Source organism: Mesorhizobium sp. M1217, from assembly GCF_040318275.1.
Classification (GTDB): Bacteria; Pseudomonadota; Alphaproteobacteria; order Rhizobiales; family Rhizobiaceae; genus Mesorhizobium.
In genome coordinates this window covers 1-226,669 of record NZ_JAMYMA010000006.1, presented here as the reverse complement: position 1 = coordinate 226,669, position 226,669 = coordinate 1, and the positions used below count along the sequence as shown (strand labels likewise).

211 protein-coding genes and 1 other RNA gene are annotated in these 226,669 nt (G+C 63.2%); 142 read left to right on the top strand and 70 right to left on the bottom strand.

Features of this window, described 5'->3' with window-relative positions; all coding sequences use genetic code 11:
- The first annotated feature begins 10 nt into the window (after positions 1–10).
- The 6 genes from NKH37_RS12685 to NKH37_RS12660 all read left to right on the top strand — a co-directional run bounded on the left by NKH37_RS12685 (position 11) and on the right by NKH37_RS12660 (position 2,276).
- Entirely contained in the window at positions 11–808 is a 798-nt protein-coding gene (locus NKH37_RS12685) for an N-acetylmuramidase family protein (RefSeq protein WP_352964453.1), read from the top strand.
- 1 nt (position 809) lies between these two features.
- Positions 810–1,022, top strand: a complete 213-nt coding sequence (locus NKH37_RS12680) for a hypothetical protein (RefSeq protein WP_352788666.1) — start codon at positions 810–812, stop codon at positions 1,020–1,022.
- Complete coding sequence (locus tag NKH37_RS12675; protein ID WP_353003494.1) at positions 1,022–1,291, top strand: hypothetical protein; 270 nt, start codon at positions 1,022–1,024, stop codon at positions 1,289–1,291. Before NKH37_RS12680 ends, NKH37_RS12675 begins: the two co-directional genes overlap by 1 nt.
- Positions 1,276–1,479, top strand: a complete 204-nt coding sequence (locus NKH37_RS12670) for a hypothetical protein (RefSeq protein ID WP_023723036.1) — start codon at positions 1,276–1,278, stop codon at positions 1,477–1,479. The genes NKH37_RS12675 and NKH37_RS12670 overlap by 16 nt, the downstream gene beginning before the upstream one ends.
- Positions 1,479–1,802: a hypothetical protein gene (locus NKH37_RS12665; protein WP_353003735.1), complete on the top strand. Its 324-nt coding sequence runs from the start codon at positions 1,479–1,481 to the stop codon at positions 1,800–1,802. Before NKH37_RS12670 ends, NKH37_RS12665 begins: the two co-directional genes overlap by 1 nt.
- A 174-nt stretch (positions 1,803–1,976) precedes the next feature.
- The gene (locus NKH37_RS12660) at positions 1,977–2,276 is read left to right on the top strand and encodes a hypothetical protein (protein WP_353003492.1); all 300 of its coding nucleotides are present in this window, start codon (positions 1,977–1,979) and stop codon (positions 2,274–2,276) included.
- 63 nt (positions 2,277–2,339) lie between these two features.
- Here the strand turns inward: NKH37_RS12660 and NKH37_RS12655 are convergent, their stop codons facing one another.
- Positions 2,340–2,615, bottom strand: coding sequence for a hypothetical protein (locus NKH37_RS12655; protein ID WP_023723033.1), 276 nt, complete (start codon positions 2,613–2,615; stop codon positions 2,340–2,342).
- A gap of 170 nt (positions 2,616–2,785) precedes the next feature.
- On the opposite strand from NKH37_RS12655, the gene NKH37_RS12650 reads away from it, so the two are divergent.
- The 4 genes from NKH37_RS12650 to NKH37_RS12635 all read left to right on the top strand — a co-directional run bounded on the left by NKH37_RS12650 (position 2,786) and on the right by NKH37_RS12635 (position 4,415).
- A complete protein-coding gene (locus NKH37_RS12650) occupies positions 2,786–3,082 on the top strand; it encodes a hypothetical protein (protein WP_352481617.1) in 297 nt (98 codons plus the stop codon).
- A gap of 377 nt (positions 3,083–3,459) precedes the next feature.
- Positions 3,460–3,765: a DUF1236 domain-containing protein gene (locus tag NKH37_RS12645; protein ID WP_031195423.1), complete on the top strand. Its 306-nt coding sequence runs from the start codon at positions 3,460–3,462 to the stop codon at positions 3,763–3,765.
- Between the two features lie 123 nt (positions 3,766–3,888).
- Positions 3,889–4,101, top strand: a complete 213-nt coding sequence (locus tag NKH37_RS12640; RefSeq protein WP_352524156.1) for a hypothetical protein — start codon at positions 3,889–3,891, stop codon at positions 4,099–4,101.
- 83 nt (positions 4,102–4,184) lie between these two features.
- Positions 4,185–4,415, top strand: a complete 231-nt coding sequence (locus tag NKH37_RS12635) for a DUF2934 domain-containing protein (protein WP_352589766.1) — start codon at positions 4,185–4,187, stop codon at positions 4,413–4,415.
- 124 nt (positions 4,416–4,539) lie between these two features.
- Here NKH37_RS12635 and NKH37_RS12630 read toward each other — a convergent pair whose 3' ends face one another.
- On the bottom strand, positions 4,540–4,950 hold the full coding sequence (locus NKH37_RS12630) for a hypothetical protein (protein WP_353003490.1): 411 nt from the start codon (positions 4,948–4,950) through the stop codon (positions 4,540–4,542).
- Between the two features lie 272 nt (positions 4,951–5,222).
- Here NKH37_RS12630 and NKH37_RS12625 point away from each other — a divergent pair, with 272 nt between their 5' ends.
- Positions 5,223–5,873: a hypothetical protein gene (locus tag NKH37_RS12625; protein WP_353003489.1), complete on the top strand. Its 651-nt coding sequence runs from the start codon at positions 5,223–5,225 to the stop codon at positions 5,871–5,873.
- 143 nt (positions 5,874–6,016) lie between these two features.
- Here NKH37_RS12625 and NKH37_RS12620 read toward each other — a convergent pair whose 3' ends face one another.
- The gene (locus tag NKH37_RS12620; RefSeq protein ID WP_023721299.1) at positions 6,017–6,349 is read right to left on the bottom strand and encodes a hypothetical protein; all 333 of its coding nucleotides are present in this window, start codon (positions 6,347–6,349) and stop codon (positions 6,017–6,019) included.
- A gap of 274 nt (positions 6,350–6,623) precedes the next feature.
- On the opposite strand from NKH37_RS12620, the gene NKH37_RS12615 reads away from it, so the two are divergent.
- The 10 genes from NKH37_RS12615 to NKH37_RS12570 all read left to right on the top strand — a co-directional run bounded on the left by NKH37_RS12615 (position 6,624) and on the right by NKH37_RS12570 (position 15,438).
- Complete coding sequence (locus NKH37_RS12615) at positions 6,624–6,878, top strand: hypothetical protein (protein WP_023721298.1); 255 nt, start codon at positions 6,624–6,626, stop codon at positions 6,876–6,878.
- A 166-nt stretch (positions 6,879–7,044) separates the two neighbouring features.
- Positions 7,045–7,770, top strand: coding sequence for a GntR family transcriptional regulator (locus NKH37_RS12610; protein ID WP_023721297.1), 726 nt, complete (start codon positions 7,045–7,047; stop codon positions 7,768–7,770).
- Between the two features lie 3 nt (positions 7,771–7,773).
- Positions 7,774–8,814, top strand: a complete 1,041-nt coding sequence (locus NKH37_RS12605) for an ADP-ribosylglycohydrolase family protein (protein ID WP_023721296.1) — start codon at positions 7,774–7,776, stop codon at positions 8,812–8,814.
- Positions 8,811–9,785: a PfkB family carbohydrate kinase gene (locus NKH37_RS12600; protein WP_353003487.1), complete on the top strand. Its 975-nt coding sequence runs from the start codon at positions 8,811–8,813 to the stop codon at positions 9,783–9,785. The genes NKH37_RS12605 and NKH37_RS12600 overlap by 4 nt, the downstream gene beginning before the upstream one ends.
- Before the next feature lie 53 nt (positions 9,786–9,838).
- Positions 9,839–10,900: an ABC transporter substrate-binding protein gene (locus NKH37_RS12595; RefSeq protein WP_352481612.1), complete on the top strand. Its 1,062-nt coding sequence runs from the start codon at positions 9,839–9,841 to the stop codon at positions 10,898–10,900.
- A 66-nt stretch (positions 10,901–10,966) separates the two neighbouring features.
- Positions 10,967–11,836 carry an ABC transporter permease gene (locus NKH37_RS12590; protein ID WP_352481611.1) on the top strand — a complete coding sequence of 290 codons (870 nt, stop codon included), beginning with the start codon at positions 10,967–10,969 and terminating at the stop codon, positions 11,834–11,836.
- Positions 11,836–12,624, top strand: coding sequence for an ABC transporter permease (locus NKH37_RS12585; protein WP_031194613.1), 789 nt, complete (start codon positions 11,836–11,838; stop codon positions 12,622–12,624). The genes NKH37_RS12590 and NKH37_RS12585 overlap by 1 nt, the downstream gene beginning before the upstream one ends.
- A complete protein-coding gene (locus tag NKH37_RS12580) occupies positions 12,624–13,691 on the top strand; it encodes an ABC transporter ATP-binding protein (protein ID WP_352481610.1) in 1,068 nt (355 codons plus the stop codon). The genes NKH37_RS12585 and NKH37_RS12580 overlap by 1 nt, the downstream gene beginning before the upstream one ends.
- An 80-nt stretch (positions 13,692–13,771) precedes the next feature.
- Entirely contained in the window at positions 13,772–15,019 is a 1,248-nt protein-coding gene (locus NKH37_RS12575) for an aconitase X (protein ID WP_353041060.1), read from the top strand.
- A complete protein-coding gene (locus NKH37_RS12570) occupies positions 15,016–15,438 on the top strand; it encodes an aconitase X swivel domain-containing protein (RefSeq protein WP_352641248.1) in 423 nt (140 codons plus the stop codon). The genes NKH37_RS12575 and NKH37_RS12570 overlap by 4 nt, the downstream gene beginning before the upstream one ends.
- On the opposite strand, the gene NKH37_RS12565 is transcribed toward NKH37_RS12570, so the two are convergent.
- Together NKH37_RS12565 and NKH37_RS12560 are read right to left on the bottom strand one after the other, a co-directional pair.
- A complete protein-coding gene (locus NKH37_RS12565; protein WP_353003485.1) occupies positions 15,435–16,517 on the bottom strand; it encodes an SIP domain-containing protein in 1,083 nt (360 codons plus the stop codon). The genes NKH37_RS12570 and NKH37_RS12565 overlap by 4 nt on opposite strands.
- 2 nt (positions 16,518–16,519) lie before the next feature.
- Complete coding sequence (locus NKH37_RS12560; RefSeq protein ID WP_353003482.1) at positions 16,520–18,655, bottom strand: TonB-dependent hemoglobin/transferrin/lactoferrin family receptor; 2,136 nt, start codon at positions 18,653–18,655, stop codon at positions 16,520–16,522.
- Positions 18,656–18,906: 251 nt separating this feature from the next.
- Between NKH37_RS12560 and NKH37_RS12555 the strand changes: the two genes are divergently transcribed.
- The gene (locus NKH37_RS12555) at positions 18,907–19,530 is read left to right on the top strand and encodes a heme/hemin ABC transporter substrate-binding protein (protein WP_353003480.1); all 624 of its coding nucleotides are present in this window, start codon (positions 18,907–18,909) and stop codon (positions 19,528–19,530) included.
- On the top strand, positions 19,502–19,789 hold the full coding sequence (locus NKH37_RS12550; protein WP_353003478.1) for a hypothetical protein: 288 nt from the start codon (positions 19,502–19,504) through the stop codon (positions 19,787–19,789). The genes NKH37_RS12555 and NKH37_RS12550 overlap by 29 nt, the downstream gene beginning before the upstream one ends.
- A gap of 63 nt (positions 19,790–19,852) precedes the next feature.
- Here NKH37_RS12550 and NKH37_RS12545 read toward each other — a convergent pair whose 3' ends face one another.
- Positions 19,853–20,884: a LacI family DNA-binding transcriptional regulator gene (locus NKH37_RS12545; protein WP_023721287.1), complete on the bottom strand. Its 1,032-nt coding sequence runs from the start codon at positions 20,882–20,884 to the stop codon at positions 19,853–19,855.
- Between the two features lie 373 nt (positions 20,885–21,257).
- Between NKH37_RS12545 and NKH37_RS12540 the strand changes: the two genes are divergently transcribed.
- From NKH37_RS12540 to NKH37_RS12445, 20 genes are all read left to right on the top strand, one after another.
- A complete protein-coding gene (locus tag NKH37_RS12540) occupies positions 21,258–22,871 on the top strand; it encodes an extracellular solute-binding protein (RefSeq protein WP_352481602.1) in 1,614 nt (537 codons plus the stop codon).
- Positions 22,872–22,947: 76 nt separating this feature from the next.
- Positions 22,948–23,808: a carbohydrate ABC transporter permease gene (locus NKH37_RS12535; RefSeq protein ID WP_023721285.1), complete on the top strand. Its 861-nt coding sequence runs from the start codon at positions 22,948–22,950 to the stop codon at positions 23,806–23,808.
- Positions 23,805–24,764: a carbohydrate ABC transporter permease gene (locus NKH37_RS12530; protein WP_352481600.1), complete on the top strand. Its 960-nt coding sequence runs from the start codon at positions 23,805–23,807 to the stop codon at positions 24,762–24,764. The genes NKH37_RS12535 and NKH37_RS12530 overlap by 4 nt, the downstream gene beginning before the upstream one ends.
- Complete coding sequence (locus tag NKH37_RS12525; RefSeq protein WP_352788637.1) at positions 24,761–25,852, top strand: ABC transporter ATP-binding protein; 1,092 nt, start codon at positions 24,761–24,763, stop codon at positions 25,850–25,852. The genes NKH37_RS12530 and NKH37_RS12525 overlap by 4 nt, the downstream gene beginning before the upstream one ends.
- A gap of 1 nt (position 25,853) precedes the next feature.
- Positions 25,854–26,927, top strand: coding sequence for an ABC transporter ATP-binding protein (locus NKH37_RS12520; protein ID WP_353000047.1), 1,074 nt, complete (start codon positions 25,854–25,856; stop codon positions 26,925–26,927).
- Between the two features lie 35 nt (positions 26,928–26,962).
- Complete coding sequence (locus NKH37_RS12515) at positions 26,963–28,051, top strand: Gfo/Idh/MocA family protein (protein ID WP_353003476.1); 1,089 nt, start codon at positions 26,963–26,965, stop codon at positions 28,049–28,051.
- 26 nt (positions 28,052–28,077) lie between these two features.
- Positions 28,078–28,992 carry a sugar phosphate isomerase/epimerase family protein gene (locus tag NKH37_RS12510; protein WP_023721280.1) on the top strand — a complete coding sequence of 305 codons (915 nt, stop codon included), beginning with the start codon at positions 28,078–28,080 and terminating at the stop codon, positions 28,990–28,992.
- Positions 28,993–29,029: 37 nt separating this feature from the next.
- Positions 29,030–29,971 carry a sugar ABC transporter substrate-binding protein gene (locus NKH37_RS12505; protein WP_353003474.1) on the top strand — a complete coding sequence of 314 codons (942 nt, stop codon included), beginning with the start codon at positions 29,030–29,032 and terminating at the stop codon, positions 29,969–29,971.
- Between the two features lie 61 nt (positions 29,972–30,032).
- Positions 30,033–31,037 carry an ABC transporter permease gene (locus NKH37_RS12500; RefSeq protein ID WP_352908821.1) on the top strand — a complete coding sequence of 335 codons (1,005 nt, stop codon included), beginning with the start codon at positions 30,033–30,035 and terminating at the stop codon, positions 31,035–31,037.
- Positions 31,034–31,816 carry an ATP-binding cassette domain-containing protein gene (locus NKH37_RS12495; RefSeq protein ID WP_353003733.1) on the top strand — a complete coding sequence of 261 codons (783 nt, stop codon included), beginning with the start codon at positions 31,034–31,036 and terminating at the stop codon, positions 31,814–31,816. Before NKH37_RS12500 ends, NKH37_RS12495 begins: the two co-directional genes overlap by 4 nt.
- A gap of 34 nt (positions 31,817–31,850) precedes the next feature.
- Complete coding sequence (locus NKH37_RS12490; protein ID WP_023721276.1) at positions 31,851–33,032, top strand: aldose 1-epimerase family protein; 1,182 nt, start codon at positions 31,851–31,853, stop codon at positions 33,030–33,032.
- Positions 33,033–33,123: 91 nt separating this feature from the next.
- Complete coding sequence (locus NKH37_RS12485; RefSeq protein ID WP_023721275.1) at positions 33,124–34,212, top strand: fatty acid desaturase family protein; 1,089 nt, start codon at positions 33,124–33,126, stop codon at positions 34,210–34,212.
- A gap of 43 nt (positions 34,213–34,255) precedes the next feature.
- Positions 34,256–34,570 carry a MocE family 2Fe-2S type ferredoxin gene (locus NKH37_RS12480; protein ID WP_352481591.1) on the top strand — a complete coding sequence of 105 codons (315 nt, stop codon included), beginning with the start codon at positions 34,256–34,258 and terminating at the stop codon, positions 34,568–34,570.
- A 37-nt stretch (positions 34,571–34,607) separates the two neighbouring features.
- Complete coding sequence (locus tag NKH37_RS12475) at positions 34,608–35,408, top strand: 3-methyl-2-oxobutanoate hydroxymethyltransferase (RefSeq protein WP_023675787.1); 801 nt, start codon at positions 34,608–34,610, stop codon at positions 35,406–35,408.
- 227 nt (positions 35,409–35,635) lie between these two features.
- Entirely contained in the window at positions 35,636–37,078 is a 1,443-nt protein-coding gene (locus NKH37_RS12470) for a DHA2 family efflux MFS transporter permease subunit (protein ID WP_352788625.1), read from the top strand.
- A 279-nt stretch (positions 37,079–37,357) separates the two neighbouring features.
- On the top strand, positions 37,358–38,344 hold the full coding sequence (locus NKH37_RS12465; RefSeq protein ID WP_353003472.1) for an ABC transporter permease: 987 nt from the start codon (positions 37,358–37,360) through the stop codon (positions 38,342–38,344).
- Positions 38,345–38,403: 59 nt separating this feature from the next.
- The gene (locus NKH37_RS12460) at positions 38,404–39,429 is read left to right on the top strand and encodes a sugar ABC transporter substrate-binding protein (RefSeq protein WP_352709821.1); all 1,026 of its coding nucleotides are present in this window, start codon (positions 38,404–38,406) and stop codon (positions 39,427–39,429) included.
- 83 nt (positions 39,430–39,512) lie between these two features.
- Complete coding sequence (locus NKH37_RS12455) at positions 39,513–41,636, top strand: ABC transporter permease (RefSeq protein ID WP_353003470.1); 2,124 nt, start codon at positions 39,513–39,515, stop codon at positions 41,634–41,636.
- Positions 41,633–42,691 carry an SMP-30/gluconolactonase/LRE family protein gene (locus NKH37_RS12450; protein WP_353003468.1) on the top strand — a complete coding sequence of 353 codons (1,059 nt, stop codon included), beginning with the start codon at positions 41,633–41,635 and terminating at the stop codon, positions 42,689–42,691. Before NKH37_RS12455 ends, NKH37_RS12450 begins: the two co-directional genes overlap by 4 nt.
- Positions 42,691–44,187 carry a sugar ABC transporter ATP-binding protein gene (locus tag NKH37_RS12445; protein WP_353041058.1) on the top strand — a complete coding sequence of 499 codons (1,497 nt, stop codon included), beginning with the start codon at positions 42,691–42,693 and terminating at the stop codon, positions 44,185–44,187. The genes NKH37_RS12450 and NKH37_RS12445 overlap by 1 nt, the downstream gene beginning before the upstream one ends.
- 30 nt (positions 44,188–44,217) lie before the next feature.
- On the opposite strand, the gene NKH37_RS12440 is transcribed toward NKH37_RS12445, so the two are convergent.
- Positions 44,218–44,415, bottom strand: coding sequence for a hypothetical protein (locus tag NKH37_RS12440; RefSeq protein ID WP_353003466.1), 198 nt, complete (start codon positions 44,413–44,415; stop codon positions 44,218–44,220).
- Between the two features lie 492 nt (positions 44,416–44,907).
- On the opposite strand from NKH37_RS12440, the gene NKH37_RS12435 reads away from it, so the two are divergent.
- Complete coding sequence (locus tag NKH37_RS12435) at positions 44,908–45,315, top strand: carboxymuconolactone decarboxylase family protein (RefSeq protein WP_352547006.1); 408 nt, start codon at positions 44,908–44,910, stop codon at positions 45,313–45,315.
- A gap of 212 nt (positions 45,316–45,527) precedes the next feature.
- Here the strand turns inward: NKH37_RS12435 and NKH37_RS12430 are convergent, their stop codons facing one another.
- The 11 genes from NKH37_RS12430 to NKH37_RS12380 form a co-directional block, all read right to left on the bottom strand.
- Positions 45,528–46,415, bottom strand: a complete 888-nt coding sequence (locus NKH37_RS12430) for an amidohydrolase family protein (protein ID WP_353003731.1) — start codon at positions 46,413–46,415, stop codon at positions 45,528–45,530.
- Complete coding sequence (locus tag NKH37_RS12425; protein WP_352788615.1) at positions 46,415–47,548, bottom strand: vWA domain-containing protein; 1,134 nt, start codon at positions 47,546–47,548, stop codon at positions 46,415–46,417. The genes NKH37_RS12430 and NKH37_RS12425 overlap by 1 nt, the downstream gene beginning before the upstream one ends.
- Positions 47,545–48,426, bottom strand: coding sequence for an AAA family ATPase (locus NKH37_RS12420; protein ID WP_352811846.1), 882 nt, complete (start codon positions 48,424–48,426; stop codon positions 47,545–47,547). The genes NKH37_RS12425 and NKH37_RS12420 overlap by 4 nt, the downstream gene beginning before the upstream one ends.
- A 9-nt stretch (positions 48,427–48,435) precedes the next feature.
- Positions 48,436–49,440, bottom strand: a complete 1,005-nt coding sequence (locus NKH37_RS12415; RefSeq protein WP_023721264.1) for a xanthine dehydrogenase family protein molybdopterin-binding subunit — start codon at positions 49,438–49,440, stop codon at positions 48,436–48,438.
- A 1-nt stretch (position 49,441) separates the two neighbouring features.
- Positions 49,442–50,809, bottom strand: a complete 1,368-nt coding sequence (locus NKH37_RS12410) for a xanthine dehydrogenase family protein molybdopterin-binding subunit (protein WP_352788610.1) — start codon at positions 50,807–50,809, stop codon at positions 49,442–49,444.
- Between the two features lie 13 nt (positions 50,810–50,822).
- On the bottom strand, positions 50,823–51,305 hold the full coding sequence (locus NKH37_RS12405; RefSeq protein ID WP_352481581.1) for a (2Fe-2S)-binding protein: 483 nt from the start codon (positions 51,303–51,305) through the stop codon (positions 50,823–50,825).
- 32 nt (positions 51,306–51,337) lie between these two features.
- Positions 51,338–52,132 carry an FAD binding domain-containing protein gene (locus NKH37_RS12400; RefSeq protein ID WP_353003464.1) on the bottom strand — a complete coding sequence of 265 codons (795 nt, stop codon included), beginning with the start codon at positions 52,130–52,132 and terminating at the stop codon, positions 51,338–51,340.
- Positions 52,133–52,153: 21 nt separating this feature from the next.
- Positions 52,154–52,606, bottom strand: coding sequence for an SRPBCC family protein (locus NKH37_RS12395; protein WP_023721260.1), 453 nt, complete (start codon positions 52,604–52,606; stop codon positions 52,154–52,156).
- Positions 52,607–52,713: 107 nt separating this feature from the next.
- Positions 52,714–53,541 (bottom strand): AraC family transcriptional regulator, encoded by an 828-nt coding sequence (locus tag NKH37_RS12390; protein WP_023721259.1) that lies wholly within the window; start codon positions 53,539–53,541, stop codon positions 52,714–52,716.
- Between the two features lie 269 nt (positions 53,542–53,810).
- A complete protein-coding gene (locus NKH37_RS12385; RefSeq protein WP_023721258.1) occupies positions 53,811–54,809 on the bottom strand; it encodes an ABC transporter permease in 999 nt (332 codons plus the stop codon).
- Between the two features lie 34 nt (positions 54,810–54,843).
- On the bottom strand, positions 54,844–55,584 hold the full coding sequence (locus tag NKH37_RS12380) for an ATP-binding cassette domain-containing protein (protein WP_023675804.1): 741 nt from the start codon (positions 55,582–55,584) through the stop codon (positions 54,844–54,846).
- A 427-nt stretch (positions 55,585–56,011) separates the two neighbouring features.
- On the opposite strand from NKH37_RS12380, the gene NKH37_RS12375 reads away from it, so the two are divergent.
- Positions 56,012–57,001, top strand: a complete 990-nt coding sequence (locus NKH37_RS12375; RefSeq protein ID WP_352863592.1) for a sugar-binding protein — start codon at positions 56,012–56,014, stop codon at positions 56,999–57,001.
- A 147-nt stretch (positions 57,002–57,148) separates the two neighbouring features.
- Positions 57,149–57,928, top strand: a complete 780-nt coding sequence (locus NKH37_RS12370; RefSeq protein WP_023721256.1) for a FadR/GntR family transcriptional regulator — start codon at positions 57,149–57,151, stop codon at positions 57,926–57,928.
- Positions 57,929–58,595: 667 nt separating this feature from the next.
- Here NKH37_RS12370 and NKH37_RS12365 read toward each other — a convergent pair.
- Positions 58,596–59,534, bottom strand: a complete 939-nt coding sequence (locus NKH37_RS12365; RefSeq protein WP_352815680.1) for an NAD(P)-dependent oxidoreductase — start codon at positions 59,532–59,534, stop codon at positions 58,596–58,598.
- Positions 59,535–59,680: 146 nt separating this feature from the next.
- On the opposite strand from NKH37_RS12365, the gene NKH37_RS12360 reads away from it, so the two are divergent.
- Entirely contained in the window at positions 59,681–60,577 is an 897-nt protein-coding gene (locus NKH37_RS12360) for an NAD-dependent epimerase/dehydratase family protein (protein WP_353003462.1), read from the top strand.
- 231 nt (positions 60,578–60,808) lie between these two features.
- On the opposite strand, the gene NKH37_RS12355 is transcribed toward NKH37_RS12360, so the two are convergent.
- The 3 genes from NKH37_RS12355 to NKH37_RS12345 all read right to left on the bottom strand — a co-directional run bounded on the left by NKH37_RS12355 (position 60,809) and on the right by NKH37_RS12345 (position 62,935).
- A complete protein-coding gene (locus NKH37_RS12355) occupies positions 60,809–61,297 on the bottom strand; it encodes a nucleoside deaminase (RefSeq protein ID WP_023721251.1) in 489 nt (162 codons plus the stop codon).
- 169 nt (positions 61,298–61,466) lie between these two features.
- Entirely contained in the window at positions 61,467–62,324 is an 858-nt protein-coding gene (locus tag NKH37_RS12350) for an EamA family transporter (RefSeq protein ID WP_353003461.1), read from the bottom strand.
- Positions 62,321–62,935, bottom strand: a complete 615-nt coding sequence (locus NKH37_RS12345) for a nitroreductase family protein (RefSeq protein ID WP_353003459.1) — start codon at positions 62,933–62,935, stop codon at positions 62,321–62,323. The genes NKH37_RS12350 and NKH37_RS12345 overlap by 4 nt, the downstream gene beginning before the upstream one ends.
- Positions 62,936–63,045: 110 nt before the next feature.
- Between NKH37_RS12345 and NKH37_RS12340 the strand changes: the two genes are divergently transcribed.
- Positions 63,046–64,047: a LysR family transcriptional regulator gene (locus NKH37_RS12340; protein ID WP_352481571.1), complete on the top strand. Its 1,002-nt coding sequence runs from the start codon at positions 63,046–63,048 to the stop codon at positions 64,045–64,047.
- A 30-nt stretch (positions 64,048–64,077) separates the two neighbouring features.
- A complete protein-coding gene (locus NKH37_RS12335; RefSeq protein ID WP_023721247.1) occupies positions 64,078–64,851 on the top strand; it encodes a FadR/GntR family transcriptional regulator in 774 nt (257 codons plus the stop codon).
- A gap of 27 nt (positions 64,852–64,878) precedes the next feature.
- Here the strand turns inward: NKH37_RS12335 and NKH37_RS12330 are convergent, their stop codons facing one another.
- The 5 genes from NKH37_RS12330 to NKH37_RS12310 all read right to left on the bottom strand — a co-directional run bounded on the left by NKH37_RS12330 (position 64,879) and on the right by NKH37_RS12310 (position 70,136).
- Positions 64,879–65,985, bottom strand: a complete 1,107-nt coding sequence (locus tag NKH37_RS12330) for a Gfo/Idh/MocA family protein (protein WP_352641203.1) — start codon at positions 65,983–65,985, stop codon at positions 64,879–64,881.
- 32 nt (positions 65,986–66,017) lie between these two features.
- Positions 66,018–66,830, bottom strand: coding sequence for an ATP-binding cassette domain-containing protein (locus tag NKH37_RS12325; protein ID WP_352481568.1), 813 nt, complete (start codon positions 66,828–66,830; stop codon positions 66,018–66,020).
- A gap of 31 nt (positions 66,831–66,861) precedes the next feature.
- A complete protein-coding gene (locus tag NKH37_RS12320; protein ID WP_353003730.1) occupies positions 66,862–67,977 on the bottom strand; it encodes an ABC transporter permease in 1,116 nt (371 codons plus the stop codon).
- Between the two features lie 148 nt (positions 67,978–68,125).
- Positions 68,126–69,094: a rhizopine catabolism ABC transporter substrate-binding protein gene (locus NKH37_RS12315; RefSeq protein WP_023721243.1), complete on the bottom strand. Its 969-nt coding sequence runs from the start codon at positions 69,092–69,094 to the stop codon at positions 68,126–68,128.
- 67 nt (positions 69,095–69,161) lie between these two features.
- A complete protein-coding gene (locus NKH37_RS12310; protein ID WP_245278677.1) occupies positions 69,162–70,136 on the bottom strand; it encodes a polysaccharide deacetylase family protein in 975 nt (324 codons plus the stop codon).
- 364 nt (positions 70,137–70,500) lie between these two features.
- Here NKH37_RS12310 and NKH37_RS12305 point away from each other — a divergent pair, with 364 nt between their 5' ends.
- On the top strand, positions 70,501–71,745 hold the full coding sequence (locus tag NKH37_RS12305) for a DegT/DnrJ/EryC1/StrS family aminotransferase (RefSeq protein ID WP_023721241.1): 1,245 nt from the start codon (positions 70,501–70,503) through the stop codon (positions 71,743–71,745).
- 169 nt (positions 71,746–71,914) lie between these two features.
- A complete protein-coding gene (locus tag NKH37_RS12300) occupies positions 71,915–72,358 on the top strand; it encodes an SRPBCC family protein (RefSeq protein WP_023721240.1) in 444 nt (147 codons plus the stop codon).
- Between the two features lie 166 nt (positions 72,359–72,524).
- Here the strand turns inward: NKH37_RS12300 and mocR are convergent, their stop codons facing one another.
- From mocR to NKH37_RS12280, 4 genes are all read right to left on the bottom strand, one after another.
- A complete protein-coding gene (mocR, locus tag NKH37_RS12295; RefSeq protein WP_245274662.1) occupies positions 72,525–73,991 on the bottom strand; it encodes a rhizopine catabolism transcriptional regulator MocR in 1,467 nt (488 codons plus the stop codon).
- 4 nt (positions 73,992–73,995) lie between these two features.
- Positions 73,996–74,202, bottom strand: coding sequence for a LacI family DNA-binding transcriptional regulator (locus NKH37_RS12290; RefSeq protein ID WP_023721239.1), 207 nt, complete (start codon positions 74,200–74,202; stop codon positions 73,996–73,998).
- Between the two features lie 201 nt (positions 74,203–74,403).
- The gene (iolE, locus tag NKH37_RS12285) at positions 74,404–75,315 is read right to left on the bottom strand and encodes a myo-inosose-2 dehydratase (RefSeq protein ID WP_353003458.1); all 912 of its coding nucleotides are present in this window, start codon (positions 75,313–75,315) and stop codon (positions 74,404–74,406) included.
- 118 nt (positions 75,316–75,433) lie between these two features.
- The gene (locus tag NKH37_RS12280) at positions 75,434–75,721 is read right to left on the bottom strand and encodes a DUF3175 domain-containing protein (RefSeq protein WP_023721237.1); all 288 of its coding nucleotides are present in this window, start codon (positions 75,719–75,721) and stop codon (positions 75,434–75,436) included.
- A gap of 175 nt (positions 75,722–75,896) precedes the next feature.
- On the opposite strand from NKH37_RS12280, the gene NKH37_RS12275 reads away from it, so the two are divergent.
- The 7 genes from NKH37_RS12275 to NKH37_RS12245 all read left to right on the top strand — a co-directional run bounded on the left by NKH37_RS12275 (position 75,897) and on the right by NKH37_RS12245 (position 83,885).
- Entirely contained in the window at positions 75,897–77,129 is a 1,233-nt protein-coding gene (locus NKH37_RS12275; RefSeq protein WP_023721236.1) for an MFS transporter, read from the top strand.
- A 168-nt stretch (positions 77,130–77,297) separates the two neighbouring features.
- Positions 77,298–78,326: an HTH-type transcriptional regulator GntR gene (gene gntR / locus NKH37_RS12270; RefSeq protein ID WP_353003456.1), complete on the top strand. Its 1,029-nt coding sequence runs from the start codon at positions 77,298–77,300 to the stop codon at positions 78,324–78,326.
- Between the two features lie 301 nt (positions 78,327–78,627).
- Entirely contained in the window at positions 78,628–79,752 is a 1,125-nt protein-coding gene (locus NKH37_RS12265) for a sugar ABC transporter substrate-binding protein (protein WP_023721234.1), read from the top strand.
- Positions 79,753–79,832: 80 nt separating this feature from the next.
- Positions 79,833–81,374, top strand: a complete 1,542-nt coding sequence (locus NKH37_RS12260; RefSeq protein WP_023721233.1) for a sugar ABC transporter ATP-binding protein — start codon at positions 79,833–79,835, stop codon at positions 81,372–81,374.
- Entirely contained in the window at positions 81,371–82,351 is a 981-nt protein-coding gene (locus NKH37_RS12255; RefSeq protein ID WP_023721232.1) for an ABC transporter permease, read from the top strand. The genes NKH37_RS12260 and NKH37_RS12255 overlap by 4 nt, the downstream gene beginning before the upstream one ends.
- The gene (locus tag NKH37_RS12250) at positions 82,348–83,334 is read left to right on the top strand and encodes an ABC transporter permease (protein ID WP_023721231.1); all 987 of its coding nucleotides are present in this window, start codon (positions 82,348–82,350) and stop codon (positions 83,332–83,334) included. Before NKH37_RS12255 ends, NKH37_RS12250 begins: the two co-directional genes overlap by 4 nt.
- Positions 83,335–83,339: 5 nt before the next feature.
- On the top strand, positions 83,340–83,885 hold the full coding sequence (locus NKH37_RS12245) for a gluconokinase (protein ID WP_352495780.1): 546 nt from the start codon (positions 83,340–83,342) through the stop codon (positions 83,883–83,885).
- 108 nt (positions 83,886–83,993) lie between these two features.
- On the opposite strand, the gene NKH37_RS12240 is transcribed toward NKH37_RS12245, so the two are convergent.
- Entirely contained in the window at positions 83,994–84,305 is a 312-nt protein-coding gene (locus NKH37_RS12240; protein WP_352481556.1) for a DUF2293 domain-containing protein, read from the bottom strand.
- The gene (gene tsaA / locus NKH37_RS12235) at positions 84,302–84,826 is read right to left on the bottom strand and encodes a tRNA (N6-threonylcarbamoyladenosine(37)-N6)-methyltransferase TrmO (RefSeq protein WP_353003454.1); all 525 of its coding nucleotides are present in this window, start codon (positions 84,824–84,826) and stop codon (positions 84,302–84,304) included. Before tsaA ends, NKH37_RS12240 begins: the two co-directional genes overlap by 4 nt.
- A gap of 139 nt (positions 84,827–84,965) precedes the next feature.
- On the opposite strand from tsaA, the gene NKH37_RS12230 reads away from it, so the two are divergent.
- The 4 genes from NKH37_RS12230 (at position 84,966) to NKH37_RS12215 (ending at position 88,622) form a co-directional block, all read left to right on the top strand.
- A complete protein-coding gene (locus NKH37_RS12230) occupies positions 84,966–85,988 on the top strand; it encodes an ArsR/SmtB family transcription factor (protein WP_352481554.1) in 1,023 nt (340 codons plus the stop codon).
- On the top strand, positions 85,988–86,905 hold the full coding sequence (gene metF / locus NKH37_RS12225; protein ID WP_023676795.1) for a methylenetetrahydrofolate reductase [NAD(P)H]: 918 nt from the start codon (positions 85,988–85,990) through the stop codon (positions 86,903–86,905). The genes NKH37_RS12230 and metF overlap by 1 nt, the downstream gene beginning before the upstream one ends.
- Before the next feature lie 589 nt (positions 86,906–87,494).
- The gene (locus tag NKH37_RS12220; RefSeq protein WP_023676794.1) at positions 87,495–87,932 is read left to right on the top strand and encodes an MbcA/ParS/Xre antitoxin family protein; all 438 of its coding nucleotides are present in this window, start codon (positions 87,495–87,497) and stop codon (positions 87,930–87,932) included.
- Positions 87,933–88,622 (top strand): RES family NAD+ phosphorylase, encoded by a 690-nt coding sequence (locus tag NKH37_RS12215; protein ID WP_352481553.1) that lies wholly within the window; start codon positions 87,933–87,935, stop codon positions 88,620–88,622. It begins immediately after the preceding gene.
- Between the two features lie 8 nt (positions 88,623–88,630).
- On the opposite strand, the gene NKH37_RS12210 is transcribed toward NKH37_RS12215, so the two are convergent.
- The gene (locus NKH37_RS12210; protein ID WP_352589850.1) at positions 88,631–89,548 is read right to left on the bottom strand and encodes a DMT family transporter; all 918 of its coding nucleotides are present in this window, start codon (positions 89,546–89,548) and stop codon (positions 88,631–88,633) included.
- Positions 89,549–89,772: 224 nt separating this feature from the next.
- Here NKH37_RS12210 and NKH37_RS12205 point away from each other — a divergent pair, with 224 nt between their 5' ends.
- Positions 89,773–90,993, top strand: coding sequence for an alanine racemase (locus NKH37_RS12205; RefSeq protein ID WP_023721223.1), 1,221 nt, complete (start codon positions 89,773–89,775; stop codon positions 90,991–90,993).
- A gap of 94 nt (positions 90,994–91,087) precedes the next feature.
- Here the strand turns inward: NKH37_RS12205 and NKH37_RS12200 are convergent, their stop codons facing one another.
- Complete coding sequence (locus NKH37_RS12200; RefSeq protein ID WP_352589852.1) at positions 91,088–91,819, bottom strand: SDR family oxidoreductase; 732 nt, start codon at positions 91,817–91,819, stop codon at positions 91,088–91,090.
- 123 nt (positions 91,820–91,942) lie between these two features.
- Here NKH37_RS12200 and NKH37_RS12195 point away from each other — a divergent pair, with 123 nt between their 5' ends.
- Positions 91,943–92,836, top strand: a complete 894-nt coding sequence (locus NKH37_RS12195; protein ID WP_353003453.1) for a LysR family transcriptional regulator — start codon at positions 91,943–91,945, stop codon at positions 92,834–92,836.
- A 94-nt stretch (positions 92,837–92,930) separates the two neighbouring features.
- Here NKH37_RS12195 and NKH37_RS12190 read toward each other — a convergent pair whose 3' ends face one another.
- Positions 92,931–94,103 carry a lytic murein transglycosylase gene (locus NKH37_RS12190; protein ID WP_352481551.1) on the bottom strand — a complete coding sequence of 391 codons (1,173 nt, stop codon included), beginning with the start codon at positions 94,101–94,103 and terminating at the stop codon, positions 92,931–92,933.
- An 80-nt stretch (positions 94,104–94,183) separates the two neighbouring features.
- Positions 94,184–94,981, bottom strand: a complete 798-nt coding sequence (locus NKH37_RS12185; protein ID WP_352481550.1) for a glycoside hydrolase family 25 protein — start codon at positions 94,979–94,981, stop codon at positions 94,184–94,186.
- A 318-nt stretch (positions 94,982–95,299) separates the two neighbouring features.
- Here NKH37_RS12185 and NKH37_RS12180 point away from each other — a divergent pair, with 318 nt between their 5' ends.
- Positions 95,300–96,679: a serine hydrolase domain-containing protein gene (locus NKH37_RS12180; protein ID WP_353003452.1), complete on the top strand. Its 1,380-nt coding sequence runs from the start codon at positions 95,300–95,302 to the stop codon at positions 96,677–96,679.
- A gap of 209 nt (positions 96,680–96,888) precedes the next feature.
- Here NKH37_RS12180 and NKH37_RS12175 read toward each other — a convergent pair whose 3' ends face one another.
- The 3 genes from NKH37_RS12175 to NKH37_RS12165 are packed head-to-tail and all read right to left on the bottom strand — an operon-like array spanning position 96,889 to position 102,762.
- Complete coding sequence (locus NKH37_RS12175) at positions 96,889–97,554, bottom strand: class I SAM-dependent methyltransferase (protein WP_023721217.1); 666 nt, start codon at positions 97,552–97,554, stop codon at positions 96,889–96,891.
- On the bottom strand, positions 97,551–98,849 hold the full coding sequence (locus tag NKH37_RS12170; protein WP_031194591.1) for a BtaA family protein: 1,299 nt from the start codon (positions 98,847–98,849) through the stop codon (positions 97,551–97,553). Before NKH37_RS12170 ends, NKH37_RS12175 begins: the two co-directional genes overlap by 4 nt.
- 31 nt (positions 98,850–98,880) lie before the next feature.
- The gene (locus NKH37_RS12165) at positions 98,881–102,762 is read right to left on the bottom strand and encodes a hydantoinase B/oxoprolinase family protein (protein ID WP_353003451.1); all 3,882 of its coding nucleotides are present in this window, start codon (positions 102,760–102,762) and stop codon (positions 98,881–98,883) included.
- 172 nt (positions 102,763–102,934) lie between these two features.
- On the opposite strand from NKH37_RS12165, the gene NKH37_RS12160 reads away from it, so the two are divergent.
- The 7 genes from NKH37_RS12160 to NKH37_RS12130 all read left to right on the top strand — a co-directional run bounded on the left by NKH37_RS12160 (position 102,935) and on the right by NKH37_RS12130 (position 107,056).
- Positions 102,935–103,141 (top strand): hypothetical protein, encoded by a 207-nt coding sequence (locus tag NKH37_RS12160; protein WP_353003450.1) that lies wholly within the window; start codon positions 102,935–102,937, stop codon positions 103,139–103,141.
- Positions 103,142–103,460: 319 nt separating this feature from the next.
- Entirely contained in the window at positions 103,461–104,180 is a 720-nt protein-coding gene (locus tag NKH37_RS12155) for a J domain-containing protein (protein WP_023721214.1), read from the top strand.
- Positions 104,177–104,944: an N-acetylmuramoyl-L-alanine amidase gene (locus tag NKH37_RS12150; protein WP_353041056.1), complete on the top strand. Its 768-nt coding sequence runs from the start codon at positions 104,177–104,179 to the stop codon at positions 104,942–104,944. The genes NKH37_RS12155 and NKH37_RS12150 overlap by 4 nt, the downstream gene beginning before the upstream one ends.
- 185 nt (positions 104,945–105,129) lie before the next feature.
- The gene (locus NKH37_RS12145) at positions 105,130–105,873 is read left to right on the top strand and encodes a lytic transglycosylase domain-containing protein (protein WP_352857900.1); all 744 of its coding nucleotides are present in this window, start codon (positions 105,130–105,132) and stop codon (positions 105,871–105,873) included.
- A gap of 59 nt (positions 105,874–105,932) precedes the next feature.
- An RNA gene (gene rnpB, locus NKH37_RS12140) (RNase P RNA component class A) lies at positions 105,933–106,331 on the top strand.
- 151 nt (positions 106,332–106,482) lie between these two features.
- Positions 106,483–106,767: a type II toxin-antitoxin system ParD family antitoxin gene (locus NKH37_RS12135; protein WP_352481543.1), complete on the top strand. Its 285-nt coding sequence runs from the start codon at positions 106,483–106,485 to the stop codon at positions 106,765–106,767.
- A gap of 109 nt (positions 106,768–106,876) precedes the next feature.
- Positions 106,877–107,056 carry a type II toxin-antitoxin system RelE/ParE family toxin gene (locus tag NKH37_RS12130; RefSeq protein ID WP_245278673.1) on the top strand — a complete coding sequence of 60 codons (180 nt, stop codon included), beginning with the start codon at positions 106,877–106,879 and terminating at the stop codon, positions 107,054–107,056.
- A gap of 9 nt (positions 107,057–107,065) precedes the next feature.
- Here the strand turns inward: NKH37_RS12130 and NKH37_RS12125 are convergent, their stop codons facing one another.
- Positions 107,066–108,181, bottom strand: a complete 1,116-nt coding sequence (locus tag NKH37_RS12125) for a cystathionine gamma-lyase (RefSeq protein WP_353041054.1) — start codon at positions 108,179–108,181, stop codon at positions 107,066–107,068.
- A 406-nt stretch (positions 108,182–108,587) separates the two neighbouring features.
- On the opposite strand from NKH37_RS12125, the gene mraZ reads away from it, so the two are divergent.
- From mraZ to NKH37_RS12020, 21 genes are all read left to right on the top strand, one after another.
- Complete coding sequence (gene mraZ, locus NKH37_RS12120; RefSeq protein ID WP_352481541.1) at positions 108,588–109,046, top strand: division/cell wall cluster transcriptional repressor MraZ; 459 nt, start codon at positions 108,588–108,590, stop codon at positions 109,044–109,046.
- A complete protein-coding gene (gene rsmH, locus NKH37_RS12115) occupies positions 109,043–110,074 on the top strand; it encodes a 16S rRNA (cytosine(1402)-N(4))-methyltransferase RsmH (protein WP_023721208.1) in 1,032 nt (343 codons plus the stop codon). Before mraZ ends, rsmH begins: the two co-directional genes overlap by 4 nt.
- Before the next feature lie 4 nt (positions 110,075–110,078).
- Positions 110,079–110,456 carry a cell division protein FtsL gene (ftsL, locus tag NKH37_RS12110; RefSeq protein WP_023676771.1) on the top strand — a complete coding sequence of 126 codons (378 nt, stop codon included), beginning with the start codon at positions 110,079–110,081 and terminating at the stop codon, positions 110,454–110,456.
- Between the two features lie 14 nt (positions 110,457–110,470).
- A complete protein-coding gene (locus NKH37_RS12105; RefSeq protein ID WP_352481539.1) occupies positions 110,471–112,198 on the top strand; it encodes a peptidoglycan D,D-transpeptidase FtsI family protein in 1,728 nt (575 codons plus the stop codon).
- 54 nt (positions 112,199–112,252) lie between these two features.
- Positions 112,253–113,707 carry a UDP-N-acetylmuramoyl-L-alanyl-D-glutamate--2,6-diaminopimelate ligase gene (locus NKH37_RS12100; RefSeq protein ID WP_353003442.1) on the top strand — a complete coding sequence of 485 codons (1,455 nt, stop codon included), beginning with the start codon at positions 112,253–112,255 and terminating at the stop codon, positions 113,705–113,707.
- Positions 113,704–115,137, top strand: coding sequence for a UDP-N-acetylmuramoylalanyl-D-glutamyl-2,6-diaminopimelate--D-alanyl-D-alanine ligase (locus NKH37_RS12095; protein ID WP_353003439.1), 1,434 nt, complete (start codon positions 113,704–113,706; stop codon positions 115,135–115,137). The genes NKH37_RS12100 and NKH37_RS12095 overlap by 4 nt, the downstream gene beginning before the upstream one ends.
- Positions 115,138–115,161: 24 nt before the next feature.
- Positions 115,162–116,244 carry a phospho-N-acetylmuramoyl-pentapeptide-transferase gene (gene mraY, locus NKH37_RS12090; protein ID WP_023676767.1) on the top strand — a complete coding sequence of 361 codons (1,083 nt, stop codon included), beginning with the start codon at positions 115,162–115,164 and terminating at the stop codon, positions 116,242–116,244.
- Between the two features lie 8 nt (positions 116,245–116,252).
- Positions 116,253–117,653, top strand: coding sequence for a UDP-N-acetylmuramoyl-L-alanine--D-glutamate ligase (gene murD, locus NKH37_RS12085; protein WP_352647391.1), 1,401 nt, complete (start codon positions 116,253–116,255; stop codon positions 117,651–117,653).
- The gene (gene ftsW, locus NKH37_RS12080; protein WP_352456168.1) at positions 117,653–118,804 is read left to right on the top strand and encodes a putative lipid II flippase FtsW; all 1,152 of its coding nucleotides are present in this window, start codon (positions 117,653–117,655) and stop codon (positions 118,802–118,804) included. The genes murD and ftsW overlap by 1 nt, the downstream gene beginning before the upstream one ends.
- Before the next feature lies 1 nt (position 118,805).
- On the top strand, positions 118,806–119,930 hold the full coding sequence (gene murG, locus NKH37_RS12075) for an undecaprenyldiphospho-muramoylpentapeptide beta-N-acetylglucosaminyltransferase (protein WP_353003437.1): 1,125 nt from the start codon (positions 118,806–118,808) through the stop codon (positions 119,928–119,930).
- Positions 119,930–121,336, top strand: a complete 1,407-nt coding sequence (gene murC, locus NKH37_RS12070; RefSeq protein ID WP_023721200.1) for a UDP-N-acetylmuramate--L-alanine ligase — start codon at positions 119,930–119,932, stop codon at positions 121,334–121,336. The genes murG and murC overlap by 1 nt, the downstream gene beginning before the upstream one ends.
- Positions 121,333–122,298 carry a UDP-N-acetylmuramate dehydrogenase gene (gene murB, locus NKH37_RS12065; protein ID WP_031194586.1) on the top strand — a complete coding sequence of 322 codons (966 nt, stop codon included), beginning with the start codon at positions 121,333–121,335 and terminating at the stop codon, positions 122,296–122,298. The genes murC and murB overlap by 4 nt, the downstream gene beginning before the upstream one ends.
- A gap of 314 nt (positions 122,299–122,612) precedes the next feature.
- The gene (locus NKH37_RS12060; RefSeq protein WP_023721198.1) at positions 122,613–123,539 is read left to right on the top strand and encodes a D-alanine--D-alanine ligase; all 927 of its coding nucleotides are present in this window, start codon (positions 122,613–122,615) and stop codon (positions 123,537–123,539) included.
- Positions 123,527–124,468: a cell division protein FtsQ/DivIB gene (locus tag NKH37_RS12055; protein WP_353003432.1), complete on the top strand. Its 942-nt coding sequence runs from the start codon at positions 123,527–123,529 to the stop codon at positions 124,466–124,468. Before NKH37_RS12060 ends, NKH37_RS12055 begins: the two co-directional genes overlap by 13 nt.
- Entirely contained in the window at positions 124,465–125,772 is a 1,308-nt protein-coding gene (gene ftsA, locus NKH37_RS12050) for a cell division protein FtsA (RefSeq protein ID WP_023721196.1), read from the top strand. The genes NKH37_RS12055 and ftsA overlap by 4 nt, the downstream gene beginning before the upstream one ends.
- A gap of 67 nt (positions 125,773–125,839) precedes the next feature.
- The gene (gene ftsZ / locus NKH37_RS12045; RefSeq protein ID WP_023721195.1) at positions 125,840–127,510 is read left to right on the top strand and encodes a cell division protein FtsZ; all 1,671 of its coding nucleotides are present in this window, start codon (positions 125,840–125,842) and stop codon (positions 127,508–127,510) included.
- A gap of 279 nt (positions 127,511–127,789) precedes the next feature.
- Positions 127,790–128,737, top strand: coding sequence for a UDP-3-O-acyl-N-acetylglucosamine deacetylase (gene lpxC / locus NKH37_RS12040; RefSeq protein WP_353003430.1), 948 nt, complete (start codon positions 127,790–127,792; stop codon positions 128,735–128,737).
- A gap of 204 nt (positions 128,738–128,941) precedes the next feature.
- On the top strand, positions 128,942–129,811 hold the full coding sequence (locus NKH37_RS12035; RefSeq protein WP_023721193.1) for an outer membrane protein assembly factor BamD: 870 nt from the start codon (positions 128,942–128,944) through the stop codon (positions 129,809–129,811).
- A 13-nt stretch (positions 129,812–129,824) separates the two neighbouring features.
- Positions 129,825–131,498 (top strand): DNA repair protein RecN, encoded by a 1,674-nt coding sequence (recN, locus tag NKH37_RS12030; RefSeq protein WP_353003429.1) that lies wholly within the window; start codon positions 129,825–129,827, stop codon positions 131,496–131,498.
- Between the two features lie 229 nt (positions 131,499–131,727).
- The gene (gene ligA / locus NKH37_RS12025; protein WP_352639778.1) at positions 131,728–133,935 is read left to right on the top strand and encodes an NAD-dependent DNA ligase LigA; all 2,208 of its coding nucleotides are present in this window, start codon (positions 131,728–131,730) and stop codon (positions 133,933–133,935) included.
- Complete coding sequence (locus NKH37_RS12020; RefSeq protein ID WP_023721190.1) at positions 133,935–134,627, top strand: DUF2461 domain-containing protein; 693 nt, start codon at positions 133,935–133,937, stop codon at positions 134,625–134,627. The genes ligA and NKH37_RS12020 overlap by 1 nt, the downstream gene beginning before the upstream one ends.
- Positions 134,628–134,643: 16 nt before the next feature.
- Here the strand turns inward: NKH37_RS12020 and NKH37_RS12015 are convergent, their stop codons facing one another.
- Complete coding sequence (locus NKH37_RS12015; RefSeq protein ID WP_352481533.1) at positions 134,644–135,441, bottom strand: class I SAM-dependent methyltransferase; 798 nt, start codon at positions 135,439–135,441, stop codon at positions 134,644–134,646.
- A 242-nt stretch (positions 135,442–135,683) separates the two neighbouring features.
- On the opposite strand from NKH37_RS12015, the gene NKH37_RS12010 reads away from it, so the two are divergent.
- Positions 135,684–136,412: an AzlC family ABC transporter permease gene (locus NKH37_RS12010; protein WP_023721188.1), complete on the top strand. Its 729-nt coding sequence runs from the start codon at positions 135,684–135,686 to the stop codon at positions 136,410–136,412.
- A complete protein-coding gene (locus NKH37_RS12005) occupies positions 136,409–136,705 on the top strand; it encodes an AzlD family protein (protein ID WP_023721187.1) in 297 nt (98 codons plus the stop codon). The genes NKH37_RS12010 and NKH37_RS12005 overlap by 4 nt, the downstream gene beginning before the upstream one ends.
- Positions 136,706–136,747: 42 nt before the next feature.
- Here NKH37_RS12005 and NKH37_RS12000 read toward each other — a convergent pair whose 3' ends face one another.
- Positions 136,748–137,194, bottom strand: a complete 447-nt coding sequence (locus tag NKH37_RS12000) for a cupin domain-containing protein (RefSeq protein WP_502895805.1) — start codon at positions 137,192–137,194, stop codon at positions 136,748–136,750.
- 154 nt (positions 137,195–137,348) lie between these two features.
- Here NKH37_RS12000 and NKH37_RS11995 point away from each other — a divergent pair, with 154 nt between their 5' ends.
- Positions 137,349–138,866, top strand: a complete 1,518-nt coding sequence (locus NKH37_RS11995) for a winged helix-turn-helix domain-containing tetratricopeptide repeat protein (RefSeq protein WP_023721185.1) — start codon at positions 137,349–137,351, stop codon at positions 138,864–138,866.
- 141 nt (positions 138,867–139,007) lie between these two features.
- Here the strand turns inward: NKH37_RS11995 and NKH37_RS11990 are convergent, their stop codons facing one another.
- A complete protein-coding gene (locus NKH37_RS11990; RefSeq protein WP_352481531.1) occupies positions 139,008–139,247 on the bottom strand; it encodes a hypothetical protein in 240 nt (79 codons plus the stop codon).
- Positions 139,248–139,361: 114 nt separating this feature from the next.
- Between NKH37_RS11990 and NKH37_RS11985 the strand changes: the two genes are divergently transcribed.
- Positions 139,362–140,252 carry a LysR family transcriptional regulator gene (locus NKH37_RS11985; RefSeq protein WP_352589890.1) on the top strand — a complete coding sequence of 297 codons (891 nt, stop codon included), beginning with the start codon at positions 139,362–139,364 and terminating at the stop codon, positions 140,250–140,252.
- On the opposite strand, the gene NKH37_RS11980 is transcribed toward NKH37_RS11985, so the two are convergent.
- Entirely contained in the window at positions 140,242–142,086 is a 1,845-nt protein-coding gene (locus NKH37_RS11980; protein WP_353003424.1) for an aminopeptidase P family protein, read from the bottom strand. The genes NKH37_RS11985 and NKH37_RS11980 overlap by 11 nt on opposite strands.
- Positions 142,087–142,122: 36 nt before the next feature.
- Between NKH37_RS11980 and NKH37_RS11975 the strand changes: the two genes are divergently transcribed.
- Complete coding sequence (locus tag NKH37_RS11975; RefSeq protein WP_353003423.1) at positions 142,123–142,413, top strand: hypothetical protein; 291 nt, start codon at positions 142,123–142,125, stop codon at positions 142,411–142,413.
- Between the two features lie 84 nt (positions 142,414–142,497).
- Here NKH37_RS11975 and NKH37_RS11970 read toward each other — a convergent pair whose 3' ends face one another.
- Together NKH37_RS11970 and NKH37_RS11965 are read right to left on the bottom strand one after the other, a co-directional pair.
- A complete protein-coding gene (locus tag NKH37_RS11970; protein ID WP_023721180.1) occupies positions 142,498–143,370 on the bottom strand; it encodes a 50S ribosomal protein L11 methyltransferase in 873 nt (290 codons plus the stop codon).
- 11 nt (positions 143,371–143,381) lie between these two features.
- Positions 143,382–143,960: an SCO family protein gene (locus NKH37_RS11965; protein WP_353003421.1), complete on the bottom strand. Its 579-nt coding sequence runs from the start codon at positions 143,958–143,960 to the stop codon at positions 143,382–143,384.
- Positions 143,961–144,213: 253 nt separating this feature from the next.
- On the opposite strand from NKH37_RS11965, the gene NKH37_RS11960 reads away from it, so the two are divergent.
- From NKH37_RS11960 to NKH37_RS11950, 3 genes are all read left to right on the top strand, one after another.
- A complete protein-coding gene (locus tag NKH37_RS11960; RefSeq protein WP_353003419.1) occupies positions 144,214–144,702 on the top strand; it encodes a CreA family protein in 489 nt (162 codons plus the stop codon).
- 97 nt (positions 144,703–144,799) lie between these two features.
- Positions 144,800–145,441, top strand: a complete 642-nt coding sequence (locus NKH37_RS11955) for a DapH/DapD/GlmU-related protein (RefSeq protein WP_352481528.1) — start codon at positions 144,800–144,802, stop codon at positions 145,439–145,441.
- Between the two features lie 87 nt (positions 145,442–145,528).
- Positions 145,529–145,960, top strand: a complete 432-nt coding sequence (locus NKH37_RS11950; protein WP_031194582.1) for a low affinity iron permease family protein — start codon at positions 145,529–145,531, stop codon at positions 145,958–145,960.
- A 41-nt stretch (positions 145,961–146,001) separates the two neighbouring features.
- Here NKH37_RS11950 and NKH37_RS11945 read toward each other — a convergent pair whose 3' ends face one another.
- The gene (locus NKH37_RS11945) at positions 146,002–146,865 is read right to left on the bottom strand and encodes an SDR family NAD(P)-dependent oxidoreductase (protein ID WP_023721175.1); all 864 of its coding nucleotides are present in this window, start codon (positions 146,863–146,865) and stop codon (positions 146,002–146,004) included.
- Positions 146,866–146,994: 129 nt separating this feature from the next.
- Here NKH37_RS11945 and NKH37_RS11940 point away from each other — a divergent pair, with 129 nt between their 5' ends.
- Complete coding sequence (locus NKH37_RS11940; RefSeq protein ID WP_023721174.1) at positions 146,995–147,276, top strand: hypothetical protein; 282 nt, start codon at positions 146,995–146,997, stop codon at positions 147,274–147,276.
- Between the two features lie 122 nt (positions 147,277–147,398).
- Here NKH37_RS11940 and NKH37_RS11935 read toward each other — a convergent pair whose 3' ends face one another.
- Positions 147,399–147,974, bottom strand: coding sequence for a TMEM175 family protein (locus NKH37_RS11935; RefSeq protein WP_023721173.1), 576 nt, complete (start codon positions 147,972–147,974; stop codon positions 147,399–147,401).
- A 154-nt stretch (positions 147,975–148,128) separates the two neighbouring features.
- Between NKH37_RS11935 and NKH37_RS11930 the strand changes: the two genes are divergently transcribed.
- Positions 148,129–149,337, top strand: a complete 1,209-nt coding sequence (locus NKH37_RS11930; RefSeq protein ID WP_352815732.1) for an MFS transporter — start codon at positions 148,129–148,131, stop codon at positions 149,335–149,337.
- A gap of 9 nt (positions 149,338–149,346) precedes the next feature.
- Here NKH37_RS11930 and NKH37_RS11925 read toward each other — a convergent pair whose 3' ends face one another.
- Entirely contained in the window at positions 149,347–150,819 is a 1,473-nt protein-coding gene (locus NKH37_RS11925) for an MATE family efflux transporter (protein WP_353003417.1), read from the bottom strand.
- Between the two features lie 199 nt (positions 150,820–151,018).
- Here NKH37_RS11925 and NKH37_RS11920 point away from each other — a divergent pair, with 199 nt between their 5' ends.
- Complete coding sequence (locus tag NKH37_RS11920) at positions 151,019–151,807, top strand: L,D-transpeptidase (protein WP_352481524.1); 789 nt, start codon at positions 151,019–151,021, stop codon at positions 151,805–151,807.
- A gap of 147 nt (positions 151,808–151,954) precedes the next feature.
- On the opposite strand, the gene NKH37_RS11915 is transcribed toward NKH37_RS11920, so the two are convergent.
- Positions 151,955–153,433, bottom strand: coding sequence for an esterase-like activity of phytase family protein (locus NKH37_RS11915; RefSeq protein WP_353003415.1), 1,479 nt, complete (start codon positions 153,431–153,433; stop codon positions 151,955–151,957).
- 246 nt (positions 153,434–153,679) lie between these two features.
- On the opposite strand from NKH37_RS11915, the gene NKH37_RS11910 reads away from it, so the two are divergent.
- The 6 genes from NKH37_RS11910 to NKH37_RS11885 are packed head-to-tail and all read left to right on the top strand — an operon-like array spanning position 153,680 to position 160,167.
- Positions 153,680–154,669, top strand: coding sequence for a TIM barrel protein (locus NKH37_RS11910; protein ID WP_352482898.1), 990 nt, complete (start codon positions 153,680–153,682; stop codon positions 154,667–154,669).
- Between the two features lie 41 nt (positions 154,670–154,710).
- Positions 154,711–155,769 carry a sugar ABC transporter substrate-binding protein gene (locus NKH37_RS11905; RefSeq protein WP_353003413.1) on the top strand — a complete coding sequence of 353 codons (1,059 nt, stop codon included), beginning with the start codon at positions 154,711–154,713 and terminating at the stop codon, positions 155,767–155,769.
- A gap of 56 nt (positions 155,770–155,825) precedes the next feature.
- A complete protein-coding gene (locus tag NKH37_RS11900) occupies positions 155,826–157,352 on the top strand; it encodes a sugar ABC transporter ATP-binding protein (protein WP_352589909.1) in 1,527 nt (508 codons plus the stop codon).
- A 16-nt stretch (positions 157,353–157,368) separates the two neighbouring features.
- Positions 157,369–158,346: an ABC transporter permease gene (locus NKH37_RS11895; protein ID WP_352855203.1), complete on the top strand. Its 978-nt coding sequence runs from the start codon at positions 157,369–157,371 to the stop codon at positions 158,344–158,346.
- A complete protein-coding gene (locus NKH37_RS11890; RefSeq protein ID WP_023721163.1) occupies positions 158,343–159,218 on the top strand; it encodes a MurR/RpiR family transcriptional regulator in 876 nt (291 codons plus the stop codon). Before NKH37_RS11895 ends, NKH37_RS11890 begins: the two co-directional genes overlap by 4 nt.
- Before the next feature lie 31 nt (positions 159,219–159,249).
- A complete protein-coding gene (locus NKH37_RS11885; protein WP_353003412.1) occupies positions 159,250–160,167 on the top strand; it encodes a ribokinase in 918 nt (305 codons plus the stop codon).
- A 9-nt stretch (positions 160,168–160,176) separates the two neighbouring features.
- Here NKH37_RS11885 and NKH37_RS11880 read toward each other — a convergent pair whose 3' ends face one another.
- Positions 160,177–161,202 (bottom strand): LacI family DNA-binding transcriptional regulator, encoded by a 1,026-nt coding sequence (locus tag NKH37_RS11880; RefSeq protein WP_352589918.1) that lies wholly within the window; start codon positions 161,200–161,202, stop codon positions 160,177–160,179.
- A 195-nt stretch (positions 161,203–161,397) separates the two neighbouring features.
- Here NKH37_RS11880 and NKH37_RS11875 point away from each other — a divergent pair, with 195 nt between their 5' ends.
- The 5 genes from NKH37_RS11875 (at position 161,398) to NKH37_RS11855 (ending at position 166,346) form a co-directional block, all read left to right on the top strand.
- Positions 161,398–162,432 carry a Gfo/Idh/MocA family protein gene (locus NKH37_RS11875; RefSeq protein WP_353003410.1) on the top strand — a complete coding sequence of 345 codons (1,035 nt, stop codon included), beginning with the start codon at positions 161,398–161,400 and terminating at the stop codon, positions 162,430–162,432.
- The gene (locus tag NKH37_RS11870; RefSeq protein ID WP_353003728.1) at positions 162,432–163,337 is read left to right on the top strand and encodes a sugar phosphate isomerase/epimerase family protein; all 906 of its coding nucleotides are present in this window, start codon (positions 162,432–162,434) and stop codon (positions 163,335–163,337) included. Before NKH37_RS11875 ends, NKH37_RS11870 begins: the two co-directional genes overlap by 1 nt.
- Before the next feature lie 104 nt (positions 163,338–163,441).
- On the top strand, positions 163,442–164,449 hold the full coding sequence (locus NKH37_RS11865; RefSeq protein WP_353003408.1) for a substrate-binding domain-containing protein: 1,008 nt from the start codon (positions 163,442–163,444) through the stop codon (positions 164,447–164,449).
- A gap of 65 nt (positions 164,450–164,514) precedes the next feature.
- On the top strand, positions 164,515–165,306 hold the full coding sequence (locus NKH37_RS11860; protein ID WP_352482911.1) for an ATP-binding cassette domain-containing protein: 792 nt from the start codon (positions 164,515–164,517) through the stop codon (positions 165,304–165,306).
- Entirely contained in the window at positions 165,303–166,346 is a 1,044-nt protein-coding gene (locus NKH37_RS11855) for an ABC transporter permease (RefSeq protein WP_352482912.1), read from the top strand. Before NKH37_RS11860 ends, NKH37_RS11855 begins: the two co-directional genes overlap by 4 nt.
- Positions 166,347–166,355: 9 nt before the next feature.
- Here the strand turns inward: NKH37_RS11855 and NKH37_RS11850 are convergent, their stop codons facing one another.
- Positions 166,356–169,163 carry an ATP-dependent helicase gene (locus NKH37_RS11850; RefSeq protein WP_352482914.1) on the bottom strand — a complete coding sequence of 936 codons (2,808 nt, stop codon included), beginning with the start codon at positions 169,161–169,163 and terminating at the stop codon, positions 166,356–166,358.
- Positions 169,164–169,415: 252 nt separating this feature from the next.
- On the opposite strand from NKH37_RS11850, the gene NKH37_RS11845 reads away from it, so the two are divergent.
- Together NKH37_RS11845 and NKH37_RS11840 are read left to right on the top strand one after the other, a co-directional pair.
- Complete coding sequence (locus NKH37_RS11845) at positions 169,416–171,728, top strand: glucose/quinate/shikimate family membrane-bound PQQ-dependent dehydrogenase (protein ID WP_352495137.1); 2,313 nt, start codon at positions 169,416–169,418, stop codon at positions 171,726–171,728.
- Positions 171,729–171,945: 217 nt separating this feature from the next.
- Entirely contained in the window at positions 171,946–172,839 is an 894-nt protein-coding gene (locus NKH37_RS11840) for a dienelactone hydrolase family protein (protein ID WP_352482916.1), read from the top strand.
- Here the strand turns inward: NKH37_RS11840 and NKH37_RS11835 are convergent, their stop codons facing one another.
- The gene (locus NKH37_RS11835; RefSeq protein ID WP_352482917.1) at positions 172,840–173,748 is read right to left on the bottom strand and encodes an EamA family transporter; all 909 of its coding nucleotides are present in this window, start codon (positions 173,746–173,748) and stop codon (positions 172,840–172,842) included.
- Between the two features lie 90 nt (positions 173,749–173,838).
- On the opposite strand from NKH37_RS11835, the gene NKH37_RS11830 reads away from it, so the two are divergent.
- On the top strand, positions 173,839–174,318 hold the full coding sequence (locus NKH37_RS11830) for an Lrp/AsnC family transcriptional regulator (protein ID WP_352483074.1): 480 nt from the start codon (positions 173,839–173,841) through the stop codon (positions 174,316–174,318).
- Between the two features lie 8 nt (positions 174,319–174,326).
- On the opposite strand, the gene NKH37_RS11825 is transcribed toward NKH37_RS11830, so the two are convergent.
- Together NKH37_RS11825 and NKH37_RS11820 are read right to left on the bottom strand one after the other, a co-directional pair.
- On the bottom strand, positions 174,327–174,776 hold the full coding sequence (locus tag NKH37_RS11825; protein ID WP_006202816.1) for an RrF2 family transcriptional regulator: 450 nt from the start codon (positions 174,774–174,776) through the stop codon (positions 174,327–174,329).
- A 250-nt stretch (positions 174,777–175,026) separates the two neighbouring features.
- On the bottom strand, positions 175,027–176,013 hold the full coding sequence (locus tag NKH37_RS11820) for a sulfate ABC transporter substrate-binding protein (protein WP_023721149.1): 987 nt from the start codon (positions 176,011–176,013) through the stop codon (positions 175,027–175,029).
- 280 nt (positions 176,014–176,293) lie between these two features.
- Between NKH37_RS11820 and NKH37_RS11815 the strand changes: the two genes are divergently transcribed.
- On the top strand, positions 176,294–176,566 hold the full coding sequence (locus NKH37_RS11815) for an AbrB/MazE/SpoVT family DNA-binding domain-containing protein (RefSeq protein WP_023721148.1): 273 nt from the start codon (positions 176,294–176,296) through the stop codon (positions 176,564–176,566).
- Positions 176,566–176,964 (top strand): type II toxin-antitoxin system VapC family toxin, encoded by a 399-nt coding sequence (locus tag NKH37_RS11810; protein ID WP_023721147.1) that lies wholly within the window; start codon positions 176,566–176,568, stop codon positions 176,962–176,964. The genes NKH37_RS11815 and NKH37_RS11810 overlap by 1 nt, the downstream gene beginning before the upstream one ends.
- A gap of 14 nt (positions 176,965–176,978) precedes the next feature.
- Here NKH37_RS11810 and NKH37_RS11805 read toward each other — a convergent pair whose 3' ends face one another.
- The 7 genes from NKH37_RS11805 to NKH37_RS11775 all read right to left on the bottom strand — a co-directional run bounded on the left by NKH37_RS11805 (position 176,979) and on the right by NKH37_RS11775 (position 189,569).
- Positions 176,979–178,019 carry a sulfate/molybdate ABC transporter ATP-binding protein gene (locus tag NKH37_RS11805; RefSeq protein WP_352482922.1) on the bottom strand — a complete coding sequence of 347 codons (1,041 nt, stop codon included), beginning with the start codon at positions 178,017–178,019 and terminating at the stop codon, positions 176,979–176,981.
- A 73-nt stretch (positions 178,020–178,092) separates the two neighbouring features.
- A complete protein-coding gene (gene cysW / locus NKH37_RS11800) occupies positions 178,093–178,977 on the bottom strand; it encodes a sulfate ABC transporter permease subunit CysW (RefSeq protein ID WP_023720881.1) in 885 nt (294 codons plus the stop codon).
- On the bottom strand, positions 178,970–179,821 hold the full coding sequence (gene cysT, locus NKH37_RS11795; protein WP_023720880.1) for a sulfate ABC transporter permease subunit CysT: 852 nt from the start codon (positions 179,819–179,821) through the stop codon (positions 178,970–178,972). The genes cysW and cysT overlap by 8 nt, the downstream gene beginning before the upstream one ends.
- Before the next feature lie 18 nt (positions 179,822–179,839).
- Complete coding sequence (locus NKH37_RS11790; RefSeq protein WP_023720879.1) at positions 179,840–180,868, bottom strand: sulfate ABC transporter substrate-binding protein; 1,029 nt, start codon at positions 180,866–180,868, stop codon at positions 179,840–179,842.
- A gap of 219 nt (positions 180,869–181,087) precedes the next feature.
- A complete protein-coding gene (locus tag NKH37_RS11785; RefSeq protein WP_023720878.1) occupies positions 181,088–181,774 on the bottom strand; it encodes a M15 family metallopeptidase in 687 nt (228 codons plus the stop codon).
- Positions 181,775–181,828: 54 nt separating this feature from the next.
- On the bottom strand, positions 181,829–183,925 hold the full coding sequence (gene pbpC, locus NKH37_RS11780; protein ID WP_353003406.1) for a penicillin-binding protein 1C: 2,097 nt from the start codon (positions 183,923–183,925) through the stop codon (positions 181,829–181,831).
- A 163-nt stretch (positions 183,926–184,088) separates the two neighbouring features.
- Positions 184,089–189,569: an alpha-2-macroglobulin family protein gene (locus NKH37_RS11775; protein WP_352963026.1), complete on the bottom strand. Its 5,481-nt coding sequence runs from the start codon at positions 189,567–189,569 to the stop codon at positions 184,089–184,091.
- A gap of 273 nt (positions 189,570–189,842) precedes the next feature.
- Between NKH37_RS11775 and NKH37_RS11770 the strand changes: the two genes are divergently transcribed.
- The 6 genes from NKH37_RS11770 to NKH37_RS11745 all read left to right on the top strand — a co-directional run bounded on the left by NKH37_RS11770 (position 189,843) and on the right by NKH37_RS11745 (position 204,663).
- Positions 189,843–191,771, top strand: a complete 1,929-nt coding sequence (locus NKH37_RS11770; protein ID WP_352788499.1) for an autotransporter assembly complex protein TamA — start codon at positions 189,843–189,845, stop codon at positions 191,769–191,771.
- A complete protein-coding gene (locus NKH37_RS11765) occupies positions 191,771–197,821 on the top strand; it encodes a translocation/assembly module TamB domain-containing protein (RefSeq protein ID WP_353041051.1) in 6,051 nt (2,016 codons plus the stop codon). Before NKH37_RS11770 ends, NKH37_RS11765 begins: the two co-directional genes overlap by 1 nt.
- A gap of 260 nt (positions 197,822–198,081) precedes the next feature.
- Entirely contained in the window at positions 198,082–199,734 is a 1,653-nt protein-coding gene (locus tag NKH37_RS11760) for an ABC transporter substrate-binding protein (RefSeq protein ID WP_023720874.1), read from the top strand.
- 221 nt (positions 199,735–199,955) lie between these two features.
- Positions 199,956–200,990 carry an ABC transporter permease gene (locus NKH37_RS11755; RefSeq protein WP_023720873.1) on the top strand — a complete coding sequence of 345 codons (1,035 nt, stop codon included), beginning with the start codon at positions 199,956–199,958 and terminating at the stop codon, positions 200,988–200,990.
- A 12-nt stretch (positions 200,991–201,002) separates the two neighbouring features.
- Positions 201,003–202,160 carry an ABC transporter permease gene (locus NKH37_RS11750; RefSeq protein ID WP_352482929.1) on the top strand — a complete coding sequence of 386 codons (1,158 nt, stop codon included), beginning with the start codon at positions 201,003–201,005 and terminating at the stop codon, positions 202,158–202,160.
- A 79-nt stretch (positions 202,161–202,239) separates the two neighbouring features.
- A complete protein-coding gene (locus tag NKH37_RS11745; protein ID WP_353003402.1) occupies positions 202,240–204,663 on the top strand; it encodes a dipeptide ABC transporter ATP-binding protein in 2,424 nt (807 codons plus the stop codon).
- A gap of 15 nt (positions 204,664–204,678) precedes the next feature.
- Here the strand turns inward: NKH37_RS11745 and NKH37_RS11740 are convergent, their stop codons facing one another.
- On the bottom strand, positions 204,679–205,269 hold the full coding sequence (locus NKH37_RS11740) for a transglycosylase SLT domain-containing protein (protein WP_352861539.1): 591 nt from the start codon (positions 205,267–205,269) through the stop codon (positions 204,679–204,681).
- A gap of 218 nt (positions 205,270–205,487) precedes the next feature.
- Here NKH37_RS11740 and NKH37_RS11735 point away from each other — a divergent pair, with 218 nt between their 5' ends.
- On the top strand, positions 205,488–207,026 hold the full coding sequence (locus NKH37_RS11735; RefSeq protein WP_353003401.1) for a trimethylamine methyltransferase family protein: 1,539 nt from the start codon (positions 205,488–205,490) through the stop codon (positions 207,024–207,026).
- 78 nt (positions 207,027–207,104) lie between these two features.
- On the top strand, positions 207,105–209,549 hold the full coding sequence (locus NKH37_RS11730) for a GcvT family protein (protein WP_353041049.1): 2,445 nt from the start codon (positions 207,105–207,107) through the stop codon (positions 209,547–209,549).
- A gap of 3 nt (positions 209,550–209,552) precedes the next feature.
- On the opposite strand, the gene NKH37_RS11725 is transcribed toward NKH37_RS11730, so the two are convergent.
- Positions 209,553–209,945 carry a DoxX family protein gene (locus NKH37_RS11725; RefSeq protein ID WP_352861534.1) on the bottom strand — a complete coding sequence of 131 codons (393 nt, stop codon included), beginning with the start codon at positions 209,943–209,945 and terminating at the stop codon, positions 209,553–209,555.
- A gap of 181 nt (positions 209,946–210,126) precedes the next feature.
- On the opposite strand from NKH37_RS11725, the gene NKH37_RS11720 reads away from it, so the two are divergent.
- Complete coding sequence (locus NKH37_RS11720) at positions 210,127–210,633, top strand: hypothetical protein (protein WP_353003725.1); 507 nt, start codon at positions 210,127–210,129, stop codon at positions 210,631–210,633.
- 117 nt (positions 210,634–210,750) lie between these two features.
- On the opposite strand, the gene NKH37_RS11715 is transcribed toward NKH37_RS11720, so the two are convergent.
- Positions 210,751–211,527 (bottom strand): VOC family protein, encoded by a 777-nt coding sequence (locus NKH37_RS11715; RefSeq protein WP_353003397.1) that lies wholly within the window; start codon positions 211,525–211,527, stop codon positions 210,751–210,753.
- Positions 211,528–211,939: 412 nt separating this feature from the next.
- On the opposite strand from NKH37_RS11715, the gene NKH37_RS11710 reads away from it, so the two are divergent.
- From NKH37_RS11710 to NKH37_RS11690, 5 genes are all read left to right on the top strand, one after another.
- Positions 211,940–213,304 (top strand): NAD(P)-dependent oxidoreductase, encoded by a 1,365-nt coding sequence (locus NKH37_RS11710; protein ID WP_353003395.1) that lies wholly within the window; start codon positions 211,940–211,942, stop codon positions 213,302–213,304.
- 2 nt (positions 213,305–213,306) lie between these two features.
- Positions 213,307–214,620: an NAD-dependent dihydropyrimidine dehydrogenase subunit PreA gene (gene preA / locus NKH37_RS11705; protein WP_353041047.1), complete on the top strand. Its 1,314-nt coding sequence runs from the start codon at positions 213,307–213,309 to the stop codon at positions 214,618–214,620.
- A 102-nt stretch (positions 214,621–214,722) separates the two neighbouring features.
- A complete protein-coding gene (locus tag NKH37_RS11700) occupies positions 214,723–215,241 on the top strand; it encodes an RrF2 family transcriptional regulator (protein ID WP_023720862.1) in 519 nt (172 codons plus the stop codon).
- Between the two features lie 13 nt (positions 215,242–215,254).
- Entirely contained in the window at positions 215,255–215,713 is a 459-nt protein-coding gene (locus NKH37_RS11695) for a carboxymuconolactone decarboxylase family protein (RefSeq protein ID WP_352547038.1), read from the top strand.
- Positions 215,714–215,772: 59 nt separating this feature from the next.
- The gene (locus NKH37_RS11690; protein ID WP_353003393.1) at positions 215,773–216,150 is read left to right on the top strand and encodes a DoxX family protein; all 378 of its coding nucleotides are present in this window, start codon (positions 215,773–215,775) and stop codon (positions 216,148–216,150) included.
- Between the two features lie 28 nt (positions 216,151–216,178).
- Here NKH37_RS11690 and NKH37_RS11685 read toward each other — a convergent pair whose 3' ends face one another.
- Entirely contained in the window at positions 216,179–216,901 is a 723-nt protein-coding gene (locus NKH37_RS11685) for an SDR family oxidoreductase (RefSeq protein ID WP_352482940.1), read from the bottom strand.
- Positions 216,898–217,749, bottom strand: a complete 852-nt coding sequence (locus NKH37_RS11680; RefSeq protein WP_353003392.1) for an SDR family NAD(P)-dependent oxidoreductase — start codon at positions 217,747–217,749, stop codon at positions 216,898–216,900. Before NKH37_RS11680 ends, NKH37_RS11685 begins: the two co-directional genes overlap by 4 nt.
- A 105-nt stretch (positions 217,750–217,854) precedes the next feature.
- Here NKH37_RS11680 and NKH37_RS11675 point away from each other — a divergent pair, with 105 nt between their 5' ends.
- A complete protein-coding gene (locus NKH37_RS11675; RefSeq protein WP_353003391.1) occupies positions 217,855–218,727 on the top strand; it encodes a helix-turn-helix transcriptional regulator in 873 nt (290 codons plus the stop codon).
- 10 nt (positions 218,728–218,737) lie between these two features.
- On the opposite strand, the gene NKH37_RS11670 is transcribed toward NKH37_RS11675, so the two are convergent.
- Positions 218,738–219,379 carry a TetR family transcriptional regulator C-terminal domain-containing protein gene (locus NKH37_RS11670; RefSeq protein WP_352482943.1) on the bottom strand — a complete coding sequence of 214 codons (642 nt, stop codon included), beginning with the start codon at positions 219,377–219,379 and terminating at the stop codon, positions 218,738–218,740.
- A 243-nt stretch (positions 219,380–219,622) separates the two neighbouring features.
- On the opposite strand from NKH37_RS11670, the gene aptA reads away from it, so the two are divergent.
- The 5 genes from aptA to NKH37_RS11645 all read left to right on the top strand — a co-directional run bounded on the left by aptA (position 219,623) and on the right by NKH37_RS11645 (position 224,702).
- The gene (aptA, locus tag NKH37_RS11665) at positions 219,623–220,951 is read left to right on the top strand and encodes an omega-aminotransferase AptA (RefSeq protein WP_352465212.1); all 1,329 of its coding nucleotides are present in this window, start codon (positions 219,623–219,625) and stop codon (positions 220,949–220,951) included.
- 68 nt (positions 220,952–221,019) lie between these two features.
- Positions 221,020–222,270: a Zn-dependent hydrolase gene (locus NKH37_RS11660; RefSeq protein ID WP_353003390.1), complete on the top strand. Its 1,251-nt coding sequence runs from the start codon at positions 221,020–221,022 to the stop codon at positions 222,268–222,270.
- Between the two features lie 169 nt (positions 222,271–222,439).
- Complete coding sequence (locus NKH37_RS11655; RefSeq protein WP_353041045.1) at positions 222,440–222,805, top strand: endonuclease domain-containing protein; 366 nt, start codon at positions 222,440–222,442, stop codon at positions 222,803–222,805.
- Positions 222,806–222,882: 77 nt separating this feature from the next.
- Positions 222,883–224,334 carry a dihydropyrimidinase gene (hydA, locus tag NKH37_RS11650; protein ID WP_353003389.1) on the top strand — a complete coding sequence of 484 codons (1,452 nt, stop codon included), beginning with the start codon at positions 222,883–222,885 and terminating at the stop codon, positions 224,332–224,334.
- A gap of 29 nt (positions 224,335–224,363) precedes the next feature.
- Positions 224,364–224,702 carry a hypothetical protein gene (locus NKH37_RS11645; protein ID WP_352814703.1) on the top strand — a complete coding sequence of 113 codons (339 nt, stop codon included), beginning with the start codon at positions 224,364–224,366 and terminating at the stop codon, positions 224,700–224,702.
- Between the two features lie 35 nt (positions 224,703–224,737).
- Here NKH37_RS11645 and NKH37_RS11640 read toward each other — a convergent pair whose 3' ends face one another.
- Positions 224,738–225,142 carry a cupin domain-containing protein gene (locus NKH37_RS11640; RefSeq protein WP_353003387.1) on the bottom strand — a complete coding sequence of 135 codons (405 nt, stop codon included), beginning with the start codon at positions 225,140–225,142 and terminating at the stop codon, positions 224,738–224,740.
- A gap of 161 nt (positions 225,143–225,303) precedes the next feature.
- On the opposite strand from NKH37_RS11640, the gene NKH37_RS11635 reads away from it, so the two are divergent.
- Positions 225,304–226,095 carry an ABC transporter ATP-binding protein gene (locus NKH37_RS11635; protein ID WP_023720849.1) on the top strand — a complete coding sequence of 264 codons (792 nt, stop codon included), beginning with the start codon at positions 225,304–225,306 and terminating at the stop codon, positions 226,093–226,095.
- Entirely contained in the window at positions 226,085–226,615 is a 531-nt protein-coding gene (locus NKH37_RS11630; RefSeq protein ID WP_502895803.1) for an endonuclease domain-containing protein, read from the top strand. The genes NKH37_RS11635 and NKH37_RS11630 overlap by 11 nt, the downstream gene beginning before the upstream one ends.
- Positions 226,616–226,669: the final 54 nt, after the last annotated feature.

Below are 226,669 nucleotides of genomic sequence, written 5' to 3'. Positions count from 1 at the left end.
AGGACTGCCCATGGACCTTTCATTCAAGGGCGCCGCGAGGCGCCTCGATGACATAGACTTGCCGAAACTCGGCGCCCGGATCGGCGTCGGCGAGGACGAGATCCACGCGTTCCTCGATGTTGAAACCAGCGGGCACGGCTTCGACGCCGTTGGCCGGCCGGTCATCCTGTTCGAACCGCACGTCTTCTACCGCAACCTGTCGGGTGCCAAGCGGGCAAAAGCGGTAGCCGCCGGCCTCGCCTATCCGAAATGGGGCGAGAAGCCCTATCCAAGGGATAGCTACCCACGGCTCAGGGCAGCTTGTGCGATCGACGAAACCGCGGCGCTCAAATCCGCCTCATGGGGCTTGGGCCAGGTTCTCGGCGAGAATTTCAAAGCCGCCGGCTTTCCTACCGTGCAGGCGATGGTCGAGGCGATGATGGCGGACGAGGCGCTGCAGCTCGGCGCAGCGATCGATTTCATCGTCGAGAAGCGGCTCGACGACAATTTGCGCAATCACGACTGGGCGGGATTCGCCAAGGGCTACAACGGCTCCGGCTATCGCAAGAACTCCTACGACACCAGGCTTGCCGAGGCCTATCGCAAATGGTCGCGCATCAAGGACACGCCGTGGCCGTCTGCCGGTCCGGTGTCATCGGCGGTCGTCCCCGCAGCTCCGCCAGAGTCAGCAAAACCGATTGCCGTTCTACCGCCGGCCGCCGCGCCCTCTGCGCCTCCCGTGGCTGTCGCCAAGCCCGGCTTCTGGGCAGCGCTGATCGCCGCCGTCCTGAAACTATCAGCCATCCTCAAACTGTTTGGAAGGAAATGACATGTGGACCCGGATCAAGAGCTTTTTCTGCGACAGCGAGACAATATTCTGGGCGCGGTTTCAGGCGGCCATCGGCGTCATCGCGAGCATCGTCACCTATGTCGACCCGCAGGTTCTTTCGCCGATCATTCCGGGGGAATGGTTCCCCTGGTTTCTTGTGGTCAACGGCGTTTTGACCGAGTTCCTGCGCCGCCGCCGCGCGGAGGATTTGTGATGGCCGCACTCCTCGCCATTCTCAGCGCCATCATCGGCAACAAGCTCGTCATGACGGTATTCGCCGCTGTGGCCGGCGGCATCGGCCTTTATGTTGCGGGCGGCATCAACCGGGCGAAGAAGGAGGCGGCCAAACAGGCCGAGGCAAAAGTCGCGGCCGGAGAAGATCGCCTCGAAATGAACCGCGAGGCCGCCGCAGAAGAGCGCAAGGCCGCCGGCATGACCGATGCGGCAGCACGAGCGGAGGCTGGGAAATGGGCAAAGCGCTGATCCTCTGCCTGGTGCTCGCCGGCTGCACGACAACCGCGCCGGCCGGCAATCCGCGCCAGGTCTGGTGCGACCACAACCAGCCGCGCCGGCCATCGGCGGCCATCGTCGCCGCCGTGACCCGGCCCGAGCTCGACGAGATGAACGCCTTCAACGGGCAGGGTGCCAGATGGTGTGGGTGGACGCCATGATGCATGAGCTGCTCGACGTTCTGGGCATCAAGGCGCCGGTGCTGGTCGCCGGCCTTTCCGGCGGTATTTTGCGGGCTTTGTCGCGTCATCGCTACAAGGTCCGCGAAATGGTGGCCTCGCCGATCTGCGGCGCGCTGGCGGCGGCCTATCTGACGCTGCCGGTCGTGCATTATTTCCGCGCCGCCGGCCTGCCCATTCCTTCTCCGGACGACGACACCGCGACGCTCGCCGCCGCGTTCCTCATCGGCGTCTCGGCGATGTGGATCTCGGATATCGTCTTCGAGGTGATCGTGCGCCGGTTCGGGCCGGTGAAGGAGGAGTAAGCCGCCCAAGCCTGACAAAAGAGTGATGTTCATTTGAGCCCGCCGCGTCGAAAGGTGCGGCGGGCTTTTTGCATTTTCCCTGGCATTCTGTACGATCTTTCCTTCGCGACAGGGCGGCTCGATCCGACGCCTGCCAGACCAAGATGCGCGTTAGGCTTCACGGGAGATGGTGTCATGCTTGCCAGAGTCCTGACACAAGCGGCAGTCCTGACAGCGGGGGCGCTTCTGTTTGCCGCGACGGCCGACGCCCGGCCGGACAGCCGCGCGATGACATGCGAACAGACGCAGCTTCTGATCCAGAGGCATCGCTCGGTGGTGCTCACCACCGGCCAGAACACCTACGACCGTTACGTCCGCCAATTCGGCAATGAATGCGACTGGCCGCAGGTGCCGCGCGCCGCGTATATCAAGACGGGTGACGGTCAATGTCTGGTCTATCGCTGCCAGGAGCCGGTCTTCGACCTCCCGAATTGAAAGCAGGGGCTTTTTCATCCGGCCGCCGACGCGGACAGCGAGGGCAGTGCGAAAGGCGGTGGCTCATTCTTCGTCGAAAGGACCACCTTCACGTGCGAGATCGCGTGAAATAACGCGTTCATCGGTATCGTCCGGCAAGGCCTCGTCGCTTTCCTGGTAAGCGTTGTCGTCATCCTCCTCCGGCAGTTCGCCGTCTTTCTCGACGTCGTAACGGATGTCGCCGTTTTGCGGCACGCCGTCTGGGAGAATTCTCCCACTCCGGATGGCATCCCAGTCCTGCTGCTGGATGGTCGGGCTCTCCGTCTCGTCGTCGGTTCGTTCTTTCCTGCGCGGTTCCATCGCTGGTTCTCCATAATGTCGGCGGCCCTGAACTGGCTCAGTGGTTGAACTCATAAGTCTGGCGGCCGGTTCCCGGCCCACTGCGGTCCGGGCGCATTGCCGCACGACGGAACCAATCGCGCCTGCCTGGCTTCACAAGTCAGACGATCCTGGCGCGAAAGGAGCTCGACATGAGACCGCTCATTTTCTTGCCGTACATGCTAGGCGCGCTGGTGCTGGCGGTGCCGGCATCCGCGCAGCCGGGCGAACAGTCGCAATTCGACCGCTGCAAGGTCGAGCCGCCGGACAAGAACAGCCAGCAGCAGCAGCCGGCCGGCAACAATTTGTCCGATATGCTCGAGCCATGCGGTGGGGTGCTGAACCCGCCGCCAACGGGCGATCAGGGCATGGCGGCGCCGCCGCCGGATGAGGGTAGGACCCCGGTGATCAAGCCCGGCGATGTGCCGCCACAGCCGCCCAAGCAGTAGCCGCTTCATTTGCTGCCACAGGGGCTGCCCATGGGGCTGCGACGGGCGGTAACGCCGCGCCGTTCGAGCCGGCAGGTTTGTTGCAGTCGCCTACGAACATTAGCTTGTCCTAAATGTTGTTTTAGACGCAGCCGATATCACCCCCTCCGGTATCGCTGCTGATCGGGAAACCGATCGGCCCGCGTCTTGCGACGCGGGCCACCGCAGTTCATCCGCAGTCCATTCGCCGCACCGCACGGGCACTTCACCGCTATTCGATTAGCCGCCACTTACGGAACAACAAGGTGGCCTGGGCGTTTGCCTAGAGGGTTCGCCGCTTCGACCGGAATGCCGCGTCGCAACCGTAAAGGCGAGGCCCGTAACAACAGGAGTAGACGATGAAAATCCACCTTGTTCCTGCTGCGGCGGGATTGGTGTTGCTCGCCGGCGTCGGCGTGGCCACCGCAGACCAGGTGATTGTCACGCCCGAACAGCAGACGGTCATCCGCGAATACGTCCACAAGCACCCGTTGGCGTCGATCAATCTTCTGGGGGTGGAGCTCAATATCGGTTCCACGTTGCCCGATACGGTCGAGCTGCAACCGATCGATGTTCCCGACGTGCAATACAGATACGTCGTCGTCGACGGTCGCACCGTGCTCGTCGACCCCGGCACGCGCAGGATCGTGCACGTCATCGAGTGACCGGCGTTCCCAAACCGCGAACCGGATTTGGAAAGGTCACGGTCTAAATTATCAAAAGAGCTCCATCCCGAAGGATCGGGATGGAGCCGCTGTCGTCTCGAAACAAGGAAAGGAGCCATTCCCATGCTGCCGCATGTCGAGCCGACCAACGTGGCCGCAGCCGTCGACAAACTGCTTGCTGAACGAGGCGATGGCCTGCTGTCGATGAAGGCAGCGATTGCGCTGTTGCGCGAACGCACTGGAACGGAGCGCTCGGACGCCGATCTTGAAGGGCTGATCATCAAGAAGGCGGCGCTCCTCGGCGTTGCTGTCCTGTGTGACAGAGAGGCTCAATAACGGTGCCTGCCGCTCAAGACGCGGGTCGAAATTTCGGCTAGAACAAAGTTGCTTACGCATGAACCGAGCCGACGGAGGCAACAGTGACGGACAGGCAGGAACGGATTCGCCAGCGGGCACACGCGATCTGGGAACAGGCAGGCAGGCCCGACGGGGCGCATCAGCAGCATTGGGATCAGGCTACCGCCGAGATCGACGCAGAAACCGCCGCGCAGGAGACCGCCAGCCGGCCGAAGCCGAAAGCACGCCAGCCTAAGCCGACGCCGGCCGCCAAAGAGGGAACCAAACCCAAGGCGCGACCGCGCAAAGCGTGAACTCGAGCGGATTTGATTGCATCGCTGGATCTCGTGGTTCGGTTGGCCCATCGTAAGGCGGGACCAGTCCTAACCAGTCCCGCTGCCGCCCACCCGCGATGGTAAGCCGGATTGTCGTGGCTTACTACTTACCGCAATTGTTGTCGTTGACAGTCGGGGAAACCGTCCCGGCAGGCTTGTTGGACGCATCGGGTTGGGCACCTTGCGGGGTTGCAGGGCAGTTTTGATCCGCATTGGAGTTCATGGCACCCGTCGTGCCCATCGTGCTGCTGGTCGTGCCAAGGTCGATGCCATTCGGCTTGGGCTGGACGACGATGCTCTTCTCACTGCCAGGCGCATTGTTGTCCGAGCCGGCATTCTGGGCCATCGCCGCGGTCGCCAGACCGGCTGCAAGTATGGAGGCTGTCAGGATTTTCGTAAGCATGTTGATCTCCATCATTCGGTTGTCGTCGCATGGCGACTGCAGAGAAAACAATGCGGGCGACGGAAATGTTCCGGCAAAAATGGCGCAGCACGGTGAAGCAAACACGCGCATGGTGGACCTTCTCGGCCCGTTTTCTATTGCGTCGTGTCGGATTGATGTAGTCGTTTTCAGATTTAAGAATTCGCCTTATTTCGATCGCTGACCGTTGCGGCGACGTTCGTCTATCGCGGCGCCCGTCAGTTGACGCTCGCATTGCTTCACCCGGCAGAGGACCTTCTCGAAGTAAAACTTTCGGAAAATTTCACTACAAACTTCACTCGGCTGTTGTGTGAACAGATACCATGAGGCCAGTAAGTTGATCGGCAAAGAAACCGATAATCTTCTTGCAAATTAGTAGGTCTGCAACCGGCGATGTCGCGGGCTGTTCAGCGCAACTACAGCAAGGAGAGTGTTATGACCATCATAACGGCGGCATCAAAGCCGGCCTCGGCGCGACGGTTGGTGGCCGCCAGGGCATCAACGCTGGTGCCGGCGCAACGGTTGGGGGCAGCGGCGGCATCAAGGCCGGCCTCGGTGCGTCGCTGGGCGGCAGTCGCGGCATCAACGCCGGCGCCGGCGCAACGGTTGGCGGTTCCAGCGGCATTGCCGCGGGCGCCGGCGCGTCGGTCGGGGGCAGAAGCGGCATCAACGCCGGTGCCGGCGCCACGATCGGCGGTTCCGGTGGCATTGCCGCCGGCGCGGGGGTAGGTGTCGGCAGCGGCGTCAGGGCCGGCGCGGGGGTCGGGATCGGCAGCGGCATCAATGTCGGCGCCGGTGTCGGGATCGGCGGTGGTACCAATCCGAGCAATCCGTCCAACCCGGGCAGCCCGTCCAATCCCAGCAATCCCAACAATCCCAGCTTACCCCAGGTCGTCGCCGACATGTCGGGCGACAAGTTGGCCAGGATGAAGAAGCGCTGCGTCGACGTGCTGAGCAGCAAAGGCACTTATGACAGCGATTTGCGCCAGTTGTGCCTGCTGATCGCGCGCCGCTAGGGCGAATACATCGGAATGAAATGTCCGACCGGCCGAGAGGCCTTCGTCCACCAAACCTCCATCAGTCCAAAGCCCGCCATAATGGCGGGCTTTTTGCCGAGCACGTGGCGGCAGCATGACGGGGGCTCACAAGAGCACGCGCCTCAATGCGTTTGACGGCCAAAATCCGGCGAAACGGTCACCCCGCCCTCCAAGGCGTCCCGACCCAGCGCGGGACTGCTTTGCATCGGTTCGGGGCACGCGAACTCCGCCAGATCGGTTTCCGCGAAGCCGTCGAACTCGATAGCTGCGCCTTGGAGCTGGGCTGCTTGCATGACGAGCCATTCGATGTCTTCGCGCGCAACATTCTCGGCAAGGTTCTGCAGTCGCGCGGCTTCGGCGACAGCAGTCAGATTGATGGCAATCCCGGACCGCAATGTAGCTCGGACTCGGGAACTGACGTCTTCGTGCAGGCGAACCGAAAATCCGTAGCGCATGGAAAACCTTCCTTTCGGGAGCGGTTTGTCCCTCGTGTTCTACCATGCGCCCAGGGTCCGCGATTGGCAAGCGAAAATCATCAAAAATCGTGTTGTGCCAAGTAGTTAGCGTATTTTGTTGATTGCCCATTTGATGCTTAATCCGCCTCATCGGACTTCTGCACGGATCATGCATCTGGAGGTCTTGACGTACTCTGCCAATATACCTAACTCTACAAAGAATTAGGAACATACTAACTCAGCTAATTTTAGCCTGGTATGGCTGGAGGCCGAGATGTCCGAACTGGAACGCCCGGAACGATTGCAGATCATGCTGACCGTCGATGAACTGGCGGCATTGGAGAACTGGCGCTTCGACAAGCGCATGCCGAGCCGGTCGGCTGCGGTACGCGAACTTTTGAGGCGAGGCCTCACAGCCGATGGCTTCCTGACGGCGGCGCATGGGACCAAGTCGCGCGACTTCGGCATTCTGCCGCATTCTGCCGATGGTGACGGGGCAGCCGAGGGGTCTTCCAGCAGCGAACAGTGAATCTCCAGCGACCCCGTTCGCCCGCCGCACCTCGCTGGCCTTCACGGCCGCTGGGTATCATCAAGCAGCTTGGTTTATCTGTGTGGCCCCTCCGCCGTCGGTTGACAGAGCTGGCGTTGCAGATACATTGCACAGGACTATACAGGTGCAATGAACAGGTATGCCTATGGTCCGCCGCGTGGTCCCATCGTCTCCCGGTACGGGCAAGCCCGAACAGATCGCCACGGTTCTCGAACATGAAATCCGCTCCGGTGTTCTGGGCTTCGGCGACCGGTTGCAAAGCGAGAACGAGCTCGTCCAGCGTTTCTCCGTCAGCCGCAACACCGTTCGCAAGGGCCTCGAGGAACTGTCCAGCCGCGGGCTGATCACCACCAAGGTGGGCATCGGCTCTTTCGTCACCTTCGATGGCAAGCCCGTCGATGACTCAATCGGTTGGTCGCGGGCGCTCGCCAACGCCGGCGCAAATGCCGAGACGCGGACGCTGCGGCTCGAGGTGATCGAGGACCCTGATCTTGCCGCACTGCTTGGTATAGAAAACCCGTTTTTCATCGCTGTCGATCGGGTGCGCACCAATGCCAGCGACGGCCACGCTATCTCCATTGAGCGCAGCCGCCTGCCATTGTCACCCGAACTGGAGGACGTGCCGTTACGCGGTCTGCGCGAAGGCTCGCTCCACCAGACGCTCCGCGGCGCCGGTCTCATTCCAGACCATGGCGAGGAATGGGTCGGCATCGAAATGCTCAACCCAGAGGACGCCGCAATCCTCGGCTGCCCGCAAGGCACGCCGTTCCTGCGCGGTTGCCGCTTGACCCGCGCCGCCGATGACCGGCCGATCGAATATGTGACCAGCCTGCTAAACCCGGCGCATTTTGCGCTGCATATGAGGTTCTGAGTGATGCCGGACGACACCGGGAACATAACCGATCGGGCCATGGGAGCGCTTGTGGGCGGGGCACTGGGAGATGCGCTGGGAATGCCGACGCAGCTTTTGTCGCCGGCGCGGATTGCCGAACTCTACGGTCATGTCGAGGACTTCATTGCTCCTTTCGCCGACCATCCGGTGTCGAAGGGACTCCCGGCCGGGACGATCACCGACGACACAGAACAGGCGCTTCTGCTTGGCCGTATCCTGGTCGAATCCGGTAACCGGTTCGACCATGCGCGGTGGGTCAACGCGCTGCTCGACTGGGAACGCGATGTCAAGGCGCGCGGCAGCTACGATCTGCTGGGACCATCAACCAAACGCGCCATCGACGCCATCAATAACGGTATGCCAGCCGAGGAAGCGGGACGCAGCGGCGACACAAATGGTGCAGCCATGCGCATCGCGCCAGTCGGCATCATGATGCCGCCAGAGCCGCTTGACGCACTGGTCGGCAAAGTGGCCGAAACTTGCAGGGCGACGCACAACACGTCAATCGCAATCGCTTCGGCCGCAGCGGTCGCTGCCGCCATCAGTCGCGGCATCGCTGGCGGTGACTGGCGCGCCGCTTCCGACAGAGCCATCGCCGGGGCGAGGCACGGGGCAACGCTCGGCTATTGGGTGACCGGCGGTGACATCGCCGCGCGCATTGGGTGGGCGCAGAAGCTCGTACGCGGCAAGGAGACGAGCGACGCGATCCGGCTGATCACCGATTTGGTCGGCACCGGCGTCGCCAGTCAGGAGTCCGTTCCGGCTGCATTCGCGGTGCTGGAAGTCGCCGGCGGCGATCCCTGGCAAGCGGCAGTCATCAGCGCCAATCTCGGTGGCGACACCGACACGATCGGCGCCATCGCGGCCGGCATGGCCGGTGCCTGCACCGGCTTTTCCCGATTGCCACAAAAACACATCGCCCGGATCAAAGGCCTAGACATTGGGCGGGTGCGCGCGCTCGCCGCCGACTTGGTCGCCCTGCGGACGGCGAAGAGCAGGTCCGGCAAGGATGCGGCAGCATGAGCGGGCGTCTCGTCCACATCGGCAGCGCGGTAGTCGACTATGTCTACCGCATCGATGCCTTGCCGGCACCGGGCACGGAGAAGACCGCATCGAGCTTTGCACAAGTCGCCGGCGGCGGCTTCAACATGATGGTCGCGGCCAGCCGCACCGGCATGAAGGTGGTGTTCGGCGGCCAGCTCGGCAGCGGACCCAATGGCGACTTCCTGCGCGCGGCCTTAGCCACGGAGGGGATCGAGACACTGACGCGGGCATCGCCGGTTCTGGACAGTGGCAATTGCGTCGCCATGATCTCGAGCGATGCCGAGCGCACCTTTGTCTCGTGGCCTGGTGCAGAGAGTTTGCTCAGCCTTGACATGATGGCGCTCATTTCGGTCGCACCGGGCGACTGGGTGTTCACCTCCGGCTATACGGTTAGCTATCCGGGAAGCCGAGAGGCGCTTGTCGACTGGATCGAGGTGCTGCCGGCGGAAATTCCTTTGGTCTTCGATCCGACGCCGATCATTTCAGACATTCCGCGCACCATTCTCGACCGGGTGCTGGCGCGCGCGAGCTGGCTGAGCTGCAACGCCGCCGAAGCGGCTGAGATCGCCGGCACCGGCGATGTCGAGGCTATTGCTGCCCGGCTGCTGGCCAGCCACTGCCCCAACGCGGCAGGCGTGGTCGTCCGCGCTGGCGCAAAAGGCTGCTTCGTGCGGCTGGCCGACGGCACCGCCCAAGATGTGCCCGGGTTCAAGGTCGCGGCGGTAGACACCAACGGCGCCGGCGACACTCATATCGGCGCCTTCGTCAGCGCGCTCTCGCACGGCGTGTCGCCGTTCGAAGCGGCGCGTTACGCCAATGCGGCGGCGGCGCTCTCGGTCACCCGCCATGGCGGGTCGATGGCGCCGAACGACCAGGAGATCCAGCGATTCCTCAGCCATGACGATCGACCGACGACCGTGCATGGCCGGAAACAAGAGGCCCATTTCTGACAGCCTAATGGGATAACAAGCCCGCCAACCGGGCAACAATGAGAGGAACGAACATGCGCATGCCCAAACTGACTGCTTTTCTGACGGCAACCGCTGTCTTCGCTTCGGCGCTTACGCTGGCCGCCAGGGCCGACGAGGTGCACGTACTCAACTGGAAGGGCTATGGCGCCGACGAGCCCTGGGCCATAGCCGCCTTCGAAAAGGCAACCGGCAACAAGGTCGTCAACGACTTTTTCAATTCCGAACAGGAAATGCTGACCAAGCTCAGGACCAATCCCGGCCTTTACGATGTCGTCATGATCAATGCCGCCTTCAACGATCAGGCGATGGCGGAAAAGCTCATTCAGCCGATCGACACGTCCAAGCTGGCGAACTATGCCGACATCAGCAAGGACAAGGCCGGATCATCGATGCTTGTCCATGACGGCAAGGTCTATGGGGTGCCGTGGGTTTGGGGGCTGACGGCGCTCGCCATCAACGACAAGTCATTCGACAAGCCGCCGACCAGCATCGCCGAAATGTGGGATCCCGCCCACAAGGGCCGCGTTACCATCCGTGACGATGCCGTCGAGGCCGTGCAGTTCGGCGCCATCGCTACCGGCCAGAACATCAACGACGTCAAGGACATGGAGGCGGTCAAGGCGAAGCTGACCTCGCTGATGCCGCAGATCAAGACGTTCTGGAGCTCGGAGAACGACTGGAACCAGATGGTTGCCTCCAACCAGATCGACATCGGCACCTATTGGAGCGGCTCGGCCGACCGCGCCAAGACGCATTTCAAGCTGCCGGTCTCGCTGGTCATTCCCCAGGAGGGTGCCGTCGCCTGGCTTGACGCCTTTTCCATTCCGGTCGGTTCCAAGAACGTCGCCGGGGCGCAAGCCTTCATCAACTACATGATCGACCCAAAGTTCTATGTCGAATGGGTTACCAAGGTCGGCGCGCCGGTGTCGGCCAACACCAAGGCGGTCGAAGCGCTGCCAGAGGGTTCCTTCAACCGCAAGGTGATGGGCGACCCGGCAGTCGCCAAGCGCATCCAGTTCCAGGCGCCGATTACTGACGCGCAGCGCGAGACCTATCTGGCGCTCTGGCAGCAGCTCAAGGTCGACGTGAAGTAACAGCAGAAGCCGCGATCAGCCGACCATCAATGTCGGCTGATCCTTCCTATCCTGGGAGGAGATGTCATGGCAGTACAGATCGCAGCCGCGTCGCGCAGCGGGCTGAGATCGGCCTTGCCGCTGTTGGCGCCTGCCTATCTCTGGCTGACGGTTGCAATTTTCCTGCCGCTCTCGGCCATGGTCTTCTTCTCCTTCATGACCGATCTGCCGCTATCGGGAAAGCCGTGGGCATTCACGCTCGAAAACTATGCCGCCTTCTTTTCACAAAGCCTTTACCTGACATTGCTGGTGGCCTCGCTGCGCCTCGGCCTCGAGGTGACGCTGTGGTGCATCGTCATCGGTTATCCCGCCGCTTACGTGCTGGCCAAGGTGCTGAAAGGCCGCAGCCGCGAGGCGATTTTCCTGCTCGTCATCCTGCCGTTCTGGTCGAACGGGCTGGTGCGCATCTTCTCGTGGGCGATGGTGCTGCGTGAAGGGGGCATTCTCGACACAGCGCTCAACGCCGTGCTGCCGTTCAAGATCAACATTGATCTCATGTATTCCTATCCGGCCGTCATCATCGGGCTGGTGCACTCCTACGTGCCTTACATGGTGCTGACCTGCTATCTGACCCTGCAGGCCATCGATGACTCGCTGATCGAGGCTGGGCGCTCGCTCGGCGCCTCGCGGCTGCAGGTGCTGAAGCGGGTCATCATTCCGCTGTCGATGCCGGGGCTAGTGGCGGGCGCAGTACTCATCTTCGTGCCGGTCGTTGGCTCGTTCATGGAACCGCGCATCCTCGGCGGCCGCACCGGCACCTTCTACGGCACTGTCATCGAGGACCAGTTCGTTGCCGTGTTCAACTGGCCGCTGGGTGCCGCACTGTCCTTCATCCTGCTGGCTGTGGTGCTGGTCATCCTGGCGGTTACTTCGCCAGTGCTGCGGAGGGCCGCTTAGTGGCGACGACCCGAATCCTGGAATGGCTCGGCCGGGTCTACATTCTGATGCTGCTCGCCTTCCTGTACCTGCCCATCATCATCATGGCGCTGATGTCATTCAACGTCTCGCCCTTTTACCAACTGCCGTTCGAGTGGACGACGGAATGGTATGCCTCGCTCTGGCAGAACAATCAGCTGATCGCGGCCACGCGAAACAGCGTCGAGATCGCCGTCATCACTACCATCATCTGCACCGCGCTCGGCACCGCGGCGTCGCTAGGGCTCTATCGCTACGACTTCCGCGGTAAGAAATTCCTGCAGGCGCTGCTGTTTCCGCCGATCGCCATACCGTGGCTGATCACTGGCACGGCGATGCTGATTTTCTTTTTCGGCGTTGGCATCGGCCGCGGGCTGCATGCCATCCTGCTCGGCCACGTGGCGTTGGCGCTGCCCTATGTCATCGTCGTCGTCTCGGCCCGGCTGCAGACATTTGCGCCGGAGCTCGAAGAGGCGGCGCGCTCGCTCGGCGCCAATCAATGGCAGGTGACGAACCGCGTCACGCTGCCCTGGATCATGCCGGGCGTCATTGCCGGCGGGCTGTTCGCCTTCGCCGTGTCCTTCGACCAGTTCGTCGTCTCCTACTTTCTGTCGACGCCCGGCCAAACGACGCTGCCGGTCGAAATCTACGCGGCGATCCGCAAGGGTTTCACGCCCGAGATCAATGCTGTCTCGACGATCATCATTGTTGTGTCGATGGCGCTGATGCTGCTGACGGCGCGCTTCTTCAAATTCGGCGGAGAGAAATAATGGCGGGCGTGCAGGTATCGAATGTGTCGCGCAGTTTTGGCGCGCACAAGGCGCTGGACGATGTCTCGATCGATTTCGCCGACGGCGGCTTCTACGCCCTGCTCGGTCCCTCCGGCAGCGGCAAGACCACGCTGCTGCGCCAGATCGCAGGCTTCGACTTTCCCGACTCTGGTCGCATCTCCATAGGCGGCGAAAGTGTTGAGCGGGTGCCGGTGGAGAAGCGGCGCATCGGCATGGTGTTCCAGAACTACGCGCTCTTTCCCAATATGAGCGTCTCCGACAATGTCGCCTTCGGACTGTCGGTGCGCGGCGAGCCCAAGGCGGTGATTGCCAGCGAGGTGCAGCGCGCACTCGACCTCGTGCAACTCGGCACGCTCGGTGGTCGCCGGCCGCACCAGCTCTCCGGCGGCCAGCGCCAACGGGTGGCGCTCGCTCGCGCGATCGTCACCACGCCGCGCGTGCTTCTCCTCGACGAGCCGCTCGGCGCGCTCGACAAGGCGCTGCGCGTGGACATGCAAATCGAATTGAAGCGTATTCAGCGCGAGATCGGCATCACCACGATCTTCGTTACCCACGACCAGGAAGAAGCGCTGACGATGAGCGACCGCATCGGCATTCTGCGCGATGGCAAGCTGGTGCAGGAAGGCCCGCCCGAGGAGATCTACGATCGGCCGAAGAGTGAGTTTGCCGCCACCTTCCTGGGCGACGCCAACATCCTTCGCGGCAACGCCACTGGTACGGGCATCCGGCTGCCTGACGGAACGGGGATTGCCGCAGGCGCGGGGGCTACGCTTGTCGCCGGCATGAAGGCGAGCTGCGCCGTGCGGCCCGAACGAATCCGCATCGCCACCAATGCCGGCGTTCCGGACCGAGCCCATGCCAACATGCTCACGGGGCGGGTCTCCAAGCGTATCTTCGCCGGCAACAACAGCACATATTTTGTCGATCGCGATGGCCAGACAATCAAGGTCATCGTGCAGAACACCGGCATCGAAAAGCTGGCGGAAGGACAACAGGTGGTGCTGCGCTGGTCGTCCGAGAGTACGGTGCTGATCGACGCGAGCTAGCAGATCCAATCCTTCAGTCTTGCCAGGCGGTCGGCAATCGGGGAAAGCATGGTCGGGCAAACTCCGAAGCGGAACGCTCGATGCCCCTTGAATTGAATGCGGGCGACCAGTCGATGCTGCATGGCGAGCAAGGCTCGGCAGCGGCTGCCGCCATGAAGATCCTGGTCGCCTTCGCGAAGGCGGTCGACGCGCGCAAATTGCTGGACATTGCCCGTGCCCATATCGACGGCTGCCTCTATCACGGCCAGGCCAGCCTCGATTTCGTCGAAAGGCTGATCGAGGGCGGCGGCCGCGTTCGAGTGCCAACGACGCTGAATGTCGGCTCGTTCGATCTGATCCATCCCGGACTGGTGAAGATGACAGCCGCGGAAGAAGTGCCGGCGCGCCGTCTGATGAAGGCGCATCTGGAACTCGGCTGCCAGGCGACTTTCACCTGCGCGCCCTATCAGACGCGGTTTCGGCCAGGGTTTGGCGAGCAGATTGCCTGGGGTGAATCCAACGCCATCGTCTTTGCCAATTCGGTGATCGGTGCGCGGACCAACCGCTATGGCGATTTTATCGATTTGTGCTGCGCAATCACCGGGCGCGCGCCAGCCTGGGGGTTGCACCTGATCGAAAACCGGCGTGGCCAGGTACTGTTCGAGCTGACTGGCGGCCTCGAGCCTACCGACGCCCTGTTTGTCGGCGTCGGGCTGATCGTCGGGCAAAGGAGTGGCGACCGCATTCCGGTGATATCGGGCCTGCCGCCGCCGCGCGACGAGGACCAACTGAAGGCGCTGGGGGCGGCGGCGGCAACGACGGGCGCGGTGGCGCTATTTCATGCCGTCGGCATCACACCGGAGGCGAAGACCCGCGATGAGGCGTTGCACGGCCTGGTGCCGGAGGAAAAAATCCGCATCAGCCGCGCTGACATCGACCATGCTCTGGCCAGGCTGTCGAGCGTCCCCGACGGCGTGCTGCTTGCAGCCGTCTCGTTAGGCACGCCGCATTTCTCCCATGAGGAATGGATGCGCCTGTTGCCGTTGCTGCGCGACGTCGCGCCGAGCAGAGGCGTGCCGATCTATGTCAACACAGGGCGTGCGACGCTGGCGCGGCTGCAGGACGAGGGCGCACTGGCCGGCATGGCAGGGTTCGGCCTCGTTCCGGTCACCGACACTTGCACTTACGTCACCGCGATTCTGGAACGTCTCGACGGCGTGGTGATGACCAATTCGGGCAAATGGGCGCATTACGCACCTGGCAATATCGGTGTCTCGGTGGCCTTCGGTGACATGGAGGACTGCGTCCGCTCGGCTGCTGCCGGCCGCGTCGTGCGAAGCGCGCCATGAGGGGGCCGGACAGAACAGGTACATTCCACCTTGCCGGCTCGGCGCAAGGCCCGGCGCTGGTGCTTTCGCAGGCGCTCAGCTTCTGGGGCGGGATCGACGTCGAAACGGGCGACATCATCGACCATTCGCACCCGAACCTCGGCGGCAACATCGCCGGCAAGATCCTGGTGATGCCGAGCGGGCGGGGGTCGTCGTCCTCGTCTTCGGTTCTGGCCGAAGCTATCCGCAGGGGCACGGCGCCGGCCGGCATTATCCTGGAGCGGCCGGACCCGATCCTTGCCGTCGGCGCCATCGTTGCCGAATTCCTCTACGAAATCAGCATGCCGCTGGTCGTCTGCGAGATATCAGGCATTGTCTCCGGCGACCGGATCGCAATCGGTCTGGGCGAAGATGCCCAAGCGATGGTGAGCAAGATCTAGCCGGCCATCAGTCCTGCCGCGCCCCGCCGCCAATAGGCTGCGGCCAGTGTTTCGTTGCGGCCGAGCGTCAGCGTGCCGCGCCAGTGTTCGCGCACCGTCCTGGCGGCGGCTGCTTCGGCCGCGAACCAGCCGAATGCCGAACCGGTCGGCCATGCGACCGACCGGATGGCGCGCGCCAGCCTGTCGTCGAGCCCGGCCGGCACGCCGTCTCTCGGCAGCCAATGCAGCTCGATACCGGTCGCGTTGTCGATGGCCTGCCGTTCGCCATCGTCCGCGATCTCTATGAAGGCCACGCCTTTGGTCTCGGCGGGCAGCGTCTCCAACATGCGGGCCAGCGCCGGCAGGCCGGTTTCATCGGCGCCCATGAGATACCATGACGCCGGTCGTACTGGACGGCCGACCGGCCCCATGACGCCGATCTTCATGCCAGGCGCCGCCTGCATGGCCCAGCAGGCGCCGACGCTGTCGCCGGGATGGATGAGGAAGTCGACGTCGATGATGCCGTTTTCGACGTCGAGGGCTCGGATGGTATAGACGCGCGCTACCGGGCGCCTGTCGTCCGAGGGCCAGGCCGGCAAGCCATTGCTGCCAAGCACGGGCCAGAGCGGATCGGGGACATCCCTGGTCGGGAACAGCATGCGGATATGCATGCCGCCGAATTTTGCGAAGCGCGTCAAATCCTCGCCGGCGAAGCGGATGCGGCGCATATGCGGGGTCAGGTCGCCGACCTGGGTGACGACCATCTCACGGAACTGCGCAAGTCGGGTTTCTTCGGCGAGATCGCCGGTCCAGACGATCTCGGGTTTTTCTTCCTTGGCATAGACTTCGACAGCGGTAGCCAGCAGGTCCTTGATGCGGGCCAGCCCATCGCGGTCGGCGGCGTTGGCCCGCATCACCAGCCGCTCCATGTCAAGGGACGCGTCGCCGAAGGCGAAGCGGAAGTCGAGCCGCTGCCCCTCGCGCGAGGCATCGGCATCGAAGCTTTGCAGCCTGTCGCTGATGCGGTCGATGTAATGCGGCAGGTTGCGCAGGTTCAAGCGCGCTTCGCAGGCCAGTCCGCTCGCTGATGCTTGCCTCATTCTCAACCTCCGATCCTGCCTGTGAGCGCCACCTTGAAGGTGCGGCCCTTGCCCTGTTCCGTTGCCGCCGTCGTCGACCAGGCGCTTTGCGGGTCGGTGTAGGCGGTGTTGAAGACGTTATCGACGCCGAAATCGAGCTTGGCATGGTCATTGATGCGCCAGTTGGCAAAGACGTTGACCAGGTCGAAGCCTTCATCGACCACGGGCGGCGCGTCGGGGTTGGTGCGGCTTGTCCGGGTGATCTTGCCGACGCTGAGATATTGCGCACCGACGGTGAACTGGTCCTCCAGCATGCGGAAACCGACGGTCGCCGAGAAGCGGTCGAGCGGCGTGTTGTTCAGCGCCTGGCCGGAGTAAACGCCGCTGACGACCTTGGCGTCGATCAGGGCGCCGGCGAGGTTCACGAAACCCCAGCCATAGTCGTAGACGGCCTCGGCCTCGATGCCCTTCAGCCGTGCGTCGCCGATGTTGATCGCCGTGCGCGGCAACACAGTGAGGTCGACGTCGATATAATCTTCGACGGCGGTGTGGAAGACGTTGACCTTGGCACGAAACAGGTCACCCGCGGCCAGCACATCGTCATATCTAAGATTGATCCCGGCTTCCCAGTTCTTCGCCGTTTCGGGCTGCAGAAGCAGGTTGGGCTGGTAGCTGTCGCCGCCGCCATGCGCGCCGCCGCCGCGGTAGACGTCCTGCAGGCCCGGCGCCCGGTAGCCTTCCGAATAGGTGCCGTAAAGCTGGAAACCTTCCAATGGCGTTAACCCGACGGTGAGGCGCGGCGACCAGCGGTCGCCGGAAATCGAGGCTTCCGCCGGCGGCACGGTCTTTGTCTCACCGTCGAGTTGATAGCCGTCATAGCGCATGGCGGCGATGAGCTGCAGCCAGTTCTCATAGTCGCCCTGCCATTGCAGGAAGCCACCATAGCCCTGCTGTTCGCCGGCGCCGAAATGCGCGGCGTCCGACGAAGCCTTCAGATAGTAGTAATCGAGGCCGTAGGTGAGGGTGTGAGCGATCTCCCAGGCATCGAAGCGTGAGGAGTTCTTCAGGTTGAAGCCGCTCGTGGCGACGTCGTAGTAGCGGAAGTTGCCGATCGCCGTTGCCGGCCAGACCTGCGTCTGCTCGGCGCGCGTGCGGTTGTGGTAGGCGTTGACACTGAGGTCGACCAGCTCGTTGTCGTCCGGCCTCCACGTATAGCCAGCCGTGTAGGTCTGGTTGGTCGTGTCGGTGTCGTAGCGGCTCAGCGTCGGCGAGGTCGAGCCGCTCGATCCGGTGACCTGGTCGCTGTAGCGCTGAAGGATCGCGCCGAGCTTGAGCTCGTGGCCGTCGGCGGGCCGCAGGGTCGCCTTCACATAGCCGCTGGTGATGCTCTCTCCGGTCCATGGCACGGTGTCGCCATTGCCATCGGTGTAGCTGTCGCGGTCGCGGTAAATGACGTTGCCGATGATGTCGGCGTCGTCGCTGAAACGGTAGGCACCGGTGGTGCTGGTGGTGAAGCCGTCGCCATTACCCTCATAGCCCAGCTTTTCGCTCAGCGCCCAGCGTTCCTCCTGCTTGAGGAAATCGCCGGCATCCCTGGTTTCGAAGGAGACGACGCCGCCGATGCCGCCCGAACCATAGGCATTCGAGACCGGGCCGCGAATGACGGTCGCTTCCTTGATCAGTTCCGGCTCGACATAGAATGAGCCCGAGCCGTGGCCGACGCGCCAGTAATCCTGGCGGGCGCCGTCGAGCGTCACCACCACGCGGCCATATTGTTCGAGGCCGCGAATGTTGATGGCGGTCGCCGGATCGTCGCCGTTCATCGAGGCGGCAACGCCGGGCGTGGTGCGGAACATGTCGGCGGCGGTGTCTGGCTGGATGCGTTCGAGTTCTTCCTGATCGACGGCGCTGATGGCGGCCATCGATTCGATGATCGCCGTCTTGATCATCGTCGCCGAGATGGTGATCAGGTCGAGCACGGTCGGCTCGTTCTGCCCAGTTTTAGCCTGCTGGGCGACCTTGACCGGCCGGTCGGCCTTGGCGGCGGCGCCTTTCTTCTCCGGCTCCTGCGCGGCGGCCAGCGGCGGCGCGGCACACAGGCCGAGCGCGAAGGCGAGCGCGGTGCTCGCCATCAAGGTCTTGTTGCTTGTCAGTTTCATGCGTGCAGCCCCCGGAAAAGCAAAGATTGCTGGCGGCGGCCGTTGGCCCTGGCTGGCATGATGGAGAAGCCTCGACACGCGGGCCGGGCAGGGCTACTTATTAAAACATGATGATAATAGTCAACTTAATTTTACAGGCCGCGACCATGACCGAATTATCTAAAATGGAGCAGCGAAACGGCGGGGCCTGCAGCGGTAGACGGTGGAGGCAGACGCGCTGGTTTCAATTGGGCGGGATGGTGGCGGTGCTGATGCTGGCGCTTTCTGCTCTTGCGCCGTCTTGCGGCTTCAAGGCGCTGGCCGCCGAGACGATTGTCGATGCATCGGGGCGCACCGTCGCGACCGGTCCGGGAACCAGGATCCTGACACTCGGTTCCGATGTTACCGAGATCGTCGATGCGCTGGGTGCCGGCGAGCGGATCATCGCCGTCGATCGCGGCAGCAAATATCCCGCTTCCGTCGCGCAAAAGCCCAATGTCGGCTACCGGCGCCAGTTGTCCGCCGAAGGCTTGGTCGCGCTTCGCCCGGACCTGATCCTGGCGGCCGAAGACAGCGGGCCGCCGGAGGCGATCGAAGTGCTCAAATCGCTGGCGATCCCGATTGTTCTTGTCCCGGAAGACAACAGTCCTCAAGGCATCGACCACAAGATTACGTTGATCGCCGCCTCGCTCCACCTCGAGGACAAGGGCAGGAAGGTTTCAAGGCAAGTGCTCGACGCCTTCCAGGCCGCTGCCGACCTCGCCGCGAAAATGCCGGCCGAGCGACGCAAGAAGGTGGTGTTCTTCCACGGCCTCGTGCGGCTGAGTGCTGCCGGTGCGGGCACTGCGGCCGACGCGATCATCCGCTATGCCGGCGGCATCAATCGATGGCCGTAATGCAGGGTTACAAGGCAGCGTCGGAGGAGAAGCTGATCGAAATGGCGCCCGACGTCATCCTGATGATGAGCGACGGCAAGGCGGACCCACCGCCGAGCAGGTGTTCGCCACGCGCGCGCTGAGCGCCACGCCGGCGGCGAAGGCAAAGGCGCTGATCGTATTGGACGGCGCCTATATGGTCGGCTTTGGCCCGCGCACCGCCGATGCGGTCCGCGACCTGGCGCAGGCGCTGTATCCGGAGACAGCAGGCGCCGACTAAGTCATGAACTTTATGACGTCATGTTCAGTGGGTACTCGCGCCCCATCTGCCCCAAGCTTCCGTTCAGATCTCCGGGATGCTTTCTCTGAAGATCACCTGCAGTCTTGGCTGGTGCAGTTCGTAAGGCAATCCCCTGACCGCATGGGTCAAGGTGTTGAGCGCTTCGCGGGCTTCGACGCGCGGGTTCTGGTCGATGACCGCGTCGAGCGTGCCGTCGAGCAAAAGCTCCTTGGTGCCTTCCGTTACCTCATGGCCGAGAAAGACCGTCGACAGTGCCCGCCCGCGTTCCCGTAGCGCGCGGGCGATGCCGGTGTTGCCGGCGCCGACATTGTAGATGGCGGCCAGGTCCGGGTGCCGATCCAGCAGGGCGGAAGCCTCCGAATAGGCCTTTTCCCGATCGTCGAGCATTTCGCGCATCTCGACGATCTGCAGATTGGGCGATTCTTCCGTCAGTATGTGGCGGAAGCCCATCTCGCGCTCTTCGTGGCCGCGGTAGGAGAGCGAACCGGCGAACAGCGCGACCTTGCCCGGACGTCCGGCGCCCATGAAGCGGTTGAGCAGGTAGCCGGCGAGCCGGCCGGCGGCGCGGTTGTCGATGCCGATATAGGCAACCCTCGGCACATGCAGGATGTCGGAAGCGATGGTGACGACCTTGACGCCGCTGGCCGAAAGCGAGCGGATCGCCTCGCGGACCGTCGGATGGTCGAGCGCGATCACACCGACGCCTTGCGTCTGCCCGTGCAGTTCCTGCAGCAGACGGGCAAGCCGGTCCGGATTGAAGCCTTCGATAGTGGCGACGCGGACGTCGAGGTCCGGCCGCGACTGCGCCTGCGCCTCGATCTGGCGGTGCAGCATCTTGATGAAGGAATTGGTGCCGGCGGGCAGGGCGAAATCGAGCCGTATAACCTCACCAGGTATCGCGTTGCGCGAGTTCGGATTATTCGAATTTTCAGCGATATAGCCAAGCCGTTGCGCCGTTTCGAGCACGACCTCGCGGGTGCGCGCCCTGACCCCGGCGCGGTTGTTGAGCACACGGTCGACCGTGGCGGCGGAAACGCCGGCTTCCCGGGCTATGTCTGTCAGGGTGGACCGCACTGTCGATCACCTCATTCCAAAATGCGCCAAGGGCGCATCGAGATTACGCATTTCATGGGTCCGCTGTCGAAGCGGCAGCTTCATCGCCAGCCGCGATTCTGATGGGAAATGATGTAACCAGCCTTGGCCGATACGCAAGCTGCCGCGCTACACCAAAATGCCGAAACGGACCAAAGCGGGGAGGTGGGCAGCCTGGCTCCCTCAAATTCAAGAACCGGCTTCAGTGTGAGTGCCTTGATACACGCCATTCGTCCCCTCCCATGAGATGTTATGAGGTGTCTTGATTATTTATGATGTTGACAGGCTTCGTATAGTGCCGTCAATATCCATCATAAGGGCCGTGGAGGAACAAGGCCCTGAGGGAGGAGTTCCAATGTCGAATTTGATCCGCGTGTCGCGGCGCCGTTTGCTGGCGTCCGGTGGAAAGGCGGCAGTCCTTGTTGCTGCCGCAGGTATCGCACCGAAATTCATTCGCCCAAGCCGTGCCTATGCGGCCGATGCCCTGGCGCCCGGCATGATCGGTGGCCCGACGGGCTTCGACGGCTCGGAGCGCTATCAATATGGCGCCGACACGCCCGAGGGCCGCGCCATTGAGGCGGCCAAGGCGATGAAGGGCGCCGGCAAGGCGCCGGCCAAGATCGTGCTTGGCCTGTCCGATGGTTCGATCGGCCAATTGACACAGCCGTTTCCGGCCGGTGCGCCGTCGATCAAGGATCTCTGGGAGAAGGAAACCGGTATTCCGCTCGAGATCGTCGGTGTGCCGAATGGCCAGGAATTCACCAAGACGATGCAGGACATCTCCACCAAGGGTGGGGCGTATGACATCTACGCGGTCGAATGGAACCGTCTTGGCGACCTCGCCGAAACCGGGGGCATCCTCAAGCTCGACGACTTCGTCGCGCAGTACAAGCCGGAATGGGACGATCCCGAGCGCGGCTATGTCAATGGCGCCAAGGGCGTCTCGCTGCTCAATCAGTATCGCGGCTCGACCTATGGCGTGTCGCTGGATGGCGACTTCCAGACCTGGGTCTACCGCACCGATCTGTTCGGCGACGCAGCCGAGAAGAAGGCCTTCTCCGACAAATACGACTATGAACTGGCGGCGCCGAAGACCTGGAAGCAGCATGACGAGATCGCAGCCTTCTTCCAGCGCCCGGACAAGGGCCTGTTCGGCTCGACCGATCTGCGCAACCAGGGCTGGGGCTATACCAACTGGTATCAGCGTTATGTCTCAATGGCTTCGCCCAATCAGTTCTTGTTCGACGATACCGGCAAGCCGCTGATCAATTCGGAGCAAGGTATTGCGGCGACCAGCGAGTACATCGCGTCGCTTGCGCACCATTCGCCGGATGCGATCTCCTGGGGCTGGCCGGAGCAGTACGGCAATTTCGCAAAGGGCGGTGCGGCCATGACCTGCGCCTTCTCCAATCTGCCGAAATTCCTCGATAATGCCGGCAACAAGGATTCAGCTGTCACCGGCAAGATCGGCTCGATGCTGCCGCCCGGCCGCGAGATCGACGGCAAGCTGGTCAGCCGTTCGGTGCTGTGGCTCAATCTGTCGGCGTCGGTGTCTTCGCAGGCCAAGAACCCGGAGGCCTGCTACCTGTTCCTGCAATGGCTGGGATCTAGTCGCATCTATGCGTGGATGACCGCCAACCCGGGCGGTTACTTCGATCCGTTCCGGCTGTCGGATTTCTCCGATCCGCTGGTCCGCCAGACCTATCATGCTTACCACATGGACGTGGTGCGCGAGACGGTCGCCCGCACCGTGCCCACCATCAACTATCCCGGCGCCACCGCCTTCCACAATGCGCTGGACGAGAACCTCGTCGCCGCGCTGACCAAGGCCAAGACAGCAGAGCAGGCGATGGCCGACACCGAGGCCGAGTGGAAGAAGATTGCCCGCCGCACCGGCGAGGAGAAGCTTCTCGAAGCCATCAAGACCAACAAGGAGGCCTGGCCCACCGTTCTCGATCCGATCGCCTGATCCTCCCGGATCTTACCAAGAGGGGAGGAGTGATTGCTCTTCCCCTCGATAACGAAGGACCCAGCAAAGCCGCAAGATGAAGCGTTCAGTTCCTTTCGAGATATTCCGCTATGCCGCGATCTTTGCGGCAATGGCGGTGACGCTGGTGCCGATCCTGTGGATGATGTCGATGGCGTTCAAGCCGATCGCCGAATGGTCGGCGACCGGCGCCGACCTGACCTGGTGGCCGAAGAACCCGACACTCAGCAATTTCCGCTTCGTCTTCGGTGAATCGACCAACAATCTTATCGTCGCGCTCGACCGCACAGCTTTGAAGCCGATCCTGTCGTCGCTGCTGTCGGCCACGTTCGGCACGGCGATCGCCATGTCGGCGGGCACAGCGGCGGCCTACGGGCTGTCGCGCTTCAACTCGGGCCAGAACCTGCCGCTGGCGCTGATCCAGCTTCGCCTGTTTCCGCCGATGGCGGTCATGACCCCGGTGATGATCATGTGGGCCTTCCTCAACTTCACCGACAGCTGGTGGGGGCTGTCGCTGATCTACGGCATCGTCACGCTGCCTTTCGCCTTCTGGCTGATGAAGACCTTCTTCGACGACATGCCGCGCGAGATCGAGGAGGCGGCACTGGTCGAGGGCTGTTCGCGGTGGCGCGTCTTCACCCGCATCACGCTGCCGATGATGCGGGCGCCGCTGGCCAGTGCCGCGCTGTTCGTCTTCATCCTCAACTGGTCGGACTATCTGATTGCGCTGCTTCTGACGACGCGCGAATGGGTCACGGTCCCGGTCTACATGGCCTCGCTGTCCTCCTCGATGACCGGACAGCTCTACGGCGCCAAGGCAGCTCTCGGCCTGATCGCCGCGGTGCCGCCGGTGATCATGGGCATCGCCATCCAGCGTCATCTGGTGCGCGGGCTGACCTTCGGGGCGCTCAAGCAATGAGCTCGGTGACAGCCACGATTTCGGAGGGCGACATGCAAGCCTCCAAGGCGGCGTCGGTGTTGCCGGACGAGGGCGCGCGGCTCGGATTCCGGCTGACCCTGCCGGCGCAGATCCTGGTGCTGTTCATCGCCGTCTTCCCGCTGCTGATGCAGCTCTACATCAGCCTGACCGACTGGTCGCCGCTGTCGGGCACCGGCTGGTGGAATGCCTGGTCGATGTGGAACAGTTTCGCCAATTACACCGACCTTGCCGCGGACGCGCGCTTCTGGAGCGCGCTGAAGCGCACGGCCATCGTCATGATCGTCTGCGTGCCGGCGGAGTTCCTGCTCGGCCTCGCGCTGGCGACGCTGTTTGCGGACGAGTTTCCCGGCAAGCGGATCTTCTATTCGATCCTCTTGATGCCGATGATGGTGGTGCCGGCGGTGGCCGGCTACATGTTCTTCATGCTGTTTCAGTCGGGCGGCCCGGTCAACGACATCCTGTCGGCGATGTCAGGCTTTCCCGTCACCATCGCCTGGCTCTCGGATCCGACGCTGGCGCTGATCGCGGTGATGGTCGCCGACATCTGGCAGTGGACGCCGCTAATGTTCCTGATCCTGCTTGCCGGCCTGGTCGGCGTGCCGGAGGACCAGATCAAGGCGGCGACGCTGCTCGGCGCCAACCCCTGGCAGCGCTTCGTCACCATCGTGCTGCCGAAGATGAAGACGATCATCATCATTGCGCTGGCGATCCGGGTGATCGAGAACTTCAAAATATTCGACACCCTCTACATCATGACCGGCGGCGGTCCCGGGGTCGCTACCGAAACCATCTCCGTTTACATCTACAAGCTCACCACGCAGGACCTGATCTGGAGCTATGTGGCGGCAATCGCGCTGGCCATATTGATCGTGCTGTCCATCGCCGCTGTGTTTGCCATGAAACGCATGGCCCGGGTACGCGAGGTGGCGGCATGAGCACGATCCATCTGCAAAACCTTGTCAAGAAATTTGGCGACTTCACTGCGCTGCAGACGATGGATCTGGCCATTGCCGACGGCGAGTTCATGGCGCTGCTCGGGCCGTCCGGCTGCGGCAAGTCGACGACGATGAACATGATCGCCGGCATGGAAGAGCCGACCAGCGGCAAGATCCTGTTCGGCGAACGCGACATGGCCGGCGTGCCGATGGGGCGGCGCGGCGTCGGCTTCGTCTTCCAGAACTATGCGATCTTCACTCATATGAGCGTGCGGCAGAACCTCGCCTACGGCCCGAAAATGCGCGGCGCACCAAAGGCCGAGATCGACCGCCGCGTCGGCGCCATTGCCGAGATGCTGCAGCTGACGCCGCTGCTCGACCGCAAGGCCGACCGGCTTTCGGTCAACATATTGCAGCGGGTGGCGATTGGCCGTTCGGCGATCATGGAGCCGGCGATCTTCCTGCTCGACGAGCCACTGTCCAATGTCGACGCCGCCTTCCGGGCGGTGATGCGGACCGAATTAAAGCAACTGCAGCGGCAGTTCCGGCAGACCATGGTCTACGTCACCCACGATCAGCTCGAAGCGATGACCATGGCCGACCGCATCGCGGTGATGGACCACGGCGTGCTGCAGCAGGTCGGCACGCCACTGGAAGTCTACAACAACCCGGCCAACGTCTTCGTCGCCCGCTTCATCGGTGCGCCGGGCATGAACCTGCTCAAGGGCTGGTTGGCGGAAAGTGACCGTGGCCTGGTCGTCGATCTTGGCCCACTCGGGGCGACGCCGCCGCTGCCGGTCGAGATCGCCAATGCCGCCAGCCGGATGCGCGGCGAGGTGTTTTATGGCTTTCGACCGGAGCAGGTGACGCTGGCCGAAAGCGGCCGTGGCCTCTGCATGCCGGTGAGTTTCGTCGAGCGGATCGGCGCGCGCACCATCATCCATCTTGGCGAGGGAGAGACCGCGGTGAAGGCGGTGTTCGACAATGATGTCGGGCTGGCGATCGGGCAGACAGCCGTCGTCGCGCCTGCGGCGGAGGCGGTGCGCGTCTTCGACGCCGCTACCGGCCTTGCGTTGAGAGCAGGTTGAGATGGCCGATATCGTTTTCCGTAATGTGACAAAACGCTATGGCGGCACGCTGGCTGTCGACGATGCCTCGTTCGCGGTCAACGACAACGAGTTCTTCTGCTTCTTCGGGCCGCCGCTGTCGGGCAAGTCGACGATACTCCGTCTGGTGCTCGGGCTGGAAACCCCGGACACGGGCGAGATCCTGATTGGCGGCAAGCCGGTCAACACGGTGTCGCCGGCGGAGCGCAATGTCGCCATGGTGTTCCAGAATCTGGCGCTGTTCCCGCATATGAGCGCGCGCGACAACATCCGTTTTCCTTTGGTCGAGCGGAAGGTGGCAGAAGCCGAGATCGAAAAACGCGTCGCCGATGTCGCGGCCAAGCTGCATATCGGACATATCCTGCACAAACCGCCGGCGCAGCTTTCCGGCGGTGAGCGGCAGCGGGTCGCGATCGCCCGCGCGCTGGTGCGTGATCCCGCCGCGTATCTGATGGACGATCCGATCTCGGCGCTCGACGCCCGGCTGCGCGAGGAGACGCGCGTCGAGCTCAAGCGCATCCAGCGCGAGCTCGGCAAGACGCTGATCTATGTCACGCACGACCAGGAAGAGGCGATGTCGGTCGCCGACCGCATGGCCATCCTGGAGAGCGGCAAGATCAGGCAGATCGGCGCGCCTGCCGAGATCTATGACCGGCCGGCCAGCACCTATGTGGCGCGGCTGCTCGGCTCGCCGATGATGAACATATTGAAGTCGGTGCACGGCTCGGAAGGCGTGGAGGCGGCCGAAGGCACGATCCGCATCGCGGACAAGGCTGCGCCGGCCGATGCCGTCGAGATCGGACTCAGGCCGGAAGACATCAAGGTCAAGGCCTGGTCGGATGGAATCTCCGAGGGGGGCGCGGGCCGCCCGGCGCGAGTGTTCGAGGTCGAGCCGCTCGGCGGCTACACCGTGGTGACGCTCGCCGCCGGGCAGGCGCGCCTGCGGGCGCTGTTGCGCGGCCAGCCGGACATCAGGCCGGACGCGATGGTGGCGATATCCTGCGAGCCGGGCAGGGTGCATTATTTCGGACAAGGCGGGGGAGCGCTGGCACGATGACGGCGGCTGCAAGGAACGAGCTTCGGGAGGAACATATGGCAAGTAACGGCTTCGAGCCGGACGTTAAAGTCCGCACCAGGGAATACAGGATCGGCTGCGTCGGCGCCGGTATGATCATGGCCGAATGTCACCTTGCCGCCTACAAGGAAGCCGGTTTCCCCGTGGTGGCGATTGCCTCGCGCACCAAGGCCAGCGCCGAGAAGGTCGCCAAACGCTGGGATATCCCGACCATCCACGACACGCCGGAACAGCTCATCGAGGACAAAAACGTCGAGATCATCGATCTTGCCTTTCCGCCGGACCAGCAGCCGGCGCTGATCCGTCATGCGCTGAAGCAGGAGCATATCAAGGCTATCCTGGCGCAGAAGCCACTGGCGCTGTCGCTCGATGAGGCCGTCAAACTGCGCGACGAGGCGGCCAAGGCCGGCAAGATCCTCTCGGTCAACCAGAACATGCGCTACGACCAGTCGATGCGCGTCTTGAAGCAGATCATCGACAGCGGCGCGCTCGGCGACATCGTCTTCGCGCAGATCGACATGCATGCGATCCCGCACTGGCAGACCTTCCTCGAGGACTATGACCGGCTGACGCTCGCAAATATGAGCGTCCACCATCTCGACGTACTGCGCTTCCTGTTCGGCGATCCCCTGGAGATCACCACCCTGACCCGCAAGGACCCGCGCACCCGCTTCGATCATTCGGACGGCATCATCGTGTCGACGCTGCGGTTCCCGTCCGGCGTGCTCGCCGTATCGCTGGAGGATGTCTGGTCCGGTCCGCGGCAGGACGGCTACAAGGACGACCAGCACATCAACTGGCGCGTCGACGGCACCAAGGGTGTCGCCAAAGGCACCATCGGCTGGCCGACGGGCGCTGCGTCGACGCTGACCTACGCCTCGACCGAGACCACCGATGGTCAATGGGTGACACCCAGCTGGGACACGATGTGGTTCCCGCATGCTTTCATCGGCGTCATGGAGCAGCTTCAGCACGCGGTTAAGACGGGCGAGCCGCCAGCGCTGTCCGTCGCGGACAATGTCAAGACCATGGCGCTGGTCGAAGCCGGCTACCGCTCGATCGACAAAGGCCGGACGGTCAACCTTTCCGAAATATCAACTGACTGAATCACTTACAGGGAGGAATTCACACCATGATGCAGGCAGGTATTTTCACGGGTTATTTCCCGTATGGCCTCAAGGAAACCGCGCAGAAGATCCGTGCGCTCGATTTCAACACCGTGCAGCTCGACCTGCATTTCAGGGATATCGACCTGTCGTCCGGGCAGATCACCAAGGACAAGGCCAAGACCGTCCGCGATACGTTCCGCGACCACAATCTGCCGATCTGCTGTGTGTCGGGCTACACCAACATCATCCATCCGGATATGGGCGAGCGCGAGAGGCGCGTCGGCTATTTGAAGGAGATCATCCGCAACGCGCGCCATTTCGGCACCCCTTACGTGATCTCGGAAACGGGTACCTACAACACCGAATCCGACTGGGTGCATCACCCGAAGAACAAGACCGAGGAAGGGTTCGAGGAATGCCGCAAGGTCATCGCCGACCTTGCCCAGACGGCCTATGACCACGGCGCGGTCTTCCTGCTCGAAACCTATGTCAACAATGTCGTCGGCTCGGTCGAGGAGACGGTGAGGATGTTCGCGCAGGTCGACCACCCAGGCCTCGGCCTGTTGATGGACCCGACCAACTATTTCGAAACCCACAATATCGACCGGATGGATCAGATCCTGAACCAGGTGTTCGACACGCTGACCGACAAGATCAAGATCGCCCACGCCAAGGACGTCAAGCGTTCCGGCGGCGACAAGTCGGAGAAGCACGCAGACATTGGCGACGAGGACGCGCTGGAGAGCCACACTTTCCGCGGCGTCGGTGAGATCGAGCTGCCGGCGCCCGGCCTCGGTTCGCTGAACTACGACCTTTATCTCAAGCGGCTGGCCGAAAAGCACCCGAACATCCCGGTCATCATCGAGCATCTTTCGGAAGACGACGTGCCGCGCGCCAAGAAATTCCTCGATGGGAAATTTCGCGCCAACGGACTGTGATGGCGCGGTTTAGCTACGAAACAAGGGAGGAAGAGAAATGTTGAAATTCGCGTTGAAAATCGCGGCCGCGGCGACGGTTCTCGCCGGTGTGGCGCTGGGTGCGCCGGCGCTGGCGCAGGACACTCAGAAGACGTTCTACCTGCTGTCGCATGGCGGCCCGTCGGATGCCTTCTGGATCGACTGGAATGCCGGCGCGACCAAGGCCTGCGACCAGCTCAAGGTGACCTGCAAGATCTCGTTCAGCGGCGGCGACATGGCGGCGCAGAAGGAAGCCTTCAACTCGGCACTCGCCGCCAAGCCGGACGGCATCGCCACGACTTCGGCGCAGCCCGGCCTGTGGACCGAGGAGGTCAAGGCAGCGAAGGCGGCCGGCATCCCGATCGTGTTCTTCAACACCGACGATCCGGTAACCGGCCGGCAAGCCTATGTCGGCGCCGACCTTAGGGAAGCCGGTGTCATCTGGGCGAAATATCTGGTCGACCACAAAATGGTGAAGCAGGGCGACAAGGTGTTCCTGCCGGTCGAAGTGCCGGGCGCCAGCTACCAGCAGCTCGAGACCGAAGGCATTGCCAGCGTCTTCGATCCGCTCGGCATCAAATATGACGTGGTCGATTGCGGCACCGATCCGGCCGGCATCATCGCCAAGATGACGGACTACATGGTGGCCAACAATCCGCCGGCAATCATCGCGCTCGGCGATTCCGTCGCGGCCAGCGTCAAGCGGGTGTTCGATGGCGCCGGCGTGCCGGCCGGCAAGATTCCGGTCGTCGGCTGGGGCAATTCGAAGGAAACGGCCGAGTCCGTCAAGGCCGGTTTCGTCAACGCGGCTGCCTGGCAGTTCCCGTCGGCGCAGGGCTTCATGCCGGTGGCGCTGCTCGGGTTGGCCGCCGCCGGCGAACCGATCGGCTACGACATCCACACTTTCAGCCTCTACGACGCCTCGAGCGTCGAACCGATCCTGAAACTCTACAACAAGTGATTGGAACTGACGCTCGCCGCGCAGGCGGCGGGCCTCACCCTGGCGTATGGTTCGAGCTGTCATGACAATTGCCGCAGAAGAGGAAATGCCGCGTGCCAAACGCAGGTCGAGCCTGATCCGCTCGCCGCAGTTCTCGTCGCTCGTCATCCTGATCGTCCTGCTGGCGGTGTTCGCGATCGCCGATGCGAACTTCCTGTCGCCGCTCAACATCTCCAACATGATGGCGTTCCTGCCCGAGCTCGGCATCATCGCGCTCGGCATGACGCTGCTTCTGACGGCGGGCGAGTTCGACCTTTCGGTCGGTGCTGTGTTCGGACTGGCGCCGGTTGTCGTCATGCTGCTGGTGCAGAACGGCGGGGTGGATATTGGCGTGGCGCTGCTGGCCGGCCTGCTGCTCTGCATAGCGATCGGTGCGATCAACGGGCTGATCGTCACCAAGATCGGCATCTCCTCCTTCCTGGTGACGCTGTCGATGCTGCTGGTGGTGCGAGGCGCGGCCCTCTACATCACCCAAGGCTTTCCGCTGAAGTCCTGGGACCAGCCCGGCTTCTTCGTGACGCTGCTGGCCGGCAGCTTCAATATCGGAACGTTCCGTTTCTATACCTCGCTGTGGTGGTTTATCGGCCTGTCGCTGCTGGCAATCTATGTGCTGCGCTACGCCAAGCTCGGCAACTGGATCAGCGCCATCGGCTCGAACCGTAACGCTGCCGTAGCGCGCGGTGTGCCGGCCGATGCGGTCAAGATCTGGCTGTTCATCCTGACCTCGGTGCTGGCCGGTCTCGCCGGCATGATCAGCGCCTTCCGCATCTCTGCCGCCTCGCCGGTGGCCGGCACCGGCTACGAACTCGAAGTGATCGCCATGGTGGTGGTCGGCGGCACGGCGCTGACCGGTGGGCGCGGCACCATTTTAGGTACCATCGTCGGCGCGCTGATGCTGCGCAGCATCCGCAACGGCATCGTGCTGATCGGCGTGCCTGGGCTCGCCTACAACATCTTCGTCGGCGTCATCATCCTTGCCATGCTCATTCTGCACGCTTTGCTGCAGAAGAACGCCGCCAGGAGCTGACCATGGAAGTGCTTCGGCTGCACAACCTGCAAAAGTCCTTCGGCAGCGTCCGCGCCCTGAAGAGCGCGTCGTTCACGCTCAACGAGGGCGAAGTGGTGGCCTTGCTCGGCGACAACGGCGCCGGCAAATCGACATTGATCAAGGCGATCTCCGGGGTCTTTCCGGTCGATCGTGGTGACATCTATGTGCGCGGCCAGAAGGTCTCCATCCGCTCGACGCGCGATGCGATGGATCTCGGCATCGAGACCATCCACCAGGATACCTCGCTGGCACCGGACCTCAGCATCGCGCGCAATCTTTTCCTCGGCCGCGAGCCAGTCAACCTCAAATGGCTGGGTGTGTTCGCGCCGCTCAATCTCGCCCAATTGCGCGATGCTGCCTCGGCACTTTTGAAGCGCGTCGGCATCTCGAAGAAGCTCGACGCCGATGCGCTGGTCAGCACGCTGTCGGGCGGCGAGCGCCAGTCGATCGCCATTTCCCGCGCCATGCAATTCGCCGCCAAGGTCATCATCCTAGACGAGCCGACCAACAATCTCGGCGTCGAGGAAACGCACGGCGTGCTGCGCTTCGTCAAGGAAGTGCGCGACGCCGGTCACTCGGTGCTTTTGATCACCCACAACATCCATCACGTCTTCCAGGTCGCCGACCGCATCATCGTCATGCGGCGCGGCGAGATCGTCGCCGAGCAAACGGTCGCCGACACCGACCTGCTGACCGTGGAAAGTATCATCACCGGCGCCGACATGTCGGCCCTGCTCAAGGAGACGAGAGCCAAGTGAAGGACGGGAGCAAAGTGAAGGAACTGGCCGTCACATGGTAGAGCTTTACGGCAAGACGCTGTCGCGCCGGCAGGTCTCGGAACGCTCGGGCATGCTGTCGCAGTTCGCCGGCGTGCGACTGATGACGCTTGGCGACGGCGTCGAGCGCGGCATCCGCATGCTCGAATTCCGCACCGGCTCGGGCCTGCGCTTCACCGCGCTGGTCGACCGGGCGCTCGATATCGCCGATTGCGACTTCAAGGGCCAGGCGATCGGCTGGCATTCGCCGAGCGGCTTTCGCAATCCCGGCCTGCACGAGTATGAAGGCGAGGACGGGCTGGCCTGGGCGCGGTCGTTTTCCGGCCTTCTACTGACCTGCGGCCTCGACCATATATTGTTCATGAACGAGGTACCCGCCGACACCTACAACTATCCGCCGAAGAAGACGGTGCGCCATTCGCTGCATGGCCGCATCAGCACCATCCCGGCGCGGCTGAGTGGCTACGGCGAGACCTGGGACGGCGACCGCTGCGTGTTGTGGGCCGAAGGCATCGTCCAGCAATCGACTGTATTCGGCGAGGATCTGCATCTATTGCGGCGGATCGAGGCCGATGTCGGCGGCAACGAGATCCGGCTTTCGGACCGTGTCGTCAATCACGGTTTCAACCGAACACCGCATATGTTTTTCTACCACATCAATGTCAGCCATCCGGTGCTTGACGAGGGCGCGCGCTATCTGGCGCCGATAAGGGATGTCGTTTGGGCCGGGCATGCCGGCGAGCGTTATGAGGCGCAAAAGGTCGGCTATCGCACGGTCCCGGCGCCGCAGCCGCGTTTCAGCGAACAGGTCTGGCAGCACGAGCTCGGCGCTGGCAGCACCGGCGAAGTCCCGGTGGCGGTGGTCAACGATAGGCTCGGCCTCGGGTTCGAGGTGGTCACGCGCAAGGACCAATTGCCCTGCACCTACCAATGGCAGAATTTCCAGGCTGGACAGTACGCGCTTGGCATCGAGCCGTCGACGCATCATGTGCTGGGAAATCTGGCGGCGCGCGAACGCGGCGAGATGATCTGGCTGGAGCACGGCGAGAGCCGCTCGTACGATGCGGTGTTCCGGGTTCTCGACGGCGCCGGCGAGATCGCCGCCGCCGAGAGCCGGATCGCGGCAATCGCCAGGCAGCCGCAGCAGGATTATCCCCAGCCGTCGGGCCGTTTTCCTGTTCTTGGAGGCAGGTCGTGATAATGGCTAGGACGATACGAGACACCAGTTGGGAGGCTGGTCCCGGCCGGAGCGGGGAGGGTTCGCGGCCGAGCTGGAATTGGAGGTCACAATGGCTGGCACGGTAAAGCGCGATTACAGCCTGGTCGGCGAAAGCACGCGCAGGGCGATCGAGACGGGACTGGCCTCGGCGGAGTGGTACCACACCGATGTCCCCCGCAAGGCGATCAAGGAGTTGATGCAGCGCTCAGACGGCCCGGCGATCCGCGACACGATCATCTGGATCATCGCCATCCTCGGCTCCGCCGCCGGCGCCATCTATTTCTGGGGCACCTGGTGGTGCGTGCCGTTCTTCTTCGTCTACGGCGTGCTCTACGGCTCCTCCAGCGACTCGCGTTGGCACGAATGCGGCCACGGCACGGCTTTCCGCACGCGCTGGATGAACGATGTCGTCTACCAGATCGCCAGCTTCATGCTGATGCGCAATCCGGTGACCTGGCGCTGGAGCCATGCCCGGCACCATACGGACACGATCATCGTCGGCCGCGACGCCGAGATCGCCGTGATGCGCCCGCCGGACCTGCTGCGTGCCGCGCTGGCTTTCACCGGCATCCTCGATTTTCGCTATTCGCTTCCGGCGCTGGTACGCCAGGCGTTCGGCAAGCTGACGCCCGACGAGAAAAGCTACGTTCCCGAGATGGAACAGCACAAGGCCGTCATCGCGGCGCGCTGGCATATCGCGATCTACATCGCGACGATCGCGCTCGCCGTGTTCATGCGGTCGTGGATACCGGTGGTGCTCATCGGCGTGCCGCGCCTCTACGGCACCTGGCACATGGTGCTGACCGGCCTGCTGCAGCATATCGGTCTGGCCGACAACGTCGTCGACCACCGGCTCAACACCAGGACCGTCTACATGAATCCGATCAGCCGGTTCATCTACTGGAACATGAACTACCACGTCGAGCATCACATGTTCCCGATGGTACCGTATCACGCGCTGCCCAGGCTGCATGAACTGATCAAGCACGATCTGCCCGAGGCGAACCCGTCGATATGGCATGCCTATCGCGAGGTCTGGCCGGTCCTGCTCAGGCAGCTCAAATACGAGGATTATTTCCTTAAGCGCGAACTGCCGCCAACGGCACGGCCCTATCGTGGCGAGTTCCACGAAGTGAACATGTCGGCAGCGGCTGAGTAGGCACTGCACGAGACGCAACGCAGAAATTTCAGGAGAAGCAGAGATGGCCGATTGGGTCGAAGCGTGCGCCGTGGACGATGTCGAAGAGGAAGATGTCATCCGCTTCGACCATGGCGGCCGCACCTTCGCGATCTACCGTTCGCCGGACGATGAATTCTTCGCCACCGACGGGTTTTGTACGCATGAACAGGCTCATCTGGCCGACGGGCTTGTCATGGACGACATCATCGAATGCCCCAAGCACAATGGCCGCTTCAATTACAAGACCGGCCAGGCGAAGGGCGCTCCCGTTTGCGTCAATCTCGCGACCTATCCAGTCAAGGTCGAAGCTGGCAAGGTGATGATCCAGATCGCCTGACCGGCCTTCTGTCACGTAGCAAAGGGGACCAAAATCCATGAGCCGGAAAAGACCGACCGTCGCCGACCTGCGCGCCATGAAGGGCAAGCGGCAGCTGACGATGCTGCGCGTGCTGACGATGGACGAGGCCGAGGCCGCCGAACGCGCCGGCGTCGATATCGTCTCGGTGCCGCCGGAGCTGGTGCTCAATCCGCAATATCGCGATGCGGCACCCAGCCTGTTCACCATGCCGGGCGAGAATTTCTTCGAGATCGGCACCGCCGATGATTTCGTCCGCTGGGCGTTCCGGCTCTACAAGGCCAGCGCCGATGCGGTCTATTGCAGCGCCGGCTACGCCACCATCAAACGGATGGCCGACGATGCAATTCCGGTGATCGGGCATGTCGGCCTCATCCCGTCACGCGCCACCTGGACCGGCGGCTTCAAGGCCGTCGGCAAGACCGCCGATACCGCCATGCAGGTGTTCGAGGCGGTGAAGCAACTGGAGGCCGCCGGCGCGATCGGCGCCGAGATCGAGGTGGTGCCAGTCGAGGTGGCCAAGGCGATTTCGGAACGCACATCGCTGATCATGTTGTCTATGGGGGCGGGCACCGGCTGCGATGCGCAATACCTGTTCGCAGACGATATCCTCGGCCAGAACCGTGGCCACATGCCGCGCCATTCCAAGGTCTATCGCAATTTCGCCGCCGAATACGATCGGCTGCAGGCCGAACGCATCGCTGCCTTTTCCGAATATGTCGCCGATGTGAACAGCCTGGCGTATCCCGAAGACAGGCACGTCGTGCACATGGACCCGGACCAGCTCAGCCTGTTCCTGGAGAAGATCGAAGCCGCATGAGACACGCCGGCAGTGGCGCGAAGCGCCATCGCGGATCGTAAAACGCCGGTTCGGCGGCAGGGCTAGGTCATCGCATAGCCGGGCTGCGATGCCACACGAAAGTTTGTTGGTCCATGTCTGGACGGCACCGGCCAAATGCTGTTGAAACCGGTGCGTCATCGGTTTGCCGGACATTTGTGCGGCTGCCGATGGGGCGGGAGAAGATTCCCCTTCGGACAGTTCTACGCATGACCGCCATTCCCGAAGACAAAGCCTTACCCGAAACCGCGCCGGCGGCGCGGCAAGCCCGGCGGGTGGCGCTGATCGTCGCCGTCGCCTTCTTCATGCAGCTTCTAGATTCGACCATCATCTCGACCTCGCTGCCGCAGATGGGAGAATCCTTCGGCGTGCCGGCGGTGGCGATGAGCATCGGCATAACCGTCTATATGCTGACCATGGCGGTGTTCGTGCCACTGTCCGGCTGGCTCGCGGACCGTTTCGGCGCGCGCAACATCTTCCTCATGGCGATTGCCCTGTTCACGCTGGCCTCGCTCGCCTGCGGCGTCTCGCAGAACCTGGCTGAATTCGTCGCCGCACGTGCCGTGCAGGGCCTGGGCAGCGCGCTGATGACGCCGGTCGGCCGCATCCTGGTGCTGCGCAATGCGCCGAAATCCGAGCTTCTCAACGCTACGGCGCTGATCACCTGGCCGGCGCTGTTCGCGCCGGTGGTCGGGCCGGTGCTTGGCGGCTTCATCACCACCTATGTCTCCTGGCACTGGAATTTCTTCATCAACATTCCCCTTGGGGTTGCCGGTTTGGCGCTGGTCGCCCGCTTCATTCCCGGCGACCGCGAAGCTGGGGCCAAGCCGCTCGACTGGCCGGGCTTCCTGCTGACCTCGGTAGGGCTCGCCGCGATGCTCTATGGCCTCGAGCGCATCGCGCATCCGCGAGGGGGGGTGTTGCCGACCGTGGCACTGCTCGGTACGGGCATTTTGGTCGGCTGGCTGGCGGTGCGGCATCTGCGACGCGCCAACCATCCGCTGCTCGATCTCACAGCCTTCAAGGTGCAGACCTTTGCCATCTCGACGCTTTCGGCCGGCACGATTTTCCGGATCGCCATCAACGCCACGCCATTCCTGCTGCCGCTTTTGTTCCAGGTCGGCTTCGGTCTGAGCCCGGTCGATGCTGGCATGATGATCCTGGCCTATTTCCTCGGCAATCTCGGGATGAAGGCGGTGACGACGCCGACGCTGAGGCGCTTCGGATTCCGTTCGGTGCTGATTGTCAACGGAGTGATCGCCTCTTTGTCGATCATGGCCTGCGCGGCGCTTTCGCCGCAGACGCCGCAAGCATTGGTGATGGTGCTGATGCTGATCGCCGGACTGTCGCGTTCGATGCAGTTCACCGCGCTCAACACGCTGGCTTTCGCCGATGTTGCCTCACCGCAGCGCAGCTCGGCGGCGACGTTGTCCAGCATGCTGCAGCAGGTGGCGATGCTGTTCGGCGTAGCGGTCGCGGCGGCACTGCTCAACCTGTCGCAGATCGCCAGGGGCGTGGCGGCGCTCGGTCTCATCGACTTCCGCCTTGCCTTCCTGGTGATCGGCGCAATCGGGCTCGTCGCCTCGTTTCGCTTCCTGGCGTTGCCGAAGGCCGCCGGCGCCGAGGTCTCGGGCCATGTTTTGCGGATTTAACGCAGGAACTGCGCGGCGAGCGCGGACGTAAATTCTGCCTGCTCCGCTCGTCCGGGAGCAAACCTTTGCCAGCGGTTCGATCAGCGCGATCAATTGCAAAAGTGCTTGAGTTCCAGGCATTGCGCCAGCCTCGCAATCGGTGCGTCCAACCGCGGAATTTCCTCGCAAGCCGGCCTGCAATGCGCGGATTCATTTGACGGATTGGTCTTGAGCCGATTAGCTTTCGTTCCGATGGCCGCAGAGGGAGCAGGGCGTAGCCATCGCGGGTGAAAGCGGGCAATGAACGCGACCGGCTGGCTAAACTGGAGAAGCCTGAACCAGGAGGGCATTGTCTTTGCCATCGCGGTCGTGCTGTTCATTGCCGCCGCCGTCGGACTGCCTGGTTTTATCAACTCGAACAATCTTGTTGCCATCGTGCGCTCGGTCTCGGTGCTGGGCATATTGGCGCTCGGCATGGCGGTCGTCATTATCGGCAGGGGCATCGATCTGTCGGCGGTGGCGATCATGGCGATGTCGGTCGCTTGGTATCTGCAATTGCTGAGTTCGGGAATGTCCGACGGGCTGGCCTTCGCCTATGTGCTCGCCGGCGTTCTCGCCATCGGGCTTTTGAACGGCATTTTGGTCGCCTACGCCGAGGTTCCGGCGATCTTCGTGACGCTGGCGACCGCGTCCTTCGTCTTCGGCTATGTGCGCTCACAATTGATCACACAGGACGCCGTGCCGGTGCCGCCCGGCCATTGGGTCGAGCTTCTGGGCGGGCTTCGGTTCCTCGACATCCCGGTCGAGGTTTTTGTCTTCGCCGGGCTGGCTTTCGCCTTTTTCCTGTTCCTGCGCTACACCAAATGGGGCCGCTACGTCTATTTCGCCGGCGACAACCCGGTTGCGGCGCGCAATATCGGCATTCCAGTGCGCCCGATGCTGGTGCTGCGCTACGTGTTGTCGGCCTTGGTCTCGCTGATTGCCGGCTTGCTCACCGCCGCCAGCCTGCATTCGATCAACACCCGCATCGTCAATTCCACGCTGCTCTACGACATCGTGCTGGTGGCGGTGATCGGCGGCATCGGTCTATCGGGCGGGCGGGGCGGGGTGCGCAACGTGCTGGTGGGTGCCGCGCTGATCGGCATCCTGCTCAACGCCATGACCATCATCGACATTCCGCTGCTCTATCAGAACCTGATCAAGGCGGCGATCCTGCTGGCGGCGATCATCGTCGATGGGTTCATCAATCCGCGCGACGAGCAGACCGCGCAGCAAGGCGACATTTAGACTGACGCGAACGGTTGGGGCCGGCCGCGAACGACAACGACCAAACCAGAGGATGTGACATGAAAATCATCAGGACGTTTATGGCCGCCGCGGCAGCGCTTGCCGTCTCCGCCTTCGTGGCGCCAGGCTTCGCCGCCGAAGATCCGGGTCCGGGCGCCTATTCGCAAGCGCTCAAGGGCAAGCGTGTGATGCTGGTGCCGATGGCGATGGGCTTCGATCTGGCACAGGGCTGGGCGCATTACCTGAAGACCGAGGTCGAGGCCTGGGGCGGCGTGTTCGAGACGCGTGACCCGAACTGGGTGGTCGATGCCGGCGCGCAGGCGATAACCGACGCTATTTCGTCTGACACCAGGCCGGACGTGCTGATCATCCATTCGCCGGACCTCAACTCCTATGCCAAGCTGATGAAGAAGGCGCAGGCCGCCGGCACCTATGTCCTGCTGGTCGACAATCCGGCGAACTTCCCGGCCGATGCCTTTGTCGGCAGCGACTGGGATCGGCTCGGGCAACTCGAAGCTGAAGCGGCGATAAAGGGTTGTGGGCCGAACTCCTCCAAGAAGATCGGGCTGGTGCAGGGCGACCAGGCCAACTCGTCGAGCCTCTACCAGTATGCCGGCATCATGAAGGTGCTGGATAAGAACCCCGACTTCAAGGTCGTGGCCAAGCCTGACTCGAACTGGGATGCGACGACCTCGCGCAACGTGACGACGACGATGCTGCAGCAGAACCCCGACATCTGCGCCATCATCGATTTCTGGGACGGCGACGCGACGGGCGCATCTGCTGCGATCCGCGATGCCAAGCTCGAGGGCAAAGTCTTTCTGGTCACCACCGGCGGCGGCGAAAAGACTGCCGACTGCGACAAGCTGCAGGACGGCACCTATGGCGCGGTGGTGATGACCGACCTTGCCCGCCAGTCGGGCGACATGAACGCCGTCATCAAGTTCCTGCTGCAGAGTGGCCAGCCAGCCGGCACCTCGCACACCTACATCTACACGCTGGAGAAGGCGACGACCAAGGCCGACCTCAAGCCAGACAGCTGCTGGGACTTGAAAGCACTGCAAGCCCAAGCTGCGGCCAAGTAAACCGCGGGTCCGTTGCAAGCATCGACGAGGTGGCCGGACCTTGTTCGGCCGCCTCTTTCTCTCTTGAGTGGCAGCAGCAACCGATGTCCTTTCGCGAACGCCTTCAATCCTGGCGCTACAATCTCGTGCCCGACCACCTTGTCGGCGAGATCCTAAGCAAACGCTGGACTGATAACGCCATTCCGTTCCTGGCGCTGGTGGCGACGCTCAGCGTGTTCGGTTCGATCATTCCCGGCTTCTTCAAGCCGATGTCGCTGCAGGAATCGACCCGCCAGCTCGGCGAATTTTCGCTGGTCGTCACCGGCATGACGGTGGTCATGCTCGGCGGCGGCATCGACCTTTCGGTCGGCTCGATCTTCGCGCTGTCCTGCTTTTCCGCCGTGTTCGTCTTTTTCATCCTCGAACAATCGGTATGGCTGGCGCTGGCCGCCTCGATCGCCACCGGGCTGCTGTTCGGCGCGATCAATGGCTATCTGATCGGCTATTTCAGGCTGCGCGCTTTCCTGACGACACTGGTCACCTTCATTTTCGGGCGGGCGCTGTTCGACATACTGGTCACCACCTATGCCGCCGACGTCCAGCTTTCCGATGCCACATCGGATGTGCTGGACTTCATCGGCGACGACACCTTCTGGGGCCTTTCGGTTGCGGTGTGGGCAGCGATTATCCTGGCGATCATTACCCATGTCGCGCTGACGCGCTCGCGGCCCGGCTGGCATGTGCAGGCGGTGGGCGGGTCGCGGCGATCGGCCCACAATGCCGGCATCCGCGTGCGCCGCACCGTGTTCATGACCTATGTGTTCTCCGGCTTCTGCGCTTCGCTCGGCGGCTTCCTCATCGCCTGCCGGCTGAGCGGGGCAGGGCCGGGCACAGGCCTCAATCTCGAGGTCATGGCTTTGACGGCAGCGGTCGTCGGCGGCGTCAGCCTGGGCGGCGGCCGCGGCTCGGTGATCAAGGGGCTGATGGGCGCGATCATCGTGCTGACGATGACCAACGGGCTGATCCGGCTGGGCTATGGCACCGGCACCAACCAGATGGTGCTGGGCATCATGCTGGCAGTTGCCGTCACCATCGACATTCGCTGGCTAAAGAACCGCCACAAGGTGCTGGACGAGGTCTATGTGGCACCGGTCTATTTGAAGATGGGGGCAACGCAGTCGGCGGCACCGGGCTCCGGCACCCCTTACGAGCTCGACAACCGGCTGTCGGAGGCTGACCATATCGGGCTCGGCGAGTTGGAAGGGCCGGAAGACGTCATCCTCGACCGCGACGACCATCTCTATTGCGGCACCAGGCATGGCGAGATCGTCCGTTTCTTTGCGCCGGACTACAAACACTCGGAGGTCTTTGCCCATATTGGCGGCTTTCCGCTCGGCCTGGCCTTCGACAAAACAGGCAATCTGATCAGCTGCGTCGGCGCCATGGGCCTTTATTCGGTCTCGCCGGAGCGGGAGGTGAAGCGGCTATCGGCGGAAACGTCACGCTCCTGGACTTCGATCGTCGACGATGCGCGGCTGCGCGATCCCAATGATTGCGACATCGCGCCGGACGGCCGCATCTACTTCACCGATTCCACCAAGCGCTATGACGCCCACGACTGGGCGCTGGACTCGATCGAGAACCGCGCCACCGGGCGGCTGCTCGTCTATGACCCGAAGGACGCTTCGACGAAGACATTGCTCGACGGCTACCGCTACACCAACGGCGTGTGCATGGCGCATGACGGCAAGTCGCTGTTCTTTGCCGAAAGCTGGGCCTGCCGCGTGCACCGCTACTGGCTGGAAGGGCCGAAAGCAGGCACCGCCGAATGCGTCATCCGCGACATGCCGGGCTACCCCGACAACATCAACCGCGCCTCCGACGGCAATTACTGGATGGCCTGGCTTGGCATGCGCACGCCGAGCTTCGACCTGTCGCTGCGCCATCCCGACATGCGCAAGCGCATGACGCGGCGGCTGCCGCAGGACGAATGGCTGTTCCCCAACATCAACACCGGCGGTGTGGTGAAATTCAACGAGAAGGGCGGCATCGTCGAAGCGATGGGCGACCTGTCGGGCGCCGCGCATCCGATGGTCACCTCGATGCGCGAGCACAAGGGTTTTCTGTTCGTCGGCGGTATCCTCAACAACCGCATCGGCCGCTACAGGATTGCCGCTGCCGATCCGAACTGGACCAGCCCCGCTTCCTATTGGGGAGCGAAGCCATGATGCTGGATCCCATTCTCGACATCTTTCGCGGCAAGGCGGTGACCATCCCGCCGCTCGACGGTGCCTTCAGGTCGAATACGCTGCTGGACGATGCTGCGGCCTTCGCCGAACTGCCCGAGCCCGATAATCTGCTGGTCGCCGACGGCCGGCTGCTGGTTTCCAGTGCCAATGCCGTCTACGCGGTCACCGCCGGTGCCGCGCCGACGATAGTCGAGACATTTCCGTCCCCGGTCATCGCGCTCGCGCGCTCGCCCGCCGGCGAACTGACGGTCGGGCTCGAAAACGGCAGGCTGTTGATTGCAGGCAAGGAGGCCGCCCTGCCGGCCGAGATCCGCTGCATAACAGCACTTGCTTACGCAGAAGATGGCACGCTTTGGCTGGCCAATGGCTCGGCCGAACACGGGCCGTCGGAATGGGCCGCGGATCTGATGAAGAAGGGTGCTTCGGGTTCGCTGTGGAAGCGCGATCCGACAGGCAGCGAAATCCGCAAGCTCGCCGGTGACATCGCCTTTCCCTATGGGCTGCATCCAACCGGCAAGGATGTGTTGGTCAGCGAGAGTTGGCGGCACCAACTCGTCCGCTTCGATAGCCCGACAGGCAGCCGCTCGACGGTGCTGGCGCATCTGCCCGGCTATCCCGCGCGCCTGTCGCCTGCCGCCGGTGGCGGTGCCTGGCTGGCGCTGTTTGCGCCCCGCAACCGGCTGATCGAATTCGTGTTGCAGGAAACGCACTATCGAAACGACATGCTGGCGCAAATGTCGCCGCAACACTGGATCGCGCCGGCACTTGCCTCCAACCGCAGCTTCCTCGAGCCGCTGCAATGCGGCGGCATTCGCACCATGGGCATTCACAAGCCATGGTCGCCGAGCCGCTCCTACGGGCTGGTGGTCAGGCTCGATCGGGAGATGCGGCCGCAGTTCAGCCTGCACAGCCGCGCCAACGGCACGCGCCACGGCATCTGCAGCGTGGCGGAGAAAGACGGTCGCCTGTTCATTGCCTCGAAAGGCGGCGATTGCCTGCTGGCCATCGAACTGGCTTCAGGAGGGCATCGCTGATGGAACCGATCGTCCGCCTGGAGAACGTGACCAAGACCTATCGCGGCGTGCCCGCGGTGAAGAATGTCAGCTTCGAGCTGCGCAAGGGCGAGATCCACGCGCTGCTCGGCGAGAATGGCGCGGGAAAATCGACGCTGACCAAGATCATCGCCGGCGTCGTCGACGCGACCTCGGGAAAGATGTTCCACAACGGGCAGGAGATCGCCTACGCCTCGCCGCATGCGGCCCTTCAAGCCGGTATCGCCATGGTGTTCCAGGAGACCAGCCTGGTGCCGTCGATGACGGTGGCGCAGAACCTTTATCTCGGCACGGAAAGCTTTCTCAACCGGCTGCGCGGCACCTACATTTCAGCGCAGCAATTCCTGCAGTCGTTGAACTTTCCCGTCGACCCGAACGCCATGGTGGCGACGCTGGGCGCGGCCAAACGGCAGATGGTCGAGATCGCGCGCGCCGTCCACCACAATGCCGAGATCATCATCTTCGACGAGCCGACGGCGACGCTGACGCCGGAGGAGAAGCGGCACTTCTTCGCGCTGATCCGCCGGCTCAAGGCAAGGGGTGTGTCGATCGTCTTCATCAGCCATGCGCTCGAAGAGGCGCTTGATGTCGCCGACCGCATCACCATTCTGCGCGACGGCGAACTGGTGATCACCGACGACACAGCCGCCTTCGATCGCGACAGGATCGTCGCCGCCATGGTCGGGCGCACGCTGTCGGGGCAGTTCTACAGCCAGCGCGACGAGGCCAAGCTGCGCAAGGCCGGCAAGAAGGTGCTGTCGGTGCAGGACATCTCGATGAGCAATGTCGTGCGCAACAATTCCTTCTCGATCTTCGAGGGCCAGATCACCGGGGTGTTCGGGCTGATCGGCTCGGGTCGCACCGAGACGTTCAAGATCGTTTCCGGCATCTACAAGCGCGACTTCCTGCGCGGCGGCACCATAGAGCTGGACGACCGGCCGGTGCGCTATCTCGTTCCGAGCGAGGCGGTGGCGGACGGCATCGTCTATGTCACCGAAGACCGCAAGAGCGAGGGGATTTTCGAGACCATGGACGTTGCCGAGAACCTGTTCGGCGGCTTTTTGGCGGCCGGGCGGGAAAAGGGCTGGGTGATCAATGCGCAGGAGATGCGGGCGCTGTCGGCCGAATGGACCAAGACGCTGAACGTCAAGGCGATCAACGACAATGCGCGGGTGGTCGAGCTCTCGGGCGGCAACCAGCAGAAGGTGGTGATCGGCAAGGGGCTGGTGCAGAAGCCGCGCATCGTCATCTTCGACGAGCCGACGCGCGGCGTCGATGTCGGTGCGATCGCCGAAATCCACCAGATCATCAACCGGCTGGCCGATGAGGGCCTGGCCGTCGTCGTCATCTCGTCCTACCTGCCGGAGATCATGAACCTGTCCGACCGCATCCTGGTCTGCCGGCAAGGCCGCATCGTCGAGGAGTTCTCGCCGGCCGAGGCGACGGAGGAGAAGATCATGTATGCGGCGGTGCATTAGTCCCTTGGCGGTAGCGCCTCATTTTGACCTTTAAGTCCGGTGGGCATTGGCGTCCTCCTGCCACTCAGCAAGCCCATTGGCCGTAATCCGCTGAATGCGGTTTAAGGTCTTGGCGATAGACTTCGCGGCGTAGGGGCGATTTTCGGGAGATTCCAGAACGCGCAGATAATTTCTTTGCGCAGCCAGCGCTCTACGCCAAATCTCTTCCGACTGATACTTGCCCGGCATAACGACACACTTCCATGCTTTGCACTAAACATATGGGAGTTTGGCGCGGTTCGCGACAAGCCGATGTCAAATTTCAAACTGAGACATTACCCCTTGGCGTAGAAGTTGACATGTCAACTAGTCTTCGTATTGGCGAATTGGATGCCTTGGAGATTGGCCGAAACGCCCATCGCTTCGTCATCCTGGGGCGAAGCAAGGAGCGAAGCGACGCGGCGCAGACCCGATCCATGCCGCGACTTCAGAGCGCTGCAGCGGTGCAGAATTCTACTCCGCTGCACTCTTCGGCGGAAGTTACGGCATGGATCCCAGGGTCTTCGCGACGGAGCTTCGCTCCTGCTTCGCCCAGGGATGACGATGTTGAGGGGCTTCGGCCGGCCTTCAAGGCCTTCCTCAGCGCGTCAATTGCTGATTTATCCGAGGCGATTAGCCGCCTTTTCTCAAGACCTGATTCAACGATCTCGCATAATGATTCAAACCGAAAGGAGCCTGCCCATGGCCACCACAAGACTTCTGACCGATGCCGAGGTCGAGGCGATTCCCGCTGTGAAGGCCGTGTTCGACGACATCCGCGCGACGCGCAAATCCGATTTCGTCAATAATTTCTGGCGCGGGCTGGCCAATGATCCGGTCTCGCTGAAGCGGGTGTGGGAACAGCTCAAGGCGGTGATGGTCGCGGACAGCGTCATCGACCCGCTGACCAAGGAGATGATCTACATCGCCGTCTCGACCGCCAATGGCTGCTCCTACTGCGTCCACTCGCACACGGCGGCAGCCCGCGCCAAGGGCATGACTGAAGCGCAACATGGCGAGCTGGTGTCGATCATCGGACTGGCGGGGCAGACCAACCAGATGGTCACTGCGATGCAGATCCCGGTCGATCCGCAGTTCGAGGTGCGGTGAGGCGCGGCGCCTTCCCTTCTCCCCTTGTGGGAAAAGGTGGCCGAGCGAAGCTCGGTCGGATGAGGGGTGCCGGAAGGATTGCTAGCTTGAAGACGTAAGTGCTTCAAATTGCCTGTATTTCCACCGCCGCGTTCCTTCCAACACCCCTCATCCGTCTCGGCGCTGCGCGCCGATCCACTTTCTCCCACAACAAGGGGAGAAGGGAATGCGCGCTACACCGGCCGATAAACCCGCTCCGCCGTGTTCCAGTAGATATCGGGCTCGGCGGCCGCGCCGTGCTTGCCCACCGTTTCCCGGTGCGCCTTGATCAGCTCGTCGTGGCTGGTCCACAGTTTCTCGATCGGGAAGTTCGAGCCGAACATCAAATGGTCGCTGCCGAGGATGTCGATGGCATTGTCGACGATATAGCTGATCAGCGCCGGGTCGTTGCGGTGGACGAAGGTGCCGAGGCCGGACAGTTTTGCATAGAGGTTGGGGGCCGCTGACAGCGTGCGCAGGCCGGCTTTCCAGGCCTCGGTGGTCTCTGGCTCCATGTCGGTCAGCATGCCGGCGTGGGTGAGGATGAAATTGGTCTCGGGGTTCTCGCCGACAAGCGTCAGCCCGTCCTTCATCTGGGCGGGGAAAAGCTGCAGGTCGAAGGACAAGCCGTAGTCCTTCAGACGCGCCACATTGGCCCGCACCTTCGGGTCGATGACCTGATCGGCCGAGGCAGCGAAGCGGAAGGCCGGCATTTCGTGCCAGTGCAGCTGCATGCGCACGCCGCGCAGCAGGGGGTATTTGATCAGCCGGTCGATCTGGGAACGCACGTCGTCCACGGTCATGTCGGCATAGCCGACGATGGCGTGCGGCCAGCCGGTTTGTTTCGCGGTTTTCTGCAGGAAGGCGACCTCATTCTCGAAATCCTCCTTGGCCCAGTTGGTCTGGACATAGACCGCCTTCTCGACGCCCGAGCCTTGCTGGTCGGCGAGGAATTCCCCGATAGGATAGTCGCGGCGGATCGGCTCATACGGTCCGAAGATGCGCGGCACCATCGGCCCGACCAGCCAGGGCTGGTCCTTTTGGCGCCAGATGTGGAAATGCGCGTCGATCGCCTTCTGCATCACGAAACTCTCCTCCAGATTGCCGCGGCCGCCGGGGCTGGGCGGGCGAGCGACAGGATGAAATCGGTGAGGCCGGCGATCGACGAACCGTCGACCAGGTCGTCGAGCACTGGCAGGATGGCGCGAAGCGCTGCCGTCGCCGGCCGAAAGCGCGGATCGCCGGCCAACGGCGTCGCCAGCGAAAGCCGAAAGGCGCGGGCGCTCAGCCGGCGCATCGCCGTCTCCAGCTCGGCATGATCGCCGCGCTCCAGCGCATCCGACAGGATGACGATCGCCGCCCCGCGCGCAAAGGCCGAAAAACGCGGCACCGAGAGGAAGGCAAGCAGTGTCGGTCCCATGCGGGTGCCGCCGTCCCAGTCGTCGACCTGGGCAGCGGCGCGAGCCAGCGCCTGGTCGCGGTCGCGAATGCGCAGCGCCGAGGTGATACGGGTCAGTCGTGTGCCGAAAGTGAAGACCTCCGCCCGGTCGGCGCCTTGCACGGCCGCATGCGCCAGCTTGAGATAGTCTGAGGTGTAGAGCTTCATCGAGCCCGACACGTCGATCAGGATGAGTAGCTTGCGTGGCACTGTCTGCCGCCGGCGCAGCAGCGGCGAGGGGATATCGCCGTCGGCACTGACGATTTCGCGCAGCGAGCGGCGCAGGTCGAGCTTGCCGCGCGCATGCGTGCGCACCGTGCGGAAGGAGCGGCGGGCGGGCAAAGCGGTGGCGAGCTTGCGGCGGAAGGCGGCAAGCCCGTCGCTATCGCGGCTGAATTCGCGGACGCTCAACTGTTCGCTGGCCGAAGACAGTTCGCCGCCTTGCTCCTGGCGGACCACCTCGATTTCTTGTTCGCTGGTTTCGCCGTCATCCTTGATGCGGGTTTCCTCGTCGGCCTCGCCTCCGACCACTGCCGCGGTGCTGCCATAGAAATGGCTCCGAAAATGCGCCTCGAATTCGTCGCGGCGGTCGGGCGGCGGCGCCAGCGTGGCGAGCGCCGCTTCGCGGATGTCGGCCATCGAGCGCGGCCCAAGCAGCGTCACCGCTTGCATGAAGCCGGAGACCTGCTCGGGCGCCACTGAAAAGCCATAGCGGCGCAGCAGCCGGCCGAAGCCGAGGAAGGGCGTCGCCCCTTGAGGCAGATCCGCGGGGCTCACGCCAGCGCCTCCTCGACAATCTTGCCGAACTCGGGCGCGATGCAGGAAAGGTCCTCCTCGTCCTTGATCAGCACGCCAATGGCGCGGCGAAACGCTTCCGGCCACGGACTGCCGCCTTTTTCGAGGATCGTCGCGGCGTTCGCCCATTCGACCGCTTCGGCGATGCCGGGCGGCTTCGCCAGCGGGCGGGCGCGAATGTCGCGCACTGCGGCAGCCCCGGCGCGCGCCGTGGCCTCGGCGACGTCGCCGGCGCGCAGCATGATGATCTCGGCTTCGCGCCGGGCGTCGGGATAGGTGATCCAGTGGTAGACGCAGCGCCGCCGCAGCGCTTCGGCAAGCTCACGGGTGCGGTTCGAGGTCAGGATGACGATCGGCTGCGCAGTCGCGCGAATGGTGCCGCGCTCGGGAATGCTGATCTGGAAATCGGACAGGAACTCCAGCAGCAGCGCTTCGAATTCATGGTCGGAACGGTCGATTTCGTCGACCAGCAGCACGCGCTTTTCCGGCGCTTTCAGCACCTGCAGCAGCGGCCGCGCGATGAGAAAGCGGTCGTCGTAGATGTCGACCTCGTGCTCACCGGCATGGCGGATGGCGAGCAACTGGCGCTGGTAATTCCATTCGTAGAGCGCATGTGCGGCGTCGATACCCTCGTAGCATTGCAGCCGCACCAGGTCGCGCCCGAGCACCTCGGCAATCGCCTTCGCAGCTTCCGTCTTGCCGACGCCGGGTGCGCCTTCGAGCAGCAGCGGCTTTCCCAGCCTGATCGCCAGGAAGATGGCGGTGGCCAGGCTTTCATCGGCGAGATAGCGCGAGGCGGCGAGGCGCGACGCCACCGCCTCAGGCGAGGTCGCGACTGTCTCAGCGCTTCTCTTGGGCATTTTCAGCCCTCAGTTCGGGGCTTGCGCCTTCAGCGCCCGCAGGATGCGCTCCGGCGTGATCGGCAGCGTATCGATGCGCACACCGACAGCGTCGAAGACGGCATTGGCGACCGCCGGGATCTGCGGGTTGGCGCACATTTCGCCCGGCCCCTTGGCGCCATACGGCCCGTCCGCCGAGGGCCGTTCCAGCACGATGATCTCGGTTTGCGCGAGATCGCCAGGACCCGGCATCAGATATTGGTTGAAGTCGGTGCCGCCATGGTCGCGGTTGGGATAATAGGGCTCGGTCGTTTCGTAGAGCGCATGGCTGATGCCCATCCACGAGCCGCCAACGAGTTGCTGCTCGACCATTTTCGGGTTCAGCGCGCGGCCGATCTCAAACACGTTCTTCACCGTCAGCACGGTGACCTCGCCGGTCTCGTCGTCGACCTCGACCTCCGCCACCGTGCAGGCATGGGCGTAGCAGGTAGACGGCTTCATCGCTCCGGTCTCTTTCTCCGGATAGGAGCGGGGGATCAAAAACATGCCGCGGCCGGAAATCGAACGGCCGCGCTTGAAATGCGCCGACAGCGCGACATCGAAGATCGAGATCGATCTTTGCGGCGCGCCCTTGACCAGGATGTTGCCCTCGCCATCGGTCTCGAGGTCCGAGGCGTTTACCTCAAGTTCCTCGGCCGCCACTTCCAGCATCACCTGGCGGGCTTCCCTGGCGGCCTGGATGACCGCATTGCCGGCCCGATGCGTGCCGCGCGAGGCGAAGGTGCCCATGCAGTGCGGGCCGGTGTCGGTGTCGGCGGTGTCGACGACGACGCGGTCGGTCGGTACGCCGATCGTCTCGGCGCAGATCTGTGCCATGATCTGCTTCATGCCCTGGCCCAGGTCGACGCTGGAGAGCGTGACCATGAAATTGCCGGTCGGCGTCGAATGCACCAGCGCCTGCGTCGGGTCGCCGCCGAGATTCATGCCGGTCGGATAATTGATCGCGGCGACGCCGCGTCCGCGCCTGATCGCCATCTCAAGCTCCCTTCGCGTAAGACGACATCGTCATGAACTTCTCCGCCACCGGCCAGTTGGCGGCGCGCGAGGCTTCCTGCATGCACTCGATCAGCGCCGCCCCCTCCGTCGGCTGCCGGTGTGCCTTCATGTCGCCGTCGCGGTAGGCGTTGATGAAGCGGAATTCGAGAGGGTCCATGCCGATCAGCCGGGCGAGCTTGTCCATCTGCACCTCCAGCGCGAAGTCGCCGATGGTGACGCCGAAACCGCGCATCGCCGAGGACGGGGTACGGTTGGTGTAGACGCAGTAGGTGTCGATCCAGACATTCGGGATCGTATACGGGCCAGGATAATGCCCGGCGCCCTTCTGCGCGCCGTAGGGCGAATGGCGCGAATAGGCGCCGGCATCGGTGTAGCCGGTCACTTTCCGCGCCACGATGCGGCCGTCGTTCGTGACGCCGTCCTTGATGACGACCTTCTCGGCGGCGCGCGGCGAGGAAATCTGCATCTCCTCCTCGCGGCTATAGACAAAACAAACCGGTCGTCCGGTTAGTTTGGCGCCGAGGATGGCGATCGGCTCGACGATGACGTCGACCTTGCCGCCAAAACCGCCGCCGACGGTGCCGCCGACGAAATGCAGCTTGTTGCCGGGCATCTGCAGGATGATCGAGGCGTTGTCGAGCGTGAAGAACATCGCCTGCGTGTTGGTGTAGCAGGTGAAGCGGTCGTTGCCCTCCGGTGCGACGATGCAGCCGGTCGTCTCGGTCGGCGCATGCTCGATCGGCGAGGACTGATAGGTCTGTTCGAGCACGTGGTCGGCTGTGGCAAAGCCTGCCTCGACATCGCCAAAGCGCACCTTGCGGCATTCGCCGCTGTCGTAGAGGTAATAGTTCCGGCCGTGATACTCGTTGACGATCGGCGCGTCGGGCTTCAGCGCTTCCTCCATGTCGAAGACGGCCGGCAGCACCTCGTAGTCGACCTTGACCTTGGCGGCGGCTTCCTGCGCGGCGCGCTCGGTCTCGGCCAGCACCGCCACCACCGCCTCGCCCTTCCAGCGCACCTTGCCGTCAGCCAGCACCGTCTCGTCCTCCGGCCCGATCTGGATCAGGATCAGGATGGTGTAGACATTGTGCGGCACATCCTTGGCGGTCAGCACCTTGACGACACCCGGATGCTTTTCCGCCTCGGACGTATCGATGCTGCGTATGCGGGCGTGATGGTGCGGGCTGCGCACCATCTTCAGGTGCAGCATGCCGGGAAAATTGCGGTCGGCGAAATAGGTGGTCTTGCCAGTGACATGGCCGGGTGAATCCGAACGCGGCCGCGGCTGGCCGATCTCGTGCAGATCGTCCTTGCGCTGGTCGGCGAAATAGCTCTTGCGGAGTTCCATTTTCTTAACTCCCTCAAACCGCGTTCTGCGAATTGGAGCGCGCGGCGGTCAGCACCGCCTGGATGATCGGCTCGTAACCGGTGCAGCGGCAGATATTGCCCGACAGCGCCTCGACCACGTCCTCGCGGCTGGGGTTCGGCGTGTGATCGAGCAGTACCTTGGCTGCCATGATCATGCCCGGCGTGCAGAAACCGCATTGCGTGGCGAAAGCATCGAGGAAAGCGCGTTGCAGCGGATGCAGCACGCCGCCTTCCGAAAGCCCCGACGTCGTGGTGACGGCCGCACCGTTGCAGGTCTCGGCCAACGTCAGGCAGGACAGCCTGAGCTCGCCATCGATGATGACCGTGCAGGCGCCGCAAGTGCCTTGATGGCAGCCGCCTTTTGGCGAGGTGTCGCCGATCTTGTCGCGCAGCGCGTGAAGCAGCGTCGTGCCGCTGTCGATGAACTCGGCCTTTTCGGCACCATTGAGCGTGAACTGAACCGGGACCTTCGCCATCTTTATTACTCCTTGCGCCGCAGCCAGGGCGTTCAGGCGAGCAGCAGCCGGCCGAGATGGACCGGCAGGACTTCGTTGCGATACCAGGCACTGGCGATCGGATCGGTTGGCGGCGAAGTGCCGTCGTGGGCAACGGCCAGTGCCGGTGCGATGCCGTCTGCGGTGAGTTTGCGGCCAATCAAGGCTTTCTCCGCCGCCCTGGCACGGATCGGCCGGTCGGCCATGCAGCCGAGCGCGATCCGCGCTGACGTGACAGTGCCGTCCTGTGCCTGTTCCAGCACGGTGGCGATGCTCAGCACCGCGACGCCCTTTGGCTTGACCCGCGACTGTTTCAGGAAGCGAAAACCGCCTTCCTTCGGAAGCGTGAAGCCGACCGCAGTGACGATGGCGTGATTGCTCTCGCGCTTTGCCAGAAAGGTTTCGATCGGCAGCTCGCCGTAGTCGGTGGTGACGGTTGCGTCCAACGCCAGCAGTGCAACGGTGAAATCGCCGTAAGGCGTTGGCGCGAAGAGATTGCCGCCGACCGTAGCCATGTTGCGGATCGCCGGTCCGCCGACGGCGCGCGCGGCGTGGGCCAGTGGAGCGAGATCCGGGTGACGGGCGATCGCCGCCATGGTCACCGAAGCGCCGATGCGGACCTCGCCGCCGGAAATGTGGATGATCGACAGCGCCGGTTCGGTCGACCGGATGAAACCGGAAATCGACACGTCGCCTTCGTTGGCGGCGCGCACGACCAGTGTGCCGCCACCGAGATAGCGGGTGCCGGCGGCCTTCAGCGCCGCGCCAGCGTCCTTCACCGTCGGGAAAGTCTGCAGTGCAAGCGCCATGGAACGCTCCTGGTTGTCAGCTCAATTCAGTTCAACCTTGCCGGCGAAATGGGCCTTCAGGGCGTTGAAGCCGCCCTGGAAGACGTTGGCGCCCATGCCTTCGGCCAGCTTGTCGGCTTCTTCGGGAGGGGCGTCGAAGCTGGCGGTCCATTCGGCATAGGTGCGGTCGCCGTCGGTCACCCGCCGCAACTGCAGCGTCGCCTTGTGGTTGGTAAGCGGTTGCGGCGTCTCCAGGATGGAGTAGCTGACGAGGAAATTCTCGTCGGAGAAATCGAGCAGCTTTTCGCGGAGGCGGGCGCCGCTGGCGAGCTGGAAATTGCGCACGCAGCCGATCGTGCCGGCATCCTTGCCGTCCTCGATATGGCTTTCGACCATGCGCGGGTGCCAATTCGGCAGACCGTTGAAGTCGCGTATGCGCGCCCAGACCTTTTCGACCGGCGCGTCGATGACGCTGGAGATGGTGACTTTCGCCATATGATCGTTCCCTTGCAAATCAGCTGCTTGGGAGGGTAGGGCGGCAGACTCGGCGGCGCTTATCAATGCGTCTTGAACGCCTATCAATTAGTCTGAAAAACGGGCGCTCAGCTGATCGCCCGCGCCGCCTCGCGGTAAAGCGTCGGCGGAACGCCGACATGGTCGCGGAAGAAGCGCGAGAAATTGCCCTGGGTGGTGAAGCCGAGATTGCAGGCGACCGAGATCAGCGGCTCCTGCGACCACTGCAATTGCCGCACCGCTTCCTCCATGCGCAGCGTGTTCCAATAGACGTTGGGCGTCAGATTGGTCTGTTCCTTGAACAGGGCGAAGAAATGCGGCCGCGACAGGCCGACGCTGCGCGCCACGTCGTCGAAGCAGATGCGCTCGCAGACATTGGCTTTCATCAGCTGGATCGCCTTGCGGACGCGAAAATCCTGCATGGTGTTGACGCGGGCGCGCACCGTCTGCGGTGCGCAGGCGTCGGCGGCATCGAGCACGCTGTCGATGAAGCGCTCGATCTCGTAATTGGCGATGTCGTCGATGCTCTCATTGTCGCTGAGATGGTCGAGAAGGTTGGCCGCTGCCTTGTGCAGCCAAGGCTCGAGCGTGATTGCCGGGGCGGAGAACAGCGGCGCCGAGGAAGGCAGCTCGCGGCGCCTTCGAGCCCAGTCCGGATCGATGTAAAAGGCGAGGAACAGGCCGGGCGTGCCGTCGCGGGACAGAGCGTGGCTGTGCGGCTGGAAGGAATTGATGCCGGCGGCGGTGCCCGGTCCAAGCCGCACCGTCTCGCGGCCGATGGTCATCTCGCCGGCCGTGCCTTCCAGCCAGATGATGATATGCGCCTCGACATGGGCATGGGTGACGAAGTCGCTGGCGACGTTCAGGACAGAAACATGTCCGAACCGGCCCCAGTAGAGCCTGATCGCTTCCGTCATGGGTATATCCTCCCGCAGGCGACTGGCCTCCCTTCGCCTGCTGCGAGCGATTGTGCGGCTCAGTTCGGGCTTGCGTCAAGACGGATGTGCACGCTCGGGCGCCGGCCATGCGCCGCAGCGGCGCATTTTCAGACTCGGCGATAGGAAGAAGGCGAGCGTTTCCAGGCCGGTATGGCAAGACCGGTGCGGTCGACGGCAACCGGCACTCCCTTCGAGGCTGAGCAAGGACTTTTGCCAGCGAAGCAACTTTGCCCCGCCGGCGGAAAAGTTCAGTCGTTGCGCCTGAAATTGCGGATGCGGTCGAACAGCACGGCGAGCAGGATGGCGCCGCCGATGAACACGCCTTGCCAGAAGGCATTGATGCCGAGCAGGCCGAGGCTGTTGCGGATGACCTCGATCAGCGCCGCGCCAACGACTGCGCCGAAGGCTGTGCCCATGCCGCCGGCCAGGTTGGCGCCACCGATGACGGTGGCGGCGATCACCTGAAGCTCCATGCCGTTGCCGAGATTTGTGGTGACCGCGCCCAGCCAGCCGGTCTGGATGATGCCGGCAAGGCCCGCCGCCAGTGCCGAGATCATGTAGACGACAACCTTGATCTGGCGCACCGGAACGCCGGTCAGCGTCGCCGCATGCTCGTTGCCGCCGATGGCGAAGATGTGCCGGCCGAATTTCGTCCAGCGCAGCACGAAGCCGGTGATCATCGCCAGTACGATCATATAGAGCACCGGATTGGCGATGCCGAACACCCAGGCGCCGCCGCCAAGCGCCAGCAGCTTGTCGTGGTCCGGCCCGAACTGGAAGACGACGGTGTTGTTGGAGGCGACCATGGCAAGGCTGCGTGCGATCGAGAGCATGCCAAGCGTCACCACGAAGGGCGGAAAGCCGAGATAAGCGATCAGAACCCCGTTGAAGGCGCCGATGATCAGCGCCGTCGCGATCGCTGCGGCAATGCCGGTCTCGATGCCGTAGCCAGCATGCATGGTCACGGCCAGCACCATCGAGCACAGGCAAAGCACCGAGCCGACCGACAGGTCGATACCGCCGGTGATGATGACGAAGGTCATGCCGAGCGCCACGATGGCGACGAAGGTGATGTTGCGGGTGATGTTGTAGAGGTTCTTGGTCGTGGCGAAGGAATCCGTGGCCACGGACAGGAACAGGCAGGCGAGGATGACCGCGATCACCACCCAGAAGGTCTGGCTGGCAAACACCTTGCTCAGCAAGGTGTGCTGCTTGTGCGCGATCGTCTGATCAAGGGTGACTGCCATTATCGACCTTTTTTACTCATGGTTGAGGCGTCAATCATACCTGTTCGATAGCGCCGGTGATGAGCCCGGTGACTTCTTCCGGCGAACTCGATGCGATCGTCTTGTCGGCGACCTTGCGGCCGCGCCGCATGACGATGACGCGGTCGGCGACGTCAAAGACGTCGGGCATGCGGTGGCTGATCAGCACGACGGCGATGCCCTGGTCGCGCAAATGGCGGATCAGGTTCAATACCTCGGCGACCTGGCGGACCGAGATCGCCGCCGTCGGCTCGTCCATCAGCACGATCTTGGCCTGCGAAAGCATGGTGCGGGCGATCGCCACCGCTTGCCGCTGGCCGCCCGACATCTGTTTGACCAGGTCGCGCGGGCGGGTTTCGGATTTCAGCTCGGCGAAGATCTGGCCGGCACGTTTGTACATGGCGGCATAGTCGAGGATGCGAAGCGGCCCGAGGCCGCGGCGCAATTCACGGCCGAGATAGACGTTGGCGGCGGCCGTCAGATTGTTGCACAGTGCCAGGTCCTGATGGACGATTTCGATGCCGTGCTGGCGCGCCTCGACCGGCTTGTGCAGGATCAGCTCCTTGCCGTCCATCTGCATCGTGCCATGGCTCGGTGGGAAATTGCCGGCGATCATCTTGACCAGCGTCGACTTGCCGGCGCCGTTGTCGCCCATCAGGCCGACAACCTGTCCGGCCTCGATCGACAACGAAACGTCGTTGACCGCCTGGATGGCGCCAAAATGCTTCGAGATGTTGGTGAGTTCGAGAACCGCCACCAGCCTTCTTGCCTCCCCGTGCTTTGCGGCCTGCGGTTCTGCCGCGGCCTTTCGCTCTCCCCAGTTCCTCCCGGAAGCAGCGATTTTGCCCATTTACGCATAAGCCACCTTGGCGTCAACCACGGCTTCTTTCGAAAAATCAGTTTTGTAGGACAAATAGCATTGACGTCGGTGACAAGGCGATATTAGCTAAGTGTCGGAGGAGCTTGCGCCGATCCCCCGGGTTGCCGGAAGGAATCGGTGAAGGTTTGTCGGTCAGGGATCTGGTAACCAGCAGTATCTGTCGGTGCCGGTCTGAGACTGAATATGAAAATGCTTATCGACCTGGCTTGGCGACACGAGTGCGACGTCCTCTGTCATCTTGCTCCGGGTCGATCTGTGTGTGGCGGGCACGTGGTGTCCGTTTGTTTCAAAAGGGAGGACTGACATGAGGAAATCACTATTGCTCGCTGCCGCCGCCGTCATGGCGTTGGGTGCCGGGCCGGCTATGGCCAAGAAACAGCTCGTCATCGTCGTGAAGGGTCTCGACAATCCATTCTTCGAGGCCATCCACCAGGGTTGCGAGAAATGGAACAAGGAAAACGCCAGCTCGGAATATGAGTGCTTCTACACCGGACCGGCATCGACCTCGGACGAAGCCGGTGAAGCCCAGATCGTCCAGGACATGCTGAGCAAGCCCGACACTGTGGCGATGGCGATTTCGCCATCGAACGCGCCGCTGATCGCGCAGACGATCAAAAGCGCCAATCCGTCGATCCCGATCATGACCCTCGACGCCGACCTCAGCAAGGAAGATGCGGCGCTGCGCAAGACCTATCTCGGCACCGACAACTACCTGATGGGTCACAAGATCGGCGAATACATCAAGAAGGCCAAGCCGAATGGCGGCAAGATCTGCACCATCGAAGGCAATCCGGCTGCCGACAACATCCTGCGCCGCGCGCAGGGCATGCGTGACGCGCTTTCGGGCAAGGAAGGCCTCGCGGCGCTGGCGGGCGAAGGCGGCTGGACGGAAGTTGCCGGCTGCCCGGTGTTCACCAATGACGACGGCGCCAAGGGCGTGCAGGCGATGACCGACATCCTCGCTGCCAATCCCGATCTCGACGCCTTCGGCATCATGGGCGGCTGGCCGCTGTTCGGCGCTCCGCAGCCCTATCGTGACCTGTTCAAGCCGATGGCCGACAAGATCGCCAGCAACGCCTTCGTCATCGGCGCCGCCGACACGATCGGCGACGAGGTGGCGATTGCCCGTGACGGGCTGGTGACCGCGCTGGTTGGCCAGCGGCCGTTCGAGATGGGCTACAAGGCGCCCTCGGTGATGATCGACCTGGTCGAAGGCAAGCCGGTCGCCGATCCGGTGTTCACCGGCCTCGACGAATGCACCAAGGACACTGTCGACACCTGCATCCAGAAGTAGGTTCGCAGTTTCGGGGCGCCCTTCGACGGGCGCCCCGTCACAGACCGTCCATACGAACGCACGAGGCGACGCTGCTTTGGAGCGTAGGCCGCTGCTTTGTCGTGTCCTGAGTTCAGGCTTTCGACAAGCAGCTGCCGGGGAATACGAATGCCGGACGCGACATCAAAAAAGCGACCCGCCAAGTTGAAGGCCGAGGCTGAACGGCCGGCCGGCGTTCGGCGTGCCGACGCCGCACACTTTCCCGGCTCGAGCGTGCATGCGTCGCTGGCCAACGAAATCGGGCTGAGGATCGTGCGCGGCGACTATCCGCCGGGAACCATCCTGCCCAACGAAGCCAAATGGTCCGAGACCTTCGACGTCAGCCGCTCGGCGGTGCGCGAAGCCATAAAAATGCTGATGGCGAAAAGCTTGCTTGCGTCGCGCCCGAAGATCGGCAGCTGGGTCGAGCCTAAGGAGCGCTGGAACCTGCTCGATCGCGACGTGCTGGCCTGGTACGCGACCTCGCCGGACCGCGAGGTGTTCCTCAGGACGGTGCAGGAATTCCGCCACATCATCGAGCCGGAGGCCAGCGCCTTTGCCGCCATGCGGCGCACCGACGAGCAGATGGCCGAGATCAGCCAGGCCTGTCGCGAAATGGGCGAAGCGACCAACCTGCAGGAGCGAACGCGCGCCGACACGCGGTTCCACCTCGCCATCCTGCGCGCCTCGGGCAACGATCTGCTGGTGCCGCTCGGCGTGCTGATCGAATCGGCGCTCGATCACCTCTTTGTTTTCGTCACACGCGAAACCAGCGACCAGCGTCGGGCGCAGGCACTGCACGAGGCGATCGAGAAGAACATCCGCCTGCAGCGGCCCGCCGCAGCCCGTGCCGCGGTGCACAGGCTTCTCGCCAACACCGACGATGTTATCGGGCGGTCGCGGCGGTGATGGTTGCACCAGGGCTGGCATTGCTCCGAACGATTGCAAAACTCGGCATTCCTTCGCGCCCCTCTCTGTCCTGCCGGACATCTCCCCCACGAGGGGGGAGATTGGACGCCACTTCGGCTTTCGCTAATCATCAACGTTAGGCAATGAGGGCGGCGACCTCGGATGGGCCAGGGATTCGGACTTTTTTACCGCCGCAGCGTATTTTGTTCTTGCTTTGTGCCGGCAGCTATGCTACTAATCTGGTTATGGTGCTGATTGGCGCCGGCGACCCGCCTACCGAGGCGGGTTTTTTGTTTTCGGCTTTGAAATTGCAGTGTTGCCGATCTGAGGTCTGAGGGACAGCACCCCCCTCTGCCCTGCCGGGCATCTCCCCCAACAAGGCAGGGCAAATCGCGTAAGGAGTCCCCCTCATCCGGCCGCTTCGCGGCCACCTTCTCCCCGCTGGGGAGAAGAGGCTGACGCCGGCGCTGGCGATCTCCTCTCCCCTCGGGGAGAGGTTGGATTGCCCCGAATTGCCCTTCGCAATTCGGTTGGCAATCCGGGTGAGGGGGCTCTTGCCTACATGCGATTGCACTGCCTCAAGGGGGAAGATTGGCAGCTTCGCCAGTGGCGCTGACGCCTCGGAATGTTGCGGCAAGCTTGCGTGGCCAAAAGCTGATCGGCCGGCTCAGATCGTCTGCTTCTTGCCATCCCTGGTCGGCATCAGGTCGACGCCGTTGACCTTGCCGATATGCGTGGCCAGCATCGGCACATACTGGTCGGCGGGGCCGGCCGCGAAGGCGCCGGCGAAGGCGTTCTTGGTGGCGTTGCCGAGCGGATTGGCGATGCCGGCAGCACCCGCCATCGATTCGAGATAGGTGAGATCCTTGAAGGCGTTGGCGATGCTGAATTTGTGCGCGTCGCGGTCGCCTTCCAGCGTCCAGCGCATGAAGGTCTGGTAGAAGCCGCAATCCATGCGGCCGTTGCGGATGACGCTGTCGAAGCGCGGCGGCGAGATGCCGACCTTCTGCGCCAGCGCCAGCGCCTCGGAATAGATCGCGGCGTAGCCGAGCGAAATGAAGTTGTTGAGCAGCTTCATGCGATGGCCGTCGCCGGTGTCGCCGATATGGACGATGCGCCCGGCCCAGGTGTCGAGCACCGGTTTCAGCCGGGCAAAGACCGTGTCGGGCGCGCCGACCATGGCGTCGAGCGTGCCTTCCCAGGCCTCCTTCGGCGTGCGGCTGAGCGGGGCATCGACATAATCGACGCCGAGCGCCTTGAGTTCGGCGGCCAGCGCCACCGTCGAGACAGGATCCGAGGTCGAGCAGTCGACGACAACCGATCCCTGCTTCAGGCCTTCCTTGAGGCCGCCTGGGCCGCGGATGATGGCTTCGACCTCGCGCGAGCCGGTGACGCAGATGAAGACGATATCGGATGCCGCGGCGACGTCGCGCGAGGTCGCCGCTTCCTTGGCGCCGCGGCCGAGCAGGTCTTCGGCAGGCGTGCGGTTCTTGCGGCCGAGAAAAGTCAATGGATAGCCTTTGTCGACGATGTTCTTCGCTATGCCGTGCCCCATCAGGCCAAGCCCGATGAAGCCGATCTTTTCGCTCGCGGCGGTCGTGTTCATGTCGTTTCGTCCTATTTGCAATGATGGATGACGGCGCTGCACCTTGCCGGCGAATTGTTGAAGCGGGTTTTTGCCGCATGCCATTGGCAGGCGATTGCAGAGTTCGATATTGTCTGACAATACACATGAATTCCAGGGAGAGCAAAATGACGAAGCGGATCATGTTCACCGGCGGCAGCGGCAAGGCCGGGCGCCACGTCGTGCAGTATCTGGTCGAGCAGGGCTGCCAGGTGCTCAACATCGACACCAAGCCGCTCGACAATCCCAAGGTGCGCACGCTGATCACCGACATCACCGACAGCGGGCAGGTGTTCAACGCGCTGTCGAGCTATATCGGCCTGCATGAATTCGATCCGTCGCTGCGTTCGCAGCCGGTCGATGCCGTGGTGCATTTCGCGGCGATCCCGCGCATCATGATCACGCCCGACAACGAGGTGTTCCGCATCAACGCGCTCGGCACCTACAATGTCATCGAGGCCGCAGTGAAGCTCGGTATCCGCAAGGTGGTGATCGCATCCAGCGAGACGACCTACGGCCTGGTCTTCGCCAACGAACCGCGCGATCCGACGCATTTTCCGCTCGACGAGGAGTACGACGTCGATCCGATGGACAGCTACGCGCTGTCCAAGGTCGTCAACGAGAAGACCGCGCGGGCGTTTGCACAACGCGATGGCTCCGACATCTATGCCTTGCGCATCGGCAACGTCATCGAGCCGCATGAATATTCGCTGTTTCCGAAATGGTTCGCCGATCCGGGTTTCCGCAAGCGCATTGCCTGGAGCTATATCGACGCGCGCGACCTCGGCCAGATCACGCTGCGCGCCATCGAAAAGGACGGGCTCGGCTATCAGGTGTTCAACGCCGCCAATGACGACACCTCGTCCGACCTGCCGACAGCCGAACTGCTGAAGCGGTTTTACCCCGATGTGCCGGTCAAGGGCGAACTTGGCGAATACGAGACGCTGCTCTCCAACCGCAAGGCACGCGACATGCTCGGCTTCCGGCCGGAACACAGCTGGCGGAAATATGTCAAGACGAGCTGACGGAGGCAGCTGACGCGGAGCCGGCACTGGGCCAGCCCGCAATTGCTGGTCATGACGCTGGGCTCAGGACCTATTAAAAGGGATTCACAGGATACGGCGTTCTGATTCATTGGCGGCGCAAAGGGGCGCTGCCATAAGTAATCTGTTCTGGTTATCGGCGGCGCAGATGCGCCGGATCGAGCCGTGGTTTTCGCTGTCGCACGAGATGTGTGCCGCGCGGCAAATTTGAGCCTACTTGTCTTTCCAGAATTCGGCCTGGAGTTGCGCCGCTTCATCGGCAAGCAGCGGACCGACGACTTCAGTCGGACGCTGCCCGGCTTCGAAGACGATCCTGCAGGGCAGGTCGAGTGTAGGATTCTCGACATGTGCACCCGTCGATGCCTTGAGGTCATGTTCGCTCTGGCCAAAGACGACCCGTCCGATGCCCGCCCAATAGATTGTGCCGGAGCACATCGCGCAAGGTTCGGCCGAAGTGTAGAGTGTGCAGGAGGCCAGCTTTTCGAGACTGAAATTCATCCCCGCCCATGAGGCCAGCAGCCTTTCGGCATGAGCGGTGCGGTCGCCCCCGCCGGCTTTGTAAGCGTTGGGCTGCTCGCGCAAAACATTGCCGTCCTTGTCAGCGAGGAGCGAACCAAAGGGATGTTCGCCGGCATCGCGGGCCTTGCGCGCGACTTCGAACGCCTGACGGAGCAGGCGCTCATCATAGGGGCGTTGTGGCATCGGCGGATCCTCCGGCTATGCCGCTGGACCATAGTGCCGAACAATCCGCCGACACAAGTCGGCGGCCTAAAACGCGTCGCGTTCGACCGGCCTCATGCTACGCGCTTCAGGTTCTTGTTTTGATGCATGTCGTATCGCAAACCCGCTGCACACTTTTGAGCGACATGCATCAGGACTCGTTCCGACTAGGGCGTTGAGCCAGCCAGATGCTGCCGATGACGAAAATGACGCCGGCGATCTGAGGCAAGGTCAGCGTCTGATCCAGGAATACCCATCCAAGCAGCACGGCGGTCACCGGGCTGAGGAAAAGCAGCGACGACACCACTGCAGATTCCAGTCGCGCAATGCCCCGGAACCAGAGGACATAGGTCAACGCCGCGCCGATCAGGCCGAGCCACGCCAGTCCAAGCAGGTTGGCCCCGGTCGGGAGCGGGATGGACGGTTCGAAAAGCAGGGCCACCGGAACGAGAAGCAGACCGCCGGCAGTCAGCTGCCATGCCGTAAAGGTAAGCAGCGATACTGGCGGTTGCCACTTACGGGCCAATACGCTTCCGAAGGCCATGGAGGCCGCCCCGGCGAGGCCGGCGGCAACGCCGACCGCATCGAGCGTCGCGTTCGGGGTCAGCACCAGCAATGCAACACCGGCGATCCCGACAAGGGCAGCGACGATCGCCAACGGTCGGACAGGGCTGGCAAGCAGGGCAGCGGCAAGGAAAATCACGATCAACGGCTGGACCGACAGCACCGTCGCGGCGACCCCGCCCGGAAGCCGGTAGGCGGCGACAAACAACATGCTCAGGAAGATCGAGATGTTGAGGGCTCCGAGGACGAAACTGCGCAGCCACCAGATGCCCGTTGGCAGTTGCCGAACGATCGCCAGCAGCAGCAATCCGGCGGGCAAGGCACGCAGCATTGCGACCGTCATCGGCGAAAAGTTGGGCAGGAATTGGGTGGTGACGATATAGGTGCTGCCCCATATCGCGGGTGCAATGGCTGTAAGCAACAGATCGAAACGGTGCGTTTTCATAAGATTTCCAGTACTTCGGCAAGAGGGCGGCGCGGCTTTTGCGGCCAGTTTCCGGGCGCGGCGCGGCCGACCGCGATGAGCATCACCGGCATTTCATTCCGCGCAAGGCCAAACTCGCGGGCCACGCCTTCGGCATCGAAGCCTGCCATCGGACCGGAGACGAGCCCCAGCGCTTCGGCCGCGAAAATCAGCGTTGCGGCGCCAAGCGTTGCCGAGCGCACGGCTTCGTCGCGGGCTGCCCGAGGATCGGCATATTGTGCGCGGGCGCCTTCCTGCCAGCCCGAAGCCATATCCGCCGGCATGAAGCCGGCTTGCACGAAAGGATGCAGCCTTGCTGTGAGGGCAGCGTGGTCGGGCAATACGCCGCAGACGATGAAGGTGACCGCTGCTTCCTGCACCTTGGCCTGGCCATGGGCCACGCTGCGCAACCGCGCCTTTGCTTCCGGCGTCCGCACGGCGATGAACCGCCAGTTCTGAAGGTTGTAGGCGGTTGGCGCGCGGGTTGCGAGACGCGCCAGTTCCTCGACCTCGGCATCCGTCAATGCGTACGAGGCATCGAACCGATTGGCCGACATGCGTCGCTCGATAAGGGAGATTGTGGGGTTGGTCATCATATCATTCCGAAATTGAGAAAGTTGTTCGGGAAGCAGATATGGAATTTACCAACAGACGATAATATGTGACAATTGAAAGACATTGTTTACTGGGAGAGAATGGTGCAGTGGATCGCCTGACTGCGTTGCAGGTTTTCCGTCATGTGGCGGAACTGAACAGCTTTGCCGAAGCCGGACGGCGGCTCGGTCTCTCGCCTCCCGCGATCAGCAAGAACATCGCCGAGCTGGAGGCGCATCTGGGGGTGCGGCTCATCAACCGGACGACGCGGCGGATGGCCCTGACCGAAGAAGGCAGGATCTATCTGGAGCATGTCACGCAGGGGCTCGATGCGCTGGCCAGGGCCGACCAGGTCCTCGGCCCGATCAAGACGGCGCCGAGCGGCACGTTGCGGGTCAGCGCGCCGATGACTGTCACGTTGACGCGGCTTTCGGCTGCCATTCCCGCGTTTCTATCGCGCTATCCCGATTTGAAACTCGACCTGCATCTTGATGACAGGCGCGTCGATATCGTGCGGGAGGGATTTGACCTTGCCATTCGCGGCAGCGACAATCTCGAGGATTCCAGCCTGGTCGCCAGAAAGCTTGCGGTCATGCCGCACGTGCTTTGTGCAGCTCCTGCCTACTTCGAGCAGCACGGCCGGCCTCAAACGCCTGCCGATTTGAAGGCGGCCAACTGCATCCGGTTCAGCCTCTCGGGGCATGCGGACATATGGGAATTCCGCAAGGACGGCCGCAGCGAGCGGATCGCCATCGACGGACGATATTCGGTCTCCTCGAGCCTTGCCGTGCGCGATGCGCTGCGCGCCGGCTTCGGCGTCAGCCTGATCCCCTATCCCTATGTCGAAAGCGACCTGAAAGCAGGCCGGCTGCAATCGGCTCTGGATGACTGGGACAAGGTCGAAACCACACTCTACGCGGTCTATCCGGCACGGCAGCATCTTGCCCCGAAAATCCGCGTCTTCCTTGATTTCCTGATCGAGGAATTCAGTCGGGACAAAGAGAAGCCGTTCGTGCCTCCCCGGCGTGAACGCCCGGCAAAGCGCGGTGTCGGCGAGGCGACGGATACGGAAAATCAAACCGAGATATTGCCGTCGATTTCATCTCCTTGACACGCCTCCAAATCCGGACTTTGTGGAGCCATGCAGGACGCGAAGCCGAATAAGGGAAAGACAGCGGCCGAGGCGTTCGCCGAACGCACGAGCGGTATTCGCCGCGCCGATGCGGCGCGCATGCCGGGGTCGAGCGTGCATGCGTCGCTGGCCAACGAAATCGGGCTGAGGATCGTGCGCGGCGACTATCCGCCGGGAACCATCCTGCCCAACGAAGCCAAATGGTCCGAGACCTTCGACGTCAGCCGCTCGGCGGTGCGCGAAGCGATCAAGATGCTGATGGCGAAGAGCCTTTTGTCATCACGTCCCAAAATCGGCAGCTGGGTCGAGCCTAAGGAGCGCTGGAACCTGCTCGATCGCGACGTGCTGGCCTGGTACGCGACCTCGCCGGACCGCGAGGTGTTCCTCAGGACGGTGCAGGAATTCCGCCACATCATCGAGCCGGAGGCCAGCGCCTTTGCCGCCATGCGGCGCACCGACGAGCAGATGGCCGAGATCAGCCAGGCCTGCCGCGAGATGGGCGAGGCGACCAACCTGCAGGAGCGGACGCGCGCCGACACGCGGTTTCATCTCGCCATCCTGCGCGCCTCGGGCAACGATCTGCTGGTGCCGCTCGGCGTGCTGATCGAATCGGCGTTCGATCATCTGTTCGCTTTTACGACCCGGGAACTCGACGATTTGCAGCATGCGCAGAGGCTGCATGAGGCAATCGAGAAGAGCATCCGCCTGCAGCGGCCGGACGCGGCACGCAATGCAGTGCGCAAGCTGCTGGCCAATACCGACGGCGTCATCAAGTCCAGGTAGCCGCCGTTCGGCTCCCGGTTTGAGTGCTCAGTCGAACGGTCCGGTCGCGAGATGCCGCCGGGTCAGCCCGAGCAGCAAGGCCTGATCGCGGGCGGCGTGTTCGGGCGGGTTGACGACGGGGTCGCCATTGACGATCGCCGCCCAGAAGCCACGCATCTCCTCGACGAAGGCTTCCGCGTAGCCGGCGCGCAAATCTTTCTTCGACAGCGTGTGACCGTGCGAGGTCGTCACCGTCAGCCGGGTCGGATGATGGTTGAGCCAGGGCGAGGGGAATTCGAGTTCCAGGCTGGCATCGTCGAAGAACAGCGTGATCCGCTCCTTGTAGTCGGCGAGCTTAGGTACGGTAAGATGGGTCATGGTCCACAGCGCCTGTCCGTCCAGCAGCTTGACGGCGCCCTGGCCGCCGTCGCCATTGGCAAAGATCTGCGCGCCGACGATCTCGCCGTCCGGCACGCCGAGCGCATCGAGCAGGCCGTGAACGGCATTGACATCGTGAATCAAGGCCGAGCTGTAAGCGCCGGTAAATCCACGGAAAGCGAGATCAGTGAAAGGCACGCCAATGGCTTGTTCGACCTGGCGCTTCTGCTTGGCGGCGACAGCGGCGACCATGTCCTTCGGGATATCGGTGCCGCGCCTGTAGGGCAGGTGGGCGATGAACGGCCAGGCGTCGGGATCGTTCACTTCCACCGAGACCGAGCGCAGCGTGCTCGATGTCCCCGGCAGCGAAGCGAGCGCCAGCCGGTAGCTCGGATCGAAGCGCTTCATGTAGCCGACTTGCATGATTTTCCTGGCGGCATCGCGCGCGGCGACGATCTCGGCGATTTCCGCCAGGGAATAGCAGAGCGGCTTTTCGCAAAAGACGTGCAGGCCGCGCGCCAGCGCCGCCAGCACCTGTTCGTGATGCAATGGGTCCGGCGAGCCGATCACTACCGCGTCGAGGCGCTGGTCGAAGAGCTGGTCGATCGTTTCGAAATTGGCGATGCCATGGGTGTCGGTGACGAACTGCCGCGAAATCCTGGAGGGATCGGCGACGCCGACCAGCTCGAACAACTCACCGAGGCGCAGCAGATTGGGAATATGCTCGACCTGCGAGATCATGCCGGCGCCGACGACCCCGACGCGTAACCTGCTCATGCGATCATTCCCTGCAATGTCCGATTGTCAGCTCAAGCCGCCGCAGGCGGCCGGTTGCCGATCTGGGCGAGCAGGCCGGCAATCTCCGCCTCGACCGCCTTCAGATCCTCGCCGCCCGACATGATCGAGATGACCTCGTCGCGCGAGATGTCCGATTTGGCGTAGGTGCCGCGATTGCGGCCGCGGTTGAGCAGCGTGAAGGTGTCGCCGACCGGATAGGCATGGTGGATGTTGTGGCTGATGAAGATCACGGCCAGGCCCCGCATGCGCGCTTCGATGATGAACTTCAGCACCATCGCCGCCTGGTGGACGCCGAGTGCCGAAGTCGGCTCGTCGAGGATCAGCACGCGCGCGCCAAAATGTACGGCGCGGGCGATCGCCACCGACTGGCGCTCGCCGCCCGACAGCGTGCCGACGGCTTGCGTCGGGTCGCGCACATCGATGCCGATATCGGCCATTGCCTGCCTGGCGATGGTGTTGGCGCGCTCCTTGTCGATGCGCGAGAAGGGCAGGCTGCTTTTGGTCGGTTCGCGGCCGAGGAAGAAGTTGCGGGTGATCGACATCAGCGAGATCATGCCGAGGTCCTGGAACACCGTTGCCACGCCGAGCTCCTGCGCGTCGCGCGGGCTGCGGAAGGTGACCGTCTTGCCGTCGACCAGGATTTCGCCTTTGCTCGGCCGGTAGACGCCGGACAGAACCTTGATCAGCGTCGACTTGCCGGCGCCGTTGTCGCCAAGCAGGCAGTGGACCTCGCCCGGATAGACCTTGATGTCGATGTCCTGGAGCGCGCGCACCGAGCCGAAATTGACGCTGACGCCGCGCAGTTCCATTGCGGGTTCGGTCATTGGGCCGGTTCGCTCATTTGGGCCCGCTCGGTCATTTGCCACCTCCGCGGCCGAGCGCCTTCAGCCTGATGTAGTTGTTGACCAGCACGGCCATCAGGATGACGATGCCGAGGAAGACCTTGAACCAGTCGGTGTCGATGCCGGTGTAGAAGATGCCCATCTGCACCAGCCCGAAGATCAGCGCGCCGAACAGCACACCATAGACTGTGCCGTAGCCGCCGGTGAGCAGCACGCCGCCGATGACGGCGGCGATGATCGCCTCGAACTCCTTGAGCAGGCCGCGCGTGGTGTCGGCGGAGCCCGCCTCCATCACCTGGATGATGGCAAGCAGCGTCGCCGCGCAAGCGGTGTAGATGAACAGGCTGATCTTGACGCGATCGACCGGCACGCCGACGTTGCGAGCTGCGATCAGGTCGCCACCGGTGGCGAAGATCCAGTTGCCGTATTTCGTCTGGGTGAGCACGTAGCCGGCCAGCGCCGTCAGGCCAAGCCACCAGACGATCGACATCGGAATGCCGGCGACGAAGGGAATGCCGTCGCTGCGGGTGCCGATCCAGCCTTGCGCGCCCATCCAGTGGAACAGGCCGGTGAGCAGATGGCCGTTGAAAATGCCGGCCGTCGCCGGGTCCGGTACGCCTTCGAGGATGTAGGGAATTTGGGTGCGGCCGGTGACGGCGCGGGTGATGCCGATCGACAGTCCGCGCAGGATATAGAGCGTGGCGAGCGTGACGATGAAGGAGGGCAGGCGCGTCTTCACCACGATCAGGCCGTTGAGATAGCCGGTGAGGATGGCAACGGCGAAGGCGCAGGCGATACCGCCCCATAGCGGCAGGCCCCAGTACTTCACAGTTAGCCCGATGACGACACCGGCAAAGCCGACCATGGAGCCAACCGAAAGGTCGAACTCGCCGGCGATGATGAGAAGTGCTGCTGCCGTGGCGACGATGCCGAGCTCCGCCGACAGCGTCAGGAAGGTCATCGACCCCTGCAGCGAATAGAGGTTCGCCGCGCCCGGCAGCAGCGCAAAGATGATGATCGTCGCAAGCAGCCCGCCGGCAGCACCGGCTTCCGGCCGGCGCAGCCACTGGGTCAGCTTGCCGGTGCTGGCCAGCCGCTCGTCGGCGCCGGCGGCCCGCTTCGACGTCATGCCGAAGCGGTCGGTCGCCTTCAGTTCGCCCGGAGGTATCGCCTTGTCTTCCACGACCGCCATTAGGCTCTCCAATCGCTCAATTCGCAATCTTCGAACGGATCGGGAGAGCGCCTGGCGCATTCTCCCGTTCCGTCGGAGTGCTGGCCTAGCGGATGCCCTCTTTGGCGAGGGCCAGGATCGCCTTGGCTTTTTCGGGCGAGTCGATGAACAGCGGCCCGGTATAGGCGTTGTTCTGCGGCCAGAAGCCGTGCGTCGCCTGCTCGACCAGATAGATCACCGGCAGATAGCCCATCAGATATTGCTGGGCATCCATACCGAAGCCCATTTCGCCGGCGACGACAGAGTCGAGGACCTCCGGGCTGATGTCGAAAGTGTAGAGCTTGAGCTTGCCGAACAGTTCCTTGTCGCGGAACATCGGGATCAGCGGATTGGCGGCGGTGGCACCAAGCGCAAAGACGGCTTGGGTGTCGGGATGCGCCGACAGATAGGCTTCGGTGCGGCGCTGGATGTCGGCCGGATCGGGCGCCACGGCCAGAACCTCGGTGCCGCCGCCGGATGGCTTCAGCCCGTCATTGAGGCCCTGGCAGCGCTGGTCGAGGCTGACATTGCCGACCTCGTGGTTGATGCAGACGACCTTGAGCGTGCCTTCCTTGGCCAGCCGCTCGCCGGCCTTCTTGCCGGAATCATATTCGGAAACGGTGCCGACATAGAGCGTGGTGCCGAGCTCGGCGCCTTCCTTCTCGCCGGAATCCAGAACCACCATCGGAATATTGGCGGCAAGCCCGGATTTGACGGATTTGCCGAGTGCATTGGCGTCGGCGATGGAGACCGCGATGCCGTCCGGCTTGGTGGCGATGGCGGCGTCCAGAAGCCGGGCCTGCTCGACCACGTCGAAGACCTGCGGCGCGTAATATTCGACCTTGGCGCCGGTGAGGGCGGCCGCATCATCGACGCCGCGCTTGACCACCGACCAATAGGGATCGGACGCCGACCCATGCACGACGAAGGTGATGTGGACGTCCTTCGGATCCTTGAGGCCCGCGGCATATGCAATGCCTGTCATCAGGCCCGCCGTGACGAAGGCGCCCAATGCCGCTTTCAGAAGAGTTTTCATCTTATTCTCCCATTTGTCGTTGCAGTTCCAATCCCTCTGGCGCCGTTTTCCGGCCGCGACGATCGGCTCACGTCGCGGATCGGGTGGCCGCTTTGCGGGCCTTTGCCGACGTCAATCGCTGTTCGCCCGCGTTGTTGCCGCGGGCTGATGTTGACGATCGCCCGGCCGAGAGTGCTGCGCGAAGCTCCTCGCGCAACGGCTTCATGCCGATGACATCGATCGGCTGTGCGGCGAGCCAGTCGCGAAAGCCCTGGTCGCGGAACAGCTCGTACTCTTCGGTGCGGATATAGGCGGAGCGCGGCTCGATCAGCTCGAGTTCACCGGGCGCGTTGCAATGCAGGCAAAAGAAAGTCAGGCCCTCGCGCACACCCTCGATGAGCGCTTTGTAAACGGGCTCGATCGGCCTGGAGCGCGGCCGGCCCCAGGTCGTCTGGATGGCGGCGTCGAAAATGGCAAAGCCGCCGGCGCGGGCCAGCGCCACGCCGCGCTGGAACGCCTCCTCGGTGACGCCGACCAGATTGTCGTTGGGGGAATAGGCGGACAGCGTCTTGGTCAACAGCACGGGCAGCTGATATTCGAGCCCGAGCTTGATGTATATGTCGCAAAATTCGGGCGACAATGCCGCGCCCATATGCGCGTCGAGGTGGGTGACGTCGATGCCGGCGCGATAGGCGGTGTCGATCTGGGCGCGAAGCTCGGCCTCGATCGCCTGCGGCACCGCCTTGCGGCGCGTGGTCGCCACGTCGGGCCATAAGAAGCCGAACTCGTCGGTCAGGCCGGCCGCCCGCGACGGCGCGGTCAGCGGCCGCCATTTGTAGTGCTGTTTCTCGCTGTTCAGCGTCAGGTGGACGCCAAGGTCAAGGCCAGGGTTGGCTGCGGCGCTTTCGGCCATTTCGAGGAACCACGGGCACGGCACCATCACCGCGCCGGAACTGCAGACACCTAGCCCGTTCAATTCGAGAAAGGCGCTGTTGGCGCCGTGGCACATGCCGACATCGTCCTCGTGGAGCACGATCCGTTTGCTGGAGCCGGCGGCGTTCACGAATGTCAGCCTTTCCGCCGGCGCGCCGGTCTCGAGGGTCTTCCAAAGTGTGTCCCGTATTTCATGGAACCAACCGTTTGCCCAACTGGCCGGAATGGAACGCCGAAAGCTGGCTTTCCGACAGGGCCACTTTGGCGAATTCGGATGGGTACGATTTGCCTGCCGGCTGAGACACTTAGCTGCCGATTTCCCCAATCATGGTTCAAAACCACTCATAGGAACCGTCTTCCGGGCGCAGATGGCTTGGTCGAATAGCGGCGGAGTGGTTCTTCCAAACTGTGCCCACAAGCCTACAGCTGTCCACACCATCAAGCGACCCACATTACCAAGTGACCCAAACTACCAAGTAACTTGGAGGCCTGCCATGTACACCGCCGGCGAAGAGGAAATCGAAGCCATTGCCAGGGTGATCCGCTCGGGCGCGCTGTTTCGTTACGGCAAGGACAGCGAATGCGACCGCTTCGAGGCCCGCTATGCGCAGCATCTTGGCGTCGAGCATTTCGCACTGGCCGCCAGCGGCACCTATGGGCTCGCGGCCGGCCTGATCGGGCTCGGCATCGGTCCGGGGGACGAGGTCCTGGTGCCCGCGCACACCTATATGGCGACCGCGACCGCGGTGCTGTCGGTCGGGGCCATTCCCGTCATCGTCGACATCGACGAGAGCCTGACCATCGATCCCGTCGCCTTGCGCGATGCCATAGGGCCGCGCACCAGGGCGGTCATCCCGGTGCATATGTGGGGCGCGGCCTGCAACATGAATGCGATCATGGACATTGCTGCCAAGCGCGGCTTGCTGGTGCTCGAGGATGTCTGCCAAGGCATCGGCGGCGGCTATGAGGGCCGCAAGCTCGGCTCGATCGGCCATGCCGGCGCCTATTCCTTCAACTACTTCAAGAACATGACCTCGGGCGAGGGCGGCGGCATTGCCACCAGCGACCCGAAAGTGGCGGAGCGGGCGCGCTGCGCCATCGACCCTTGCCATTTCTACTGGCAGGGCAGAAGCGACAGCATCAAACCCTTCGCCGGCATCGGCGCGCGTGCTTCCGAACTGATGGGGGCGATGCTCAACGTCCAACTCGATCGACTGGACGGCATCATCGAGGCGATGCGCGCCGAGAAGAAGATGGTGCTGGCCGGCACCCGCCATCTCGGCAATCTCGGTCTGACACCGTCGCCGATGAACAGCCCGGACGACGATTGCGCCGCACAGGTGATGTACCTACTGCCGAGCGAGCAGGCGGCGCAGACTTTTTCGAAGACCATTCCGAGCGTCGTTGCCGGCAAGACCGGCCGTCACAATTTCACCCAGTGGGACCAGGTGCTGATGCATGAAGGCGCGCATCATCCGGCGCTCAATCCTTATGCATTGCCCGAGAACCAGGGCCTGCGGCTGGATTACGCCGACGACCTCGGCAAGCGCTCGCTCGACATCCTCAATCGCACGGTGATGATCGCCATGAACCCGGCGCATGACGATACCGATATTCAGGACATGATCCACAACATCGACGCGGCGGCGCGGGTGGCGCTGGAAAATGCTTCGCTGGATGATGTCGAATTGCGCAAGGCGGCACCGGTTGATCTGCAGAAGTTCGACAGTGTGAACTAGACCCGTTCCGACGCGGTTTGTACCCTGCGGCCGAGTTCCTTGTCCGGCGGCCGGGCGGGGATTCCGGCCGGCATAACCGGTCGTCAAAAAATCCGCAGGCCCGTATCGGATAGGCCGGGCTCCCGCTCGTCCTAGGGGCATCGATCACCAACCACGGAGGATTAACGATATGCCCGGCACCGTACGTCTGCACCGCGTTCTGACAACCAGCCCGGAGAAAGTCTACCGCGCGTTCCTCGAAGCGGATGCACTTGCGAAATGGCTGCCGCCGAACGGCTTCACCTGCACGGTTCATCACTTCGAGGCGAAAGTCGGCGGTACGTTCAAAATGTCCTTCCGCAACTTCACCACCGGCGACAGCCACTCGTTCGGCGGCGAATATGTCGAGCTCGTGCCCAATGAGCAGCTGCGCTACACCGACCGGTTCGACGACCCCAACCTGCCCGGCGAGATCGAGGTGACCGTGACATTGAAGAAAGTGTCGGTCGGCACCGAAGTGAATATCACGCAGGCCGGTATTCCAGATGCCATCCCGGTTGAGGCCTGCTATCTCGGCTGGCAGGAGTCGCTGCGAAATCTGGCGAAACTCGTCGAACCCGAGATCGAGCAGTAGGGTAAGCGCGCGCGGCTGATCCGTGGGGGCGATCTCTTCGCGCCAAGAGAGCGAAGCGGGCGCTGCCTTGGCTGCATCGGCGTCGCTAGCCGGGATCCTAGGGATTCCCGATCTTGCCAGGCAACATGCGCCGGCGCCGGAAAGCCCGGATTGGGGAAGCCTGGCTCTAGCTTCTGTCCAACCTTAGGAACGCGGCGCGCAGCGCCAGCACCGCGCGCAGGATCTGGCGTTCGTCCATTGCCGCATAGCCGAGCAGCAGGCCGTGCTCGGGTTCTGTGGAATGGTAGTTGATCGAGATGCCCTGGACGTCGAGCCCCTCCTTGACGGCGGCGGCGACCACGTCGCTGTCCTTGTAGGGCCTGACGAAGCTCGCCAGCAGCTGCATGCCGGAATCGTTTTCCGTGACGGTCAGCCATTCGGCCAGATGCTCCTGGCACAGCTTGACGAAGTTCGCCTGCCGGCGCGCATAGAGCCGGCGCATGCGTTTGAGGTGCGTGGCGAAATAGCCCTGCGTGATGAAATCGTTGACCGTTGCCTGCAGGATCAGCGGCGCGAACTGGCCGGTGATGCTCACCGCCCGGTCGAACGGCACCGACAGTTCGCGCGGCACGATCAGATAGCCGATGCGCAGCGCCGGGATCAGCGTCTTGCCGAAGCTGCCGATATAGACGACGCGGTCGGCATGATCGAGCCCGCGCAGCGCCGGCACCGGCCGGCCGCGGAACCGGTATTCGCCGTCATAGTCATCCTCGACGATCCAGGCGCCGTTGCGTTCGGCGATGTCGAGCAACTGCAATCGCTCCTCGATGCGCATGATGGTGCCGAACGGCCATTGGCAGGATGGCGTCACATAGATCAGCCGCGGCGGCGGCAGCTCCGGATCGGCAAGATGCCAGCCACGCCGGTCGACCTTCAACGGTGCCAGCCTGGCGCCGCTGGCGAGAAAGGCGCTCTTGGCGCCGAGATAGCCGGGCTCCTCCATCCAGACATGGTCGCCTTCGTCCATCAGCACGCGCGAGACGAGATCGAGTGCTGCTTGTGCACCGGTGACGATGATCACCTGGTCGGCGGTGCAGCTGATGCCGCGCGACAGGCCGATGGTCGAGGCAATGGCCTGACGCAGGCCGGGGTGGCCGGCAAAGGAGAGATAGCCAAGCAGGCTCTCGTCGCGGCTGCGTGCATTACGCACCAGAAGGCTTGACCAGATGGTGAACGGAAACGACGCCGTTTCAGGCACGCCCGGATGGAAATTAATGACGCCGGCATTACGCGGCGGTTGCGGGCCGTTGACGATGGTCTGACCGCGCCGCGACAGTTTTTGCGGCGCTGCCAGTCCGGCGCGCAGAGATGCCAAGGGGCGGTTCTGCTGGATCGGCGCTACCCAGGTGCCCGATCCGGCGCGCGCCTCGATAAAACCTTCGGCAAGGAGCTGGTCATAGGCGGCGATGACCGTGTTGCGCCCGACCTTGAGGTCTTCGGCCAGCGAGCGCGTCGACGGCAGCAGCGTGTTCTGCGGGATTTGGCCGTCAAGGATGAAGCGTCGCAAGGCGCCGTAGATCTGACGATGCATCGGTTCTTCCGAAGCGCGGTCGACCGACATGATGTCGAGGGAAAGGCGCATGTGGTCGGCCAAGGCACTATCCCCCGACGAACCGGGCGGCGCGGGCGATCTTTTCCTCGTTGAGCCGACAGACGGTATCAAGCACCAGTCGCCTGGTTTCGGGGTGGACCTCGCGGCTGTTCTTCAGCGCGCGATGAACGGTGGCGGCGCCAAGTTCCGCCTTCTCGGCAATCTCCCGGATGGTGCAAAGCCGTTCCATGCCAAGCGCAGCTTCGAAAGCCATGTCGCTCCTCCTCGGTTGCATCAAGGCACGGCTTCCGGCCGGCCTCAAGCTTGAAAGTCGGGGTTTGAAATCCAGAGCCGGGATTCTGCGATCCGCGCCGCGCAGGGAGCAAGGCGGCGCGGATCGCCGGGCGCATTCGCGTCGCTAACCCCATCGAGGCGCGCGCCCATTATGTTCCCCCGGCTCGCAAATGCGGGCCGGTCAGTCTGCCTGCCGCGTCGCCACTTCGAAGCCGGCCTGCCGGGCGGTGGCGAGCAGCGAGAAATAGCCCTTGCTGGCATAGGTCAGCGGATGCGCCTTGGCCGGATCCTGCTCAGCCTCGACAACAATCCAACCTTCATAGCCGCGCGCGGCGAGGGATTTCAGCAATGGCAGGAAATCGACCGAGCCGTCGTCGGGCACGGTAAAAATGCCTTCCAAAACTGCCGCCATGAAGCTCATGTCCTCGCGGCGTGCCTTTTCCAGCACCGCCCTGCGAACGTCCTTGCAATGGAAATGCACGATACGGTCGAGATGTCGCTGCAACAGCGATTGCGGGTCGCCGCCCGAAAACAGGCAGTGGCCGGTATCGAACAAAAGGCCGACGCTTCGGCCCGTCGCCGCCATCAGCCTGTCGACTTCATCGTCCGTCTCGACGATGGTGCCCATGTGGTGGTGGAAGGCCATGCCGACCCCGAATGCGGCCATGCTGTCGGCGAGGGCGGTCAGTTTCTCGCCATAGGCCCGCCAGTCGCTGTTGGCGAGGCGCGGACGCTCGGAGATCGGTGCGAAAATGCCGTCATGGCGACCGCGCGAGGTGTCGGCATAGACGACGATCTTGGCGCCGAGGTCGCGCAGCAACGCCAGATGCGGGGTAATCGCCGCGAATTCCTCTTCGACCGTACGGTCGAGGATGCGGCCATCATACCAGCCGGAGACGAGTTCCAGGCCATAGGAGGACAGGAGCGGCCCAAGCACCTCAGCCTGGCGCGGAAATTTCCCGCCGAGCTCGGTGCCGCGATAACCGGCCTGTGCGGTTTCGGACAGGCAGGTCTGCAGCGGCGTGTCGCCGCCAAGCGCCGGGACGTCGTCATTGCTCCAGGTGATGGGATTGATGCCGATCTTGACCGTCATGACGCCAGGCTTTTGCAGGCTTGCGAATGCAAGCCAGCCTGCAGACTGGCGACAAAGAGGCCCTGTCACTAGGTCCAGTTCAGCCTGATTTGGCAGAACCAATCAATAGTGACCGATTCTAGTCTTCCTTTGGGCGGCCAAAAAGGACGCGCAGTTCGTCCTTTGCGTCCTCCAGCACTTTCTTCTGCGCCGCCGGCAGGTTCTTGCCGGCGCGGTTAATGTAGAAATTCAGCATCGACATGGCGGACTGAAACGGCCCCGCCTTGCGCCGGTCGCTGTGCTCGGCCGACCGCTTCAGCGAGGCGGCGATCTTCCTCGGATCGTGGGATTCGAAGATGTGCTCTTCGAGATCCAGCGCATCGCTATGCTCGGTGACGTCGGCAGACCATTTCCGTTGCGCGGTCATGGCAAACTCCTTTCACAAGGTCGTTGCCGGGAAAACGTCTGGTGGCGCACCCCTGTTCCACTTCGGCCCAAATCCCTGGAGCCACGGATTGGCCTGTCGTGGCGCTGCTCCGCGATGCGAATGCCCTGATAGTGGTCAGAACCGCCGATTTAAGAACTGCGGACAGGAAACGTTCTTGACCCCAATCGTCTCAAACCAGGCAGCAAGTTCCGGCATCGACAGCGCCTATGCCTGGATACGGCTCGGCGTCTCGATGCTGCTGGCAACCATAGGCGGGGTCGGCATGTGGGCGGTGGTCGTGGTGCTGCCCGCCGTGCAGGCAGAATTCGGCGTCGATCGCGCCGCTGCCTCGATGCCCTATACCGCGACCATGGTCGGCTTTGCCGCCGGCAATGTGCTGTTCGGCCGCGCCATCGACCGCGTGGGGTATTGGGTTCCGGCGCTGATTGCCGCGATTACACTTGGCGCCGGCTTCCTGCTGGCGTCGCTGACCAGTTCTATCCTGCAGTTCACCCTTGTCCAGGGCCTGTTGATCGGCGTCGGCTCGTCGGCGATCTTCGGGCCGCTGATCGCCGACATCTCGCACTGGTTCAACCGGCGCCGCGGCGTTGCGGTGACGGCTGCCGCGTCCGGCAACTATCTCGCCGGAGCGATCTGGCCGACGGCGATGCCCTATGTCATGCAGACCGAAGGCTGGCGCTTCACCTATGCCGCGATCGGCATCGTTTGCGTGGTCACCATGGTGCCCTTGATCCTACTGCTCCGGCGCGGCGCACCGCCCCAGGCGGCTCCCGGATCGCCGGGCAGCCGCGTGGTCCAGCCGATCTCGCTGTCGCCGGCGGCCTTGCAGGCGCTGCTCATCGTCGCCGGACTCGGCTGCTGCGTGGCGATGTCGATGCCGCAAGTCCATATCGTCGCCTACTGCATGGATCTCGGCTACGGCGTGGCGCATGGCGCCGATATGCTGTCGATCATGCTGGCGGCGGGCGTCGTCAGTCGGCTTGGCTCGGGTTTCCTTGCCGATCGCATCGGCGGCGTGAAAACCCTGCTGATCGGCTCGGTGCTGCAATGCCTGTCGCTGTTGTTCTATATCCCGTTCGACGGGCTGGCCTCGCTATATGTCGTCTCGCTGGTCTTCGGCCTGTCGCAGGGCGGCATCGTGCCCTGTTATGCGATCATCGTGCGCGAATATATGCCTGCCAAAGAGGCTGGCCAGCGCGTCGGCATCGTTATGATGGCGACCATCTTCGGCATGGCTATCGGCGGCTGGATGTCGGGCTGGATCTACGATTTGACCGGTTCGTATGCCGCCGCGTTCCTCAACGGCATTGCCTGGAACCTGCTGAACATTTTGGCCATGGTGCTGCTGCTGTGGAAGGCCCGGCGCAGCGCTGCCGTGACGGCCTGAGGCACGGCGGTACGGACACAGTCTCTCCGGCCGTCGCTTGACAATAGCCGAAGGCTGCGCGACGCCAGACAAGGTGTGGCAACGGGTTGGCAAGGCAGCAGTGGCAAAGACGCTGAACATTGTTTCGCGGTCACGTCTGGGCGGTTGCCCGGCGTCGGGACGAGTATAGTGATCAAGCCGCGCTCGCGCCGCGGCGGCGGCCGCCCGACCATCGCCGACGTCGCGCGCAAGGCCGGTGTCGGCGCCATTACCGTATCGCGCGCCTTGCGTGAGCCGGGGCGTGTCTCGGAAGATCTGCGCCGCCAGATCGAGTCCGCCGTGAATGAACTCGGCTATGTGCCCGACCCGAATGCGCGGGCGCTGGCTTCGGCGCGCGCCGAGGTGTTTGGCGTCCTGGTACCGTCGCTTACCAACAACGTCTTTGCCGAAGTGGTGCGCGGCATCTACGACAGCCTGTCGGACGGCCCTTTCCGCATCCAGCTCGGCAACACCCACTATTCCGGCCTCGAGGAAGAGCGGCTGCTGCAGGTGTTTGGCCCGCAACGCCCTGCCGCGCTGATCGTGGCCGGCATCGACCAGACGCCGGCCTCGCGAAAACTGCTGGAAACGGCTGGCTGTCCGGTGGTGCAGGTGATGGAGACCGGGCTCGATCCGGTCGACATGATGGTCGGTTTCTCACATTTCCAGGGCGGCAAGGCGGCTGCGGAACATCTGATCGAGGCCGGCTATCGCCGGATCGGCTTCATCGGCGCGCGCATGGATCCGCGTTCGCAGCGGCGGCTTGCCGGCTATCGCGCGGCGATGGAGGCGGCCGGCTTGTTCGATCCGAGGCTCACGACCACGACGCCGGTGCCCTCCAGCGTCACCCTCGGCCGCGAATTGTTCCGCGACGCGCTGGCCAAGATGCCGAGCCTCGACGCGGTATTCTGCAACAATGACGATATCGCGCTTGGCGTGCTGTTCGAATGTCATCGCGCTTCGATCGCCGTGCCGAAGACGATCGGCATCGTCGGCTTCAACGATCTCGACATGATGGAGGTTGCTTTCCCGTCGGTGACCAGCGTTCGGACCTATCGCTACGAGATCGGCCGGCGGGCTGTCGCCATGGCGCTTGCGGCTATCGAGGGCAACAGGCCGGAGCAGCGGGTCGTCGACCTCGGCTTCGAACTCAAGCGGCGTGAGAGCACGGCGCGCTGAAGCGAGCTTCAACGCAATGTAAATGGCGCTTTACATAACGTCATGGTAGCGCTACCACTTTTCATAGGCGGGATTTCGCCTCGAAGAGTGGAATCTGTTTATTATACATAAGCGACAGCTCATGCTTGTTTATTATGTATAATATGATAGTTTTTTACGGGATTAGCCGGGCAATAAAGGAGGAAATCGGGTCGGCATTCGGTCACCTGAACGCGCAACGGGTATGGCGGGAGGTGCCGGGCCGGGAACGCGCAAATTCATCGACGTAACAACAAACAAACTGCAACTGGGAGGAATATCGATGATCAAGTCACTCGCTGGCGGTATCGTTGCCGCCACTGCTTTTGTCATGCTGAGCTCGTCGGCGATCGCCGAGCCTGAAATCGTCAAGGGGCCATCGGCCGAGCCTGAGTGCTTCGCACCCTGGTCGGCCGATACGCAGTTCTTCAAGTTCCCCAAAAAAGACGGCCCATACCGCATCGCTCTGGCCAACGGCTACATCGCCAACACGTGGCGCATCCAGATGGTGCAGACGGCGAAGGCCTATGCAGCGCAGCCGGAGGTCGCAGCCAAGCTCAAGGAATTCAAGGTGGTCTCGACCGGCGAAGACGTGCCGGCCCAGATTTCGGCAATCAACAATTTCATCGATTCCGGCTATGACGCGATTGTCGTCAACGCTCAGAATCCGACCGCATTCGGCCCTGTCATCAAGCGGGCCAAGGAAGCCGGCGTCGTGTTGGTCGCTTTCGACAACATCCTCGACACCAAGGATGCCATCAACGTCAATGTCGACCAGAAAGGCCTTGGCGAATTGTGGGGCAACTGGCTGGTCAAGCACGTGCCGAACGGCGGCAAGGTGCTGGAAGTGCGCGGCGTCGCCGGCACGTCCGTCGACACCGACCGTCACAACGGCATCCACGAGGTTCTCGACGCGTCCGGCAAGAAGTGGGATGTTACCGAGGTCGTCGGCAAATGGGATGACGGCGTTGCGCAAAAGGCTTCGGCCGACGCCATTGCCACCAATGGTCCCTTCGACGGCGTTACCGGGCAGGGCGGCGATACCGGCATCGTGCAGGCGATGATCGATGCCAAGCATCCGTTCGTGCCGTTCGGCGGCGAGACGGAGAATGGCTTCCGCAAATTCTGCGCCAAGTTCGCCGCTGACGGCCTGAAATGCTCGTCGGCCGGTACCGGCCCGGCCCAGGTTGCGGTTGCCATCAAGACAGCGATCGCGGCACTTGAAGGCCAGGTCGTGCCGCAAGCGGTCAAGCTGCCGCTGGCGATCGTCGAGGATCCGAACTTCAAGGCAGGCCAGGATTACTTCCCCGACCAGTCCGACAATTTCTTCGTCGGCAATTCCTTCCCGACCTGCGGCATCAATTTCACGGCGCAGGAAATCATGGGCCAGAGCAAGGAAAACCAGTAAGCTCCAACAGCCCGACGCCGCGGGAAATCCCGCGGCGTCGGCGCTCGACATCCTGATTGCCAAGCGCCTGGGGAGGGCCGATGGACGGTGCGGTTCCGCTCTTCCGCATGGAAGGCATATCCAAGCGCTATGGCGGCGTGCGGGCGCTGGAAAAGGCCGAGCTGTCGGTCACTCCAGGCAGCATCCACGCCATTCTCGGCGAGAACGGCGCCGGCAAATCGACGCTGATCAAGGTCATGGCGGGGGTCGTCGCGCCCGACGAAGGCCGCATGATGCTGGACGGAAGCGAAGTGACCTTCGCTTCGCCGGCCGCCGCCAACCAGGCCGGCATCGTGTGCATCTTCCAGGAACTGTCGCTCGTCCCCGAACTCAGCGTGGCTGACAACATCGCCATTTCCGATCCGCCCAAGCGTTTCGGCATGATCGATCGCAAGGCACAGCGCCGCGTTGCGGAAGAAGCCCTGGCTCGCGCCGGCGCCTCCGATATCCATCCACTGGCGCTGGTCAAGGATCTTCCTCTTTCAAGAAGGCAGATGGTCGAGATCGCCAAGGCACTGGCGCGCAAGCCACGCATCCTGATCCTCGACGAGGCGACCTCGGCTCTGACCGCCGCTGACGTCGCCAGGGTTTTTGCCGTGTTGAAGCGGTTGCGTTCGGAAGGGCTGGCGCTGCTCTACATATCGCACCGCATGAACGAGATCGCCGAGTTGGCCGACCAGTGCACGGTGTTCCGCAATGGCCGCAATGTCGCCAGCTATGCGGCCGGTACCAAGAGCGACAATGAGGTCGTCGAACTGATGATCGGGCGCGAATACAGCCACATCTTTCCGCCCAAGCCCGCGCGGGCGGCTGCTGCAGCCACGCCGGTTCTCGAGGCGCGCAGCCTGTCATGGACTGATCGGCTGCACGATGTCTCGCTGTCGGTCGGGGCGGGCGAGGTGGTAGGGCTTGGCGGCCTCGACGGCCAGGGCCAGCGCGAATTGCTGCTCGCCTTCTTCGGTGTGCTGCGCGGCCTGTCGGGCCAAATCCTGATCGACGGCAGGCCGGTGGCGATCGCCAGCCCGGCCGCCGCGCGCGATGACCGGATCGGCATGGCGCTGATCCCGGAGGACCGCAAGACCGAAGGCTTGATGCTGCCGATGACGGTGCGCGAAAACCTCTCCTTCGCCGCCCTTGACCGGCTGTCCAGGGCCGGCATCATCGATCGCGCCGCCGAGCAGCGGCTGATCGACGACATGGTCGGTCTTCTGGCGATCAAGACGGCCGGCCTCGACATCCCCGTCGGCGCGCTGTCCGGCGGCAACCAGCAGAAGGTCGTCATCGCCAAATGGCTGATGCGGCAGCCGCGCATCATCCTGCTCAACGATCCGACACGCGGCATCGATGTCGGGACCAAGCAGGAGCTTTACCAATTGATGCGCAAGCTTGCCGACGGCGGCGCGGCAATCCTGTTCTATTCGACCGACTATGACGAGCTGATCGGCTGCTGCGACCGGGTGCTGGTGCTCTATGACGGCGCGGTAAAGCGTGAACTGGTCGGCGCCGAAATCACTGAGCGGGCGCTGATCGCCAGCGCGCTCAACATTCACGAAGAGATGCCAAAGCAAGGAGCGGACGCGTGAAGGATTGGCGCTACTGGCTTGCCGAACAGCGCGGAACGCTGCTGGCGTTCGGCATCTTCGTCGTCATGTTCGTCATCTACACCTCGAACCATCCGGCGGGCTTCACCGCCAACGTCGTACAGACGGCTTCGAACAAGGGCGTGCTGCTCGCCTTCGTCGCCATGGCGCAGACGCTGGTGGTGATCACCGCCGGCATCGACCTCTCCGTCGGCATGATCTTCACGCTGACCAACTGCCTGGCGTCGTGGCTGGTCGTCGGCACCGGCATCGAGACCGCCTTCGGCGTCATCGCCGTGCTCGGCACCGGGCTGCTGTGCGGGGCAATCAACGGCGCCATCGTTATCTATGGGCGCCTGCAGCCGATCGTCGCCACCATCGCCACCGGCGCGGTCTATTTCGGCATCGCGCTGCTGCTGCGGCCGTTTCCGGGCGGCTCGGTCAATGAGGGGCTCGCCGACGCGCTAACCGGGCGCCTGTTTGGTATTGTGCCGGCGAGCCTGGTGGCGCTGGTGGCGGTCGTGCTTGTCGTCTGGGTGCCGTTCAGCCGGTCGGTGCTCGGCCGCGCCGCTTATGCAGCCGGCTCCTCGGAGATGGCGGCCTACATGTCCGGCGTGCCGATCCGGCGTGGAAAGTTCGCCGCCTATGCGCTTGCCGGGCTGCTTGCCGCGATCGGCGGGCTGTTCCTGACGTTCTTCACCTATACCGGCGATGCGGCCTATGCGAGCGGCAACGCCTACACGCTGTTTTCAATCGCCGCGGTCGTGCTCGGCGGCGTGTCGCTGTTCGGCGGCAAGGGCAGCGCCATCGGCGCGATCTTCGGCGCGCTCGCCTTCCGCACCATCGGCGACCTGCTGTTCGTCTTCGATTTCGATCCGCTCTGGCAGCCGCTGTTCCAGGGCGTGATCCTGCTGATCGCGGTCAGCCTCGGCGCCTTCGCCCTGTTTCGGGTCCGCAACCGGCTGGAGTGGTTCCTGTGAGCGAAACGACTGTAAGTGGTCTCGCCGGCCGCATGCCGAAATTCCTTCGCCGCGCCGACCCGGCGGTGCTGACGGCGTTCGCTTGCATCGTGCTGCTGCTGTTGCTCGGCAGCCTCTATTCGCGCAGCTTCCTGTCGCCTGAATACCTGCTGCAGCAGCTCAAGGTGGCCTCGTTTCTCGGCGTCATCGCCACCGGCATGATGCTGGTCATCCTGCTCGGCCAGATCGACCTGTCGGTGCCATGGTCGGTGGCGGTCGGCGCCATGATGGCCTGTGCCGCAGCCGCGTACGGCCCTGTCGGCGTGGCGCTTGCCATTCCGTTCGGCATCTTCTGCGGTGTCCTGATCGGCATCGTCAACGGCATTGGCGTCGCCTATCTGCGCATTCCCTCGATGATCATCACGCTCGCCACCAACGCGGTCGCGCAGGGGCTGATGGTGGTCTATACGGGCGGTTTCTCGCCGCAGGATTCGGCAACCGGTGCGATGCGCTATCTGGCGACCGGCTTTGCCGTTCCTGGCGTGCCGAACGCAGTTCTCATCTGGGCGCTGATCGGCGCCGCAATGGTGTTCGTGCTGACCCGCACCGGCTTCGGCCGCACTGTCTACGGCATCGGCAACCGCGAGCGTGCCGCCTATCTTTCCGGCATCGACACACGGCGCGTGGTGATGATCGCCTTTGCGGTTTCGGGTGGGCTCTCGGCCTTCGGCGGCGTGCTGTTGGCCGGCTATGCCTCCAAGGCGGCACAGTCGATGGGCGATGCCTATCTGCTGCCGTCGATCGCCGCCGTGGTGCTCGGCGGCACCTCGATCCTCGGCGGGCGGGGCTCCTATCTCGGTACCGTCGCCGGCGTCATCCTGATCACGCTCCTGCAATCAATTCTCTCCGTCATGCAGATGCCGGAGGCGGGGCGGCAGATCATCTACGGCGTCGTCATCGTCGCCATGCTGCTGCTCTATGGCCGCGCGCCGGCAAGCCGCTGACCTGCATGACCGGGAACGACGTGTCATATAAGCCGGCGAGCACTGTTCGAACGATACCCGCCATCGTGGTGATGGGCGTTGCCGGCTGCGGCAAGTCGGTCGTCGGCGAAGCGCTTGCAGCGGCATTGGGCGCCCTCTTTATCGAAGGCGACAGGCTGCATCCGCCCGAAAACGTCGCGCGCATGGCGAGCGGACAACCGCTTACCGACGCGCTGCGCGCAGGCTGGCTCGACGCGATCGGCCAGCGCATGGCCGCGTCGATCGCAAGCGGGCAACGTGTGGTCGCCGCCTGCTCGGCGCTGAAGCGCAGCTATCGCGATCGCCTGCGCGGCTTTTGCCCGGATATCGTTTTCGTCTATTTGGAGATCGACCCGGCAACGGCGATGCGGCGCGTCGGCAATCGCAAGGGCCACTTCATGCCGGCAAGCCTGGTCGACAGCCAGTTCGCCACGCTGGAGGCGCCAGCGACGGACGAGGCGGCAATAACCTTGGATGGCACGCGTCCGGTCGCCGACATCGTCGCGACTGCCTTGAGCTTGCTGGCACGCTAGTTTAGCGCCTCGTTCAGTCCTGCAACTTTCGAGATTGGCTGTCATCCCTGGATTTCGCCAATCACAATGGTGAAGAGCGTAGAACTCGACGCGTGTGCTTGCATCGCTCTATGCCTCATCGCCATCGTCGAGCAAGCGGGTGGCGCGCCAGCGGGTGAGCACGATGTTGGTCTGTTCGATGACGAAGAAGCGCGCGGAATCGCGGTCATAGCCTTCGGCCAGCAGCTTTTCGTAGTCGGTGTGCATATGGCGGATGTGGGCTATTGTCGCCAGCCATACGGCAATGCTCGGTGGCAAGGTCTTCATATGCACGGCGCCGGCATCGGCACGGATCTTTTCCATGTCGGCATAGGGCGCCAGCGGCAGGAGCGCTGTCAGTGCCTTGGCGATGGCGCGGCGGCGGCCGGTCGGGGCGCTCACTGCTCATCCGATCTGGGTGACTCGTCCCGCCCGGCCATGGTCGCCTCGGCGAAGGCATCGGTCGAAGCGAAATAGGGCTTGATGTCGATGACCGGCGTGCCGTCGAGCACGTCGATGGCGTCGAGATCGATGCGGCCGATATCGATGTCGACGGCAACCAGCCTGGCTACATGCAGCCCAATTGGGTTCGGCCGGGCAGGGGAGCGCAGCGAAAAGACGCCCTTCGGTTCAACTGCATGGCGGGGTTTCTGGACAATCAGTTGCCGCGGCGCATGGTGCAGCCAGGACAGGATGATCACGTGGCTGGCGCGTTCCAGCCCAAGCAGGCCATCCCGGTAGAGCGGGTCGATGACCAAGTGCGCCGGCTGTCCTGTCTCCCGCGCGGCCCTCATGTTTTTGGGGCAGGTTTTCCGTGTCGTCCAAGGCGAAGCGATGCGGCCGATGAAGACGACACGGCCATCCAGCGGCATCGTTTCCGGGTCGGTTTCCAGAAGCTTTTCGCCGCTGCGCGTTTCAAACATGGTTCTCGCCTCGATGCTTCCGGCTTTGCGCGATCCGCCACGCATGCGTCATTTTCTTGTCCGGAAGCGACATAGCGCTTGCAAGCCTATCAAAATCGACATAAACATATGTTTATATCTTTTCAAAGAGAATGCTCGCATGCATGTCGCTCTCGACACGATGGTAGATACATTGAAGGCGGCAGCCGAATCCAGCCGGCTGCGTATATTGGCGCTGCTGTCGCGCGGCGATCTGACCGTTTCCGATCTCACCGAAATCCTCGGCCAGTCGCAGCCGCGCGTCTCGCGCCACTTGAAATTGCTGCTGGAGGCCGGGTTGATCGGCCGCTACCAGGAGGGTTCGTGGGCCTTCTTCCGGCTTTCGGATTCCGACTCCTCGCGCGATTTCGTGCTCAGGCTGGTCTCCGGCATCCGCGGCGCCGATCCGCAGGTCGAGCGTGATCTCGAACGGCTGGCCGCGGTCAAGCGCAAGCGGCAGGACCGGGCTGCCGAATATTTCTCGGTCAACGCCGCAAGCTGGGACCACATCCGCTCGCTGCACGTGCCGGACCGCGCGGTCGAAGCAGCACTCGTCAAGCTCGTCGGCAAGCGGCCGTTCCAGTCGATGCTCGATCTCGGCACCGGCACCGGACGGCTGCTCGAGATATTTTCGCCGCTCTATCGGCGCGGTGTCGGCATCGACATGTCGCGCGAGATGCTGACGGTGGCGCGCGCCAATCTCGACAAGGCCGGCGTTTCGAATGCGCAGGTGCGGCAGGGCGACATTTTTGCGCCGCCGGTCGAACGCGACGCCTTCGATCTCGTTACCATCCATCAGGTGCTGCATTATCTCGACGATCCTGCCCGCGCCATCCGCGAGGCGGCGCGGCTGTTGCGCCCGGCCGGCCGGCTGGTGATCGTCGATTTCGCGCCGCACACGCTGGAGTTCTTGCGCGACGAGCACGCGCATTTGCGTCTCGGCTTCTCCGACCGGCAAATCGGCGACTGGTTTTCCGAGGCCGGCCTTGACCTCGAGGACAGCCAGGAATTCGAGCCGCGCGGCGGCAACGAGGCCAAGCTCACCGTCAAACTCTGGCTCGGCCGCGATCGGCGCATGCTGATTGCCGAGCCTTCCAACGACAGACAACCGGCCAATGCGTATCCGATAGGGGAAACCGCCTGATGAACCAGTTCCGCTTCTCCCGCCGCCCCGACATCGGCGACAAGGTCAGGGTTTCGTTCGAGTTCTTTCCGCCGAAAAACGACGAGATGGAAGCAAGGCTGTGGGATACGGTCACCCGGCTGGAGCCGCTCAAGCCGAAATTCGTTTCAGTCACCTATGGCGCCGGTGGTTCGACCCGCGAGCGCACGGCCCGCACCGTCAAGCGCATCCTCAACGAAACGACGCTGACGCCGGCGGCGCATATGACTTGCGTCGACGCGGCGCGTCACGAGGTCGATGCGGTGATCCGGGAATTCGCCGATATGGGTGTCAAGCGTTTCGTCGCCCTGCGCGGCGATCCGGCCGAGGGCGTCGGCGCGGCCTACCGGCCGCATCCGGAAGGCTATGCCAATGGCGCCGAGCTGGTTGATGCGCTGAAGGGCGCCGGCGATTTCGACATCTCGGTCTCGGCCTATCCGGAAAAGCATCCCGAAAGCCCGGATTTCGCCACCGACTTCGACATGCTGAAGCGCAAGGCCGACAATGGAGCGACGCGGGCGATCACCCAGTTCTTCTTCGACAACGATCTTTATGAACGCTATGTCGAGCGGGCACGGCGGGCCGGCATCTACATACCGATCGTGCCGGGCATATTGCCGGTGCACAATTTCACCCAGGTCGCCAACTTCTCGGCGCGTTGCGGCGCCTTGGTGCCGGCATGGCTGGCCGAGCGCTTCGATGGGCTGCAGAACGACCCGCAAACGCATGCGCTGGTGGCGTCCGCGGTTGCGGCCGAGCAGGTGCTGGACCTTGTCGAGCGCGGCGTCGGCGATTTCCACTTCTACACGATGAACCGGGCCGATCTGGTCTTTGCCATCTGCCACATGATCGGCATCAGGTCGCACGAAGTCGAGGCAGCTGGATCGGCCGCGGCGTAATGCGAAATGTCAAAGATCGGGGGAATGCAAAAGGCCGGGCAAAATGCCCGGCCCTTTCAATGGTTGTAGTATTCGGTGCTGGTCTTCCCCCGCTTAGCGGCCTTATGGAAGGACGCCCATAATGAGGGCGCCGATGAATGCAAACGCAGCACAAATCATCAATGCGTTGATCGGCCTCGTCAGTCCCATGTCATAGCCTCCTCTTAAAGAGCTATGGCGAGAGTCTAGGGTCATTTGTGCCACAGGCAAGCAGAAACTTTGCTGCAATGCGACGAGATTGTGGAATTTGCGACCTGCCGTTTGCCGTTAGGCATTGAAACTCTTTGTCAAAAGCCGGCTCGGGACCTGTGAATAATCTGTGGCAAAGCCGGGGCAGTAACGAGAATGGCAGCGCTACCGCTCCAGAAATCGGATTCGATTTTCGGACCGACTGAAGGTTCGGAGCGTCAGAGCGTCCTTTGCATGTCCAACCGGGTGCTGCACGCCATACGAATGCGATGGGGCAACCAGCAGCGCGTTGTGAGGATAGCCGGGACTTGCATATCCTGCCAATTGGCAGTATATTGTCTGCCAAGTGATGGAGGTTGGAATGAGTGTCGCTTATGCGGTTCGCGATCCTGCAAATCAGGCTTTGCCGGCAAATCTGGCGGATGCCTCGGCACGGGCGCGGCTCACGCCAGCGGCTGTTGCCGGCATCGTCAGGCTCGCAGACATCTGGCATCTGACCAGCACCGAGATCTGCACCTTGATCGGCGACGTATCGGAGAGAACCTGGTTCCGTATGAAGAAAGGCGAGTGGGAGGGCGTTCTCTCCCAGGATTCGCTGACACGCATCAGCGCCCTGATCGGCATCTTCAAGGGACTGCGGCTTCTGTTTTCCGAAGCGCTTGCCGATGAATGGGTGCGGTTGCCGAACAAAGGACCTCTGTATGGTGGCCGGCGCCCCCTGGACGTGATGATCGAGGGCGGCATTCCGAAGCTGCTGCAGGTTCGCCAACACATCGACGCTTTGCGTGGCGGACTTTGAATGCAGATCCCGCCGCGCGCCGACATTTCCCAGCGCGACACGATCCGGCTGATTTCGACAGGCAGGCTCAAGGAGCCGGTCCTGATGCCGTTGGCCAGGAATCATGGAGATATGGAGGACCTTGCGGAGCTTGAAGGAGCCACCAGCGGCCGTCTTCAGGCGCAGCAAGGGGGATTGCCCGACCTCGATCCGCGCGAACTGGTCTTCGGGAGGCCGGGCTACACCTTCATCAATGCGGCGTTCGCTTACACCCGTCCGGGCGGCAATCGTTTCAACGATGATGCCAGGGGCGTCTGGTACTGTGCGTTCGATGCGGAAACCGCGCTCGGCGAGGTCTCGTTTCATCTGACGCGCGAGCTTGCTGCGATCGAACGGTTCGAAAACGTTACCGACTATGCGGAGCTCGTTGCCGACTTCATAGGCTCGTTTCACGATCTGCGCGGCGCTGAGTTCAGCAAGGACCCGGTGCTCGATCCGGATACTGCCTTAGCCTATCCTGCCGGGCAGGCGCTGGCGAAGCAACTCCGCAAGCAAGACCCCGCGACCGGTTTTGTCTATCCTTCCGTGAGACATGTTGGCGGGACCTGCCTTGCCGCCTTCCATCCAGATCTCGTTCAGAATCTCCGGCAAGGCGGTATCTGGCGTCTGGAATGGCAGGGTTCATCTGTTCCGGCGATCACGCCCATATAGCGCCATCTCTAACGCCGCCCGAACAGGCGACCGTCGATGGTGACGAGGCCAAGCGCAATCAGCGCCATGCCGCCCAATTCGAACAGTTCGAGCCGCTCGCCCAGGAACAGGAAGCCGAGCAGGATGGCACTGGCCGGCACGATGAGCGTGACCAGCGAGGCGTTGGTGGCGCCGGCCGAGGCGACAAGGTTGAAATAGAGGATATAGGCGAACGCGGTCGACAGCAGCGCCAGCGCCAGCACCGCCGCCCAGACCGGCGGCGAAGCCGAAAACAGATTGGCGGTCCCGTAGGTGAACAGAACGACCGGGATCATGATGATGGTCGAGCAAGTCAATTGTCCGGTGGCAATGACCGGTGACGGCACACCCTTGAAGCGGCGGGCAATCATCAGCGCAATCGCATAGGATAGTGACGCTCCGATGAGCGCGAATTTCGCCCAGACCGGGCCGCCGAGCCCGGCGACGAGGCCGGGACCGATCATCACCGCCGTTCCCGCGATACCGAGGGCGATGCCGGCAAGCTTGTTCCAGGACAGCTTTTCGTCGCTGGTCAGGGCGTTGGCGAGGATCAGCGTCCAGAACGGCGTCGTCGAATTGAGCACCGAGGCGACGCCGGCGCCAAGCTCGGTCTGGCCGGCAAAGATCAGCGAGAAAGGGATGACATTGTTGGCGAGCGCCAGCAGGAAGAACAGGCCGGCATGCGGCAAAGCGAGGCGAAAGGATGGGCCGCGAACCGCAAGATAGAGCTGAAGTGCCGCCGCCGCGATGGTGACGCGGAACAGCACCAGCACCAGCGGAGGAAGTTCCGCCACCGCAATGCGGGCAAAGAAGAACGAACCGCCCCAGATGGCGCCGAGCAGCAGAAGCTGCGCCCAGTCCTTGAGCACCATCGGCCCGCGCATCGTGGTGGTGGCAGCTATCGCCATTGGTCGTCCTCCCAGACGAGATGCCTTGCTCTTCAGGCGTCTGTTCACGCCATACCCGATCCGGCCGCAAGGGCCACCCGAAACCTGAGCGATGGCCTAGCTCGCCCATAACCGGCGTACAGAAAGGCGTAGCGCCGCGAAGCCGGGGCGGCGAGACATAGAATTGTTTTCATTAGCCGCTAGCTTGGATTAATTGTGCGCAGCCTCAGTCAAGGGATTCGTCCATGCAGCGATTCGAAAATGCCCGCGAGGCAGCGCTGGCGCTGCGCCCGGACGATCCGATCTATTGCTTCCGCCCGCAGGTGCTGAAGGCGGACGCCAAACAGTTCATGGGCATGTTTCCCGGCAAGACCGCCTATGCGGTCAAGACCAATGGCGAGCAGATCGTGCTCAACGCACTGGTCGAGGCCGGCGTCAGCGCCTTCGATGTGGCCTCGCCCGGCGAATTCGCTGCCGTGCGCGCCGTCTCGCCGGACGCCGAGATGCTCTACATGCACCCGGTCAAGGCGCAGTCGGACATCAGGCTGGCGCTGGAAAAGTACGCCATTCGCGTCATTTCGCTCGACCATGAGGACGAAATCACCAAGCTGACCAGGGTGGTGCGGGCGCTCGACATCGATCCGGGCGCGATCACCGTGTTCGTGCGCATCCAGACGAAAGGCTCGGCGGCCTACGAACTGTCGAAGAAGTTCGGCGCCGGACCGGCCAATGCGGTGGAACTCGCCGAACGGCTGAACCGGACCGGCTACAAGGTCGGGCTGTGCTTTCATGTCGGCAGCCAGATCGAGGATCCCGACACCTATGAGCGGGCGCTGGCCTCCGCCGACTGGGTGCGCAACCGCGTCGGTTTCGACATTGCCGGGCTCGATGTCGGCGGCGGCTTTCCGGCCGAATATGGCCATGACCCGAACAGCCGCAAACCGGAAATGCCGTCGCTCGGCCAGATCATGTCGCGGTTATCGGGCGACCTCCAGGAGTACCAATTCGACCAGATGCCGCTGGTGGCCGAGCCCGGCCGAGTGATCGTGGCGCGCTGCCTGTCGCTGATCGTGCGCGTGCTGCTGCGCAAGGGCAAAAGGCTTTACATCAATGACGGCATCTGGGCGTCGCTGTCGGATTCATGGACCGGCAAGATCACGCTGCCGGCACGCTTCATCCCCGATCCGGCGATCCGCTCGCGCAATGGCGAGGACAAGACCATCGTGCCGTTCAAGGTCTGTGGCGCGACCTGCGATTCCGTCGACATATTGTCGCGGCCGTTCTGGCTGCCCGAAACCGTCGATACCGGCGATTGGATCGAGATCGGCCATATCGGCGCCTATTCGTTGTCGCTCCGAACACGGTTCAACGGCTTCTATCCCGACACTTTCGTCGAGGTGGCGACGCCATTCGACGAAGGCGATGCCCCGCAGGGGTTTGCCAGCCTGGAGACGATGGCGGATTAGTTGATGGTGAATAGCGAATAGTGAATAGTGAATGGAAGTAGTTCTTGCGTTCCGTCCGCTCCGGTGAATCGTCACCATTCACCATTCACCCGCGTCAGGCTACTCCGCCGCCGGCCTGGATGTTCTCGCCGGTCAGCCAGCGAGCTTCGTCCGAAGCCAGGAAAACCGCGACATCGGCGACGTCGCGCGGCGCTCCGATCCGGCCGAAGGGCGACATGCCGGCGGCCACGGCCCGGTCCCGCTCCGGAAGCAGGTCGGTGTCGGTGAAGCCTGGCGAAAGCGCATTCACGGTAACGGCGCGCGGGCCGAGTTCGCGCGAGAGGACGCGGACGAACTGCTCGACGGCTCCCTTACTGCCGAGATAAAGCGCCGTGTGCGTGAAGAACATCTTCGTTCCACCGGTGGAGACGGCAATGATGCGGCCACCGTCGCGAACGCGGCGCGCCGCTTCCTGAAGCGTGAAGAAGGTGCCCTTGGCATTGGCCCCGAACACATGATCGAAGTCCGCTTCGGTGGCCTCGACGAGCGGCTTTATGACGGCGACGCCGACATTGGCTACGACGATGTCAATCGGCCCCATCTGCCGTTCGGTTTCGTCGAACAACTTGCGAATGTCGGGGATGCTGGAGACGTCCGCCTGGATGGCGACGGCTTTTCCGCCAATCCCTTCAATGGCGGCAACGACTTCCCTGGCTGCTTTCTCGTTGCCGACATAGTTGACGACTACGGCAGCACCCTTGGCCGCGAGCCCCTCGGCGATGGCGCGTCCGATGCCGCGCGAGCTGCCGGTCACAAGTGCGGTCTTGCCTTCGAGTGGACGATGCATGGCTGTTCCTTCGTCTGGCTACGGCCGCCTCGATCGAGCGGCGTTCCGGGGAAAAGCTAGGGGCATGCTATTGCTCAGAGAATAGCCTATTATCTAACTGACTTGTTAAGCCTGAGGTACATAATGCGAGGAAGCGAGTTTTCCGAACTCACGGCATTTGCAGCAATCATCGAAGAGGGAAGCTTTGTCCGCGCCGCGGCCAAGCTCAGGATTTCGCCTCCAGCACTCAGCCAGACGATACGTGGGCTGGAAGAGCGTCTCGGTATCCGCCTGCTTAACCGCACCACGCGCAGCATGTCGCCGACCGCTGAGGGCGAGAAGCTGTTTGCCCGCATCGCACCGGCATTCGGCGAACTGGAAGGCGCCGTCGCGGACGCGCATGCATCACGCGGCCGGCCAGCAGGCTCGCTGCGCATCAATGTTCCGCGCATCGCCGCCACGCGTTTCATCGCGCCGATCCTCGGCGATTTCCGCCGCGCCTATCCCGATATCGCCCTCACAATCATTGTCGACGACATGCTCACCGACATCGTCGAGGGCCGCTTCGATGCTGGAATCAGACTGGGTGAGCGGCTGCACAAGGATATGGTGGCTGTGAAGCTCAGCGAGGAGCTCGAGATGGCTGCAGTGGCGGCGCCGAGGTATCTGCAGCATCACCCGATACCCCGTCACCCCGCGGACCTGCATCAGCACCAGTGCATCAATTTCCAGTGGCCGAGCGGCGGCAATCTCTACCGGTGGGAGTTCGCCCGAGGCCAACGTGCCCTGGAAGTGGCCGTCAGCGGTGGCCTGACGGTCAACGATACGGACCTGATGATCGGGGCGGTTCTGGATGGGGTCGGCGTGGCGTACATGCTGGAATACCAGGTCCGGCCGTGGATCGAAGCGGGAAAGCTCATCCGCCTTCTCGAAGCCTGGTCGCCGAGATTTCCGGGTTTTTATCTATATCACGCAAGTTCCCGGCAGGTTCCCGCGCCGCTGCGAGCCTTCATCGATTTCTTGCTTGCCAGGCGGTGATGTGAATAGTGAATAGTGAATAGTAGTAGCTCTGGTGTTCAGTGCGGCTCCGGTGCTATTCTTTTCACCATTCACCATTCACCATTCACCGCCCTCACAGCCTCGCCAGCAGCTCGAGCGTCGGCCAGCCGTCGACCGGCAGGCCCAGCCGCATCTGCTCCTTGCGGATCGCTTCGCGGGTGTTGGTGCCTAAAATGCCGTCGACGGTACCGACGTCATAACCTTTCGCCTCGAGCTTGGTCTGCAGCGCCTTCATCTCGTCGCCGTTGAGGCCGGGTTCCGGGTTGCGCGGATCGAATCGCGGCGCGCCCCCCAGCCGGGCGGCAAGATTTGCCGCGGTCAGGGCATAGGTGAAGGATTGGTTCCACTCGAGATAGACGTCGAAATTGTCGTAGGTCAGGAAGGCTGGCCCCTTGCGACCCATGGGCAGCGCCAGGCCGGCCTTCAGGCCGTTGTCGAGAAGCGGCGTGCCGTCTGGCCTGGTAACGCCCCACTGGGTCCATTGCATCAACGGCAGCTTGTTGGTGCGTCCCGTCTGCTCCCACGGCAAATCGTCGGGCACACGGACTTCCTCGATCCAGGGCTGGTCGCGCTTCCAGCCGCGCGACTGGATCTTGCTGGCCGTGCTCATGATCACATCAGGCGCGCTGCCGCGCAGGTCGACCAGGCCATTGCCGTCGCCGTCCACGCCGTGGCCGAGATAGTCGGAAGGCAACATCTGCGTCTGGCCGATCTCGCCGGCCCAGGCACCGGTCACGTCGGCCGGCACCACGCCGCGATCGATCAGCATCAGCAGCGGCACGATCTGCGGCCGGAACAACTGCGGGCGGCGGCAGTCATGCGAGAGGCTGACCAGTGCGTTCAGTGTGTGGAAATCGCCTTGCACGGCGCCAAAATCGGTTTCCAGGGCCCAGAAAGCAGCGATGACCGGCGCCTGGACGCCGAATTCGCGATCGGCGCGGGCAAAGATCTCGGCATATTTTTGCAGATTGGCCGCGCCTTGCTTCAGTCGATGCGACGAGATCATGCGGTTCGAGAATTCGATGAAGGTCTGGGTGAAGACGCCCTGGGCGCGGTCGCGTGCCAGCGCCTTCTCATCGAGGGTGGCGTTTTCCAGCGCATCAAGGCCGGCAGCGCCGACGCCGGCCGCCCTGGCCTCCGCCGCCACGCCCTGCTTCCATGCCTCGAAATCGCCGCCGCATTGCTGTGCCGCGGCCGGCACGGCGGTCAGGAGCAGCGCCGCGAGAATTCCAAAGCGCGATCGCATCGCCATCCTTCCGAGAAGATTACCAGCGGTTGCGGGTATTCGTCATTGGCTGTGTCGAAAAGCAGGCGGCAGGCCTGGTGTCAACGGGTGTTCTGCCGCAACCACTTCTTCCAGGCGGCTTCGGAGCCGTTGAAGACGTTGATGTCGGCGTTTCCGGCCATGCCCGGCACGACGCCCGTTCCGGTATACTGCCAGAAGGTGAATGGATGGCTGCCGTATTTCTGGCGCGGGTGCCCGGCGACGGAGCGCAGCCAGTAGGGGTAGCCCCGGAAACCCGATAGACCATTATCTTCGAAGAAGTCGACCGACGTGTAGATGATCGGCTTCTTGCCGTAATGTTTTTCGACGATTTTGAGGAATGTGCTCATCTCGCTGCGTACCGTGGCGGAATCTGGCCGCAGCTTGCAGGTCGGCGATTTCGGGTTCCATTCCATGTCGAGAACGGGCGGCATCGCCGAACTGTCTTTGGGCACGTTCTGGATGAACCAGCGCGCCTGGGTAGCGGCCGGCGTGCAAAAGTAGAAGAAATGATAGGCGGCACGGGGGATACCCGAGGCCTTCGTGCGGCTCCAATGCTCGTTGAAAGCTTCATCGAACCGGTCTCCGCCTTCGGTAGCCTTGATAAAGGCAAAGGAGATGCCGCTGGCCCTGGCCGCCGGCCAGTCGATCGATGTCTGGTATTTGGAGACGTCGGTGCCGTGGACGGCGTAGCTCCACGGTGCGCCGCTATCCCATTCATGCGGGTCGGAATCGGCAAAACGGGGCGCGCGTACCGCAACCGTCGGGGCGCTGGACGACGACAGCGATGGCGTCAGATCATCGACCGTCGAGCAGGCACCAAGCAGCATCAGCGTGATGAGGACCGCGAAACGGCGCATCGCTACTTCCCGAGCCGGTTTCAGCCGGCCGCTGATGGGTCTTTCCGCGGGTGGCCCCTCGACCGGGCGCGACGCGTTTGAAACTGACTTACGCGAAGCGCCTGGATCTTCGTTTCATGCATTCCCAAACCGTTGCGCAGTTTGGGACACATGCATGCAAGCCCAGCCGGACGATCACCCCACAGAATCGCCCAGTCCCTCGTGATCGCCGATCATGGTTGATATTCGGTTGACGGCGCTCGACAAGAGCCGCGATTTTGCCGAAACAATGGCGGCAAATCGATGACATAGATCGCGCTCGGGGGGAATTCGAAAAAAATGCAGATCCTTCTGAAGTTCGTCAAATGGCTGCTGGGCCTGGCTGTGCTGGCCGCTGCGATGCTCGCCGGCTGGCTGTATTTCGCGCCGCCGGAACTGATCCGCGTCGGTTCCGGCTATTCGGCCAAGATCGTCTGTTCGAACGTCTTCATCGCAGGGCGAGACGCCGACGACGTGCTCGCCGTCGATGTGCAGGCGCCGGGCCATCCGCTGCTGAAGCTGATGAGAGTGTCGGTGGACAAGGAGAAGGGAACGGTTTCGGCGGGCCTGTTCGGCGGGCTCGGCAAGAGTGTCGCGGTCGCCCGCGACGGGCTCGGCTGCGCCTCGGTTCCCGACAGCGATATTGCCGCCGCCAAGGCTGTCGCGGGAGTTGCACCGACGCCGGCGCCGCTGCCCGATGCGATCTGGCCGGAGGGCGACAAGGCCGATGCCTCGCAGGATCCCGAGGTCACGGCAATCCTCGACGATCCGGCATTGACCGGTGCTGGCATGCGGGCGGTGGTGGTGGTCAAGAACGGCCGCATCGTCGCAGAGCGCTATGGCGACGGCTTTTCCGAAAAGACCCCGCTACTGGGCTGGTCAATGACCAAGACGGTGAATGCGGCGATCGTCGGCACGCTGATGAAGGACGGCAAGCTGGCGATCACCAACCAGGGCCTGTTTCGACCCTGGCAAGCAGATGGCCGTGCCGTGATCAGCCTCGCCGACATGATGGCAATGTCGAGCGGACTGGAATTCAACGAGGATTATGGCGACGTCGCCGATGTGACGCGCATGCTCTATCTCGAACCGGACATGGCAGCATTTGCCGGATCCAAGCCGCTGACCGGCGAGGTCGGCAAGGTGTTTTCCTATTCGAGCGGCACGGCGGTGATGCTGTCCCGATTGTGGCAGGACGCGATCGGCGACAAGGACAAGGCGCTGGCGTGGCCGAGGGTCGCGCTGTTCGATCCGCTCGGCATGCGGAGCGCGGTGCTAGAGGCCGACGAGCACGGCACCTTCGTCGGCTCGTCCTATCTCTATGCCACGGCACGCGACTGGGCGCGCTTCGGCCAATTCCTGCTGCAGGGTGGCGTCTGGAACGGCAAGGCGATCCTGCCCGCCGGCTTCGTCGACTGGATGCGGGAACCGGCAACTGCCTCGAAGGTCTACGGCAAGGGGCAATTATGGATCGAAGGGCCGGGCGACGAGGAAAATCCCGGCGCCGGCATTGCCGCCGGCCTGCCCAAGCACACCTACTGGATGGAGGGGCATGATGGGCAAACGGTCGCCATCATTCCCTCCGAGCAGCTGGTTGTGGTGCGGCTCGGGCTGACGCCGGCCAGGCTCGGCTACCGGCCGCAGGTAATGGTGGCGGCGCTGGTCAAGGCGCTGCATTAGGCTGTATCGATATTCAGGTGATACCGGCCTGCAAACGGCGGTTTCCTGCGCTTCCGGCCTTCGCCGGCCAAAGCACTCATGAGCGGTCGTGGCAGTTAAGGCTACGGCCGGCGTAGGCCGGTGCTCACGTACCCAAAAGTACACCCCGCGCCGGTTCTCGGAGCCCACCGTTTTCGACTCGGCCTGACCTGAATCTCAACACACCCTGGCTATCGACCTAGGCCGATCACAGCGAGCCACGCATAGCCGCGATAAAGCGCTTGGAAACGGAAGCTTGCACCGGTTCTTGCAGATTCCGAATCCAGAACCGCGCGCAGCGATTGACGTGGCTCGACATGGAATTTTTTCAGCCAGCCGCGCAGCAGCGTGCGGAACCAGCGGGGCAGGGCCTCCTGCTGGCCGAAATCGACGATATGCAGCGAGCCGCCAGATGACAGGGCAGCAAGAGCCGCGGATACCGTCTTCTCCCAGCCGGGGATCATCGACAGCGAATACGAGACAAAGACGCGGTCGAAATTTTCGACGCCGAACAGCGCCTTTGCGTCGAAATCCGTGGCATCGCCGCGCGCCAGCGTGACGCGGCCGGAGAGGCCTTCGCGGGCAAGGGCGGCGGTGGCCGTCTCCAGCATCTCGGCCGAAATATCGAGGCCGAAGAAGCGCGCGCCGGGATAGCGGCGGGCGGCAAGGATGATGTTGCGGCCGGTGCCGCAGCCGAGCTCGAGCACGGTGCCGCCGGCCGGCACATCCAGGCCGGCGATAAGCCGGTCGCGACCGAGCAAATAATATTTGCGGGTCAGGTCGTAGATATGACGCTGCCAGCGGTAAACGCCGTCCATCAGCTCGGCATGGCTGGCCGGCAACTCGGTCGTGCTCATGCGCCCTGCTTCACGTAGAGATGAAAGCCGCCATAGATCGCCGAGCGGTCGCGCGCCGAAAACTCGCGCGAGGCGTCGTTCTCGTAGCGCCACTGGTCGAGCAGCGAATTCGAGACGCGGCCGGGCAGCAGGCTGGGTTCCGCTGCGGTGCGGAAGATGACGCGGGCGCCGGTGGAGGCGGTTCGGGTGATCTCGGCCCACAACCCGTTGAGCTGGTCGTCCGTCATCCAGTCCTGTGCGTCGAGCAGCACGAAGCGGTCGACCGAACCGGCATCCTTGCCGGCAAGGAACTCGATCAGATTGGCATGGTGGATTGCCACGCGATCGACATTGTTGCGGATCGTCTTGTAGTTGCGCTTTTCGAGATAGGCGGGCAGGGCGGCCTCGCCGGGATTGGGATAGCGGCGGGCAAAAGCCTGCCAGGCGAAATAGTTGGTCTTCAGCGGAAAATCGCAGGCGAGCTTTTCCAGCCGCGCCTTGAGCACGCTGGCCATGGTGCCGTCACCCGAGGTGATCAGCGAATCGTACTGGGCCGGCGGAATGCCGAGGCCGAACAGCGAAGCTTTTCGCGAAGTCGCCCATTTCAGCAGCGGTTTTTCGAAGACCGGCGCCAGCTCTTCGTCGAAGAAGCGGCGCTGATCGGCGATGCTCTTGGCGTCCATGATGTCGGCCGGGTCGACGCCGAAGAATTTTGCGGTGCGATGGCCCATGGCGATGAACAGGCCAAGCAGGCCGGTCTGGTAGAAATTGCGGTCGAAGACAGCGATGCGGCGACGGCCGCGCCAGCTGCGGCGCTCCCAATAATGGCGGCTGACCGGGTCGAGATGCGGTGCGATGAAGCGGTCGTAGGCCTGCGAATTGTGCCCGGTCTCAGCCGCGCCGAAGAAACGGAACAGGTCGCCCTGCGACGGCAGGTGACGGACGGCTTCGAGCTTCATACGGTTCAGCGCGATGTGGGCGGTGTTGAGGTCGACGGCATCGATCCTTTCCGGCGACCGGGTGAGATAGGCGAGGATGTTGCAGCCGCCCGAGGCAATGGTGACGATGCGGTGACCCTTGCCGAGCTGCATCGCGTCCATGTCGATTTCGGGGTCTTCCCAGATCTGCGGGTAGACAAGGCCGGAGAACAGGAAGGCGAACAAGCGCTCGGAGATGCCGGCTTTCGACAGCGGGCGGTTCTGGTAGACGGCTTTGCCAACTTCCTTGCCGCGGCGAAAAACCAGTTCTCCAGAAATGTCCGTCATGGCAAGGCGATTCCCCGTTTGCTTTGCCGCAAGCGGGTAGCGCAGGGTCATGACAGGCCGGTGACAGCCTGTTGACGCGAGTTCAGGCCTTGCCAAATCCACCAGGCGTCGGCGTCGTCACGATGACTGCCTCGCCGGCGTCGAGGATGGTCTGATCGCAGGCCTTCAGGACCTCGACGCGGCCATCCTTGCGGCGGATCTTGGTCGAGCCAACCTCGCCATCGCCGCCGCCGTCCAGGCCTTGCGGCGGGCGGTTGCGATGCGAGGACAGGATCGCGCATTCCATTTTTTCGAGGAAGCGGATGGTGCGCTTGGTGCCGTCGCCGGCATTCCATTTGCCTTTGCCGCCGGAACCTTCGCGGATATGGAAATCTTCGAGCAATACCGGGAAACGCAGTTCCAGCACTTCCGGATCGGTCAGGCGCGAATTGGTCATGTGGGTGTGGACGCCGGAGGTGCCGTGAAAGCCGCGGCCGTCGTTCATGCGGCCGGCCGGCGAACCGGAGCAGATCGTCTCATAATACTGGTACTGCTTGTTGCCGAAGGTGAGATTATTCATCGTGCCTTGCGCATTGGCCATTGCCCTCATCGCGCCGAACAGCGCGTTGGTGACGTGCTGCGAGGTCTCGACATTGCCGGCGACGACTGCCGCGGGATAGGCGGGCTTCAGCATCGAGCCGTCGGGAATGACGATGTTGATCGGCCGCAGACATCCGGCATTCATCGGGATGTTGTCTTCGACCATGACGCGGAAGGCATAAAGCACCGCGGCACGGGCGACCGGCTCTGGCGCGTTGAAATTGTTCTTCATCACTGGCGACGTGCCGGTGAAGTCGACGGTCGCTTCGCGCTTGTGCCGGTCGACCGATATCTTCACCTTGATCATTTGGCCGGTGTCGGTCGGATATTCGTATTCGGAACTGTCGGGCAGCCGCTCCAGTACGCGACGCACGCTTTCGGCGGCATTGTCCTGGACATGGCCCATATAGGCTTCGACGACGCCAAGGCCGAAATGCGCGACCATCTTGCGCAGCTCGGCGACGCCCTTTTCGTTCGCGGCGATCTGCGCCTTGAGGTCGGCGATGTTCTGGTGCGGATTGCGCGCCGGGTAGGGGTGGTCGGTCAGCAGCGTCTCCAGGTCCTTCTCGCGGAACCTGCCGCGATCGACGATGCGGAAATTGTCAAACAGCACACCTTCCTCATCGACGGTAGTGGCAAGCGGCGTCATCGAGCCGGGCGCGGTGCCGCCGATGTCGGCATGGTGGCCACGCGAGGCTACGTAGAAGAGGATCTCCTCCCCCCTCGAGGGGGAGGTGGCGGCGAAGCCGCCGGAGGGGGTCGTTGCGGCAGTGCTCGACGCATTTGTGGTGCCTTCTGAGAGGACCCCACCCGGCCGCTTCGCGGCCACCCTCCCCTCGAGGGGGAGGGAAAACACCGGTGTCACCACGGTGATATCAGGCAGATGCGTGCCGCCATTGTAAGGGGCGTTCAGGGCAAAGACGTCGCCGGGGTGAATGTCGCCGGAATTGAGCCGGATGATGGTCTCCACCGAGCGGTCCATCGAGCCGAGATGCACCGGCATATGCGGCGCGTTGGCGACCAGCGCGCCATTCCGGTCGAAAACGGCACAGGAGAAGTCGAGCCGCTCCTTGATATTGACCGAATAGGCGGTGTTCTGCAGCGTTACGCCCATCTGCTCGGCGATCGACATGAACAGATTGTTGAAGACCTCCAGCATCACCGGATCGGCTTCGGTGCCGAGTGCGGCCTGCCGGTGCTTCTTCTCGATGCGGCGCATCAGTACATGGTCCTTGGCGGTGATCTCGGCCTGCCAGCCGGGCTCGACGACGATGGTCTGGTTCGGCTCGATGATCAAAGCGGGGCCGGCGATCTTGTTACCGGGCTTCAGCGTTTCGCGAGGGAAGATGCCAGCGTCGCGCCAGATGCCGTCGACGAAAATTTTCCGCGTCCCGGAAGGACTTGCGGCCTTGTGTTCAAGAAATGAATCGCTTTCGTCGCGGCCGGTGCTGCCGGTATCGGTACCTTCGACGCCGACCGATTCGACGATCATCGGCTTGTCGTCATAGACGAAGCCGAACTGCGCCTTGTGCGCCAGTTCGAAGTCCGCCTTGGCCTGCGCAATCGAGCCGTGCCCAAAGTTCACAGGCAGCGCGGTATCGGTGCCGTCATAGCGGATCTGCAGCACCGGCTTCGAGGCGACCGCGTCTTCGGTGATGCCTTGCGCGGCGAGTTCGTCGATGACGGCTTTGCGCAGCGTTGCGATGAGCTCGTTGATCGCCGGCCCGGAATCGTCCGCCAGCGGCTTCAGCAGCGCCTGCTGGCGTGACGCAAACACCGAGGACAGGCCGATGCCGTATGCCGAGAGCAGGCCGGAAAAGGGATGGATCAGCACAGCCTCCATGCCGAGCGCATCGGCGACGAGGCAAGCGTGCTGGCCGCCGGCGCCGCCGAAACAATTCAGCAGGTATTCGGTGACGTCGTAGCCGCGCTGCACCGAAATCTTCTTGATGGCATTGGCCATGTTTTCGACGGCGATGGTGACGAACCCTTCGGCAACGGCTTCCGGCGAGCGGCCGTCGCCGATTTCGGCGGCAAGTGCGGTGAACGTCTCGCGAACTGTCCGCACGTCGAGCGGTTCGTCCTGGCCCGGCCCAAAAATGGCCGGAAAGAAGTCGGGCTGCAGCTTTCCCAGCATGACATTGGCGTCGGTGACCGCAAGCGGACCGCCGCGCCGGTAGGCGGCCGGGCCGGGATTGGCGCCGGCCGAATCCGGCCCGGCGCGAAAGCGGCCGGCCTCATAGTGCAGGATCGAGCCGCCGCCGGCGGCGACGGTGTGGATGCGCATCATCGGCGCGCGGATGCGCACGCCGGCGACCTCGGTGTCGAAGGCGCGCTCGTAGTCGCCATCATAGTGGGCGACATCGGTGGAGGTGCCGCCCATGTCGAAGCCGATGACTTTGCCGAAACCGGCGAGTTTTGCCGTCTCGACCATGCCGACGACGCCGCCGGCCGGGCCGGACAACAGCGCATCCTTGCCCTGGAACATGTCGGCGGCGGTGAGGCCGCCCGACGACATCATGAACATAAGGCGGGGGGATTGGCCAATCTCCCCCGTTGTGGGGGAGATGCCAAGTGGCGGCAAAGGGGGCAGGGCAGAGGGGGGCGTGACAGACTGAGATGTTGGCGGGACAGCGCCCCCCTCTGTCGGCTTCGCCGACATCTCCCCCACAAGGGGGGAGATTGGCGCGGCACCCAGTTCCGCCGCAACCCTTTGCACATACCTTGCCAGGATCGGCGACAGATACGCGTCGACCACCGTGGTGTCGCCGCGGCCGACCAGCTTGATCAGCGGCGAGACCTCGTGGCTGACCGAGACCTGCGAGAATCCGAGCTTTCGACAGACTTTGGCGACCGCCTTTTCGTGATCGGGATGTTTCCAGGCATGCATGAAGACGATCGCGACCGCATCGATACCGTCAGCCTTGGCCTGTTCGATGGCAGGACGCACGGAGGCGATGTCGAGCAGGCGTTCGACACGACCGTCGGCGCGCACGCGTTCGTCTATCTCGATGACGTGCTCGTAGAGCTGTTCGGGAAGGATGATCTGCTTGGCAAAGATATCGGGCCTGGCCTGATAGGCAATCCTCAGCGCATCGCGGAAGCCCTTGGTGATGAGCAGCAGCACGCGGTCGCCCTTGCGCTCGAGAAGCGCATTGGTGGCGACCGTGGTGCCCATTTTGACGTCGCCGATCAGAGCGGAAGGGATTGGGGCGCCGGGCTGGACGCCGAGCAGTTCGCGAATGCCCTGGATGGCAGCGTCGGCATAGGCTTCGGGATTTTCCGAAAGGAGTTTCCTGGGATGCAGCCCGCCTTCCGGGTCCCGGCCGATGATGTCGGTGAAGGTACCGCCGCGGTCGATCCAGAAATCCCATCTTGCGGTCATGGCAGCGCCTCCGGCATTTTCATTTTACGCATCCTGTTAGTGCTCAACGCTTTGTACGGCCAAGCGCTTGATGTTACACGCGGAAACGCAACGTTACGAAACTCATCATGACCTGATGCATTGTGTCCTCGATCGTCGCCGGTAACGGTGGCGTGATTAGAGGAGAGATATCATGAAGAAACTCATTCTTGTGTCGGTCTCGGCGCTTGCCTTGCTTGGCGTTGCGGCCTGCAGCGACAGCGGCACCGACAACACTACGACGCAGAGCACTAACCCGCCGGCATCCGACCAGACGATGAAGCCGGCTGCTCCTGACGCCAACAAACCTGCCGAGCCGGCCCCGGCGCCCGCTCCTGCGCCGGCTGCCCCGGCGCAATAATTGATGTGACAACCAAGAGAGGCCGGCCTCACACGCCGGCCTTTCTGCTGCTTACGATACCCGCGCTTTGCGGCCGAGTGCGCCGACGCAGGTAACCGCAACGCGAAAAGTACGCCTCGCCCCTTACTTGCGCCGAAACGACGACCCAAGGCGCCAATCGCCAGGCTCGCCGTTTGCGCGGCGAGGCTGCCGTCTGCGGATTTTCCATGGGTGAGCGCTAGCGCCAGCCGCCTCAGGCATTCCGCCAAATCGATTGGGCCAGCCCCTGCGGCACTGTCTTGGCTTGATAGCGATGGGCGGTTGGCCCTATGAAACCCTCATGTCGATTTGGGACCGCCTCGGCGACTTCGTCACACGCGTTTCATCTTCAGCGTCGTCAGGCGTCGCCGAAGTGGTCGAAGCCGTGCGCACGGTTTTCTCCGGCGATGCCGATCTGCGCCGGCGCGTCGCCTTCTCGGTGGCGATGATCGCGCTGTCGGCCAAGATGGCCAAGGCAGACGGCATCGTCACCCAAGACGAGGTGCGCGCCTTCCAGGAAATATTCGAGGTGCCGAAGGAACAGAGGCGCAATGTGGCGCGGCTCTACGATTTGGCCAAACGCGACATTGCCGGTTTCGAAACCTATGCCGAGCGGATGGCGCAGCTTTGCGGTTCGGGCCATTCGAATTGCCTGATGCTGGAGGACATACTCGACGGGCTGTTCCACATCGCCAAGGCCGACGGGCTGGTGCATGAGCGCGAGCGCCAATTCCTGCATCGCATCGCCGAGATCTTCCGCATCGATGAGGCGCACTACCAGAGCATCCTGGCGCGGCATGTCGATCTGGGCGCCGCCGATCCTTATGTTGTGCTCGGCATCGAGCGTGGGAAGCCGTTCGAGGAGGTCCGCAGGCGCTACCGCAAGCTGGTCTCCGACAATCATCCGGACCGGCTGATCGCACGCGGCCTGCCGCAGGAATTCATCAAGATCGCGACGACCAGGCTGGCGGCGATCAACGCGGCCTATGAGATGATCGAGCGAGGCCTGCGGCACGCATGAGCGGCTTTCCGCCCGACGAGCCGAGCGCCGAGGTCAGGGTATCGCCGAATTTCGGACCGCGGCGCGGCACGCTTAGACCCGATATGATCGTGCTGCACTACACCGGCATGGCGACCGGCGCCGGTGCCGAGGCATGGCTGTGCGATCCGGCAAGCGAGGTCTCGTCGCACTATCTGGTCCATGAGGACGGCCGCATTGTTCAGATGGTAAGGGAAAGCGACCGCGCCTGGCATGCCGGCACGAGCTCGTGGTTCGGACGGAGCGACGTCAACTCCTGTTCGATCGGCATCGAGATCGTCAATCCGGGGCATATGCTCGGCTATCGCAACTTTCCAAAACCGCAGATCGACGGGGTGATCGGCCTGTGCGCCGGCATCGTCGAGCGCCATTCCATTCCGGCGCAGCGGGTGCTCGCCCATTCCGACGTGGCACCGGGGCGCAAGGTCGATCCGGGCGAGAAATTTCCATGGAAAGCCTTGTTTGCCGCCGGTGTCGGCCATGTTGTGCCGGCAGCACCGATCCGGCGCGGCGCCGTACTGAAGCCAGATGATACCGGCGCCGAGGTCGAGGCGCTGCAGTCGATGCTGTCGCTCTATGGTTATGGCGTCGAGATCACCGGCGCTTTCGACCGGCAGACCGAAATCGTGGTCGAGGCATTTCAGCGGCATTTCCGGCAGCGCCTGGTCGATGGCATGGCTGACGGATCGACGATCCGCACGCTGGAAAGGCTGCTCGCTTCCGCAAGGATAGCCTCTCTCAAATAATCTTTTCCCAGATTAAAAGTTACAATCTGTTACCTAAAGTGACTTGCGCCGCCTTCTTTGGCGCCAATTCCGTCGTCAAAGGCGATCCGTACAGATTGTCGGACCTCTATCCCCCCAGATGTTCCGATGTTGATTGAGGGTATCTGCGCGAAGTTCTTTGTGCAGATCAAACAGAACAGGATCACATGCAGAAATTGACCGTTTTAACGGCAGCCATTGCTGCCGGCGTAATGACTTTTGCCTTCAGCGCGGCGAACGGCGCACCGCTGAGCCAACGGGCCGATCAGGGCTTCAGTGCCGCAGCCGGCAAAACCGCCATGCCGAAAGGTGGTGCAAAAGTAGAGAAGACCACCACCGCAAAAGTGGAAAAAGCGGCCGCGGTAAGAACGAAAAAGCCAGTCTCCGCGAAAAGGCCAACCGCTGCGAGAAAGACAATCTCCAAACAGCATGTGAAGCGTAACCGCAAACGTATCGACCACATGGCAACGGCGTCAGTCGCTCCGAAGAGCAGGCCAGCGCCCCAGGCGGCGGTTGTCGGCGGCAGCGGACAGTATTCGGCGATCATTGCGCGATATGCCGCCAGCTACGGCGTGCCGGTGTCGCTCGCCAATGCCGTCATCAAGATCGAGAGCAACTACCAGCCGAACCAGGTCGGCAGCGCCGGCGAGATCGGCCTGATGCAGATCAAGCCGGCGACGGCAAGAATGATGGGCTATAGCGGTTCGGTTCAGGGTCTCTACGATCCCGATACCAACATCAAATACGGCATGAAGTACCTTGCCATGGCGCGGGATCTCGGCGGCGGCACGACCTGCGGCACGATCCTGAAATACAATGCCGGCCACGGCGCCACACGGATGAACCCGGTGTCCGCAGCCTATTGCGGCAAGGTCAAGGTGCAGCTGGCAGCACTTGGAGCGCCCGCCTGACAAGCGATAACTTGCTTTTTCGTTTGCGTTTTCGGGCCTGAACCCCTTTATACGCCTTGCCAGCTGGCCGGGCGGCCGCACCCGCGAAGCCGAAAGGCTGCGGGTGAGGAAAGTCCGGGCTCCATGGAGACACGGTGCCGGTTAATGGCCGGCGGGGGCGACCCCAGGGAAAGTGCCACAGAAAGCAAACCGCCACGATCTAATCGTGGCAAGGGTGAAAGGGTGGGGTAAGAGCCCACCGCGCGACTGGCAACAGGAGCGGCACGGTAAACCCCACCGGGAGCAAGACCGAATAGGGGCGGTGCGAGGGGAAACCCTCGAGGGCTGTTTCCGGCTCACCGTCCGGGTAGGTTGCGTGAGGCGCATGGCAACATGCGCCCAAGATGAATGGCCGCCACGTTCTCGCTCCGTAAGGGGCGAGGGCCATACAGAACCCGGCTTACAGGCCAGCTGGCAGTTTCCCCGATAAAAGGAAATCTCCTGATATCAGCAGGTTACGTCTTCGGGCGCAGCCGTTGATTCACTTTTCGACCCGCAATCGAGCGCGACATTCCTTGAAAATGGTGCGATTAAATCGTACCAGTTGATGACGATATTCAGGAGCGCGTCATGGGACAGGTCGATAAACGTAGCATCACGCTGTCGCCGGAGTTGGCCGCGGCAGTCGACGACGTGGTCGCCGCCGGCGAATATGCCTCGGCGAGCGAGGTGATCCGCGACGCACTGAGGCAATGGAAGGACAGGCGCGACCTGCTCGGCTACACGGTCGAGGAATTGCGCAAGATGGCGCAGGAGGGGATCGACAGCGGACCGGCGCTGGACGGGCCGCCAATCATGGAACGGCTGCGCGCCAAATATCTGAAAATGGCCGAGGCCAAAGGCCTTGAGGAGTGAAATATCGCCTGCTTCCTCAGGCATCGATCGACCTCGAAGCCATCGTCGACTACATTGCCGAACAGAATCCAAATGCGGCGGTTCGCCTCGTGGATCTCTTGCAAAGGCGGTGGATTTGCTGACCCTGCATCCCTTCTCAGGTGCACCGCGCGAAGACATTGCGCCCGGCATCCGTCACCTGATCGTCGGCGAATACCTCACTTTGTATCGTGTCCGCGAAGAGGCGATCGAAATCGTTCGCGTTCTCCACGGCCGGCGCAAGATCGACGCCGGCGATCTGAATTCGTAGTCGCGCTGCTCAGGTGCCGATGCGGTCTAGCGACGTCTCGATCGCCTGCCAAAGCTCTTCCACCGGCTCGCAGCCGATCGACAAGCGAACGAAGCCGGGCGGAACGGCATCTCCCCTTTTTGATCGCCGTTCGGCCGAAGTGTGTACGCCGCCGAACGATGTCGCTGCCTGCATCAACGCGCAGTTGTTGATGAAATCCTCGGCCTTGTCCTCCGAGGCGAGCACGAACGAGATGAGAAATCCGAAGCGCTCCATCTGGGCGCGGGCAAGATTGTGTGATGGGTCGCTCTCCAGTCCCGGAAAGCGCAAGCCGCTGATTGCGCGATGGTCTTTCAGCCGTCGCGCTATCATTTCGGCGGAAGCGCACATGCGGTCGAAGCGCACGTCCAGCGTTTCGAGGCCGCGATGTACCAGCCATGCCTCGAACGGCCCGGGGATGGCGCCCGACGTCTCGCGCCAGTCGGTCACCCTCGAGATAATATCTGCGTTGCGGCTGGCGACATGGCCGAACAGCACATCGGAATGGCCGTTCGGCGCCTTGGTGTCGGCAGCAATGACGATATCGGCGCCGAGATCGAGCGGGCGCTGGCCGAAAGGCGTCATCGTCGTGTTGTCGACCACAAGCATCACACCCGCTTTGTGCACGGCTTCGGCGACGGCTGCGATGTCGCATATGTCCAGTCCTGGATTGGCGGGCGTTTCGACGAAGGCAAGCCGGTATCCGTCAAAGCCGCCGTCGAGGAAGCTCGATGTCGGCCGGACATCGTACGCGACGCCGAAGGACTTCAGGAAACGGTCTGCCAACGCTCTCGTCGTATGGTAGCCGTCGGACGGCAGCAGGATACGGTCGCCGGCTTTGAGCAGGCCGAAAAACACCGCCGAGATGGCAGCCATTCCCGAGGGAAAGGCGACGCATGGGGCGTCTTCCAGATGCGCCAGCATGTGCTCGACTGCATCCCAGGTCGGATTGCTGAAGCGGCCATATTGATCGTAGCCGGTGCCGTCACCCGGCGCGTGGAAAATGGCGGCCATGGTCAAGGGCAAGGGAATTGGGTCGCCCTTGGCCAGCCCGGCGCGACGCAGATGAGGAAGTGCCGCGGCGCGCGACTTGGCTGTTTCAGACATGGCTTCAAACCTCGTTACTGACCGGAAAAGGAGATGCCGAGGCTATGCGCGGCAACGATCCGCAGCAAGCCGCGTCCGGTTGGACCACACGGCTCTAAACCCTTCGTTAGGCTTAATGGAGGATAAAGACCGGAGTGCCGTCAAAGCTGCTCTCCCCAGTCGTGGCAGGCGCGTTTTGAAGACTGTTCCCGTTGACGCCCATAACACCCCATGATATCCCATTCCGATACTCAAGCCTTCGTTCCGTGTCAGGGTGAAGCGTACGCCAATCGGGCAGCCGCGGCGGCTGCGCGTTTGCCTGCGTTCGCCCGTCATAATGAAGTGGGTTTTGGACGGCGACCGGGCCGGGGCGGCGCGGACAGGAAGATGCAGAGGGGTGCGGCGGCGCAAGCGGCCGTAAGGCGTAATGGACCGGTTTCTGTCGAACGCGGTGAACAGGATCGATGCGAAGGGACGGGTGTCCGTGCCGGCGCATTTCCGTGCCGTTGTGCAGAAACGCGGCTATTCGGAACTTTATGCGCTACGCTGCCTGGATCGCCCGGCGATGGATGTCGGTGGGCTCGACCTGCTCGATCGCTACGAGCAGCGCATCGCGCAGGAAGACCCGTTCCTGCAGGCGGCGGACGACATGTCGTTCTTCTGCCATGGCGATGGAACGTTTCTGAAGCTCGACCAGGACGGCCGTATCACGATGAGCGATTTCATTCGCGAGCATACGGGCATTTCAGCGGAAGTGGCCTTCGTTGGCCGCGGCAATTTCTTTCAGATCTGGGAGCCGGGACGGCTCAGCGCCTATGGGACGGAAGCTCGCGCCCGGCTTTTGCAGCTTCGGCAGGGGACGAAGCCCGGGGAGCGGCCGGAATGATGGCGGGCGACGGCGATGAAGTTCATGCCGTTGGCGGACCAGCCCGTCACATTCCGGTCCTCCTTGCCGAAGTTCTGGAGGCGCTGGCGCCGACAAAAGGCGAGGTGCTCGTCGACGGCACGTTCGGTGCTGGCGGCTACACGAAGGCCATTCTGGCAAGCGGAGCCTCGGTCGTCGCCATCGACCGCGATCCGGATGCGATCGCGGCGGGGCGGACCCTTGAACAGCAGTCCGGCGGCAGGCTCAGGCTTGTCCAGGCACCGTTCTCAACGCTCGACGAGCAGGTTGAAAGTGCCGATGGCGTCGTGCTCGACATCGGCATCTCCTCCATGCAGATCGACCAGCCGGAGCGCGGCTTTTCATTCCGCGCCGATGGACCGCTCGACATGCGCATGGCGCAGGCGGGCCTGAGCGCCGCCGACGTCGTCAACACTTTCAAGGTGGGCGATCTTGCCCGCATCTTCGGTTTTCTCGGCGAAGAACGCCATGCTGGGCGCATCGCCCGTATGATCGAGAGCCGTCGCGAAAAACGCCCCTTTGAGCGCACGCTCGACCTTGCCGATGCCATCGAGACGCATATCGGCCGCGCGCCGAAAGACAAGATCCATCCAGCCACCCGGGTTTTCCAGGCGCTGCGCATCTTCGTCAACGACGAGCTCGGCGAGCTGGCAAAGGCGCTGTTTGCCGCCGAGCGCGTGCTGAAACCGGGCGGGCGGCTTGCCGTGGTGACCTTCCATTCGTTGGAGGACCGCATGGTCAAGCGCTTTATCGCCGACAGAGCTGATTCAGCGACCGGATCGCGGCACCTGCCCGAGGCGCAGGCGCGCACCGCCACCTTCACCAAGAAGGGCAGCGGCGTGACGCCTGGCGATGCCGAGATTTCGGCCAATCCGCGGGCGCGCTCGGCAAGGCTGCGCGCTGCGATCCGTACAGAGGCGCCGGCGCGCGCTGGTGATTTTTCGATTTTCGGCCTGCCAAAACTGCCTGGCCCAAAGCTTCCCGGTGCCGATCGACCGGGAGAGAGGTGAACACGTGTTTCGTACCAGCGACATAGTCCTGATCGCCGTCATGGTTTCGGCGGCTGCCTTGACCTACAAGACCAAGCGCGAGGCCGAGGAGCAACTGGCGGCAGTGCACAAGATCCAGGCGCAGATCCGTTATGAAGAGGACACGATCGACCTGCTCAAGGCGGACTGGAGCCTGCTTACCCAGCCGTCGCGCCTGCAGAAGCTCACCGAAATCTACAAATCGCAACTCGGACTCGAGCCGGTCAATGCGCGCCAGATCGTCGGGCTGGACGATCTGCCGGCCAAACCCGTCAACATCGAGGACCTTTCATCGCAGCGGCTGGGCGGCATGGCTGATATTGGCGGCAAGGATCCGGTGGTGACCGGAGGCATCGTCCAATGATCACCGGATTTCCAATGGCCGCCAGATTTCCACAGGTTGGCAGGCTGCTGAAGCGCGGTTCGAAGCCCGGCGCGGGCGGATCGATCGTGGTCGAAGGTGCCCGCAAGGCAACCGGTGGCAAGGGCAGGACCCGCATTGTCATGACGATGGCGGTGTTCTTCGGTATCTATTCGACCATTGCCGGGCGGCTGGTCTATCTGGGTTTCCAGAACCCCGACCTGTCGGGCGGGCCGCAGAGCCGGGTGACGGCATCGCGGCCCGACATCGTCGACCGTAACGGCGAAGTGCTGGCGACCGACATCAAGACGGCGTCGCTGTTTGCCGAACCGCGCCGCATCGTCGATGCCGACGAGGCGATCGAAAAGCTGTCGACGGTGCTTCCCGAGATCGACTACGAGCAGACATACAACAAGCTGAAGAGCGGCGCCGGCTTCGTCTGGCTGCAGCGGCAACTGACGCCGAAGCAGCAGGCCGATATCATGCAGCTCGGCATCCCCGGCTTCGGCTTCCGCACCGAAAAGCGCCGGTTCTATCCGGCCGGCGAAACCTCGTCCTACATTGTCGGCCTCACCAACATCGACAATCAGGGCATCTCCGGCATGGAGAAATACATCGACGAACAGGGCTTGAGCGATCTTCAGGCGTCGGGCCTGGCGGTGGCCAAGGATTTGAAGCCGGTCCAGCTCTCGATCGATCTGCGCGTCCAGCATATCGTACGTGACGAGGTCGCCACCGGCATGGAAAAGTACCATGCGATCGCGGCGGGTGCCGTCGTGCTCAACGTCAAGACCGGTGAGGTGCTGGCGATGGCGTCGGTTCCAGATTTCGATCCGAACAACCCCTATAACGCGCAGGACAAGGACCGGCTCAACCGTATGTCCGCCGGCCTGTACGAAATGGGGTCGACCTTCAAGAGCTTCACCACCGCCATGGCGCTCGATTCCGGCAAGATAACGCTGCAAAGCCGCTTCGACGCATCGCGCCCGATCAGGATCGGCCATCAGACCATCCATGATTTCCATGGCAAGGGCCGGGTGCTGTCGGTGCCGGAAGTGTTCATCTACTCATCCAATATCGGCTCTGCCAAGGAAGCCGAAGCGGTTGGCATTGACGGACACCGCGAATTCCTGCATCGCCTGGGAATCCTCGAGAAGATGCAGACCGAACTGCCGGAAGTCGCCCGGCCGACCGAGCCCAAGGTCTGGAAGCAGGTCAATTCGATTACCATCGCCTTCGGCCACGGCGTGTCGACGACCCCGCTGCAGACGGCGGTCGGCTGCGCCGCGCTGATGAATGGCGGCTATCTGATGGACCCGACCTTCCTGCCGCGCACCCAGGAGCAGGCGATGGCGGTGGCCAAGAAAGTGGTCAGCGACAAGACCGTCGAGGGCATGCGCTATCTCTATGCCCTCAATGCCGAAAAGGGATCCGGCCGCAATGCCCGGGTGCCAGGATACCGGGTGGGCGGCAAGACGGGAACGGCGGAGAAGGTCGTCAACGGCCGCTACTCGAAGGAAAAGAATTTCAACGCTTTCGTTGCGGCTTTCCCAATGGACGATCCGCAATACATAGTGCTTACGATCGCCGACGAACCGAAGCCGGAAAAGCCCGGCATGGGTGCCACGGCTGCCTCGAATGCGGGCATCATGGCTGCAAACATCATCCGACGTGCGGCTTCCATGCTTGGCGTGAAGCCAGATTTCAGCCATGAAAATGGTGCAACGCTGGTTTCCTATCAGTGATTCTTGGGGCGCGCCGGCAACTGCGCGCTATTTTGTTGCGATGAACGGGGTTCGATGAAGCTGAAAAATCTAGCCGGTATCCTGCCTGTCGAGGGGACAGCTTCCTTCGACATGGAGGTTACAGGGATTTCGTCGGACTCCCGCCAGGTAACACCGGGTGTTGTCTTTTTCGCGCTCACCGGCTCCAAGGCGGATGGCGCAGCCTATGCCGCCGATGCCGCGAGCCGCGGCGCTGCCGCGATTGTTGTCGGCAAGGGCAGTGCGGTCGCCGGGCTGCCAGTTCCGGTTCTTGTCGTAGACGATCCGCGCCTTGCGCTGGCGCTGAGTGCTGCCCGTATTTTCGGCAAGCAACCGCAAACCATGGTCGCGGTGACCGGCACCAGCGGCAAGACCTCCGTCGCCGCATTCACCCGACAGATATGGGAGCAGGCGGGTTTGGTCGCCGCTTCGATCGGCACGACCGGCGTGGTGGCGCCGGGCCGCAATGAATATGGCTCGCTGACCACGCCGGATCCGGTGGCACTGCACAGGCTGCTCAAGGAGTTGGCGGAGGCCGGCGTCACCCACGCCTCGATGGAAGCGTCCAGCCATGGCCTCGACCAGCGCCGGCTCGATGGCGTCAGGCTTGCGGCCGGCGGCTTCACCAATCTCGGCCGCGACCATATGGACTATCATCCGACGGTCGAGGACTATCATCGCGCCAAATTGCGTCTGTTCGATGCGCTGCTGCCGAAGGGCGCGCCGGCCGTCATCTTTGCCGACGACCCGTGGTCGGAGCCGACAATCAAGGCGGCGCGGGCAGCGGGACTGAACGTGCTGACGGTCGGCCGCCACGGCGATTTCCTGCGGCTGAAGCGGGTCGAGCACGAGCGCCACCGCCAACGCGCCGAGGTCGAAGTTTACGGCGTTCTCCATGAAGTCGACCTGCCGTTGGCGGGCGACTTCCAGATCGCCAATGCGCTGGTGTCGGCGGGCCTCGCCATTTCGACTGGAACATCTGTTGCCAAGGCGTTGATGGCGCTAGAGAAATTGAAGGGTGCGCCGGGGCGGCTCGACCTCGTTGGGACGGCCGCCAATGGCGCACCGGTCTATGTCGACTACGCGCACAAGCCGGACGCGCTGGAAAACGTGCTGGCTTCGGTGCGTCCCTTTACCACCGGCCGCGTCATCGTCGTATTCGGTTGCGGCGGCGACCGTGACCGGGGCAAGCGGCCGATCATGGGCGAGATCGCCACAAGGCTGGCCGATGTCGTCATCGTCACCGACGACAATCCCCGCTCGGAAGTTCCCGAGACGATCCGCGCCGCGATCCTGGAGGCCGCACCTGGCGCCATCGAGATCGGCGACCGGCGCAAGGCCATCCACGAGGCAGTCGGGATGCTTCACGCTGGCGACACGCTGATCGTGGCCGGCAAGGGCCATGAGGAAGGCCAGACCATCGGCACCGAGACGCTGCATTTTTCCGATCATGAGGAAGTTCGCTCGGCGCTGCGGGAGCAAGCGACGTGAGCTATCTGTGGACCTCCGAGGCGCTGGTTGCCGCCATGGATGGCCGGCCGCTCGGTCCGATGCCTGAAGGCATCGCCGGCATTTCCATCGACAGCCGCAGCCTGCAGCCGGGAGACGCTTTCTTCGCCATCAAGGGCGAGGCCATGGACGGCCATGATTTCGTCACCGCCGCCATCAAGGCGGGCGCCGGGGTGCTGGTCGTCGCCGAGGGCAAGCTGCCGTCGCTGGGGCGGCTGACGGCACCGATGATCGTCGTGGAGGACGTGCTTGTCGCTCTGGAAAAGCTCGGCGTTGCCGCGCGCGCACGCTCAAAGGCCAGGGTGATTGCCGTGACCGGGTCGGCGGGCAAGACCACCACCAAGGAAGCGCTACGCCACGCTCTCTCCGCGGTCGGTACGGTGCATGCATCGGCCCAGTCGTTCAACAATCACTGGGGCGTGCCGCTGACGCTGGCGCGCATGCCGCAGGATTGCGACTATGCCGTCTTCGAGATCGGCATGAACCATCCCGACGAGATCCGGCCTCTGGTCAAGATGGTCCGGCCGCATGTCGCCATCGTCACGTTGATCGCGGCGGCTCACCTCGGCTTCTTCCGCAACCTGGACGAGATCGCCAAGGCCAAGGCAGAGGTTTTCGAGGGACTGGAGCCCGGTGGCGCCGCCCTTCTCAACCGCGACGATGCGCGCTGGAAGCTGCTGGAGAAGATGGCCAAAGAGGCCGGCGTCGAGCATGTCTACGGGTTCGGCGAGAATGCCCGGGCGACCTTCAAGCTGATCAAATGCGAGCTCAATGGCGATCACTCGGTCATCACCGCCAAGATTGGCGGGCACGAGATTGTCGCCAGGATCGGCGCGCCGGGCCGCCATATGGTGCAGAACGTGCTCGCGGTGCTTGGTGCCGCGCATCTGGTCGGCGCCGACGTCACCAGAGTTGCGCAGGCGCTGGCCGATCTTTCGCCCGAACGCGGACGCGGCAAGCGCTATGTGTTGCGTCACCCCAACGGGCCGATCACGCTGATCGACGAGAGCTACAACGCCAATCCGGCGTCGATGAGCGCTGCAATGGCACTGCTTAACACGACGCCGGTGTCGGGCGAGGGCAGGCGCATTGCCGTGCTCGGTGATATGCTCGAGCTCGGCAGCCATTCGGCGAAATTGCATGCCGCGCTTGCCGGTCTGATCGTCGGCACCGACACGCGCACGGTCTTTCTCGGCGGTCCGGAAATGCGGGCGCTGGCCGACGTTTTGCCGGGCGAGATCAAGACGGAATACCGCGCCGGTGCGGAAGATCTGAAACCGGTTCTTCTATCGGAATTGAAGCCCGGCGACGTGGTCATGATCAAATCGTCGAAGGGCATAGGCTTTTCAAAGCTGGTCGAGGCGTTGCTCGGCAAGTTTCCGGCGGAAGCCACAACCAGCAGACAGACCTAGGATCGGTCCGGGGGACGCAAGCGCATGCTAACACTGCTCGTCGAATTTGCGGACAAGATCTCGGTCTTCAACGTCTTCCGCTACATAACATTCCGCACCGGCGGAGCGCTGATCACAGCGGCGCTGATCGTGTTCATCTTCGGACCGACCATCATCAATTCGCTGCGGCTGCGGCAAGGCAAGGGCCAGCCGATCCGTGCCGACGGGCCGCAGACGCATTTCAAGAAGGCGGGAACGCCGACAATGGGCGGACTGATGATCCTGTCCGGCATCGTCGGTTCGTCCCTGCTGTGGGCGAACCTGTCGAGCATCTACGTCTGGGTGGTCCTTCTGGTGACGCTGGGATTCGGCTCGATCGGCTTTTACGACGATTATCTCAAAGTAACCAAGCAATCGCATCTCGGCTTTTCCGGCAAGGCGCGGCTGGGGCTCGAATTCGTCATCGCCGGCATCGCCGCCTGGGTGATTATGCATAACGGCCAGGCGCCGTTCTCGTCATCGTTGACATTCCCTTTCGCCAAGGAGTTTCTCGTCAATCTCGGCTGGTTCTTCATCCCGTTCTCGTGCTTCGTCATCGTCGGCGCCGGCAATGCGGTGAACCTGACCGACGGTCTCGACGGGCTGGCGATCGTGCCGATCATGATCGCCGCCGCATCCTTCGGCGTCATCGCCTATCTCTCCGGCAACGCGGTGTTCGCCGAATATCTGCAGATCCATTTCGTGCCCGGCACCGGTGAACTTGCGGTGGTCCTTGGAGCGGTGATCGGCGCCGGGCTTGGCTTCCTCTGGTTCAATGCGCCGCCGGCGGCGATCTTCATGGGCGACACCGGCTCGCTGGCGCTGGGTGGGCTGATCGGCACGGTCGCGGTGGCGACAAAGCACGAGATCGTGCTGGTCATCGTCGGCGGCCTGTTCGTCGTCGAGATATTCTCGGTCATCATCCAGGTCGGCTACTTCAAGATGACCGGCAAGCGCGTCTTCCTGATGGCGCCGATCCACCATCATTTCGAAAAGCTCGGCTGGACCGAAAGCCAGGTGGTGATCCGCTTCTGGATCATCGCCGTCATCCTGGCGCTGGTCGGCCTGTCGACCCTGAAGCTCAGATAGGAGGCCGCTTGATCCCCGCCGCATCCTTTTCAGGCAAGCGCGTTTCGCTCTTCGGGCTCGGTGGCTCGGGGATTGCCACGGCGCGCGCGCTGATCGAGGGCGGCGCGGATGTGCTGGCCTGGGACGACAATCCCGACAGCGTCGCCAAAGCCGGCGCGGTCGGCATCACGACAGCGGACCTGCGCGGTGCGGACTGGGCGAGGTTTTCTGCCTTCGTGCTGTCGCCCGGCGTGCCTCTGACGCATCCCAAGCCGCACTGGACCGTCGAGCTGGCGCGGGGCTCAGGCGTGGAGATCATCGGCGACATCGAGCTTTTCTGCCGCGAGCGGCTGCTGCTGGCACCGGCAGCACCTTTCATTGCCATTACCGGCACCAACGGCAAGTCGACGACCACGGCACTGACGGCGCACATCCTAAAATCGGCTGGGCGCGACACGCAGATGGGCGGCAATATCGGCCGCGCGGTGATGACGCTCGATCCGCCGCAGCCTGAACGGCACTATGTGGTTGAGTGCTCTTCCTACCAGATCGATCTTGCCCCTTCGATCAATCCGACGGCCGGTGTCCTGCTCAACCTGACGCCGGACCATCTCGACCGCCATGGCACGATGCAACACTACGCCTCGATCAAGGAGCGGCTGGTGGCCGGCAGCGAGACGGCAATCATCGGTGTCGACGATTCCTGGTGCGCCCAGATCGCCGATCGGCTGGAGCGGGCCGGCCGCCAGGTCATCCGCATCTCCAAGCGCCTGCCGCTGACCGACGGTTATTTCGCTGACGGCACCAACTTAATGGAAGCCGTGCACGGCCGCTACAGCCGTGTCGCCTTCCTCGAAGGCATCGGCTCGTTGCGCGGCCAGCACAATGCGCAGAACGCGCTGGCCGCCGCCGCCGCCTGCCTCAAGGTCGGGCTCGAGCTCGGCGAGATCCAATCCGGACTGGAGAGTTTCCCTGGGCTGGCGCACCGCATGGAGCAGGTCGGCCGCAAAGGGCATGTGCTGTTCGTCAACGATTCCAAGGCGACCAATGCCGATGCCGCTGCACCGGCGCTGTCGAGCTTTGCGCGTATCTACTGGATTGCCGGCGGCCTGCCGAAAGAGGGCGGCATCGAGCCGTTACGCGGCTTCTTCCCGCGCATCGCCAAGGCCTATCTGATCGGCGAAGCCGCACCGGCCTTTTCGGCGACGCTGGGCGAAGCGGTGCCCTACGAGATATCAGGCACGTTGGCGGCGGCAGTCGAACACGCCGCCCGCGATGCGGCCAGGGATAGTAGCGGCGAGGCAGTGGTGCTGCTGTCGCCGGCCTGCGCCAGTTTCGACCAGTTCAAGAATTTCGAAGTGCGCGGTGAGGCGTTCAGGCAAGCCGCAACCGCCATTGATGGCGTGAAGCCCATCGGAGGGACACGATAATGCAAAGCCGTCTCGACAAAAGCCCTGTGGCGACCTGGTGGTGGACGATCGATCGCTGGTTCCTGGCGGCGTTCCTGTCGCTGATGGGGCTCGGCATCGTTTTGTCCTTCGCCGCAAGCCCGGCGGTGGCCGAGCGCATCGGGCTAGACAGTTTCCACTTCGCGACACGCCAGATTATCTTCACCATTCCGGCGCTTGGGGTAATGCTGGCCGTCTCGTTCCTTGAATCCAGGCAGATCCGGCGCATGGCGCTGGTCATGTTGTGCATCATGCTGTTTCTGATGGTGGCGGTGCTCTATATCGGCGTCGAGGTGAAGGGCGCGCGGCGCTGGGTGTCGCTAGCCGGCCTGTCGATCCAGCCGTCCGAGTTCCTGAAACCGGCCTTCGTCATCATCTGCGCCTGGTTGTTCGCCGAGCACAAGCGCCAGCCCGACATTCCGGGCAATTTGTTCGCCATGTTGCTGCTTGCACTGGTCATCTCGCTGCTGGTGGCGCAGCCTGACCTTGGGCAGACCATGCTGGTGCTCGGCACCTGGGGGGTGATGTTCTTCATGGCCGGATTGCCGTGGCTGTGGATCGTCGCGCTGGGTGCTGCAGGCGTCGGCGGCGTGTTCGCCGCCTATGCAGTGTTCCCGCACGTTGCCGGCCGTATCGACCGCTTCATGACCGGCGAGGGCGACACGTTCCAGGTCGACATGGGCCGCGAGGCGCTGATCAATGGCGGCTGGTTCGGCGTCGGGCCGGGCGAGGGTACCGTCAAGCGGGTCATCCCCGACAGCCACGCCGACTTCGTCTTCTCTGTCGCCGGCGAGGAATTCGGGCTGATCATGTGTTTCTTCATCATGTCCATCTTCGGCTTCATCGTGCTGCGCGGTCTCAACACGGCGCTCAGGGAGCAGGACGATTTCACCCGCTACGCGGTTGGCGGCCTGGTCACGGTCTTCGGCCTGCAGTCGGTCATCAACATGGCCGTCAATCTGCAGCTGATGCCGGCCAAGGGAATGACGCTGCCGTTCATCTCCTACGGCGGCTCTTCGCAGATCGCGATCGCCATCTCGATGGGCATGGTGCTGGCGCTGACGCGCAAGCGCCCGGAAAAGCGCAAGCAGCTGGGCTTCATGCCGTCGCCGCGTGCGATGCCGGCGGAGTGAGATGGCGAAGGGGGTCATCCTTCTGGCGGCAGGCGGAACCGGCGGACATCTGTTCCCGGCCGAGGCGCTGGCACATGAGCTCAAGACGCGCGGCTGGGCGGTACATCTGGCCACCGACGACCGCGCCGAGCGCTTTGCCGGGCAGTTCCCGGCGACCGCCATCCATCCGATCCAGTCGGCGACGATGGGCTCGAAGAATCCTTTTGCCATGCTCGCCGCGTTTTGGAAAATCTGGCGCGGGGTGCGGCAGGCGTCGGCCGTCATCGCCAGCATCAAGCCCGCCATAGTGGTCGGCTTCGGCGGCTATCCGACACTGCCGCCGCTTTACGCGGCGACCCGGCGCAAGGTGCCGACGCTGATCCACGAGCAGAATGCGGTGATGGGCCGCGCCAATCGGGCGCTCGCCGGCCGCGTCGACGCCGTTGCCGGCGGGTTCCTGCCGGAAGACATCAGTGCCACTGGCGCCAAGACGGTGACCACCGGCAATCCGGTCAGGCCGCAAGTGTTGGAAGCAGCGAATACACCCTATGCTGCATCGGCCGGCGAAGAGCCGTTCCGGTTTCTGGTGTTTGGCGGCAGCCAGGGCGCGCAGTTCTTTTCCGATGCGGTGCCGGCGGCGATCGCCCGGTTTTCCGATGCACAGCGTAGGCGACTGGCGATCACGCAGCAGGCCCGCGCCGACGATGTGGCGCGGGTGGAAGCCGCCTATGCCGCGCTTGGCATCGAGGCCGAGGTGTCGCCCTTCTTCACCGACATGGCGGCGCGGCTCGCGGCGGCGCATCTGGTGATGTCGCGCTCCGGCGCGTCGACCGTATCGGAAATCGCGGTGATCGGCAGGCCGGCGCTGCTGGTCCCTTATCCGCACGCGCTCGACCACGACCAGGCGGCGAATGCGGCCGCCCTTGCCGCAGCGGGTGGCGCCGAGGTGCATCCGCAGTCCACGCTTTCGGCGGAGCGGATCGCTGCGCTTGTCGGCGGGCTAATGGATGATCCAGGCAGGGCGGCGACAATGGCTGCGGCGGCGAAATCGTCCGGTAAACCGGATGCCGCGCGGTTGCTCGCCGATCTGACAGAGGCTATTGCGTCCAGGAAATCCGTTTCGGAATTCAGGAAGGAGACGCATTGATGAAGATGCCACAGACGATCGGCCTCGTGCATTTCATCGGCATTGGCGGCATCGGCATGAGCGGCATCGCCGAGGTGCTGCACAATCTCGGCTACAAGGTGCAGGGATCCGATCAGGCCGACAGCGCCAATGTGCAGCGGCTGCGCGACAAGGGCATCGAATGCTTCGTCGGCCACCAGGCCGAGAACCTCGGCGAGGCCGAAGTGGTCGTCGTCTCCACCGCAATCAAGAAATCCAACCCGGAGCTGAAGGCGGCGAGAGAGAAGTTGCTGCCGATCGTGCGGCGCGCCGAAATGCTAGCCGAACTGATGCGCTTCCGGCAGGCGGTCGCGATCGGCGGCACGCACGGCAAGACAACGACGACTTCGATGGTGGCGACGCTACTCGATGCCGGCGGGCTCGACCCGACGGTGATCAATGGCGGCATCATCAATGCCTATGGCACCAACGCCCGCATGGGCGACGGCGAATGGATGGTGGTCGAGGCCGACGAGAGCGACGGCACCTTCCTCAAGCTGCCGGCCGAGATTGCCGTCGTCACCAATATCGACCCCGAACATCTCGACCATTACGGCTCCTTCGACAAAGTGCGCGAGGCGTTTCGCCAGTTCGTCGAGAACGTGCCGTTCTACGGCTTTGGCGTGATGTGCACCGACCATCCCGAGGTGCAGGCGCTGGTCGGCCGCATCGAGGACCGGCGCGTCATCACCTATGGCGAAAATGCGCAGGCCGACGTGCGCTTCACCAATCACCGCATGGACGGCCCAACCTCGGAATTCGACGTGGTGATCCGCGACCGCAAGACGCACGGCCAGATAACGATTGCCGGTCTGCGGCTGCCGATGCCCGGACGCCACAACGTTTCCAATGCGACGGCGGCGATTGCCGTCGCGCATGAGCTCGGCCTTTCGGCCGAGGCGATCAAGAAGGGCCTGTCGTCCTTCGCCGGCGTCAAGCGGCGTTTCACCCATACCGGTTCGTGGAACGGTGTCGATGTGTTCGACGATTACGGTCATCATCCGGTCGAGATCACGGCGGTACTGAAGGCGGCGCGCAGCGCCACCAAGGGCCGCATCATCGCCGTTACCCAACCGCATCGCTTCACTCGGCTGCGCGATCTGTTCGACGAGTTTTCCGTCTGCTTCAACGACGCCGATACGGTAATGGTGGCGCCCGTCTATGCGGCCGGCGAGGAACCGATCGACGGCGTTACGTCCGACGCACTGGTGTCGCGCATCCGCTCCGGCGGCCATCGCGACGCACGCTACATCGAAGGTCCGGCGGCGATTGCGCCGATCGTGCGCGAGGTGGCGAAGCCGGGCGATTTCGTCGTCTTCCTCGGCGCTGGCAACATCACCCAATGGGCCTATGCGCTGCCCAAAGAACTCGGCGGGACTATCTCATGATGCGCGGCCAGGCGTTGATCGACAAGCTTGGCGACCGGCTTGCCGGATTGCGCGGCCGCATCACGCCCAATGCCGAGATGGACAAGATCACCTGGTTTCGAGCCGGCGGGCTCGCGGAGGCATTGTTCCAGCCGGCCGACGAGGACGATCTTGCCGCGTTCCTGAAGGCGGTGCCCGAGGAAATACCGCTGACCATCGTCGGCGTCGGCTCAAACCTGCTTGTCCGTGACGGCGGCATTGCGGGCTTCGTCATCCGGCTTTCGGCCAAAGGCTTTGGCGAGACCGAAGTGATAGCGCCGACCACGATCAAGGCGGGGGCCGCGACACCCGACAAGCGCGTTGCGGCCGTTGCCTACGAGGCCGGCATCGGCGGCTTTCATTTCTACCACGGCATTCCCGGCGCCATCGGCGGAGCGCTGAGGATGAACGCCGGCGCCAACGGTGTCGAGACGCGCGAGCGCGTGGTCGAGGTGCGGGCGCTCGACCGCAAGGGCAATGTGCATGTGCTGAGCAACGCCGACATGGGCTATGCCTATCGACATTCAGCTGCGCCGTCCGGGCTGATCTTCACGTCGGCGCTGTTCGAAGGCGTTCCGGAGGACAAGGCGGCGATCAAGGCCGCGATGGATGCTGTCCAGAACCATCGCGAGACCGTGCAGCCGATCCGCGAAAAGACCGGTGGCTCGACCTTCAAGAATCCCGAGGGCACCTCGGCCTGGAAGGAAATCGACAAGGCCGGCTGCCGCGGCCTGATGGTCGGCGGGGCACAGATGTCGCCGATGCATTGCAACTTCATGATCAACACCGGGACCGCCACAGGCTACGAGCTTGAATATCTCGGTGAGACGGTGCGTGCGCGCGTGCTCGAAAGATCGGGCATCCGGCTGCAGTGGGAGATCAAGCGCATCGGCAATTTTCGGCCGGGCCATGCCGTCCAGGAATTTCTCGGGCAGCTGCTTTAGCGCAAGCCGAAGACCGTTGCCTCCGGACCTTATGAATTCACATTTTGCTGCCGTTTTTGCGGAAAGTGAATCCATCGGAATCGTAAGCACTTGCCAGCGAATCAACTCTCTGATTCTCTGCCCTGAAGCGTTTCCTGATTTGAGTCGTTTCGACGCGTTACTCGCGTTTCCGTCTGGGGGGCAACCTGCCGGGAGACTCGGACTCAATGTTGCGGAAACACGGGAGCAAAGCTGCTCGGCGTATTTGAGTGCGCGCGATGCTTTTCGGGCCATGCACGATGGTGCAGGCCTGCTGTGAGAGGAAATGACGGGGAATGACAAGCAAGCACGTGGCCGTCCTTCTGGGGGGATTCTCGTCCGAGCGGCCCGTGTCCCTGTCGTCGGGCAAAGCCTGCGCCGATACACTCGAGGGGGAGGGCTACCAGGTCACCCGGGTCGACGTCTCGCGCGACATCAGCTCGGTGCTCGTCGAGCTCAAGCCCGACGTCGTCTTCAACGCGCTGCACGGCCCCTTCGGCGAGGACGGCACCATCCAGGGCATCCTCGAGTATCTGGCCATTCCGTACACCCATTCCGGCGTGCTTGCCTCGGCGCTCGCGATGAACAAGGAACAGGCCAAGAAGGTCGCCAAGGCGGCCGGCATTCCGGTAGCGGAATCGAAGGTGGCCAATCGCTTCGCCATCCAGAACAAGCACCCGATGAAGCCGCCCTATGTGGTCAAGCCGGTCAACGAAGGATCGAGCTTCGGCGTCGTCATCGTGCATGAAGGCCAGTCGCATCCACCGCAGATCATCGGCTCGTCCGAGTGGAGATATGGCGATACGGTGATGGTCGAGCGTTATGTGCACGGGCGAGAATTGACGTGCGCGGTGATGGGCGATGTGGCGCTCGGTGTCTGCGAGATCATCCCGACCGGCCATTCCTTCTACGACTATGATTCAAAATACGTCGCGGGCGGATCAAAACACGAATGCCCGGCAAAACTTTCACCGAATATTTACCAAAAAATACAGACACTGACGCTCAAGGCTCACCAAGCTATCGGCTGTCGGGGCGTTTCCCGGTCGGACTTCCGTTATGACGATCGTCACTCCGAAAACGGTGAAATTGTCTGGCTCGAGGTCAACACCCAGCCGGGTATGACGCCGACGTCTTTGGTGCCGGAAATCGCCGCGCAAGCGGGACACTCGTTCGGCGATTTGTTGAGTTGGATGGTGGAGGACGCTTCGTGTCTGCGTTGAAGTGGGGACAGGGCAAGGGGAAGGGCGCGGCCGGGCCGGTGCTGTTCGGCATGCCGTTGTCGTTCGACCATTTCGTGCTGCCACGCCTGCTCCGCCGGCCGGTGCGTGTGCTGGCGCGCCTCGGCGAGGGCGATTTCGAAGCGCCGCCCTATTGCGCTGCCATCCTGTCGGCGGCACTGCTTATTTCGAGCAGCGCCTATGGCGCCTATCTCGGCGGGCATGCCGACGCCATCGTCCAGAGTGTCACCGCCCGCACCGGTTTTGCCGTCGACCAGGTCAAGGTCGTCGGCAACCGCGAAACCTCCGAGATCGATATTCTCGACAGGCTGGAACTCGACGGCTGGACCTCGCTGATCGGCTTCGATGCCGAAGCTGCGCGCGAACGCATCACCACGCTGCCCTGGATCGAAGCCGCGGCAGTGCGCAAAGTCTACCCGCATACGCTGGAAGTGCGCGTCGAGGAGCGCGAGCCGTTCGCGCTGTGGCAGCAAGGCAGCGCGCTTTCGGTCATCGAGAAATCCGGCACCGTGATCGCGCCGTTCTCCGGCGGCAAGCAGATATTGCTGCCGCTGATCATCGGCACCGGCGCACCGGCCAAGGCGCCGGATTTCCTGGCCAGGATCAAGAATTATCCGGAGCTTGCCGCGCGGATCAAAGGCTATATCCGCATCGGCGAACGGCGCTGGGATCTCAAGCTTGAGAATGGCATCACCGTCAAGCTTCCCGAAGACGGTGAGGACCAGGCGATTGCCGACCTGGTCAGGATGGACCACGAGAACGGCCTTTTGACGCGCGACATCGCAGCCGTCGACATGCGCCTTTCCGACCGTCTGGTCGTCCAGTTGACGCCGGAAGCGGCGACGCAGCGCGAGGCTGCGCTTAACGAAAAGCCCAAGATGCTGAAGCGCAAGCCGGAGACGAAGATATGAGCTGGCTTGGCGGCAACAGCGATGCCTCGTCGCGCCGGTCCGGCATCCTGACGGTGCTGGATGTCGGTTCCAGCAAGGTCTGCTGCGTGGTGGCCAAGCTCAAGCCGCGCGACGATGGCAAGCTGCTGCGCGGACGCTCGCATCGCATCCAGGTGATCGGCATCGGCCACCAGAAATCGCAAGGCGTGAAATCGGGCGTCGTCATCGATCTCGACCGTGCCGAGCACGCCATCCGTCTTGCCGTCGACGCCGCCGAACGCATGGCGGGACTGACGGTCGATTCGCTGATCGTCAACATGACCGCCGGCCGGCTGAAGAGCGAGGCTTTTTCGGCCACCATCAATCTCGGCGGTCATGAAGCAGACGAGGCCGACATCAAACGCGTGCTTGCCGCCGGCGCCAAGCAGGCGCTGCGGGCTGAGCGCGAGGTGATCCATTCGCTTCCCGTGGCCTTTTCGCTGGATGCCGAGCGCGGTGTGCGCGATCCGCGCGGCATGGTTGGCGACCAGCTTGGCGTCGACATGCACGTGCTGACAGGCGACGCGGCGCCTCTGCGCAATCTGGAGCTCTGCATCAACCGCTCGCATCTCTCGGTCGAGCGCATGGTGGCGACACCCTATGCCAGCGGGCTAGCCGCCCTGGTCGACGACGAGCTCGAAATGGGCGCGGCCTGCATCGACATGGGCGGCGGCACGACGACGATCTCGGTATTTTCGGAAGGCAAGTTCGTCCACGGCGACGCCATCGCGATTGGCGGCAACCACGTCACGCTGGATATGGCCAAGGGCCTGTCGACCTCGCTCGATGCCGCTGAAAGGCTGAAAGTGATGCATGGCTCGGCGCTGCCAGGAAGCGCCGACGACCGCGACCTGGTCTCGATCCATCCGATCGGCGAAGACGGCGAGGTGCCGTTGCAGATCCCGCGCTCGGTGATGACGCGCATCATCCGCGCCCGCATCGACGAGACGCTGGAACTGCTGCGCGACCGGCTGAACAAGTCCGGCTACGGCAATGCCGTCGGCAAGCGGGTGGTGCTGACCGGCGGCGCCAGCCAGCTTGCCGGCCTGCCCGAAGCCGCACGCCGCATTCTCGGCCGCAATGTGCGCATTGGCCGCCCGCTCGGCGTGGCAGGCCTGCCCGAGGCGGCCAAGGGGCCGGCTTTCTCGACCCCGGTCGGACTTCTGATCTACCCGCAGATGGCGAGCTTCGAGAGCCGCCCGGCGAAGGGAATTTCCGGTCTTCGGATGACCGGAACAGGCGGAAAACTGCATCGAATGAGTCAGTGGTTGAGAGACAGTTTTTAATTTGACGGGGACAGCCCCATAGGCGGCCGCGGCGGCGAAGCGGCGGGAAAGGCAAAGGACGAAGACAATGACCATCAATCTGCAGAAGCCGGACATCACCGAGCTCAAGCCGCGCATCACCGTGTTTGGTGTCGGCGGCGGCGGCGGCAATGCCGTCAACAACATGATCACCGCCGGCTTGCGCGGCGTCGAGTTCGTGGTGGCCAACACCGACGCGCAGGCACTGACGATGTCGAAGGCCGAGCGGCTGATCCAGCTCGGTGCGCATGTCACCGAGGGTCTCGGCGCCGGATCGCAGCCTGAAGTCGGGCGCGCGGCGGCGGAAGAGTGCATCGACGAGATCATCGATCATCTCTCGAACACGCATATGTGCTTCGTCACCGCCGGCATGGGCGGCGGCACCGGCACCGGGGCGGCGCCCGTGGTCGCGCGCGCTGCCCGCGAAAAGGGCATCCTTACCGTCGGCGTCGTCACCAAGCCGTTCCACTTCGAAGGCCAGCGCCGCATGAAGACGGCCGACATGGGTATCGAGGAACTGCAGAAATGTGTCGATACGCTGATCGTCATTCCCAACCAGAACCTGTTCCGGCTGGCCAATGACAAGACGACCTTCGCCGACGCCTTCGCCATGGCCGACCAGGTGCTCTATTCGGGTGTCGCCTGCATCACCGACCTGATGGTCAAGGAAGGCCTGATCAATCTCGACTTCGCCGACGTCCGCTCGGTCATGCGCGAAATGGGCAAGGCGATGATGGGAACCGGCGAGGCTTCGGGCGAGGGCCGCGCAATGGCCGCCGCGGAAGCCGCCATCGCCAACCCGCTGCTCGACGAGACCTCGATGAAGGGCGCCAAGGGCCTGCTGATCTCGATCACCGGCGGCCGCGACCTGACACTGTTCGAAGTCGACGAGGCCGCAACCCGCATTCGCGAAGAGGTCGACCAGGACGCCAACATCATTCTGGGCGCCACCTTCGATGAGGAACTCGAAGGCGTTATCCGCGTGTCGGTGGTCGCCACCGGCATCGACAAATCGGCGGCCGAAATCGCTGCAGCGCCGATCGCCATCCGCACGGCTCCGCCGAAGCCGGTCAGCCGCCCGGCGGCTCAGGTCACGGAAATGCGCCCGGCGCCTGTCCAGCAGCCGATCTATGAACCACGTGCTGCCGATCCGGTCGCCGAGGCCATTCAGCTCGCCGAGGCGAATGCGGCAGCGATGGCGCAGGCCCGCCCGGCACCGGTCGCGCATTCGGAAGACTTCCGTCCGCAGAGCAAGATCTTCCAGGCGCCTCCCGCTCAGCCGCAGCCGATGATGCAGCCAGTGGTTCAGCAAGCGATGCAGCCGGCTCCGCATCGTGAAATGCCGCAGCCGATTGCCGCGGCACCCCAGCGCATGCCGCGGGTAGAGGATTTCCCGCCGCAGGTGAAGGCTGAAGTGGAAGCCAAGGCCCGCCCGGCCGACCACGAGAACAGCGGCCCGATGGGCTTGCTCAAGCGCCTGACCAACGGCCTAACCCGCCGCGAAGAGGAACCTGCACGGCTGCAGCCGGCGCAGCCGCGCGAACCGAAACTGCGCCAGGCGCCGGCGGAAGTGCGCCGCCTAGCCAGCCAGGATCCGCAGCTTTACGCGCCGCGCCGCGGCCAGCTGGACGAGCAGGGCCGACTGACGCCGCAGAGCCGGGCTGTCCAGGAAGACGATCAGCTGGAGATTCCCGCCTTCCTGCGCCGGCAGGCCAATTGATCTGTTGACGGTTCGTAACAGTTGTTAACAGGCGAGCAGGAAACTGTTCGCCTGTTAATATTAAAAGCGATTTTAAAACACGGACTTATGGGGCAATCCCGCGCTGGACCGCAGTTACAAAGAGTAAGAAACCGTGATTTGGAGTCTCCCTGTGGGACCATTATCTTCGCCACCGACCAAAGTCGGTTTGCTGGGAGTCTCGGGGAAGTGGCCCTGCCTGCCGATCAATCAAGAGCCGCGCCCTCAGGGCAGATGAAGCGGACCTAGGCAGTACGGGCTATGGGGATTGTTTTGCACGACTATCAGACGACACTTAAATCGCGTGCGACGCTGACTGGTATCGGCGTCCATAGCGGCAATCCGGTCACCGTCCATTTCCTGCCGGCAGATGCCGATACGGGTATCGTCTTCCAGCTTTCGAATGCAAGCGGAAGCCACGAATTTCGCGCGCTCGTTTCCGAGGTCGGTGCCACCGACCTCTGCACCATGCTTGGCGATCCGCAAGGCGAGCACATTGCCACGGTCGAGCATCTGATGGCGACGCTCTTTGGGCTTGGGATCGACAATCTCGTCATTGAAATCGACGGCCGTGAGGTGCCTATCCTCGACGGCAGCGCGGTCATGTTCATCGAGGCCATGGACCAGGCAGGCATCGAAACGCTGCCGGTCAAGCGTCGCTACATCAGGGTGGTCAAGCCGGTTCGCATCGAGAACGGCGCCTGCTGGGCGGAGTTCAGGCCCTATGATGGCACGCGCTTCGAGATCGAGATCGATTTCGAAAGCCCGGCGATCGGCCGCCAGCTTTTCGCATCCGATATGAATGCCGACATTTTCCGCCGCGACGTCGCGCGGGCCCGCACTTTCGGGTTCATGAAGGACGTCGCGCGGCTATGGGCAGCTGGCTACGCGCTCGGCTCCTCGCTGGAGAACTCGCTGGTGATCGGCGATGACAACCGCGTGATCAACATGGGAGGCCTGCGCTATCCCAACGAGTTCGCGCGGCACAAGACGATGGATGCAATGGGCGACCTGGCGCTCGCCGGTGCCCGGTTTATCGGCTGCTTCCGCTCCTATCGTGGTGGCCACAGGCTGAACGCCGCGGCGCTGCGCCGTCTCTTGTCCGACCGTTCGGCTTTCGAGATCGTCGAGACGACGCGCCGCGAGCGCGGCCGTGCCGCCGAGATGAGCGCCGTCAATGCCCCCCTCTTTGCGCCCTGGATGATCTGATTCTTAACGTTTTTGCGGCTCTTATTGCGATCAGCTGTGTTGCAAGGATGCATCACTGGCCGGCCAAATCGCACAGCTTTCCAGGTGGCGCCAAACCGCCACAAAAATGTGCGATTGGCCGGGGATAGCGTTGCCGGGCAAGGCGGTTATGGTTTATGGCTGCTGCCGTCGACTGAAATGACGCCGAAAGGGCGGAATCCAATCATGTTTTTCAAGCGAGTTGGTCAATCGAAGGTGCCGCGGCGGGCTGTTTTCCTGGCGCTTTCGGTCGTCGTTCCATCGCTGTTTCTGTCGGCCTGCATGTCGTCCGAGAAGGACGTCGATCTATCGACCTATGTCGATCAGACCGAGCCGGCCGACGTGCTCTATAATCAGGGTCTCGCCAATCTGAATGCCGGGCGCCTGCAGGAGGCAAGCCGCAAATTCGATGCCGTCGACCGCCAGCATCCGTATTCGGAATTCGCCCGCAAATCGATGGTGATGGGCGCCTTTGCCGACTACCGTCAGGGCAATTACGACGAGGCGATTGGTTCGGCCAAGCGCTACCTGACCCTTTACCCGTCGACCGACGATGCAGCCTATGCCCAATATATTATCGGGCTGAGCTACTACCGCCAGATCAAGGACGTCACCCAGGACCAGAAGGAAGCGCGTCTTACCGTGCAGACGATGCAGGACCTGGTGACGCGCTGGCCCACGTCCGAATATGCCGACGACGCCAAGGAGAAGATCCGCTTCGCCAACGATCAGCTCGCCGGCAAAGAGATGCAGATCGGCCGCTATTATCTCGAGCGCCGCGAGTACATCGCAGCCGTCAAACGATTCCGCAACGTGGTGGAGAACTATTCCAACACACGCCATGTCGAGGAGGCGCTGGCGCGTCTGACCGAGAGCTACTACGCGATGGGACTGACGTCGGAAGCGCAGACCGCCGCGGCCGTGCTCGGCACCAACTATCCCGACAGCCAGTGGTACAAGGACTCCTATAAGCTCCTGCAGAGTGGTGGGCTCGAGCCGCGCGAGAATGCCGGATCGTGGATCTCCAAGGCCGGGAAGCTGATCACCGGCGCCTGAGCGGCGCGTCACCATGCTCTGCAGGCTGTCGATCCGCGATATCGTTCTGATCGAGAAGCTGGACATCGACTTCTCGTCCGGCCTTTCGGTGCTGACCGGCGAAACCGGCGCCGGAAAGTCCATCCTGCTCGACGCCTTGTCGCTGGCGCTTGGCGCCCGCGGCGACGCCTCGCTGGTGCGGCATGGCGCGGCACAAGGCCAGGTCATCGCTGTGTTCGACGTGCCGCGCAACCACCCGGCCCGTATGCTGCTCGCCGAGAACGCCATCGAGGACGACGGCGACATCATCCTGCGCCGCGTCCAGACGGCGGACGGCCGCACGCGCGTTTTCGTCAACGACCAGCCGTCCAGCGTGACGCTGATGCGCGACGTCGGCCATGCGCTGGTCGAGATCCACGGCCAGCACGACGAGCGCGCTTTGGTCGATCCCGGTGCGCATCGGGAATTGCTGGACAGCTTCGGCGGTCATCTGGGCGCCGCGCGTGCAACAGGCGAGGCGTGGCGGCACTGGCGCGCCTGCGAGCAGGAATTTTCACGGCACCGGGCCAAAGTCGAGGCGGCTTCCCGCGAGGCCGATTATCTGCGTGCGGCGGTCGCCGAATTGACCAGGCTCGATCCGCAACCGGGTGAAGAGACCGAGCTCGCCGAACTGCGCGCCTCGATGATGCGTGCCGAAAAGATCGCCTCGGAAATCCACGATGCGCAGGATGTGCTCTCGGGCCCGTCCTCACCCTTGCCGCAGTTGGCCAGCCTGCTCAGGCGGCTGCAGCGCAAGGTGACGGAAGCGCCCGGCTTGCTTGAAGAGGTCGTCAAATCGCTCGACGAGGCGATGCTGTCGCTCGACGCGGCGCAGTCGGGCGTGGAAGCAGCACTTCGCGCCACTGAATATGATCCGCAGCGGCTGGAGAAGGCCGAGGAGCGGCTGTTTGCGCTGCGTGCCGCCTCGCGCAAGCACAGCGTCGCTGTCGACGATCTGGCGCAACTGCGCGACACCATGGCGGCCGACCTTACCGATCTCGACGCTGGCGAAGAGCGCCTGCATGCGCTGGAGAGACAGGCTGCAGCTGCGCGTCAGGCCTATGACATTACGGCGGCCCAGCTGTCGTCGCTTCGCCATGCGGCGGCCGCAGGGCTGACCAAGGCGGTAATGGCCGAACTGCCGGCGCTGAAGCTCGAACGGGCTGAGTTCATCGTCGAGATCGCAAGCGATGCCGGGAGCCGCATGGAAGAAGGCATCGACCAGGTCGAGTTCTGGGTGCGCACCAACCCCGGCACCCGGCCCGGCCCAATGATGAAGGTCGCTTCCGGCGGCGAGCTTTCGCGCTTTCTGCTGGCACTCAAGGTGGCGCTGGCCGATCGCGGCTCGGCGCCGACCCTGGTCTTCGACGAAATCGACACCGGGGTAGGCGGCGCGGTTGCCGACGCCATCGGCCAGCGGCTGGCGCGGCTGGCAAAGCGCGTGCAGGTGCTTTCGGTCACGCACGCGCCGCAAGTGGCGGCGCGCGCCGCGACGCATTTCCTGATCTCCAAGTCAGGCGGGGCCGACCGGGTGTCGACCGGCATCGCCGAGATGGACCGGGCGGCGCGGCAGGAGGAGATCGCGCGCATGCTCGCCGGCGCCACCATCACCGACGAGGCGCGCGCGGCGGCCGAGCGCTTGCTGCGGGAGAACATCGCGGCAGCGTAGAGCGGTTCATCACGCCGAACCGCTCTACCTCTTTGTTTTGCGCAATTCCGGACGGAAAACCGTTTCACACTTTTCCTGGAATTGCTCTAGACGAGTTCGTTTCCGGCGCTCGTGACCTGAGTCAGGGTCTGGCTCCATCCTGCTGTTCAGGAATGATTTCCGTGTCTGATCTCTCCCTCATGAGAGAATCCTGTTCTATTGTGTCGCGCCACCGTGGAGGGAGCAGTGTATGGACGAAAAACCAGTGGATTCGCTCAGCGAAAGCGAGGCGGCAAGCGAGTTGAAGCGGTTGGCGCAGGAGATCGCCGAGCACGACCGGCGCTACCACGGCGAGGACGCGCCGATAATCACGGACGCGGAATATGACGCGCTGACGCGGCGCAACCTCGCCATCGAACAGCGCTTCCCCGCTTTGGTGCGCGAGGATTCGCCCTCACGCAGGGTCGGCGCACCGCCGGCGGAAGGCTTTGCCAAGGTGCGTCATGCGGTGCCGATGCTCAGCCTCGCCAAGGCCTATACCGACCAGGACGTCACCGATTTCATTGTACGTGGCCGGCGGTTCTTTGATCGCGACAAGGATCTGGACATCGCCTTCACAGCTGAGCCGAAGATCGACGGGCTGTCGGCTTCGCTGCGTTATGAAGGTGGTGTGTTCGTGCAGGGAGCAACGCGCGGCGACGGCGCCGTTGGCGAGGACATCACCGCCAATCTGAGGACCATCGCCGACATTCCCAAGACCTTGAATGGATCGGGCTGGCCCGAGGTCATCGAAATACGCGGTGAGGTCTATATGACCTACGCGGAATTCGAGGCGTTGAAGCAGCGGTCGGCGGCGCTCGGCGGCCAGGACTACGTCAATCCGCGCAATACCGCGGCCGGGTCGCTCCGTCAGAAAGACCCGTCCGTTACCGCCAGCCGCAACCTCAAGTTCTTTGCCTACGCCTGGGGCTTTACCACAAAGGATCCGGCTCCGACCCAATACGATTCCGTGCAAAAATTCGCGGAGTGGGGATTCAAGGTCAGCCCGCTGATGGTCCGGGCAAGATCGGTCGAGGAACTGGTCGCGCATTATCACCTGATCGAGACCCAGCGCTCATCACTGGGCTACGACATCGACGGCGTCGTCTACAAGGTCGATCAGCTGGAATTGCAGCGCAGATGGGGTTTCGTCACTGGCGAACCGCGCTGGGCCATCGCCCACAAATTTCCGGCCGAACAGGCGATGACAACCGTGCTCAGGATCGACATTCAGGTGGGCCGTACCGGTACGCTGGCGCCCGTTGCCCGGCTTGCACCCGTCACGGTCGGCGGCGTAGTGGTCGAAAACGTCACGCTTCACAACGAAGATTACATCAAGGGTCTGGACAGCAACGGCCAGCCGATCCGCGACGGCTATGACGTGCGTATCGGCGACACAGTGGTCATCCAGCGGGCAGGGGACGTCATTCCGCAGATCGTCAGCGTCGTAGCCGATAAGCGTCCGCCAGATGCCGTGCCCTACGAATTCCCGCACAAATGTCCGATCTGCGGCTCACCCGCAACGCGCGAGATCAACGAGAAGACCGGCAAGGAGGATTCCCGCCGCCGCTGCACCGGCGAACTGATCTGCCCTGCGCAGGCCGTGGAAGGATTGCGCCATTTCGTGTCACGCGGCGCCATGGATATCGAAGGCCTGGGCGCTGAAAACATAGATCTGTTCTTCAACGCCGGGTTGATCAAGACAGCCGCCGATATCTTTACGCTCAGGGATCGTCGTCCCGCCGTTACCAAGGCGCTGGCCGAGCGGCGGGAAGAGCAGGCCAGGCAGCGTGAGGCCGCGTCGGGCAAGACGCGCAAGAATGTACGCAGTGTCGAGGAACGCAACTACGACGGCCTCGACAAGCTCTTCGCTGCCATCGACGCTCGCCGCGAACCGGAACTCGATCGCTTCATCTTTGCGCTGGGCATCCGCCATATCGGCGAAACGACGGCCGCTGTGCTTGCCCGAACCTTCTCGACGATCGAGGAGTTGATCCGCATTGGCAAGGAGACAGCAGCGGCAGCCGATCCACACACCGTTTTTCCTTCGATCAACGGCATCGGCGATACGGTGATAGGTGCGCTTCGCGATTTCTTCGGCAATGAACGCAACGACGCCGTGCTTGAAGCGCTGCTCACACAGGTCCACCCGAAGCCATACATCGTGAACGTCTCAGCCGATAGTGCGGTCGCCGGCAAGACAATCGTGTTTACAGGCACGCTGGAAAAGATGACGCGCCCCGAGGCCAAGGCGATGGCCGAACGTCTCGGCGCGAAGGTCGCCGGCTCGGTTTCTGCGAAGACCGATCTCCTGGTAGCGGGGCCGGGCGCCGGTTCCAAGCTGAAGGACGCGACCAAATTCGGCATCGAGGTGATCGACGAGGACACCTGGTTGCAGCGGATCGGCAAGGGCGCGTGATGGCGGCTGCGTTCAACGGTTTTGGGCAAAAGGCCATTCCCTTCCTCAAGGCGCTGGATTTTCATCAGAGCCGGGAGTGGTTTTTGGAAAACCGCGACCTTTTCGAACGGGATCTGCGCGACCCCTTCGGCGATCTGGTCGAAACGCTCTCCGAGCGCTTCACGGCCGCGGGGCTCGGCCTGCGCGGCGACCGCAAGAAGTCGCTGTTCCGGATTAATCGCGATGTGCGTTTCGCCAAGGACAAACGGCCTTATAACCGGCATTTGTCGGCGATCCTTTCGCCTGACGGCACCAAGATGGAACAGGGCGTGTTTTACGTCCATATCGGGCTCGATCGCTGCTTTGCCGCCGTTGCCTGGTGGCAGCCCGGACCGGAGCTATTGCTGGCGCTGCGCAACGCGATCGCGAAGCGGCCGGCTGAATTCCGCACCCTCGTCGCGGCGCTGAAGAAGAACGGCCTCGAGCTCGACCCGGACGGCTGCATGAAGCGCACGCCGCGCGGCTTCGAGCATATCGCCGAGCCTGATCTCGCTGCCGCGATCCGCAATCGGCATTTTGCCGTCCGGCACGCAGTCGAGCCGGCGGATATTTATGGAGCTGGATTGGTCGACGAACTCGTCGACTTCGTCATGCGGGCAAAACCGCTGCTCGACTGGGGCAGGGCGATCGAAGGCAAGGCTTCGCCGCGCTAGCGGATAAATCAGACAGTCAAATGCGCCGCGCAGTGTAGAGGCTGGTGGTCATGTTGCGGGTTATGGAGCCTTGGAACTCGTCGCGGACGATGCGACCCAGCTCCGCCAGGATTGCTTCGCGGTCGCTGCGGATGTTGATGTTGGAAAAAGTGGCATAGAGGGCCACCGTCTGGTCAGGATCGAGGACGAGCGACCAGACACTTGTCCGATGTTCGATGGAATCGAACGCGCCGGTTCGCTCCAGCGCCGCCACGCGGGCCTCGGCATCAAGGGCGAACGGAATACCATTTGAGCCCGCCGAAGGGCTCGAAGGCCCTTCAAGCAGTGCCTTCGTCGCATCATGAAAGGGATCGGGGCGACTGTTGTCGCCGAATACATTCCAGACCATTGCCCACCAGCCGCCCGGCCGAAGCAGCTCGGCGACCTTGACCAGCGCGGTGTCCTCATCCAGCCAATGAAAGGCAGTGGCGCTGACGCCGAGATCAAAACCGGCCTTCTCAAGGACGGCATCCTCAAACGCAGAGACGCTCACCGAGAGCGCCTTGTCCTGAATAGTCTCGCAAAGGAAAGTCGCGAGGCGAGAATCCGGCTCGATGGCGAGCATCGGGCTCGCGCCCAGTTCGAGTAAGCGGCGCGTAGCAGTTCCTGTACCTGCGCCAATCTCGAACGTCGCCGTGCCAGGGGCGAGACGGCACCGTTCACATAGAATTTCGAATACCCAATCAGGATAGCCAGGCCGCGTCGCGTGATAGCTGCCGGGATCGGCGCCGAAGGCCAGGCGGCCGAATTTTGGATCGATGAAAAATTCGCTCATTGCAACCACCTCTGGGGAACCACCTCTGGCCTTGGGTCTGTGGCCGCCACTTTTGGCAAGGACCGATGGGCGCCAACGGATATGCCCTCCCAGGTGCCAAGCGTCTGATTTTTATCCACTGGGCACTGGAGCGCCTTGCCGCCCGCCTCAGCCATCACTTCCGCTGATCATTTGCCTCAATCGAATTGGTGTGACAAGGAGGGCGGCCCTCCCTACATACGACCGTCCCGAGGAGGCGATTGATGTCGGCGGAAGCAATCTCCGAAAACAGTGCGAAAAGCGATTTCTGGGACGGCGTGCGGCTCAGCATGCCCGTCGTGGTGGCATCGGCGCCGTTTGCATTGCTGTTCGGGGCGCTCGCAGTCGACAACGGGTTTTCCGTGCTCGAAGCGTTCCTGATGAGCGCAACGGTGTTCGGCGGCGCCAGCCAGATGGTAGGCATCGAGCTGTTCGGCCAGCATGTCGCGCCGTGGCTGATCGTGCTGTCGATCTTCGCGGTGAATTTTCGCCACGTGCTCTATTCGGCCGGTATCGGCCGGCGCATCGCGCATTGGCCACTGATCCAGCAGGCGATAGGCTATTTCGTGCTCACTGATCCGCAGTTCGCGATGGCCGAGCGCAAGGCGGAGGCCGGCGAAACCGTCGGGTTTACCTGGTATATGGGGCTTGGGCTGCCGGTCTATGTGTTCTGGGTCATCGAAAGCGCGCTCGGCGCGATGTTCGGCAAGCTTATTCCCGACACCCATGTGCTGGGCATCGACTTCCTGCTGCCGATCTATTTTCTCGGCCTGGTCATGAGCTTCCGCAAGCGGCCGCTGTGGCTGCCGGTGGTCATCGCCAGCGCTGCCGCCTCCATCATTGCGTACAAAACCGTCGGCTCGCCCTGGCATGTCTCCATAGGTGCGCTGGCCGGCGTGCTGCTCGCCGTCATCCTGCCGCCCCGCCACAGCGGCGTGGAGACACGGCCATGAGCACGACCTTGTGGATCATCGTCGCCGCTTCGATCGCGACCTATCTGACCCGCATCGGCGGTCATCTGGTGATCTCACGCTTCGACCATATCCATCCGCGCGTCGAGGCCGGGCTCAGCGCCGTGCCGGCGGCGGTGCTGACCACGCTGGTGGCGCCGGCGGCGCTCAGCGCCGGACCGGCGGAATGGGCAGCCTTGATTGTTGCCGGCCTGGTCTCGCTGCGCGGCGGGCTGATGGCGATGTTCCTGGCGGGTGCTGCCGTGCTGATCCTTGCGCGGCAGCTCGTCGGGTAGTGGACCGACGGAGTACGCCTGTCTTCCTGCCAGATCGCCGCTCTATGGTATTTTGCCGTCCATCTTCGGGAAGAGAATGACACTCTCCTGTGCGGTCGGTTCGTTGCGGGCGCCAATAAAGGTGGCCGGCGTGCTTGCCCGGTTCACGGCAACGTGAAGCACGTTGGCGGGAATGTAGAGATAGTCGCCGGGATGCACGAGGTCGCGAAACTGCAGTTCGTCCCCGCTCCACATCTCCAACTCGTCTCCGCTCAGCATATAAAATGCTGTTTCGTGGCGCGCATGGACATGGGCTTTGGTCCGCTTGCCCGGCGGGATTGAGGCGACGCCCAGCCAAAGGGCCTTCGCTCCGACGGTCTCAGCACTTATTCCCGGCAGATAGTCCGACCCCTGTTCGGCCCGATAAGCCTCGCCGCCCCTAACAACCAAAGCCTTTCCCTCGCTGGGCGCAGCACTGTCCATTGCGGCCGGCTGTTTCAACATCATCATCTTGAACCTCCATTTGTGTTAGTCTGTGCGAAGGACGGCCAGAATGATCAGTCCCCCGTCCGAAGTCCTTAACAGGAGGCGAAAAGTTCCGAATTCTTCCGAAGCCGGAAAGCGAGATGCTTCAGCACCGCGACGCTTCGCGTTCGGGCCGTTCGTGCTCGACCTGCTGCGCGGGACGCTTGTTCGCGAGGGCAAGCCAGTTGCGGTCGGGCAAAAAGGCTTGTCGTTGCTTCAGGCCCTGGTGGAGGCACCGACGCAGGCGCTGAGCAGGACGGCCCTCATGGAGGCCGCCTGGTCCGATGCCGTCGTCGAGGAAAGCAATCTTTCGGTGCAGATTGCCGCCCTGCGCAAGCTACTCGGCCCGCAGCCGGACGGCAGCGAATGGATCGCCACCGTCCCCCGCACCGGATATCGCTTCGCCGGCAGTGTTCATGTGCTTGACCCCGCTGCAGACGATGCGCTTCCGAGCCAACTGGCGGGTCTCTCCGAAAGGGCGTCCATTGCGGTGTTGCCGTTCGCCAATGTCAGCGGCGACAGGGAACAGGCCTATCTGGCTGACGGCATCACCGAGGACATCATCACCGCGCTGACAAGGTTCCGATGGTTCCGGGTGATCGGGCGCAATTCCAGCTTCGTCTATAAGGACAAGTCGGTCGACTCCAAACAGGTGGCCCGCGAGCTTGGCGCCCGTTATGTCTTGGAAGGAAGTGTGCGCCGGTCCGGCCAGCAGATCCGGGTCTCGACGCAACTGGTCGATGCCGCCTCGGCCAATCAGATCTGGGCCGAACGATACGAGATGGAACTGACGGAGGCGTTCGCCGTCCAGGATGCCATAGCCGAGCGGGTGGCTGGTGCGATCGAACCCGAACTGCTCAAGACGGAGTCGCTCCCAGCCGTTGGACGCAACAGCGGAAATGCGACGGCCTGGGACCTGGTGCGGCAAGGTACCTGGCATTTTCACCACGTCGGCCGTCAAACTCACTTGCGTGGCCGCGAGTTATTTCGGCTGGCGTGCAAGCTCGATCCTGAACTCGCAGAGGCCCATCTCTGGCTCGGTCGGGTGAGCGCCGGCATCGTCGCTTACGGCTGGAGCGACAAGCCGGCACAGGATATCCGAGAAGGCCTGGATGCAGCCCTGAAGGCGGTTCGGCTCGACGAGAAAAATCCCTATTCGCATTATGCGCTCGCCATCTGCAGCATATATGCCAATGCGCAGGAACAAGCCGTTCTTGCTGCGGAAAGAGCGATCGAGATCAGCCCAAGTTTCGCCCTTGGTCATCTGGCTATGGGAATGGGGCAGCTTTTCCGCGGCAGCGCATCCGAAGCGATAGCGCCGCTCGAACACGGCCTTATGTTGAACCGGTACGATCCGCAGAACTTCGTCTGGTTTAATGTCCTGGCGCTCGCTTATCTATTTGCGGGGCAGGCAAACGAGGGGCTCGTCGCGGCGATTGAGGCTCGCAAGGTCGGTCCCACGTGGCGACCCACCTATGAAACACTCGCCTGCTGCTACGTCTCGCTTGGCCGTCTGCCGGAGGCAAGATCTTGCGTCGAACTGATGCGGGAGATGGAGAACCCTACAGGCGATGCCTTGGCGCCGCTCAGGCTGCGCAATCCACATTGGGCAGACCAGATGGCGGATCTGTTGAAGAAAGCCGGTTGGCAGCAGTAAGGCTGCGGTCAATCCCCTGCAGATTGGCGTCGTCTGTGTGATGTCGGTCACGCAGTTGTTGGGCAGCACAAGCCAGGTCGGCTTCGCACTCAGGGTGATGCTGGGGTCCGGTCGATAGCCGACCCACCGCCATTGCGAAAATCACCACTTCTGATCGTGCGGCTTCGCCGCAGCGCTCATCTGCGCTGCAAACCATGTAATAGCTCCTGCCCAGCCAGCAGGTTTCTTGAATATCGACGCGACCTGCGACAGGCTCAGCCGGATCGCCTCCGCTCTCTCCTGGTGGGCGCGCCGCACGGCGCCGCTATAGAGCGCTTCACGCTGCTTTGGCGTCAATGCGCTTAGATCGATCGGCTGGATGCCGAAGGGCTCGGGCGACATTTCCATCTCCCCCTGGTTTGCCGTTTTGATAGGCAGCTACACCGACGATTTACGGGAAAGGGCTAATCAGCTAAAATGAATAATTAAGATCGTTACGTTCTCCAGGAGAGATGTATGGATTTGGCCGATCTGCGCATCTTCCGCACGGTGGTGCGCGAGGGCGGAATCACCAGGGCAGCGGAAAAACTGTTTCGCGTGCAATCGAACGTGACCACACGCATCCGGCAGCTCGAGGAGGATCTCGGCGTGCAGCTGTTTATCCGGGAGGGCAAGCGCCTGCACGTATCGCCGGCCGGTCACAAATTGGTCGGCTATGCGGATCGGCTGCTGGCGCTTGCGGAGGAGGCGCGAACGGCGATGCTCGATCCACGCCCGCGCGGCACGCTTCGCCTAGGTGCCATGGAGAGCACCGCCGCGGCCCGGCTTCCAAGTCTGCTCGCCGACTATCACGCACGTTATCCCGAAGTGGAAATCCAGTTGCGCACCGGCAATCCTCAGGTTCTCGCGACCGCCATGCTTGCCGGCGAGCTCGATGCGGCGTTCGCCGCCGAGCCCATCGCCGACGCTCCGTTCGAAAAGCTGCCCGCATTCCAGGAGCAGCTGATCATTGTCTCGGCGGCATCGCGCGTTTCGATCGACGACCGCCTGGACATGCCCAAAACCATGATAGCCTTCGAGCACGGCTGCCCGCACCGCAAGCGGCTGGAACAATGGTACGCGCGCAGAGGGTTCATGGCCGAGAAAACCATCGAGCTTGGTTCATACCATGCCATCCTTGGTTGCGTGGTGGCTGGCATGGGCATAGCGCTGATGCCTAAAAGTGTGCTTTCGGGTTTCCCGGAGAGCCGCTGGCTAAAGCTGCACGAACTGCCCTCTGACGAAGACAACGCCGTCACGGTGTTGTTCTGGCGCAAGGGAGCCGGTTCTCCCAACGTCACGGCTTTGCAAGAACTGCTTGCGGAGCAAAGCCTGTCAACCGGCGTTGCCGCCGCCGCTATTGCTTGAAGTCGTGCGGCAGCGGGGCGGTTGCCTTTTCCAGCCAGGCCAGCGTCTCGCCGTCGAGCATCGGTCCGATCTCGGCCAGCACCCGCGCGTGGTATTCGTCGAGCCAATGCAACTCGTCACGCGTCAACAGATCCGACCGGATCAGCCGCTTGTCGATCGGCGCCAGCGTCAGCGTCTCGAAGCCATGCATGGCGATGTCACCGCCTTCGACCATCTCAGCCGGAGTGACCAGGACAAGATTTTCGATGCGGATGCCGTAAGAACCTTCCTTATAATAGCCGGGCTCATTGGAGACGATCATGCCGGCCAGCAATTTTTCGGTGCCGGTCTTGGCGATACGCTGCGGGCCCTCATGTACGGCAAGATAGGAGCCGACACCGTGCCCGGTGCCATGGGCGAAATCGCAGCCGTGTCTCCATAGCGCCAGGCGCGCTACGGCATCGAGTTCGGAGCCGCGCGTGCCCAGTGGAAAGCGCAGCATGGATATGCCGATCATGCCTTTCAGCACCAGCGTGAAGCGCTCGCGCATCTCTTCCGTCGGCGCGCCAATCGGCACTGTGCGGGTGATGTCGGTGGTGCCGTCCTGGTACTGTCCGCCGGAATCGAGCAGGAACAGGTCGCCATGCTCCAGTTTGCGATTGGTGGCGCGGGAGACGCGATAGTGCATGATGGCGCCGTTGGGACCAGCGCCGGAGATTGTGTCGAACGAGACGTCGCGCAGCGGCATCTGTGTTTCGTCGCCGGTTTGCCGGCGCGTCTCCTCGAGCCTGGTGACAACGGTGATCTCGTCGAGCGTGCCGGGTTCCTGACGGTCGAGCCAGCACAGCAGCTTGGCGACGGCGGCTCCGTCACGGCGATGCGCGGCGCGGGCGCCGGCGATCTCGGCTTTGTTCTTCGTTGCGCGTGGGATGCGGGCCGGATCCGGTGCGGCAGTGACGGTGCCGCCATTGTCCTCGACCAGCATGCTGAGCTTCTCCGCCGCCAGAGCGGGGTCCAGCGCGATTTTTGCACCGCCCTTGGCCAAGGTGACGATCGCCGTTTCGAATTCACCGGGTTCGTGCAATTCGGCGAGCTGCGTCAGATAGGCTGCGACGATGCGTGAGAACTTGCGCTGGTCCATGAAAAGCAGATGCGATCCGTCGGCGGCGAGCACGGCAAAGCCGAGCGCCAGCGGTGTGTGCGGTACGTCGCCGCCACGGATGTCGAAGGTCCAGGCGATGGAGGAGGGGTCGGTCAATACGGCATGGGTGGCGCCGTCCTTCTCGATGGCTGCCGCCAGCCGGACCAGCTTGTCCTTGGCCAGTTCGCCGGCAAAGCCGATCGGGTGGATCTCGACCGGCGCCAGTGGCGGCCCGGGCTGGTCCTGCCAAATGGCGTCGATCGGATTTTGTTCGAGCGGCACCAGTATCGCGCCGGACTTCTCGGCCGAGGCCTTCAGCGCCTTGACGTCGCTGATCGTATGCAGCCATGGATCGAAGCCCAACCGCACGCCCTTGCCGAGATTGTCCTTGATCCAGTTGGCCGGCGGGTTGTCGACAAGGCTCTCGATCGAAAAGATGTCGAGATCGACCTCCTGGCGCACCTGCAGCGTGTAGCGCCCGTCGACAAACATGGCGGCGCGCTTGCCAAGCACAATGGCGACGCCGGCCGAGCCGCTGAAGCCGGTCAGCCATTTCAGCCGTGCCGAGCGGTCGGCGACATATTCGCCCTGGTGCTCATCGGCGCGGGGCACGATGAAGCCGTCCAGCCCATTCGCCGCCAACCATTGGCGTAGCATTGCCACGCGCGGCTTGCCAACGGCCGGATCGCCGGCGGAATCGAAGGTCTGGAACATGTGGGCTCTCCTCGAATGCTGGCGCGACCGTAGCGCATGACCTCGAAAATCGGAATCGATTTTCGGAACGATCATGCCTGGTCGCGACAGCCTCTTTTTGCGCATGGAGGCCATGCAGAATCGGCGATTTCAAAAAGCGTCAGCAAGGCTTACCTTCTTAACGTGGAGGAACGTGTCTTATTGCCTGCAAAGGAGACCATCACGTCCACGATTTCAGCCAGACGCGGATTTTTCAGAAGCGCTGTGAACGCGCTGATCGAAGCTCGCCAGCGCGAAGCGAGCCGGTATGTGAGCGGCGTTTTGCTTGGCTTTGATGACGAACGCTGAAAGCTCACGGCTACGATCGCGAAGAGCTGAAGAAAGCGGCGAACCCTCGCTAGGTCCGAGCGGATGCGTTGAAGGCGCGGCGCCTCAGCGCTTGAGATGGATCGTCACCCAGCCTTCGCGGTGCAAGGTGCGGACGTGCCGGAATTTCTGGCCGACATAGGCCGCGATCACCGCGTCGCGCTGGCGCTCGAGAATGCCTGACAAAACGATCGAGCCACCGCGCGCGATATGCCCGGCCATTTGCGGCGCCAGCCGCATCAGCGGCCGCGCCAATATATTGGCAATTATCAGGTCGAAGGGCGCACGCGCGGCAAAGATCGGATGATGAAAACCGGGTGCAGCCACCGTTTCAATGAGCGCCTTGACATGGTTCAGCCGCGCATTGGCGGCGGCCACCTTGACGGCGACCGGGTCGATGTCGGTCGCCAGCACTGGAATATGAGCGAGCTTGGCCACCGCGATGGCGAGCACCGCGCTGCCGGTGCCAAGGTCGAGCGCGTTGCGCGGATGCTCGCGCTCTATGACCTGCTCCAGCATTTCGAGGCAGCCGGCGGTGGTGCCGTGATGGCCGGTGCCGAAGGCAAGGCCGGCCTCGATCTCGATGGCGAGCTCACCGCTGTGGCGCTTCCTGCGGTCATGCGCGCCGTGGACGAAGAAGCGCCCGGCCCGCACCGGCTTCAACCCCTCCAGCGAGCGCGCCACCCAGTCGATGTCGGGCAGCGCTTCGCGCTCTATCGATTTCGACAGCGACAGTCCGGCAAGGATGTCCCTAAGCCGCGCCTCGACCGCATCGACGTTGTCGTCCGCATAGAGCGATACTTCGTGGATGTCGCGGTCCTCGTCGACCTCGAGCACCGCAACCGGCAGGCCCTCATCGTCGAACGCCGCACCGAGCGCCGCGAAGATGCGATCAGCCTCGATCTTGCCCGCGGTGAAATACAAACGCGTCTGCGTCATTACCGGATATGTCAACCTTCCGCCACCAGCCGTTTGAGCTTGGCGATGGCGGCGTCCGGGCTTTCGCCATAGGCAATGGTGCCGGCGAAATCGCCCTTGGCATTGAGCAGCAGCACCGAAGCGGTGTGGTCCATCGTGTAGTCGCCGTCGTTCGTGTCGACTTTCTTCCAGTAGATACCGAAGGACTTGGCCATGGCGTGGACCTTGTCGGGATCGCCGGTGATGCCGAGGATGCGATCGGAGAAATTGCTGACATAGGTGTTCATGATTTCGGGCGTGTCGCGCTCCGGGTCGACCGTAACGAAATAGGCGCGCAGGTTCTTGCCGTCGTCGCCCATCGTCTTCAGCCAGCCGGCCAACTCGAAAAGCGTGGTCGGGCAGACTTCCGGACAATGCGTGAAGCCGAAGAAGACGACGCTGGGGTGGCCGCGAAAGGTGGCTTCGGTGACCGGCGCGCCCTTCTGGTCGACCAGCGTGAAAGGCTCGCCGTACGGCTTGCCGCTGTAGTAGGGAAAATACGATTTGACGGTTAGAGCACCGATCCCAATTGCCATTAGCACGAGGATGCCGACAAGGATAAAGCGCATCATAGGGGAGGCGTCACTGTACATTTTAGGATGCTGCTCTTGAACGGAAAGCAATGAAAAGTACGGGGTCTGCAAACGACGACACGTTAAGTGCCACTCCGTTCTCACTAAACGCAACACCTATAATGCTCAGGACAGCACGCGCAAAGATGTCGCGTTGCCGCAACCGGCAATCCAGTGGGAAGGCGATCTGCTTGCAAAGCGCTGCCGTTCGTCCCACCTGAGGTCGGCAAAATTCGAACCGCAGGAGGCCTCTTTGCGAAAATTGATTGGCGGCGCGTTGGCTGCATGCCTGGTCATTGGCGCCGGCGCGGCCGCCGCCGAGGAAGTCGGCAAGGTCGGCGTCGATTGGCTCGGCAACGACATCATCGTCGAGGCGATCAAGGATCCGAAGGTCGAGGGCGTGACCTGCCACGTCTCCTATTTCGACCGCGGGATGATCGACCGCCTGCAGAAAGGCAACTGGTTCGAGGACCCGTCCGATTCCTCGATCTCGTGCCGCCAGACCGGGCCGATCACCATTGGCGACATCGACAAGAGCGAGGCCGGCGAGGAGGTGTTCAAGCAAGGCATCAGCCTGATCTGGAAAAAGCAGGTGGTGAACCGCATCTACGACAAGGCCAACGAGACGCTGATCTACCTGTCGCATTCGCGCCAGGTGCAGGATGGCTCGGCAAAGATGTCGGTCACCACCGTGCCGCTCTACGGCCAGAACGTGGTGTGGACCAGCGGCAAGCCGAAATAGAGACTGAAGGTGCTACAGGGTCCTTGACGCAACCAAACGCACGCGCGGGCGCCGCAGTCGGCTTGCGAGACTATGCGTGCCGGCGTAAAGCGCGCGCATGGACCGTCCCGAACACCTTGTCCTGAAAGATCCCGAGCCGCGCATCCATCCGACGGCGGAGCTGAAGGCGTGCAAGCTTGGACGCTATGCGTCGATCGGCGAGCGGGTCATCCTACGCGAGGTGACGGTCGGCGATTTCTCCTACTTCGAGCGCCACGCTGAAGCGATCTATACGACGATCGGCAAATTCTGCTCGATTGCCGCCAACAGCCGCATCAATGCGCTGGAACATCCGGTCGAGCGGCTGACGCAACACAAGATCAGCTACCGGCCCAACGAGTACTTCCGCTGGCTGGGTGTCGATCAGGCGTTCCGCAACCGACGGCGGGCGAAAGCCGTCAGCATCGGCCATGATGTCTGGATCGGCCATGGCGCGGTGATCATGCCTGGCATAGTGATCGGCAACGGCGCGATCGTCGGTGCCAACGCGGTGGTGACGCGCGACGTGCCGGCCTATGCAATCGTCGCTGGCGTTCCGGCCAGGCCATTGTACCAGCGCTTCAGCGCGGAAACTGCGGCACGGATCGAACGTCTTGCCTGGTGGGACTGGCCGGTCGAGAAACTGGCCAGGGCAGTCCCCGACATGCAGGCCTTGCCTATCGAGGCTTTCCTCGACCGCTGGGAAAACGACGCCGCCTGATCGTTGCGAGCGCGGCGCGTGCGCTGTTTGACCGTGAATTCCTCCTCGCAGGGAACTCGAAGCAGTTGCCGATTGTTTCTCCCTGCCATGATCGAAAAGCTGTTCACCAGGATCGCCAACCATATCGCCCATCTTGCCGGTCTGCCGCCGACGTTTGCCGTCTGTTTCCTGATCATTGTGGTCTGGGCGGCAAGCGGTCCGGTCTTCGGCTTTTCCGACACGTGGCAGCTCGTCATCAATACCGGCACCACGATCGTCACCTTCCTGATGGTGTTTCTCATCCAGAACACCCAGAACCGCGACAGTGCAGCGATCCAGGCCAAGCTCGACGAGTTGATCCGCGTCAGCAAAGCCAAGAATACCTTTATCGGCATCGAGCACCTGACCGAATCCGAAGTCGAGGAAATCCGGGCCAAATGTGAACGCGCGGCGAAGCGGCACGACGAACAGGTTGCCGACATGGCCGCACCCAAAGCCGTGGCCAAGAAGCGCAACGCGAAGAAGCACGCTTCGGCGTGAGGGAGCTCTGTTGTCCGGGTTCCTGCGCGACGTTCGCCGGATCATTTCATGAATGCTGCAAAGGCTTCCTTGTAGTCCGGGTGCCAGCGCGACAGGGCAGGGCGGTTCTCGATGATGTCGCCAATCGCCCAAGCCATGCGCTTTTCGTCCATGGACCGGGTCGCCTCGTTATCGGGACACAGGATGTAGAAATCGCCACGCAGCACCGAGGCCAGCATGAAGTCGATGACCTGCTCGCCGGTCCAGGCGCCGGCCGGCTTTTCGGTCGCACCTTCGGTCAGGCCGGTAAAGGTAAACCCGGGAATGAGCAAATGCGCCGCGACATTGGCGCCGGGCTCGTTGCGCAGCGCGTGTGCAAGGCCCTCGGTATAGGTCTTCACGCCAGCCTTGGAGACGTTGTAGGCGAGGTTGCCGGGCGGCGTGGTGATGCCTTGCTTGGAGCCGGTGTTGACGATCAGACCCGGCTTTCCCGCCGCCAGCATGCGCGGCGCAAAGGCCTCGACGCCATGGATGACACCCCAGAAATTGATGTCCAGCAACTGCTTCCAGGCCTCGCGGTTCTCCCAGGGCTTGCCGGGGTTGTTGCCGACGCCGGCATTGTTCATCAGCAGCGAGACGTCGCCGAAGGCGCCGAATGTCCGTTCGGCCAGTCGGTCGAGCTCGTCGGCTTTCGAGACGTCAGTTGCAACGGCAAGCACGGCGCTCTCGCCGGCGATGGCGGCGACGGCGTGTCGGGCCTCATCGAGGCGTGCGCCGCCGATGTCGGCCAGCACGATCTTCATGCCCATCGCCGCTAGTCGTTTGGCCGCGGCAAGGCCGATGCCGCTGGCCGCGCCGGTGATGACGGCGACATTACCGGAGGCAAGTGCGGGCAGGGCGGTCTGGATCTCGGCGTTGGTGGTCATGATTTTCTCCTGTTCTGGCCGCGGCGAACTTAGCGCGGAACGAGGCTCGCGCAAGCCGATGCCGGTATCTTCGGGTTGACCGCGTCGGCGGGCGCTGCGCATGCTGATATCGAAAAAGGAGACTGACGATTGACCGACTGGATCGAGATCCTGAAAGAACAGACCGCAACCGGCGACCAGATGAGCCGCGAAGTGCCGCAAATGCTTGCCAATCCCGACATCAGCGAAGCGCAAGTGAAAACGCTTTTTTCGGCGCTCGAAAAACAGGCGGAGTTCGTCGAAAAGCTGCGTATGGCGCTGGAAAAGTTCGGCCATGATTTTTCAGTGATCAAGGCGGCCGAGCGGCTGGAGGAGCGCTACGCCGACCTTGCCGCCTCGGTAGCGGAAAAGCTGAAGGAAATGCGAGGCTAGAGCCTGTTCCATCCCGATAAAATTCGGGATGGGCTCTATCTTCTCGTTGGACCATGATCTTTTCCGAAAACCGGCATCCACTTTTCGCTGACGCGGTCCTTCGGTTCGGGATCATGGTCTGTCTATTTCTCGATTAGCCGCTCGAAGCGCCTGTCCGGCACTAACCAGATCAGCGCTACCAGGACATAGATCGAGACACCGATCCAGTGATTGACGAAGGTCAGTGCGACGGCGGCGATATAGAGGGCCAGCGAGATCTTTCCCTTGAGGTCATTGCCCAATGCCCTGGCGAAAAGGGTTTCGCTGCTGTGCAGTCGATGCAGGGCCATGGTGAGGATGTTGAAGCCGATGGCGCAGAGCGCCAGGTCGACGCCATAGACGGCGACCGGCACGGGCGCGAAATGGTTCTCACCCATGAAGGCTGTCGTCGCCGGCATCAGCGATAGCCAGAACAGCAGGTTGAGGTTCGCCCACAGCACGCGGCCGTCAACCCGCTGCACGGTATGGAACATGTTGTGCAAATTGTTCCAGTAGATGCCGACATTGATAAAGGACAGCACATAGCTGAGGAATATCGGCCAGAGTGGTGCCAGCGCGGAAAAATCCTCGCCATGCGGCACCTTCAATTCCAGCACCATGATGGTGATGATGATGGCGACCACGCCATCGGTGAATGCCTCGACCCGTCCTTTGCCCATGAATCTCCCCTGACAATCCGCTGAGGTTAAAAGAGGATCTCGCTCAGCGCCATCGGCAAAGCTGCCAAACTTGTCAGGAGCAAGTCGGGAAGGGGGAACGGCTGACGCGAAAAAGGCGTTTGGTGTCAGATCCCGAACAGCAAAAGGTCGAAAAATGACAGCTCACGCTCAAGTCATGACGCGCGATCACGAACTCGGCGGCAGCGCCGCAGCGGCTGCCGTGGCTGCCATGATCGCGGCTCTTTTCGCCGGCAGCACGGCGCTGACGCCGCTTTACATCATCTACAAGCAGGTCTTCGGCTTCTCGCAGATCACTTTGACGCTGGTCTACGCCGTCTATGTCATCGGCAATCTGGCAGCGCTGCTGATGTTGGGCCGTGTGTCCGATGTTATCGGGCGCCGTCCGATGGCATTGGCCGGGATGGCGGTGGCCGTCGTCAGCGCGGTGTTTTTCCTGTTCGCAGAAAATGTCGCGTGGCTCGACATCGCCCGGATTTTGAGCGGATTGGGAATTGGCGTCGGCGCCGGGACTGGGACGGCCTGGCTCGCCGAATTGCTCTCGGCCAACGACAAGTCACAGGCGGCGACGATTGCCACCAGCACCAATTTTCTCGGCCTCGGCATTGGTGCGCTGGGGGCCGGGTTGCTCGCAGAATACGCACCTTGGCCGCTCAGGCTGATATTCGTCGTCCACCTGGCGATGCTAGCGATCGTAACCCTGCTGATCTGGCGTACGCAGGAAACCGTTTCGCGGCCGGGAAAACTGGCTGACGTCTCGATGCGGCCGCGGCTTTCCGTGCCTGATGACATCCGCGCAAATTTCGTTGCGCCGGCGGTGACCGGCTTTGGCGCGATGGCGCTCGTCGGCTTTTATGCGGCACTCGCGCCGAGCATCCTGGCGCAGCAACTGCAGGTAGCCAACCATGCGGTAGCCGGCGCTCTGTTCTTTGAATTGTCGATCGTGGCGGCCGGCACCATTGTGGCGACGACGCGTCTTTCGAGCCGGGCCGCGATGTTTGCGGCACTTGCGCTGATGATCCCCAGCGTCGCACTGATCGTTGCGGCGCAGGTCTTCGCCTCGATGGCCATCATGGTCGCCGCAAGTGCTCTGTGTGGCGTGTCGGCAGCGCTCGGCTATCGCGGCGGCTTGCAAGTGGTGAACGAGATCGCGCCGGCGGACCGGCGCGCCGAAGTGGTATCGGCCTTCTTCATCTGCTGTTTTTGCGGCAACGCGCTGCCGGTCATCGGCATCGGCATCCTGTCGACCGTGGCAAGCGCGACCGTGGCGAGCCTGGCCTTTGCCGGCATGATTGTCGTCTTTTCCCTGGTGGCGCTCGGGTTTGGCGCGAAATACGCGCGCTGAGCCGGCCTTTCAGCCGTTCGGCGTCTCGGGCGAAAGATGCGCGCGCTGGCGCGGCACGCCGAGGCCGGTATCCGGCGGTTCGCCGGCAGCCGGCCGGCTCTCGATCATGTGCACGCTGCGCCAACGGCCGAAGCGATAATAGGCCGTGGCCAGCACGAGCGAGGTTATCGAGCCGGCCGGAAAGCTCCACCACAACGCTTCCTCACCGATCGCACTTCGAAAGAAATAGGCGAAGCTGGTGCGCACCAGAAGTACCGAGATCACCAGGATGATCAGCGGCGGCATCACCGCGCCCGTGGCACGCACAGTGGCGAAGAGCACGATGGTGATGCCGAACAGGATGAAGGACCAGGATGCGACCTTGTTGATGTGAGTGGCGATGTCGATCGCTGCACTGTCGCTGCTGAGGAAGAGGCTGAGCACCGCGCGATCGAATACGAACAGCAGCGCGACAAGCACGCCGGTAAGCACAAGGTTGAAGCCGACGCCGGACGCGGCGATGCGGCCGATCCGGTCCCAGCGCCCGGCGCCGACATTTTGCGCCGCCATGGACGAGACCGCGGCGCCGATGGCGAGCGCCGGCATCTGGATATAGGTCCAGAGCTGGGCGGCTATGCCGTAGGCAGCCGCGACCTGCGAGCCGTAGGCATTGACCATGCCCGTCACAGTCAGCGCCGCGGACGAGACGACGATCATCTGCAGGCCCATCGGCACGCCCTTGAAGACGACAATGCGCAGCAGCGCCGGGTCCGGCCGCAGCAGAGCAAGATTGGCGCCGGCCAGCCGCAGCGGGTGCTTGCGCGCATAAAGCACGATCAGGATGGCAAGCACGCTTACCGTCTGGCCGATCAGCGTCGAGGTGGCCGAGCCGGCGATGCCGAGTTCGGGGAACGGGCCGATGCCGAGAATAAGCAACGGGTTCAAAATGACGTCGAGCACGACGGCCAGCGCCATGAATAGGAAAGGCGTGCGCGAATCGCCGGCGCCGCGCAGCACCGTCATGACGAAGGACAGCAGGTTCATCATCGGTACGGCGAGAAAAATGATACGCAGATAGGAGCGCGCCAGCGGCAACGCATCGGCCGGCGTGCCGAGCGCATTGAGGATTGTATCGACCCAGATCCAGCCGCAGACCGCGAACACCACCGAGACAAGGAAGAAGAAGGTGGCGCTGGTGCCGACGATGCGGCGGGCTTCGGGCAGATCGCGGGCGCCGACCGATTGCGCGACCAGGATGGTCGCCGCCATGCCGATGCCGAAGACGGTGCCGAGGATGAGAAACAGCACGAGGTTGGCATTGGACGTGGCGGTCAGCGCCGCTTCGCCGAGGAAACGACCGACCCAGACGGCATTGATTGAGCCGTTGAGCGACTGCAGAACATTGGAGCCGAGCACCGGCAGGGCGAACAGCAGCAATGTACGCGGGATAGGTCCACTGGTGAGGTCGCTGGTCCGCCGGCGTGCGGGCATCTTGTCGTCCATGGCAGGCAACTCGGCGAAGGCTTATCTTGAGTCCGGTCCGCAATGATTGCCGATTTAACGAGACAGGTCGACGCAGCGTTGCGAATTCCGCCTGGCGTGCCTTGATCCAATCATGTTCTCAAAGCTTCCGGAATCGTATATTGATCCTGCACGCGTGGGGCCGCATCTTTCCTGGATCTCATGGGCAAGCCGGGGGTTCATGTCCGATATTCCGCTGTTTTTTGAGCGCCTGAACCGGCGTGCGTTTCTTGGTGCATCCGCTTTGGGCGCGGCCTCCGTGGCTCTTTCGGCGTGCACCACGACGGACGTAGCGGCGCCGCCAGTGACCGCGGCGCCAAGCGATCCGGCTTTCGGCGATGCCGCAAGTATGTATGCGGCGCGCGTCGACGAGGGCTATCAACTGCCGGCAATCCCGGTAGCCAAGGTCGATCCGAAATTCGTGCGCCAAATCGTGTCCGATCCGACCGGAGAAAAACCCGGCACGATCGTCGTCGATACCTCCGAGCACTTCCTCTATCTGGTGCGCGACGGCGGCAAGGCAATTCGCTATGGCGTCAGCCTCGGCAAGGCCGGTTTCGGATGGACCGGCAGCGCTGTGGTTCAGGCGAGGAAGAAGTGGCCGGTCTGGACGCCGCCGCCAGAGATGATCCAGCGCCGGCCGGAACTGGCGAAATACAAGGACGGCATGCCGCCCGGCCCGCACAGCCCGCTGGGCGCACGCGCGCTATATCTCTTCCGCGACGGCAAGGACACGATGTACCGGCTGCACGGCACGCCGGAGTGGGATTCCATCGGGAAGAACGCTTCCTCCGGCTGTGTGCGCTTCATGAATCAGGACATTATCGACCTCTACAGCCGCGTCGACGGCGTCGCGCCGGTCTTCGTGCGCCCGAACCTGTCGGCCGCCGGGAAGATCGCCGCCGTGTCGGACAGGACGGCCGAGCCGATCGATGCGGGCGTGCCAAAGGACGCGGAGATGTTGAGGTAAGTGCCTTCGACGGATCGTCAGTCTTAGGTTTTGCAAACCCACTAGAACACAATCCTTGTGCCGGCGAGCCGCAACTGAAGGGCCCGACCGTTCGATCGTGCTAGGCAGGCGGACGCGTTCGGCGCGTCCGCCTGCCTGGGGGTGTCGCTACTTCCCGGCGAGGCCTGGAAGCGTGACCTGATAGACCAGGAACATCGTGTCGACATCGGCGCCATCTTCGGCCTTGTAGGCCGCGCCGACCTGGAAGCCGTCCTGGGTGAGAAAGTCATTGTCGTTGGCGACGAACAGGAAATAGTCGTCGGGCCGTGTTGGATCGAGGACGCTCACCACCGACATCGCCTCCCACTTCTCCGAAAGGTTGTTGCGGTCATTGGGCGCGCCATTGTGCAGCCCGAAGCGGCCGAGCTCGGTCTTGTCGTTGATGTCGATGAACGGCGTCAGCTTGGCCGGCGTCACCGAGGGATCGAGCTCACCTTTGGGCGCAACCGGCTTGTCCTTGTCGAACTCGGTGCCGGCGATGTCGGTTGCCGCCGACACATCGACGACGCTGATCTCGCGATAGAGCGAGGTGTCGCCCTTCACCCCCTGGCCGTTGCCGCTGTCGCGCGCCAGCATCAGGAAGGTCTTGTCCGACAGAGCCACGATTTCGCTCTGCGCGGCAATCTTGGTCTTGCCCTTGGCATCGGTGAACACCGGCAGCGGCACAACATATTCATGCGCAAGCTTGAGTTGGGCCGGATCCGAGGCATCGTAGACCAGCGCGCGCGTGTTCTGGCGCGTCGAAGCGGAATCGCCGCCATCCTGCCTGGGGGCCGATTGCAGCACCGCGATCAGGAACTTGCCGTCGGGCGTCAGTGCCATGCCTTCGAGGCCCTGGTTGTTCTGGCGGCCGGTTTCGGGATCCTTCGGATCTGGGTCTGCCGCGCCAGGTCCCGGATTGTTGGACGCGAAGTTCGGCGTTCCATGACGCATCGGGACAAGCGCCGCCGGTGGCTGCGTTGCCGACATCAGACGCCCATCGGCGGAGAAGTGGTAGATGTTCGGACCATATTCGTCCGAGATGAACATGGTGCCGTCGGGCAGCCGCACGATCGCCTCGTTATCGAGCGCGAGCTTGCCGTTGGCTTCGGGCAGGATCGGCATGTCGTCGGTCGCTGCGCGCACGCCGTTGAGCGGATCTAGGCCGGTTGCATCGATGCCCTTGTCGTCGGTCAAAAGCATGGTGTCGGCTAGCGTTGCCTTGAGGCCCGACTGTTCCTGGCCGGCGGCTGGCACTGCACCCGGCGCGATCGGGGCGAACTCGAGGGCGATCGTGTTGAGGCGCGGACGGTAATCGGTGGTGCCGACGACATTGTAGCCGCGGTCCGGCAGCAGCCATAGCGAGCCCTTGTAGCCATCGGCGCCATGCGTCCAGCCGGCAGCGTCAATCGCCATGCCCGAGCCGGAGCCAAATGTCTCGCCGAACCTGTCTTTCTGGCTGGCCGGGATGCGGCCGACGCCGACCAGGCCCTTGTTGACGAAGTTGGCGCCGCCGACGGTCGCGGCGTTTTCTGCCAAGGCCGGACTCAAGGCGGTGAACATCGCGAGCGCGACAGCGAGGGGCGCGGTTCGGTGCAGGTTTTTCATGGATATCCTCTTTGAGACAAAGCTGCCGGGATCTGAAAAGCGCCGCGTCGCATCGAGAATGCCGCGAAAGCCTTCGGAGAAGCGATCTAGGACGCGAACATGATACTTGCGTGACAGTGCTGCGCTTGCCTGGCCTCGTGTGGTCGCAACTGGCCTGTGCATGGCGAATCGTTGCTATCGAAAGAGCAATTAACAACTTTACAAATAACCATTCTTGGGTGAAGTTATGACAATGAAAGGTCACCGATGACAGTCTGTCGTTTCGCCACCCGCCTCAATTCCTTTGCCTCGCGGCCACAGGCCGAGTGGCCTGATCTTGTTGGTAAACCGTCCATGCTGCAAATGGCGGCGCGTGCGGCGAAGGTTGCGGAATTGACCGATCTCGACCTCAACTTCCCCGATCATGTCGATGAAAAACCTGCGGAAATGGCGCGCAAACTCAGCGATCTCGGGCTTTCCATCAATGGCTTCGCCATGCGCTACTACTCTAATCCGGCCTTCAAGCTCGGCGCCTTCACCAATCCGGATCCTTCCGTTCGCCGCGAGGCCATCGACCTGACCAAGGCCGGCATCGACGCCGCGCGCGAGGCCGGCGCCAGCCTGATGACATTGTGGCTCGGGCAGGATGGCTTCGACTACGCCTTCCAGGCTGACTACGCAACACTCTGGCAGCACGAAATCGATGGCATTCGTGAAGTAGCGGCGCATGATCCGGGCTGCCAGATTAGCCTTGAATACAAACCCAACGAGCCGCGCTCCTACAGCCTGATGCCCGATGCGGCGACGACATTGCTGGCGATCCGCGAGATCGGCCTGCCCAATCTCGGCGTGACGCTCGATTTCGCTCACGTGCTCTATGCCGACGAGCAGCCGGCTTTCGCTGCCGCCCTCATAGCACGGCACAGCAAGCTGCTCGGCGTGCACCTCAACGACGGCTACGCCAAGCGCGACGACGGCCTGATGGTCGGTGCCGTGCACACGCTGCAGACGATCGAGCTGCTCAGGCAGATCCGCCGCGACGGCTATGCCGGGGCCATCTACTTCGACACGTTCCCCGACATGACCGGGCTCGATCCCGTCCACGAATGCGAAGTCAACATCGCCACCGTCAAGCGCATGCTGCGCGTCGTCGAGCGGCTGGAAAAGGACAACCGCCTGTCAGCCGCCGTCGATCGTCAGGACGCGGTCGCGTCGCAGGCCATCATCCAGGAAGCCATGCTCGGGCCGGACAGCTGAGGCCGGCGCCATCACCGTTTTTCAACAAGGGAGGAAAGACCATGAAATTTCTGCTCGTCACCGCTACCGCTGCCCTGATGACGCTGTCCATCGGCTCGGTGTTTTCCGCGGATCTCGCGCCGCTCAATTCCGACACCGAGAAGGATCGCATCGACTGGTCGCAGCTCGAGGCCAAGTTCGGGGCTTTCCCCAAGCTGCCCGAGGGCACCAAGGCGGGTGCGGTCTCCAAGACGCTGACCAACGAATACTGGCGCTCGCTGGGTGAGGGCTACAAGTCGTTCGGCGACCGCATCGGCGTGCCCGTCGTCTACCAGGCGGCGCAGAGCGAGGGCGACCAGCTCGGCCAGCTCACCATCGCCGAAGGCCTGGTCACGCAAGGCTACAACGTGCTGCTCGTTTCACCGCAGACCGACTCCAATTTGCAGCCGATCATGGAACAGGCCAGGGCCGCCAACGTGCCGGTGGTCAACGTCAATGACGCGGTCATCCCGCAGGCCGAGTACTATGTCGGCAATGTCCAGCGCGACAATGGTGTGCGTGTCGCCAAATGGTTCATCAAGAACCGGCCGGATGGCGGCAAGGTTGCCATCGTCGAAGGCCAGGCTGGCGTCTACGCCGCCGTCCAGCGCACCGACGGCTTCAAGACCACAATTACTGAAACCGGCAAGTTCGAGGTCGTCGCCAGCGTGCCGGGCAACTGGGATCGCCAGACCTCCTACGACGCGGCCACCAACATCCTGCAGCAGCACCCCGACCTGATCGGCTTCTATGCCAATAATGACGGCATGGCGCTGGGCATCGTCGAAGCGGTCAAGGCGGCCGGTCTGCAGGACAAGGTGGCCGTCTTCGGCACCGACGGGATTTCCGACGCTTATGCCTCGATCCGGGCCGGCGAGCTGACCGGTACCGTCGACAGCTTCCCGGTGCTGACCGGCGAGGTGGCGCTGGAATCGGCGCTGCGACTGGTGGCTGGGCAGAAGCTGCCGCGTGTTGTTGCCACCCCGCAGGCGCTGATCACCAAGGACAATGCCGACCGTTACTCGGGCGGCGGCGACGCCGTGCGCAAAGCGCTGCTCGAGGACGCGGCAGCAGGCCAATAGAGCAGGGCGGCGGGTGCCGGCCTTGGGTCGGCACCCTTGCTTGGAGAACCGAAGCAATGTCAGCGCGGCTGCAATTCGAGGGCATTTCCAAGCTGTTTCCGGCCGTGCGGGCGCTGAGCGACGTGTCCTTTTCGGTCGGCGCCGGCGAAATCCATGGCCTGCTTGGCGAGAACGGCGCCGGCAAGTCGACGCTGCTGCGCATCCTGTCGGGCGTCTACCGGCCGACAGCGGGAAGCGTTTTCATCGACGGCAGGCCGGTGACGCTGAACAACCCGGTCCAGGCGCGGGCCGCGGGCGTCGCGATGATCCATCAGGAATTACAGCAGGTGCCACGTCTCAGCGTTGCCCAGAACATGTTCCTGGGCCATCCGCTGACGCGCGGCGGCGTCTTCGTCGCACGGCGCGAGCAGGAGCGCCGCGCTGCGGAAGCCCTGGCCGCCATCGACCCGACCATCGATCCGGCAGCCCCGCTTGGCTCGCTGAAGGTGGCGCAGCGGCAAATCGTCGAGATTGCCCGGGCGCTGCTCGACCGCGCCAGGATCGTGGCGATGGACGAGCCGACATCGAGCCTCACGCCGAGCGAGTTCGAACGGCTGGCCGAAGTGATTGCGGGCCTGGCGCGCGACGGTGTCACGGTCGTCTATGTCTCGCACAAGCTGGATGAGGTGTTCGGCATCTGCCAGCGCGCCACCATCATGCGCGACGGTGTCGTGGTCGAAACCGTTGATCTCGCGCAGGTGTCGGAAAAGGCCGTCGTTTCGATGATGGTCGGCCGCGAACTTGCGCAGGAACAGCACCGCTCGCATGCTTCCAGCGAGATCAGGCTGAGCGTGCGTGGCCTGGCCTCGGCGACCAAGGTCCATGACGTTTCGTTCGACCTGCATCGCGGCGAGGTGCTGGGCATTGCCGGCCTGGTCGGCTCGGGCCGCACCGAGCTGCTGCGATTGCTGGCCGGCGCCGACCGGGCGTCATCAGGCACAATGGAGATCGACGGCAAGGCGATAAAACTTTCCAGTCCGCGCGGCGGCATCGCCGCCGGCATCGGCCTTGTGCCGGAGGAGCGCAAGCGCGAAGGCATCGTGCCGTTGCGGTCGATCTCCAGCAACATGGCGCTGGCGTCGATGGGCGTGTTCGCGCCGCGCGGCGTCATCGACCACCGCCGGCTGAAGCGCGTGGCAGCCGAGAAGATGAAACGCGTCAATCTCAGACCGTTCCTGCTCGACCGGCCGATCCGCCTATTCAGCGGCGGCAACCAGCAGAAGGCGATCATCGGCCGCTGGCTGGCGGCGGGAACGCGGATCCTTCTGTTCGACGAGCCGACGCGCGGCATCGATGTCGGCGCCAAGGCGGAGATCTACCACCTGATCGAGGAGCTCGCCGCCGAAGGCCATTCGGCAATCGTCGTTTCGTCCGAGTTGCCCGAGGTGATCCGGCTCGCCGACCGGGTGCTGGTCATGCGCGACGGCACGGTCGCCGCCGAACTGGGCCGCGCAAGTCTCAGCGAACAGGCGATCGCCGCGCATGCCATACCCCAAACGGAGATTGAGGCCGGCAAGGCGCAAGGCCGTCGGGCCGGTGCATAACGGACAGGACCAGCGGATGACCGATATAACCCAACACACAGCAGCGCGTCCAAGCGCAGATTTCCTGCACCGGTTTTCGGTGCGCGACGCTGGCACGCTGATCGGCCTGGTGGTGATCCTCGCTGTCTTCGGGGCGCTGGTCCCCGGCTTCTTTGCCGAGCGCAATTTGATCAACATCCTGCAGCAGTCGAGCATCAATGCCTGCCTGGCGTTGGGCATGACGCTGGTCATCATCTCGGGCGGCATCGATCTGTCCGTCGGGCCGACGGCAGCTCTTTCGGCAGTCATCTCGGCCTCGATGCTGGTTGCCGGCGTGCCGTTTCCGCTGGCCATCGCCGCCGGCTTCGCCATCGGCCTTGCCTGCGGCCTGCTCAACGGCGTGCTGGTCGCCTATGTCGGGCTGCAGCCCTTCATCGTCACGCTGGGAACGCTCAGCACCTACCGGGCGCTGGCGCTGATCTATACCGGCGGCAATCCGGTGCTCGGCCTGCCTGCCGGCTTCCGTGCCATCTTCAATGGCTCGCTGTTCGGATTGCCGTTGGCGGTCATTATCGTGGCCGTGGTCGCGCTGATTGCCTGGATCATCCTCAAGAAGACGCCGTTCGGCGAATATCTGCTCGCCGTCGGCGGCAATGAGGAAGCGGCCTATATAGCCGGCGTGCCGATCGCCCGCACCAAGATCGCCGCGTATATGATCTCGGGCCTGCTGGCGGCGCTTGCCGCACAGATCCTGATCGGCCGGTTGGGTGCGGCCGAACCCATTCTCGGCAATCTCTGGGAGCTCGACGCCATAGCAGCGGCGGCGATCGGCGGTGCCTCGCTGATGGGCGGCAAGGGCAGCGTCGTCGGCACAATCCTGGGTGCCGTCATCCTTGGCAGCATGCGCAATGGCCTGACGCTGATGAACGTGCAGTCCTTCTATCAGCTCCTGGCAACTGGCCTTATAATCCTCGCCGCGATGCTTATCGATCGCGTGACGAGGGGACGTGGATGACATTGACCGGGCTGGATCTGAAAGCAGTAGGACCGCGCATCCGCATGATGATGCCGCATCTGACGCCGCTCGAGGCGAAGGTGGTGGAAACCGTCTTCGGCAGGCGCGGCTTCGACGAGACTATCCCGCTCAAGCAGATCGCAGAGGAGGCCGGCGTCTCGGAGGCGATGGTGGTCAAGATCGCGAAGAAGCTGGGTTTTTCCGGCTATCGTGACTTTCGCACGGCGGTCTATGAATACAGCCGCCTGCCGACCGCCGAGATGCATCAGGAGCTGTCGGTGGACGACAGCTCGGCCGAAATCGTGCAGAAGGTGTTCCGCACCTCCATCCAGGCGCTGGAGGAGACGCTCGCCATCCTCGACATGGACGATTTCGACCGCGCCGCCGATCTGCTTTACCGCGCCAGGAACCGCGATTTCTACGGCGTCGGCGGTTCGGCGCAGATCGCACGCGATGTCTCGCACAAATTCCTGCGCATCGGCATCCGCACCTCCGTTTACGACGATTCGCACATGATGCTGATGTCGGCCTCGCTGCTCGGCGCCGACGACATTGCTGTCGGCTTCTCGCATTCCGGCAACACGAGCGCCGTCATCGACGCCATCCAACTTGCGCGCAAAAGCGGCGCGCGCACGCTGGCCATCACCAATTACGACAACTCACCATTGGCAGCCGTCGCCGACATCGTGCTCTGCTCGACCGCGCAAGGCTCGCCGCTGATGGGCGAGAACGCGGCGGCGCGCATTGCCCAACTCAACATCCTCGACGCGCTGTTCGTGGCGGTCGCGCAACGCGACTACCAGGCGGCGGAGCGCAATCTCGGCCGCACCATGTCCGCGGTGACGTCGAAACGGAAAGACAAGAACTCATGAAAGGCAAGCCGCTCGTGAAAGTCAGAGGCACATGACGGCTTCCCCGCCGCTGGTCACCGTATTCGGCAGCCTGCATTACGACATCATGGTCGAAGCCCCCGATCGCCCACGCAAGGGCGAAACGGTGACCGGCCATGCCTGGCATCCAAAATGCGGCGGCAAGGGCGGCAACCAGGCGGTATCGGCAGCGCGGGCCGGCGTGCGTGCGGCAATGATCGGAGCTGTCGGCGATGACGATTTCGGCCGCGCGCTTCTCGACAATCTCGATCGCTGGGGCGTTGACCGGCGCTCCGTGCGGGAGGCTTCCGGCGCCGGCTCGGGCATGAGCGTAGCGATTTTCGACGACAGCGGCGACTATGGCGCGGTGATCGTCTCGGGCAGCAATCTCACTCTCGGCGAAAAGGACATTGCGGAGGCGGCCGAGCTGATCGCGCAAACGACGGTGCTGCTGCTGCAAAACGAGGTGCCGGAAGCCGCCAATATCGCCGCGGCGCGGGCGGTGAAGGCGTATGGCGGCCGCGTCCTCGTCAACGCCGCACCCGCCCGCAAACTCTCGGCCGAGCTGATCGCGCTCACCGACATCGTCATCGTCAACGCCATCGAGGCGGAATTCCTGGCCGGCGTTCCGGTCGTCGACACGCTCGAGGGTGCTGCGAAGGCCGCCGGCATGCTCGTCGGTTCCTACCCGGCTGCCATCGTCACCGCCGGCGGGGAGGGGGTCGCCTATCGCGACCGCGACGGCCAGGCGTTCGCCTTGCCTGCGATGCCGGTGAAGGTCATCAGCACCCACGGTGCCGGCGACGAATTCGTCGGCGCCTTCGCGGCGGGGCTTGCGCGTGGGCAGCCTGTCGAGGCGGCACTTGCCGCCGCCAATGCCGCAGCGGCCTTGCTGGTCGCAACGCCGGAGCGCGAGCGCGGCCGGCTTGATCAATCTGAGCCTGCTCAGTGACCGCCGCGCTCAATCGCTATCGCGCGCGATAAGCTCCAGCGGCCAGACTTCGCGGATGATGCGGGCGCCTTCGGTGCCGGCGAAGGCCGGAATCGATGCCAGCAGCATTTCGGCCAGCCGCTCGCCCATCGGCTCCAGCGCCGGGCGGAAGCCGGTCAGCGCCGGCGAAAAATAGCGGCAGAGCGGCGTGTCGACGATGACGATCACCGCGATGTCGTGGCCGGGCTTGATTCCCGCCTCGGCCAGAGCCTTGCAGCCGCCAAGCGCCATCGCGTCGTTGTTGAAGATGATGGCGCTCGGCGGGTCCTTGGAGCGCATGACCTTCGGTGTCACCGCGTAGCCGCCGGCCTCGTTGATGAAGCCGTCGGCGATCAACTCGGGGTCGAATTCGATGCCGTGCCGCCGCAACGCCTTGCGATAGCCGGCGAGGAACAGATAGCCGAAATTGAGGTCGAGCGACGGGCGGATGGCCGCGATGCGGCGGTGACCGCGCGCGACGAGACGATCGACCGCGTCAGCGCCGGCTTTTTCGAAGTCGAGGTCGAGCGAGGGGTAGGCATCGCCGCCGGAGCGGCTGCGGCCGAGCGTCGCGAACGGGAAACCGGCCTGGGTCAGATAGTCGATGCGCTCGTCCTCGCGCCTCGTCCAGGCCAGCACCACCGCATCGGCCCGCCGGGTCTCGACGACACGGCGCAGGCGCTCCTGCTGATAGTCGCCCGGCGCGCCCATCACCACGATCAGGTCGAGTCCGCTTTCGGCGAGCTTGGCCTGCAACCCGGTCAGGAACGGAATGAAGAACGGCTCGCCATATTCCTGATCGCCCGGATGGGGCTGCAGCATGAAGGCGATCGAATGGGTGGCGCCGCGCCGCAAACTGCGGCCGGACTGGTTCGGCGAATAATTCAGCTTCTTGGCCGCATCGAGCACGCGCTGGCGTGTGTCGGCGTTGACGTCGGCGCGGCCGTTGAGCGCGCGCGACACCGTGCCGATCGAAATGTTCAGGTGACGCGCAAGGTCGTGAATGCTGGACGCCAAAGGACAGTTCTCCCCCTTGCTTGGCTAGCACCGGCTGCTCTTCAGGCCAAGCCGGCATCACGTTTTTCGCTATCGGCCGATTGACATTCTACGCCATCGGGTGTGTTCTCGTAAACGTTTACGGAAAAACATTCACGGCCCTGCCGTGAACGCCGTGACGATCGGTCTGGAGGGGCCGAGAGGGAGGAGTACTGGATGATCAATGTCGTCCTGGTCGGCTGCGGCGCGATGAGCAAGGCTTGGCTCGATGCAGTCAGGCAGATCGACGGGCTCGCCATTGTCGGCCTGGTCGATATCGATGTCGAAAGGGCGCGGGCGAGGGCGCGCGAATACGAGCTTTCGAGCGCCATCATTGGAACCGACCTCGACGCCGTGCTCGACCAGACCAGGCCCGACGCGGTATTCGACGTGGTGGTTCCCGCCGCCCGCCGCGAGGTCGCGCTTTCCGCCTTTGCCCATAATTGCCACCTGCTGACCGAAAAGCCACTCGCCGACAGCCCGGACAATGCGCGTGCCATCGTCGAGGCCGCCCGCAGCGCCGGGCGTATCCATGCCGTCGTCCAGAACCGCCGCTATGTCGCCAATGTCAGGCGCATCCGGCGCTTTCTCGATTCCGGCGTCATTGGTGCTGCGACCAGCATCCACGCCGATTTCTTCGTTGCGCCGCATTTCGGCGGTTTTCGCGAAGAGATGCGCCATGTGCTGCTGCTCGACATGGCGATCCATACATTCGACGCGGCCCGCTACATGGTGGCCGGCGAACCGACCGGAGTCCATTGCCAGGAGTGGGAGCCGGCCAATTCCTGGTATCGGCAAGGGTCGTCGGCAACCGCAAGCTTCGACCTCGGCGGCGGCAAGCTGTTCACCTATGCCGGCAGCTGGTGCGCGGCCGGCTTCCGTACCAGTTGGGACAGTACATGGCGTATTGTCGCCGAGCGCGGCAGCATTGTCTGGGACGGCGAGGATGGGCTGAAGGCGGAAGTCGTGCGGCCGGTCCGTGAAGGCCTGTTCGACCGCACCGAACCGATCGCCGTGCCGCCGCTCGACCCGGCCGATCGCGTCGGCGGCCATCTCGGCATTATCCAGGATTTCGTCCGCGCCGTCGAAACCGGCACCGAGCCGGAGACGCGCGGTGCCGACAACATCAAGAGCCTGGCCATGGTTTTCGCTGCGATCGAGAGCGCCGAGACCGGGCATCGGGTCGCTATCACTGCACAGGAAGGATCATGATGCCAAACCCGCTGCTCGACATCAGGATCGGCACCATGGTGCGCGCCAATCTCGACGACCCGGCCGCCTATGTCAGGCAGATCCTGCCGCTCGGCTTCGAGAGCATCCAGCTGTTCTTCTGGCAGACGCTGGGCGGCAAGGACATTCCACGGCTGGCGGGCGAGATCCGCGAGGCGATCGGCGATGCCGATGTCGTCATCTCGTCGATCGGGGTGTTCGGCAATCCGCTGGAGAGCGGTGAAGTTGATCGCGGCGTGCTCCAGGCGTGGGAAACGATCATCGACAACGCGCATCTATTCGGCACCAACATGGTCAGCGGCTTCACCGGCCGCATTCGCGGCAAGCCGCTGCCAGACAGCCTGCCGCGTTTCCGCGAGGTATGGGGGAAGTTGGCAAAACGGGCTGCCGACAAGGGCGTGCGCATCGCCTTCGAGAACTGCGCCATGGACGGCAACTGGGCCAGCGGCGACTGGAACATCGCCCACAATCCAGACGCCTGGGAGCTGATGTTCAACGAACTGCCGGACGACAATCTCGGCCTGGAGTGGGAGCCCTGCCACCAGCTGGTCTACCTGATCGACCCGATCCCGCAGATCCGCAAATGGGCGCCGCGCATCTTCCACGTCCACGGCAAGGACGCGACGGTGCGCTGGGACGTGATCCGCGAACATGGCGTGTTCGGCCGCCTGCCGTTCGTGCAGATGCGCACACCGGGGTTCGGCGACAGCGACTGGACGCGAGTGATCAGCGAGCTGCGGCTGGCCGGCTACAAGGGCGCCATCGACATCGAGGGCTGGCACGACCCCGTCTATCGTGGCGATCTCGAGATCACCGGCCAGGTGCGGGCACTGGATTATCTCAAACAATGCCGGGGAGGCGCGAGCTATCTGCCGAACCCGGTGTGAGAAGTCGGCCGGCGGGAGGTGCCGGCCAGCGAAAGATTGCGGCGCGTTGCCGAAGCGATCGTCAAAACCCCTCGGCTAGCGAGGGAACAAAGGGAGGAACGTGCATGAGCATTACGATGAGAAGGACAGTTCTGCGCTCGACCGTCGCGGCGGCCGCGATGGCGTTCGCCGCCGCACTCTCGACCTTGCCGGCGCAGGCGCTCGATGCCAAGTGGTGCAAGGATGTCCATATCCGTTTCTTCGCCGGCGGGGCGGAGGGCGATGCGTTCGGCACCATCGTCTATAATGGCGCCAAGCAGGCGGCCGCCGATCTCGGGCCCAAGGTCGACTATATCTTCTCTGGGTGGGACGTGGAGAAGATGGTCCAGCAATTGCGCGAGGCTGTTGCGGTCAAGCCCCAAGGCATCGCCATGATGGGCCACCCGGGCGACGCCGCCATCATGCCGCTGGCCGAACAGGCGCACAAGGACGGCATCAAGATGATGTACCAGAACGTGCCGGTGCCGACGGTCACGGCGGCGTTCGGCGGCGGCTATGTCGGCGCCCAGCAGGAGCAGCAGGGCCGGGCGCTCGGCGCCGAGGCGTTCAAGCTGGCCGGGCTGAAGGCCGGCGACAAGGCGATCATGATCGGCCCGTTCGAGAACGAGAGCCGCGGCGCGCGCGAACGCGGCACGGTCGCCGCACTGAAAGAGGCCGGCATCGACGTCGTTCAAATCAATTCTCAAACCGAGTGGGCAGCCGATCCCAATCTGGCCATTCCGGTGATCACGGCAGCACTGCTCAACAATCCCGACGTCAAGGCGGTCGGCTATCCCGGCGGGCAGCTGCTAGGCAATGTGCCGACTTACATGCAGGCGGCGGGCAGGAAGCCGGGCGACATCTTCAACTTCGGCTTCGACACCAGCCCGCAGATCGTCGAGGGCTTCAAGGGCGGCTGGGTGCAGCTGACGGCCGACCAGCAGCCGTTCATGCAAGGCTACCTACCAATCCTCAGCCTCTGCCAGCAGGTGGTGCTGGGTCTGGCGCCGATGAATGTCGACACCGGTGCCGGCTTCGTCACGCCGCAGAATTATGAGATCGTTTCCGAACTCGCCAAGCAGGCGTTGCGCTGATCGCCCGATCTGCCGGCCGGGTTGAATCCCGGCCGGCGACGACCGACAAACAAGCGAGGACCGCCATGGCCGAACGCCTCATCGAACTGCGTGAAATCAGCAAGTCCTACGGCCAGGTCTATGCGCTTGGCGGCGTCAATCTCAGCGTCGACCGCGGCGAGGTCGTCGGCCTGATCGGCGACAACGGCGCCGGCAAATCGACGCTGATCAAGATCCTTTCCGGCGTGGTCAAGCCGACCAGCGGCGAAATCCTCATTCGCGGCAAACCGGTGACCGGGTGGAGTGCTGCGCGCTCGCGCGACGCCGGCATCGAAACGGTGTTCCAGGACCGGGCGCTCGCCGTGCAGCAGACGATCGTGCGCAACATCTTCATGGGCCGCGAGCTCACCGGCTGGCTTGGATGGCTGAAGGTCAACAAGGAGATCGCGGAGGCGAGCCGGCTGATGCGCGAGATCGGCTTCACCTCGAAGGTGTTCACGCCGCAGTCGATCGTCGGCCAGCTGTCGGGCGGCGAACGCCAGGGCGTGGCGATCGCCCGCGCCATCTACAAGCAGGCCGACCTGATCATCCTCGACGAGCCGACGACGGCGCTGTCGCTGACCGAAACCGCGAAGGTTTTTCATTTCGTGCGCCAGGTGCGGGCGAGCGGCCGGTCGATCCTGTTCATCGGCCACAACATCCACCACGTCTTCGATATCGCCGACCGCTTCGTGGTGCTCGACCGCGGCAAGGTCGCGCTCAGCGCCGACCGCAGCGAGGTCAAGTCGGCCGAAGACCTCATCAATTTCATGGAAGACGTGGCACATCCCGGCGGATTGCCGGGACTTCGCGACGCCGGGGAGCAGATAGCGCGATGAGCAAGACCATGGATCCCGATCTGCAGACCCCTCTAGGCAGCAGCGATGCCGCCCGAAAGGCATGGAAACACCCGTCCGATAACTGGCTGCGCGGCTTTGTCCTCGACAACCGCGCCGCACTCGGCACGCTTGCCGTGTTCATCGTGATGATGGCGGTGTTCATGATCGCCAATCCGACGGTCTTCACCAGCTGGTATCTCTATAGTTCCGTGCTGACCACGCTGCCTGTGGCGCTGTTCGTGGTGGTGCCGCTCGTCTTCGTCGTCACCTGTGGCGAGATCGACCTGTCGTTTCCGGCGACGATGGGCTTCGCCTCGTGGGTCTTCGCGCTGGTCGTGCAGGCCGGCTACGACCCGTTCGTCGGCATCGCCGCCGCAATCGTCACCGGCATGCTGCTCGGCTTCCTGGTCGGCTCGCTGGTCGTCTATGGCGGGCTGTCGTCGCTGATCGCCACGCTCGGCATGAATTTCCTGCTGCGCGGCCTGATCCAGATCATCAACGAGGGCAGGTCGACCGCGCTGACCGGCCTTGCCGACAGCTGGGCCTACAAGATCTTCTCCAGCCAGCTTTACGGCATCCCGGTGCAGATATTCTGGGCCATCGCCTTCGTCGTGCTGTCGGCGCTGCTCTACAACCGCCATCGCTTCGGTGCCCAGGTCAAGGTGGTCGGCGACAATCCCGACAGCGCCCAGCAGATGGGCATCGATGTCAAGCGCGTCAGGGTGAAAGTGTTCGTCTTCGTCGGTATCGGCGCGGCGATCGCCGGCACGTTCTCGGTAATGATCAACTTCACCTGGTGGCCGACGGCGGGCGACGGATACCTGCTGCCGGTGCTGGCATCGGTGTTCGTCGGAGGCACGCCGACCTGGGGCGGCATCGGCACCGTCGTCGGCGGCGCGATCGGCGCGGTTACGGTGTCCTTCATCCAGACCGGCGTCGTCGCGGCGGGACTGAGCGGCTTCTACGTCCAGTTCTTCAACGGGCTGATCATCATCCTGTCGCTGCTCGGCCATAAGTGGAACCAAGCGCGGTATCGGTGACCGGCGGCCTCAAACCCCCGTGACAAACCCGTCCAGCACGCGTTTCTGGCCGGCCTTGTCGAAGTCGATGGTCAGCTTGTTGCCTTCGATGGCCGAGATGTTGCCGTTGCCGAATTTCTGGTGGAAGACGCGGTCGCCAACGCTGAAGGGGGAGGGCGTGTCGGCGACGGATTTGGCGACCAGCTCGCCGTCGATGGTGCGGCCCTTGATCGAGGTGCGGCCGGCACCGTAGCCCGAGTCGGTTTCGCCATAGCCGATGCGCTCGACCTGGTGGCCGGAGCGCGTGCCCCAATTGCGGTCGGTCGCTTCGGTGCGGTTGGCCTGAGCACGTTGCCAGCCCGGTGTCGCATAGGTGCTGGAGAAGGCGCCGGATTTCTCGGCGCCGTTGTTGCCACCGATGTTATCGAAGCGCGACGCCCCATAAGGATTCTGTCTTCCAGCCCCCTGGCCGCCACGACCGGGAGCGAACGAGCCGCCACCATAGGCATTGCCGTAGCCGCCATAGGAGTTGCCGCTCTCGGCGACCTCGACATGGGCTTCCGGCAGCTCGTCGAGGAAGCGCGACGGGATGGTCGATTGCCAGAGGCCGTGGATGCGGCGGTTGGAGACAAACCAGAGATGCAGGTTCTTCTTGGCGCGGGTCAGGCCGACATAGGCAAGGCGGCGCTCCTCCTCGAGCCCGGACCGGCCACCCTCGTCGAGGGAACGCTGGTGCGGGAACAGGCCTTCCTCCCAGCCGGGCAGGAACACGGTTTCGAATTCGAGGCCCTTGGCCGAATGCAGCGTCATGATGTTGACGGCGTCGAGCTCAGCGTTCTGCTCGGCGTCCATCACCAGCGCGACATGTTCGAGGAAGGAGCGCAGCGATTCATACTCCTCCATGGAGCGTATCAGCTCCTTTAGGTTCTCCAGCCGGCCGGGCGCTTCGACCGAGCGGTCGTTCTTCCACATGTCGGTGTAGCCGCTCTCCTCCAAAATGGTCTCGGCGAGTTCGGTGTGCGGGGTGGTTTCGAGAGCCTTTTGCCAGCGCTCGAAATTGGCTGATACCTCGCGGAGTGCGGCACGCGGCTTCGGCTTCAGCTCGTCGCTTTCGGCCAGTTTTGCCGCCGCCTCCAGCATCGGGATGCGCAGCGCGCGTGCGGTGTCGTGGACCTGGCGGATGGTGGCCTCGCCCAACCCGCGTTTCGGCACGTTGACGATGCGCTCGAAGGCGAGGTCGTCGGCGCCTTGTGCGACGACGCGGAAGAAGGCCAATGCGTCGCGAATCTCGAGCCGCTCATAGAAGCGCGGGCCGCCGATGACGCGGTAATTGAGCCCGAGCGTGACGAAGCGGTCCTCGAATTCGCGCATCTGGAAAGACGCGCGGACGAGAATCGCCATATCGTTCAAATTGTGCTTCTGGCGCTGGTAGGCCTCGATGGTCTCGCCGACGGCGCGGGCCTCCTCCTCGGAATCCCAGGCGGCGTGGACATGCACCTTCTCGTCGTCCTCGGCGATCTTCTCGGTAAACAGCGTCTTGCCGAAGCGGCCCTCATTGTGGGCGATGAGATGCGAGGCGGTGCCGAGGATGTGCGCGGTCGAGCGGTAGTTGCGCTCCAGCCGGATGATGGTGGCGCCGGGGAAATCCTTGTCGAAGCGCAGGATGTTGTCGACTTCGGCGCCGCGCCAGCCATAGATCGACTGGTCGTCGTCGCCGACGCAGCAGATGTTAACTTTGCTTTCGCTCACGGCCGCGCGCGAGCTTCGCTCGCTGGCCTCCGCGGGGGCGGCCTGGCCGGCCGACGCCCGGTCGGGCTTGCGGCCTTCGGCCGAAGAGCGCCCAATCTCCCCCCTCGTGGGGGAGATGTCGGCGGAGCCGACAGAGGGGGGCGCTGTCCCGCCAGCGTTTCCGCCAGGACCATTGGAAGCGTCGCGATCCTTCGCGCCCCCCTCTGTCCTGCCGGACATCTCCCCCGCGAGGGGGGAGATTGGCTTGCCTTGAGGCCGCTGGGCCAGCAGGCGCAGCCACATGTACTGTGCGGTGTTGGTGTCCTGGTACTCGTCGACAAGGATGTAGCGGAAGCGCTTGTGGTATTCCTTCAGCACGTCCGGATTGGCGCGGAAGATGCGGATCGGGTGACATAGGAGATCGCCGAAGTCACAGGCATTCAGCGTCTGCAGCCGCTCCTGATAGGCCTTGTAGAGTTCGCGGCCCTTGCCGTTGGCGAAGGCACGGGCATCGCCCTCGGGGATGTCGGCGGGACCGAGGCCCTTGTTCTTCCAGCCGTCGATCATCTGGGCGAACTGCTTGGCCGGCCAGCGCTTGTCGTCCAGCCCTTCCGCCTGGATGAGCTGTTTGATCAGCCGCACGACATCGTCGGTGTCGAGAATGGTGAAGTCGGATTTGAGCCCGGCCAGCTCGGCATGTCGGCGCAGCAGCTTCACGCCAATCGAGTGGAAGGTGCCGAGCCACGGCATGCCCTCGACATTGCCTTCGCCGATCAACAGGCCGATGCGCTGCTTCATCTCGCGCGCCGCCTTGTTGGTGAAGGTGACGGCGAGGATCTGCGAAGGGAAGGCCTTGCCGGTGGCAAGGATGTGGGCGATGCGGGTGGTCAAGACGCGCGTCTTGCCGGTGCCGGCGCCGGCCAGCACCAGCACCGGGCCTTCGGTGGTTTCCACCGCCAGCCGCTGCTCGGGGTTGAGGCCGTTGAGATAATCGGGCGCGTTGTTTTGATTGCTGCGGGCAGCCATGGCGCGCGCGGCGATGCCCGACGGGGCCACGGGCCGCGCGTTCGGTTCGTCAAAAAAGGGCATGTCTTCCGAAAAGCCGGACATCTCTCCCCGAATGTAGTGATTCGGCAGCGAAAGGCCAGAAGTGTCTCCGTTTTGTTCTCTGTCCAGTCGGTAGACTCACAATCTGAATGGGTCCGCTAACCAAAACGCCGAGCTTGCCGTGGGTCGACGCCGTAAAACGCCGAGCTTGCTTGACAGGGGAAGCGGGCCGGAGAAAGTTGCGTGGGGGCAGGCACGCAATGCGGGGTTGCCCATGGACGCGTCGCGGAGCGCACCAGTCGAAGGAGCACCGTCTTGGCTGTGGTCATCACCTCCCTGATCCTTTTCCTCATCGGCCTGGCGCTTGGCGGCGGCGGCATCTGGCTCGTGACGCTGGGCGGCAGCTGGTATTACGTCATCGCCGGCATAGCTTTCCTGATCGCTGCCTGGCTGCTCTACAGGCGCAGATCCACGGCGCTGTGGCTCTACGCGGCGATCGTGCTCGGCACGCTCGCCTGGGCTGTCTGGGAAACCGGCTTCGACTGGTGGGAGCTCGGCCCGCGCGGCGGCATCATCGTGCTTGTCGCGCTGTGGCTATTGACGCCATGGGCGCGGCGCGGGCTTACCGGTCCCGACGGACGAGCGCCGCTGATCCTCGCGGTGCTGGCATCGCTCGGCGTCGCCGGTTATTCGATGACGACGGACCCAAAGGATATTGCCGGCCAACTCAACACCGACAAGGTGACGCCGACGGCCGAACTCGGCGGCAATGTGCCGGCCGGCGAATGGCACTATTACGGTCGCACGCAATATGGCCAGCGCTATTCGCCGCTCGACCAGATCACCCCCGAAAACGTTGCCAATCTGCAGCCGGCCTGGACCTATCGCACCGGCGACGTGAAAGGGCCCGACGACATCGGCGAGACGACCTATCAGGTGACGCCGCTGAAAATCGCCGACACGCTCTACATCTGCACGCCGCATAATTTCGCCATCGCCATCGATGCCGCGAGCGGCAAGGAGAAATGGCGTTTCGATCCGCAGGTCAAGCTCAACAAGGACCGCCAGCACCAGACCTGCCGCGGCGTGGCTTACTATGCCGATGCCAAGATCGCCGCCGGCCAGCCCTGCGCCACGCGCATCTATCTGCCGACATCGGACGCCCGGCTGATCGCGCTCGACGCGGCGAATGGCCAGGTCTGTCCGACATTTGCCGAGGGCGGCACGCTGAACCTGCTCGCCAACATGCCATATCCGAAGCCGGGCTATTACTATTCGACTTCCGCGCCGCTGATCGTCGCCAACAAGATCATCGTCGGCGGCGCGGTCAACGACAATTATTCGACGCAGGAGCCGTCCGGGGTCATCCGTGCCTACGATGCCGACACCGGCGCGCTGTTATGGAATTGGGATTCCGGCAATCCGGACCAGACGACGCCGCTGCCGCCGGGCCAGACCTACACCAACAACTCGCCCAATATGTGGTCGACGGCGAGCGCCGACGAGAAGCTCGGCCTGCTCTATGTGCCGCTCGGCAACAAGACGCCGGACCAGCTCGGCGCCGGACGCAGCGCCAATGACGAGAAATTCTCTTCCTCGATCACCGCGCTCGATCTCAACACCGGACAATTGCGCTGGGTGCGGCAGACCGTGCATCACGATCTCTGGGACATGGACGTGCCGGCGCAGCCGACGCTGGTCGACATAACCACGGCCAGTGGTGTGGTGCCGGCGCTGGTCGGGCCGACCAAGCAGGGCGACCTCTATGTGCTCGACCGGCGCAGCGGCGAGCCGATCGTTCCGGTCAAGGAAGTGCCGGCGCCGGGCGGCGCGATCGAAGGCGACCATACCTCGCCGACGCAGCCGGTCTCGGACCTCAGCTTCAGTCCGAAGCCACTGACCGGCGCGGATATGTGGGGCATCACCATGTTCGACCAGCTGGCCTGCCGGATCGAGCTTCGGAAGCTGCGGTATGAGGGCCGCTATACGCCGCCGTCGCTGCAAGGCTCGCTGATCTATCCTGGCAATTTCGGCACCTTCAACTGGGGCGGCGTGGCAGTCGATCCGGTCCGGCAGGTGATGTTCGGCATGCCGACATACCTGGCGTTCATCTCCAAATTGGTGCCGCGCGCCGACGTGCCGCCGCCGGGCGATACCAAGGGCAGCGAACAAGGCCTGAACCGCAATGACGGTGCGCCTTACGCAGTGATATTGAAGCCATTCCTGTCGCCGCTCGGCATTCCCTGCCAGGCGCCTCCGTGGGGCTATGTGGCCGGCGCCGACCTTCGGACCGGCAAGATCGTCTACAAGCATCGCAACGGCACCGTCTACGACATGACGCCGCTGCCGCTGCCGTTCAAGGTCGGCGTGCCGGGCATTGGCGGGCCGATGATCACTGCCGGCGGCGTCGCCTTTCTCGGTGCGGCGGTCGACGACTATGTGCGCGCTTATGACCTGACGACCGGCAAACAGCTCTGGCAGGCGCGGCTGCCTGCCGGCGGGCAGTCGACACCGATGACCTACACGGTAGCCGACGGACGCCAGTTCGTCGTCATCGTTGCCGGCGGCCACGGCTCGGTCGGCACCAAGCCGGGCGATTATGTGATGGCCTATACGCTGCCGAAATAGAGAAGTTCCTCAGAGCCCGAGATGCCCTTTCAGGTCGGGTACCGATGCAAGTACCTCGTTGGTCAGCTGCGGGCCGGCGGCTGTCTCGGCCTGCTGGACCAACGCGGCATCAAGGCCATCGTGCAGAGACTTATGGCAGCCCTCACTCAGCCGTGACTGGACCAGCCAGGCTTCGACCCTATGTTGCTGCCGGGGGCCGAAGACCTAGGAGCGCGCCATGACAACACCTGCCGGCCCCGCCAAGCCTGTCATTACCCAGGCGATGATCGATGCCTATGATGAATACACGCATCTGACGCTCGACCGGCGGCGCTTCATGGAGCAGTTGACCAGGCTTGCCGGGTCGGGTGCGGCAGCGGCCGCGATCTCGCCGCTGCTGGCGGCGAATTCGGCCCAGGCGGCAATCGTCGCGGAAAACGATCCGCGCGTGAAAGGCGAGGACATCAGCTATACAGGCAGCGGCGGCGAGATGAAGGGTTATCTGGTCAAGCCGGCGGGTCAGGCCGGCAAGCTGGGCACGGTCATCGTCGTGCACGAAAACCGGGGGCTCAACCCGCATATTCGCGACGTGGCGCGGCGCGTGGCGCTGGAGGGGTTCGTGGCGCTTGCCCCGGACTTCATGACACCGCTCGGCGGCACGCCGGCCGATGAAAACAGGGCACGTGACCTGTTTTCCCAGCTCGATCCAGCACAGGTCGCCACCAATGCCGTCGCAACGGTCGCCTACCTCAAAGGCCACAAGGACGGCAACGGCAAGGTCGGCGCCGTCGGCTTCTGCTGGGGCGGCGGCACGGTGAACATGCTGGCCGTCAACGCGCCGGATCTTGCAGCCGCCGTTGCCTATTACGGCATGCAGCCGAAGGCCGAGGACGTGCCGAAGATCAAGGCGCCGCTCATGCTGCATTATGCCGGGCTCGACACCCGCACCAATGCCGGCATCGACGCCTTCAAGAAGGAACTCGACGCGGCCCATATCGAATATTCGGTCTATGTCTATGAAGGCGCCAACCATGCCTTCAACAACGACACATCGGCGGCCCGTTACGACAAGAAGGCGGCTGACCTCGCCTGGGGGCGGACGATCGCTTTCCTCAAGGAGAAGTTGGCCTGATCAGGCGGGCGCCAGCGCCGGTTTGTGAAGGGCGACGCCGGCCACCACCAGCGCGATGCCGAGGCAGTCAGTGAGGCTCGGCACCTGCCGCAGCACGATGACGCCGATAAACGTCGCGGTAACCGGAAGCAATGACAGCATCAGCGCGAAACTGGAGCGCGGCAGCCGCGACATGGCAAGCTGGTCGCAAATATAGGGAATGACCGACGAGCAGATGCCGACACCGACCGCCGCAAGCAGCAGCGGCGGCGTCGAGAACGCCGGCAGCGCATCGGCAAGACCGATCGGCAGAACGACGAGAAGGGCGACCGCCATGGCGGCACCCAGCCCGGCGATGCCATCGCCAGCGTCGGCGCGCGCGACGCGGTGGCCGAGCACGATATAGAAGACGAACAGCGCGCCATTGAGGAAGGCCCAGAACAGGCCGACAGGATCGCTCGACCATTTGACGTCGATGAGCAGCAAGGTGCCGGCGACGGCGATTGCAAGGGCGGCGAGATTGCGCGGGCTTCTGAGGCCGACAAGCGCGACGCCGATGGTGCCGACGAATTCGATCGCCGCTACCAGCGAGATCGGCAGCCGGTCGAGCGCCAGGTAAAACGAGCAATTCATCACCCCAAGGCAGACGCCGAAACCCACAAGCAACAACCGCGTCGAGCGATCGGCGCGGGCGAAGACCGCCCATGGTCGGGTCAGCGGGGCAAAAACCAGTGCCGCGGTGGCGATGCGCAGCCACGCCATGCCGAGCACGCCGACATGCGAGAAAAGCAGGACTGCGAAAGCGGGGCCGAGATAGTGGAACACGGCGCTGACGCCGAACCACAGATGGGGCGGCACCGAGCTTGCCAAGGTAAAAGCCGGGCCGGCGAGTGCCGGACTTGCTGCTGGGGCTTGCGTCCGATCTTCCATGGGGTCAGTATCGCAGGCGATTTTTGCCGTTGATATGGATGATGGCCGGGCATTGCGGCTATTCCCTTTTCGAAAGCAAGGAGTATTCCGCTGAAACGCCTTCGAAATGAAAATACCGATCTGGATCCGGCGGATCTAAAAATCCTGCGCCTGCTGGAGGAGGATGCGCGCACCAGTATTGCCGAACTGGCGCGCTCAGTCGGCCTGTCGGCGCCGAGCGTCGCCGAGCGCATCAAGCGGCTGCAGGAAAGCGGCGTGATCGAGGCCTATACGGTGCGGATTAATCCGGCCGCGCTCGGCATGAAGCTGTCGGCATGGCTGCGCATCAGGCCGGTGCCGGGGCAACTCGCCGTCGTGGCCGAAATCATCCGCGACCTGCCGGAAATCGCCCAATGCGACCGGGTCACCGGCGAAGACTGTTTCATCGCGCTGGCGCATGTCGGCTCGGTCGCCGAGCTCGAGCGGGTGATCGACCGGATCATTCCCCATGCGATGACCAATACGGCGATCATCCAGTCGACGCCGGTAGTGGCACGCTCGCCGCTAGGGGCGGTGAAGCGCCCGGCCTGATGCTAGATTTAAATCTGCGACGTCAGCTCGACCGGGAAATCGTCATTGTCGGCGTCGCGCATGGCGGCGAGGCTGCGGTTGTCCAGCACCTCTGCGATCGCCTGACGCACCTCCAGCATCATGTGCCGGACCTGGCAGGTCGCCTCGTCGCAATCCTCGCAGCGCTGGTATTGTGTGCGGCTGGCGCAAGGGATCGGCGCCAGCGGCCCGTCGAGGACACGCACGACATGGCCGATCTTGATTTCGGAAGCGGGACGGGCGAGGCGGTAACCGCCTTCCTTGCCCTTGCGGCTCTGGACGAAGCCGGCATTGCGCAACTCGCCCAGGATGGCATCCAGGAATTTCTTGGGGATGTTGTTGGCGACCGCAATGTCGTTGACGAATGCGAGCTGGCCGACCGGCAGGCCGGACAGATGCACGAGAGCCTTGAGGCCGTATTTGCCTTTTTTGGTAAGCATGCCCGAGTCAACCCATTAAGCCCCAACCACCCGCATCTGGCGGCTGTTTGTGTGCAAATAATGACGGTTTGGCCGTGCGATGCCGTTCGCGCAGACAGGCCGCCCGAAGACATATTGCGCGCAAACGCGTTGATTCTTCGTAACGTTTTGGAGGGCGGGCGTCCGGAACGGGCGGAGGCCACGTTTTCGGCGAGCAAATGAAGAAAGCCGGCAAACGCCCGCTTTCAATCAGTTCACGAGGTTGCAGACGTCAGCGGCTGCCGTAAGTCTGGTCGAGCAGGCCGCCAGCGGCGAAATGCTCGGCCTGGACCTTGGCCCAGCCGCCGAAGACATCCTCCACCGTCAATAGGCGGACATCGGGAAACTCAGCCTTGTACTTGGCGGCGACCGTCGCGTCGCGGGTCCGCAGGCCGTTGCGGGCGGCGATGTCCTGGCCCTCCAGCGTATAAAGGAAGTCGAGATAGGTCTTGGCGAGGTCGCGCGTGCCATGCTCGTCGGCGATCGTGTCGACGATCGCCACCGGAAACTCGGCCAAAAGGCTGACCGAGGGCGTCACCTGCTCGAATTTGTCCTCGCCATACTCCTTGCGGACGCCGCGCGTTTCCGACTCAAAGGTGATCAGCACGTCGCCGATCTCGCGCTGCACGAAAGTGGTGGTCGCGGCGCGTCCGCCGCTGTCGAAGATCGGTACGTTGTTGAACAGCTTGGTGACGAATTCCTTCACCTTGGCGTCGTCGCCCTTGAAGGCTTCCTTGGCGTAGGCGGTGGCCGCAAGGTAGGTGTACCGGGCATTGCCGGAGGTTTTCGGATTGGGGAAGATCACCTGGACGTCGTCGCGCACGAGATCGTTCCAATCCTTGATGTGCTTCGGATTGCCGGCGCGCACCAGGAAGGAGGGCAGCGAATAGAAGGGCGAGGCGTTGTCGGGAAAATCTTTCTGCCAATCCGCGGAGATGAGACCCTTCCTGACCAGGAAGTCGATGTCGAGGACCTGGTTGAAGGTGACCACATCGGCGCCGAGGCCCTCGGCGATGGCACGTGCCTGCGCAGACGTCCCGGCATGCGACTGATCGATGGTGACGCCTGGGTGGCCGGCGACGAACGCCTTGTTGACCTGCGCAAACAGCTCGCGGCCGACATCGTAAGAAGCGTTCAGCAATTTGTCGGCCGACCAGGCTTGGGAGGATGCGAGGAAGAGGCCGGCCAATGTGGCGACGCCAAGCAAAAATCGCTTCATGAAAACAAGGCTCCAATGCGTGCGCTTATTGCCGGACTATAGCGGCAAGGCATTGTGCGCGACGAGGCAGGCAGAGCGGCCGCTCCACGTTGTCGATAGAAGAAATATTCCCGCTGTGGAGGATTTCTAGTTTTTTCTTTCAGGCAGAGTCTTCCGGGCAGCTTGGCAGCGGTGCCGATGCCGTCGGCGTGCACGATGGTTCCCGGCCGGCCAACGCGATGGCGATTGCATCGCCGCGCGGTCTGGCATATACAAATGGTATATACAAGGAGCTATCGTCATGCCTCAACGCCGCCATTCAACAACCCCGCCGAAAGAGGCGAAGCTGTTTCGTAACAATCGCAGTCAGGCGGTGCGCATTCCTGTCGAGTTCGAACTTCCCGGCGAAAAGGTCTTGATCAGTCGTGAAGGCGACCGCCTGATCATCGAGCCGGTTCGCAAACCCGGCCTCACGGCGCTGCTCGCGCAATGGGCGAAAGAGCCGCCCCCCGGTTCCGAGGAGGACTTTCCCGAAGTCGAGGATATGCCTGTCAAATCCGAGGAATTTTTTTGATGCGGTTCATGCTGGACACGAACATTATCAGCGACATGATCCGAAATCCGGCCGGGAAAGCCGCCGCCGCCGCCCTGCGCGTGGGAGACGCCGCCGTGTGTACCAGCATCGTGGTCGCCTCGGAACTGCGATATGGCTGCGCCAGGAAAGAGTCGGCCAAGTTGCTCAAGAAGGTCGAGGAATTGCTGGCTGAGATTCCTGTCTTGCCGCTCGATGTGCCGGTAGATGCCGAGTACGGCGCGATTCGCGCAGAGCTGGAAGGCAGGGGCCAGACCATCGGCCAAAACGACCTTTTTATTGCTGCCCACGCCTATGCACTGGGAACTACCCTGGTGACCGCCAACACCGGCGAGTTCAACCGGATCAAAGGCCTGAAGGTCGAGAACTGGCTGGTGTAGCGCCTAAAAGAGGATCAAGCAGCCGGAAAAAGCTTCCAGCGCCGCGGCCTGAAAGCCACCCGGCTTTTCTGCGCCGCCGGATGGTCGACTGGCAACTCGATCTCGACCCGCTGGCGTTCGCCGCCGATTTCGAGCTCGACCCGCCTGGTGCCGGCGACGCGGCGGCTGGCGACAACCGTGCCGGCGATGCAGCCGTTGCATTCTTCCACCAGATCGACGTCGTGCGGGCGGAAGAACAGCGTCGCTTCACCTTGCGGTGCGTGCGGCGCGGAAAGCCCGATCGGCCGGTCGGCGATCCAGACCTGGCCGTCCTCGACCTTGACCGGGATCGAGCTCGATTCGCCGATGAAGCCATAGACGAAGGGCGAGTTCGGCGTGTCGTAGATCTCGTCGGCGGTGCCAACCTGCTCGATGCGGCCCTGGCTCATCACCACGACGCGGTCGGCAAGCTCCAGCGCCTCTTCCTGGTCATGGGTGACGAAGACCGTGGTGTGGCCGGTGGCGTCGTGGATGTCGCGCAGCCAGCGGCGCAGTTCGCGGCGCACCTGGGCATCGAGCGCGCCGAACGGCTCGTCGAGCAAAAGCACGGCCGGTTCGATCGCCATGGCGCGGGCCAGCGCCACGCGCTGGCGCTGGCCGCCCGAAAGCTGCGCCGGATAGCGTTTTTCCAGACCGGAAAGCTGAACGAGGTTGAGGAGTTCCGAGGCGCGGCGGCGGATTTCCTTCGCCGACGGGCGTGACGGCCCGTGCCGGACCTTGAGTCCGAAGCCGATATTGTCGGCGACCGTCATATGGCGAAACAGCGCGTAATGCTGAAAGACGAAGCCGACATTGCGCTCCTGGATCGACTTTTGCGAGGCATCCTCTTCGCCGAAGAAGATCTTTCCGCGGGTCGGCCGCTCCAACCCGGCAATCAGCCTGAGCAGCGTCGTCTTGCCGGAACCGGATGGCCCCAGCAACGCGATCAACTCACCCGACTTGATGTCGAGCGAAACGTCGTGAAGGGCCGGAAACCGCTCAAACTCCTTGCGCACGTTGGCAACGCGAACTTCCATACAAATCCCTTTTGTAGTTGATGCATGTCGTTATCCCAAAACCGGTTCCCACTTTTGGGCGACATGCATTTTGTCAGTGTCCGCGCGTCGCGGCGATCTCGGCGCCGTAGCGCATCTCGAGAAGTGTTTTCAAGACCAGTGTGACGAGCGCCAGGCCGGCAAGCAGCGAAGCGACGGCAAAGGCGGCGGCGGCATTGTACTCGTTATAAAGGATTTCGACATGCAGCGGCATGGTGTTGGTCAACCCGCGTATGTGGCCGGACACCACCGAGACCGCGCCGAACTCACCCATGGCGCGGGCATTGCACAACAGTACGCCGTAGAGCAATCCCCATTTGACGTTAGGCAACGTCACGTACCAGAACGCCTGCCAGCCATTGGCGCCGAGCGACAGGGCCGCCTCCTCGTCGCCATTGCCCTGCTCCTGCATCAGCGGGATCAATTCGCGGGCGACGAAGGGGAAGGTGACGAAGATGGTGGCCAGCACGATGCCCGGCACGGCAAACAGGATGACGATGCCATGCGCCTTGAGCCAGGCACCGAGCAGGCCTTGCGCGCCGAAGAGGAGTACATAGACCAGGCCGGAAATGACCGGGGAGACCGAAAACGGCAGGTCGATCAGCGTGGTCAGGAACGCCTTGCCCTTGAACTCGAACTTGGCAATCGCCCAGGCGGCGGAAATGCCGAAGACGACGTTGAGCGGCACCGAGATCGCCGCGACCAGAAGCGTCAGGCGGATCGCCGAGCGCGTATCCGGTTCCGACAGCGCCTGTGTGTAGGCCTCGATGCCTTTGGCGAAAGCTTCCTTGAAGACGATGATCAGCGGCAAGAGCAGGAAAATGCCGAGGAAGGCAAAGGTCACGATCATCAGCACGGTTCTCGCCGTGCGGCTTTCGGTCACCGCCGGCGACTGGCTTTCGTGGTGCGGCGCGTAGGATTTGATCTCCGGGTCAGCCATAGCGCTTGCGGCTCCACGTCTGCACCAGGTTGATGACCAGCAGCATCACGAAGGACAGCGCCAGCATGATCGCCGCGATCGCTGTCGCCGCAGCGTAATTATATTCCTCGAGCCTGATGACAATCAGAAGCGGTGCGATCTCGGATTTATAGGGCAGGTTGCCGGCGATGAAGATGACTGAGCCGTACTCGCCGACGCCGCGCGCGAAGGCCAGCGCGAAACCGGTGACGATGGCCGGCGCCAGTCCGGGAAGCAGGACGCGGCTGATGATCTGGAAGCGATTGGCGCCGAGCGTTGCGGCCACTTCCTCGACCTCCTTGTCGATCTCCTCCATGATCGGCTGCACGGTGCGCACGACGAAGGGCAGCCCGATGAAGATCAGCGCAATGACAATGCCGAGTGGCGTATAAGCGACTTTGATGCCGAGCGGCGTCAGCAGGCTGCCGATCCAGCCGTTCGGTGCGTAAAGCGTGGTCAGCGCGATGCCGGCAACCGCCGTCGGCAGCGCAAAGGGCAGGTCGACCATGGCATCGACGATGCGGCGGCCGGGAAAGCTGTAGCGCACCAGCACCCAGGCGACGATCGTGCCGAAGACGACGTTGACGGCGGCGGCAATGAAGGCGGTGCCGAAGCTGATTTCAAGCGCGTTGATGGTGCGGCGGTCGGTGACGATCGCCCAGAAGTCGGTCCAGCCGAGCGCCGCCGAGCGCCAGATCAACCCGGACAGGGGAATGAGGATGATGAGGGTGAGGTAGGCAAGCGAGAAGCCGAGCGTCAATCCGAAACCCGGAATGACGCTCGGCTGCCTGAACCGCCACCCCGCCTTGGCGGGTGCTGTGGTCATGTCGTCCTGATCTAAATGCTACTGGGCCGGCTTATAGATCTGGTCGAATATACCACCGTCGCCGAAATGATAAGGCTGTGCCTTCTTCCAGCCGCCAAAAAGTGGGTCGTCGATGGTGACCAGCTTGATCTCAGGCTGCTTGGCCAGGTCCTCCGCCGGCACCAGGTCGGGCTTCGAAGGGCGATAATGGTTCTTGGCGATGATCGTCTGGCCTTCCTTGGAATAGAGGTAGCTCAGATAGGCTTCGGCAACTTTGCGTGTGCCTTTGGCGTCGACATTGGCGTCGACCACTGCGACCGGCGGCTCGGCCAGGATCGAGGTCGGCGGGTAGACGATATCGAAATTGTCAGCGCCGAACTCGTCGAGCGCCAGATAGGCCTCGTTTTCCCAGGCGAGCAGCACGTCGCCTAGCCCTTTTTGCGCAAAGGTCACGGTGGCGCCGCGCGCACCGGTGTCGAGAACCGGGACATGCGCATAGAGATTGCCAACGAATCCCTTGGTCTTGGCCTCGTCGCCGCCATCCTTGGCGCTGGCATAGGCCCAGGCGGCAAGATAATTCCAGCGCGCGCCGCCGGAGGTCTTCGGATTGGGCGTGATCACCTGGACGTCATCCTTGACCAGATCGCCCCAATCATGAATGCCCTTGGGGTTTCCCTTGCGGACGAGGAAGATGATGGTCGAGGTGTAAGGCGCCGAATTGTTTTCGAATTTCGTCCGCCAGTCGGGATTGATCTTCTTCGTTTTCGAGACAATGGCGTTGATATCGCCTTCGAGCGCCAGCGTCACCACGTCGGCGTCGAGCCCGTCGATCACGGCGCGCGCCTGGGCGCCGGATCCGCCATGCGACTGCTGGATGGTCACCGTCTCGCCTGTCTCGGCCTTCCAGTGGGCGACAAAGGCCTCATCGAATTGCTTGTAGAGCTCACGCGTCGGGTCATAGGACACGTTGAGAATGGTGGTGTCGGCAAACGCGAAACCGAGCGTGCCGAACTGGACCGATGTGGCGACCAGTGCGCCGAGCAGTTTCCTGAAATGAGGTTTGGTCATTTCCGCCTCCGTTGAACTCGCGCCAAATCTACCGAATTGATAGAATTTAGATGCATTCAATGTTGCCTTTTTTGGCCTATTGAAGCAATTTTTCGCCTACTTTCGGCGATGGGAGGAACTATTTTCCCTTGCACGGGACCTGCGCTCCCGACGCGATTATCTAGAGACGGCTAGCTCTTCGGCAATGGCGGCGTCGCGTCCGAACGAGGTTTTGGCGGACTATTCGGCGGTGACGGGAAAGTTGAAGCGCTCTCTTGGAAACGGCTCGTTTTCCAGCGTGAAGTGCCACCATTCGCGTGCGTAATTCTTGAAGCCGCCGGCGCGCATCGCCTCGACAAGTTTTTTGCGGTTTGCCGCCGCTTCACTGGCGATCGGTCGGTGAGCCGTTTCGCTCGTCGGATCGAAACAGTCGAAACCGGTGCCGAAATCCAGCGTGTCGGCATCGGTCGCGCCGCAGGCCGGTTTCGGAGCGCTCTTGCGGTCCGCTCGCGTGATGGCGACATCGACCGTCGATCCGCGCGAATGGGTGGACAGTTCGCCGATATAGCCCTTGGCGATGAGATCCTTGCGCTTGACCTTTGGGTACCATTGCGGGTCCGGTGGTCCGCTCGTTTTTGTCCAGTCACCCATGTCGGAGACAGCACGCGCAGGGCGGTAGCAGTCGAACACGACCAGCGTCAGCCCTCCGGCAGCAATCGCTTTCTGCACTGCGGAAAGCGCTTGCGCCGCTTGGCTGGTGAGGACGCATACCGGCGCATCGTAACCGCTTACCTTGCGATGCAGGAAGTTTTCGAGGCCGGCATAGCGGATATCCTGCCGGATACCGGGATCGATGTCGGCCAGCCGAACAAAGCCGGCGGGGAGGGCGTCAGCAGAGGCCGAGGAAATACCGGCGGCCGAAAGCAAGGCGTAAAACCCAATCCGCTGAATCACCTGCCGGAAACTATTCAAGGGAAACTTTCACTCGACAAAAACCTTCACACTGGCCGCGCGCCCCGCCGCATCGATTACGGTCAGGGTGGAATAGCCGGCGCCGTCCGGCTGCCAGGTCGCGGTGCGCCGCCGGTCGATGCCGACCAGCGGCTTGCCGTTGGCCAGCCAGCGGAACGGTGCGCGGCCGCCTTGCAGCTTGAGCACCAGCGGCGAGGCGTCGGCCGAGGAAGTGCCGAGATCGACACGGGCGCCGTCAGGCGGAAAGACGATGGTTGGTGCAGGTTCGGTCGGCGTCGCCTGCACCAGGCCGTCGACGCCGGCGCCGAAGCGCGTCAGCGTCACCGGCAATTCTTCACGCTTTGGCCGGCGGACGCCGGACGGTTGGCTTGGCAGCGGCACGGCGGCTAGGCTGGAACGGACAAAGCCTTCGAACAGAATGGGCGCGGCCGAGACATAGCCGGACAGACCGGGCACCGCGCCGGCATCGGGGCGGCCGACCCAGACGCCGAGCACATAACGGCCGTCGAAGCCGACCGACCAGGCGTCGCGATAGCCGTAGGAGGTGCCGGTCTTGTAGGCGATGCCGCGTTGGGCGGCACCCTGGGGCGGCTTGACGCCCGACAGGATGTCCGTGATCTGCCAATTCGCCTGACCATCGAGGATGGTGGTGGTCGAGCGTTCGGTGTTCGCCGGCTCCGTGCCGTCATGCAGCGTGTGTGCCTTGCCGCCATTGGCAAGGCCGGCATAGAGTTGGACGAGGTCGCGCAGCGTCACTCCGACGCCACCGAGGCCGATCGCCAGGCCAGGCGCTTCGTTGACGGGCAGTATCGGCATCACGCCTGCCTGGCGAAAGCGCGCCATCAGCCGGGCCGGGCCGACCGCGTCGAGCACGCGGATCGCCGGCACGTTGAGCGACAATTGCAGCGCCTGCCTGATGCTGACATCGCCCTGATAGCCCATGTCGAAGTTCTTCGGCCGGTAACCGGAGAAATCGGCCGGGCTGTCCTCAATCAGCATCTCCTGCGCCACCAGGCCTTGCTCGAAGGCGAGGCCGTAGATGAACGGCTTCAGCGTCGAGCCAGGCGAGCGAACCACCTTGGTCATGTCGATCCAGCCCGAACGGCTGGCATCGAAGAAATCGGCAGAGCCGACCTCGCCAAGAATATCGCCGGTGCGGGCATCGGCCAGCACCATGGCCACCGAGAGGCGAGGGCCGAGCTTGGCGGCGGCATCCTTGGCCACCTGCTCCAGCCCTTCCTGGACACTCTTGCGGATCGTTAGTTGCAGCTTCTGGCCGGGAATGGCCTTGGGCAGCATTGCATAGGCAGCATGAGCAGCGAGCGCCGGCAAGGTCCGCCGCAGCCCCGACACATCGTCGAGCGCGGCTCGCGCGGCCTCGCGTTCGCCGAGCAGGCCTGCCGACACCATGCGGGTCAGCACGCGGTCGCGGGCGGCATGAGCGACTTCGAGGTTGCGGTCAGGGCGTCGCTTTTCCGGCAATTGCGGCAAAGCGACGAGCAGGGCCGCCTCAGAGACCGTCAGCCGCTTCGGCGCCTTGCCGAAATAGGCGAGCGAAGCGGCGCGCACGCCTTCGAGATTGCCGCCATAGGGCGCCAGCGTCAGGTAGCGTTCGAGGATCTCGCGCTTGGACAGCCGCCGTTCTATCTGGACGGCGCGCAGCATCTGTTTGATCTTCGAGCCGAGGCTGCGGCTGTCGCGCGGTTCGATCAGCCGGGCGAGCTGCATCGAGAGCGTCGAACCACCGGAGACGATATGGCCGCTGGTCGCGAACTGTCCGGCCGCACGCGCCAGTGCCAGCACGTCGACGCCTTGATGATCCCAGAAGCGCTTGTCCTCATAGGTGACCAGCATGTCGACGAACTGGTTGTCGACCTGGTCCAGGTTGGTCGCAAGCCGCCAATAGCCATCCGGCGTGGCGAAGGCCCGCAACAGCTGGCCGTCACGGTCCTGCACCTCGGTCGAGACCGTCAGCGCAGCCGGCAGCGGCGGCGGAAAAGCGCGGTCGAGCTGCCAGAGGGCGACAGCGGTGATTGCGGCGAAGGAAATGCCCGCAATGGCCGCTCGGCGGAGGAATCTTTTGGAGAGCACGGCGCCGCCCCTCATCCGCCTGCCGGCACCTTCTCCCCGTGGAGGACGGGGAGAAGGTGAATGGCCGCAACGCTGGCGACCCCCTCTCCCCGTCCTTCACGGGGAGAGGGTAAGGGTGAGGGGCGGCGCGGCATCACGTCGTTACCTGCAGTCAACCGGTCTGCGTCCCTCTCCATCGTTACGGCGCCTTGACCTCCATCATGCCGGTGGCGGTGCGGGCCGAATATTGCGGCCGGTACATGTCCTCGATCGTTGCCGCCGGGTGGGCGTAGATGCCCGGCGTCACCGCGCGCACGACGTAGGCGAGCGTGATGTTGCGGTCGCCGTCGCCGTCGTTCGGATTGAAGGCCGCGACGAAACGGTCGTTGCGGAATTCGAGATGGGCAGCATCGGTCTGCGCCAGCCAGGAGAAGTTCGTCAATTGGGCGCTGGAGACCAGGCCCGGATTGTCGATCTCGAAGCCGGCCGGCAACAGGTCGGTGATCAGCAGCCGCGAAGGCCAGGTGTTCTGCTCGTAAACCTTGAGCACGACGACATAGCGTTCGTTCTGCTTGACCTCCGTCACGTTGGCCTCTGTGCCGTCGAGCTTGTAGTAGGTACGGCTGATGGTAAAGCCGTTGCCGCCGGCCGGCAGAGGCTGGATCGGCGAGGCCACGGTGGTGACGACCGCCTGCAGCGGATTTCTGCCGGTGTTGACGATGGTCAGCGGACTGTCGGCCAGTTCGCCACCGGCGATCTGGTCCGAATAGCCGCCGGCATGCGGTGCGCCGTTGACGGTCAGCGCGATCGAATCATTGCCGGCCTTCAGCGCGCGGGCCGCCAGCAGCATCCAGGACTCGTCCTGGGTGCTGGTCCACCTGGCGTCGGCGCGTTCCCTGGTCACCAGCTGGATCAGCGCCGGCACGATGGTCGGCACCGGCTTGCTTTCCGCGGCAAGCGCCAGGATCGCCGCACCGTCACGCAGCGGCGAGCCATAGTCGGACCGGTAATAGTCATATTCCGGCGTCGACTTGGCCAGTTGCAACGCGGCCTGGAAGGTTGCCTCCGAGCGCTGCGTGTCACCGTAGAGCGCGAGAGAGGCCGCCAGTTGGGCGACGGCCATCGGGCTGGTAAAGGCTTCGAGCTGGGTGTCGGCGTAATAACGCAGATCGCCGACCGAGGCCTTCTTGTTGCGGGCAAGCACATAGAGCGCATAAGCGATCTCACTGCCGCGATCCTGGACGTCCTGGTCGTAGCCGATCGCGTTCTGCAGATTGCTCAGCGCTTGGTTCATCGCCAGGGCCGGCACGTCGTATTTCTGCTCGCGCGCCCGGGTCAGGAAATCGGTGACATAGGCGTCGAGCCACAGATCGCCGGAACCCGGACCCCACAGACCGAAGCTGCCGGCCGAGGCCTGGTAGCTCAGCACCTTGTAGATGGCGTCCTGGACGCGGCCATGCAGATCGGGGTCGCTGGCCATGCCGATGCCGGAAGCCATCTCGTTGACGTATAGAAGCGGCATGGCGCGGCTGGTGGTCTGCTCAGCGCAACCATAGGGATAGCGGTCGAGCGTCATCAGCAGCGACGGCACATCGAAGGCAGCTGACTGCGAAACGCCGACGCTCACCGAAGCGCCATCGAGCAGGCTTGCCGCCAACAGTTCCTTGTCGACGCGCAGCGCGCCGCCATTGCCCTTGAGGTCGACGACCATGCGGGTGGTCACCGGCAGTTGCGCCGGGCGCACCGGCACATAGAGCGTCTGCTCGACGGCGGTGCCATCGGCATGCGCAAGCTTGATGGTGATCGAGGCGTTGCCCGCGGTCTGCGCAATCAACGGCACGGTCAGTGTCTGCCGCTTGCCTTTGGCCAGCGTCAGCTTTTCAGGCAAGGCGGCACTGCCGGTAGACAGGTCGCCCGTCGTGTCGATGGTCAGCTTGTAGTCGCCAGCGGGGCCATCGGTGTCGGCGACGTCGAGCCGCATGACGGCGGAATCGCCGGGCGCCAGGAAGCGCGGCAGGCCGGCGGTGATCACCACCGGATCGCGCACGATGACGTCTGACTGGGCATGGCCGACCGCTTCCTTGGTCCAGGCGACGGCCATGACGCGCACGGTGCCGTTGAACTGTGGTATGTCGAAGTCGATCCGCGCCTTGCCGTCGGCGTCGAGCTGGACCGGGCCGGAGAAGAAGGCGACCAGCTTTTCGGTCGGCGGACTGCCTTGCGACTGCATGTTGGCGCCATCGCCGCCAGTGCGCAGCTTGCCGGTCGTGCCCAGCGAGCCGTCGATCAGCCGGCCATAGATGTCGCGAACCTCGAGACCGAGCATGCGCTGGCCGAAGAACCAGTTCTCCGGATCCGGTACCTTGTAGTTGGTCAGGTTGAGGATGCCGACGTCGACGGCCGCGACCATGACATAGGCGTTGGTGCCGGGCTGCACGCCGGCGACGGCGACCGGGATCGACAGCTGCTGGCGCGGCATGGTCTTGTCCGGCGGCGCCAAGCTGACGGCAAGCTTCCGCGAGCCGGGATCGAGCTTCAGCCATTTGACGCCGATGGCGCGCGCCGGCATGCGCGTCTCTTGCGCATCGCCCGGCCTGAACAGCGTTGCCGTGACGTAGGCGCCGGCACCCCAATCGTCGCCGACCGGGATGTCGACGGTGCTGCCGCCGGCCGGCACGCTGGCGGTGACCGTCCTCAAGAGCTTGTCGGCGCCGATGGTGACGAGCAATTCGCCGGCAAAGTGCGGCGACACTTTGAGCTTGGCTACTTCGCCCGCCGCATAGGTGTCCTTGTCGAGCGCTATCTCGAGCCCGTCAGGCGTTTCGGTGGTCGTCGAGCTGACATACCAGCCGGCGTCGAACTCATAGCTGGTCGCCGGGCCTTCCGGATCGGCTGTCTCGATATCGAGCCGGTAGCGGCCCCAGTCGACCGGCAGCGACATGGTAGCCTCGCCATCGGCGCTCAGGTCGACCTGGCCGTTGGCCACCGCCTTGGTGAAGATGACCGGCTCATAGTTCCAGGAATTGCTCGAGCGGTACCACTGGTAGCTGCGCTCGACCTTGACCAGCGACCACTGCGCACCCTTGAGCGCCTCACGCTTGCCGTCGGGGTCGACGGCGATCAGGCTGAACTTGGCCGTGCCGCCTTGCGGCACCTCGTCGCCGTCGAAATCGGGGCGGATGCCGATCATGTGGCCCTGCGGGCGGATGCCGATATTCAGCGAGCGCTCGATCGCACGGCCGCCGGTCTCGCGCAACCGGACCGTGACCTTGGCATCGACCAGCTTGGTGGTGGATGGCAATTGATCGACGGAAACCGGGAAGGTCGCCTTGCCGTCGTCGCCGACCACCGGCAGGCCGGTGAAGGGCGTCACCGTTGGTTCGGCCGACTGTTCGTCGGCCAGACCGAAGGAATAGCCTTTGAAGCGGTCCCAGTCGCGGGCGGTCGACAGCGTCAATTCGCCTTCGAGCGCGAGGCCCGCGGCCGGCGCGCCATAGAGAAAGCGGCCGTCGACGGTGATGTTGGCGGTCTCGCCCTGGGCGATCTCCTGCTTGTCGGCGGACAGGTCGAACTCGATGCGATCCGGGACGAAGTCCTCGACCAGGAACATCTGGCTGGCAACCGCCGCCTGCTTGGGATCGGTGTGGATCGCCACTGTCCAGGTGCCGCGCATGGCGTTGGGTTCCAGCGGCAGGTCGACGGCGTGGCCGCCGGCCGATGCTCCGTCGCTGACGATGCGGCGGTCCTCGACGCCGTCGGGCCGCGAGAAGATGAAGGTGAGCGGCAGGTTCTCGACCGCCTTGGCGGCACTGTCGCGGGCAAGAGCCGAGACGTGGACGTCCTCGCCGGCGCGGTAGATGCCGCGCTCGGTCCAGGCATAGACGTCGAGCGCGCCCGGCGCCGCACGTCCGGCGACGCCGCGGTCGGACAGGTCGAACCCGGCGCGGCCCATATCGAGGAAGACGAAGTCGTCGTCGCCCTGCTTGGCCATCAGCACCGCCGGTGCCATGCCGCTGTCGCCGCGCGTCAGGCCGGGATTGAACACCGCCCGCCCTTCCGCGTCGGTGGTCGCGGTGCCAAGGATCTCGTTGTTCCTGGCCAGCAGCGTCAGCTCGGCGCGGGCAATCGGCTTGGCGGTTGCGAGCGAACGGGCAAAGACGTTCAGCCCATCCTGTCCGGTATAGGTCGACAGGCCGATGTCGGAGACGACGAACCATTGCGTGGCGTGCGAATCATAGTCGTCGCTGCGATCGTTGACGGCTTGTGCGGTCAGCACATAGACGCCGGGCTTGCGCTTCGGCAACGCCTCGTCGATGGGGAAGGAGGTGGTGACTTCCTTGTTGAGGTCGTTGGCGATGTCGAGCTGGCCTTGCCAGACCGGCTCGCCCATCTGTTCGGAGATGTTCGAAATGTCGTAGCCGTCAAGTTGGCGCAGGAACTGATACCCCGACAGAAGCTGGGCCAGCGAGCGGTCGCCGATGCGGAAGAGCTTCATTTCGGCGGCATTCATGTTGACGGTGACGACCGGTATGCCGCGGCGTGCGCCGGCGGGCAGCACGAAGCTGTCGCCGGTGAAGCGGGCCGAAGGCGCGCGGTCCTGCACGTAGATCGACAGTACCACCGGTGCCGCGGTGACCTCGCCAATGGCGGCCGGCAGGCCGGCGCGGAAGGTCACGTCATAATGCTGGCCGTGCTCGAGCCCTTCGACGCAGATCTGCTTGTCCTTGGCTTCGACGCCCTTGGGAGCGGCGTTGTCGACGGTGACGAACTGGGAATAATCGACGCCGGTCTTGACCAACTCCTCGGAGAACTGCGCGCAGATACGCGGCGCGCTGGTGTCGGCATCGACGGTATGATCGATGACGCGGAAGCCCTTGCGGGCCTTGAGATCCTGATAGGCGGCCCTGACCGCCGGCGAATTGACCAAAGCGAGGCTCGCCTCGTAGGCCTGCAGGGCCGGCCTGTAGAGGTCGCGGCGGTCAAGGCCGTCGCCGAGCAGCGCCAGCACGTCGGCGCGCGTCTTGGTGGTGCGCAGCAATTTGTAGGCGTTGAAGGCGGCGGAAGTGGCGTTCGCCGGTAGGGTCGACGGCTCCGAACTGTTGGCGGTCGGATGGACGGCAAGCGTTTCGCGCGCCAGCTCGAGCCAGAGCTGGCCATCGTCCGGCAGCACCGAAACCGCCGCTTCGTATTTGTGCATGGCCGAGCGATGATCGCCCGTCAGCGCCGACTGTTCGGCGGCGGCCCTCAGCGCCGTCAGCCCCTCTGTCGGCTTGGTATAGGTCGGGCCGGTGAGCTTGTTGCGGTATTGCTGGGCCTGGTCGGCCATCCAGTTGGGGAAGAAGGCGAGTTCGGGTGGCGCGCCGATGTCGGGATCGCCATCGATGTTGACGACCTTGCCGGCGACGGCGCCGCCGAAGGGTTTCAACGAGTTGTAATCGGATTTAAGGAAGCACCATTTGGCCTTGAGGTTGTAGGTGAAGGCACGGCAGGCCGGGTCGCCGAGGCAGGTGGTCTTGCACTGATCGAGGCTGACATTCTGGTCGGATCTGAGATCGAAACCAAAATAGTCGGAATTATCCGATGTCACCACCCGCCGGGCTTCGGCCGCTTGCGCGACACCACTCCAGGCGAAAAAGAGAAGGAAAAGAATCGATAGACCACGAGCCGCGCGCATTGCCATAAACCCCTCCAGACAAGTGCTTACGTCCAGAAATCTTCAAGCTTCAGTCGCGCTTGTCAACATCAGGACGCGGCAGGATCCGCCTGCCAACGGTTTGCTTTCCGGTCGGTGACCGGTAGTAGCTCCATAGGACAGGGGATCACGCTTTCTTGCGGCGACGCAGAAGGTGTGAGTTCCAAGCCCTGTCTATTTCAGCAATTGGATTGTGGCCCCTTTACGAGTGCTTCAGAACTTCATTCCAATTTTAGGTTTGCGAGCTAGGCTAGGAGCATAATGCCGGCGTATGAAAGGCAGATGTCGGGAGGAACCGCGCCACAGCGCGCGCTTTCGCGCGCCCTGCTTTTCGCTTTGTTGTGCTCGACGGCACTTGTTGCCGAAACCGGAAGTGCGGCAGCCTTCGAGATTTTCGGCATCAAGCTCTGGGGGTCGTCAAAGGACGAAGATGCCGACATCGTCGACCCACTGCGCTATGCCGTGACGATAGAAGCGCCCGACGCCGACGAGGATCTCGCCGAGAAGCTCGAAAACGCCTCGGCGCTGAAAGCCGACGAGGAACACCCGGTATCAGGTTCGCTGGGTCTTTTGGCCAAGGCGCGCAGCGACCGTGAGCAACTTGTCGCCGCGCTCTACGCGGACGCGCGCTACGAGGGTGTCGTCACCATCACTATTCAGGGCAAGCCGCTCGACGATCTGCCGCCCGATGCCGAGTTTTCCGGCCCGCAGCCGATTCCGGTGGTGATAAGCATAGCAGCCGGGCCGAAATTCACGCTTGGCAACATCAGACTGAAAGGCGATGCAGCGGGGCTGGCAAGTGCCGATTTCGGCCTGATCGCCGGCGGTGACGCCGGTTCGGGCGCCGTGCTCAAGGCCGAGGCGGCGATCGTGCGGGCACTCAAGCAAGAAGGCAGGCCGTTGGCCAAGGTGACGGGCCGCGAGATCGTCGCCGAGCACGCCGGGTCGACGCTCGACGTGACGCTCACCGTCGCGGCCGGGCCGGTCGCCGGCTATGGCGACACCACTGTCGAGGGCACCGAAAAGGTCGACCGCGACTTCACCGAATATATGACCGGCCTGAAGCGCGGCCGCCAATATTCGCCCGATGAGATCGACGATGCGCGCGACCGGCTGCTCGGGCTCGAGGTCTTCAACAGCGTGACGGTGAAGGAAGCCGACGCCCTCGACGTCGAGGGCAACATCCCGATCGGTGTCCAGGTAAGCGAACGTAAGCCGCGCTATTTCGGCATTGGCGGCAGCTTCTCAAACACCGAAGGGCTGGGCCTCGAAGGCTATTGGGGCCACCGCAATCTGTTTGGCCGCGCCGAAAAGCTGCGCATCGACGGCAAGATCAGCGGCATCGGCAGCAACGACTTGACCCAGCTCAATTACAATGCCGGCGTCATGTTCGAAAAGCCGGGCGTGGTCGGGCCGGCGTCGAAATTCATTGCCAGTGTCAACACCGTGCTGGAGCACCCCGACGCCTACGACCATTTCTCGGTCAAGGGCAGCACCGGCCTGTCCTACGAACTCGACAAGAAGCAGACGGTTTCCGCGCAAGTCGCGCTTGACTATTCCAGGATCCACGACGCTTTCGGCAAGCACACCTATCTGATCGCCAGCATTCCGCTGCAATATGTCTACGATAATCGCGACAGCAAGCTCAATCCGACCAGGGGCTTCAGGGTGCTGGCCTATGCCGAGCCGAGCTACGACATTTTGAGCGGGGCTGCGTTCGTCAAGCTGAAGGGCGAGGGGTCGGCCTACCAGTCGCTCGATTCGGCCTCGAAATTCGTTTTCGCCGAACGTGTCGCCATCGGCTCGATCATCGGCGCCGGTCTTCAGGATGTTCCGGCCGACCGCCGCTTCTACTCCGGCGGCGGCGGCTCGGTGCGCGGCTATGCCTATCAGGGCATCGGCCCGAAGGACAGCAACGGAGAGCCGATCGGCGGGCTTTCCTTCTTCGAGACCTCGGTCGAGATGCGCATCGCCGTCACCGACAAGATCGGCGTCGTGCCGTTCGTCGATGCCGGCACGGTGTCCACCAGGCAGGTCCCCGATTTTTCGGACATGAAGGTCGGCGCGGGTGTAGGCTTGCGCTATCTGACGGCGTTCGGGCCGCTGCGGATCGACGCGGCAGTGCCGCTCAACCGCGGCCCCGACGATCCTCATTTCGGCATTTATGCCGGCATCGGCCAGGCATTCTGATGGCAATATTCAGGCGCATCCTTCGTATCCTTTTCTACACGCTGCTCATCGTCGTGGCAGCGGCGGTGGGGGCGCTCGTCGTGCTGACCAAAACCGAGCGCGGTCGCGAAAACCTTGCCGGCATCATCTCGACCATGGCCTCGACCGGCGATCGCAAGGTCACTGTCGTCGGCATCGACGGTATCTGGTCGGGCGCGCTGAGGGTCGATCATGTCGTTCTGGAGGATCGCGAAGGCGCCTGGATGGTGGCGCGCAAGGTGGCCGTCGACTGGTCGCCGCTGGCACTCCTGTCGAAGAGCTTCAACGCCGATCGCATTGGGGCCGAACGGGTCGAGTTGGCACGGCTGCCGGTGGCCAGCACACAGCCGAGCCAAAGCGGGGCGACCACGCTGCCGGTTTCCATCGACGTCAAGCAGCTCGACCTTCCCGAAATCGCACTCGGGCAGGCTCTGGCCGGCAGCGGTGTCGCCGAGCTGGCAGCCAAGGGAGCGCTCAAGGCGGATGCCTCGCCGCTGGCTATCGAGACCAATCTCAACATCGTTCGCCACGACGGCAAGCAAGGCACAGTCGACGCCAAAGCCCATTTCGCGCCGGCCGACAACAAGCTCGACCTCGACCTCAAGGCATCCGAGCCGGCCGGCGGCATCATCGCCAACCTGCTCAAGCTGCCGGGCACGCCGCCAGTCGACATTGTCGTTTCCGGCACAGGACCGCTCGCCAACTGGAATGGTATTGGGACCTTCGTTGTCGACGGCCGGATCGTCACTCAACTGACCGGTCGCCATCAGCTCACCGACAAGGGTCATTATGTCGAGGCCAACGGCGATGGCGAATTCGAGCGCTTCCTGCCCGAAACCCTGAAACCGCTGTTTGCCGGCAAGACCAGCTTCGACCTCGCCGGCACAGCGACCGCGGCCGGCGGCGTCGATGTCGAGCGCGCCAATATCGACAGCGGCGCCGTGCACGCGACCGCCGCCGGCATTGTCGATCCGAACGGCGTCAGCGATCTTTCTGTGAAACTCGCCGCGAAAGGACCGCCGATCGTGCTTAGCCTCGGCAGCGAGGCACAGCCGATAACCGTGGCGATCAAGGACGCCACGGCCCGCGCTTTCGGCGATGGCAAGGCGCCGATGGTGGATATCGGCGCGTCGCTGGTCTCCGTGGTGGCGGGCGGCACGCGGGTGGACGACCTGATCGGGCAAGTGCATTCTGATGGCTTCGACATCCAGAACCGTAGCGGGCCCGTCACCATCAAGCTGACGGCGGCCGGCCTGAACACCGACGTTGCGACATTGGCGCCGCTGATAACGGGAAGGGTCAGCGCCGGTCTCGCCGGCTCGGTCAGCAAGGACCAGGTCGTTGTCGACCAAGGCACGCTGCGCAGCGACGCGCTCAATGCGTCCGTGACGGCCACTGTGGCGCTGGCCGATCTGTCGATGACGCTCAAGATGAATGCCGACGCGGCTTCGGCGGCGCTGCCGCCGCAGATCAGCTCGGTTCTCGGCGAGCGTGTGCAGTTTTCCGCAACCGCGACACGCGACCCGGACGGTGCGTTCGCCGCCAACGCATTGCAGCTCACCTCCGGTACGCTTAGTGCCAGCGGCACCGCCAGTGCGCAAGGCACCGATATCCGGGCCGATATCAAGGGCACGCTCGGCGACGTGTCGGTACTGTCGCCGCTGGTCGGCGCGAAGGTCGGCGGCGCCGTCGGTTTCGCGCTGACGGCAAGCGGCGCGCGCAGCGCACCGGATTTCTCGGTTTCGGCCAACAGCGACAGCCTGACGGCGTCCGGCCATGCGGTGAAGCAGATCAAGTTGAGCGCGAGCGGCAAGGCCGACATTGCCAGCCCTGCCGCCGATGTCTCGCTGACCGGCTCGGTCGACGACCAGCCGCTCGACCTCAAGGCATCGCTGGTCACCACCGACGGCAAGCGCTCCATCAATGGACTTGCCGTCTCACTGGCCGACAACAAGGTCTCCGGCGACCTCGGGCTCGACGACAACCTGCTGCCGCTCGGCACGTTGAACCTCGATGCCGCGGATATTGCTCCGCTGGCCAGACTTGCCGGCCAAACGGTAGCCGGCGACGTGCGTGGCACGATCCGTTTCGCGAATGACAATGGTGCGCCGACGGTCGCGATCGATGCGACGAGCGCCGCGATTTCGCGCGGCGAACTGGCGGCGAAGACAATCGCCGTCAACGCTCTGGTCGCCAATTATCTCAAAGCCCCGGCGATCTCCGGCAAGATCAAGGCCGACACGATCACCTCCGGAACCACGGTGATCAGCGGCATCGACGTCGACCTGAAGCGCGATGGCGACTGGACCGGCTTTAGCGGCGGCGCCACGGTCGCCGGCATTCCGGCCAGCGCGGCCGGGCGGGTCAGGGTTGCGAACGGCATCACCAGCATAGAGCTTGCCTCCGGCGAGGCGACCATCCGCGGCATCAAGGCAGCGGTCGCGCAGCCATCGGCGCTGACAATCGCCAATGGCATGGTGAGCATAGAGAAACTGGCGCTCGGTGTCGGCGGTGGTTCGGTTGCCGTGTCGGGTACGGCTGGCCAGACGCTCGATCTCGCTGCCACCTTGTCGGCGGTGCCGGCAGCACTTGCCAATGATTTTTCACCGGGCCTCGATGCCGCGGGCACGCTCAGCGGCACCGCGCAAGTCACGGGATCGTCGGCTGCCCCAGACATTCGCTTCAACGCCCGGCTCAGCGGCGGCGAAACCAGCCAGACCCGGCGGGCCGGGCTCGGGCCGCTCAATCTCGATGCGGCTGGCCGTTTCTCGTCGGCCAGCGGCGTCGCCATCGAGCATGCGACGCTTGCCGGCGAGAAAATCTCCGGCAAAGCAGCCGGCACCATCAATCCGAACGGTGCCAGCGATTTCTCGCTCGACCTCGCATCCACCGGCCCGAGCCTGCCGCTTTCGCTCGGCAGCAAGGAGAGCCCGATCAAGCTCGAGCTGCAGACGCTGTCGCTAAAGGCGGCCGGGCAGGGCACCCAGCCGAAGCTCGACATCTCCGCGACACTGCCATCGGCCGCCACCAATCTAGCTAAGATCGAGGGCATCACGCTTGCGCTGCACTCCGACCGCTTCGACGTGAAAGCCCGGAGCGGGCCGATCTCCGGCTCGGTGATCGCCGAAAAAATCGGCCTCGACAATCCGACCGTCGCGCCGCTGATCGCCGGCAAGGTCACTGCCAAAGTTGCCGGCAGCCTTGCCGCCGACGCTGTCATCATCGATAGCGGCACCGTGACCAGCGACGCGTTGAACAGCGGCTTCAACGGGCGGGTCTCGCTGGCCGACGGCGCCATCGATCTAAATCTCAAGGCGGACGCCGCGTCGGCGGCGCTGCCGGTGGCGGCGCGTGGCATGCTCGCCGAGCGGACGCAACTCAGTGCCGCGCTGAAGCGGGACGCCAACGGCAATGTCACCGCCAACGCGATCAGGCTGTCATCAGGCGCGCTGACCGCAGACGGGCAGGCGAGCCTTGCCGATAACAAGCTGAGCGCCGACGTCAAAGGCGCGCTGGGCGACGTCTCGCTGCTATCCAAGGATGCCAAAGGCGCTATTTCTTTCGCGCTGAATGCGCAAGGCGCCAGCACCGCGCCGGATCTGTCGCTGACTGTCAACAGCGATAGGCTTTCGGTGGCGGCGCGTGAGATCACCGGACTGAAGCTCACCGCCACCGGCAAGGCTGATGCCACCAACCCGGCGGCGAATGTACAACTCACCGGAAATGTCGCGGGCCAGTCGTTGCAGGGTAGTGCCGTGCTGGCGACATCGGACGGCAAACGCGCCATCAACGGGCTTTTGCTGTCGCTGGGCAAGAACCGTATTTCCGGCGACCTGGCGCTCGACGATGCCTTCGTGCCGGTCGGTACGGTAGCACTGGACCTGCCCGATATCGGTCCGCTTGCTGCCCTGGCACTGGAAAAGGCCGATGGCGATGTGCGCGGCACGATCGCCTTCTCCAAGGCTGGCGCCGTGCCGCAGGTCGCCATCAAGGCGACGACGGGCTCGATCTCGCGCGGCGATGTCTCGGCCAAGGCCGTGACCATCGATGCGCTGATCGCCAACTACCTGGCGGCACCGGTGATCTCCGGAAAAATCCGTGCCGACAGCGTCACTTCCGGCGGCACGGTTATCCGTGGTGTCGACGTCGATCTCAAGCGCGACGGCGAATGGACCGGTTTCTCCGGTGGCGCCACCGTGAAGGATATTCCGCTGAAGGCCGGCGGCCGGGTCAGGGCGGTCAAGGGCACGACGACGGTCGAACTTGCCTCCGGCGAGGCGACCATTCGCGGCATCAAGGCGGCTATCGCCCAGGCCTCGACCATCAACATCGCCAATGGAGTGACCAGCCTCGACAGGCTGGTGCTCAACCTCGGCGGCGGAACGGCGACGGTCACGGGCAAGGCTGGGCAGGCGCTCGACCTCAACGCGACGCTGGCCCGCATCCCGATCTCGATAGCCAACAGTTTTTCGCCTGGCCTCGATGCCGCCGGCTCCGTCTCGGGCACGGTGAAGGTGACGGGCGCGCCGGCCAATCCGGCCGTCGCCTTCAAGATCGACGCCACAGGCGTTCAGACGTCGCAGACCCGCGGTGCAGGTTTCGGCGGCATGGGCGTTTCGTCTTCAGGTACGTATTCGGGCAACAGACTGACCTTCGACGCCAACATGAGCGATGCCGCCGGCCTTGGCCTCAAGGGCGGCGGCACGATGACGACATCAGGCGCGCCCACCCTTGATCTCAACTTTTCCGGCAAGGTGCCGTTCGCCTTCCTCACCAGGACACTCGCCGCGCAAGGCCTGTCCTTGAGCGGCACGGCCGACGTCGATGTGCAGGTGCGCGGCCCGGCGACGTCGCCGGTGATCTCAGGCACGGTCCGTACGTCAGGCGCCCGCCTGGTCGACGCGCGCTCGGGGCTCGCGATCAACGACATCACCGCCGATGTCGCTATCGGTGGTGGCGTGGCCAGGATCAACCGCCTGACCGGCACGCTGTCGACGCGTGGCAGCCTTTCGGCCAGCGGCACTGTCGGCATCGATCCGGCTAAGGGTTTCCCAGCCGACCTGTCGGTCAAACTGGTCGACGGCCGTTATACCGACGGCAAGGTGGTCACTGCTAACCTCGGCGGCGACCTGACCATCAAGGGACCGCTCACCTCCGGGCCGGTGATTTCCGGTACCGTCAACCTGGCCAAGACCGTCATCACCGTACCCGAAAAGCTGCCCGGCTCGCTGGCCGAGCTCAACGTCAAGCACAAGAATGCGCCGGCAGCCGTGCGTGCGCAGGACAAGGCGTTGCGCCCGGCCGCTGCAAGCAGCGGTGGCGGCGGCAGTGGCCTCAACCTCGACGTCACGATCAATGCGCCGAGCCAGATCTTCATCCAGGGCAGGGGCGTCGACGCCGAGCTCGGCGGTTCGCTGCGGCTGACCGGTCCGGCATCGTCACCCCAGGCGGTCGGCACCTTCACCTTGCGGCGCGGGCGGCTGACGATCCTTGCCAAGCGGCTGACCTTCACCGAAGGCACGGTCGGCTTCTCGGGCTCTCTGGTGCCCTACCTCAACCTTACGGCGCAATCCAAGACAACCAGCGCCACCGTGACCATCGTGGTGTCGGGCGAGGCGACCAACCCGAAATTCACCTTCTCCTCGGTACCCGCGCTGCCGGAGGACGAGGTGCTGGCGCAGCTGATCTTCGGCCGTTCGATGTCGAACCTGTCGCCGCTGCAGATCGCGCAGCTTGCCGAGGCTGCCGGACAACTGGCCGGCGTCGGCGGCTCGACCTCCCTGCTGCAGAACCTGCGCAGCGCGATCGGCGTCGACGATCTCGACGTAATCACCGACGAAGAGGGCGGCACCGCCGTCTCGGCGGGCAAGTATCTCAACGACCGCACTTACGTGACGATCCAGAAGGGCGATAGGCCCGGCTCGGGCAAGGCAACCGTCGATCTCGACGTCGGGCGCGGCGTCAAGCTGCGTGGTGAGGCAACCGACGCCGGCGAAGCCAAAGGCGGTGTTTTCTATGAACGGGAATATTGAAACGGCTGTTCGCGCAGAACAGTTGGTTGCCCGAAGAACGAGCGGCGCAGCAGCAAATGTCCCGGTTTAATTGTCCGTGGAGATTTCGCGCGAAATCCCTGGCGCAGTAGCAAATTTGCGCCAAGACTGTCGTTATCGCGCGAACCGCCCTGCTTTCAAAGTTGCACATTCCTTGGCATGTTCCCAATCCGTGCCGTCTTTGACATCATGGCGCGAATGCGGAATGTTAAAAGGCAGAAAGCCAACAATGGGAGTTAGTCATGACGATCTACAAGAGTAACGGCGACCGCGTTCCCGATCACATCCTGGCCATGGCCGAAGACGCCAAGGCAGGCAAGATGGATCGTCGCGAATTTCTGGCTCTCGCCAGCGTCTTCGGTGCGTCGACGGCGATGGCATATGGCATGCTTGGCCTTGCAGACCCCACGCCGGCCAAGGCGGAAGAGGTCCAGGGCAAGAAAGGCGGCGTATTGAAGGTCGCGCAGTGGATCAAGGATCCGAAGGATCCGCGCAAGTCCGACTGGTCGGAAATCGCCAATGCCGAGCGTCAGGCGCTCGAGCCGCTGGTCAAATATACCACCGAATACACATTCCGCCCCTATCTGCTGGAGAGCTGGGACGTGAATGACGACGCTACCGAATACACGCTGCATGTGCGCAAAGGCGTCACCTGGAACAACGGCGATCCGTTCACCGCAGACGACGTCATCTTCAACCTCAAGCGTTGGGCCGACAAGAAGGCCGAAGGCAATTCTATGCCCGGTCGCCTCGGTTCGCTGGTCAAGGACGACAAGCTGGATGAGAGCGCGGTGACCAAGGTCGACGACCACACGATCAAGCTGACGCTCAGCAAGCCCGATATCGCCCTCATTCCCAACGTGTGCGACTATCCCGGCCTCATCGTCCACAAGACGTTCGACGAAAAAGGCGGCGACTTCAAGTCCTGCCCGATCGGCACTGGGCCGTTCGAGCTGGTCTCTTACGATGTCGGCCAGAAAGTGGTCTACAAGCGTCGTGAAGACAACAAGTGGTGGGATGGCGAGGTCTTCCTCGACGGCATCGAGTTCATCGACTACGGCACCGATCCGGCGGCGATGGTCAGCGCTTTCGAAGCTGGCGAAGTGCACACCAATTTCGAAACCTCGGCCGACTATGTGTCGATCCTCGACGGCATGGACCTGGCGAAGTCCGAGGTCGTCACCGCCTCGACGATCGTCTGCCGCACCAATGTGACCAACAAGCCTTACGGCGACCAGAAGGTTCGCAACGCCCTGCAGCTCGCGGTCGACAACGCTGTCGTCCTCCAGCTCGGCTACGGCAATGCCGGCACGGTTGCCGAGAACCACCATGTCGCCCCGATCCATCCGGAATACTACGAATTGCCGAAGGTTGCTCGCGACCCGGCCAAGGCAAAGGCGCTGATGGCGGAAGCCGGCCAAGCCGATTTCGAGCACGAGCTGATCACGGTCGACGAAGACTGGCACAAGAACACCGGCGATGCGATCGCCGCGCAGATGCGCGACGCCGGCATCAAGGTAAAGCGTACGGTGCTGCCGGGTTCGACCTTCTGGAACGACTGGACGAAGTATCCGCTGTCGATGACCAACTGGAACATGCGGCCGCTCGGCGTCCAGGTTCTGGCGATCGGCTATCGTACAGGTGAAGCCTGGAACGAGACGGCTTGGTCGAATCCCGAGTGGGATGCCAAGCTCAACGCTGCGCTGGCAGTTGCCGACGCCGCCAAGCGCAAGGAAATGATGAAGGATATCGAGCAGATCCTGCAGGATTCCGGCATTATCATCCAGCCTTATTGGCGCAAGCTCTACAGCCATTCGGTCAAGGCGGTGCAGAACTACAAGATGCACCCGACCTTCGAGCGCGACTACGGTAAGGTCTGGCTCGACCAGGCCTGACCGGACGATCCGGAAAGGGGCGTCTGGCCCCTTTCTCTCGCTCGTTGCATGGTCCTTGGACCGGAAGTCGGCGCAGGAAAAAGTTGCGGACTCTTCGGCCGGGGTCTGCAATAAAAAGGGTATTGCATCTGGGACTGGTCTGAAGGCTTGTTCTGCCGCTGGCGGCAGGGCACGGCTTGCAAACCGGTTCCACCCCCCAACCCGACCGGCAGGGGACCGCCATGCTTTCTTTCGTTATCAGGCGTCTCGGCACCATGGCATTGACGATGCTGTGCCTGACGATGATCGTCTTCTTCCTGGTCAATCTCGGGCCCAATCTGAAGAAGCTCGCGATCAGCCAAACCGAAATGCACACATCGGCCGAGCAGCTCGAGGCTTGGCTGGTCAATCATGGCTATCGGCAGAATTTCTTTGTCCGCTACGGACAATGGCTGGGCGTCGTGCCCAAGCAGCCGGTGACCGACCCGGCGACAGGCAAGCCAGCGCAGCGTTTCTCCTTCTGCAACGATCCGGTCGTGCCGACATTTTCCGGCATCCTGCAAGGCGATTTCGGCTGCTCGACCAAATTCAAGACGACGGTCGCCTCGAAACTCTTTCCGGCGCTCAGCGCCACCGGCATCCTGATGCTCTGCGTGCTTGCGGTTATGGTGCCGGTCTCGCTCCTGATCGGCATTCTTGCCGGCATGCGCGAGGGCTCACGCACCGACCGCACATTGTCGGTGGCTTCGATCGCCTCGACGGCGACGCCCGAATATGTTTCGGGCGTCATCTTCACCGTCATCTTCGCCTCCTGGCTCGGCGTGCTGAACGGCTCGGCGGCCTCGGCCAGCCAGGGCATCACCTTCTATAATTTCACCTTGCCGGTGATGACGCTGGCGATCTACGGCATCGGCTACATCGCCCGCATGACCCGCGCCTCGATGGTCGAGGTGATGACGCAGCAATATATCCGAACCGCCCGGCTGAAGGGCCTCTCCTTCGGCAGCGTGGTGGTAAAGCACGCTCTGCGCAACGCGCTGATCGCACCGTTCACGGTCATCATGCTGCAGTTCCCCTGGCTGCTCACCGGCGTCGTCATCGTCGAGGTGATGTTCCGCTACCAGGGGTTCGGCTACACGCTGGTCGAGGCGGCCGGCAACAACGACATCGATCTTCTGCTCGGCTGCTCGCTGGTCTCGGTGTTTATCGTTCTGATCACACAGCTCATCTCCGATGTCGGCTACGCGTTCCTCAATCCGCGCATCAGAGTTCAATAGGAGACCGGGCGGATGCAGGTCGAATATCTCAGCGCATTCAACGTCGTACTCGGCGTCCTTACCCGCTTCTGGCCGGTCTGGATCGCTCTCGCCCTGGTGATGGGGGCGAGCTTCGGCTACAAGAAGAAGCTTGGCCTTTACGGCCAGCTTTTCGACAGCGGCGTCGGCATCGTCGGCGTCGGCATCTGCCTGTTCTGGCTGTTCACGGCGATCTTCGCATCGACCGTCGCGCCCTTCGATCCGCTCGCCCAGGTGCCGATCATGAAGGACGCGCTGCCGGGCGCGATCGAGCCGGCGTCGAAGCTTGTATACTATTTCGGCGGCGACAAGCTCGCCCGCGACGTGTTCTCCCGCATGGTCTATGGCAGCCAGATCGTGCTGATCATCGCGCCGGCGGCAACCGGCTTTGCACTGATGGTCGGCATCACGCTCGGCCTGCCGGCTGGCTATTACGGCGGCAGGATCGATACGGTGCTCTCCTTCCTCGCCAATTTGGTGCTGGCCTTCCCGGTGATCCTGCTGTTCTACCTCCTGGTGACGCCAGGCATCATGGACACGCCGATCCCCTACGCGATGGCCGGGCTGTTCTTCCTGTTCCCGATCATCTTCTTCAGCGTGCTGTTCTGGACGCGCTACAAGAACCGGCCCGACCGCCTCTATATCCTGCTTGGCCTGACGTTGGTCGTTGGCGGCTGGATCTATGCCGGCCTTGTCTTCGACGCCGATCCGTTCAAGATCATCCACATCGATCCCAACCAGCTCAACATCTTCGTGGCAGTGGTGTTCGCCTCCAGCCCGGGCGTGTTCCGCATCGTGCGCGGCCTGGTCATGGATATCAAAACGCGCGACTATGTTGCGGCGGCGCAGACGCGCGGTGAATCGCCCTGGTACATCATGCTGTGGGAGATATTGCCCAATGCGCGCGGGCCGCTGATCGTCGACGCCTGCCTGCGCATCGGCTACACTACGATCCTGCTCGGCACGCTCGGCTATTTCGGGCTGGGGCTGGCGCCGGAAAGCCCGGACTGGGGCACGGCGATCAAGGATGCCAGCCGGCTGCTGCGCTCTTTCATCCACCCGGCGCTGCCGCCGACGATCGCATTGATGTCGTTCGTGCTCGGCCTCAACCTCCTGGCGGATTCGTTGCGCGAACAGTCGATGAAGGATTGATGCCGGGAAAGATTGAACCGGGAAAGATCGATGCCGGGTTCGGCCCGACATGCCTGCACAACAAGGATTGGAGCGACCCATGAATGAGGCAGTTCGAAATCCCGCCAAGCCGACCAATGGGCCGACCAGTGGGCCGATCATCGAGATCGAGAACCTGTCGATCTCCTTCTTCACCCGCAAGGGAGAGATCCCGGCCGTCATGGATTTTTCCTGCACGGTCATGCCCGGCGAGGCGATGGGCATCGTCGGCGAATCCGGCTGCGGCAAGTCGACCGTGTCGCTCGGCATCATGCGCGACCTCTCGAACATCGGAAAGATCGTCGGCGGAAAGATCAAGTTCCAAGGCAAGGACATGGGAGAACTGTCCGACGAGGAACTGCGCGCCATCCGCGGCAACAAGATCGCCATGATCTACCAGGAGCCGATGGCCAGTCTCAACCCGGCGATGAAGGTCGGCCAGCAGCTGATGGAAGTGCCACTGATCCACGACAAGGTATCGAAGGATGAAGCCTATAAACGCGCGTTGGAAATGGTGCGCGCGGTGAAGCTGCCGGATCCCGAGCGCATGATGCGTTCCTACCCACACCAGCTTTCCGGCGGCCAGCAGCAGCGCATCGTCATTGCCATGGCGCTGCTGTCGAAGCCTGCGCTGCTTCTGCTCGACGAGCCGACGACAGCGCTCGACGTGACGGTTGAGGCCGGTATCGTCGATCTGGTCAAGGGGCTGGGCGAGAAGTTCGGGACCTCGATGATCTTCGTGTCGCACAATCTCGGCCTGATCCTGGAGACCTGCGACCGCATCACGGTGATGTATTCGGGCGAAGCGGTGGAGACGGGCAAGATCAAGGACGTCTTCGACCGGATGCGTCATCCCTACACGCAAGGCCTGTTCCGCTCGATCCCGTTGCCGGGCGCCGACAAGAATTCGCGGCCTCTGATATCCATTCCGGGGCAGTTGCCGCTGCCGCACGAGCGGCCGAAGGGCTGCAATTTCGGCCCGCGCTGCCACCATTTCGTCGAGGGCGTCTGCAACGCCGCCGAAATTCCGATGATCGCGGTCGAAGGCCATGACGGGCATTTCTCGCGCTGCGTACGCTTCAACGAGATCGACTGGGAGGCGCTGCCGCCTGGCGCCAAGAAAGTCAACGAGCGCGTGGTGCCCGGTGCGCCGGTGCTCCAGATCGAAGACCTCAGGAAGTACTACAAAGTCGGCGGCAGCGAAGTGTTCGGCTCGAGCGAAGGACGTGTCGTCAAGGCCAACGAGACGATCTCTTTCATGGCGCGCGAATCCGAGACCGTCGCTATCGTTGGCGAATCCGGCTGCGGAAAATCGACCCTGGCCAAGGTATTGCTCGGCCTCGAAACGGCAAGCTCCGGCCGCGTGAAGCTGGGCAACAAGGAAATCCAGTCGACCGGGATCGAGAAGCGCAGCGTCGACACCGTGTCGTCGATCCAGATGGTGTTCCAAAATCCGTTCGACACACTCAATCCCAGCCATTCGGTCGGTTCGCAGATCATCCGTACGCTGGAAAAGTTCAATGTCGGCGACACGGTGGCCGACCGCCGCAAGCGGATGCTGGAACTGCTCGATCTGGTGAAGCTGCCAAGGGCATTCGAGACGCGCAAGCCGCGCCAGCTTTCAGGTGGCCAGAAACAGCGCATCGGCGTGGCGCGGGCCTTTGCCGGCGACGCCAAGGTGGTGGTGGCCGACGAGCCGGTCTCGGCGCTGGATGTGTCCGTCCAGGCGGCGGTGACCGAACTCTTGATGGACATCCAGCGCAAGAACAAGACCACGATGCTGTTCATCAGCCACGATCTGTCGGTGGTGCGCTACATCGCCGACCGCGTCGTCGTCATGTATCTCGGCTATATCGTCGAGCAAGGCACGACCGACCAGATATTTTCGCCGCCCTATCACCCCTATACCGAGGCGCTGCTGTCGGCGATCCCGATTGCCGATACCAGCGTGGTGAAAAGGCATATCGTGCTCGAAGGCGACATTCCGTCGGCGATGAACCCGCCCTCGGGCTGCCCGTTCCAGACGCGCTGCGGCTACAAGAAACTTGTGCCGGACAATCTTTGCGAAACTACGGTGCCGCCGGTCAAAAATCTCGGCGACGGTCATATGAGCCTGTGCTGGCTGGCCGACGACGTGCTGGCAAAAATGGAGCCGGTGATTAAATTCGACAAGGAACACGCGGCGAATGAGGGCGTGCCGGATGATGCAAACCACGGTGTTGGCCCGGGCTTTGCTGGAGATCCGCCCAAGCGCCCGCATGGCAAGACTGGCAGCGTTGAAGCCGATGCCGAGGGTCAGGCAGCGGAGAATGCCGAAGCGGTCGCCAAAGCCCGCCGTCACGAGGTTCGCGACGAGGTTTCAGAGACCGGCGGCATCTCAAGCTCTGCTGATAGCGCAGTGGAACCAATCACGCCGCCGACAGTCGGCGACGGCCGCCAGGCCGAGAACGCCACGCGCAAGCCGCGCAGACCCAAGGGCGGCTAAAATGCCGCTGATGTGCTAGGGCGCGCATTGCCGTAGCTGCGCCGCGTAGTCCTGCGCCATCTGTTCGGTGGCGTGCGCATAGCGCTGCACCTCGGCGTCGCCGCGATTGCCGCGCTTATAGGCATTCCAGCCGAGATAGTAGGCGAGATATAGATTGTAGGTGTCGTTGCGGGGGACGCCGAGTGTGTCGGCGGTCTTGGAATGATACCAGCCGACAAAATCGACGGCATCGGCAAACCTGGTGCGGCGCGCCGCCCAACTGCCGGTCTCGTTCTGGTATTGCGCCCAGGTGCCGTCGAGCGCCTGCGAGAAGCCGGTGGCGCTGGAGATATGTTTCCAGGGAATGAAACCCAGCAGCTTGGTGCGCGGCGGCCGTGCATTGCTCTTAAAGCCGGATTCCTTGCGCACCGTCGCCATCAGTACTGGGACTGGCACCCCATATTTCTGCTCGGCGCGCTGTGCCGCCGCCTGCCAGTTGTCGAACCAGCCATCGTTCTGGTCGAAAACGGCGCAGACATCGTTGATGTGGTTCGGCGGCGTCGCGCAGGCCGAAAGTGCCAGCGGCACGGCAATCGCTACAATTTTACTAAAACTCGACCTACGCATTGGAAGAGCATTAGGCCGAAAACATAAAAGGAATCTTGCTGCGTTCCTTAACGGCTCATCGGCCGCTTTGGCTGGCGCTGAGCAAGTATGAACCTTCCGACATTTGTTGTCGCTTTTACCGATGTGAAATTCCCGGTATGGCGCCTTGGCTAAAATCACGCCCGCAGGTGGCGGATTCTTGACAGCCCGATCTTTGTGCCGGCGCTTTGATGCGCCGCATGAGCGAACCAAGACGCAAGCGCGGCGCCGAGCGAACGAGCAACAGGGGACCCACCGCCATCCCGCAACTGCCGCTCAGGCGGGTGACAAACCCTTATCCGCCGATGGCGATGCTGTCGGCCGACCAGATCGAGGCAATCCACCAGGCGTCGATACATATCCTGGAGAATTTCGGCATTGAGGTGATGAGCCCGCGGGCGCTGTCACTGTTCGAGAAGGCCGGGGCCAAGGTCGATCATGCCTCGATGAACGTCCGCATCGATCGCGGCATGATCGAGGAAGCGCTGAAGACGACGCGGTCCAGCTACACGCTGACGCCGCGCAATCCCGCCCATGCCGTCCACCTCGGCGGCAATACCATCAACTTCACGCTCGTCGCCGGGCCGCCCAATGTGCACGACATGGAGCGCGGCCGCCGTGCCGGCAATTTGCGCGATTATTCCGATCTCGTCCGGCTGGCGCAGCATTTCAACTGCATCCACATGCTCGGCAACCAGGTCTGCGCGCCGGTGGAATTGCCGGCGAATTCCCGTCATCTCGACACCTATTTCGCCAATCTGACGCTGACCGACAAAAGCTTTCACGTCTCGGCCATCGGCCGTGGCAGGGCGCTCGACGGCATCAAGATGATGGCAATCGCGCGCGGACTGACGCTTGACGAGATGCGCGACGATCCCGGCGTCACCACGATCATTTCGGTCAACTCGCCGCGCCGCTTCGACGAGATGATGGCCGAGGGGCTGATGACGATGGCCGAGTTCGGCCAGTCGGTGGCGGTGACGCCGTTCACGCTGATGGGAGCGATGAGCCCGGTGACGCTTGCCGGCGCGCTCGCCCAGCAGAATGCCGAGGCGCTGTTTGGCGTTGTGCTGACGCAGCTCGTCCGTCGCGGCGCGCCGGTGATGTATGGCGCCTTCACCTCCAATGTCGATATGAAATCGGGCGCGCCGGCCTTCGGCACGCCTGAAAATACCAAGGCGAACATCGCGTCCGGACAGTTGGCGCGGCGTTACAAGCTGCCTTATCGCACGACACCGGGCTCAGCCTCCAATGCCGCCGACGCGCAAGGCGCCTATGAGACGCTGATGGCGCTGTGGGGCGCGGTGCTCGGCCACGGCAACCTCGTCTATCACGCCGCCGGCTGGCAGGAGGGCGGACTGACTGCATCGTTCGAAAAGTTCATCATCGACGTCGAGATGATCCAGCACATGATGGAGTTTTTGCGCCCGATCGAAGTCAACGAGGCCGAGCTTGCCGTCGAGGCTCTGGGTGCGGTTCCGACCGGCGGCCACTTCTTCGGCGAGCCACACACGCTGGAGCGCTACGCCACGGCCTTCTACCAGCCGATACTGTCCAACTGGCAGAACTACGAGGCCTGGCAGGAGGCCGGTGGGCTCGACGCCACGTCGCGTGCGACCAGGCTGTGGAAGAAGGCGCTGGAGGACTATATCGAGCCGGTGATGGAAATCTCCAGGCGCGAGGCGCTGGAGGCGTACCTGGCCAAGCGCAAGGAAGCGATCGGGCAAAGCGAGCCTTAAGCACCACCCTTCTCGGATTCATTTTCTTCTCTTCCAGAATCATGAACCCATCCAACTCTTTGAAATGACGAGAATCCCATGAAATCACATGCAAAGGTCGTGGTTATTGGCGGTGGCGTCGTCGGGTGCTCCGTGCTGTTCCATCTGGCCCGGCACGGCTGGACCGACATCGTGCTCCTGGAGCGCGATGAATTGACCTCCGGCTCGACCTGGCACGCGGCCGGCGGCATGCACACGATCAACGGCGATCCCAATGTCGCCAAGCTGCAGAAATACACGATCTCGCTCTACAAGGAGATTGAGGAACTGTCCGGCCAGGCGACCGGCGTGCATCTGACCGGCGGTGTGCTGCTGGCGGCGACCGAGGCGCGGCTCGACTGGCTGCGCGGCGTTGTCGCCAAGGGCCGCTATCTCGGCATCGAGCTCGAGGAGATATCGCCGGCCGAAGCCGCCGAACTGATGCCTCTGCTCGATCCCAAGCAGTTCGTCGGTGCCGTCCGCAACAAGGAGGATGGCCATCTCGATCCATCCGGCGTTACCCACGCCTACGCCAAGGCCGCGAGGAAGCTTGGGGCCGAGGTTGAGCGCTTCACCAAGGTCGAGGACATCGTGCGGCGCGCCGACGGGCTGTGGCGCGTCATTACCAACAAGGGCGAGGTGGGGGCCGAGCATGTCGTCAACGCCGGCGGCCTGTGGGCGCGCGAGGTCGGCCGCATGGTCGGGCTGGAGCTGCCGGTGCTGGCGATGGAGCACATGTACCTGATCACCGAGGACATGCCGGAAGTCGCCGCCTGGAACCAGAAGACCGGCACGGAAATCATCCATGCAGTCGACTTTGATGGCGAGCTCTATCTGCGTCAGGAGCGCGGCGGCATGCTGATGGGTACTTACGAAAAGGCCAACAAGCCATGGTCCGAGTTCCAGACGCCGTGGAACTTCGGCCACGAGTTGCTCGAGCCCGACATCGACCGCATCGCGTCATCGCTGGAGGTCGGCTTCCGGCATTTCCCGGCCTTCCAGAACACCGGTATCAAGCAGATCATCAACGGGCCCTTCACCTTCGCGCCGGACGGCAATCCGCTGGTCGGGCCGGTGCGCGGCCTGCCGGGGTTCTGGGTGGCCTGTGGTGTCATGGCCGGGTTCTCACAGGGGGGCGGCGTCGGGCTGGCGCTGTCGAACTGGATGATCGAGGGCGATCCCGGCGCCGACATCTGGGCGATGGATGTGTCGCGCTACGGCGACTGGGCGACGATGGCCTACACCAATGCCAAGGTGCGTGAGAATTATTCGCGGCGGTTTTCGATCCGCTTCCCGAATGAGGAACTACCGGCCGGACGGCCGCTCAAGACCACACCGGTCTATGATCTCCTGTCGGACAAAGGCGCGCAATGGGGCGTCGCCTATGGGCTGGAAGTGCCGCTGTGGTACGCGCCGGAAGGCGTGAGGGACGAGTTCTCGTGGCGGCGCTCGAGCGATTTCGAGCATGTCGCAAATGAGGTCAAGACCGTTCGAGAAGGCGTTGGCCTGTCGGAGATTTCGAGCTTCGCCAAATACAAGGTGACGGGCGAGGGCGCTGCAGCCTGGCTCGACCGCCTGCTTGCCTGCAAGCTGCCAAGGCCCGGCCGCATGACGCTGGCGCCGATGCTGAAGGAAGACGGCAGGCTGATTGGCGATTTCACGCTAGCCAATCTCAGCAGCCCAAATTCGGAAAGGGACGGCTGGTTCCTGGCCGGCTCCGGCGTCGCCGAGCAGTACCATATGCGCTGGTTCGAAGCGCATCTGCCGAAGGACGGCTCGGTCAGTATCGAAGCGCTGGGAGCAAAACTCACCGGCTTATCGATCGCCGGGCCGAGCGCGCGGAACCTTCTTGAAAAGGTCACACGATCTGATGTGTCGAATACGGCCTTTCCGTTCATGGCCATCAGCAAGATGGACATCGGCATGGCGCCGTGTCTGGGCGGGCGTGTCAGCTACACCGGCGATCTCGGCTACGAGATCTGGGTGGCGCCGGAATATCAGCGCGCCGCCTATCAGGCGCTGATGGCGGCGGGCGAAGAATTCGGCATCGGCCTGTTCGGCTCGCGAGCGCTCAACGCATTGCGGCTGGAAAAGAATTACGGCTCATGGGCGCGCGAATACCGGCCGATCTATGGGCCGCTGGAGGCCGGCCTCGATCGCTTCGTCGCCTATGCCAAGGAGGCCGATTTCATCGGCAAGCAGGCGGCGCTGGCAGAGCGCAAGCAAGGCGGCAGACTGCGGCTGCGGGCCTTTGTCGTCGTCGATGCTGTCGATGCCGACGTCATCGGCGACGAACCAATCTGGCATGGCGGCGCCGTGCGCGGCTGGGTCACGTCGGGCGGCTATGCGCATCATTCGAAAAAATCCGTCGCTATCGGCTATGTGCCGAAAGAGATTGCCGACGAAGCCGACGGTTTCGAGATCGAGCTTCTGGGCAAACGCCATGTTGCGCGCATGCAGCCGGTCCCACTGTTCGACGCGAACTTCGAGCGGATGCGTGGGTGAGGTTCAGGCGCTGCGGCGGTTATCCAGCGCCAATGCGCCGGCGCCGGCGAATACCAGATAGAGGAAGATGAAGCAGAACGATATCGCCGCATCGCCGCCATTGTTGACCGGGAAGAAGTCGCGCGGCATGTGCGCCATGAAATAGGCGATCGCCATCTCGCCGCTGAGAAGGAATGCCACCGGCCTGGTGAAGAGTCCCAATACCAGCAGGATGCCGCCGGCGAATTCCAGGATAGCCGCAGTCAGCGACAGCCCGCTCAGGGTGCCGGCATGGTCGCCGATGGGGAAATTGAAAAGTTTCTGAGTGCCGTGCTCAATGAACTGCAGCGCCGTCATGATGCGCAAGGCGGCCAGAGCCTGCGGCTGATATCTGACAAGACCGTCGAAAAGCTTCATCTAAGACTCCATTTTACCCCCGAACCGGCCATAGATCATCGCCCGACAGGGGACCATTCACTTCGCATGGCCCGCCAGCCACAATCAGTGATTGGAAATGTTCCTCGTCCTCTTAATATTTTTCTCTCCAGGGTTGTATTTTAAATGCTGTAGTTGTAGTGATATCCAGACACTCCAAACCATGTGGGTTCCGTTTGCCATGAGAAAAGTCGTCGTCAGCCTATTCGCCATCCTTGCAGGCACCAGCGTCGCCACGGCCGACGATGCCGGCTGTGCTGCCTTCAAATGGCCGGTGACGCGCGAGGAGGCCCTGTTTGCGGCGGCGCCCGCCGCGCAGTCCGGCGCTGACCTTTCGGTCGGCGAGGCTGCAGATGTGGCGTTGGCGCCGGTCGGCACGATCAGCTTCACCGTTCCGCCGGAACGCGCGCCGGCAGCCGGTACATTCGGCGCGACGGCGAGCGTGGCCGTGCCCCCGGAGGGAGAGCTCCAGATCAGCCTGTCTGATGAGGCTTGGATCGATGTCATTCAGGACGGTAAAGCCGTGAAGTCGGCGGCTTTCAGTGGTATAAAAACCTGTCCGGGGATCCGCAAGAGCGTGCGCTTCAAGCTAGCCGCCGGCCCGGCGACCATCCAGCTCAGCGGCGCCAAGAAGCCCGATCTCAAAGTTTCCGTGCTGACGCCGGAATAGTTCTCAAAGAGCGTAAGGTTGGAGGGACAGCGCCCCTCTCTGTCCTGCCTGACATCTCCCCCACGAGGGGGGAGATCGGTTTTTGCTGCCGGTTTCGCCAATCGCGACGCGACGTTGCTACCGCACCGGTGCCATTAGCGCGAAATGGGCGCCTTGCGGGTCTGTGCACTGCACGATCCAGCTGCCGCCGGGGACCTCCATCGGACCCATCAGGATATTGCCGCCGTTGTCGGTGACGCGCTTGGCTGCCGCGTCGATGCCGGGCACGTTGAAATAGAACTGCCAGACCGGCGCCGGGATCTGCTCGGGCTTGTTCATTATGCCGCCAACGGGCTCGCCGCCGAAGGCGAAAAGCTGGTAGACGCCCATCGGACCCATATCCATGGCGTCGCCCTTCTCCCAGCCGAACTCACTGGAATAGAAATCGGACGCCGCCTTCCAGTCTGATGTGTAGAGCTCATGCCAGCCGATGTTGCCGGGTGTCGCCAATGGTAGCGGCGGCTGGTCGGGACCGCTGGGCTGCAGGAAGTTGAACATCGCGCCTTGCGGATCGGCAACGACGGCGAAGCGGCCAACGCCCGGAATGTCGTCTGGCTCGCGGTGAACCGCGCCAGCAGCCTTCTTGAGGGAGGCCGTTGCGGCATCGACATCCCTGGTGAGGATATAACCGATCCAGGCCGGCGGCATTCCCATCTTGCGCGCGTCATCGGGCAGCGTCATCAGCCCGCCGACGCCGCGCTCGCCGACATTCATGACGATATAGCGCGGCATGCCCGGCGCCCCGTCGAAAGGCTGCCCCCGCCAGCCTACCACGGCGGTGTAGAACGCCTCGGCGGCGTCGAGATCGGTGGTCATCAGCTCGTACCAGAAGAAGGGCATGGGGGACTGTGGCATTGTCGTGCTCCTTGCGGTTTTTCGATCATGCGCGATCCATTCTAGGACGATCTTCACGACGAAAATCCGACAGCCAACCAAAAAAGATGACGGCAAACCGGGAATGTTACCGGGTTGCGCGCCCTGTGGTTTTCGACTTTGCTTGCAGTCAACGAGGGGTTGTTGATCCATGCGCCGGATGTCGCTCACTTCCGAACTTGTCGCGCTGTGCGACGAGATCAGGTTGATCCATGGCAACGCTCCTGAATGCGGTTCCGTACCTGCTTCGTGACGTATATGGCCGTTTGGAAAAACATGATTATTACAGTCATGTTTGTTGAAGCTTTTCAGTCGCTTGCGCCGAAAATTGACCAATTGATAAAAAAATAAAACGTGCTAGCCTTCCCCAAAACAAGAACATGGGGAACTGACGATGGCAGAAGGCCAGTTCAAGCAAGGCATTGCCGGCGGGCGGCTTTCGCCGGAACAATATGCCGACAATTTTGCCGACCTGCATCCGCCGCTCGATCATCACGAGGCGCTGGTCGAATCCGACCGCTGCTATTTCTGCTATGACGCGCCGTGCATGAATGCATGCCCGACCTCGATCGACATCCCGCTGTTCATCCGCCAGATTTCGACGGGCAATCCGATCGGCTCGGCCAAGACGATTTTCGACCAGAACATTTTGGGCGGCATGTGCGCCCGCGTCTGCCCGACCGAAACGCTGTGCGAAGAAGTCTGCGTGCGCGAGGTGGCCGAAGGCAAGCCGGTGCAGATCGGTCGCCTGCAGCGCTACGCCACCGATGTCGCCATGGCCGAAAACAAGCAGTTCTACAAGCGCCCCGAACCGACCGGCAAGACGGTCGCCGTGGTCGGCGCCGGACCGGCCGGGCTTGCGGCCGCGCATCGGCTCGCCCGCTACGGCCACGAAGTGACCATTCTGGAAGCCCGCCCGAAGGCCGGCGGCCTTAATGAATACGGTATCGCCGCGTATAAAAGCGTGGACAATTTCGCCCAGGCCGAGGTGGACTATGTCACGTCGATCGGCGGCATCGACATCCAGAACGGCAAGGCGCTCGGCCGTGATTACCAGCTGTCGGACCTGACCCGGAATTACGACGCGGTGTTCCTCGGCATGGGGCTCGCCGGCGTCAATGCCTTGCGAGCGGATGGCGAGGAGGCGCAAGGCGTCACCAATGCTGTCGAGTTCATTGCCGAACTCCGTCAGGCCAGTGATCTGGCCAGCCTGCCGGTCGGCCGGCGTGTTGTCGTCATCGGCGGCGGCATGACGGCGATCGACGCGGCGGTGCAATCGAAGCTGCTCGGGGCCGAAGAGGTGACGATCTGCTATCGGCGCGGCCCGGAGCACATGAACGCCTCCGAATTCGAGCAGGACCTGGCCGCTGCCAACGGCGTCATCATCCGGCACTGGCTGCAGCCGAAGCGGGTCATTGCCGATGGCGGTAAGGTGTCGGCGATCGAGCTCGAATACACCGCGATGGACGGCGACCGGCTCGTCGGCACCGGCGAGCGGCTGACACTGACCGCCGACCAGGTGTTCAAGGCGATCGGCCAGAGTTTTGTCCCGGCTGCGCTCAACGGCAGCGGGGCTTTGCTTGACCTGGAAGCCGGCCGCATCAAGGTCGACGCCGAAGGCCGCACCTCGCTGCCAAACGTCTGGGCCGGCGGCGACTGCATCTTTGGCGGCGACGACCTGACCGTCTCGGCCGTCGCGCAAGGCCGCGACGCGGCGGAAAGCATTCATCGGGCACTTGCCTCGAACGGGAGAGCATGAGCATGGCAGACATCCGCAATAATTTCGTCGGCATCAAATCGCCGAACCCGTTCTGGCTGGCCTCGGCGCCGCCGACCGACAAGGCCTACAACGTCATCCGCGCCTTCAAGGCGGGCTGGGGCGGCGTTGTCTGGAAGACGCTCGGCGAAGAGGGTCCGCCGGTGGTCAACGTTAATGGCCCGCGCTACGGCGCGATCTGGGGCGCCGATCGTCGCCTGCTTGGCCTGAACAATATCGAGCTGATCACCGATCGTGACCTGCAGGTCAATTTGCGCGAGATCAAGCAGGTCAAGATGGATTGGCCCGACCGGGCGATCGTCGTCTCGCTGATGGTGCCGTGCGAGGAGCATGCCTGGAAGGCTATCCTGCCGGTGGTCGAGGAGACCGGCGCCGATGGTATCGAGCTCAATTTCGGCTGCCCGCACGGCATGTCGGAACGCGGCATGGGTGCGGCGGTCGGCCAGGTGCCGGAATACATCGAAATGGTGGTGCGCTGGTGCAAGGCCAACACCCGCATGCCGGTCATCACCAAGCTGACGCCCAACATCACCGACATACGCAAGCCGGCACGCGCTGCCCTTGCCGGCGGCACCGACGCGGTGTCGCTGATCAACACCATCAATTCGATCACCGGCGTCAATCTCGACAATTTCGCACCGGAGCCGACGATCGACGGTAAGGGTTCGCATGGCGGCTATTGCGGTCCGGCGGTGAAGCCGATCGCGATGAACATGGTGGCCGAGATCGCGCGCGACCCGGAAACGCATGGCCTGCCGATCTCCGGTATCGGCGGCATCACCACCTGGCGCGACGCCGCCGAGTTCATGGCGCTCGGCGCCGGCAATGTGCAGGTGTGCACGGCGGCAATGACCTATGGCTTCAAGATCGTGCAGGAGATGATCGCCGGCCTGGAAAACTGGATGGACGAGAAGGGCCATGCCTCGCTCGACGACATCGTCGGCCGCGCCACGCCCAACGTCATCGACTGGCAGTATCTCAACCTCAACTATATCGCCAAGGCGCATATCGACCAGGACGCCTGTATCAAATGCGGCCGCTGCCACATCGCCTGCGAGGACACCTCGCACCAGGCGATCACCAGCATGGTGGACGGCGTCAGGCATTTCGAGGTGATCGAGGCCGAATGCGTCGGCTGCAATCTCTGCGTCAATGTCTGCCCGGTCGAGAACTGCATCACCATGGAGCCGCTGGCGGTCGGCGTGATGGACCAGCGCACCGGCAAGCCGGTGTCACCGATCTACGCCAACTGGACGACGCATCCGAACAACCCGATGGCCAAGGTGGCGGCGGAATAGCATTGCGAAAAAAAGCGGCGTTCACGGGCGCCGCTTTTTTAATTTCCCTATTGCGGACAAAGATTATCCACGATAATCTATATCCATGACTAGGAGAGCGAAATGAAGCTGGGTGAGGGCGTCGAAGCGGCCATCCACTGCGCCGCGATGCTTGCTGGCGTTGATGGCGCCGCGACCATGCCGGGTGCTGCCATGGCGGAAGCGTTCGGGCTGTCGCCGAGCTATCTCCTCAAGCATCTCAACATGCTGACGGTGTCGGGCATTCTGGAATCGGTTCCGGGGCCGTCCGGCGGCTACCGGCTGGCGCGGCCGGCGGAACGCATTACGCTGCTCGATATCGTGTTGGCCGTCGAAGGGCGAGAACCGGCCTTTCGCTGCGCCGAAATCCGCCAGCGCGGCCCCGCCAGGCTCGATGCCTCGGTTTATGTCAAACCCTGCGGCATCAAGGTGGCGATGCTGAAGGCCGAGCGTGCCTACCGCGCAGCGCTCGCCGACGCCCGGCTGTCCGACATCGTTGCAGAATACACGGCCGATGCCGATCCCCGTTCGGTCGCCGCCAACTGCGCCTTCGTCGAGCGCCATCAGCGTCCGCAGAAATCAAGTTCAACCAAGCAAGCATGAAAGGCTAAAAACGATGAAAGAGAGGCTGCAATTTTTCGGCGCGGCGCCGGAGATCATGAAGGCGGTGTCGGCGCTCAACAAGGCAGTCGACGAATGCGGGCTCGAAAAAAGCCTGTTGCATCTGATCAAGCTCAGGGCGTCGCAGATCAACGGCTGCTCGTATTGCGTCGAGATGCACAGCCGCGAGGCGCGCCACGACGGCGAGAGCGAGCAGCGGCTCTATCTCGTCTCCGCCTGGAAGGAATCGCCGCTATTTTCAGAGCGCGAACGCGCAGCCTTTGCCTGGACCGACGCGCTGACCAGGATCGCCGACAACGGTGTTTCGGACGAACTCTACGCAAGGACGCTCGAGCATTTTTCGGAGCAGGAGTTGGTCAAGCTGTCGGTTGCACTCGGCATGATCAACACCTGGAACCGACTTTGCGTTCCGTTCCATGCAATCCATCCGATGCCGGCGGTCATGGCCGCTTGAGCATGGACCAGGCGCGCGGCCTGCGTCGCGCGCCTCTTTTCTGCCCAAGGACCAACAGCATGTTTTCAAGCTTTGATAGTGAGATTCTATTCGCGGCCCGCCTGCTGCTCGGCGGCGCCTTTGTCTTTGCCGGCCTGCGCAACATCCAGAACGCGGCGTTCCTGACCCAATTGATGACGACGCGCGGCGTGCCGCAGGCGCGGCTGGTGCTCTGGCTGGGGATCGTCCTGCAGACCGTCACCGGAGCACTGGTGATCGCGGGCATCTGGACCGCTGCCGCCGCTCTTTGCCTGGTGTTGTTCCTTATCGTTGCTACGCCGATGTTCCATAATTTCTGGGATCATCAGGGTCCCGAGCGCGCGTCCCGCATCAATGGCTTTGTCGGCAACGTCGCGCTGACCGGAGGATTTCTGGCGCTGATCGCGCAGTCGCTTTGAAAGCGATTACCGCGTAGATGTAGCCGCGTTACGCCGCATACCGCAAGCCGCCGTCGCAGGTCAGGATCTGGCCGGTGACGAAGCTGTTCGAAACCAGGAACGCGATCGCCTCAGCAACGTCCTCGGCGCGGCCGATGCGGCCGACCGGCGTCTTGCCTGCATAATCGGCAAACACCGCATGGCGCTGTTCATCAGGCAAAAAATCCCACCAGGGCGTGTCTATGACGCCCGGCGCCACGACATTGACGCGTAACGGCTTCAGCTCCATTGCCAGGATCGGCACCACGGTCAGCAGCATGCCGTTGACGGCGGCGATGCCGGCGACACCCGGCGCCGACAATTGCGCCGACACCGCCGAGATGAAAGTCACCGAGCCGCTCTTGTTCAGCGTCGGCAAGGCGGCCTGCAGGCAGGAGAGCTGCGGCCGGACCTTCTCGTCGACGCCGCCGCCGATGTCGGTCAGGTCAAGCGTTTCGAACGGGCCGAGCCCCTTGCCGCCGCTGGCGGCCAGCACCAGGTGATCGAAAGGGCCGAGATCGCTGAAAAACCGGCGAACCTCGTCCGGCTTCGCGGCATCGAAGGCAGCTTTTCCGACCGCGCCGCCAAGGCTTTGCCCTGCGTTGTCGAGCCTTTCCCGGTTGCGCCCGGTGATCGTCACCTTCATGCCCGGACCAAGCAGCTTTTTCGCGGTGGCGAGGCCGATGCCGGAGGAGCCGCCGACGACCACAGTGTGCTGCGCTTTCTCGATCATGAATTTTCTCTCTTCGATGTTGCGGAAGCCGGTGCGAGCCCGACAAGACCGAGGCTCAATTCCCGCAATCGACGTCGTGCCTTAGCGTCATAGGCTTGCGCATCGGCGCGGGATTCCCTCTGGCCGTCGAAATAGAGGCCGCTCCGCCCTTCGAGCGCCGGCGATGCGGCGAGGTTGATGATGGCTTCGGCGCCGGTTTCGACCGAGCTCCAGGGTGTGACGCCCGCCTGCCGCACCATCGTGGTGTTCATGTAGCTTGCCGGATGCAGGCTGTTGACCGTGACGCCGGTGCCGTTCAGCTGCTCCGCCAGATCGATGGTGAACATGATCTGCGCCAGCTTGCTCTGGCAGTAGGCACGGACGCCGTCATAGGAGCGGGTAAGCATGACGTCATCGAAATCGATCGCCTGCTGGCCTGCTGAGGCGACGTTGACGATGCGCGCCGGCGCGCTGGCCTTGAGCAGCGGCAGCAGCTCCGTGGTGAGCAGGAAGCCGGCGAGATAGTTTACGGCAAAGCGCAGTTCGTAGCCGTCGGCGCTGACCTGCCGTTTCGCGTTGGGGCCGGCGGTGCCGACGCCGGCATTGTTGATGAGGACGTCGAGCCGCTTGGTCCTTGCGCGCACGGCCTCGGCGAGGCGGCGGACTTCCGCCAAGGAGGAGAGATCGGCGACGAGCAGCTCGGCCTCGCCGCTGGTGGCTTCGATCTCGGCCACGACCGCCTTGCCCCTCGTCGCGTCGCGGCCATGCACCAGGATGCGGGCGCCGCCGGCGCCGAGCCTTTGCGCGACGACGCGGCCGACGCCGTCGGTCGAACCGGTGATGAGGATTGTCTTGTCTTTCAGTTCCATGTTCAGAGCCTCCATCTCATCGCTCTGAATGGAAAGATGGGGCACCAGCCACTTGCCAAACAGTTCAAACTTTATCCTGGTATCGATACTGCTATAATAGCGGCCATGGATTCCACCGCGCATTCCGCCGAAGACAGCCGCCGCCGCGAGCTCGGCGCCTTCCTGCGTTCGCGGCGCGAAAGGCTGACGCCTTCGGCCACCGGCATCTCGACCGGCTTACGCCGGCGCACGCCCGGGCTGCGGCGCGAGGAGGTGGCGATGATCGCCGGCGTCGGCACGACCTGGTACACCTGGCTGGAGCAGGGCCGCGACGTTCGGCCGTCGGTGGAAGTGCTGACCGCACTCAGCCAGGCGCTGCGCCTGGACGCGGCTGAGCAACGGCATCTGTTTATTCTCGCCGGCCGGCCGCAGCCGGAGCGTCGCGTCGACGCGCCGGAAAAGATCGACGGCCCCTTGCTGCACATGCTGCAGAGCCTGGTCCTGCAGCCGGCCTATGTCGTCGGGCGGCGCTGGGATGTGCTGGCCTGGAACCCGACGGCGGCAGCCGTGTTCGGCGATTATGGCCTGCTGGAGGGCGATGCCCGCAACATCGTCCATATGGTTTTCACCAGCCCGCAGCATCGGCGCCTGCTCGTCGACTGGGAGGAACTGGCGCGCGCCGTGCTGGCGTCATTCCGGGCGGAAAGCGCGAAGTATGTCGGCGATCCGGATTTCGAGCGGTTGATTGCGCTGATGACGCGTTCAAGCCCGGAGTTCCGCGCCTGGTGGCCGCTGCGCGATGTGGCCCGCAACCTATCGGGTGTGAAGCATGTCAGGCATCCGATAGCGGGCGCCATGGCGTTCGAACATATGAGCCTGTCGATCGACGACGGCTCGGACATGAAGCTGATCGTCTACACGCCGCTCGCCGAGCAGAACTCGATCACCAAGCTGCAGAAGCTGCTCGATGCGCTGCCGGCCGCGCGGCGCAGCGCGTGAACCATCAAGGCTAGTCTTTCGGCTTCAGCCCGTCGATGAACAGTTGCTCGAGAAACCTTGCGGCATCCTCGAAGCGGCCGTCGCCGCCGCGGTCGGGGCCGAGCACGGCGCGGACCTGGACGTCGAAATCGGCATAATGCTGCGTCGTCGCCCAGATCGAGAAGATCAGGTGCCAGGGGTCGGTGCGGGCAATCTTGCCGGCGCGCATCCAGCCCTTGATGACGTTGGCTTTCTCGTCGACCAGCGTCTTCAACTCACCTTCCAGCATCGGCATGATGCGCGGCGCGCCCTGCAGGATCTCATTAGCGAACAGCCGGCTCTCGCGCGGGAAATCGCGCGCCATTTCGAGCTTGCGCCTGATGTAGTTGCGCAGTTCGGTCAGCGGATCGCCAATGTCGTCGAGTTCGCGCAGCGGCGCCAGCCAGGTGTCGAGAAGCCGTTGCATCAGCGTCTCGTGGATGTCCTCCTTGCGGCGGAAATAATAGAGCAGGTTCGGCTTCGACATGCCGGCGGCTTCGGCGATCTGGTCGATGGTCGAACCGCGAAAACCGTTGGTGGAGAAGACTTCGAGCGCCGCCTCCAGAATGAGCTCGCGCTTTTCCAGCTGGATGCGGGTGCGGCGTGGAGCGGAGCTTTCGACCGCCCCCGTCACCTCGAACAACCTTCGCTGTGAGGAGCGTCTGGACCAATTCTCTGGACCAGTTTTTCCCCGCCCTGTGGAGCGCACTTCGAAAGCCGCATTTCCGCTAGTAATCCCTTGACCGCTGATAAGGCGGTGCTAACGTTTGTCCAACCGGTCAAAAATTTGCGTAGCACGAAAACGCAGCAAAGACCAAGTGTTGGAAAGACCAAGCGTTAGCCGCACCGAAACAGGTTACAAGGGGAAGTCTTGGTCATGTCCAACCGGCTGAAAGTCACGCCGAACGATCTCAGCGCATTCTGGATGCCGTTCACGGCAAACCGGCAGTTCAAGCAGGCGCCGCGCATGATGGTGTCGGCCAAGGACATGCATTACACGACCAGCGACGGGCGCAAGGTTCTCGACGGCACCGCCGGCCTGTGGTGCGTCAATGCCGGCCACTGCCGCCCGAAGATCACCGAGGCGATCCAGAGCCAAGCGGCAGAGCTCGACTATGCGCCGGCCTTCCAGATGGGCCACCCGATCGTGTTCGAGCTGGCCAATCGCCTGGTCGACATCGCCCCGAAGGGCATGGACCATGTGTTCTTCACCAATTCCGGCTCGGAATCAGTCGAGACGGCGCTGAAGATGGCGATCGCCTATCACCGCGTAAAAGGCGAGGGCTCGCGCACCCGGCTGATCGGCCGCGAGCGCGGCTATCACGGCGTCAATTTCGGCGGCATCTCGGTCGGCGGCATCGTCACCAACCGCAAGATGTTTGGCACGCTGCTCGGCGGCGTAGATCACATGCCACACACGCATTTGCCGGAAAAGAACTCCTTCACGAAAGGCGTGCCCGAGCATGGCGCGGAACTGGCCAACGAGCTGGAACGCATCGTCGCCCTGCACGACGCGTCGACCATCGCCGCAGTCATCGTCGAACCGGTTGCCGGTTCCACCGGCGTCATCCTGCCGCCGAAGGGCTATCTGCAGAAGCTGCGCGAGATCTGCACCAAGCACGGCATCTTGCTGATCTTCGACGAGGTCATCACCGGTTTTGGCCGCCTCGGCACGCCGTTTGCCGCCGACTATTTCGGTGTCACCCCGGATATCATGACGACGGCCAAGGGCGTCTCCAATGGCGTCATCCCGATGGGCGCGGTGTTCGTCAAGAAGGAAATCCACGACGCCTTCATGACCGGGCCCGAGCATATGATTGAGTTCTTCCACGGCTACACCTATTCGGGCAATCCGATCGCCTGCGCGGCGGCGCTGGGCACGCTCGACACCTACAAGGAAGAGGGGCTGCTGACGCGCGGCGAGGAACTGGCGCCGTACTGGGAGGACGCGCTGCACTCGCTGAAGGGCGAGCCGAACGTCATCGATATCCGCAACATCGGCCTGATCGGCGCGATCGAGCTGGCGCCGATCGCCGGCCAGCCGACGAAGCGGGCCTTCTCGGCTTTCGTCAAGGCGTTCGAGCGCGGTGCGCTGATCCGCACCACCGGCGACATCATCGCGCTGTCGCCGCCGCTGATCATCACCAAGGGCCAGATCAACGAATTGATCGACCATGTGCGCGAAGTGCTGAGGGCGGTGGACTAGATGCTCCCCAACATGTAGGGCGACGACGGGAACCGTCGTCCTAATGTGAGTAAATGAGAGGAACTTGAATGGCCGCCCCCGGCGAGAATCTGCGAATCAATTCAGACCGTTTGTGGGATTCGATAATGAAGATGGCGAAGATCGGCCCCGGCATTGCCGGCGGCAATAATCGCCAGACCGTTACCGACGAAGATGGCGAAGGGCGGCATCTGTTCAAGCGCTGGTGCGATGAGGCGGGGCTCGAAATGGGCGTCGACGAGATGGGCACGATGTTTGCCCGCCGCGAAGGCACCGACCCCAGCCTGCCGCCGGTCTATGTCGGCAGCCATCTCGATACGCAGCCGACCGGCGGCAAGTATGACGGCGTGCTTGGCGTGCTCGGCGGCCTGGAGGTTGTGCGCTCGCTCAACGATCTCGGCATCAAGACCAAGCACCCGATCGTCGTCACCAACTGGACCAACGAGGAAGGCGCGCGCTTTGCGCCGGCGATGATGGCGTCGGGGGTATTCGCCGGCGTGCTCGATCAGGCCGAAATCTATTCGCATGTCGACAAGGACGGCAAGAAATTCGGCGAGGAGCTCGAACGGATCGGCTGGAAGGGCACCGAGAAAGTCGGTGAGCGCAAGATCCACGCCTTCTTCGAATTGCATATCGAGCAGGGCCCGATCCTCGAGGACGAGGGCATCGACATTGGCGTCGTCACCCATGGCCAGGGACTGAAATGGCTGCAGGTGACGCTGACCGGCAGGGAGGCGCATACCGGCTCGACGCCGATGCCGAAGCGGCGCAATGCCGGGCTCGGCATGGCGCGGGTGATCGAGTTGGTGCACGAGATCGCCATGGACTATCAGCCCGACGCCGTCGGCGCGGTCGGCCACATGGAGGTCTATCCGAACTCGCGCAACATCATCGCCGGACGCACCGTCTTCACCATCGACATCCGCTCGCCGGAAAAGGAGGTGCTGGACGCCATGGACGGCCGCATCCGCGAAGGCATCGACACGATCTGCGACGCGCTCGACATCAAATATCAAATCGATCAGGTCGGTCATTTCGATCCGGTCACCTTCGACGCGGGCTGCGTCAAGGCTGTGCGGGATGCGGCGGAGCGCCTGGGTTATACTCATCGCAACATCGTCTCCGGCGCCGGCCATGACGCCTGCTGGATCAACCGCGTTGCGCCCACTGCAATGGTGATGTGTCCCTGCGTCGACGGTCTCAGCCACAACGAGGCCGAGGAGATCACCAAGGAATGGGCAACGGCCGGCGCCGATGTGCTGTTCCACGCGGTGGTCGATACGGCAGTGATTGTAGAGTGAGATGTTGGCGCCGTACCCCCACCCCTAACCCCTCCCCACAAGGGGGAGGGGGACTGGCAATGCCGGTGCATTTTCCTGTAGCGAAGGCTTTGAAGGGTTCAGCTGTGATAGCGCGGCGCCAAGCCTCCCTCCCCCTTGTGGGGAGGGATTGAGGGTGGGGGTACTCGTCTTGGCACCGACCGCGATCGATCCAGCCGCCATCAAACGTGCAAGAATGTTGCGCCGGAACATGACGGAGGGCGAGCGTAAGCTCTGGTCCGAGTTGAAAGAGTTCCGTCGCCTCTACGGGCTACATGCAAGGAAGCAGGCGCCGATTGGACCCTATATTGCGGACTTCGTTCTGCACGAGAAGAACCTCGTCATCGAGGTGGATGGAGAGCATCACTTTACGCCGGAGCAAATGGAAAAGGACCGAATACGCGATGCATGGTTTGGCCGACAGGGCTATCGTGTGCTCAGGTTTTCGACTGGAGACCTGGCAAATTCCTTCGATGGTTGCGTCGAGGAGATATTGCGGGAAGTTGGAGTGATGTAGAGACGGCTTTCGGTCCTGAACCGATCTGAATCGAGCAGCGCTCGCAAGAAGCGCGAAAAGAATAAGGGAACAAGAAAATGTCCAAAGTCATCAAGAATGGCACCATCGTCACCGCCGACCGGACATGGAAGGCCGATGTGCTGTTCAGGCACGGCAAGATCGTCGGCATCGGGCCGGATCTGCATGGCGACCATGAGTTCGACGCCAGCGGCTGCTATGTCATGCCGGGCGGCATCGACCCGCATACCCACCTCGAAATGCCGTTCATGGGCACCTATTCGGCCGATGATTTCGAGAGCGGCACCCGCGCCGCGCTCGCCGGCGGCACGACGATGGTCGTCGATTTCTGCCTGCCGGCGCCGCAGCAGTCGCTGCTCGAGGCCTTGCAGATGTGGGACAACAAGACTTCGAAGGCTTCCTGCGATTATTCCTTCCACATGGCGATCACCTGGTGGGGCAAGCAGGTGTTCGACGAGATGGCCACCGTCGTTGACAGGGGCATCACCTCGTTCAAGCATTTCATGGCCTACAAGGGTGCGCTGATGGTCGATGACGACGAGCTGTATTCGTCGTTCCAGCGCTGTGCCGATCTTGGCGCGCTGCCGCTGGTCCATGCCGAGAATGGCGACGTGGTGGCGGCACTGTCGCAGAAGCTGCTGGCGGCGGGCAATAGTGGTCCGGAGGGACACGCCTATTCGCGCCCGCCGGAAGTCGAAGGCGAGGCGACCAATCGTGCCATCATGATCGCCGACATGGCCGGCGTGCCGCTCTATGTCGTGCATGTCTCCTGCGAGCAGGCCCACGAGGCCATCCGCCGGGCGCGCCAGAAAGGCATGCGGGTATTCGGCGAGCCGCTGATCCAGCACCTGACGCTGGACGAGAGCGAATATTTCAACAAGGACTGGGACCATGCGGCGCGGCGTGTCATGAGCCCGCCCTTCCGCAACAAATGGCACCAGGATTCGCTGTGGGCCGGCCTGCAGGCCGGCTCGCTGCAAGTGGTGGCGACCGACCATTGTGCCTTCACCACCAAACAAAAGCGCAACGGCGTCGGCGACTTCACCAAGATCCCGAACGGCACGGGCGGGCTCGAGGATCGTTTGCCGGTGCTGTGGACGACCGGCGTCAAAACCGGCCGGCTGACGATGAACGAGTTCGTCGCGGTGACCTCGACCAACATCGCCAAGATCCTCAACATGTATCCGAAGAAGGGCGCCATCGTTGAAGGCGCAGACGCCGACATCCTCGTCTGGGACCCGAAGCGCAAGAAGAAGATCACGGCCAAGAAGCAGCAGTCGGTGATCGACTACAACGTCTTCGAAGGTTTTGAGGTAACCGGCCTGCCGCGCTTCGTCTTCTCGCGCGGCGAACTGTCGATCGAGGAAAACGAGGTCAAGGCAAAGCCCGGCCATGGCGAGTTCGTCGCTCGCGAGCCGAACGCGGCGGTCAACCGGGCACTGTCGACGTGGAAGGAAATTTCCGCGCCGCGCAAGGTGGAGCGTACAGGCATCCCGGCGACGGGCGTTTGAGCTTGGCGAGCCACGGAGCGATCATCTCAATGGCCGCGGTGATCCTTGCCGCCGGGCCGGCGGCGGACGTCCTTGCCGGCTCCTTTGGCAATGAGGTCGGTTGCGCTGGTGTACGGCTCGGTTATCAGGACCGTGACGATTATGTCGTGCTGACCGCCGAGGGCGTCGAAACCTATGGCAGCGGCTGCGAGTTCGCACAGCCATTGACGACGACGCCTGGCACCCAGTTGTTGAGCTCCACCTGTTTCGCCGAGGGCGAGGAGGGGACGACCACAGATGTCGTCAAGGTCATCAACAAAGGAGGGGACGGTTTCTTCGTGACCATTCCCGGCCTTGAGGAGATAGGGCCGCTGAAATCATGTTCGTGACGGTGCTGATGACGGCCGCCGCCTCGACCCAGTCCTCAGGCGACCAACCCGTCCAGTTCCGGCAGCAGGACGACGCTTTCCTGTTCGTTGGGATCGGTGCGGGCAATAACCGCCGAGGCGGGGCTGTCGCTCAGATTGGCCGGCAGATGCGGCACACCGGGGGGAATATAGAAAAGATCGCCGGCCTTGACCACCATATGCTGTTCGAGCCGGTCGCCATACCAGGTATGGACTTCGCCGGAGAGCACATAGATCGCGGTTTCATGGTTTTCGTGCATATGCGCCTTGGCGCGGGCGCCCGGAGGCATGGTCAGCAGATGCATGCAGATACCGGAGGAGCCGACTGTTTCGGCGGCGATACCGGCGAAATAGCTCAGGCCCTGCTTGCCTTCATAAGAGCTTTCAGGGCGGATAAGATGGCACGTCGGTTTGGGCGACATCGGGGCAACTCCGGGCGTCTATCTGATGGGACAAGGGCACGTAGAACTGGGGCGCGTAGAACTGGCGCGAGTAGGACTGGGCGAGTGGAAAGCAACATCGGGGTAAAATCAATCGGATTCCGGCCGGTGGCGCAGTGGCCGGAAGCGACAGGCTACGGCCGATGACGGGAGCATCGCCAGCCGTTGTTTCGGCAAGCAAGCTTGGCCTGACCTTCCAGACCAATGACGGTCCGGTGCAGGCGCTGTCGAATGTCGACCTGACCATCGGCAAGGGCGAATTCGTGTCCTTCATCGGGCCCTCCGGCTGCGGCAAGACGACCTTGCTGCGCGTCATCGCCGATCTGGAGAAGCCGACATCGGGAGCCATTTCCGTCAACGGGATGACGCCCGAGCAGGCGCGCCAGCGCCGCGCCTATGGCTATGTCTTCCAGGCGGCCGCACTTTATCCGTGGCGCACGATCGAGCGCAATGTGGCGCTGCCGCTGGAGATCATGGGCCTGTCCAGGGCGGAGCAGGCGGCGCGCATCAAGCGAACCCTCGACCTCGTCAACCTCAGCGGCTTCGAGAAGAAATACCCCTGGCAGCTTTCGGGCGGCATGCAGCAGCGCGCCTCGATCGCACGGGCGCTCGCCTTCGATGCCGACCTTTTGTTGATGGACGAACCGTTCGGCGCGCTGGACGAGATCGTGCGCGACCACCTCAACGAACAACTGCTGGAGCTTTGGGAGCGGACCAACAAGACCATCTGCTTCGTCACCCATTCGATCCCCGAGGCGGTCTATCTGTCGACGCGCATCATCGTCATGTCGCCGCGCCCGGGGCGTGTCAGCGATGTCATAGAATCGACGCTGCCGAAGAAGCGGCCGCTCGATATCCGCGAGACGCCGGAGTTCCTGGCCATCGCGGCACGGGTGCGCGACGGGCTGAGGGCAGGGCACAGCTATGATGATTGAGCGGGATGAGGGTCCTCCTCTCCCCGACGGGGAGAGGGTGGCCGGAGCGAAGCGGAGGTCGGGTGAGGGGGCGGCGCCGACAGATCCAACTAAAAGAAATGTTGGGGCAACCGCTCGTGCCCGAAAGCTCCGGTTTGACGAGACCGAGGCTGAGTACCGGCTTTGGGGGGAACTGGGAGGACGTCATCTCAACGGCTACAAATTTGTGAGGCAGGTGCCGCTTGGCCTTTTCATCGCGGACTTCGTTTGTCGCGAGAAGGGTCTGATTGTTGAAGTCGACGGCAGTCAGCATGCGGATTCTCCAACCGATACGGCGAGAACTGCTTGGCTGAATGGCTATGGCTATTCCGTTCTTCGGTTCTGGAACCATGAAGTTCTGGCCGAACGTCGAGCGGTCCTTGATACGATATTGGCTTGCCTCGACGGAAAGATTTCTACCCCCTCACCCGGCCTCCGCTTCGCTCCGGCCACCCTCTCCCCGTTGGGGAGAGGAGGGCGCCAAGCGCCCGAGGATCGCTAGATGGACTCGTTTCGCGACAAGATCGTTCCCGTGACCTCGATCCTCCTGGGCGTG

Bases quoted from the DNA above. Each gene is read 5' to 3' on its own strand.
- NKH37_RS12685 (WP_352964453.1), top strand. From the start codon at position 11: ATGGACCTTTCATTCAAGGGCGCCGCGAGGCGCCTCGATGACATAGAC.
- NKH37_RS12680 (WP_352788666.1), top strand. From the start codon at position 810: ATGTGGACCCGGATCAAGAGCTTTTTCTGCGACAGCGAGACAATATTC.
- NKH37_RS12675 (WP_353003494.1), top strand. From the start codon at position 1,022: ATGGCCGCACTCCTCGCCATTCTCAGCGCCATCATCGGCAACAAGCTC.
- NKH37_RS12670 (WP_023723036.1), top strand. From the start codon at position 1,276: ATGGGCAAAGCGCTGATCCTCTGCCTGGTGCTCGCCGGCTGCACGACA.
- NKH37_RS12665 (WP_353003735.1), top strand. From the start codon at position 1,479: ATGCATGAGCTGCTCGACGTTCTGGGCATCAAGGCGCCGGTGCTGGTC.
- NKH37_RS12660 (WP_353003492.1), top strand. From the start codon at position 1,977: ATGCTTGCCAGAGTCCTGACACAAGCGGCAGTCCTGACAGCGGGGGCG.
- NKH37_RS12655 (WP_023723033.1), bottom strand. From the start codon at position 2,615: ATGGAACCGCGCAGGAAAGAACGAACCGACGACGAGACGGAGAGCCCG.
- NKH37_RS12650 (WP_352481617.1), top strand. From the start codon at position 2,786: ATGAGACCGCTCATTTTCTTGCCGTACATGCTAGGCGCGCTGGTGCTG.
- NKH37_RS12645 (WP_031195423.1), top strand. From the start codon at position 3,460: ATGAAAATCCACCTTGTTCCTGCTGCGGCGGGATTGGTGTTGCTCGCC.
- NKH37_RS12640 (WP_352524156.1), top strand. From the start codon at position 3,889: ATGCTGCCGCATGTCGAGCCGACCAACGTGGCCGCAGCCGTCGACAAA.
- NKH37_RS12630 (WP_353003490.1), bottom strand. From the start codon at position 4,950: ATGCGCGTGTTTGCTTCACCGTGCTGCGCCATTTTTGCCGGAACATTT.
- NKH37_RS12620 (WP_023721299.1), bottom strand. From the start codon at position 6,349: ATGCGCTACGGATTTTCGGTTCGCCTGCACGAAGACGTCAGTTCCCGA.
- NKH37_RS12615 (WP_023721298.1), top strand. From the start codon at position 6,624: ATGTCCGAACTGGAACGCCCGGAACGATTGCAGATCATGCTGACCGTC.
- NKH37_RS12610 (WP_023721297.1), top strand. From the start codon at position 7,045: ATGGTCCGCCGCGTGGTCCCATCGTCTCCCGGTACGGGCAAGCCCGAA.
- NKH37_RS12605 (WP_023721296.1), top strand. From the start codon at position 7,774: ATGCCGGACGACACCGGGAACATAACCGATCGGGCCATGGGAGCGCTT.
- NKH37_RS12600 (WP_353003487.1), top strand. From the start codon at position 8,811: ATGAGCGGGCGTCTCGTCCACATCGGCAGCGCGGTAGTCGACTATGTC.
- NKH37_RS12595 (WP_352481612.1), top strand. From the start codon at position 9,839: ATGCGCATGCCCAAACTGACTGCTTTTCTGACGGCAACCGCTGTCTTC.
- NKH37_RS12590 (WP_352481611.1), top strand. From the start codon at position 10,967: ATGGCAGTACAGATCGCAGCCGCGTCGCGCAGCGGGCTGAGATCGGCC.
- NKH37_RS12580 (WP_352481610.1), top strand. From the start codon at position 12,624: ATGGCGGGCGTGCAGGTATCGAATGTGTCGCGCAGTTTTGGCGCGCAC.
- NKH37_RS12575 (WP_353041060.1), top strand. From the start codon at position 13,772: ATGCCCCTTGAATTGAATGCGGGCGACCAGTCGATGCTGCATGGCGAG.
- NKH37_RS12570 (WP_352641248.1), top strand. From the start codon at position 15,016: ATGAGGGGGCCGGACAGAACAGGTACATTCCACCTTGCCGGCTCGGCG.
- NKH37_RS12565 (WP_353003485.1), bottom strand. From the start codon at position 16,517: ATGAGGCAAGCATCAGCGAGCGGACTGGCCTGCGAAGCGCGCTTGAAC.
- NKH37_RS12560 (WP_353003482.1), bottom strand. From the start codon at position 18,655: ATGAAACTGACAAGCAACAAGACCTTGATGGCGAGCACCGCGCTCGCC.
- NKH37_RS12555 (WP_353003480.1), top strand. From the start codon at position 18,907: ATGCTGGCGCTTTCTGCTCTTGCGCCGTCTTGCGGCTTCAAGGCGCTG.
- NKH37_RS12550 (WP_353003478.1), top strand. From the start codon at position 19,502: ATGCCGGCGGCATCAATCGATGGCCGTAATGCAGGGTTACAAGGCAGC.
- NKH37_RS12540 (WP_352481602.1), top strand. From the start codon at position 21,258: ATGTCGAATTTGATCCGCGTGTCGCGGCGCCGTTTGCTGGCGTCCGGT.
- NKH37_RS12535 (WP_023721285.1), top strand. From the start codon at position 22,948: ATGAAGCGTTCAGTTCCTTTCGAGATATTCCGCTATGCCGCGATCTTT.
- NKH37_RS12530 (WP_352481600.1), top strand. From the start codon at position 23,805: ATGAGCTCGGTGACAGCCACGATTTCGGAGGGCGACATGCAAGCCTCC.
- NKH37_RS12525 (WP_352788637.1), top strand. From the start codon at position 24,761: ATGAGCACGATCCATCTGCAAAACCTTGTCAAGAAATTTGGCGACTTC.
- NKH37_RS12520 (WP_353000047.1), top strand. From the start codon at position 25,854: ATGGCCGATATCGTTTTCCGTAATGTGACAAAACGCTATGGCGGCACG.
- NKH37_RS12515 (WP_353003476.1), top strand. From the start codon at position 26,963: ATGGCAAGTAACGGCTTCGAGCCGGACGTTAAAGTCCGCACCAGGGAA.
- NKH37_RS12510 (WP_023721280.1), top strand. From the start codon at position 28,078: ATGATGCAGGCAGGTATTTTCACGGGTTATTTCCCGTATGGCCTCAAG.
- NKH37_RS12505 (WP_353003474.1), top strand. From the start codon at position 29,030: ATGTTGAAATTCGCGTTGAAAATCGCGGCCGCGGCGACGGTTCTCGCC.
- NKH37_RS12500 (WP_352908821.1), top strand. From the start codon at position 30,033: ATGACAATTGCCGCAGAAGAGGAAATGCCGCGTGCCAAACGCAGGTCG.
- NKH37_RS12490 (WP_023721276.1), top strand. From the start codon at position 31,851: ATGGTAGAGCTTTACGGCAAGACGCTGTCGCGCCGGCAGGTCTCGGAA.
- NKH37_RS12485 (WP_023721275.1), top strand. From the start codon at position 33,124: ATGGCTGGCACGGTAAAGCGCGATTACAGCCTGGTCGGCGAAAGCACG.
- NKH37_RS12480 (WP_352481591.1), top strand. From the start codon at position 34,256: ATGGCCGATTGGGTCGAAGCGTGCGCCGTGGACGATGTCGAAGAGGAA.
- NKH37_RS12475 (WP_023675787.1), top strand. From the start codon at position 34,608: ATGAGCCGGAAAAGACCGACCGTCGCCGACCTGCGCGCCATGAAGGGC.
- NKH37_RS12470 (WP_352788625.1), top strand. From the start codon at position 35,636: ATGACCGCCATTCCCGAAGACAAAGCCTTACCCGAAACCGCGCCGGCG.
- NKH37_RS12465 (WP_353003472.1), top strand. From the start codon at position 37,358: ATGAACGCGACCGGCTGGCTAAACTGGAGAAGCCTGAACCAGGAGGGC.
- NKH37_RS12460 (WP_352709821.1), top strand. From the start codon at position 38,404: ATGAAAATCATCAGGACGTTTATGGCCGCCGCGGCAGCGCTTGCCGTC.
- NKH37_RS12455 (WP_353003470.1), top strand. From the start codon at position 39,513: ATGTCCTTTCGCGAACGCCTTCAATCCTGGCGCTACAATCTCGTGCCC.
- NKH37_RS12450 (WP_353003468.1), top strand. From the start codon at position 41,633: ATGATGCTGGATCCCATTCTCGACATCTTTCGCGGCAAGGCGGTGACC.
- NKH37_RS12445 (WP_353041058.1), top strand. From the start codon at position 42,691: ATGGAACCGATCGTCCGCCTGGAGAACGTGACCAAGACCTATCGCGGC.
- NKH37_RS12440 (WP_353003466.1), bottom strand. From the start codon at position 44,415: ATGCCGGGCAAGTATCAGTCGGAAGAGATTTGGCGTAGAGCGCTGGCT.
- NKH37_RS12435 (WP_352547006.1), top strand. From the start codon at position 44,908: ATGGCCACCACAAGACTTCTGACCGATGCCGAGGTCGAGGCGATTCCC.
- NKH37_RS12430 (WP_353003731.1), bottom strand. From the start codon at position 46,415: ATGCAGAAGGCGATCGACGCGCATTTCCACATCTGGCGCCAAAAGGAC.
- NKH37_RS12420 (WP_352811846.1), bottom strand. From the start codon at position 48,426: ATGCCCAAGAGAAGCGCTGAGACAGTCGCGACCTCGCCTGAGGCGGTG.
- NKH37_RS12415 (WP_023721264.1), bottom strand. From the start codon at position 49,440: ATGGCGATCAGGCGCGGACGCGGCGTCGCCGCGATCAATTATCCGACC.
- NKH37_RS12410 (WP_352788610.1), bottom strand. From the start codon at position 50,809: ATGGAACTCCGCAAGAGCTATTTCGCCGACCAGCGCAAGGACGATCTG.
- NKH37_RS12405 (WP_352481581.1), bottom strand. From the start codon at position 51,305: ATGGCGAAGGTCCCGGTTCAGTTCACGCTCAATGGTGCCGAAAAGGCC.
- NKH37_RS12400 (WP_353003464.1), bottom strand. From the start codon at position 52,132: ATGGCGCTTGCACTGCAGACTTTCCCGACGGTGAAGGACGCTGGCGCG.
- NKH37_RS12395 (WP_023721260.1), bottom strand. From the start codon at position 52,606: ATGGCGAAAGTCACCATCTCCAGCGTCATCGACGCGCCGGTCGAAAAG.
- NKH37_RS12390 (WP_023721259.1), bottom strand. From the start codon at position 53,541: ATGACGGAAGCGATCAGGCTCTACTGGGGCCGGTTCGGACATGTTTCT.
- NKH37_RS12385 (WP_023721258.1), bottom strand. From the start codon at position 54,809: ATGGCAGTCACCCTTGATCAGACGATCGCGCACAAGCAGCACACCTTG.
- NKH37_RS12375 (WP_352863592.1), top strand. From the start codon at position 56,012: ATGAGGAAATCACTATTGCTCGCTGCCGCCGCCGTCATGGCGTTGGGT.
- NKH37_RS12370 (WP_023721256.1), top strand. From the start codon at position 57,149: ATGCCGGACGCGACATCAAAAAAGCGACCCGCCAAGTTGAAGGCCGAG.
- NKH37_RS12365 (WP_352815680.1), bottom strand. From the start codon at position 59,534: ATGAACACGACCGCCGCGAGCGAAAAGATCGGCTTCATCGGGCTTGGC.
- NKH37_RS12360 (WP_353003462.1), top strand. From the start codon at position 59,681: ATGACGAAGCGGATCATGTTCACCGGCGGCAGCGGCAAGGCCGGGCGC.
- NKH37_RS12355 (WP_023721251.1), bottom strand. From the start codon at position 61,297: ATGCCACAACGCCCCTATGATGAGCGCCTGCTCCGTCAGGCGTTCGAA.
- NKH37_RS12350 (WP_353003461.1), bottom strand. From the start codon at position 62,324: ATGAAAACGCACCGTTTCGATCTGTTGCTTACAGCCATTGCACCCGCG.
- NKH37_RS12345 (WP_353003459.1), bottom strand. From the start codon at position 62,935: ATGACCAACCCCACAATCTCCCTTATCGAGCGACGCATGTCGGCCAAT.
- NKH37_RS12335 (WP_023721247.1), top strand. From the start codon at position 64,078: ATGCAGGACGCGAAGCCGAATAAGGGAAAGACAGCGGCCGAGGCGTTC.
- NKH37_RS12330 (WP_352641203.1), bottom strand. From the start codon at position 65,985: ATGAGCAGGTTACGCGTCGGGGTCGTCGGCGCCGGCATGATCTCGCAG.
- NKH37_RS12325 (WP_352481568.1), bottom strand. From the start codon at position 66,830: ATGACCGAACCCGCAATGGAACTGCGCGGCGTCAGCGTCAATTTCGGC.
- NKH37_RS12320 (WP_353003730.1), bottom strand. From the start codon at position 67,977: ATGACGTCGAAGCGGGCCGCCGGCGCCGACGAGCGGCTGGCCAGCACC.
- NKH37_RS12315 (WP_023721243.1), bottom strand. From the start codon at position 69,094: ATGAAAACTCTTCTGAAAGCGGCATTGGGCGCCTTCGTCACGGCGGGC.
- NKH37_RS12305 (WP_023721241.1), top strand. From the start codon at position 70,501: ATGTACACCGCCGGCGAAGAGGAAATCGAAGCCATTGCCAGGGTGATC.
- NKH37_RS12300 (WP_023721240.1), top strand. From the start codon at position 71,915: ATGCCCGGCACCGTACGTCTGCACCGCGTTCTGACAACCAGCCCGGAG.
- NKH37_RS12290 (WP_023721239.1), bottom strand. From the start codon at position 74,202: ATGGCTTTCGAAGCTGCGCTTGGCATGGAACGGCTTTGCACCATCCGG.
- iolE (WP_353003458.1), bottom strand. From the start codon at position 75,315: ATGACGGTCAAGATCGGCATCAATCCCATCACCTGGAGCAATGACGAC.
- NKH37_RS12280 (WP_023721237.1), bottom strand. From the start codon at position 75,721: ATGACCGCGCAACGGAAATGGTCTGCCGACGTCACCGAGCATAGCGAT.
- NKH37_RS12265 (WP_023721234.1), top strand. From the start codon at position 78,628: ATGATCAAGTCACTCGCTGGCGGTATCGTTGCCGCCACTGCTTTTGTC.
- NKH37_RS12260 (WP_023721233.1), top strand. From the start codon at position 79,833: ATGGACGGTGCGGTTCCGCTCTTCCGCATGGAAGGCATATCCAAGCGC.
- NKH37_RS12245 (WP_352495780.1), top strand. From the start codon at position 83,340: ATGACCGGGAACGACGTGTCATATAAGCCGGCGAGCACTGTTCGAACG.
- tsaA (WP_353003454.1), bottom strand. From the start codon at position 84,826: ATGTTTGAAACGCGCAGCGGCGAAAAGCTTCTGGAAACCGACCCGGAA.
- NKH37_RS12230 (WP_352481554.1), top strand. From the start codon at position 84,966: ATGCATGTCGCTCTCGACACGATGGTAGATACATTGAAGGCGGCAGCC.
- metF (WP_023676795.1), top strand. From the start codon at position 85,988: ATGAACCAGTTCCGCTTCTCCCGCCGCCCCGACATCGGCGACAAGGTC.
- NKH37_RS12220 (WP_023676794.1), top strand. From the start codon at position 87,495: ATGAGTGTCGCTTATGCGGTTCGCGATCCTGCAAATCAGGCTTTGCCG.
- NKH37_RS12215 (WP_352481553.1), top strand. From the start codon at position 87,933: ATGCAGATCCCGCCGCGCGCCGACATTTCCCAGCGCGACACGATCCGG.
- NKH37_RS12210 (WP_352589850.1), bottom strand. From the start codon at position 89,548: ATGGCGATAGCTGCCACCACCACGATGCGCGGGCCGATGGTGCTCAAG.
- NKH37_RS12205 (WP_023721223.1), top strand. From the start codon at position 89,773: ATGCAGCGATTCGAAAATGCCCGCGAGGCAGCGCTGGCGCTGCGCCCG.
- NKH37_RS12200 (WP_352589852.1), bottom strand. From the start codon at position 91,819: ATGCATCGTCCACTCGAAGGCAAGACCGCACTTGTGACCGGCAGCTCG.
- NKH37_RS12195 (WP_353003453.1), top strand. From the start codon at position 91,943: ATGCGAGGAAGCGAGTTTTCCGAACTCACGGCATTTGCAGCAATCATC.
- NKH37_RS12190 (WP_352481551.1), bottom strand. From the start codon at position 94,103: ATGCGATCGCGCTTTGGAATTCTCGCGGCGCTGCTCCTGACCGCCGTG.
- NKH37_RS12185 (WP_352481550.1), bottom strand. From the start codon at position 94,981: ATGCGCCGTTTCGCGGTCCTCATCACGCTGATGCTGCTTGGTGCCTGC.
- NKH37_RS12180 (WP_353003452.1), top strand. From the start codon at position 95,300: ATGCAGATCCTTCTGAAGTTCGTCAAATGGCTGCTGGGCCTGGCTGTG.
- NKH37_RS12175 (WP_023721217.1), bottom strand. From the start codon at position 97,554: ATGAGCACGACCGAGTTGCCGGCCAGCCATGCCGAGCTGATGGACGGC.
- NKH37_RS12170 (WP_031194591.1), bottom strand. From the start codon at position 98,849: ATGACCCTGCGCTACCCGCTTGCGGCAAAGCAAACGGGGAATCGCCTT.
- NKH37_RS12165 (WP_353003451.1), bottom strand. From the start codon at position 102,762: ATGACCGCAAGATGGGATTTCTGGATCGACCGCGGCGGTACCTTCACC.
- NKH37_RS12160 (WP_353003450.1), top strand. From the start codon at position 102,935: ATGAAGAAACTCATTCTTGTGTCGGTCTCGGCGCTTGCCTTGCTTGGC.
- NKH37_RS12155 (WP_023721214.1), top strand. From the start codon at position 103,461: ATGTCGATTTGGGACCGCCTCGGCGACTTCGTCACACGCGTTTCATCT.
- NKH37_RS12150 (WP_353041056.1), top strand. From the start codon at position 104,177: ATGAGCGGCTTTCCGCCCGACGAGCCGAGCGCCGAGGTCAGGGTATCG.
- NKH37_RS12145 (WP_352857900.1), top strand. From the start codon at position 105,130: ATGCAGAAATTGACCGTTTTAACGGCAGCCATTGCTGCCGGCGTAATG.
- NKH37_RS12135 (WP_352481543.1), top strand. From the start codon at position 106,483: ATGGGACAGGTCGATAAACGTAGCATCACGCTGTCGCCGGAGTTGGCC.
- NKH37_RS12125 (WP_353041054.1), bottom strand. From the start codon at position 108,181: ATGTCTGAAACAGCCAAGTCGCGCGCCGCGGCACTTCCTCATCTGCGT.
- mraZ (WP_352481541.1), top strand. From the start codon at position 108,588: ATGGACCGGTTTCTGTCGAACGCGGTGAACAGGATCGATGCGAAGGGA.
- rsmH (WP_023721208.1), top strand. From the start codon at position 109,043: ATGATGGCGGGCGACGGCGATGAAGTTCATGCCGTTGGCGGACCAGCC.
- NKH37_RS12105 (WP_352481539.1), top strand. From the start codon at position 110,471: ATGGCCGCCAGATTTCCACAGGTTGGCAGGCTGCTGAAGCGCGGTTCG.
- NKH37_RS12100 (WP_353003442.1), top strand. From the start codon at position 112,253: ATGAAGCTGAAAAATCTAGCCGGTATCCTGCCTGTCGAGGGGACAGCT.
- mraY (WP_023676767.1), top strand. From the start codon at position 115,162: ATGCTAACACTGCTCGTCGAATTTGCGGACAAGATCTCGGTCTTCAAC.
- ftsW (WP_352456168.1), top strand. From the start codon at position 117,653: ATGCAAAGCCGTCTCGACAAAAGCCCTGTGGCGACCTGGTGGTGGACG.
- murG (WP_353003437.1), top strand. From the start codon at position 118,806: ATGGCGAAGGGGGTCATCCTTCTGGCGGCAGGCGGAACCGGCGGACAT.
- murC (WP_023721200.1), top strand. From the start codon at position 119,930: ATGAAGATGCCACAGACGATCGGCCTCGTGCATTTCATCGGCATTGGC.
- murB (WP_031194586.1), top strand. From the start codon at position 121,333: ATGATGCGCGGCCAGGCGTTGATCGACAAGCTTGGCGACCGGCTTGCC.
- NKH37_RS12060 (WP_023721198.1), top strand. From the start codon at position 122,613: ATGACAAGCAAGCACGTGGCCGTCCTTCTGGGGGGATTCTCGTCCGAG.
- ftsA (WP_023721196.1), top strand. From the start codon at position 124,465: ATGAGCTGGCTTGGCGGCAACAGCGATGCCTCGTCGCGCCGGTCCGGC.
- ftsZ (WP_023721195.1), top strand. From the start codon at position 125,840: ATGACCATCAATCTGCAGAAGCCGGACATCACCGAGCTCAAGCCGCGC.
- lpxC (WP_353003430.1), top strand. From the start codon at position 127,790: ATGGGGATTGTTTTGCACGACTATCAGACGACACTTAAATCGCGTGCG.
- NKH37_RS12035 (WP_023721193.1), top strand. From the start codon at position 128,942: ATGTTTTTCAAGCGAGTTGGTCAATCGAAGGTGCCGCGGCGGGCTGTT.
- recN (WP_353003429.1), top strand. From the start codon at position 129,825: ATGCTCTGCAGGCTGTCGATCCGCGATATCGTTCTGATCGAGAAGCTG.
- ligA (WP_352639778.1), top strand. From the start codon at position 131,728: ATGGACGAAAAACCAGTGGATTCGCTCAGCGAAAGCGAGGCGGCAAGC.
- NKH37_RS12020 (WP_023721190.1), top strand. From the start codon at position 133,935: ATGGCGGCTGCGTTCAACGGTTTTGGGCAAAAGGCCATTCCCTTCCTC.
- NKH37_RS12015 (WP_352481533.1), bottom strand. From the start codon at position 135,441: ATGAGCGAATTTTTCATCGATCCAAAATTCGGCCGCCTGGCCTTCGGC.
- NKH37_RS12010 (WP_023721188.1), top strand. From the start codon at position 135,684: ATGTCGGCGGAAGCAATCTCCGAAAACAGTGCGAAAAGCGATTTCTGG.
- NKH37_RS12005 (WP_023721187.1), top strand. From the start codon at position 136,409: ATGAGCACGACCTTGTGGATCATCGTCGCCGCTTCGATCGCGACCTAT.
- NKH37_RS12000 (WP_502895805.1), bottom strand. From the start codon at position 137,194: ATGATGATGTTGAAACAGCCGGCCGCAATGGACAGTGCTGCGCCCAGC.
- NKH37_RS11990 (WP_352481531.1), bottom strand. From the start codon at position 139,247: ATGTCGCCCGAGCCCTTCGGCATCCAGCCGATCGATCTAAGCGCATTG.
- NKH37_RS11985 (WP_352589890.1), top strand. From the start codon at position 139,362: ATGGATTTGGCCGATCTGCGCATCTTCCGCACGGTGGTGCGCGAGGGC.
- NKH37_RS11980 (WP_353003424.1), bottom strand. From the start codon at position 142,086: ATGTTCCAGACCTTCGATTCCGCCGGCGATCCGGCCGTTGGCAAGCCG.
- NKH37_RS11975 (WP_353003423.1), top strand. From the start codon at position 142,123: ATGACCTCGAAAATCGGAATCGATTTTCGGAACGATCATGCCTGGTCG.
- NKH37_RS11970 (WP_023721180.1), bottom strand. From the start codon at position 143,370: ATGACGCAGACGCGTTTGTATTTCACCGCGGGCAAGATCGAGGCTGAT.
- NKH37_RS11965 (WP_353003421.1), bottom strand. From the start codon at position 143,960: ATGATGCGCTTTATCCTTGTCGGCATCCTCGTGCTAATGGCAATTGGG.
- NKH37_RS11955 (WP_352481528.1), top strand. From the start codon at position 144,800: ATGGACCGTCCCGAACACCTTGTCCTGAAAGATCCCGAGCCGCGCATC.
- NKH37_RS11950 (WP_031194582.1), top strand. From the start codon at position 145,529: ATGATCGAAAAGCTGTTCACCAGGATCGCCAACCATATCGCCCATCTT.
- NKH37_RS11945 (WP_023721175.1), bottom strand. From the start codon at position 146,865: ATGACCACCAACGCCGAGATCCAGACCGCCCTGCCCGCACTTGCCTCC.
- NKH37_RS11935 (WP_023721173.1), bottom strand. From the start codon at position 147,974: ATGGGCAAAGGACGGGTCGAGGCATTCACCGATGGCGTGGTCGCCATC.
- NKH37_RS11930 (WP_352815732.1), top strand. From the start codon at position 148,129: ATGACAGCTCACGCTCAAGTCATGACGCGCGATCACGAACTCGGCGGC.
- NKH37_RS11925 (WP_353003417.1), bottom strand. From the start codon at position 150,819: ATGGACGACAAGATGCCCGCACGCCGGCGGACCAGCGACCTCACCAGT.
- NKH37_RS11920 (WP_352481524.1), top strand. From the start codon at position 151,019: ATGTCCGATATTCCGCTGTTTTTTGAGCGCCTGAACCGGCGTGCGTTT.
- NKH37_RS11915 (WP_353003415.1), bottom strand. From the start codon at position 153,433: ATGAAAAACCTGCACCGAACCGCGCCCCTCGCTGTCGCGCTCGCGATG.
- NKH37_RS11910 (WP_352482898.1), top strand. From the start codon at position 153,680: ATGACAGTCTGTCGTTTCGCCACCCGCCTCAATTCCTTTGCCTCGCGG.
- NKH37_RS11905 (WP_353003413.1), top strand. From the start codon at position 154,711: ATGAAATTTCTGCTCGTCACCGCTACCGCTGCCCTGATGACGCTGTCC.
- NKH37_RS11900 (WP_352589909.1), top strand. From the start codon at position 155,826: ATGTCAGCGCGGCTGCAATTCGAGGGCATTTCCAAGCTGTTTCCGGCC.
- NKH37_RS11895 (WP_352855203.1), top strand. From the start codon at position 157,369: ATGACCGATATAACCCAACACACAGCAGCGCGTCCAAGCGCAGATTTC.
- NKH37_RS11890 (WP_023721163.1), top strand. From the start codon at position 158,343: ATGACATTGACCGGGCTGGATCTGAAAGCAGTAGGACCGCGCATCCGC.
- NKH37_RS11885 (WP_353003412.1), top strand. From the start codon at position 159,250: ATGACGGCTTCCCCGCCGCTGGTCACCGTATTCGGCAGCCTGCATTAC.
- NKH37_RS11875 (WP_353003410.1), top strand. From the start codon at position 161,398: ATGATCAATGTCGTCCTGGTCGGCTGCGGCGCGATGAGCAAGGCTTGG.
- NKH37_RS11870 (WP_353003728.1), top strand. From the start codon at position 162,432: ATGCCAAACCCGCTGCTCGACATCAGGATCGGCACCATGGTGCGCGCC.
- NKH37_RS11865 (WP_353003408.1), top strand. From the start codon at position 163,442: ATGAGCATTACGATGAGAAGGACAGTTCTGCGCTCGACCGTCGCGGCG.
- NKH37_RS11860 (WP_352482911.1), top strand. From the start codon at position 164,515: ATGGCCGAACGCCTCATCGAACTGCGTGAAATCAGCAAGTCCTACGGC.
- NKH37_RS11855 (WP_352482912.1), top strand. From the start codon at position 165,303: ATGAGCAAGACCATGGATCCCGATCTGCAGACCCCTCTAGGCAGCAGC.
- NKH37_RS11850 (WP_352482914.1), bottom strand. From the start codon at position 169,163: ATGTCCGGCTTTTCGGAAGACATGCCCTTTTTTGACGAACCGAACGCG.
- NKH37_RS11840 (WP_352482916.1), top strand. From the start codon at position 171,946: ATGACAACACCTGCCGGCCCCGCCAAGCCTGTCATTACCCAGGCGATG.
- NKH37_RS11835 (WP_352482917.1), bottom strand. From the start codon at position 173,748: ATGGAAGATCGGACGCAAGCCCCAGCAGCAAGTCCGGCACTCGCCGGC.
- NKH37_RS11825 (WP_006202816.1), bottom strand. From the start codon at position 174,776: ATGCTTACCAAAAAAGGCAAATACGGCCTCAAGGCTCTCGTGCATCTG.
- NKH37_RS11820 (WP_023721149.1), bottom strand. From the start codon at position 176,013: ATGAAGCGATTTTTGCTTGGCGTCGCCACATTGGCCGGCCTCTTCCTC.
- NKH37_RS11815 (WP_023721148.1), top strand. From the start codon at position 176,294: ATGCCTCAACGCCGCCATTCAACAACCCCGCCGAAAGAGGCGAAGCTG.
- NKH37_RS11810 (WP_023721147.1), top strand. From the start codon at position 176,566: ATGCGGTTCATGCTGGACACGAACATTATCAGCGACATGATCCGAAAT.
- NKH37_RS11805 (WP_352482922.1), bottom strand. From the start codon at position 178,019: ATGGAAGTTCGCGTTGCCAACGTGCGCAAGGAGTTTGAGCGGTTTCCG.
- cysW (WP_023720881.1), bottom strand. From the start codon at position 178,977: ATGGCTGACCCGGAGATCAAATCCTACGCGCCGCACCACGAAAGCCAG.
- cysT (WP_023720880.1), bottom strand. From the start codon at position 179,821: ATGACCACAGCACCCGCCAAGGCGGGGTGGCGGTTCAGGCAGCCGAGC.
- NKH37_RS11790 (WP_023720879.1), bottom strand. From the start codon at position 180,868: ATGACCAAACCTCATTTCAGGAAACTGCTCGGCGCACTGGTCGCCACA.
- pbpC (WP_353003406.1), bottom strand. From the start codon at position 183,925: ATGAGGGGCGGCGCCGTGCTCTCCAAAAGATTCCTCCGCCGAGCGGCC.
- NKH37_RS11775 (WP_352963026.1), bottom strand. From the start codon at position 189,569: ATGGCAATGCGCGCGGCTCGTGGTCTATCGATTCTTTTCCTTCTCTTT.
- NKH37_RS11770 (WP_352788499.1), top strand. From the start codon at position 189,843: ATGCCGGCGTATGAAAGGCAGATGTCGGGAGGAACCGCGCCACAGCGC.
- NKH37_RS11765 (WP_353041051.1), top strand. From the start codon at position 191,771: ATGGCAATATTCAGGCGCATCCTTCGTATCCTTTTCTACACGCTGCTC.
- NKH37_RS11760 (WP_023720874.1), top strand. From the start codon at position 198,082: ATGACGATCTACAAGAGTAACGGCGACCGCGTTCCCGATCACATCCTG.
- NKH37_RS11755 (WP_023720873.1), top strand. From the start codon at position 199,956: ATGCTTTCTTTCGTTATCAGGCGTCTCGGCACCATGGCATTGACGATG.
- NKH37_RS11750 (WP_352482929.1), top strand. From the start codon at position 201,003: ATGCAGGTCGAATATCTCAGCGCATTCAACGTCGTACTCGGCGTCCTT.
- NKH37_RS11745 (WP_353003402.1), top strand. From the start codon at position 202,240: ATGAATGAGGCAGTTCGAAATCCCGCCAAGCCGACCAATGGGCCGACC.
- NKH37_RS11740 (WP_352861539.1), bottom strand. From the start codon at position 205,269: ATGCGTAGGTCGAGTTTTAGTAAAATTGTAGCGATTGCCGTGCCGCTG.
- NKH37_RS11735 (WP_353003401.1), top strand. From the start codon at position 205,488: ATGAGCGAACCAAGACGCAAGCGCGGCGCCGAGCGAACGAGCAACAGG.
- NKH37_RS11730 (WP_353041049.1), top strand. From the start codon at position 207,105: ATGAAATCACATGCAAAGGTCGTGGTTATTGGCGGTGGCGTCGTCGGG.
- NKH37_RS11725 (WP_352861534.1), bottom strand. From the start codon at position 209,945: ATGAAGCTTTTCGACGGTCTTGTCAGATATCAGCCGCAGGCTCTGGCC.
- NKH37_RS11720 (WP_353003725.1), top strand. From the start codon at position 210,127: ATGTGGGTTCCGTTTGCCATGAGAAAAGTCGTCGTCAGCCTATTCGCC.
- NKH37_RS11715 (WP_353003397.1), bottom strand. From the start codon at position 211,527: ATGCCACAGTCCCCCATGCCCTTCTTCTGGTACGAGCTGATGACCACC.
- NKH37_RS11710 (WP_353003395.1), top strand. From the start codon at position 211,940: ATGGCAGAAGGCCAGTTCAAGCAAGGCATTGCCGGCGGGCGGCTTTCG.
- preA (WP_353041047.1), top strand. From the start codon at position 213,307: ATGGCAGACATCCGCAATAATTTCGTCGGCATCAAATCGCCGAACCCG.
- NKH37_RS11700 (WP_023720862.1), top strand. From the start codon at position 214,723: ATGAAGCTGGGTGAGGGCGTCGAAGCGGCCATCCACTGCGCCGCGATG.
- NKH37_RS11695 (WP_352547038.1), top strand. From the start codon at position 215,255: ATGAAAGAGAGGCTGCAATTTTTCGGCGCGGCGCCGGAGATCATGAAG.
- NKH37_RS11690 (WP_353003393.1), top strand. From the start codon at position 215,773: ATGTTTTCAAGCTTTGATAGTGAGATTCTATTCGCGGCCCGCCTGCTG.
- NKH37_RS11685 (WP_352482940.1), bottom strand. From the start codon at position 216,901: ATGATCGAGAAAGCGCAGCACACTGTGGTCGTCGGCGGCTCCTCCGGC.
- NKH37_RS11680 (WP_353003392.1), bottom strand. From the start codon at position 217,749: ATGGAACTGAAAGACAAGACAATCCTCATCACCGGTTCGACCGACGGC.
- NKH37_RS11675 (WP_353003391.1), top strand. From the start codon at position 217,855: ATGGATTCCACCGCGCATTCCGCCGAAGACAGCCGCCGCCGCGAGCTC.
- aptA (WP_352465212.1), top strand. From the start codon at position 219,623: ATGTCCAACCGGCTGAAAGTCACGCCGAACGATCTCAGCGCATTCTGG.
- NKH37_RS11660 (WP_353003390.1), top strand. From the start codon at position 221,020: ATGGCCGCCCCCGGCGAGAATCTGCGAATCAATTCAGACCGTTTGTGG.
- hydA (WP_353003389.1), top strand. From the start codon at position 222,883: ATGTCCAAAGTCATCAAGAATGGCACCATCGTCACCGCCGACCGGACA.
- NKH37_RS11645 (WP_352814703.1), top strand. From the start codon at position 224,364: ATGGCCGCGGTGATCCTTGCCGCCGGGCCGGCGGCGGACGTCCTTGCC.
- NKH37_RS11640 (WP_353003387.1), bottom strand. From the start codon at position 225,142: ATGTCGCCCAAACCGACGTGCCATCTTATCCGCCCTGAAAGCTCTTAT.
- NKH37_RS11635 (WP_023720849.1), top strand. From the start codon at position 225,304: ATGACGGGAGCATCGCCAGCCGTTGTTTCGGCAAGCAAGCTTGGCCTG.
- NKH37_RS11630 (WP_502895803.1), top strand. From the start codon at position 226,085: ATGATGATTGAGCGGGATGAGGGTCCTCCTCTCCCCGACGGGGAGAGG.